This is a genomic window from Microbacterium sp. M1A1_1b (assembly GCF_053345565.1).
The window spans coordinates 396,920-618,611 of record NZ_JBKFAJ010000002.1 but is presented as its reverse complement, the minus strand read 5'-3'; the positions used below and the strand labels follow the sequence as shown (position 1 = coordinate 618,611).

Below are 221,692 nucleotides of genomic sequence, written 5' to 3'. Positions count from 1 at the left end.
CGTGGCGGTCGCGCACCTCGAGGCAGGGCTGCGGTCCGGGGACCTCTGGTCGCCCTGGCCCGAGGAGGCCAACCGGAGCGTGATCGGCCGGATCGCCGGACTGCACCTCGCCCCGACGCCGGCGGCCGAGCAGAACCTGCGCCGCGAGGGCATCGACGAACGCAGCATCGTCGTCACGGGCAACACCGTCGTGGACGCGCTGCTGGACACCCTCGAGCGGACCCGGCCGAGCATGCCCGAGGAGCTCGAGACCCTGGTGTCGTCAGCGCGTCAGGTCGTCCTGTTCACCGCGCACCGCAGGGAGTCCTGGGGCGGTGGGCTCCGACAGGTCGCCGCCGGGCTCGCCGACGTGCTCGCCGACCGGCCGGACACCCTGCTGATCGCCCCGCTCCACCCCAACCCCGTCGTGCGGGCGGCCGTGGTCCCCGAGCTCGACCGCATCATGAACGCCGTCGTGACCGACCCCTTCACTCACCCGACCTTCTGCCGGGCGATGCAGGTGTCGACGGTGATCGTCACCGACTCCGGCGGCGTGCAGGAAGAGGCACCCTCGCTCGGTGTGCCCGTGCTGGTCACCCGGGACACCACCGAACGCCCCGAGGCGGTCACCGCGGGGGCGAACCGCCTGGTCGGGACGGACCGCGACGGCGTCGCCACGGCACTCCGACGGGTGCTCGACGACCCGGCCGAGCGGGCGCGGATGGCGGCGGTGGCGAACCCCTACGGCGACGGGCAGGCCGCGCGCCGGGTGGTGCGTGCCGTGCGGGCCCACCTCGACGTCGCGGCACGACACCGGCGGCACGAGGACACCCCCGCGTTCGCCGACGTCGCCACGGGCCGCCCGTGAAGGCGCTGCCCGCGACCCTGCTGGGACTCGTCGCCGTCGCAGCGGTCGTCGGGGGGCTCGTCCTGCTGCACCAGCCGGCGCCCGCGCCCTCTGCCGCGCTGGACCTGGACGGACGACCGGTCTCCGTGGACGTCCGGACACCGGACGGGGGCACCGTCACGGCGACTCCGGCTCCAGCGCAGCGCGCGGTCCCGCCGGACTCGTCGGACCGGCTCGTCGTCCCCGCGGTCGGCCTGGACGTGCAACTCGGCACGATGTCCGTGCACGGTGGCGTGGTCGACCCGCCCGGGTTCGCGGCCGCGTACCAGGTCGTGGGGCTGTCGAACAGCGTCCCGACCGCGACCGGCACCTACATCGCGATGCACGCCCTGCGCGGTGGCGGACGAGCGCCCGGGAACGCGCTCTGGGACACGGACGCAGGACGGGCGCGCATCGGGGTCGGGGACGTCGTGCGCGTCGAGGGCGCGTCGTGGCGGGTGACGAGCATCGGGACGCCCACCAAGCAGTCCGTCCCGGGCGACGACCGGCTGTGGTCGACCGGTCCCGACGAACTCGTGCTGCTGACGTGCCTGGAGCGTCCGGACGGCGGTCCCTCGACCCGGAACGTCGTGGTGACCGCCGAACGGACCGGCTGACACCACCCGGCCAGGGCGTTGTGGAGCGGGCTGCCCGGGCTACTTCCGTCGGCGCAGGGTCGAGAAGATCCCCTGCACCACCTCTTTCGCGATGGTCCCCCCGAGCCCGCCGCCGAGCAGGTCGGACAGCGGGTCCGTCGACCGGCGCCTCGACGTCGTCCGGGTGCTCGACCGGGACGAGCCGCGCGAGCGCTTCGCCTCGGCGGCACGCTCGGCCCGCTCGAACTCGCGCTGCGTCCGCTCGTACTCCTGCTGCGCGCTCGCGTGTTCCCGCGCCTCGCGCTTCGCGTCCGCAGCAGCCTGCTTCGCGGCGGCGGCAGCCGCGCGCGCCGCCTCCTTGTCCGCCTCGGCCGCAGCGGCCTCGGCCGCCTCGTGCGCGTCGGCTGCCGCGGCCTCGGCAGCAGCTGCCTCCATCCGGCGGGCCAGCATCTCGTGCGCGGAGTCGGGGTCGACGCGGGTGCCGTAGGTGGCGAGCAGCGGGGACGAGGCGACCCGGGCCTCCAGGTCGGTGGCCGGCATCGGCTCCATCGATCCCTGCGGTGCACGCAACCGGGTCCACGCGACCGGGGTGGGGGCACCCTTCTCGTTCATCACCGTGACGATCGCCTCGCCGGTGGCCAGCGACGTCAGGACCTCACCCAGGTCGTAGCCACTCGTCGGGTACGTCGACACGGTTGCCCGCAGCGCCTTCGCGTCGTCGGGCGTGTGGGCACGGAGCTGGTGCTGCACGCGTGACCCGAGCTGCGCCAGCACGTCGTTCGGCACGTCCTTCGGGGTCTGCGTGACGAAGAAGATGCCGACGCCCTTCGACCGGATCAGTCGCACCGTGCGGGTGATCTGGTCGAGGAAGTCCTTCGAGGCACCGTCGAACAGCAGGTGGGCCTCGTCGAAGAAGAACACGAGCTTCGGCTTGTCCTGGTCGCCGACCTCGGGCAGCTCGTTGAACAGGTCCGCCAGCAACCACATCAGGAAGGTCGAGAACACCGCGGGCTGGTCCTGCACGCCGGGGACCTCGAGCAGGCTGACGATCCCCCGCCCGTCCGCCGCCGTCCGCAGGAAGACCTGGGTGTCGATCTCGGGTTCGCCGAAGAACTGGTCGGCGCCCTGGTCGGCGAACGTGATGAGCTCGCGCAGGATCACCCCGACGGTCTGCTTCGACAACCCACCCAGGTCGGCGAGCTCGGGCTTGCCGGCGTCGCTCGTCAGGAAGGTCAGGACGCTCCGCAGGTCGGTCAGGTCGACGAGCGGCAGCCCGGCCTGTTCGGCGTAGTGGAACACCAGCCCGAGCGAGGACTCCTGCGTGTCGTTCAGGCCGAGCACCTTCGACAGCAGCAGCGGACCGAACCCGGACACCGTCGCGCGGATCGGCACACCGGTCCCCTGCCCGCCGAGCGAGTAGAACTCCGCCTGGCTGGCAGCGGGCGCCCACTGCTGCCCGATGCCGGCCGTCCGCGCCAGCAGCTTGTCGCTGCTCGCCCCGGCGACGGCCAGGCCGGACAGGTCGCCCTTGATGTCCGCGGCGAACACCGGTACACCGTTCGCGGCGATCTGCTCCGCCAGCACCTGCAGCGTGCGGGTCTTGCCGGTGCCGGTCGCCCCCGCCACCAGCCCGTGTCGGTTGAGCATGCCGAGCGGGATGCGGACCTGCACGTCGGGCAGCGCCGCACCGTTCACCAGGGCGCCGAGTTCGAGTGCGCTGCCCTGCACGGTGTAGCCGTCGCGGATCGCGGCGACGCCGGCGTCGTCGAGCGGACCGACGGGAGGCTCGGTGCCGGCCGACGGCGCGGGCGCCGGTACCGCGGTGGCCGGGTCCGGGGCCGCGGGTGCGGGTGCGGGTGCGGGGGCGGGGGCGTCCGGCGCGGGGGCGTCCGGCGCAGGGGCGTCCGGCGCAGGGGCGTCGCTTGCGGGGGCTGCTGCAGCGAGTGCCGCTGCCAGTTCCTCGGCGCGGGCGACGGCCTGGTCAGCGAGTCGTCGTGCCTCGTCGGCGGCGGCCCGTGCTGCCTCGGCCGCTGCCCGTGCCTGCTCCACCGCGTCACTCATGGGCACAGCCTAGGGACGCGGCGGGTCGGGCGCCCGGGCGATCTCGCGACGTGCACCGACCCCGAACGACATGTCCGCTGTCGTTCGACGTCGGCGATGTCGCAGCGCGCGCAGCCCGCCACGTGCGCGGACCCCGAACGACAAGTCCGCTGTCGTACGACGTCGGTCATGTCGCGACACACGCACACGCGCAACTGACGACGCGGACCCGCGCCTCAGTGCGTCAGCGCCGGCACCGTCCGAGGTCGCACGACGATCCACAGCAGCAGGATCGCCACGGCCGACGTGCACGCCATGACCGCGGCCATCGGCGCCGCCTGCGAGATCCCGAGCACGCCGACGATCGGCGAGATGAGCCCCGCGACGCCGAAGTTCAGCGCCCCGAGCACCGACGCGGCCGTCCCCGCCTCTTTTCCGTGCGAGGCCAGGCCGATGACCTGGACGAGCGGGAACGAGAACCCGCACGCCGCGATGAAGAACCACAGCGGGATCAGCACGCCGACCAGCCCCGCGCCGAGCAGGTCGAGGACGATGATCGCGACGGCGGCCAAGAACAGCGTGGCGGTCGAGCACGCCAGGATCCACTGCGGCCCGACCCGCTGTGCCAGCCGTGCGGAGATCTGCACTCCGAGCACGACGCCGATCGAGTTGACGGCGAACAGCAACCCGTACTGCTGGGCGTCGAGTCCGTAGACGCCCTGGAACAGGAACGGCGACGCGCTGAGGTACGAGAACAACCCGCTGAACACCATCGCGCCGATCAGTGCGACGCCGACGAAGATCCGGTCGCTGAACAGGGCCTTGTACCGCTGCCCGATCGTCGAGTGTCCGGCCTCGTGCCGACGTGCCGGCGGCAGCGTCTCGACGATGAGCAGGATCGACGCGATGACGACCGCCAGGCCGTAGCAGGCCAGGAAGACGAAGATGCCGCGCCAGCTGGTGAACCGCAGCATCTGCGAGCCGATGAGCGGCGCGAGGATCGGGGCCAGGCCGTTCACCATCGCCAGCCGTGACAGCATGCGGACCAGGGGCTTGCCACCGAACAGGTCGCGCACCGTGGCCATCGCGACCACACCACCGGCCGCGGCGCCCATGCCCTGCAGGACACGGAACAGTCCGAGGACCTCGATGTTCGGCGCGGTCGCAGCGCCGATCGACGCGGCGATGTGCACCGTGGTGGCGATGATGAGCGGCAGGCGCCGGCCGACCTTGTCACTCCAGGGCCCGACCAGCAGCTGTCCGGCCGCGAACCCGAGCGTGGTGGCGGTGAGCGTGAGCTGCACGGCCCCGTCGGTGACGCCGAACTGCTGTTTGAGCGACGGGAACGCCGGCAGGTAGAGGTCGATCGTGAACGGGCCGAGCGCGGTCAGGGCGCCGAGCACGAAGACGTACACCAGGCGCTGGGCGCGGGACAGGGAGTCCCCGGGGTGCAGGATGACCCGGATCGAACCGGTGGTCGCGGGCGCGGTCACAGCAGGGTCCTTCGGCGGTGAGGGGCGGTTGGCGGGAGTGCGGTCGGCGACGATCGAATCGATTCGCCCGTGGAACCATCCTACGGGCGACGACCCCGCCCGCGACACCCGTTGCCGCGTCGCACCGCGTGTCGAGCACCCTGCCGCGCAGCCGGGACATCCCACCTGCGGTACCGTCGTACCGCCCGGGAGCCCTCGGGCCGGCACGGAAGAGGGGGTGGGCGTCATGGTGGACGCTCGGATCCTGCACACGACGGCAGCCCTGCGCGAGGCCATCCTGCGACTCGCCGCTGGTCGGCCCGTCTCGGAGATCACCGTCGCGGACGTCACCCGCGCCGCCGGCATCAACCGTGCGACGTTCTACTCGCACGCCGTCTCGCCCGGGTCGCTGCTGGCCGACGTCCTGACGCCGGAGCTCGACCACATCCGTGACGAGGACTCCGAGGCCCGTCGGGCAGCTGCCGAGCGTGGTGCCGACCGTGACGAGCTCGCGGCGATCACCCGGCGCGGCATCAACGCGGTCGTCGAGCACGTGGTCACGCACCGCGAGATCTACGTGCGGGCGCTCCCGGACCCGGACGACGGCTCGTTGCACCGGCTGCTCGTCGAGCACTTCACGCTGTCGAGCGCGATCCACATCCGCGAGCTCGACCCGGCCACGCGCCCCGACCTGCTCGACGACGTCGCGGCGGGCTTCGTCGCGCAGGGCTTCGTCGGTGCGATCGAGGCCTGGCTCGCTGGCCCGCGGCGCTCGCGCAAGGCCCTCGTCGACACGATCACCCTGTCGTTCCCCGCCTGGTGGAGCTGACCGGCCTGGTGGTGCTGACCGGCCTGGTGGAGCTGACCCGCCTGCGCGCGACCGGGTCGGAGACGACCCGATGACGGACGGGAGGCCCGGTGCCAGCTGGCACCGGGCCTCCTGTCCGTCAGCACGTCACGTCAGTGACGCGCCACCTGCGACATCCCGGTGAAGGACACCGCACCGAGGCCCGTCACGTCGTCGTACCCCTTCGCGGTGGTCAGCGACGTGTCGTGGTCGAGCGTGACCAGGAAGTCCTTGCCGCTGGTCGCACTGGTGTAGGCCAGGGCGATCGGCGACTTCGGGCTGGTCACGTCCGAGAACGCACTCGGCGTCGTCTTGTAGGTCGCGTACAGCGTCGGGTTGGCGAACCCGAGCCGGGTGTTGGTCGACTGCTGCACGAGTGCCGAGAGCGCTGCCGTCAGGGGCGAGGCCAGCGAGGTGCCGCCGTAGGTCTCGTTGACGAACTCCCCCGCGGCGAGCGTGGTGTCGTCGGTGATCGGACGGATGCCGATCGAGAACCCGGTGTACGGGTCGGCCAGCGCGGCCAGGTCCGGCGAGACGCGCTTGCCACCGGCCAGGGACGCCGGGACGACGCCCTTCTGGTAAGCGGGCTGGTCGAATAGCGTGCTCTGGCCACCACCGGCGCCTCCGCCGTCCAGGTTGCCGGGCAGCGCTGCCGCGTAGACGTTGCCGCGCGGGCTGCTGACGATCTGGTCGAGCACGTCGCCCCAGCCGGTCTCGAACGACTTCTTTCCGGTCTTGTCGATGCCGAGGCTGGTGCCGCCCACCGAGGTCACCCACGGGCTTGATGCCGGGAAGTCCGGCTGCGCGCTGCCGAGGGCGGCGGACTCGTCGCCGTGGTCGCCGCTGGAGAAGTACAGGCCGATGCCCTCACCGGCTGCCTGGATGTGCAGGTTCTCCTGGCCGCGGATGCTCGACAGCGGGACGTTCTCGCCGACGTCGCCGTAGCTGTTGCTGACGATCGAGGCCAGGCCCTGGTCGAGGATCTTCGACATCGCGACGTCCAGGCCACCGCCGCAGTTCGTGCCGCCGACGTACAGGATCTTGGCGGACGGAGCGACCGCGTGCACGGACTGCACGTCGAGGGTCTCCTCGCCCTGCCACCCGCTCGGCTGCTGGCAGAGCACCTGGTCGGTGAACTGCGACGGCGACGGGATGCGCTGCTGGAACGTGGCGCTCGTCAGGCCCGGCTCACCGTGCTGCTGCGAGTACGTGTTCGTGTCGTGGATGATCGTCGGCGAGGCGTAGGCGTCGATGATCGCGACCGTCTGGCCCTGACCGGAGACACCCTGCTTCGCCAGGGTGTCGACCCCGTACGCCGAGCGGATCTGCGACGGCACGTAGCCGCACGCGAAGGTCGGGACGACGGTCTTGCCGTACGCCGAGGGGACGGTCGCGGTGTGCTCACCGGCGTAGGCCGAGCACTTGGCGTTGATCCCGGTCGGTGCCGTCGCCTGCTGCTGCAGGGTCCGCGCCGGGGTCGACGTGGCGGGCGTCTGGCCCTGCTCGACGAGCTCGGGGTGGGTCAGCAGGCGTCCCTGGTCGACGCTGACGCCGCTCACGAGTCCGGCGATGGATGCCGGGAGGCTCGGTGCGGTCGACGGGGCGACCAGCGTCTGCTGGGCGTGCCGGTAGGAGTGCAGGGTCGTCCCGAGCACCGAGTTGACGACCGAGGCCGGTCCGCGGAACACGACGTACTCGTGGCTGGCGGGTACCGCGGTGATGGACAGGCCCTGCGCGCGCAGGAACCCGGTCACCTGGTCGACGTCGGCCTTGGTCGGCGCGTAGGCCGCGATCCAGGCCGCGGGCGTGAGCGGCTTGCGGTACTGCGGCGACCCGGGGGTGGACACCGCGGTGGCGAGTGCCTCGGCGCCGGCCTGGTTCTTCAGGGGCAGATATACCTCGCCCTCGACGTCGGTCGATGCGGCGACGGTGCCGGCGTCGTCGGACGCCGTGGCCCAGGCGGGCACGGAGTCCGGCAGGACCTGGCGCGTCGCGGCGTCGGCCGGACCGCCGGCGAACAGCACGGCACCGACGGTGCACGCGGCGGTGGTGACGGCGAGCGCGGTCAGGCGCCTGCGGGTGGAGGGGGTGGGAGAGCGTCGTTGCACGTCGGGTCCTCTCGGGAACTACATCGGCTGCGGTGAGCTGACTGTAGTAAGTACCGAGAACGAACGAACAGTCGGTGGTTCGACGGACTCCGGGTGTCACCCGGACGGGGGGTGACCCTGTCGCTGTGCTCAGCCCGTGTCCCCCGTGCCGGACTGGGCACGACGATGCTTCCTGAGTGCCGGCCGTGAACCCGGGGACGGGGGCTTGCGCTCGATGCGTGCAGTTGATGCTGGGCTTCCCGCGGCGTGCGTGCCCGCTGCGCTCAGTCGCGGGCGGGCTTCCCGCGGCGTGCGTGCCCGCCGCGCTCAGTCGCCGGCGGGCTTCGTGCCGCGCTGCAGCGACTCGACGACCGCGATCGCCCTGCCGACGGTCGCCGCGTCCGAGTCGGATCCCTGCACCCGGTAGTCGCCCGACAGTCCGTCTCCCCCCGTACCGGACGACGGCAGCGGGTCGCCGAGCGCGACGACCACGACCCCGGCGTCGTGCGCGGTCTGCACCGCACCGGTCAGGGCATCGGGGTCGGCTGCCTGGATCAGCAGGGCCTTGGCCCCGCGCCGGACCAGGTCACGGATGTCGCTCGTCTGCGACCCGGCCGGGTCGCTGGCGCTCGCCACGCGGACGTCGGGGCGGAAGCCCGCGGTCGTCAGGTCGGAGCGGAAGCGGTCGGGCAGCGCCACACCGCCCGAGGTCGCCCCGGGCGTGGCCGTGGCGGGCAGCAGGACGACGCCGATGACCGCATGCTGGTCGAAGCCCCCGTCCGAGCTGGTGAGGTCCGTGCTCTGCACCGGGGTCGGCGCCGCGGTGGTCGTGCCCGTGCAGCCGCTCACCGCGATGGCGGCAGCGAGCATCAGTCCGGCGGAGACCAGGGTGCGGCGCACGGTTCCTCCTCGTCGTGGGTCTGCCACGCTACCCGGTCTGCGCTGCCTGGTCGCTCGCAGGCGCTGCCTCGTCGCTCGCACGCGCTCCCTGGTCGCTCGCAGGCGCTGCCTCGTCGCTCGCACGCGCTCCCTGGTCGCTCGTGGGCGCTGCCTGGTCGCTCGTGGGCGGTGGGACGTGGCCCAGGCGGACCACGGCGAGCAGCCCGACGAGCGCGATGACGATCATGGCGGCGAACACCGCGGCGAACGCCATCGGGTCGCTCCGCCCGCCCAGCCCGGTGAACAGCAGCCCCGCGACGGCCAGCCCGACCACGCTGCCGGCGGCGTCCGCGATCGTCAACGCCGAGCTGGCGAACCCGTCGTCGCCTTCGGTCGAGAACCGCAGTGTGAGCATCGACGTGCGCGGGTAGGCGATGCCCATGCCCGCACCGCCGACGAACCACCCGGCGACGAGCACCCACACGGGCAGGTCCGCGAGCGCTACGGCCAGCGCGGCCACCAGGCTCACGAGCACCAGCCCGAGGCCGACGGCGAACGCCCGGGCAGCGGTGAGCCGCCGCTCCCCCATCCGGCCGTGCACCCAGCTCGCACCCGCCCAGCTCAGCGCGGCGACGGTCAGCGCCAACCCGGCGGCCGACGGCGACAGCCCGTGCTGGGCCTGCAGCAGGAACGGCACGTAGGCCTCGCTGCCGAAGAAGCCCGCCGCCAGCACGCCGCGCAGCAGGACGACCGACGGCAGCCCCGGAGCCGCCGTGAGCGTCCGCCTCGGCAGCAGCGGGCGGAGCGCGAACCACGCGCCACCGAGCCCGACCACCACGGCGGCGATCCGGAGCGCGACAGGCAGGTCCGGCGCCACGTTGAGCAGCAGCACCGCGACCGCTGCACCCGCCGACCAGGCGATCCGCCCGCGCTGCCACGGCGGACGGAGCGCCACGGCCGGTGCCTGCAGACGGCCGAGCGTCGGCACGAGCAGGGCGAACGCGGCGACGGCGATCACGAGCGCACCCGCGAACACCCAATGCCAGCTGAACAGGTCGGTGACGATGCCGGCGAGCGCGGGACCGACGAGCGCGGGCACGACCCACGCGGCCGCGAACCCGGCGAACACGGGGCCGTGCAGGTCCTCGGGGAAGATCCGGGCGACCAGCACGTACAGCACGACGTCGATCGCACCCGCACCGAACCCCTCGACCAGGCGGCCGGCCAGGAACACCGGCATCGTCGGCGCGAGCATCACGATGGCGGTCCCGATCGCGAACAGGGACGCGGACACCCACGCGACGACCCGGCCGCCGGCTCGGTCGGTCCAGTTGCCCGCGAGCACCATGCCCGGCACACCGGCGGCCAGCGGGGCGGCGAAGCTCAGCGAGTACAGGGTCTCGCCGTGCAGGTCGCGGCTGATCTCCGGCATGATCGTCGTCATCGCCAGGTTCTGGAATGCCGCGACGGCCACGATCGCCACCATGCCGATGGTCGGGAGCGCGAGGCCCCGACTGAACAGGGTGGTCCGCGTCGCCGTCGTCGTCACGCGGTTCATCGTAGGGCCGGCCGGTGACGGCGGGTCGACGGGCGGGGGGTGCCGCCGGTGCACGGCCGCGCGTCCGGTGGGGTCAGCGGCGGAGTGCCTGCTGCACGTCGGCCACCAGGTCGCCGGCGTCCTCGATGCCGACCGACAGCCGCACGACGTTCTCGGGCACGGCGAGCTCGGTGCCCTTGACCGAGGCATGCGTCATCTCGCTCGGGTACCCGATCAGGGACTCCACCCCGCCGAGCGACTCGGCGAGCGCGAACACCTCGGTCGACTCCGCGAACCGCTTGGCCGCGTCGGCACCCCCGGCCAGCGCGACCGAGAGCATGCCGCCGAACCCACGCATCTGTCGGCTGGCGACGTCGTGCCCGGGGTGGTCGGGCAGTCCGGGGTAGTAGACACGCTCGATCGCGGGATCGCCGACCAGGGCCTCGGCGACGGCCTGCGCGTTCCGCGAGTGCCGTTCCATGCGCACGGACAGGGTCTTGATGCCGCGGATCGTCAGCCAGGCGTCGAACGGCGACGAGATCGCCCCGGCACCGAACTGCACGAAGCCGACCCGTTCGGCCAGTTCCGGGTCCTTGAGCACGATCGCACCGCCGACGATGTCGGAGTGCCCGCCCAGGTACTTCGTCGTGGAGTACGCCACCACGTCGGCGCCGAGCGACAGCGGCTGCTGCAGCGCCGGTGACGCGAAGGTGTTGTCCACGACGACGAGCGCCCCCGCGGCGTGCCCGACCTCGGCCAGCACGGCGACGTCGGCGATCTTCATGAGCGGGTTGGTCGGGGTCTCGACCCACAGCACGGTGGTGGCCGGTGCACCGTCGAGCGCAGCACGCACCAGGTCGACGTCGCTCATGTCGACCACCACGAGCTCCACACCCCACGGCACGTGCAGGCGGTTCACCAGGCGGTGGGTCCCGCCGTAGACGTCGTTGCCCATCACGACGCGGGCCCCGGGGACCAGCACCGAGCGCAGCAGGGCGTCCTCGGCAGCCAGACCGGACGAGAACGAGTACGCGGCCGCGCCGCCGTCCAGGTCGGCGAGCAGCGTCTGCAGCGAGTCACGCGTCGGGTTGCCGGACCGCGAGTACTCGTAGCCGTTCCGCATCCCGCCCACGCCGTCCTGCACGTACGTCGAGGTCAGGTGCAGCGGGGGGATGACGGCGCCGGTGGCAGCGTCCGGCTCTTGGCCGGCGTGGACGGCGCGGGTGTCGAACTCGGTCATGTGGTGGTCCTTCAGATCGCATCGGACGGGAGGCCCTGGTCGGCTGGGCGCGGACAGCACGTCACGCGCGTGGCCGGGACTACTCCGACAGGTAGGTGAGCAGGTCGTGTCGCGTCAGCACGGTGACGGGTTTGCCGTCCTCGACGACCAGCAGCGCGTCGACGTCCTCGAGTGCACGGCGCGCACCCGAGACGGACTCGCCGATGCCGATCAGCGGGAGCGGCTCGCCGACGAACCCGGTCAGGGCGTCCGCCATCTTCGCGGTCCCGGTGAAGACCTGCTCGAGCAGGTCCTTCTCGGCGACGGCGCCGATCACCTCGCCGATGACGACGGGTGGTTCCGCGCTCAGCACGGGCATCTGCGAGACGCCGTACTTGGTCATGATGTCGACGACCTCGCGCACGGAGTCGGTGGGGTGGGCGTGCACCAGGTCCGGCAGTCGGCCGTCCTTGCCGGCGATCAGGGACCCGACCGTGCGGGCGTCGTCGGTCTCGGCGAACCCGTACGAGCGCATCCAGCGGTCGTTGAAGATCTTGCCGAGGTAGCCGCGGCCGCCGTCGGGCAGCAGCACGACCACGACGTCGTCCTCGGTCAGGTCACGAGCGGCCCGCAGCGCGGCGACGACGGCCATGCCGCTGGAGCCGCCGACCAGCAGTCCCTCCTGTTGGGCGAGCCGTCGGGTCATCGCGAAGGACTCCGCGTCCGACACGGCGATGATCTCGTCCGGCACGTCGGGGTCGTAGGCGCTCGGCCAGAAGTCCTCGCCGACGCCCTCGACCAGGTACGGACGCCCGGTCCCGCCCGAGTACACCGATCCCTCGGGGTCGGCGCCGATGATCCGGACCCCGCCGTCGGACACCTCGTTCAGGAACCTGCCGGTGCCGGTGATGGTGCCGCCGGTACCGACGCCGGCGACGAAGTGCGTGACGCGCCCCTCGGTGTCGCGCCAGATCTCCGGACCGGTGGTCTCGTAGTGGCTGCGCGGGCCGTTCGGGTTCGCGTACTGGTTCGGCTTGTAGGCACCGGGGATCTCGCGGACCAGCCGGTCGGACACCGAGTAGTACGACTCGGGGTGGTCCGGCGCGACGGCGGTCGGCGTGACGACGATCTCGGCGCCGTAGGCCGTCAGCACGTTCCGCTTGTCCTCGCCGACCTTGTCGGGCAGGACGAACACGCAGCGGTAGCCGCGCTGCTGGGCGACCAGTGCCAATCCGACGCCCGTGTTGCCCGAGGTCGGTTCGACGATCGTGCCGCCGGGGCGCAACTCGCCGGATGCCTCGGCCGCGTCGAGGATCCGCGTGGCGATGCGGTCCTTCGACGAGCCGCCCGGGTTGAGGTACTCGACCTTGACCAAGACCGTCGCCCGGATCCCCTCGGTGACACGGTTCAGCCGGACGAGCGGGGTGTCGCCGACGAGGTCGACGACCGAGTTCGCGTAACGCACACGGCGAGTCTAGGCGCGGCCCCCGACGGCCTCACCGTTCGAGACGCCCGGTTGCGCGTTGCGACTCGACGTGCGCCGTCACCGCCGCCGACACCTCTTGCCGGCGCCGCTCGATGACGTCGCCCATGTCGCGTGCCAGGGCCGGCGTGGACCGGACGACCTGGTCGAGCGCGGTCGCCGGGACCACCAGCACGGCGACCTCGGTCCGGGCGACGGCGGTGGTGAGCAGCGCCTCTCTGGTGAGCGCCGTCTGGCCGAGGTAGTCACCGGCCTCGACACGACTCGTGGGAAGCTCGGCGTCCTCGAAGGGCACCCGGAGGTCGGCGCTGCCGGACAGCACGAACCGCACGGCGTCGGGCACCGTGCCGGCGGACTGCACGACCTCGCCGGCGGCGTACCGCTCGAGCCGGACGACGGGCGCGAGCGCCGCGGCGTCGTCCCCGGTCAGGTACAGCGTCGGCGAGATCAGCGCGAGCGCTGCATCGCGCCGTTCGTCGGTCACGAAGTCGTCGGTCGTGTCGCCGTCCAGGCCGAGCCCCGCACGGCGCGCCGCGTACCAGAGCCACATCCGGAACGTCGCCAGCGCGGCGGCCTCCTGCGACGGCCCGCGGACCTCGAAGGCGACCTCGTACGCCGTCCCGCCCTTCGGCGCCGCGCTCGGCGACGTGCCGGGAACCAGCTGGGGCAGGACGGACGCGACCTGCGTGAGCAGGCCGACCACGGCTGCCGGAGCGTCGTCCGTCGTGAAGGTGAACTCCGTCGCGACCGGGAACGTTCCTCCTGTCCGGCTCAGGTTCGTGAACGAAGCACCGGCCAACGACGAGTTCGGGGTGATCAGGATGCCGTCGGCGGTCTCGATGTGCACCGACCGCCAGTTCACCTCGACCACGCGACCACGCGTGCCGCCCACGTCGAGCCAGTCCCCCATCCGGAAGGGCTGCTCGAAGAGCAGGAACAGGCCCGCGATGACCGGTCCCACGGCGGACTGCAGCGCCAGGCCGATCACGAGCGACCCGACGCCGAGCGCGGTGAACACCCCGCCGACGTCCGCGTCCCACACGACGCGGAACACCAGCGCCAGCCCGAGCGCGATCAGGACGATCCGGCCGATGTCGACGAAGATCGACGGGATCTTCTCGCGCCAGCTGCCCTTGCGTGCGTTCGTGAACAGCAGGATGTTCAGGCCGTTCAGTACGAAGACGATCACCAGGAACCCGAGCACCGTCGCGATGATGCGGTTCGTCGTGAGCTGTCCCGGGTCGACCGCGTCGGTGACCTGCACGGACAGGATGAGGATCGCGATGAGCGGTACCACGGCGTTCCGGAGCAGCCCGACGATCTTGTACAGGTCGTTGCCGCGTCGCTGCAGGCTCGACTGCAGCTCCGTCAACACCAGCAGCGTCACCGGCAGCCCGACGATCACCACGATCGCGGGCCAGAACCAGGACTGCTCCCAGACCGCGGTCATGCGCTCGGCCGTTCGAGCTTCCACACCCGCTGCGGGCCGGACTGCGTCTGGACCTCGCCGACGTCGCGCGCATCGGCGCGGTCACCGAGCTTGTCGACCACGCGCTGCGTCGCGTACACCCCCGGCGCGGGCGCGATGCCCTGCACCCGGTACGCCAGGGCGACCGCGTCGCCCCACATGTCGTAGACGATGCTCGACCGTCCGACCAGGCCACTCGTGACCTGCCCGGTGTCGACGCCCGCCCGCAGCGCCAACGAGGCGCCGTGCTGGGCGTTGAACCGTTCGAGCACCCCCTGGGCCTCGGCCGCGAAGTCGACCACTCGGCGCACGTTGTCCACGCGCGGGATGCTCAGGCCGCAGCTGGCCAGGTAGCCACTGCGGGTCGTCCGCACGCGCTCGATGCCGTGGCGCGACGCCGCCTCGTCGAACGAGCGCCACACGTCGTTCACGAGCGACAGCGACGCTTCGGCCGTCAGCCCAGCGGCCAGGTCGTCGATCCCGATGATGTCGGCGTAGACCACCGCGACGTCCTGGTGGTCCTCGGCGATCGTCTCGTCGCCCTGCTTGTAGCGCCGCGCGACCTCTTCCGGCATGAGCGTCAGCAGCATCGTGTCGTTCTGACGGCGCTGCTCGTCCAGCAGATCCTGCTTCACCCGCAGGCCGCGGCTCATGTCGTTGAACGCCACCCCCAGGTCACCGATCTCGTCGCCCGGCTTCGTCCGCACCTCGACCCCGATCTCGCCGGCACTGACCCGGTTGACCGCGGTCTGCAGTCGGCGGATCGGCCGGACGAAGACCTGCGCGAGCACCAGCGACAGCAGACTCACCAGGACGATGATGCCGACCAGCGCGAGACCGATGTTCCGCGTCAGGTCGTTCACCGGCGCGAAGGCCTCGGCGGTGTCCATCTGCGCCACGACCACCCAGCGCAGCCCGTCCACCTCGAGTGGAGCGTAGGCGGCCAAGGTCTCCTTGCCTCGGTGGTCGTTCGCGATGACGGTGCCGGTCTTCCCTTGCAAGGCCCGGGTCACGGGGGTGGTGTTCACCTGCTGCAGGAGGACCGAGCCCTTCACCGCGACCTCGCGCTTCGCCGTCGCCGGTGCCGTACCGGCGGCGATCACGTCCTGCTCGTACTGCTTCGGGTGCTCGATGAGCTGGCGCGGGTACGAGCGCATCAGGTGGTCGTCCCCGACCAGGTAGGACTCCCCGGTGTCCCCGAGCCCGTCGCTCTTCCACCCCTGGTCACCCGTCATCACCTGGTTGATCAAGTCGATGGGCACCTGCACGGCCATCACCCCGAGGACCGCACCGTCCTGCGAGACCGGACTCATGACCCACAGCGTCGGGACGTTCAGACTCGGGACGTAGCGCGCGAAGTCGGTCACCACGATGGCGTCGGAACTCGTCAACTGGAGTGCCTGCTGGTACCCGGACGCCAAGTTCGTGTCGCGGTACGGGCCGTTCTCCAGATCGGACCCCAGGTCGGCACCGCCGTAGGCCGAGTACACGACGTCGCCGTCGGTGTTCATCAGCAGCAGGTCCTCGTAGCCCTGGGCCTCGACCGCCTGCCGGAAGTACGACTGGTACTCGGCGTGCGCCGCACTCCACGCGCTGCCGTCGCCCGCGTCGTCCTGCTGGATGGCCTTGTCGTAGTCGTCGAACGGCGCCGTGTACCGCGCCTGCAGGTAGGTCTGCGGATCACGCGTCGGCGCGAACTGCTCCGGGTTCGCGGTCCCACCGCTCCGGCTGTCCAGCTGCGGGATGAACGTGTCCTGGTACCACCGGTCGACAGCCGACTGGTCACCGGACGACACCGGTTTCGTCTGCAGATCGCGCCACCCGGCTTCGAAGTCCTTCGTCGCGCCGATCACGCTGGCGTTGCGGCTCTGTGAGACCACCGTCTGCGTGAACTGGTCGAAGGAACGCTTGAGCTCGGTGATGCGGGACTCGCGCAGCGACGTGACCTGGTTGAGTGCTGCGGCCTGCAGGGAGTTCCGGCCGTTGACGTACCCGACGGCGCCGATCACCAGGGCCGCCAGGACGCTCACGCCCAGCAGCATCACGAGCAGCTTCGACTGGATGTCCAGCGAGCCCGTCGTCCGGAAGCGCCGCCAGCGGCTCCGCCGCTGGGGTGCCGGGTCGGAGCGGGGAGCTCCGGATGCCGATGGCGGGATCGGGTCGGGACCGGCGGTGGGCGAGGTCGCCGTTCTGGCGGACCGGGCGGCCGTGTCGGGGTTCGAGTCGGCGTTCGTGTTCGTGCCGGCGTTCGTGCCGGCGGAGCCGGCGTCCGGAGCGGGCGGAGGGAATGCGTTCACGGAGACTGCGATCAAGACCTCGCTGGTACGGCGAGCCACGGGTCGTGCAACGCCGCTGATTCGACGTGCTTCCACCTGTATCACGCGAGCAACACTCGCGTCCGTCGGCACTCGCGTCCGTGTCCGGCGAACTGTCCGCTAAGCGCTCACCTGCGTGATCCTCGCGCTCACCTGCGTGATCCTCGCGCTCGCCTGCGTGATCGTCGCGCTCGCCTGCGTGATCGTCGCGCTCGCCTGCCGGCTGCCACACCGTGAGCACAGGAGGGCTGGTCCGCCGTCAGTGGCCGACGGCGTCGACCGGCGCTGCCTGCTGCTGGTGCAGGGTCGCGTAGATGCCGTCCAGCGCCAGGAGTTCGTCATGGGTGCCCTGCTCGACGATGCGTCCGTGGTCGAGCACGAAGATGACGTCCGCGTCGCGCACGGTCGACAGGCGGTGCGCGATCGAGATCGTCGTGCGTCCCCGGGCTGCGGCGTCGAGTGCGGTCTGGACGACCCGCTCGGAGATGGAGTCGAGCGCGCTGGTGGCCTCGTCGAGCACGAGCACCGGCGGGTCCTTGAGCATCACGCGGGCGATGGCGATCCGCTGCTTCTCGCCGCCGGAGAGCCGGTACCCACGCTCCCCCACCACGGTGTCGTAGCCGTCGGGGAACGAGGCGATGGTCTCGTGGATGTTGGCTGCCCTGGCGGCGTGTTCGAGTTCGGCGTCGGTGGCGTCCGGCTTGGCGTACCGCAGGTTGTCGCCGATGGTGGCGTGGAACAGGTAGGTCTCCTGGCTCACGATCCCGACGTGTCGCATGAGGTCCTCGTGCTCGAGGTCGCGCACGTCCGCCCCGGCGAACCGCACCGACCCCTCGGTCGCCTCGTACAGCCGTGGCACCAGGTACGACACCGTCGTCTTGCCCGCCCCGGACGGCCCGACGAACGCGGCGAACTGCCCCGGTTGGAGTTCGAAGGAGACGCCGCGCAGGGTCGGCTTGTCGGCTTCGCCGTCCGGGTAGGTGAAGGTGACGTCCTCGAACGCCACGTGCCCGACCCGGCGCTCGTCGACCTCGGCGGCAGCGGGCGCGTCGGTGATCGCGGGCTTCAGGTCGAGGTACTCGAAGATCCGCGCGAACAGCGCCCCGGAGGTCTGCAGGTCGAGCACGACCCGCAGCAACCCCACCGTGGGGAACAGCAGCCGCGACTGCACGGTCGTGAACGCGACGATCGTGCCCGCGGTGATCGGGACCCCGCCGAGGATCAGGTAGGCGGCCACCAGGTAGATGATCGCCGGGATGATCGACAGGAAGATCTGCACGATGGCGAAGAACCACTGCCCGGACATCTGCTGCCGGACCTGCAGCGAGATCTGGTTGCGGTTCTCGTCACCGTATCGGTGGGTCTCACTGCGCTGCTGGTTGAAGCTCTTGGCGAGCAGGATGCCCGAGACGCTCAGTGCCTCTTGCGTGATGGCCGTCATGTCCGACAGCGACTCCTGCGTCTGCCCCGCGATCTTGGCGCGGACCTGCCCGACCCGGCGCTGCGCGATGACCAGCAGGGGCAACAGCACCACCGCCACGATCGTCATCTGCCAGCTGAGCAGCAGCATCGCCACCACGGCCGCGATGACGATGACGGTGTTGCCGAGAACCGACGAGATCGTGTTGTTCAGGACGCTCGCCACACCCCCGACGTCGTTCTGCAGGCGGGACTGGATGACGCCCGTCTTGGTGCGGGTGAAGAACGCCAGTTCCATGCGCTGCAGGTGCGCGAAGAGCCGCATCCGGAGCGCGCCCATCACCTTGTTGCCCACGGTCGCGGTCAGGTACGTCTGCCACACCCCGACGCCCGCACTCGCGATCCAGAGCACGACCATCGCCGTGACCAACCAGACCAGCACGGGCACGTCCGGGGTCCCCGACTTCGGGAACAGGCCGAGGTCGAACGCCTTCTGGGTCAGGAGCGGCGGGATCACCGACAGCGCGGCACCGATCAGCACCAGCACGACCGTGAAGACGATCGAACGGCGGTGCGGGACGAACAACCCGGCGATCCGACGCAACAGGTGGGGGACCTCGGGCGCCTGTGCGTTCGCGGCGCGCTGCGCGTCGAAGTCGCCGCTCGAGATGCGACCGCCGTGGCCGCCACCGCGCATCATGCTCATGCGAGTTCCCTTCCGCTCGGAGGGCCCGATCGGTCATCCGCGAGAGCAAATGTATCCCCGCGGTACGACAGCCGTGACGCGCGTCGGGACATCTGTGGAGAAGGCCGCTGACAGCGGAATTGACCCGTTCCAGAGGCCGTGCGAGCATGACCCGTCCCGTCCCCCGACCACGAGGTCCCATGTCGTCCGCGCCGCCCCGTCCTGCTCCGCCCCTCCGCCACCAGCTCGCCCGGCGGAAGCCGATCGACCAGCTGCAGGCCGATGCCGCAGCGGGTGTGGACGGCCAGCCGCTCCGCCGGACCCTGGGCGTCTGGCACCTGACGATGATCAGTGTCGGCGCGACGCTCGGCACGGGGATCCTGGTCGTCCTCGGCACGGCGGTCCCGCTCGCCGGCCCCGCGGTCTGGATCTCCTTCGTCCTTGCGGGTGTCGCGGCGCTGCTGTCCGCGCTGTCCTACGCCGAGATGGCTGGTGCGGTGCCGACCTCGGGCTCCAGCTACTCGTACACGTACGCGACGATGGGCGAGGGCATCGCATGGGTCTGCGGCTGGTGCCTCGTGCTCGAGTACGCCGTCTCCGTCGCGGCGGTCGCCGTGGGCGCGAGCGAGTACGTGGACGAGACGCTGCGGGTGTTCGGCCTGCACCTGCCGACGGTGCTCTCCGCTCCCCCGGGTGACGGCGGTCTGGTGAACCTGCCCGCGGCGGCGCTCGTGCTGATCGCCACAGCCGTGCTGCTGCCGGGTGCCCGTGAGAGCGCGTGGGTGAACACGCTCATGGTGCTCGTGAAGATCGCCTTGCTCGTCTTCTTCGTCGTCGTGGCGTTCACGGCGTTCCGCGCCGGCAACTTCGCGCCGCTCGCCCCGATGGGAGCCGCCGGTGTGACCGCGGCGGCGTCGCGGTTGTTCTTCTCGTACATCGGGTTCGATGCCGCGTCGACCGCCGGGGAAGAAGCGAAGGACCCGCGCCGCGACCTGCCCCGGGCGATCATCGGTTCGATCGTGATCATCACCGTGCTCTACATCCTGGTGGCGATCGCGGCGATCGGCGCCCGCCCGTGGGAGTCGTTCTCGTCGACCGAGGCCTCGCTCGTGCGCATCGTCGTCGACGTCACCGGTCGGCCCTGGGTCGCGCTGGTGTTCTCGATCGGCGCCGTCATCGCCATCGCCAGCGTCGTCCTGACGGTTCTGTACGGCCAGACCCGCGTGTTGCTGACCATGGCCCGCGACGGTCTGGTGCCGAAGGTCTTCGGTCGTGTCTCGCCGCGCACCGGCACCCCGGTCGCCAACACCCTCATCGTCGGGCTGGTCGTCACCGTCGTGGCCGCGCTCGTCCCGCTCGGCGAGCTCGCCGATGCGACGAGCATCGGCACGCTGGTGGCGTTCGCCCTGGTCAACGTGTCGGTGATCATCCTGCGCCGCTCGCAGCCACACCTGGAGCGCTCGTACCGCGTCCCACTGTTCCCGGTCGTCCCCGTCCTCGGCACCCTGTGCTGCGTGCTGCTCGCGGTCTTCCTCGGCGCCGGCACCTGGATCGCGTTCGGCGTGTGGATGCTCGCCGGTGCCGCGCTGTACCTGCTCTACGGCCGCCGTCACAGCACCCTGTCCTGAGCCACCCGCGCCGCTGCCCCCTCCCCTCCCGCCCCCGAACTGTCGACCTCGCGAAAGCGACAGTTCTCCGCGAACGTTCCGGCCCGAACTGTCGTTCTGACGGGAGTAACGGTGCGGGTCCGGCCCGATCTGTCCCTATGGCGAGGTGGTCGCGGTGCCCAGCCCGCTGCGGTCAGTGACACGGCACACGGTGCTGACGGAGGTGTGCCCGGAGGAGTTCCGGGTCTGTCAGGTGGCGCCAGTGCACGCGGACGAACCCGTTCACCTCGTGCCGGGCACGGACGCGGTCTTCGCGCACCTTCTCCACCCACACTGCCTCGGCACCGCTGCGCCCGCCGAGCATCGCCGGGTCCTCGTACTTCTGCCGCCCGTCGAACTCGATGACGATGCCCTCGCGCGGCAGCCAGAAGTCCACCCGGTCGACGGTGCCGTCGGCGTAGCGGAACTCGTGCTGGGGCTCCATGTCCGGGCATCCGAGCTCGGCGGCGCGAGCGGCGAAGAAGGACTCTCCCACCGACTCGTGCCTGGGGTCGCAGACCACCAGCGCATGCTCGACACGGGTGCTCCCCCATGGTCCGGCCTCCAGCGCGAGCTGCGCGAGGTCGTCCAATGCGCCGCCGTGCCGGAGAGAGTGGTCGAGCACGACGACGGCCGTCGAGAACGATCCGCGTCGTGCGAGCTCGACGGTGGTCTGCGCGAGGTCCGTGTACTCGACGCCGTGGAACCGACCGCCAGACGGACGCGGTCGGCCAGCGTGCAGCGTCAGCCCGACGCGTTGGAGGTCGTGCGCAACGCTCGGATCCACGACGTGGACCCGATCAGGCCACTTTTCGAGCCGCGGGACGCCGAGGATCGCCGCCGCGGAGTCCAGAGCCCACACCGCGTCCGGCCGGAGCAACGGCAGCACCGCACGCATCCGGACGAGGTGACGGCCGCGGCCGTCAAGTGCCTCCCACGCAGTTCGCTCGACGTACACCCCGTGCCGCACCCGCACGAGCTCGCCGGAACGGCGACGGCGTTGCAGGTGCCGCGCCGCTGCGCGATCGATCGCGGTGGTCCGGAGCATGTCGATGGAGTTCGCTGGGTGCATGGCGGCACTCTGTCGCTGCGCGCTGCCGCGTGGACGGTCGTCAGCCGATCTGTGGAGAAGTGCCGAGCCTCCCGACAGCCCGTCGTGTGCGCAATCGCGACAGATCTCACCCCGCGCCATCCCTCACCCGCGCGAAAGCGACAGATCGCGCCCAACAGTTGCAACTGATCTGTCGCTTTCGCGAAAGCGACAGATCGAGACTCGGCACCGGCACGACCCGCACGCCGCACTCACGACCCGCACGCCGCACACCCCACCCCGCACACGACGACGGCCGCCGCCCCGAAGGGCGACGGCCGTCATGCTGTGGAACGAGTTACGCGACCTCGACCGTGGCGCCAGCAGCCTCGAGGGCAGCCTTCGCCTTGTCAGCGGCTTCCTTGTTCGCACCCTCGAGCACCTTGGCGTCGGGGGTCTCGACCAGGGCCTTGGCCTCGCCGAGGCCGAGCGACGTGAGGCCACGGACCTCCTTGATGACCTGGATCTTCTTGTCGCCAGCCGACTTGAGGATGACGTCGAACTCGGTCTTCTCCTCGACCTCTTCGGCCGGGGCAGCAGCACCGGGCGCCGCGGCAGCGGCGACGGGAGCGGCAGCGGTGACCTCGAAGACCTCTTCGAACTTCTTCACGAAGTCCGAGAGCTCGATGAGCGTGAGCTCCTTGAAGGCCTCGATGAGCTCGTCCTGCGAAAGCTTCGCCATGATTTTCTCCTACTACTCAGTACGTGATGTGGTTGTGGAACGCGTGCCTGGTCAGGCCGCGGACTCCTGCTTCTCGCGGAGGGCGTCCACCGTGCGGACGGCCTGCGAGAGGGGTGCGTTGAACAGGTACGCAGCACCGAACAGCGAAGCCTTGAAGGCGCCGGCGAGCTTGCCGAGCAGCACTTCACGGGATTCGAGGTCGGCGAGCTTGTCCACCTCGGTCGCGGTGAGCGGGTTACCGTCGAAGTAACCGCCCTTGACCACGAGCTCGGGGTTCGCCTTGGCGAATGCACGCAGCGACTTCGCGACGGCGACGGTGTCACCGTGGACGAAGGCGAGAGCGGACGGACCGGCGAGCTCGTCGTCGAACGACGAGATGCCGGCGTTGTTCGCCGCGATCTTGGTCAGCGTGTTCTTCACCACGGCGTACGTGGCGTGCTCACGGATCGAGTTGCGGAGCTCCTTGAGCTGCGCGACCGTGAGACCGCGGTACTCGGTGAGCAGAACGGCGTTCGAGCTACGGAAGGACTCCGTGAGCTCGGCGACCGCAGCTTCCTTGTTCGCCATGGTTCTCCTTGGGGGTCTTGCCGGCTAGCCCCAGGTCCCCGGTTGCGACGTACACAACCCACCACACGAAAAAAGCTCCGGCGCAGAGGCTCGGAGCTGCTCCCCCGCAAGCGGATGGAGTGGTTCGGAACACCTGCGCGGGCTGCCTCGTGAGAGAGGACCTTCGGTTGTCGCGCAAGCACGACAACGACCGGCGGTCTTTGGCTTCGAGAACTGTAGCAGACCGCGGTGGCCCGGACCAACCACCGGACGGGAGGCCCGGTGCCGGCCCGCACCGCGCCTCCTGTCCGTCAGTGGGTCGCGTCCGCGACCACCGGGGTCTCCGCCCAGGCATCCGCCTGCGGAGCAGCCGCGGGCAGGTGCACCGTGAACACCGTGTCCCCGGGTTCGCTGGTGACCTCGACCGAGCCGCCGTGGGCCTGCACGACCGCGTCGACGATCGCGAGCCCCAGGCCCGTCGAGCCCGCGCTGCGGGACCGGGAGCTGTCGGCACGCGCGAACCGCTCGAACAGCTTCGGCAGGAACCCCGGGTCGATGCCCTGCCCGGTGTCGCGCACGGTCAGGTCGACACCCGCGGCGGTCGGAGCGATCCCCACCGTGATGCGGGTGCCGTCGGGGGTGTGGGTGCGGGCGTTCGTGACCAGGTTCACGATGACCTGGTGCAGGCGGGCGGCATCACCGAGGACGACCACGGGCGCGTCGGGCACGTCGACCTCGATCGGGTGCTCGGGCGATGCGGCGTGCGCGTCGTTCACGGCGTCGAACACCAGCCCGGTCAGGTCCACGTCGTCGAACTGGATCTCGCGGCCCTCGTCGAGCCGGGCCAACAGCAGCAGGTCCTCGACCATGCTCGTCATGCGGAGCGACTCGCTCTCGATGCGGCTCATGGCGTAGACCACGTCCTTCGGCAGGTCCCCGCCCATGCGTCGCGTGAGCTCGGCGTACCCGCGGACCGACGCCAAGGGCGTGCGGAGCTCGTGCGAGGCGTCGGCGACGAACTGCCGGACCTTCTGTTCCGAGCGTTCACGGGCCTGCATGGCGCCGCCGATGTGCTCGAGCATCCGGTTGAACGCGGTGCCGACGCGGCCGACCTCGGTGCGGGGGTCGGTGTCGGGCACGCGGACGCCGTCCAGCGCGTCGCTGCGCTCCAGCGGCATCCGGGCGACGGTCGACGCGGTCTCGGCGACGCGTTCGAGTGGCCGCAGTGAGCGTCGGACCACGATCGCCGCTCCCAGCGAGGCCGCGAGCAGCGCGAGCGCGGTGACCACGAGGACCACCCCGAACAGCTTCCACACGCTCTGGTACACCGGCGCCATCGGCAGCCCGACCACCAGGACCGCGGGCCCGACCGTGGCGGCCGTGACGCGGTAGCGGCCGAGGTCGCCCCCGAGGTCGATCGTGTGCGGCTGCTTGTCGACGGTCACCGATCCGAGCGGTGCGACCACGGAACCGGACAGGCGCTCGATGTTGCCGTCGTTGTCGAGCACGCTGCCGACGACGGCGTCCCCGTTCAGGAAGTACACCGTCAGCGTGCCCGAGGCCTGCCCGGACGGCCGGCCGATGTCGAGCCCGGGGCCGTTGCCGCCCTGCTGTTCCACCGACCGCTGCGCACGGCTGGTGGCGTACCGGAGCTGCTCGTCGATCGCCGAGCGCTGGATCGAGAACAGCGCGATGATGCTGCCCGCGCCGATGACCGCACTGACGGCGACGACGAGGGCGACGATGCTCAGGACGAGCCGGCGACGCAGGGTCACGGGGCGCTCAGGAGATCGGCTTGATGACGTACCCGACGCCACGCACCGTGTGGATCATCGGCTGCTCGCCGGCGTCGATCTTCTTGCGCAGGTACGAGATGTAGATCTCGACGACGCTGGACTTGCCGCCGAAGTCGTACGACCACACGCGGTCCAGGATCTGCGCCTTGCTCAGCACGCGGCGGGGGTTGCGCATCAGGAAGCGCAACAGCTCGAACTCGGTGGCGGTCAGCTCGATGGGCCGGCCGGCACGGGAGACCTCGTAGGACTCCTCGTCGAGCACCAGGTCACCCACGACGATGCGCGAGTCACCCGCCTCGGACACGGAGATCTGCGAGCGACGGATCAGCCCACGCAGGCGTGCGACGACCTCTTCGAGCGAGAACGGCTTGGTGACGTAGTCGTCACCGCCGGCGGTCAGCCCCGTGACGCGGTCCTCGACCGAGTCCTTCGCGGTGAGGAACAGCACCGGGGTGTCGTCGTTGTTCTGGCGCAGCCGGTTCAGCACCTGCAGGCCGTCGAGGTCGGGCATCATGACGTCGAGCACCATGGCGTCCGGCTTGAACTCGCGGGCCTTGGCCAGGGCGTCCTGGCCGCCGTTCGCGCTCGTGACGTCCCAGCCCTCGTAGCGGAGCGCCATCGAGAGCAGGTCGGTGAGGCTGGCCTCGTCGTCGACGACGAGGATGCGCAACGGGGATCCGTCGGCACGTGTGAGGCGCGGGGCTGTCTGCGGCGGGGAGATGGTCACGTGTTCGAGTGTCGAAGGGATTCCTATGAGTGGTCTGTGGAGCACCCCTCCACGCTCTGTGGATGATCCGGCAGTGCGCGGAGGAGCGTCTCCGTAGCGTCGGCCGCATGATCCGTTCCGCAGCCTGGCCCGCCGGTGCCACCGCCGTCGACGTCGACGCGCTCACCGCAGCGGCCGGGAGGACCGGCTCGGCCCCGGCAGACCGGCTCGCCCTGGCGCGCGCGGTCGCGGCCACCACCCCACCACTGACCGCAGGCACGGCCGGCCGGGTGTTCGTCACGCTCGCCGCGGTCGCCGCGGTCGACGTCGCGCTGGCCCGCACCGTCGAACCGCACCTCGACGCGCTCGGGATCCTCGCGCAGGCCAGGGTCGCCGCGCCGGCCGGGTCGACCTGGGGCGTCTTCGCTGCCGAGGCGTCCGGCGTCCGGTTGACGGCGATGCCCACCGCCGACGGCTCCGTGCTGCTCGAGGGCACCAAGCCGTGGTGCTCGCTCGCGTCGTCGCTGTCGCACGCACTGGTGACCGCGCACGTCGGGGACGCTCGGCAGCTGTTCGCCGTCGACCTGCGCCAGGACGGTGTGACCCCGCACGACGAGGCCTGGGTCGCGCGCGGGATGCCCGACGTGCCGAGCGGCCCCGTCGACTTCGACGGGGTGTCGGCGAGCGCCGTCGGTGGACCCGGCTGGTACCTGACCCGTCCGGGCTTCGCGTGGGGCGGCATCGCGGTCGCGGCGTGCTGGTGGGGCGGTGCGGTGGGGCTCGCACGGGTCCTGCGTGCGTACGCAGGGGCCCGCCCGGACGCGGAGCTGCTGCACGTCGCGCTCGGTGGGGTGGTGGCGGACCTGGCCGATGCCGAGGACGCCCTCGCCGATGCCGCAGCCCGGATCGACGTCCGGCCGACGGACGCTCCAGCCGCCCCGGACGTGGACTGGGCGCTGCTCGCGCAGACCGTCCGCTCGCGGGTCCGCCGTGCCGTGGACGCCGTGCGCACCAGGACCGTCGGCGCCGTGGGCCCGGGTCCGCTGACGTCCGACCCCGCGATGGCGGCCCGGGTCGCCGACCTGGAGCTGTACGTCCTGCAGGACCACGGCGACCGGGACCTGGCGCGCATCGGCCGGATGGTCCTCGAGCGCGGCGGTGTCGCGTGGTGACGTTCGACCACCGCGAACCGGGTACGGCGCCCGAGGACTGGACGGCCTTCCTCGACACCCTCCACCCCGTGCTGGTCGACCTGACCGACATCGCCGCCGTGCTGGTCGTGGCGCCGCACCCGGACGACGAGACCCTCGGCGCCGGTGGACTCATCGCCGTGGCGGCCGACGCCGGGCTGCCCGTGCACGTCGTCCTCGCGACGCTCGGCGAGGGGTCGCACCCGGACTCGCCCACCACCACGCCGTCCGAGCTCGCCGCGACCCGGGCCGCCGAGTTCCGGGACGCCCTGGCGACGCTGCACCCGTCCGTCACGGCGGAGCCGCTCGGCATCCCCGACGTCGGGCTCCGTGAACGGCCGGACGTCCTGCGCGCGGCCCTGCTCGCCCGGCTCGACGCCACCGCCGGGCGCACGCTCCTCGTGGCGCCGTGGTCGGGCGACGGTCACCGCGACCACCGCGTCGCCGGCGAGGTCGCCACCGCGGTCGCCGCGGACCGCGACGACGTCGCGCTGCTGTCGTACCCGGTCTGGGCCTGGCACTGGGACGACGTCCGAGCGCCGGCCGCGCCGTGGCACACCGCCCGCGCGCTGCCGCTCACGGCGGCGATCCGTTCCCGCAAGCGCGCGGCCCTGGGGACCCATCGTTCCCAGGTCCTGCCGCTGTCTCCGGCGCCGGGTGACGAACCCGTCGTCGACGAGCGGCACGCTGCGCACCACCTGCGCGACTCCGAGTGGTACTTCGGTGCGATGGGCTCGGGGTCGGGCTCGCGGTCCCGTGCGTCGTTCGACGAGCACTACGCGCGGAAGCCCGAGGGGTGGGACTTCGACGGGTCCTGGTACGAGCGGCGGAAGCGTGCCCTCACCCTCGCCGCACTCCCCCGCGAGCGCTACCGGTCCGCAGTCGAGATCGGCTGCGCCACCGGCGTGCTGACGGCAGCGCTCACCGAGCGTGCGGACGCGGTGCTCGGCACGGACATCGCCGCCGCTCCCCTCGCCCGGGCTCGGATCCGGGCACCACGGGCACGGTTCGTGCAGGCGGCGCTGCCCGACGAGTGGCCCGCGGGACACTTCGACCTGGTCGTGCTGTCCGAGGTCGGCTACTACCTGTCGCCGGCGGACCTCGACGCCACGATCGACCACGTCCTGGCGTCCCTGGACGACGACGGCGTGCTCGTCGCCTGTCACTGGCGACACCCCGACGACCAGGCAGTGTCCGGTGGCGACGCCGTGGATGCCCGGCTCACCGCGCGTTGGCCCCGCGCAGCCCTGATCCGCCACGTCGAGGACGACTTCGTGCTGAGCGTCCTGCCCGGTCCCGCGGTGTCCTCGGTCGCGCGGGCCCAGGGACTCGTCCGGTGACGGCCCGCATCGACGTCGTCGTGCCGGCGCACGACGAGCAGGACCGGATCGGCGCGTGTCTGGCAGCGCTCGAGGTCGCCGTGGGGCGGCTGCACGGCGAGCGGCCCGGCGTCGAGGTCGGTGTCACCGTCGTCCTCGACGGCTGCTCGGACGACACCGCCGGCCTCGTTGCCCGGCACCGGGTGCAGGTCCTCGAAACGCCGCACGTGGGCGTCGGGCGAGCGCGGTCACTCGGCACGGCGCAGGCGCTGGCGTCCGCACCGGGTGGGCTGCATGCGGTCTGGCTCGCCCACACCGATGCCGACTCCCGCGTCGACCCGGGCTGGCTCGTGCAGCAGGCCGACGCCCTGTCCGACGGCCTGCACCTGCTGGTCGGTGCGGTGGTGCCGGACCCCGACGACCTGACGGCCGACGTCCTCGACCGGTGGCGACTCGCGCACCCACCGGGCGCCGCACTCGGACACGTGCACGGGGCGAACCTCGGCATCCGCGCGGACGCGTACGTGGCGGTCGGCGGCTTCGACCCGGTGCGCGAGCACGAGGACGTCCGGCTGGTCGAACGGGCCCGCGCGCTGGGTCTGCAGGTGCGGGCGACGACCGAGCTGCCCGTGGTGACGAGCGGCCGGTTCGACGGACGGACCCCGGGCGGCTACGCCGAGCACCTCCGGCGGACCTACGCCCCTTAGACGACTCATGGGAACGCCTTGGCCCGGTCATCGCCGGCGTCCCTAGCTTCTCCTCAGGTCGGCCCCGCCGCGCTCCCGATGCGCGACCGGTGACCAGCGAGCCGGCCCCACCGAGGAGAACCATGTTCCTGACCTACCTCCGGCGCGAACTCACGAACCGCCGGAAGCAGACCGTCATCATCGCGATCGGCATGGCACTCGCCATCGCGCTCGTGGTCATCGTCTCCTCGATCGCGGGCGGCGTGAAGGCAGCGCAGTCGAGCGTGCTGCAGTCCGTGTACGGCGTCGGCACCGACATCACCGTGTCGAAGACCGAGACCCCGTCGTCGACGAACGGTGGACGCCCGAGCTTCGACTTCGGCGACCAGGGTTCGACCTCCGGCGGCAGCACGGACCTGTCGCAGTCGCGGCTCGCCGTCTCGCGGGGTGCGAGCACACTGACGACCGCGAACGTGGCGACGGTCGCCGGCACCGACGGGGTCAAGGCCGCCACGGGTGTCCTGACGCTCGAGAACAGCACGTTCTCCGGGTCGGTCCAACAGGGCAGTGGCACGAACGGCAGCTCCGGCACCAGCGGGGGCACCAGCACCGGCACGCAGCCGGGACCGCCGAGCGGTGGCACGGGCGAGAGCGGCGGCGGCTTCGGCGGCGGGTCGTTCAGCGTCGACTCGTTCACCGTGACCGGCATCCCCGTCACGGGCGACGCCGTCGGTCCGCTGACCAGCACCGAGATCACGAAGGGCCGCACCTTCACCAAGGCCGACACCGGCAAGGACGTCGTCGTCCTCGACGCCGCGTACGCCAAGAGCGAGTCGAAGGCCGTGGGAGGCACGCTGTCGATCGGTGGCAAGGACTTCACCGTGATCGGCATCGTCGCCTCGACGGGGTCCGCCAGCACGACCGGGTCGAACACCTACATCCCGCTGGACACCGCGCAGACGCTCGCCGACCTGGACGGCAAGGTCACCTCGATCTCCGTCTCCGCCGACTCGTCGTCCGACGTCCAGGCGATCAAGACCGCACTGCAGGCGAAGCTGACCAGCGCGACCGTGTCCACCGAGTCCGACCTGGCCTCGAGCGTCTCCGGTTCGCTGTCGACCGCGTCGACCCTGGTCTCGAACCTCGGGACCTGGCTGTCGATCGTCGTCCTGGCCGCCGCGTTCCTCATCGCGATCCTGTTCACGATCTCGGGCGTCACCCGTCGCACCCGCGAGTTCGGCACCCTCAAGGCGATCGGCTGGTCGAACGGCCGGATCACCCGCCAGGTCGCCGGCGAGTCCCTCGTCCAGGGCCTGATCGGTGGGGTCATCGGCGCCGCGGCAGGCTTGCTCGGCATCCTGGTCGTCAACGTCATCGCACCGACGATCTCGGCGAGCGCCTCGACCTCGACCGATGCCCGCCCGGGTGTCGGCGGCGGGGTGCCCGGCAGCGCGGCCACCGGGGCGGCGGGCAGCGGTGCCGCGGGCGGTGCACCCGCCGGTGGCTTCGGGGGTGGGGGCACCAGCGCGTCGACGACGGACGTGGTCCTGCACGCCCCGGTCACGGTCGAGGTGATCCTGCTCGCCATCGGACTCGCCGTCCTCGGTGGGCTCATCGCGGGAGCGCTCGGCGGATGGCGAGCCTCACGCCTGCGTCCTGCCGAGGCCCTGCGGAGCGTTGCCTGATGCCCGGCCCCACCACCGGGACGAACCCGACCGCACCGCACCCCACCACCGGGACGAACCCGACCGCACCGCGCCCGACAACCACTGACCGGACCGATCCGGCCACACCCGAGAAGAACCGACCGACCGGAGGACCCACCGTGACCAGCACCGAGACCGCACCGTCCGCGGCGGACGCCAGCCGGGCCTCCCGGCCGATGTACCACCTGACCAACGTGAGCAAGACCTACCAGCAGAAGAACCGGACGGTCACTGCGCTGACGAACGTCGACCTGACGATCCCGCAGGGGCAGATGGTCGCGGTGCAGGGTCCGACGGGTGGGGGCAAGTCGACGCTCCTGCAGATGCTCGGTGCGCTGGACCGGCCGACTGCCGGATCCGTCGCGCTCGGCGACCGCGACGTGGCGAAGCTCGGCGACCGCGCCCTGACCGACCTGCGCGCGACCGAGATCGGCTTCGTGTTCCAGAGCTTCAACCTCATCCCGACGCTCACCGCGCTGGAGAACGTCGAGACCGCGTTCGCCGGGTCGCTGGCGAACCGCAGCCGCGCCGAGATCCGGAAGCGGGCGACCGATGCACTGCAGGAGGTCGGCCTCGGCGAGCGCCTCGACCACCTGCCGGCCGAGCTGTCGGGCGGGCAGCAGCAGCGCGTCGCGATCGCCCGCGCGCTGGTGAAGAACCCGAGCGTGCTGCTGGCCGACGAGCCGACGGGCGCCCTCGACGAGGGCACGCGCGACGAGATCATGGGGCTCATCGAGCGGCAGTGGAAGGACCGTGGGCTGACCGTCGTCATCGTCACGCACGACTCGTGGGTGGCGCGCCGCGCCGAGCGGCGGCTGCACATCAAGCAGGGGCAGGTGCGCGAGGTGCAGTAGCGTCAGCAGACCCGCGCGGGCCTGGAGGCTCGGTGCGCGCCCGCCGCGCACGTCGCGTCCGCCGGACCGCCCCCCTTGGCCATCGCGTGCCCCGCCCACGGACCGCGCCCCCGCACCGACATCGCGCCCCGCTCCAACGGGGTGCGATGTCGTTGCCGGGGTGCGGTGTGCCGGACTCCCGGAGTGTCAGCGGGTCGTCGGGTAGTCGCAGTACGCGAACCAGGTCGAGTCGGGGGCCCACGGCGGGACGTTGACGGTGCCCTGCCCGCCCTCGAGCGACACGAGGGTCTCGGGCACGACCGCCATCCGCGCGCCGCGCACCAGCACTCCGGGCAGCAGCCGGAGCTCCACGCGGTGGTCGGCCGGGTGCCCCTGCACGCCGGGCTCGTACGACAGGTACAGCAGGTGGGCGCCGTCCGGTGACACGTGCGGGAACCAGTTCACCCGGTCGTCCGCCGTGATCCGCACGGGGTCGGTCGCACCGGGCGCGAGGGCGACGAGCTGCGCCGTGCCGGGGGTGAACACCTCGGCGTTGAACACGAGCGTGTCGCCCGCGAACGAGCAGCCGTCGGCCGGGAACGCGTCGCGGGTGACGAACGTCGGTGCTCCCGTGGTGGGGTCGACGAGCGCGACGTCGGTCGTCCAGACACCGTCCTCGGACAGCTCCCCCACGATCGCCGCCAGCGAGGACCCGTCGGGCGCGATGCCGTGCAGGTAGAACTTGCGCTTGACGGGCAACTCGGCGGCGGCATCGGTGAGCTGCTCGGTCGCGCCGCCCTCGGGCAGCGGCACGCGGTACAGCTCGCCGTTGCGGGCACTCACCACGACGGCGTCCCCGGACGGCTCGAGCACGTGGTCGTTGTTGATCTCGTCGACGCCGTCCATCGGGACCGGCACCAGGGCGGTCTCGTCGAGCACGGTGCCGGGCTCGGGCAGGTGCAGCAGCCACAGGTCGCCGTTGCCGTTGAGCACGAGCGTGTCGGCGTCGAGCACGTTCGGCGCCTCGACCAGCACGGTGTCCGACGCGAACACGAGCCGACTGGTCCGTGCGGCGACGTCGTACACGTGCACGCGGCTGGTCTGACCGGGCAGCAGCTGCCGGCCGCGGGGAGTGTCGGTCATGGTCCCATCCTGTCGTGTGCGTGGTGCCGTGGCTGGCGTGGGCAGGCTCCCGACGCAGACGAGTCTCGGCCCGGCGGACATCCTGCGGCGTCTGGGAGCCACATTCTGTCCGCCGAGCCGAGACTCGGCGAAGGGGTTGGTGGTGGTGCGTTGTGCGGGTGCGGCTACTTCACGGCACCGGCGGTCAGGCCGGCGACGAACTGGCGCTGCACGATCAGGAACGCGATGACGACCGGGATCGACACGACCAACGACGCCGCCATGATCTGGTTCCAGTACACGTTCGTCTGCGTCGAGTACTGCTGCAGGCCGACCGCCAGGGTCTGCCCGTTGCCGTTCGTCATGACCGAGGCGAACAGGACCTCACCCCAGGCGGTCATGAACGAGTAGATCCCGACGGCCACCAGACCCGGGCGGGCCGACGGCAGGATGATCCGGAACAGTGCACCCATCGGGCCCGAGCCGTCGACCATCGCGGCCTCGTCGAGCTCGCGCGGGATCGTCTCGAAGTACCCCGCCAGCATCCAGATCGAGAACGGCAGCGTGAAGGTCAGGTACGTGATGATCAGGCCGGTCCAGCTGCCGACGAGCTGGATGCCGAGCGAGTTGCCGAGGTTCGTGAAGATCAGGAACAGCGGCAGCAGGAACAGCACGCCGGGGAACATCTGCGTCGACAGCACCGTGGTCGTGAAGGCGCTCTTGCCCTTGAACTCCCACCGCGACACCGCGTAGGCGGCGAACGTGGCGATGATGAGCGAGAACACCGTCGCGACCGTGCAGACCACGAGCGAGTTGATGAAGTACTGCCCGAGCGGCACCGTCGACCACATGTCGATGAACGGCTGGAACGTGATGTTGGTCGGGATCCACGTGAAGTCGTTCTGCACGTCACCGAGCGGCTTGATGGCCGTGGTGATCATCACGTAGAGGGGCACGACCGTGAACACGGTCAGCAGTGCCAGGACGATGATCTTGAAGGACTTGGCGCCCACTGTTTCACGCACGGACGGACCTCCGGTTGGTCACGGCGAGGTAGATGCCGGTGACGACGAGCAGGAAGAGCAGGAGCAGCACGCTCATCGCGGCGCCGGAGCCGAAGTTCCAGGTGATGAACGACGCGTTGTAGATGTGGAAGCTGAGCAGGTCGGCCGCCGGGGGCTGCGCCGTCGAGCCGAACAGCACGTAGGGCGTGTTGAAGTCGTTGAAGGTCCAGAGGAACATCACGAGCACGAGCGTCACGTTGACCGGGCGCACCATCGGCAGGGTGATCGAGCGCCACTGCCGGAACGGCTTCGCACCGTCGACCGAGGCGGCCTCGTACACGTCGGCCGGCACGGACTGCAGGCCCGCCATGAGCATGAGGAACGCGAACGGCCAGGTCTTCCAGATCGCCACGACGACGACGGCCACGAAGGCGTTGTTGCCGATCAGCCAGAAGGGACCGCTACCGCTGAACAGGTGCAGCTGGTCGACCAGGATGTGGTTGATCGCACCGGAGTCACGCTGGAACATGAACTTCCACGTGATGACACCGGCGTACATCGGCAGCGCGTAGGGCACCAGGAACAGCGTGCGAAACAGGCCGCGACCCTTGAAGGGCTTCTGCAGCGCGACCGCGGCCATCATGCCGAAGCCCCACGACAGGCCGACCACCAGCACGGTGAACGCGCAGGTGATCAGGAACGAGTTGAGCAGGCCCTTGCCGATGGCCTGGTTGAAGTCCACGGCCACGGAGTAGTTGTGCAGCCCGGCGAACGGCGCAGCGCCCCAGTTCGCGATGAAGTACTTGGTGAGCTGGATGAAGCTGATCCAGATGCCGGTGAGCATCGGGACGATGTGGATCAGGAGCTCGAAGAGGATGGCGGGACCGACGAGGGCGTACGGCAGCCACGTGATGCGGCGCTTCCCCTTGGGCGGAGGCCCCGACAGTGTCGGTGCCTTCGTGTGCAGCAGGTCGGGCGCCTCGGATTCCGGCAGGACCGTCGTGGACATGGGCAGGGCCTTTCGGCGTCAGGGGTGTTCGTGTTCGGGTGCTCCGCCGACCGTGGCAGCGGTCGTGGCGGTGGGGGGAGGAGACCCGGGGCGTTCCCTGCGGACGCGCCCCGGGCCTCCTGGCTGAGTGCTGGATCAGCCGTTCGCCTGGGACACCTGGTCCTGGGCCGTCTGGAGCGCCGACTTGATGTCGCTGTCCGAGACCGTGCCACCCGTGGCGATCTTGGCGAACATGTCGTTCATCGCCTTGCCCACCGTGGACTCGAACTGGTCCTCGGCCGGCACGAGCGGGAGCGGCTTCGCCTTGTTGTTGTAGATGTCGAGGAACGTCTTCGTCTGCTCGTCGGTGACCGAGTCAGCAGCGGAGGCGAGCACCGGCAGTGCCGAGTACGGCTTGTCGAGCGTCGACTGCGTGTCCGCGCTCGTCATGTACTTGACGAACTTCAGCGCGCCGTCCTTGTTCTTCGTGTTCTTGAAGATCGACAGGTTGATGCCGGCCGGGAACGAGGCGATGTCCTTGCCGCCCTTGGGAGCCGGGAAGGGGACCACGCCGAACTCGTCCGCGGACATGCCGTTCGACGTGATCGTCGCGTTCGCGTTGTTCTGCGTCAGCATCATCGCGGCCTTCTTGTTCGCGAAGTCCGAGACCGCCTGCGTGCCGTTGTCGTACTGGGCGTTCGAGGTGTTGACGACCTTGTCGCTCTGCATCAGGTCGATGTAGCGCTTGATGCCGTCGACGTTCGCGGACGAGGTGAAGGTCGGCTTGCCGCTCTTGTCGAACCACTCGCCGCCGTTCTGCGCCGAGTTGATGAACGCGAAGTGCGCGTTCTCGGTGTACGAACCACCCGCGATGGTGAAGCCGTACTTGCCGCCCGTGGTGAGCTTCTTGGCGTCGGCGGTCAGGTCCTCCCACGTGGTGGGGGCTTCGATGCCGGCGTCCTTGAACATCTGCTTGTTGTAGTACAGGCCGTACGCCAGGCCGTAGAGCGGGACGCTCGTGACGGTCTTGCCGGGCGCACCGCCGGTGGACAGCGCGACCTTGCCGAACTTGTCGGCGCCGCCGATGGCCTTCATCTCGGAGCTGCCGAACTCCTGGAAGGCGTTCGTCGCCTGGAGCGAGGTGGCCCAGGTGTTGCCGATGTTGACCACGTCCGGACCCTGGCCCGAGGTGACGGCGGTCTGGATCTTGGTCTGCAGGTCGTTCCAGCCGATGACCTGGAGGTTGACCTTGATCCCGGTCTCCTTGGTGAACTTCTTGAGCTCGGGGGTCAGGACCTCTTTGTCGTTCTGCAGGGAGGTGCCCTGGTTGGACGCCCAGTAGGTGAGCGTCTTGGAGTCGCCGGACGAGCCGGATCCTCCGGCTGAGCAGGCTGCGAGGCCGGTCACGGTGAGTGCCGCGGCCGCGGTGATGGCCAGTGCGCGGATGGCAGTGCGCATGACTCTCTACTTTCTCGTCGTTGAGATGGTGCAGGGATGGTGCAGGGTGCGTTCGGGTGCTGCTGTGTGGTGCTGTGCTGCGGGCCGGACCGGGGTCCGACCCACGTCGCGGGTCAGACCAGGGTCTGTTCCGCGGGGTCCCAGCCCTCGGTGAGGGTCTGGGAGGGCGACACGGTGCTCGTCACGAGCACCGCATCGCCACGTTCGGCTGCCTCGGCGATGGAGACCATCACGTCGAGGACGTGGAAGGCGAGCGCACCGGGGACCCGGTTCGTCTCGCCCGCGCGCAGGGAGCGGGCCAGGTCGACCACGCCGGTGCCACGCGAGTAGGTGGACCCGACGGCAGGGATCGTCTCGGGCTCATCGGCGCCGTGCGCGTAGAGCTCGGTGTCGCCGTCGAAGTTGTTCGGGTCGGGGAACACCACGGTGCCCGTCTCGCCGGCGATCTCGACGAAGCCGGTGCGTCCGCGGTCGGACTCGAACGAGAACACGCTCTGCGCGCTCCCGCCGTTCTCGAACTCGATCAAGGCGGAGTGGTTCGTGGGGACCTCGACCGGGAACTCGGTGCCCGCCTTCGGGCCGGAGCCGATCGTCCGCGTGGCACGGGACTTCGACGCCGTCGCGGTGACCTTCGACACGGGGCCGAAGGCCTGCACGAGCGTGGTGATGTAGTACGGGCCGATGTCGAACAGCGGACCGGCACCGACTGCGAACAGGAACTCGGGGCTCGGGTGCCACGATTCCGGCCCGGGGCTCTGGAACAGCGTGAGCCCGTTCAGCGGCGTGCCGATCCGGCCGTCGCGGATGGTGCGCAGGGCGGTCTGCAGTCCGGCGCCCAGGAAGGTGTCCGGAGCGACGGAGACGGTGACGCCGGCGGCAGCAGCGGCGTCACGCAGCTGCGTGGCGCTCGCACGGTCCAGCGCGTACGGCTTCTCGCCCCACACGTGCTTGCCGGCGGCGACCGCCTGCAGTGCGACCTCGACGTGCGCGGCGGGGATCGTCAGGTTGACGACGATCTCGATGTCGTCGTCGGCCAGCAGCTGCTCGACCGAACCCGAGGCGGGTACGCCCCACTTGGCGGCCTGGGCGGCGGCGCGGGGCTCGTCGATGTCGGCGATGAAGCGGACCTGCACGTCGGGGAAGACGGTGAGGTTGCCGAGGTACTGGTCCGAGATGACGCCGGCACCGATGACCCCGACGCCGACGGGGCCCGTGCGGCGGGTCGTGGCGGCAGCGGTCGTGTCGGCCGGAGCGGTCGTGGTGGTGTCGGTCATGCGCGGACCCCCTGCAGGAACGAGTACGAGTCGGTGACGGCCTGGAACACGTCGCCGTCGTGGTCGTCGAGTTCGACCACGTGCTGCGCGTCGGGCGCAGCGGCGAGGATCTCGCGGATCGGCATGATGCCGTTGCCCACGGCGACCTGCTGCTTGTCGTCGTGCGAGCCGTCACCGTCCTTGACGTGCAGGAACCGGACCTTGTCGCCGTACTTGCCGATGATCGCCACCGGGTCGTCACCGCCGACCTTGACCCAGTAGGTGTCGAGTTCGAGCACGACGTCGTCGGACAGCGCGTCGGCGAAGACCTCGTAGGCGCTGACGCCGTCGATGCGGTTCGAGAACTCGAACGCGTGGTTGTGGTACCCGAGCGTCAGGCCGTGGTCGGCTGCGCGGGGTGCGAGGGCACTGAGTTCGCGGGCGATGGCCTCGACGTCCTCGCGGGTGGTCCAGCGGGCCTCGTCGATGTGCGGGTCGATGAGCGTTCCGGTGCCGACCGTCGCGGTGGCGTGGAAGATGCGCTCGAGGCCCTGCTCGCCGGCGTCCAGCAGACGGGCGTGGCCACTCGGTGCGACCAGCCCGGCGTCCTTGAGGGCCGTCGCGTACTCGTCGGCGCGGTCCACGTAGCCGAAGAGCTCGACGTCCGTGAAGCCGATGCCGGCGATGCGCTGCAGGGTGCCGGGCAGATCGGCACTGAGCGCGTCGCGGACCGTGTAGAGCTGGACCGAAAGCGGTTGGGTCACCAGTGTTCTCCTCATCGAGTGGTGCGGTCGTCTCTGACCGATCGTCACACTACGAGCACTTCTGTCGGCGGTCAAGCAGAAGTCCGCAATACTTCGACGCACTTCATTGCGTGGCTCGTTCGATGTGTGTTTCACTCCCTCCATGGTCGACTTGACTCGGACGGCAGCGTCGCCGCCGGTCGGGGCGAGCGAGTTGTTCCAGATCCTGCGCGACGGTGTCCCGCGGACCCGGGCCGAGCTCGCCGCGCTGACGGGTGCCGCACGCTCCACCATCGGCGTGCGCCTGGACGCCCTGCTCGACGTCGGGCTCGTCGGTGCCGTCGAGACCGCCGCGTCGACCGGTGGTCGCCCTCCGGCACAGGTCGCTCTCGTCCCCACCGCCCGCCTGGTCATCGCCGCCGACCTCGGCGCCTCGCACGGTCGGGTCGCGGTCACCGACCTGGTCGCCGCCCCGCTCGCCACGCGCGAGGCGCAGATCGACATCGCCGCCGGCCCCGTCCCCACGCTGACGTGGCTGGTACAGGCGATCGACGAGCTGCTCGACGAGGTCGGCCGCACCCGCGACGACGTCATCGCGATCGGCATCGGCGTCCCCGGCCCGGTCGAGTTCTCGACCGGGCGCCCCGCGAACCCCCCGATCATGCCCGGCTGGGACGGCTTCGACGTGCCGTCGTGGCTCCGACAGCACATCCAGGCGCACGTCCTGCTCGACAACGACGTCAACATCGCCGCCCTCGGGGAACGCGAACACGGCTGGCCCGACGTCGACCACCTGCTGTTCGTCAAGGTCGCGACCGGCATCGGCTCGGGCATCGTGTCCGAGGGCCGGCTGCAGCGCGGCGCGCAGGGCACCGCGGGCGACATCGGGCACGTGCGGGTGTCGCGCGCGGGCGACGTCCCGTGCCGCTGCGGCAACACCGGGTGTCTCGAGGCCGTCGCCTCCGGGCCCGCCATCGCCCGCGCGCTCCGGGCGAAGGGCCACGACGCCCACACCAGCGCCGACGTCATCGCGATGGTCAACCGCTCCGACCTCGACGCCATCTACGCGGTCCGTCAGGCCGGCCGCGACATCGGCGAGGTCCTGGCGACGTGCATCTCGCTCATCAACCCCTCGGTCATCGTCCTCGGCGGTTCCGTCACCCAGGCCGGCGAGCACCTGCTCGCCGGTGTCCGTGAGGTCGTCTACGCGCGCTCCATGCCGCTCGCGACCGAGCACCTGGTCATCGCGCCGTCGCGTGCCGGGGGTGTGGCGGCCCTCCAGGGCGCAGCGTCACTGGCCATCGGGTACGCGCTCTCCCCCGCCGGGGTCGACGAGCTCGTCGCGTTCGCCGAGGGCCGCCAGCTCGTGTCCTGACCGTCGTCCCGGTCCGGTGCGCCGGACGCAGTGCGCAGTCCGCCCGGCCCGGTCGGTGCGCCGGTTCGGTGATCGACGGTGGTCGGGGGGAGAATCGTCCGGTGACGATCGTGCAGCCCACCCTGTGGGACGACCTGGAGGCCCCACCCGGGTCCGCCACGTCGGCGCGCGCCACCCACGATGCGTTCACCGCCCTGCGGGGGCACACCGAACGGATCGTCGCGCACTCGTCCGACCGCGTCGCGTGGCTCCGCGCACGCGCCGCCGGCATCACGGCGACCGATGTCGCCCGGCTGGCCTCGCTGCGCGCGGTCGACGCCGTCGTGCTGGACAAGCGGTACGGGTCCCGGTTCTCCGGCAACGTCTACACCGAGCACGGCAAGGACCGCGAACCCGTCCTGGCCGCCTGGGTCGCCGCCACACACGGCATCCAGCCCTCGGCGCACCTGTTCCACGCCGCCGCCAACCGTGCACACCTCGCCACACCCGACGGTGTCGGGCAGGACCGCGACGGGCGCCTGCTGCTCGCCGAGATCAAGACGACGTCCCACGGGTGGAAGCGTGTCCCGCGGCACTACCTGCGGCAGGTCTGGTGGCAGCAGTACGTGCTCGGCGCCGACCGCACACTGTTCGTGTGGGAGAAGCACGACGACTTCGTGCCGATCGCCGACGAACCCGAGTGCACGTGGATCGACCGCGACGACGACCAGATCCGCGGGCTCGTCACCCTGGCCGACACGGTGCTCGACCGTCTCCGCTCCGCCCGCTGACGCTCTGGAGCGCTTGCGCATCCCGAGATCAGCGCCGTCAGCGCTGCTCGCGCAGCGCCGTCTGCGCCAAGGTCACGGCACGCTCCGAGGGCACCCCGAGACGGCGCATGTCGTCGGCGAACCGCCGCGCGGCCGCCTCGGCCTGGTTGCGGACCTCGTCGAGCGAGGGCGCGACCACGGTGCCGGCACGACCGCGCGAACGGACCAGACCGTCAGACTCCAGTTCGCGGTAGGCACGAGCGACCGTGTTCACCGCCAGGCCGAGGTCGGCCGCGAGCCGACGGACCGTCGGCAGGCGCGTCCCCACCAGGAGCGACCCCCCGGTGATCATCGTCCGGTACTGCTGGCGGATCTGCTCGTAGGGTGGAACGCCGGACCCGACGTCGACCTGGATCACTGCGGTGCGCTCCGGACCGCTCGGGCGCGCTGAGCGTGCGGTGTCCGCGGGAGTGCCACGACGCCGAGCATGATGGCCGCCAACACCGTCACCGTCCAGGTCACGGCGGCGAATACACCGGGTCCGATGAACGGCACGTCGAGCGCACTGATCAGCTCGGGGACCGTGAGCAAGGCCGCTGCGACACTCGTCGCGGCGGCAGCCGCCGTGGCATCCCGCGCGACGAGTCGACGCACCAGGTCCCTGGTCTGCAACTCGGCCGCGTCAGCAGCGCCCTGCGAGGTCCGTGCGACCACCCGGGCAGTCACGAGGGACGACAAGAACACCAGGACGGCCACCATCGTCAACAGCTGCGCGGGTGACGGCACCGGCTGCGGTCCCGTGAACCGCGGCGACGTCACCATCGCGAGCATCGTCCACGCCGACAACCCCACCGCCAGGAGCACCGCGACCAGCGCCGTGTGCTGCATCCACCGCGGGGTGAGGTCCCGCGCAGGCCGAGCAACCGACGCGGCGACACGATGGTCACCCACCTGATTGGACCGGAGACCGAGTCCAGCCAGCGCAGCCGCACCCGCCGCACCGACCACCGCGCCGACGAGCAGCAGATCCGGGACCGCGCGACCGCGATCGGCGCCTGTCCCCCAGACGTAGACGACCGCGACGCCGGTGCCGACGGTGATGCCGACCGCGAGTGCGACGAGACGCCGCCGGTACCAGGCGCGGAGCACCCGACGAGCCGGATCCACCGACCGGCTCGAGCGGGCCCCCACCACCGCGAGCACGACGAGCAGCAGTGCGACGGTGGTCGCTCCGGCAGCGAGCCAGGCGGTCGAGGCGGCGACGAAGGGTGACGGCATGATGCCGAGTGTATTGCTACAGAGATTGCGACACAATGCCGCGTCTGCGGGTCCGCCCGCTAGAGCTTCACGAGCCGCAGCCGGCTCATGCCGACCACCAGGATGCCCATCAGCGCGATGAACACGGCGACTCCCAGGCAGTAGAGCGCGACGACGCCGTAGCCCAGCGCGGGGTCCAGGAACGGGTACGGCACCCAGCCGTCCGTGGCGCCGCGGATCAGGATGACGATCAGCCACACCGCGGGGTAGATGAGGAACCACCACACGTGCCGCAGCAGCAACCGGGCCCGGTCGGAGAACAGCAGCCAGTCGAGCACCGCGTACACGGGCAGCACCCTGTGCAGGACGTCGTTCGACCACGGCACCGACGCGGACACGTCGGCGTTGACGAGCAGCGTGTTGTAGACGATCCCCGTCGTGGCGATGTAGACGGTCGCTGCGCCGCGGAACACGCTCAGACCCGTCGAGCCGCGCTTGCGCCGCGCCGCGCCGATCAGCGTCAGAGCGAACGCGACGGCGATGAACACGTTCGACTGGATGGTGAAGTACCCGAAGAAGTTCCAGAACAGGTACGACTCGAGTTTCGAGCTGACGAGCCACTGGGCGACGATCGCGGCGACGACAGCGATGACGGCGATCAGTCGCAGGGCGTTGACGAGGGTGCGCACACCGCAAACCTATCCGGCCCGATCCCGGACGGGCATGCCGTCGTCGGCACAGACGCAGAACGGCCCCGCATCTGATGCGATGCGGGGCCGTTCGTGGTGTCAGTGACCGTGATCAGCGACTCAGATGCTGTTGACGTCCAGCGGGATGCCCGGGCCGAAGGTCGTCGAGACGGCGCCCTTCATGACGTAACGGCCCTTCGAGGCGCTGGGCTTGAGGCGGTTGATCTCCTCGAGCGCGGTCGAGATGTTCTCGTCGAGCTGCTCCGGCGTGAACGAGGCCTTGCCGACGACGAAGTGGACGTTGGCGTGCTTGTCGACGCGGAACTCGATCTTGCCGCCCTTGATGTCGTTGACGGCCTGCGCCACGTTCGGGGTCACGGTGCCGGTCTTCGGGTTCGGCATGAGGCCACGCGGGCCCAGCACCTTGCCCAGACGACCGACCTTGCCCATGAGCTCGGGGGTCGAGACGGCGGAGTCGAAGGACGTGTAGCCCTCAGCGACCTTGGCGATGAGCTCGTCGCCACCGACCTCGTCGGCGCCGGCGGCGATGGCGGCCTCGGCCGCAGCACCCGTCGCGAAGACGATGACGCGGGAGGTCTTACCGGTGCCGTGCGGCAGGATGACGGTGCCACGGACCATCTGGTCCGCCTTGCGGGGGTCGACGCCGAGCTTCAGCGCGACCTCGACCGTGGAGTCGGTCTTCGCAGAGCCGGTCTCCTTGGCCAGGGCGACGGCCTCGGTCGGGGTGTAGAACTTGTCGGCCTCGATCTTCGCGGCCGCGGCCTGGTAGGCCTTGGACTTCTTCGCCATGGTGGTCTCCTTGCGAGATACGTGGTTGGCGAGCCGGCGAGGCTCTCCCACGGAAGGGTTTGGGGTGTGGACCTGAGGGGTGAGCCCTAGTGCTTGGACAGCACTACGCCTCGACCGTGATGCCCATCGAACGAGCAGTGCCGGCGATGATCTTCGCGGCCTGGTCGATGTCGTTGGCGTTCAGGTCGGCCTGCTTGGTCTCAGCGATCTGACGGACCTGCTCCATCGAGATCTTCGCGACCTTGACCGTGTGCGGGGTCGAGGACCCCTTCTGCACACCCGCGGCCTTCTTGATGAGCTCGGCAGCCGGCGGGGTCTTGAGGATGAACGTGAACGAACGGTCCTCGTAGACGGTGATCTCCACCGGGACGACGTTGCCGCGCTGCGACTCGGTCGCGGCGTTGTACGCCTTGCAGAACTCCATGATGTTCACGCCGTGCTGACCGAGCGCCGGACCGATCGGGGGGGCCGGGTTGGCGGCTCCCGCGTTGATCTGCAGCTTGATCAGGCCCGTGACCTTCTTCTTCGGTGCCATGGTGTGTTTCCTCCTGGGATCGAACGCACGGGATTCCGTGCACTCTCCCGCTGAGCCGGCGGTTCCGACTCGCGGTGACGAGCTTGCGGCACCCGGGGGTGCGCAGGCCCAAACTCGATGAGTGTACCCGATGTGGGTGGGGCTAGAGCTTGGTGACCTGGTCGAAGCTGAGCTCGACCGGGGTCTCGCGCTCGAACAGCGAGACCAGCACCGTGAGCTTGCCGCTCTCCGGCTTGATCTCGGCGATCGATCCGGGCAGACCCGCGAACGAGCCCTCCTTGATGGTGATCGTCTCGCCGACCTCGAAGTCGACCTCGGCGGCCGGCTGGGCCTGCGTGAGGCCGGAGCCCTTGCCGCCCTTGCTCGGCGCGGTCTCGGTGACCTGCACCAGGGACTTCAGCATGCCGAAGGCCTCGTCGAAGCGGAGCGGCGTGGGGTTGTGCGCGTTGCCGACGAAGCCGGTGACACCCGGGGTGTGCCGGACGACGGACCACGAGTCTTCGTTGAGGTCGAGGCGGACCAGCACGTAGCCGGGGATCCGGACGCGGGTGACCAGCTTGCGCTGCCCGTTCTTGATCTCGACGACGTCCTCCATCGGGACCTCGACCTGGTAGATGTAGTCCTCCATCGACATCGACACCATGCGGTTCTCGATGTTCGACTTCACGCGACGCTCGAAGCCCGCGTACGAGTGGATGACGTACCACTTGCCCGGCTTCATCCGCAGTTCGGCCTTGAAGGCCTCGTACGGGTCGACCTCGGCCGGCTCGTCGTCCTCGAGAGCGTCGGGGTCGGCCTCGATGGTGACCTCGGTGTCGGGGGCCAGGTCGACCTCGGACTCCGGGGCGATGGCACCGAGTGCGTCGGCGGACTCCTCCGCGGCGATCGTGGCGCTGGCCTGCTCGGGCGACTCGTCCTCGAGCTCGGACTCTTCCTCGTCCTCGACGGCTTCGACGGCGGCCTCGGCTTCGTCGGCGGAGTCGATCTCGAGCGCGTCGTCGACGACGGCGTCGGCCTCGGCGTCGCGGGACTCGGCGAGGGCCGTCAGGGTCTCGTCGATGCCGTCGACGTCACCGTCGTCCGGCTCGGCGGACAGGCCGAGCGATTCGTCGTCCTCGTCCTCGACCTCCATCGCACGCTCTTCGGCGGACTCGGCCGAACGGAGCTCGCCCGTCTCGACGTCGCCTTCCTGGTTCTCTTCCACCTCGGAGGACTGCTCTGCAGCGGTCGCGAGGTCGATGTCGTCGCGGGAGTTGTCAGACACTGTCGGTTCTTTCCGTTCGGTGGTGCGGATCGGGTCGGCGTGCGCCCTGGTCGGTGTTCGCGCCGGTCAGGTCGCGGTCGGGCTGCGTCGTGGTCGACCAGTGCGGACGGCCGCGACGGGTGCGACCCCGATCAGGCAGTGGGGCCGTTGCCGAAGACGTAGCCGACGCCGAGGCCGAACACGAAGTCGAGGATCGAGACCAGCACCATCATCACGACGACGAACACCAGCACGACGCCGGTGTAGCTGAAGAGTTCCTTGCGGGTCGGCGTGACCACCTTGCGCAGTTCGCCGAGGACCTGGCGGATGAAGAGGGCGATGGCCGCGAACGGACCCCGGCGCGTGGCCCGGTCCTGCTTCGCCTTGGCGACGACGTCGTCCGCCGTCGTCTCCATGTCGTTGCTCGCCAACTCTTCACCCTTCCAGCGTTGCAGGGCGGACAGGACTCGAACCTGCAACCTGCGGTTTTGGAGACCGCTGCTCTACCAATTGAGCCACCGCCCTTCAGAAGACGAACTGCCTTCCGGGTGGAGCACGTCCGTCATCAACGGGGCGCGACCACCGCAGACGAGTGTACGGGAGTGCGTCACACGGTGTCCACTTGAGGGGTGCTCCGGCGTGCCGCGCCGATAGGCTGGACGGGTGAGCACCGCAGCCGAAGGCCCCGAGTCCACCACCGCCCAGCGACCCCGGATCGCGTCGCGCATCGCCGCGATCGCCGAGTCCGCGACGCTCAAGGTCGATGCGAAGGCCAAGGCCCTCAAGGCCGCCGGACGCCCGGTGATCTCCTTCGCCGCGGGTGAACCCGACTTCGCCACGCCCGCGCACGTCGTCGAGGCCGCCGTGGCTGCCGCCCAGGACCCGAAGAACCACCGGTACACGCCGGCGACGGGTCTGCCCGAGCTCAAGCAGGCCGTCGCGGACAAGACCGCACGCGAGTCCGGCATCACGGTCGACCCCGCCCGCGTGATCATCACGAACGGTGGCAAGCAGGCCGTCTACCAGGCCTTCCAGACGATCGTCGACGACGGCGACCAGGTGCTGCTGCCCGCGCCGTACTGGACCACCTACCCCGAGGCCATCCGACTGGCCGGCGGCGAGCCGGTCGAGGTCTTCGCCGGCAGCGACCAGGGGTACCTGGTCTCCGTCGAGCAGCTCGAGGCCGCGCGCACCCCCAAGACCAAGGCGCTGCTGTTCTGTTCGCCGTCCAACCCGACGGGCGCCGTGTACTCGGCCGAGCAGACCCGCGCCATCGGCGAGTGGGCGCTCGAGCACGGCATCTGGGTGATCAGCGACGAGATCTACCAGGACCTGGTCTACGACGGCATCACCTTCACCGGGATCCTCGAAGCCGTGCCGGACCTGGCCGACACCACCATCCTGGTGAACGGCGTCGCCAAGACCTACGCGATGACCGGCTGGCGCGTCGGGTGGTTCATCGGCCCGGCCGACGCCGTCAAGGCCGCGTCGAACCTGCAGTCGCACCTGTCCAGCAACGTGTCGAACGTGTCGCAGCGTGCCGCGATCGCCGCACTCACGGGTCCGCAGGAACCGGTGACGGCCATGCGCGAGGCCTTCGACCGGCGTCGCCGGGCCATCGTCGACGGGCTCAACGCGATCCCGGGCTTCGTCACGCCGACGCCGCAGGGCGCCTTCTACGTCTACCCCGACGTCACCGCGCTGCTCGGACGCGAATGGGCGGGCTCGACGCCCACCACGACGCTCGAGCTCGCGGACCTGATCCTCGAGCACGCCGAGGTCGCGGTGGTCCCCGGCGAGGCCTTCGGACCCTCGGGGTACCTGCGCCTGTCGTACGCGCTGGGCGACGACGACATCGCCGAGGGCGTCGCCCGTCTGGCGAAGTTCTTCAGCTAGGCCGACTCCGCACCCCCACACGCACATCGCGCCCCGTTCGCACGGGGCGCGATGTCGTTCCGGGGGTGCGACTCCGCAGCTCCGGCGGAACTGCCGGCCGGGAGGCCCGGTGCGGCTCAGGCGAGCAGGTCGCCGACCACGACGGGTTCCGGCACGAGCGACACCCCGAAGCGGTTCAGCACGCTCACCTGCACGTAGCGCGCCAGCTCGGCGACCTGCGCCGCGGTCGCGCCGCCGCGGTTCGTCAGGGCCAGCGTGTGCTTGGACGAGATCCCGGCGCGGGACCCGGCGAGCGCGTACCCACGGTGCACTCCCGCGTGCTCGATGAGCCACGCGGCGCTGAGCTTGACGTCCTGCCCGGCGGGCCAGCGCGGCGCGTCGGCCGGCAACGACTCGGCGAACCCGGCCGACACGATCGGGTTCGTGAAGAACGAGCCGGCACTCCAGGTGTCCTGGTCGTCGGCGTCGAGCACCATGCCCTTCGACGCCCGCAGCGACAGCACGGTCGACCGGACCTGGGCGGGGTCGACCCGCTCGCCCAGCGACACCCCGAGCGACCCGGCCAGCTGCGCGTACCGCACGGGCACGCCGTCCTGGACGTCGGTTCCGAGCGCGAACTCGACGGTCAGCACGACCCCCCGACGCCCGTGCTTGAGCGTCGAGGTGCGGTAGCCGAGCGCCAGCTCGGCCGCGTCCAGCCACGCGCGCTCCCCCGTGGCCGCATCGAGGAACTCGACCCGGGTCAGCACGTCGGAGAGCTCGACCCCGTACGCCCCGATGTTCTGCACGGGGGACGCGCCGACGGTGCCCGGGATGCCGCTCAGGGCCTCCAGTCCGGTCCAACCGTGGTCGACGGTCGACGCGACGAACGCGTCCCAGGGTTCGCCGGCGGCGACGCGGACGGTCACGCCGTCCGCGGTGGTCTCGTGCTCGACGCCGCGTGTGCGCACCAGCACGACCGTGCCGTCGAAGCCGGCGTCGGCGACCAGCAGGTTGCTGCCACCGCCGACGACCAGCCAGTCGTCGTCCGACCAGGCGTCGAGCGCGTGCGCGACGAGCTGGTCGGTCGTGTCGGCGACGAGGAGACGCCCGGCTGGTCCCCCGACGCGCAGGGTCGTCAGGTCGGCGAGGGTGCTCGGTGCCACGGTCAGCGGAACACCACCGTGACCTGCGCCTTGCCGAGCACGGTCTGCCCGGCGGCCGTCACGGTGAGGTCGATGCGGTGGGGACGGCCCTGCTCGTCGACGGTGCCGACCTTGGCCACGACGCCGACGGTCGCACCGTGCTCGGGATCGACGACGACGGGGCGGGTGAAGCGCACGCCGTACGAGGCTATCCACCCGCGGTCGCCCAGCCACTCGGACACGGGCTGCACGGCGAGGCCCATCGTGAGCATGCCGTGCGCCAGGACGCCGGGCAGGCCGACCGAAGCGGCGACGTCGTCGCGGTAGTGGATCGGGTTGAAGTCACCCGAGGCACCGGCGTAGCGGACGAGCGCGTCGCGGGTGATGTGGACCTCGCGCTCGGCGACGACCGTGCCGACCTCGGCCGCGGTGGGGGCTGCGGTGCTCATGCGTCGTCTCCTCGGACCACGAGGGTGGAGGTCGCGGTGACGACGTGCTCCCCCGTGGCGTCGCTCATGGTGCTCTCGGCGGTGACCATCGCGTTGCCGCCCAGGGTCTTCACGCTCGTCACGGTCAGGGTGGCGGTGAGCTCGTCGCCCGCCACGATCGGCCGCTCGTACGCGAACTTCTGCTCACCGTGCACCACGCGCGAGAAGTCGATGCCGGCGTCGGGTGCCGAGAGCAGCTGTGCGAGCGTGGCCTCTTGCACGACGACCGCGAAGGTGACCGGGGCCACGAGGTCGTCGTACCCGGCGGCACGGGCGGCCTCGGGCTCGTGGTGGACGGGGTTGGTCGCGAACGTGGCGCGGGCGAACTCGCGCACCTTCTCACGACCGACCAGGTACGGCGGGGCCGGCGGGAACGTCCTGCCGACGAGCTCGGGGTTCACAGACACGACGGGCAGTCTACCGACGGCAGGTCCTGAGGATGGATCGAGTAGGCTCGCGGGGCGCGGTGCCGGAGGGGGTGCCGACGCGACGTCTTCACTCTGGGAGGGTGCGATGGAGACCACGATCGAGTACGCGGTGCACACCGGTGACCGGCGGACCGCCATGGAGCTCGCCGGAGCGGCACTCCGGACTGCCGGGCACCGTGTCGAGGCCGCGCCGGGGACGATCGTCGCCGAGTCCGGCAGTCGTGTCCTGACGGTGCTGCTCGGTGCGCTCGTGCACCCCACGCGGGAGTACCGCCGCTACGAGCTGGTCGTGTCGACCGCCGGTGGGCGCTCGACCCTGACGCTGCGGCACGCCGACCACGGGCCTGCGGTGGTCGGCGGGACGATCGGCGCCGCCCGACGGCACGAGCACTGGCGGCGGGTGACGGGGTTGGTCGAGGGGACGCTCCGCTCGGCGGGCCTGCTCGTCGCGCGCACCGACCGGTAGGGCCGGCCGCGGCGGCGCGCCTGTGCTTCGCACCCCCGCACAGCCGTCGCGCCCCCGCGGAACGGGGCGCGACCGCCGCCAGGGGGTGCGAACTGCGTCCGCACAACGCAACGCACGCGGAACCACGTGTTTGCACGGCGCGAGGTGATCGCGGTTGTGCGAACCGCACCGGCGGCGGGCGGCCGCGGCCGCCGCCGCCCGCACCCCCCCGGGAACGACGAAAGCCCGGCGCGGACGCCGGGCTTGCGGTAGCGAGGGCGGGACTTGAACCCGCGACCCCACGATTATGAGTCGTGTGCTCTAACCAACTGAGCTACCCCGCCACAGATCCGGCGAAGCGTTCTCGCCGGGTCGGAGCCCCGAGTCAGGATTGAACTGACGACCCCTTCCTTACCATGGAAGTGCTCTACCACTGAGCTATCGGGGCGAGTACCGCGAGCGGCACCACACGAGGATAGCAGAACCCCGACGGTGGTCTTGAACCGACCGAGACGCCCGGGCGTGCCGTCCGTGGGGCTAGTTCGCGTTGGCCTTGAGCCACGCCAGCGGGTCCACCGGAACACCGTCGACGTGCACCTCGAGGTGCAGGTGCGGGCCCGTGGAGTTGCCGGTCGAACCGACCAGACCGAGCTCGTCGCCGACCTGTACCTGCTGCCCCTTCACGACCTTGAAGGAGTTGTCCATCATGTGCCCGTAGACGCTGGTGAACTGCTTGCCGTCGACGTCGTGCTCGACCCAGACGTCGTTGCCGAAGCCGCCGTCGTCCGGCTGCACCTTGATGACGGTGCCTGCGGCGATGACGCGGATGGGGGTGCCGGCGCCGGGGGCGAAGTCGACGCCCTGGTGGTTGGTGGAGCAGAAGGAGCAGCCCTCGACCTGGCGGCCGCCGAACCCGGAGGTGATCGGCACCCCGGTCAGGAACGGCCACTGGATGGTGCCGCTCGGGTCGTTCGTGAAGGTCGACGCGTCGACGTTCTTGTACTGCGTGGCATCCGAGACGGTGTACGTGTCGCGGTTCGTCTCACCCTCGGCGGCGTCACCGACGGCCAGCGACTGGGTGCCGGCAGCCGAGGTCGACTGCTTCGCGACGGACGCAGGCTCGGGCGTGAACAGCGCCTGCGCCGGCAGCGAGGTCGACACGACCAGGCCGGCGGCGAAGAGCAGCGCACCGACTGCGGTCACCCGCGAGGCGTTCCGACGGAAGGCGGTCCCCCGCGGCGGCGCGGTCGTCGTGGTCGGACGCGCGCCCGCACCGAGGTGCCGGGTCGCGCGGTCGACGCGACGTTGCGCGGCTGCCGGCTGGGTGACGCGCGCGGCGGTCGGCAGCGGAGCGGCCGGACGAGCCGAGGTCGAGGCAGCCGGACGGGCAGCGGTCGGCGCCGACCGTCGGGGGCCGTGACCCGTGCTGCGCACGCTCGGACGGGAGGCCGTGGCTGCGGCCCGGCGGACCGCTGCCGGTGCGACGACGGGTGAGGTCGGCGCCGGGGGCGTCTCGGGCTGGGCCGTCGACGCCGGCAGCACGGGCGACGCGGGCGCGGGCGGCGTGACCGGCTGCGCCGGGACCTGGGCGCCGGGACGGACCGCCGCGACGGGCTGCGCGACCGGAGCCGTGTCGGGCTGGGCGCGACGGACACCCTGCTTGGCGGTGGCACGTTCCGCTTCGATCCGGGCCCGGCGGGTCAGATGGACGGCAGCGGCCGGTGCATCGGAGACCTGGTGGTCGGTGGCGACGGGCGAGAGCGGAGTTCGGGGCATACGTACGGTGCAGATCCTGATCGAGGCAGATGCGCTCGTTGGTAACGAGCAGATAACGGGACCTGTCGACGGTACCAGGGGTCATCGCGCTCCGCCAGTCGCGCCCAGCACCGTCGGAGGTCCTCGCCGCGGGTGTCAGCCCCGCAGGGCCTCGGCCTCGGCGGCCCGGACGAGCGCCTCGAGCGGACCGGCGATCGACGGCGCTGCGAACAGGAACGAGCGGGTGCCACCGGCGTCCCACGTGCGGAGGACCGCCCCGGCCGAGGCTGCGACCACCGCCCCCGCGGCCATGTCCCACGGGTTGATCCCCCGCTCGTAGTAGGCGTCGACGGTGCCGGTCGCGACGGCGCAGCAGTCGAGCGCGGCCGAGCCACCGCGGCGGATGTCGCGGACCTCGCCGAGCAGCCCGGCGAGCACCGCGACCTGCTCGCGTCGACGGTCGGCGGTGTAGCCGAACCCGGTGGCGACGAGGGTCTCGGCGAGCGAGGCCGGCTCGGAGACGGTGATCGTGCTGCCGTTCAGCGTGGCGGGTCCGCCCGCGACGGCGCGGTACACGTCGCCGGTGGCGGGAGCGACCACCACGCCCGCGACGGGTTCCCACGCGGCGGGGTCGGGCTCGCCGCGGACGACCCCGATGCTGACGGCGTACTGCGGGCTGCCGTAGAGGTAGTTGACGGTGCCGTCGATCGGGTCGACCACCCACGTGAGGCCGGTGGTGCCGGTGGTGGCGCCGGTCTCCTCGCCGAGGAAGCCGTCATCGGGGCGGGCTGCGCGGATGCGGTCGTGCACGAGCGTCTCGACCTCGCGGTCGGCGGCGGTGACGACGTCGACGATGCTCGACTTCCGGTCGGCGACCTCGACGCCCTCGGCCCGGCGGCGTGCTGCGAGCGCTGCGGCTTCGGTGGCGATGGCCTCGGCCAGGTCGGCGAGTTCGGTCGGTGTCGGCGCAGCGCTCATGCCCCGATCCTCGCAGGGCACTCCCTCGACCGCCCCCAGCCCCGCCCCGTTCCGGACAGGAGGCTCGATGCCAGCTGGCACCGAGCCTCCTGTCCGGAACACGACGGGACCGGACCGTGTCCACGAACAGAACGGGACCCCGTCGAAAACGGGGCCCTGCCGAGAAAACAGAACAGGACCCCGTCGAGAACGGAGCCCCGCCCACAAACAGAGCAGGACCCCGTCTGCAACGGGGCCCTGCCGAGTGTCGTCACCATCCGCAGAGAGTTCTTCAGCGAATGGATTCGTGGCGAGTGAGGGATTCGAACCCCCGAAGGCTACGCCGGCTGATTTACAGTCAGATCCCTTTGGCCGCTTGGGTAACTCGCCATGTGCGCTTCCGACCCGTGTGATCACCAACCGGACGCGCCAGAACAGCATACCGGATGGCCGCCGGTGGTCGTGACCATCCGCGAGCGACCGCGATCAGCCTCGATGGCTAGGCTGTCGGGCATGGCAGACAGCTCCTTCGACGTGGTCAGCAAGGTCGACAAGATGGAGGCGGACAACGCCCTCAACCAGGCCGCCAAGGAGATCGAGCAGCGCTACGACTTCAAGGGTGTCGGCGCCTCGATCGCGTTCAGTGGCGAGGACGTCCTGATCAAGGCGAACTCGGCGGAGCGCGCCAAGGCCGTCCTCGACGTGTTCGAGTCGAAGGCGATCAAGCGCGGCATCAGCCTGAAGAGCATCGACGCCGGCGAGCCGTACGCCTCGGGCAAGGAGTTCCGCATCGAGGCGAAGTTCAAGAACGGCATCGAGCAGGACGTCGCGAAGAAGATCGGTGCGTTCCTGCGGGCCCAGGCCCCGAAGACGGTGAAGAGCCAGATCCAGGGCGACGAGCTCCGGGTCTCGTCGAAGAGCCGCGACGACCTGCAGAACACGATCCAGCTGCTCAAGGGCGAAGAGTTCGACGTGCCGTTGCAGTTCATCAACTTCCGCTGACGCGCCGACCCCCCGACGACTCGACACCCCCGTGGAGCACTGGCTCACCGTCACCCTGACCGTCCTGGCTGTCCTGCTCGACCTGGCGATCCGCGCGTTCTCACTCATCTACGTGCCGATCAACCGCAAGCCGCAGACGGCCACGGGTTGGTTGCTCGCGATCTTCCTGATCCCGTACATCGGTTTCATCGTGTTCCTGGTCATCGGGTCCACGAAGCTGCCGAAGGCCCGTCGCGAGAAGCAGACCGAGATCAACGCGTACATCCTCGAGCAGACCGAGGGCATCGAGCGCGTGCGGCGGGACCACCCGTGGCCGCCGTGGTTCGAGAGCATCACGAACCTGAACCGGACGCTCGGCGCGATGCCCCTGGTCGGCGGCAACTCCGCCGAGCTGTACCCGGACTACGACGAGTCCTTCGCCGAGATGGCGAAGGCGATCGACGAGTCCCGGCGGTTCGTGCACGTCGAGTTCTACATCGCGTCCCTCGACGACACGACGCGTCCGTTCTTCGAGGCCCTCGCGCGGGCCCAGGCGCGTGGTGTGACGGTGCGGTTCCTGATGGACCACTGGGCCAGCCGCGGCTACCCGGGGTACAAGGACACGTTGGCGTTCCTCGACCGTGCCGGCATCGAGTGGCACCTGATGCTGCCGTTGCAGCCGCTGCAGGGGAAGTTCCAGCGCCCGGACCTGCGGAACCACCGCAAGATCATGGTGCTCGACGGTTCGGTGGCGTTCACGGGGTCGCAGAACCTGATCGACCGGTCCTACGACACCAAGGCCCACATCCAGAAGGGTCTGGCGTACAAGGACCTGTTCGCGCGCTTCGAGGGTCCGGTCGTCGCGGGGATCAACGCCCTGTTCGTCACCGACTGGTACAGCGAGACCGACGAGCTGCTGCTGCGCGAGAGCGATCCCGTCCAGCGTGCGGACCGCGGCGACGCGCTGGACTGCCAGGTCGTGCCGTCCGGGCCGGGCTTCGACGGCGAGAACAACCTGCGTCTCTTCAACGCGCTGCTGTACGCGGCGCAGAAGAAGGTGTCGATCACGTCGCCGTACTTCGTGCCGGACGACTCGATGCTGTACGCCATCACGACGACGGCGCAGCGCGGGGTCGAGGTCGAGCTGTTCGTCGGGCAGATCGGCGACCACGCGATGACGTGGCACGCGCAGCGGTCGTACTACGAGGGCCTGTTGCGCGCGGGCGTGAAGATCTGGCTGTACCGGGCACCGACGATCCTGCACGCGAAGCACTTCACCATCGACGACGACGTGGCGGTGATCGGCTCGAGCAACATGGACATGCGGTCGTTCTCGTTGAACCTCGAGATCTCGGTGATGGTGCGCGGCGAACGGTTCGTCAACGCCCTGCGCGGCGTGCAGGCCTCGTACCGGCAGGAGAGCATCCCGCTCGACCTCGAGACGTGGCTGGGTCGCACGCGCCGCTCGCAGGTGCTCGACAACGTCGCGCGGCTCACCGCGGCCCTGCAGTAGCGGTCCGTCCTGGAGGCCCTGCTCGCCGGGTGCGCGCCGGTCCGGTCCGCAGCACGGCCGGCCTGGGGCAGCGCCGGGTCAGGGGACGACGCCGCGTCAGGGGACGACGTCGGGTCAGGGGACGACGCTGCGGGCGATGCGGGCGACCAGACGCTCCGCAGGCCCGCGGCCGAGGAACCGCTGCCACAGCACCGCGACCACCACGGCGCCGAACACGAACCACCACCACGTCGCGGCCGACTGCGGCAGCCCGGGCAGCGCGGCGATGACCACCAGGTGCAGCGCGTAGACCGTCAGCGGCATCGACCCCACCGCGGACAACGGCGTCGCGATCCGTTCCGCCACCCGCCCGCGGCCGTCGACCAACAGGGTGCAGAGCGCGATGACCGCGACCGCGACCCCGGTTGATCCCACGACGTCGACGATCGACCCGGAGTGGTCGCGCGGCGACAGGAACACCTGCGCGAAGCCCTGCCCGACGCTGGAGCCCTGCGGGACGAACGGCACCCCGGGGAAGGCGTCCCCCGCGTCGACGGGAACCGGAGCCGCGATCGAGCCGACGACGTACGCGGTGGCGGCGACCACCGCGCCGGACGCGAGGAGCGCGACCTGGGTGCCCCGGGCCTCCAGTCCGGACCGCGCGACCGCGAGCCCGACCAGCACGAACGTCAGGAACGTGACCACGGGGTAGACCAGGCCGAGCTGCACCCCGAACGTGCCGGCGCCCGCGTACAGCGGCACGATCGCGATCGCCGCCGGGGCGGAGACGAGCGCGCAGGTGCCCGCGGCGACGAGCAGCGAGCGCCGTCGCCAGCGGAGCGCGGGCAGCACGAGCAGGAACAGTGCGCCGTAGGTGGGCAGGATGACGTAGACCGGGGTGCCGAGCCCCATCAGCACCAGACCGATGAGCACGATCACCGCGGCGCGGACCGCCAGCCGCCGGCGGACCCGCGAGATCTCCGGAGGGCCGGGTGGGTGCTGCCGACCGCTGACCAGTCCGACGGACACCCCGGCGAGCACCGCGAAGAGCGACGACGACCGGCCGTTGACCAGGGCCGACCACGACGACGGGTCGCTCCAGTCCAGCTGGTCGGCGATGCCCCCGACGTGCGCGGCGACCATCCCGAGCAGGGCGACCGCACGGGCCACGTCGACCCCGGACAGACGCGCGCCCCGCACCTCGGTGGCGAGGGCGGGGCGCACGGCGGTCATGGTGTCAGACCCGGTCGGCGGTCTCGCGGCCGAGGGACGCGTCGATCATGGCGTCGCGCGGGACGACCTTGATCCGCGCGCGGCCCTGGGGCTCGCCCAGCGCGATCTCGTGCGCGTCGAGACGGTGCCAGCCGTCGAGGTCGGTGTACTCGACGCCGCGCTCGCGCAGCAGCGCCGGGATCGCATCCGCGGACGGGTCCTCGGGTGTCCACCAGCTGGCCTGGTCGCGCACGATGTGCTGCACGGTCTCCATCGCGTCGGACTTGGTGTGCCCGATCAGGCCGACCGGGCCGCGCTTGATCCAGCCCGTGGCGTACAGACCCGGGATCTGCTGGTTGTCGTCGTCGAGGACCTGGCCCTCGTGGTTCGGGATGACGCCGTGGCGCTCGTCGAACGGCAGCCCCGGTACCGGGGAGCCGAAGTAGCCGACCGCGCGGTAGACGGCCTGGATCGGGATCTCGCGGATCTCGCCGGTGCCCTCGACGCCGCCCTGCCCGTTCGGCCGGGTGCGCTCGTAGCGGATCGCGGCGATGCGGCCCTGATCGTCGCCGACGAACTCGAGCGGCTTGGCGTAGAAGTGCAGGTGCAGGCGACGGCTGGCCTGCCCGACCTCGCGCTTCCGCCACTGCTCGAGCACGCGGTTGATGACCATGACCTGCTTGTTGGTCTGGATCGCGGTCAGCGACGCTTCGTCGTGGTCGAAGTCCTCGTCGTAGACGACCATGTCGACGTCCGGGACCTCGCCGAGCTCGCGGAGTTCCAGCGGGGTGAACTTCACCTGCGCCGGGCCACGACGGCCGAAGACGTGCACGTCGGTGACGGGCGAGCGCTTGAGGCCCTGGTAGACGTTGTCCGGCACCTCGGTGGGCAGTAGGTCGTCGGCGTGCTTGGCGAGGATGCGCGAGACGTCGAGTGCGACGTTGCCGTTGCCGATGACCGCGACGCTCTCGGCCTCGAGCGGCCAGGTGCGGGGCACGTCGGGGTGGCCGTCGAACCAGCTGACGAACTCGGCGGCGCCGTACGAGCCCTCGAGCTCGACACCGGGGACGTCGAGGTCGGCGTCCTTGATGGCACCGGTCGAGAACACGACGGCGTTGTAGTGCTGCTTGAGGTCGTCGAGGGTGATGTCCTTGCCGAACTCGACGTTGCCGAAGATCCGGATGTCGCCGCGGTCGAGCACGTCACGCAGGGCGTTGATGATCCCCTTGATGCGCGGGTGGTCGGGGGCGACACCGTAGCGGACCAGACCGTACGGCGCGGGGAGCTGCTCGAACAGGTCGATCGACACGTCGTACGCGTGCGCTTCCCGCAGCAGGATGTCCGCGGCGTAGATGCCGGCGGGACCGGCGCCGACGATGGCGAGGCGGAGGGTGGGCACTGAATCGTCTCCAGGTTCGTTCGGGGGTGGTGCCGGGCAACGGCGGGGTGTCGCTGGGGCGCTCCGGCCGGAGCTCGCCGGTCAGCGGCTGCGGTCGACGACGGACTCGGCGAACCGCGTGAGGGCGCGTTTCACGACCCCGTCGGGCAGCGGTTCCAGCGCGACGACCGCTTCGCCGGCCCACTGGGCGGCGAGTGCGCGGGTGGCGGCGGTGGCTTCGTGGTCGCGCAGGGCCGCGACCGCGGACAGGTACACGTCGCTGGTGACGGCGTCGTCCGGAGCGTCACGGACGTCGCGTTCGATGCGGGCGAGCAGGTCGGCGGCGCCGGGCTCGGTCGCCGCGCGGCGTCGGAGCTGCAGCAGGGGCAGCGTGTCGACGCCCGCGCGCAGGTCGTTGCCGGCGATCTTGCCGGTCTTGTCCTTCGCCGGGGCAAGGTCGATGACGTCGTCGACGAGCTGGAACGCGACGCCGACCTTCTCGCCGAAGGTGCCCACGGCGTCGAGGTAGGCACGGTCGGCCCCGGAGAACAGCACGCCCGCGCGGGCGGCCGTCGCGATGAGGGAGCCGGTCTTGTCGCTGAGCACCTGGATGTAGTGCTCGACCGGGTCGTCATCGGGCTGCGGGCCGGTGGTCTCGTGCAGCTGCCCCATGCAGAGACGCTGGAAGGTCTCCGCCTGCATGCGGATGCCCTCGGGGCCCAGGTCGGCGGTGATCAGGCTGGCGCGGGCGAAGAGCAGGTCACCGGTCAGGATCGCGACGTTGTTGCCGTAGGTGACGTGCGCTGCCGGCACCCCGCGGCGCACCGGCGCCTCGTCCATGACGTCGTCGTGGTACAGCGACGCCAGGTGCGTGGTCTCGACGCTGACCGCGGCCTTGACGACGTGGTCGGTCACCCCGTTGCCGAGCTGCGCGATGAGCAGGGTCAGGGTGGGGCGGATGCGCTTGCCGCCCGCCGACAGCAGGTAGCGGCTGGTGGTGTCGGCCAGGGTGTCGGCGGAGCGCATGGCGTCCTCGAGCTCCTGCTCGACGAGCTCGAGGCCGTCGTCCACGGCGGTGATGAACCGGCGCTCCGACGGGCTGGCGAACATCCGCTCGCCGATGCCGAGCGACGCTCGGAGACTCGGTGCGCGGCGTGCGACCGGGACGCTCGGGTTCAAGTGGTGCTCCGTGTTCGGGGGCCGTGTGCGGGAGGAGGTGCCGGTCAGCTGTCGGTCGGCTCGACACGCGGCTGCTCGCCGGTGCCCTGGTGCTCGCGGCGCGCCTTCGCACGACGGGCGACGGATTCGCGGACGGGCTCGGCGACGGGCTTGCGTCCGCGGTGCAGTGCGACGATACCGGCCGTCAGGTTGCGGTAGGCGACCATCGTGAAGCCGACGCCGCGCAGCCACTGGCTGAGCACCTGCTGCTCGGGCCAGGCCTCGATCGACTCGGCCAGGTACCGGTAGGCGGCGGGGTTGCTGCTCGAGACGCGGGCGATCCCGGGCAGGACACGCTTGAGGTAGGCGCCGTAGCCGAAGCGCAGGGCGGCGAGGGGCGGTGTCGAGAACTCGCAGATGACGACACGACCGCCGGGCTTCAGGACCCTGAGCATCTCGCCGAGGGCCTGGTGCGGGTCGTTGACGTTGCGCAGACCGAACGAGATCGTGACGGCGTCGAAGGTGTCGTCCTCGAACGGCAGGTGCTCGGCGTCCCCCTCGACGAAGGTGATCTCGGGGTGGCGCTCGCGTCCGACGGCGATCATGCCCGCGGACAGGTCGAGTGCCGTGACCTCGGCACCCTTCTTCGCCAGGACCGCCGCACTGGTGCCGGTGCCCGCGGCGATGTCGAGGACCTTCTCGCCCGGCTGAGGGTCGACGGCGCGCACGGTGGCGACCCGCCACAGCGGGGCGTTGCCGGCGGAGAGGATGTCGTTGGTCAGGTCGTACTTCTCCGCGACGTCGTCGAACATGGCCGCCACTTCGTCCGGCCGCTTGTGCATGTCCGCTCTGCTCACCCGCCCAATCCTAGAGGTCCGTCCCGTGCGTTGCCGGAACGCCCGGCGCCTCCCGCGCGCGTCTCGCGTCGCGGCCCGCGCGTCTCGGGTCCCGGCCCGCCCGCGTCCCGCGTCGCGGCCTGGCGTCGGCTGCGCCGCGTACGATCGGTCCGTGACCCGAACCGCCACGGCGGCCCCGCCGCTCACGGTCTCGACCCGGATCCTCGACGACCCGGGCGCCGTGCTCCGCCACACGCTCCCCGACCACCCGCTCGCCTTCGTGCGCGGCGGCGACGGCATCGTCGGGATCGGCGAGGCCCTCCGGTTCACGTTCAGCGGCCCGAGCCGGATGCGCGACGCCGCGGCGGTCTGGCGCGACATCGTGGCCGACGCCGACGTCGACGACCCGGTGCAGCTGCGCGGTTCGGGGCTGGTGGCCTTCGGAGCGTTCGCGTTCGCCGACGACTCCGCAACCAGCAGCGTCCTGATCGTCCCCCGTGTCGTCGTCGGGCGCCGCCGCGGCAAGGCCTGGCTCACCGCCATCGACACGACACCCGACCCCGCTCCGCTGCCGTTCACCCGGACCTCGGCACCCGTCCCCCGCGTCGGGCGGCACCTGTCCGTGACCCTGCGCCCCGGCCGCATCGACGAGGACGCCTACGCCGCGTCCGTCGCCGAGGCCGTGCGTCGGATCACGGCCGGCGACGCACGCAAGGTCGTGCTCGCACGCGACCTGGTCGGCACGCTCCCCGCGGGTGCCGACCAGCGTGCACTGCTCCTCGACCTCGCCGACACGTACCCGCAGTGCGTCGTGTTCGCGGTCGACGGGCTGGTGGGCGCGACCCCGGAGACCCTGGCGCGGACCGACGGCACCCGATTGACCGCCCGGGTGCTGGCGGGAAGCGCCGCCCGTGGCGAGGACGCCGCGTCCGACCGCGCCGCCGCCGAGGCCCTGGCAGCCAGCGCGAAGGACGTGCAGGAACACGCGTTCGCGATCTCGTCGCTGGTCGACGCGCTCCGGCCGATCGCCGCCGACCTGCGCGTCGATCCCGAGCCCTTCCGTCTGCAGCTGCCGAACCTGTGGCACCTGGCGAGCGACGTGCAGGCCACGCTGCCCGTCGGCACCACCTCGCTCGACGTCGCCGACGCACTGCACCCCACCGCGGCCGTCGCCGGCACGCCGACCGACGTCGCGGTGCGGCTGGTCGCCGAGCTCGAGGGCGTCGACCGGGGCCGCTACGCCGGTCCGGTCGGGTGGTTCGGGGCCTCGGGTGACGGGGAGTGGATGCTCGCCCTGCGCAGTGCGCAGATCGACCCGGACGGCACCGTCACGGCGTGGGCGGGGGCGGGCATCGTCGCCGGCTCGGACCCGCAGCGCGAGGTCGCCGAGACGGCGCTGAAGTTCCGCCCCATCCGCGACGCACTCGCGTAGCGGCGCGGCGGCGCTTGCCGCGCGCGCACCGTGCGAGGTTCGCGGCCGGTGCGAGGTTGCCCGGCCCGTGCCGGGCAACAAGCCCGCACCACGCGACCGTCGACGCACGCACGCACGCCGAAGCGCGCACCGTGCACGGCATCGCGGTCGCACCCACCGCCGGACGCGAGGCTCGGCACAGGTCCGGCACCGAGCCTCCCGTCCGGCACCACACCGGTCGAGCACCGTACGAGGTCCGCGGCCGGTGCGAACTTGCCCGGCCCGTGCCGGGCAACAAGCCCGCACCACGCGATCGCGCGCGCACCGTGCGCGGCGTGCCGCACCCGCGCGCCGTCAGTCCGCCAGCGGTACCTCGATGACGACGCGGTCGGCCGGGTCCGTCAAGACGCGCTCGAGGTCGCCCCACGTCGCGGCGCGGCGGTACTCCCACCCGAGGCCGGTGACGACGCGCTCGACGTCGACGTGCTGCGGTGTGGTCATCATCCGGCGCATGTCCTCGGGCGGGGTGGTCTGCGCCACCTCGAGCCCGCGGAAGATCGCTCCCCCGACGTCGTTGCCGACCACGACCTGCACACGGTGCGTCGTCTCGTCGGTGCCCGTGACGAAGGCGCCCAGGTCGTGCAGGAACGTCAGGTCGCCGAGCAGCACGCGGGTGGTGCCCCCGGCGGCCTGGGTCGACGACAGCGCCGCGGCGATGCCGAGTGCGGTCGACACGGTGCCGTCGATGCCGGCCAGTCCCCGGTTGGCATGCACGTGGATCTTCTTGCCGGCGACCCGTCCGTCGGCGACGCGGATGATCTGCGACGCACCGAGCACCAGGCGGTCGTGCGGCCAGGTCACGCCCCACACGGCATCGGCGAGCATCGCTCGGTCGACCGGACGGCGTCGGAGTGCCACCTCGTCCTTCAGGAACCGGTTCCGCTCGGCGCGGTCCTCGGACCGCTTGGCGTCGAGGTCCGGTCCGGCGTCGCCGTCGCCGAGCGCAGCCCGGCTGGCGGCCACCCACCGGCCGACCCACGCACGGTGCTCGGGGCCGGTGCGGCCGGTCACGCGGACGTCGGACACCAGCCGGGAGGCCCGGCTGGGGTCGTACGCGTCGGCTCCCGCCCCGCGGACGGTCACGACCTCGACGTCGTCACGCTGCAGCAGCGCGGGGACCTCGCGCGAGAGCGTCGGGTGGCCGAGCACGACGGCACGGCGGACACGGCCGCCGAACGCCGGGTCGCGCAGCAACTCGCGGTAGGTGACGACGAGGTTCCGCCCGAAGTGCGCCCCGCTCGAGACCTCGGCCACCAGCGGCGCACCGAGCTCCCACGCGATCCGTTCGGCGTCCGCGCCGGCGTCGTGTCCGGCGATGACGACCGTCGCGGGCTGGTCGTCCGGCGTGAGGTCGGCAACCGGCAGCCCGGAGTGGGTCCTCCGGGTGGCGAAGTCCACGTCGATCTCGGTGTCCGGCACGCCCTGCACGTCGACGAGGGTGGCGGACAGGGGCTCGCGGAAGGCGACGTTCAGCTGCGCGGGCCCGGGCTGGCCGGTGTGCCCCGACGCAGCGGCAACGGCTTCGCGGACGACGCCGCGGATCACGCCGCGGGTGTCGTCGTCGACGCCGTGTGCGGTCGGGGCCTCGATCTCGCGGACGAACGGCACGGCCTGGGCGAAGATGCCCGGCTGCACGGTCGTCTGGTTGCTCCCGATCCCCCGCAGTTCGGTGGGGCGGTCGGCGGAGACGACGATCATCGGCACGCCGGAGTGGTGGGCCTCCGACACGGCGGGGTGCAGGTTCGCCACCGCGGTGCCCGAGGTCGTGACGACCAGCGCAGGACGCCCCGTCTCGACCGCGAGCCCCAGCGCGAAGAACCCGGCCGTGCGCTCGTCGAGCCGGACGTGCACGGTGATCCCGCCGGCACGCTCGAGCGCGACCGCCGCGAGGGCGAGTGCCTGCGACCGCGAACCGGGACTCACCACGACGTCGGTCACCCCGGCGCGTGCGGCTTCCTGCAGCAGCACGAGGGCGAAGTCCGACGCGGGGCTGCCCGAGGTCGGCTGACCCGAGCCGACGGGACCGTCAGCGATCGGTGCGGCCGTCGTCGTCGGTGTCGTGGAACTGTTCTTCGAGGTCTCGGAGGGTGACGTCGTCCTGGTCCTTGTCCGTGCGGGGCCGCTCGGGAGCCTGCTCGCCGAGGAAGTCCGGGTCGTCTTCGGGACCACGGTACCGGGCGGTCGGCTGCGGGGACGCCGGTGCACGACCGAGCAGGAACCAGAGCAGGGCGCCGAGGACCGGCAGCACGATGACGAGCAGGACCCAGATGCCCTTGCGGAGCGAACGGACGCGGGCCTTGGGCATGGTGGCGCAGTCGATGAGCGCGTACACCGTGAACGCCACGGCGGCGACTGCGACGACGAGCCACAAGCGGATCATGCACGGAGTCTAGGTCGCGAGTCTGTGACGGAACTCATGGTCTGGGGGTCCGTAGACTTGCCGCGTGAAAGCGTGGCTCGTCTACACCCTCGCCCGTCTCGGGATCTTCGCGGCGGCGCTCGTCGTCCTGTTCGTGATCGGGCTCCCCTGGTACTGGGCGACCATCGGCGCGGCGCTGATCGGGCTGCTCGTGTCGTACATCGCGCTGCCCCGACTGCGCAGCGAGGTGACCTCGAGCCTGGCGTCACGCCGGCCCCGTCCTGCCCACGACGCCGACTCGGACTTCGAGGACGACTTCGTCGACGCCGAGGACTCGGACGCCCCGACGACCCGTCCGGTGTCCGACGCCGACCGGCACGTGGACCGCCGCGAGCATCCCGCCGCGGACTGACCCGACCCCGGCTACGGCTGGACGGCGAGCGTGATGCCGAGCACCACGCCGTAGACCAGTGACGCGAACGACGACAGCTGCAGTGCGGTGATCAGCTCGCGGGGCTTCTTCGACGTCACGCCGATCAGCAGGGCGGGCAGGGCGAGCAGCAGCGAGAAGTACGTGAAGCCGGTCCGGAAGTACAGCAGCACGAACCACAGCAGCGCCACGTAGGGCAGCATCAGGAACACGCCGTACAGCGTCCGCGCGACGCCACTGCCGAGCACGACGGCCAGGGTGCGCTTGCCGGCCAGCCGGTCCTCGTCGATGTCGCGGATGTTGTTCACCATGAGGACAGCGCACGCGAAGAACCCTGCCGCGACGGCCGCCGCCCAGCCGCTCGTCGTGACCTGCTGGATCTGGGTGTACTGCGTGCCGAGCACCGCGACCAGGCCGAAGAACACGAAGACGAACACCTCACCGAGCGCGTTGTACCCGTAGGGCTTCTTGCCGCCGGTGTAGAACCACGCGGCGACGATCGCCGCGGCACCGACCAGCAGCAGCCACCACAGCTGGGTGAGCACCACGATCGCGATGCCGGCCACCGCGGCCAGGCCGAAGAACGTCAGCGCCACCGTCAGCACCGTGCGGGGCTTGGCGAGCCCGGCACCGGTGAGACGAGCGGGCCCGACGCGGAACTCGTCCGTCCCGCGCACACCGTCGGAGTAGTCGTTGCTGTAGTTCACACCGATCTGCAGGAACAGGGCGACCGCCAGGGCCAGCAGCGCCACGGCCAGGTGGCCGTCCTGGGCCAGGTACGCGCCGAAGTCACCCGAGATGCCGCTGTCGACGAAGCCGACCGCGGTGCCGAGCACGACGGGGACCACGCCGAGCGTGAGGGTCCGTAGCCGGGCGCCGCCGATCCAGTCGCGCGCGGTCGCCCGGCGCCTGGTGTTCGCCGGCGCAGCGGCCTTCGCGGGGTTGCCGGAGCGGCCCGGCCTGTGCGTTGCGTTCTTGGATCGTGCCACGGCCGTCAATCCTATTCGCCGACGCGTGCGGGGACCCTACCCGTCGACGAGTGCCCGGATCGCCCGTCGGTCGGGCTTGCCGGTGCTGAGCATCGGGAGCGGGTCCGCGACGACGACCTCGGCCGGTCGAGCAGCACGGCCGAGGGCCCGCTCGACGTGGTCGCGCACCTGCTGCAGGTCGATCGGGACCGGGGTGACGACGACGGGGACCTCACCCCACGTCGCCGACGTCCGCCGGGTGACCACGGCAGTGTCCTGGCCCGGCAGTTCGCGCACGTGACGCTCGACCAGGCCGAGCGGGACCTTCTCGCCGCCGGAGATGATGACGTCGTCCAGCCGTCCGAGCACGCGGAGCACCTCGTCGGTGACGGTCGCCGCGTCGCCCGTGCGGTACCAGCGCAGGCCGTCCCGGACCACGAAGGTCGCCGCCGTGCGGGTGTCGTCCCCGACGTACCCCTCGGCGAGCATCGGTCCGTGCAACCAGAGCTCACCGTCGACCAGCCGGGTCTGCACCGTGCCGAACGGCACACCGTCGTACACACATCCCCCGCTGGTCTCGCTCGCACCGTAGGTCGTGACCATCCGGACGCCGGCCGAGCGGGCACGCTCACGGAGCGGGGCGGGGGTGGCCTGTCCGCCGACCAGCACGGCGTCGAACCGGGCCAGTGCCGCGGTCGCACGGGGATCGTCGAGGACCCGGGCGAGCTGCACCGGCACGAGCGAGGTGTACCGCCGGGGTGCGGTCGGCCCGACCTCGAGCCGGTCGGCAGCGTCGGCGAACGCCGTCGCGGTGAAGTGCCCCGGCGCCACCACCGCGGGCGTGGTCCCCGCCACGATCGACCGGGTCAGCACGTTGAGCCCGGCGATGTAGTGCGTCGGCAGCGCCAGCACCCAACTGCCCGCTCCGCCGAGCGCCTGGTCGGCAGCGGCGGCGCCGGCCAACAGTGCGTCCGCCGACAGCGCCACGCGCTTGCCGGTGCCGGTCGACCCACTCGTCTCGACAACCAGGGCGACCCGCTGCGGGACCCGGGCCGGAGCCGGTGTCGGCAGCGCGGGTGCACCTTCGGCGACGGGGAGCAGGGCGGGGCCGCCGGCGAGGGCAGCCTCCAGGCCGCGCAGCACGCGCACCGGGTCGGACGCGCCCGTCGTGACGAGCGGTCGGGTCATCAGTAGTGCCAGGGGAAGGACGTCCACTCCGGGGCGCGCTTCTGCAGGAACGCGTCACGGCCCTCCACGGCCTCGTCGGTGCCGTAGGCCAGCCGGGTGGCCTCGCCTGCGAAGACCTGCTGGCCGACCATGCCGTCGTCGACCGCGTTGAAGGCGTACTTGAGCATCCGGATCGCCGTCGGCGACTTGCCCAGGATGGTCTCGCCCAGACGGATCGCCTCGCGCTCGAGCTCGGCGTGCGGCACCACCCTGTTGACCGCCCCCATCTCGTAGGCGCGCTGGGCCGAGTACTCCTCGGCCAGGAAGAAGACCTCGCGTGCGAGCTTCTGCCCGATCTGCTTGGCGTAGTAGGCGCTGCCGTACCCGCCGTCGAACGACCCCACGTCGGCGTCGGTCTGCTTGAACTTCCCGTGCTCGGCGCTCGCGATGGTCAGGTCGCAGATCGCGTGCAGGGAGTGCCCACCGCCGGCCGCCCAGCCGGGGACGACCGCGATGACGACCTTCGGCATCATCCGGATCAGGCGCTGCACCTCGAGGATGTGCAGCCGGCCCATCGACGCCTGGGCCGCGGCGGGGTCGACGCCCTCGGGCGGGGCGCCGTCGTCGCCGACGTACTGGTACCCGCTGCGACCGCGGATGCGCTGGTCGCCACCGGAGCAGAACGCCCAGCCGCCGTCCTTCGGGCTGGGGCCGTTGCCGGTCAGCAGCACGACGCCGACGCGGGGGTCCTGGCGGGCGTCGTCGAGCGCGCGGTACAGCTCGTCGACGGTGCGGGGACGGAAGGCGTTGCGGACTTCGGGCCGGTCGAAGGCGATCCGGACGATGCCCTGCGACACGTGCTTGTGGTAGGTGATGTCGGTGAACGACGCGGCTGCGGGGGCGGTCGTCCAGACGTCGGGGTCGAACAGTTCGGACACGGTGTCGGGCATGCTCCCAACCTATCGCCGGGCGGTGCGGGCGGGCCGCGGGGCCGGGCCGTGCTCGGCACCGCCGGTCAGGGCCGGGTGCCGCCCAGCCAGTGCCGGCCGCCGGTCAGGGCTGGGTGCCGCCCAGCCAGTGCCGGCCGCCGGTCAGGGCTGGGTGCCGCCCATGTCGGTGAGCATCTCCGGCGCGACGATCACCAGCAGCACGATCAGGATCACCGGGTTGGCGAAGAAGGCAAGCACGACACCGATCGAGCCGTACCACCGCCCCATCCCACCGACCGCGGCGATGAACCCGAGGATCGCGGCGATCAGGGTCAGGAACACGACGACGAAGCAGATGCCGAACGCGAAGGTGGTGTCGCCGCCCATGAACACCGCGAAGGCACTGGCGTCGACCGCAGCCGACACGATCGCCAGTCCGAAGGCGATCTTGCCCACGATGGGGTTCCGCCGCCGACGACGCTGCTGGGCGGCCTGGGCGCGGACGTCGACGGTGCCGCGCTGCATGAGCCGCTCGAAGTCGGTCCCCGCCCGGGTGCGACCGGCCGACGGCGTGTCGCCGGTCTGCCGGGTGCCGGTCGGCCTGGAGGCGTTCGCCGTGGCCGCGTTCGACCGTGCGGCGTTCGACCGTGAGGTGCTCGACGTGGTCCGCGATGCCGCTCCGGACGCCCGAGGTGGCCGCTGCTGCGGGTCTGCCGCCACGGAGCCTCCCTCTGGTCGTGCCGTGTGTGCTGGTCGTGCCGTGCGTGCTGGTCGTGCTGTATGTGCTGTCGTGTCGACCGTGAACCGTCGCTGACCGCATGATGCTAGTGCGCCGCCCTGGCCTTCCCCTCCGAGGAACTGTGACGTCCGCTGCGAGGATGGACCGGTGCTCCCCGACCTCGCCGACCTGTTGTCCGACGCGCACGTCGTCGCCCTGCCGATGCGGGTGCGGTTCCGCGGCATCACCACCCGCGAGGCACTCGTGCTGCGCGGCCCCGAGGGCTGGACGGAGTTCTCGCCGTTCGTCGAGTACGACGACGCCGAGGCCGCCGCGTGGCTCCGTGCGGCGATCGACTTCGGGTGGACACCGCACGCGCCCGCGGCCTCGTCCGTCCTGGTGAACGCCACCGTGCCGGCCGTCGCGCCGTCGGCGGTCGAGGGTCTGCTCGCGCGGTACCCCGGCTGCACCACGGCCAAGGTGAAGGTCGCCGAACCCGGGACCGGCATCGAGGACGACGTCGCACGGGTCGCCGAGGTCCGTCGGGTGATGGGTCCCGACGCGGCCGTCCGGATCGATGCCAACGGCCTGTGGAGTGTCGACCAGGCCGTCGTCGCCCTCGAGCGCCTGGCCCCGTTCGACCTGCAGTACGCCGAGCAGCCGTGCCGGACGATCGCCGAACTCGCTGCGCTGCGACGACGCACCGCGGGTCTCGGTGTCCGGATCGCGGCGGACGAGAGCGTCCGCAAGGCCTCGGATCCCCTCGCTGTCGCCCGTGCCGGTGCCGCCGACGTGCTGGTCGTCAAGGCGCAACCGCTCGGCGGGATCACCGCGGCGCAGCGCGTCATCGCCGCAGCCGGACTGCCGTGCGTGGTGTCCAGCGCCCTCGACACGTCGGTCGGGCTCGGGATGGGGGCGTTCCTGGCGGCTGCCGCGATGAGCCCGTGCTACGCCGCGGGGCTCGGGACGGCGGCCATGTTCGCGGGTGACGTCACGACGGATCCGCTCCTGCCCACGAACGGGAGGATCGGGGTGCGTCGCGTCGACGTCGCCCCGTCCCTGCTGGAGCAGTACACGGCGTCACCCGAGCGGACCGCCTGGTGGCGGACACGGGTGGAGCGGGTGCACGCACTGCTCGCAGACACGTCGGCGCGGGAGTAGGCGGCTCCGCACTTCGTCACGCAACGGTTTGCTGCGCGACTCCGGCCCGAGTCGACCGGTCACAACACCCCGCTCAGGTCCGCCGGCCGGTCACATCCTGTCGCTCGGCCGACGCTCGAGCGACGTTTCGCGACCACTCACCGGTGCCGTCCCGGTCGCGAGGCGCAGCACCGCGCGGATCAGCCCACGCGGCAGTCGACCGGTCACGGCACCCCGCTCACGTCCGGACTCCACCGCGCGCAGCCTCGCCGACCGGTCACGACACCCCGCTCACGTTCGCCGACTGGGCACGACCTGTCGCTCGTCGACGCCGCGAACGACGTTTTCTGACCGGTCGCCGCCCGCGTGCGACGTGTCGTGACCACTCGCGCACAGGGCCGCCCACAGGACACGCGCAGGGCGCACACGGAACAGGCGCGGCACGGGACAGCGCACGCGGGACGCCGGAAAACGCACGCGAGTGCCTGCCCGTGCACGGAACAGGCGCGGCACGGGATGGACCCGCACCGCGCCTGTTCGACGATCGTCAGTGGTTCACAGCCCGGAGTAGCTGTGCAGCCCCTTGAAGAACACGTTGACGACGGCGAAGTTGAACATCACCGCGGAGAACCCGACGAGCGCCAGCCACGACGACCGGGCGCCGCGCCAGCCACGGGTGGCCCGAGCGTGGATGTAGCCCGCGTAGATGACCCAGATGATGAAGGTCCAGACTTCCTTGGTGTCCCAGCCCCAGTACCGGCCCCATGCTCGTTCGGCCCAGATGGCACCGGCGATGAGCGTGAAGGTCCACAGCACGAAGCCCACGAGCAGGACGCGGTACGTCAGGACCTCGAGCCGATCGGCGTCCGGCAGGGTCTCCATGAAGCGCAGCTGCTTGGATGCACCGCTGTGGCTGAGGCGGTAGGTCTGGATGAGCTGCGACACGGCCAGACCAGCACCCAGGGCGAAGAAGCCCGTACCGGCGATGGCGACGAACACGTGCAGGACGAGCCAGTACGACTCGAGCGCAGGCACGAGCGGGCGGACCGGCACGTAGTAGTTGACCGTCGCGATGCCGAGCAGGATCAGCGTGAGTCCGGTGATGAAGACGCCGAGGAACTTCAGGTTCTGCCACAGTTGCACGAGCAGGAAGATCGCGATGATCAGCCCGGTGCCCGTGAGCGAGAACTCGAACATGTTGCCCCACGGCACACGGTCGGCCGCGATGCCACGGAGCACGATCGCGCCGACGTGCAGCACGAGTGCCAGGATCGTCATCGCCATGCCCACGCGCTCGAACCGTGAGCCGCGTCGACCGGAGCCGGTCTTGGCCGGGGCTTCGACCCGTTCGAGGACGACGGTGCCGCCCTGGACCGTGGCGACGGTCTTGGCCTGCTGCTGACGCGCCGTCGAGGCGACGGCCGCGCCGTCGGCGCCGACCGTGACCTCACCCGACCGCTTGGCCATGTCGAGTGCGAACGAGATGAACGCGACCACGTACACGGCCATGGCCGAGTAGGTGAGCACGACCGAGTAGGTCGCGAGGTTCGTCGTCATGTCCACGAGGGAATCCTAACTCCGAGGTCTGACACGTGCTTGGCGGCGATGTCCGCCACGGCCCGTTCGAGATTGGGGTCCTCGCCGCGGGCCAGCCCCGCGTACTCGAGGTCGTACTCGCCGTGCTCGGCTCCGGTGCGCGGCACGACCTTCACCCACACGCGACGGCGCGGGACGAACAGCGAGGTCAGCAGCCCGAGCACGCTGAGCACGGCGAACCCGCCGACCCACAGCTGCGACGGGTCGTGGTGCACGTCGAGCGAGACGTACCGCTTCACGCCGTTGAACGTGATCGACCCGGCACCCTGCGGCAGCGTCTTGGTCTGCCCGGGCTTCAGCTCGACGCTCTTGGCCTCGGACTTGGTGCCGGCGATCTGCTTGAGTCCGCTCGTGTCGAGCTGGTAGACGCTGCGCGGCACGCCGTCGTCCAGGCCGAGGTTGCCCGTGTAGACCTGCAGCGTCAGCAGCGGGTTCTCGGCGTCGGGGTAGTTCGACGTGAACGCGCCGGTGCCGAGCTTGACCGCGGTCGGGTAGAAGAACCCGACCATGCCGAGTTGGTCCGGTGCCGCGTCGGGGACCTTGATGACGCCGGTCGAGGTGTAGTTCGCGTCGGCGGGCAGGAAGGGCACGTCGTCCTGGAACGCCACGTTGCCGTCGCCGTCGCGCACGGTGACGTCCATCGCGTAGCCGTTGCCGAGCAGGTACACGTTCGTGCCGCCGATCGACAGCGGGTCGTTGACACCGAGCCGGCCGGTCGTCGGCTGACCGCCCTTGGACTGCGAGGTCACCGTCGCCGAGTAGTCGGTCGCCTGCCCGAGGGCGTCGAGGTTGCGCTCTTCGTACTTCGTGACGAACTTGTCGAGCGTCAGGTTGTAGCCCTGCAGGTCGCTCTGCTGGAACCAGCGCCCCGGGTTGAACGAGTCGTACGAGCCGAGCACGTTCGAGAACGTCTGCCCCTCGACCAGCAGCCGCTGGCCGGTGTACCCGAACCCACCGCCGATGCCGACGGCGACCAGGACCCCGACGAGCGCGGCGTGGAACACCAGGTTGCCGGTCTCGCGCAGGTACCCGCGCTCGGCGCTCACCGAGTCGCCGAACCGCTCGACGCGGTAGCCCGAGCGCTTGAGCATCGCCATGGCACGCGTGACCGCGTGGTCGGCGGACGGGAGGCCCGTGGCCGGGTCCGTCCCGCGCGCGGCGTCCGTCATGGTGTCCGGCTCGACTGCGACGGTGCGGTACCCCGCCAGGCGGGTCAGCCGTGCCGGGGTCTTGGGCGGCCGGGTCCGGAGCGCCTGCCAGTGGTGCTTGGTGCGCGGGATGATGCAGCCGATCAGCGACACGAACAGCAGCAGGTAGATCGCCGAGAACCACACCGAGGTGTAGGTGTCGAAGACCTGGAGCTTGTCGAGGACCGGGAACAGCTGCGGGTGGTCGGCCTGGTACTGCACGACGCCGTTGGGGTCGGCGGTGCGCTGCGGCACGAGCGAGCCCGGGATCGCCGCGAGCGCGAGCATCATCAGCAGGAACAGCGCGGTGCGCATGCTGGTCAGCTGCCGCCAGAAGAACCGGATGTACCCGAGGACACCGAGCTTGGGCTGGTTGACGTCGCCGCCCGCGCCCTCGGTGGGGCCGGAGCCGTCGACGTGGTCGGAGGGCCGCATCGGGTCGGACGCGGTGCCGTTCTCGAGTCGGCTGTCGTCGGTGTCAGACTGCCGGGACATAGCTCTGGATCACCGCCCCGACGCTCGACATGACGGCCGACCAGATGCCGGTGACCATGAGCAGACCGATGACGATCAGGATCGCTCCTCCGATGATGTTGACGACGCGCATGTGGCGCTTCACGACGCGGATGGCCCCGGCCGCCCACCCGGCGCCGAGCGCCACGAGCAGGAACGGGATGCCGAGGCCCAGGCAGTAGGCGACGCCGAGCCACATGCCCTGCCACGCGCTACCCGCCTGCACGCTGAGCAGGTTGATCGCGGCCAGGGTCGGCCCGAGGCACGGGGTCCACCCGAGACCGAAGACGATGCCGAGCAGCGGTGCGCCGACCAGTCCCGTGGCGGGGGTCCAGGACGGCTTCAGGGTGCGCTGCAGGAACGTGAAGCGCCCGATGAACACCAGGCCCATCAGGACGACGACGACCCCGAGCACCTGTGTGATGAGGTCACGCCAGCGGACGAGCCAGAAGCCGAGTGCGCCGAACACGGTCGTGTAGGCGACGAACACCGCGGTGAAGCCGAGCACGAAGAGCAGCACCCCGAGGACCACACGACCCCGACCCCGGTTCCCCGCGTCGGCGATGCCGCTGACGTACCCCAGGTACCCGGGGACCAGCGGCAGGACGCACGGCGACAGGAACGACACGAGCCCGGCGAGCAGCGCCACGGGCAGTGCGACGAGCATCTGCCCACTGAGGATCGCGTCGGAGAAGGGGTTGCTGCCCACGGGTCAGGACGCCTTGCTGCCGCTGAGCTCGTCACTGACCAGGGTGTCGAGGATGCTCGTGCCGTCGATGGCGCCGAGCACGCGCGCGGCGACACGACCCTTGGTGTCGAGCACGATCGTCGCGGGGACGGCGTTCGGCGCGATCTGCCCGGACAGGGCGAGCTGCATCGTGCCCTTGTCGGCGTCGAGCACCGTCGGGTAGTCGATCCCGAAGGTGCGCTCGAAGGCCGCGGCGGTCGCTGCCTGGTCGCGCACGTTGACCCCGATGAACTGCACGTCCTTGTCGGCGTACTTGCGCTGCACCGTGTTGAGGTACTTCGCCTCGGCACGGCAGGGCGGGCAGCTGGCGTACCAGAAGTTGAGCACGACGACCTTGCCGCGCAGGGCCTTGGCCGACAGGGTCGCCCCGTCGGTGTCCTTCGCGGTGAAGTCGACGGTGTCGGTGCGCTTGTCGGCGGCGACCTCGGTCACCGCGCCGTCGCCGGAGATGTAGTTCTGCGTGGTGCCCTTGCCGTACTGGTTCGCCAGGGAGTCACTGCCGCTGGAACACCCGGCCAGCGCGAGGGCGGCGACCACGGCAGTCGCTGCGGTCGCGACGAGACGTTGCTTGACACTGCGGACGATCACACTGCTCCTTCGTCGACTGCACGTTGGCGGAGTTCCATCGCCGGGTCCGCGTACCCGACCTCGGTGAAGCGACCGCCGGACGTGGCGGGCACGCGCTCGAGGGTCGTGATGCTGGAGAGGTCGCACCGGCGTCGGCGCGGGTCGTGCCACAGGGACTCCCCCGCGAGACGACGGTGGACCATCCAGATCGGCAACTGGTGGCTCACGAGGACCACGTCGCCCTCGTCGACACTCTCCCACGCACTGGTGACAGCGGCGAGCATGCGGTTGGCGATCGACTCGTAGGCCTCACCCCAGCTGGGTCGCCACGGGTTCGCGATCCAGGGCCACTCGGCCGGTCGGCGGATCGAGCGCTTCGTGAACCCGGGAGGCTGTCCCTCGTACCGGTTGGTGGGCTCGATGAGCCGTTCGTCGAGTGCGACGTCGAGGCCGTAGGCGGCAGCCCAGGGCGCGGCGGACTCCTGCGTCCGCTGCAGGGGTGACGCGACGATCCGGCGGACGTCGACGCCGGCGTCCTTCGACGCGGTGGCGGACGCGGCGGCCATCTGGTGCCCGAGTTCGCTCAGTCCGAAGCCCGGCAGCCGGCCGTACAACACACGGTCCGGGTTGTGGACCTCGCCGTGCCGGACGAGGTGGATTCGGGACGCGGGCATGGGTTCCAGTGTAGGTCGCGCCGTGGTTCCCACTGCCCACACAGCGGATTGACGGCTTCGGGACCCCTCAGCCGAGGTGCCCGGACAGTCGGCCGTGGATCGCGACCGACCCCGTGTTGAGGTTCACGACCTCGACGCTCGACCCGTGCTTGGCGAAGCGCTGTTCGACCCCGTCGAGCGCCGCCACCGTGCTGGCGTCGTACACGTGTGCCTCGGACATGTCGATGACGACGTGCGCCGGGTCCAGGGCGTACGAGAACCGGGTGACCAGGTCGTTCGACGACGCGAAGAACAGCGCGCCGCGCACGCGGTACCGCACGGTGTCGTCGTCGACGGGTTCGCGGACGACCTCGACCACGTGGGCGACCCGGCGGGCGAAGACGAGCGCGGCGAGCACGACCCCGACGAGCACGCCGGTCGCCAGGTTGTTCGTGACGACGACCACGACCACCGTGATGAGCATGACGGCCGTCTCGCCGAGCGGCATGCGGCCGAGCGTGCGGGGACGGATGCTGTGCCAGTCGAACGTCGCGACGCACACCATGAGCATCACGGCGGTGAGTGCCGCCATCGGGATCCGGGCGACGACGTCGTGCAGCACGATCGTCAGCACGAGCACCGAGGCCCCCGCGGCGAAGGTCGAGATCCGGGTGCGGGCGCCGGCGGTCTTCACGTTGATCACCGTCTGGCCGATCATGGCGCAGCCGCCGGTGCCGCCGAAGAACGCGGAGGCGATGTTGGCGATGCCCTGGCCCCACGACTCGCGCCACTTGCTGGACCCGGTGTCGGTCAGGGCATCGACGAGCTGGGCGGTGAGCAGCGTCTCGATGAGCCCGACGATCGCCATGCCGAACGCGTACGGCGCGATGATCCCCAGGGTGTCGAACGAGATCGGCACCGTGATGCCACTGAACCCGGGCAGCGCGGTCGGGAGCGCCCCCTCGTCGCCGACGGTCGGCACCACGACGCCGAACACGACGGTGATCAGGGTGATCACCACGACGGCGATGAGCGGCGCCGGCACGGCCTTGGTCAGGTACGGGAAGCCGACGATCACCGCGACCCCCAGGGCGGTCAGGGGCCAGACGACGAACGGCACGTCGTGCCCGAGCAGGTTCGGCAGCTGTGCGGTGAAGATCAGGATTGCCAGGGCGTTGACGAACGCGACGTTCACGCTGCGCGGGATGAACCGCATCAGCCGGGCGACACCGAGGAACCCGAGCACGAGCTGGATCACGCCACCGAGCACGATCGTCGGGACCAGGTAGGCGATGCCGTGGTCGCGGACGAGGGGGGCGATGACGAGCGCGACCGACCCGGCGGCTGCCGACACCATGGCGGGACGACCGCCGACGATCGCGATGACGACCGCGATCACCACGCTCGAGAACAGTCCGACGGCCGGGTCGACACCCGCGACGACGGAGAAGGAGATCGCCTCGGGGATGAGGGCGAGTGCGGTCACGATGCCGGCCAGGACCTCGCGCGTCAGCATGCGCGGCGATCGGAGGGCCGACAGGACGCTCTGGGCAGGCGGGGCCGTGGTGAGGGAGGTCATCGCTGCCAACCCTACCCTCACGTCAGGGTAGGGTTGGTCGCATGACGGAAGCGCAGGACCCGGGCACGATGCACATCGGCGAGCTGGCCGACCGCGCCGGCATGTCACTGCGGACGATCCGCCACTACGACGAGGTGGGGCTGCTGGTGCCGAGTGGCCGGACGACGGGTGGCTTCCGCGTGTACACCGAGCGCGACCTGGAACGCCTGCTCGTGATCCGCCGGATGAAGCCCCTGGGGTTCTCGCTCGACGAGATGGGCGAGCTCCTGCGCATCGTCGACGGTCTGCCCGGCACCGACCCCGAGGACACCGCCGCTCGCGCGGCCCAGCTCGACGCGTTCGTGCAGGACGCGCGCGACCGGCACGCCAAGTTGGTCGAGCGTGCCGGCATGGCCGAGGAGTTCATCGGCACGCTGAGCGTCCTGCGGGCATCCCTGCCCTGAGCAGCACCCCGACCAGCCGCGAACAGGACACGCGTCGGCCGGCACCTGCGTGGCCAGGCCGCGGGTCCCCCGGTCCGCCGACATCCTGCGGACCGCTTCCCCGCCCGCGACCTGGCCACGTCGAGAACGCTACGGTCGCGGCGGCGGTGATCCGGGCCTCCAGGTCGCCCCTGTGGACAACTGCCGGCCGGATCTGCCTGTGGAGAACGGCCGCGCGGCAGAGCCGGATAGACTCGGCGACCGTGATCGAACGCACCCGCATCAGCGACCTCGCCGCTCTCCCCGACGGTCCCGTCTCCGTGGCCGGATGGGTCGAGACGGTCCGTGACCAGAAGAAGGTGCAGTTCGTCGTCCTGCGCGACGAGACCGGCGCCGTCCAGCTCGTCAACCCGGCGACGCGTGAGGCAACCGACGGCGACGACGCGTCGGCCGCGGCCCTCGCCACGACCGAGACGATCTCGGGCCTGGCGCACGGCTCCTTCATCCACGTGACCGGCACGCTCAAGGCGGACGAGCGCGTCAAGCTCGGTGGCCTCGAGGTCAAGGTCGGCGCGCTCACCGTCGTCAGCGCCGCCATCCCGGAGACGCCGATCGCCGACGACTCCTCGCTCGACAAGCGCCTCGACTGGCGTTTCATCGACCTGCGCAACCGCAAGCAGAACCTGATCTTCCGCATCCAGACCACGCTCGAGCACGCGTTCCGCACGTACTGGGTCGAACGCGACTACATCGAGATCCACACGCCCAAGCTGATGGCGTCGGCGTCCGAGTCCCGCGCCGAGCTCTTCCAGCTCGAGTACTTCGAGACGACCGCGTACCTGGCGCAGTCGCCGCAGAACTTCAAGCAGATGGCCCAGCCCGCCGGCTTCGGTGCCGTGTTCGAGATCGCCGACGCCTTCCGCGCCGACCCGTCGTTCACCAGCCGGCACGCCACCGAGTTCACCAGCGTCGACGCCGAGTTCTCGTGGGTCGAGTCCCACGAGGACGTCATGGCGATGCACGAAGAGCTGCTGGTCGCCGGCATCACCGCGGTCAAGGAGAAGTACGGCACGGACATCGAAGCGGTCTTCGGCTTCGAGCTGCAGGTCCCCTCGACGCCGTTCCCCCGCGTGACCCTGGCCGAGGCCCGGAAGATCGTCGCCGACAGCGGCCACGACGTCGTCCGCGCCGACGGTGACCTGGACCCCGAAGGCGAGCGCCGCGTGTCCGCGTGGGCCAAGGAGCACCACGGCAACGAGTTCGTCTTCGTCACGGACTACGACGCCTCGATCCGGCCGTACTACCACATGCGCCACGCCGACGACCCGACGCTCACGAACAGCTACGACCTGCTGTTCAACGGCGCCGAGATCTCCACGGGTGCGCAGCGCGAGCACCGTGTCGACGTCCTCACCGCCCAGGCAGAGGAGAAGGGCCTGGACCCGGCCGAGCTCGGCTGGTACCTCGACTTCTTCCGCTACGGTGTGCCGCCGCACGGCGGCTTCGGCATGGGCCTGGCCCGCGTCCTGATGCTCATGCTCGGCGAGCCCTCGATCCGCGAGGTCACGTACCTGTTCCGCGGCCCGACGCGTCTGACCCCGTAGTCGACGCGCGTCGACAACTGACAGGAGGCCCGTGGCGATCCCGCCACGGGCCTCCTGTCGGTCCGGTCGTCGCCGGGAGCAGTGTCCGGACTCGGCTCACTCCTGCCAGTCGATGGCCGCGCGACTCGTGACCAGGCCGCGGATCTCGGCCGCCGCGGCCTGATGCTCCGGGTGCACCTGGTACGCGTCGAGGCCGGCCAGGTCGTCGAACGTCGCCACGACGGCGACGTCGTGGTTCTTGTCCGGGTAGGCGACGTTGTCGACGACCTGCAGCGTGCGGATCGACGGCACGACACCGACGAGTCCGGTCAGGAGCGACCGGATCTGCGCGATGGTGTCGGCACGGTCGAGTTCGGGGCGGAGCCCCCAGGAGACGACGTGGTGGATCATGCGGGGGCCTCGGCCTTCTCGATCGCACGCGCCAGCCGGTCGGCGTCGACGTGCCAGTTGCTGTGGACCCGGCCGTCGACCAGCACCACGGGGATGTCCTCGGCGTACTCCAGCCGGAGCGCGTCGTCATCGAGGATCGAGCGCTCGGTCAGGGTCGCGCCGGGGTGCGCCGCGACGACGCGCTCGACGACCGGTCGGGCATCGTCGCAGAGATGGCATCCGGGCTTGGTCAGGAGCGTCACGGCGGGCATGCCCCCAGCGTAGCGACGCAGAACGGGCCCCGGGGAACGCCGGTCGCGCCCGGGGAACGCAAAAGCCCCGGCGAACCGGGGCTTCGACGACGGTCTTGCGACCTACTTCTTGTTGCGACGCTGGTGACGCGTCTTGCGAAGGAGCTTGCGGTGCTTCTTCTTCGCCATGCGCTTGCGACGCTTCTTGATGACAGAACCCATGTGGACCTCGCTCGGACTGATGCTGATGTACGGACACCGGGCCGATGAAGCCGCGGAAAATCAACCTGGTCGATGCTACCGGAGCCCCGCGCCGATGTCGAACGGGCTGGACGTGCGCCGGGAACCGGGCGGCTGTCAGCCCACGTCGGCGATGCCGCCGCGCAGGACCGCGGCGACCGCGGACTCCGGCACCCGGAACGACCGGCCGAAGCGGATCGCGGGGAGTTCACCGGCGTGGACCATGCGGTAGACGGTCATCTTCGAGACGCGCATCATCTCGGCGACCTCAGCGACGGTGAGGAAACGCACGTCGTCGAAACTGCCGTTCATGGTCCGCCTCCGCCAGGCTGCGCGCGGGCCGATCGATTCGTCCCGGGCGCGGATGTTTGGTGTGACCTGAGTGGTCACTGGTAACTGTAGGGGCGGGTGAGGCCCGGTGTCCAGCATCGCGTACGACGGTGAGCGACCCGTGGGCGCTCGGTGGGCGTCCGCCGTGGATCAGTCCTGGTCCGGGCGCTTCGTGAAGCGTCGGCGCGACCGGTCCACCACGCGCTCCCACCCCTGCTGCGCCCCCGAGAACGCGGCCGTGGCGCGGTACGACGCCTCGGCCATGACGCGTCCGAGTTCGGTGCCGACCTCGACGGTCGCCTTGCCCGCCGCACCGTTCCGACGCACGGACACGGGCTGCCCGTCCGGCGTCCACGCGGTGGTCGCCGGGGTGCCGTCCGCGTCGACGGCCCCGGTGAAGGGGACCACCCACTCCTCGATGTGCAGCAGCGGCTCCGGGTCGAGTCGGTAGAAGCGGTGCTGCCCCTCTTCGCGCGAACTGACGAGCCCGTTCTCGCGCAGCACCCGCAGGTGCTTGGACACGGTGGGCTGGCTGACCCCGAGCTTCTCGACGAGCTGGCCGACACTGAGCTCGCCGCCCGTGACGTCCGAGCCGTAGGCACCGAGCAGGGCACCGAGCAGCTCGCGGCGCGTCGGGTCCGCGACCACGGTGAAGATGTCGGCCATGGGCCCAGGCTAACCGGCGTGCCCCGCGATGTACCATGCGAGGCGTCCCGCCCATGTCCCCGGAGGCATACGATGCTCGACCGCACGGCGCCATCGACCCGCGGGGTCGGAGGGACGCGTCGCCGACCCTCTCGCTTCGGCACCGCGCTGCGCTCGTCCCCGTCGCGGCTGGCGATCCTGGTGTTCGTCGGGCTGATCTTCGTCTTCACGAGCCTGTTCATGACGCCCCTCGCCGCCGCGGACGGCTCGTCGACGCACTTCGCCGACGCACTGTTCACCGCCGCGTCGGTGGTCTGCGTCACCGGACTGTCGACCGTCGACATGGCGACGCACTGGTCGGTGTTCGGCAAGACCCTGGTGGTGATCGGCACGCAGATCGGCGCCGTGGGCGTGTTGACCTTCGCGTCGATCCTGGGCCTGTTCGTCACGCGCAAGCTCGGCCTGCGCGCCAAGCTCATGGCTGCGGGCGACTCGAACCCCCTCCGCACCCACCACGGCGCCGTCCCCGAGGGGCAGGCCGTGCGGCTCGGTGAGGTCGGCACCCTGCTGGCGACGGTCGCGGTGAGCACCCTGTCGATCGAGATCGTCCTGGGACTGCTCCTGCTGCCCTCGGTGCTGATCGCGGGGATGCCGTTCTGGACCGCCGTCGGCGACTCGTTCTACTACGCCGCGATGGCCTTCACGAACACGGGCTTCGCGCCGAACGCCACCGGGCTCGAGCCGTTCGCGCACGACTACTGGTTCCTGACGCTCCTGATGATCGGCGTCGTGGCGGGGTCGATCGGCTTCCCGGTCATCCGTGCCTTGACGAAGCAGCTGCGCACCCCCAGGAAGTGGCCGATCCACGTCAAGCTCACCCTGACCACCAGCGCCGTGCTGCTGGTGGGCGGCGCCGCGGCCTACATCGCACTCGAGGCGTCGAACCCGACCACGTTCGGCAGCGAGGGCGCGGGACGGACGGCGTTCCAGGCGCTCTTCCTGTCGACGATGACGCGCTCGGGCGGGTTCTCGCTCGTCGACTTCGACCAGCTCAACGGCTCGAGTCTGCTGATCACCGACATGCTCATGTTCATCGGCGGCGGGTCGGCCTCGACCGCCGGCGGCATCAAGGTCACGACCCTGGCGGTGCTGTTCCTGGCCGCGGTCGCCGAGGCCCGAGGACGCCGCAGCATGGAGGCCTTCGGTCGCCGGATCCCGAGCGACGTGCTCCGGGTCGCGGTCGCCGTCGTGCTCTGGGGCGCCACGATCGTCGCCGTGTCCACCACCGTGCTGCTGCAGATCACCCGCGAGCCGCTCGACCGCGTGCTCTTCGAGGTGATCTCCGCGTTCGCGACCTGTGGTCTGTCGTCCGGCGTCTCCGGCGACCTGCCCGAGTCCGGCAAGTACGTGCTGGCGGCCACGATGTTCCTGGGGCGGGTCGGTACAGTGACCATCGCCGCCGCCCTGGCCGCCAGTCAGAGCCGGCAGCTGTTCCGCCGTCCCGAAGAGAGGCCGATCGTTGGCTGACCGATCCCGTCCCGACCACCCCCTGGGTGCCGTCAGCCACGACGCGCCGGTGCTCGTCATCGGCCTGGGCCGCTTCGGCGCCGCCACCGCGGGTCAGCTCGAGCGGCAGGACCGCGAGGTGCTCGTCGTCGACACCGACCCGGGGCTGGTGCAGAAGTGGTCCGACCGGGTCACCCACGCGGTGCAGGCCGACGCGACCGACATCGACGCGTTGCGGCAGATCGGCGCGCAGGACTTCCCGATCGCCGTGGTCGGCACGGGCAGTGACCTGGAGTCGAGCGTCCTCATCACCGCGAACCTGGTCGACCTCGGCATCCCGCAGATCTGGGCGAAGGCGATCAGTCGGTCGCACGGCACGATCCTGGCCCGCATCGGCGCGAACCACGTGGTGTACCCGGAGCGCGAGGCCGGCGAGCGCACGGCACACCTGGTGTCCGGTCGGATGCTCGACTTCATCGAGTTCGACGACGACTTCGCCGTGGTCAAGATGTTCCCGCCGCGCGCGGTCCGCGGCAAGGACCTCGGCACCACCGCCATCCGCACGCGCTTCGGTCTGACGGTGCTCGGCATCAAGCCCCCGGGTGAGGCCTTCGTGCCGGCCACGCCGGACAGCGTGATCGGTGAGCACGACGTCATCATCGTGTCGGGATCCACGACCGCGCTGGAGCGCTTCGCCGCCCTGGAGTAGACCACTGATCGGACGGGAGGCCCGGTGCCAGCTGGCACCGAGCCTCCCGTCGTTCCGGTGGTTGCGTCTAGAGCTTCGACAGCTCCTCGGCGCGCGCGATCGCCGCATCCGCGGCGCGGCGGAGCGTGTCCGCCAAGTCCGCTTCCTGCAGGACGGCGACGGCACGCTCGGTCGTGCCCTTCGGGCTGGTCACGGCGCGGCGCAGGTCCGCTGGTTCCTTGCCGGACCGCTCGAGCAGCTCGACGGCACCGCGCACGGTGCCCTGCACCATCGTCTCGGCCTGGCCGGCGGTGAAGCCGAGCGACTCGGCGGCCCGCTGCCACTCCTCGATGAGCAGGAAGACGTACGCGGGGCCGGAACCGGACACCGCGGACAGCGCGTCGAGACGGTCCTCGGGGACCTCGATCACCGAACCCGAGACGTCGAACAACCGGGACGCCAGGGCGACGGCCTCGGCGTCGGCCGACGCACCACCGCTGACCCCGGTGACGCCGTGCCCGACGCCGATCGGCGTGTTCGGCAGCGCCCGGACGACGCGGACACCCTCGGGGACGCGGGCCTGCATCGCTGCGGTCGTGACCCCGACGGCGACGCTGACGACGACGGTGCCGGGTGCCAGGTCGTCCGCGATCTGGTCGAGCAGGTCAGCGACGCCGAACGGCTTCACGCCGAGCACCACGAGCGCGGCGCCGCGGACGGCCCGGCGGTTGGCGTCCGGGTCCGTGTCGCTGGCGGTGGCGTCCAGGCCGCGCGCACGGTGGGCGGCGGCGGACGACTCGGACTTCGTCGTCAGGACCACGGTCTCGGGCGCCAGACCGGCGGCGAGCAGGCCGTCGAGGACCGCGCCGGACATGGAGCCGACGCCGAGCAGAGCGGTACGGGGCAGTTCGATCGTCATGGCCCGACCCTACCGAGCGACCTGCCCGTAGGATCGTGCAGCAGGTCAGCGAGAACAGGGGTCACAGTGAGCGCTTCCGGAGGCAACCGGGCCATCTTCGCCGCCCTCGGCGCGAACGTCGGCATCGCGATCGTCAAGTTCATCGCGGCGGCGATCAGCGGGTCCGCGTCGATGCTCGCCGAGGGTGTGCACTCGCTCGCCGACTCCGCGAACCAGCTCCTGCTGCTGCTGGGCGGACGACGCGCCCGGCGCGCGGCGGACGAGGAACACCCGTTCGGCTACGGCCGCGAACGCTACGTGTACGCCTTCGTCGTGTCGATCGTGCTGTTCTCGGTCGGCGGTGTGTTCTCGCTCTACGAGGGCATCGAGAAGTTCGCGCATCCGCACGCGCTCGAGAACTGGTGGCTGCCGATGGTGGTCCTGGTGATCGCGATCGGGCTCGAGGGCTTCTCGCTCCGCACCGCCCTGAACGAGGCTCGCCCGCACAAGGGCTCGATGTCATGGGTGCAGTACGTGCGTCGGGCGAAGGCCCCGGAGCTGCCCGTCGTGATGCTCGAGGACACCGCCGCCCTGCTCGGCCTGGTGTTCGCGTTCTTCGGCGTCGGCCTGACCGCTCTGACCGGCAACGGGGTGTTCGACGCCATCGGCACGGTGCTGATCGCCGTGCTGCTCATCGCCGTGGCCCTGGTGCTCGGGATCGAGACGAAGAGCCTGCTGGTCGGCGAGGGCGCGACCGCGGCGGACGTCGCGAAGATCAAGTCGGCGCTGCTGGACGGGCCCGAGATCGAGTCGATCATCCACATCAAGACGCTCTACCTGGGCCCGGACGAGCTGATGGTCGGCGTGAAGGTCGCGGTCGACGGCGACCGGCGTCTCGGTGACGTCGCCGCCGGCATCGACACCGTCGAACAGCGGGTGCGGGCAGCCGTGCCGATCGCCCGGGTGATCTACGTCGAGCCCGACGTGCTCCGGACGGGGCCGCGGCCGCCGACCGAGGCGATCGTGATCCGGGCGGCGGACTAGCGCTTCTGACGGAAGAACTCCTCGAGCAGGGCCGCGCACTCCGGCTCGAGCACGCCGGCGACCACTTCGGACCGGTGCGGCAGCCGGCGGTCCCTGGCGATGTCGTAGACGCTGCCCGCCGCGCCGGCCTTGGGGTCCCATGCGCCGAACACCACGCGCGGCACCCGCGCCGCCAGGATCGCCCCCGCGCACATCGGGCACGGCTCGAGCGTGACGACCAGGGTGTGCCGGTCGAGGTGCCAGTCCCCCGTGACGGCGGCCGCTGCCCGGAGGGCCAGGACCTCGGCGTGCGCGGTCGGGTCTTGCGTGGCCTCGCGCTCGTTCCGACCGGTGGCGAGGACCACACCGTGTTCGTCGAGCACGACCGCGCCGACCGGCACGTCACCGGTCGCCAGGCATGCCCGGGCCTCGGCGAGCGCCGTCGTCATCGCCCCCACCCAGGGACGGCCCGCGGGGTCCGTGGTGGACGGGACTGGCTGCACGGGTCCTCCGGCCGTCTCGGGTGCGCGGGCGGATCGGTCCTCCGCCTGCGGCACGGTACGCTCGACCCTATGCGAGTCCACGTCGCCGACCACCCGCTCATCACCCACAAGCTCTCGGTGCTCCGCGACCGGACCACTCCCTCGCCCACGTTCCGTGCGCTGACCGAGGAACTCGTCACGCTGCTGGCCTACGAAGCCACGCGCAACGTGCGGGTCACGGCCACGCCGATCTCCACGCCGGTCGCGCAGACCATGGGTGTCGCGATCGCCAAGCCGCGTCCGCTGGTCGTCCCCATCCTGCGCGCCGGCCTCGGCATGCTCGAGGGCATGGTCAAGCTCGTCCCGACGGCCGAGGTCGGGTTCCTGGGCATGGCGCGCAACGAGGAGACCCTCGAGCCGCAGACCTACGCCGAGCGCCTGCCGGACGACCTGTCGGGCCGGCAGTGCTTCGTGCTCGACCCGATGCTGGCGACGGGTGGCACGCTCGCGGCGGCCATCGACTTCCTGTTCGACCGCGGCGCCGAGGACGTCACCTGCGTGTGCATCCTCGGGGCACCCGAGGGCCTCAAGGCCGTCGAGCAGGCCGTGGGCGACCGAGACGTGACGATCGTCCTCGGTGCCCTCGACGAGCGCCTCGACGAGAACGGCTACATCGTGCCCGGCCTGGGCGACGCCGGCGACCGGCTGTACGGACTGGCCGAGTAGCGACCGACCCCGCCGACCGTCCGGGCGGACGGTTGACAGCGGCTTGGTATACCGCTGATACTCATCGACATGACTGCAACCGTGTCCCGCGTCCTCTCCGAGGCGTCCCCCTCCACAGGGGCAGTGGGGAACGTCGGCATGATGATGTCGGCGGCGGCCGTCATGCGTTGTCGAATGTGTGCCTGACCGGTACCCGTTCCAGCTGGATCCCCCGCGACACCATCCCCGTCGCGGGCGCGTGATCCCCGGGTGACGACCACCGACGACGCACACGTGCGCCACGCGGTCGCCCCCGCTCCACCGGGTCTGCTCCGGTCCGACGACGGACCGAGGGCGCGTCGCCAGCCCTGCTCCACGCAGGACGTCAGTGCCGCGCAGCACACCCGGGTTGACGCATTCGACACCGGCCCACCGCTTGATCGAGCGCCGGCCACACCGCCCGGAGAACCACCATGTCGCTCACCATCGCCCAGCCCCGTCCCTCGCTCCGCTCCGCTGCCCCCGCCCCGATCGACCTCGGCACCGTCACGCCGATCCGTCCTCGTCGTGCGCCGGTCCAGCCTGAGCACACCGACGTCCCGACCAGCCCCGTGGTCGCACCGCAGCGCAACCGGTCCCTGCCCGAGGGCACCGAGGCCCGTGGGTTCGCGCTGTACGTCGGGCTCGACGAGGAGAAGGCGGCCGCGGCCGGCACGACGCTCGCGGCCGTGGTCGAGCAGCTGAAGGCGCTGACGGCACAGCTCGTCCCCGCGGCCGAGACCTACGCCGCCGTGGCCGTCGCCGCCGAGCACTCCGGTGGCCGCGACGTCGACGTGGTCCGCCTGGCGCTGCAGGACCGGTCCGCGGTGGCCGCGCGCAAGCAGGCCGAGAAGCCCGAGCCCGAGGAGACCGGCGTCGTCATCGACATCTCCCGCAAGCGTGTGACGCTCGACGGCGAGACCGCGCCGCTGACCTACAAGGAGTTCGAGCTCCTGCAGTTCCTGGTGCTGCGCGAGGGGCAGACGGTCGACCGGTCCGCCATCATCGACGGCCTGTGGTCGGACGACGAGGACGAGACGCCGAACGAGCGCACCATCGACGTGCACGTCCGCCGGCTCCGCTCGAAGCTCGGCGCGTTCGAGGAGATCGTCCGCACCGTCCGTGGTGTCGGGTACCGGTTCGACCGGCACGCCGACGTCGCCGTGCGGTACGCCTCGACGCCCTCGCCCGACCTGTTCTGAGCCGTCGTCGGGGTCCCAGGCCGCGCATACCGGCCTCTTGGTGAACTCGCAGCGAACGAGGCCGTCGAAGGCTGGCGCCCGTTACCGCTTCGTTATACAGTCGGAAGCGCAGTCGGGGTTTGCTGTGGCTCCGCCTGTGGAATGTGATTGCAGGACACTCTTGGTGCAAGGGAGAAGGCCGGTCGTCCACCAGGACGGCCGGCCTTCGTGCGTCCCGGGGCCTTGCTGGGCCGGAGTGTCCGAGGCCGTCGGTAGGGTGGAGGACCACCGGACCAGAGGGAGCACCACCGTGAACGACAGGTCGATCGCCGTCGCCGCCTGGGAAGCCCTCTTCCGCGCCCAGGTGAGCGTGATGCGGAACCTCAACAGCGAGTTCCCCGGCGACGAGATCTCGTTCAACGAGTACGACGTCTGCTTCAACCTCTCCACGCAGCCCGGTCGTCGCTGCCGGATGCGCGAGTTGACCGGCCACCTGCTCCTGACCCAGCCGAGCGTGAGCCGCCTGGTCGACCGGCTCACCACCCGCGGCCTGGTCGAGAAGCAACCGGACCCGACCGACGCACGCGGGGTCATCGTGGCCCTCACGCCGCACGGCTTCGACGTGTACCGGGCCGTCGCCGTGCAGCACGCCGCCAGCATCGCCGAACAGCTCGGTGCGGGTCTGACCGACACCGAGCTGCGCACCCTCACCGAGCTCTGCACGAAGCTCCGCACCGCGACGACCGAGCCGATGCCGGGCCGCCGGCCCGTGCCGTCCCTGTCCGCGGCGGCCTCGGCGTGAGCGGCGCCGTCGTCTGGCTCCGCGACGACCTGCGGCTCGCCGACAACCCGGCGCTCCGCGCGGGCATCGACCACGGTGGCGACCTGACCGTCGTCTACGTCCTCGACGAGCAGAGCGACGGCATCCGTCCGCTCGGCGGCGCGGCGAAGTGGTGGTTGCACCAGTCGCTGACGTCGCTCGACGCCGACCTGCGACAGCGGGACTCGCGCCTGGTGCTGCGGCGCGAGGCAGCGGCCGACGTGATCGACGCCGTCGTCGCCGACACCGGTGCCGACGGGGTCTACTGGAACCGCCGGTACGGACCGGTCGAGCGCGAGATCGACGCGGGCATCAAGGCCTCGCTCAAGGACCGCGGCATCGACGCGCACAGCTTCGCGGCCTCGCTGCTGTGGGAACCGTGGACGGTGCTCAACGGGTCGGGCGAGCCCTACAAGGTGTTCACCCCGTTCTGGCGAGCGGCGCAGGCCATGCCGGAACCGCGACACCCACTGCCCAAGCCGCGCACGCTGCCCGCCGTGCCCGACGTCGCCAGCGACGACCTGGCCGACTGGGCCCTGCTGCCGACGAAGCCCGACTGGGCCGGTGGTCTGCGTGACGCGTGGACGCCTGGCGAACACGGGGCCGCGACACTGCTCGAGGCGTTCGTCGACTCCGCCCTGCAGGACTACGACCAGCGTGACGAGCCCGCGGTGGCCGCCACGAGCGATCTGTCTCCGCACATCCGGTGGGGCGAGATCAGTCCGTACCAGGTGTGGCACCGGCTGCACGGCACGCTCGAGCCCCACCAGCGCCAGCAGGCTCCGGCGTTCCTGCGGCAGCTCGCGTGGCGTGAGTTCAACTGGCACGAGTACTTCCACTGCGAGCAGCTCGCGACGGTCAACGTGCGGCGCGAGTTCGACGCGTTCCCGTGGCGCGACGCTCCGGACGACGAACTCCAGCGCTGGTACCACGGGCGCACCGGGTTCGACCTGGTCGACGCGGGCATGCGCGAGCTCTGGAGTTCGGGCGCGATGCACAACCGCGTCCGCCTGGCCACGGCGAGCTTCCTCGTGAAGAACATGCTGGTCGACTGGCGGATCGGCGAGCAGTGGTTCTGGGACACCCTGGTCGACGCCGATGCCGCCAACAACGCGGGCAACTGGCAGTGGGTGGCGGGCTCGGGCTTCGACGCGGCGCCCTACTTCCGCGTGTTCAACCCCGACCGCCAGCTCGAGCGCTTCGACAAGCACCGCGAGTACGTGCGGCGCTGGGTGCCGGCCGACGAAGACCGCCCCGAGCCGATGCTCGACCTGCGCCAGACCCGGCAGCGGGCCCTCGACGCCTACGACCAGATGCGGCACGCATGACCGAGGTCAGCACGACGACGATCGAGCAGGTCGACGCCCTGTTCCGCGAGCGCGTCGAGCGGGGCGTGGCGCCGAGTTCGGTGTGGGGCGTGTTCGACCAGGACGGCCTGATCGCCACGGGCGGGCACGGTGACCGCGGCGACGGCACCGCACCGGACGCCGACACGGTCTACCGCATCGCATCGTGTACGAAGAGCATCACGGCCGCGACGCTGCTGTCGCTCCAGGCCGACGGCCGGGTGTCGCTCGACGCACCGATCACCGACTTCGTGCCGGCCTTCGGCGACGTCGGGCTGCCGACCGCCGACTCCCCCGTGCCGACCCTGCGGATGCTCCTGACGATGTCCGCGGGGTTCCCGACCGACGACCCGTGGGGCGACCGGCAGGAGTCCATCACCGACGCCGAGCTCGACGCCGTGCTGCGCGACGGGCTGCTGTTCGACAGCGTGCCCGGCACCGGCTTCGCGTACTCCAACCTCGGGTACGCGCTGCTCGGTCGGGCGATCCAGGTCGTGGCGGGTCGTCCCTTCGCCGACGTCGCATCGCAGGTCGTCCTGCGTCCGCTCGGCCTCGACGACACCGTGTTCCGTGCCGCGGACGCCCGCGGGTACGTCGTCACCGGTGTCCGCCCGCACCAGGACACGTGGGAGCCACTCCCGCTCAGCGGCCCCGGTGCCTTCTCGCCGATCGGTGGACTGTTCTCCACCGTGCGTGACCTGTCGCGATGGGCACGCCACCTGTCGTCGGCATTCGCGTCGGTCCGCGACCGGACGGGCCGGGCGGATTCCGGCCCGGTGTCGCCGGCCGACCGCCGACACATGCAGCAGGCCATGCGGGTGATCCCCGCACCGGCGATCCCGAGTGCCCGCCGTCCGGTCGGGTACGGCTTCGGGCTGTTCGTCGAGCAGGACGACACGGTCGGGCCGATCGTCTCGCACTCCGGCGGCTACCCCGGCTTCTCCGCACACATGCGGTGGTCGGTCCGCACGGGGCTCGGTGTCGTCGCGTTCGAGAACGCCACCCAGGCCAAGGTGTCGGTCGCCACCGAGACGGCCCACGATGTGCTGCTCGGGCTCGGCCGTCCCGCCGCGCACCCGGCACCCGCCCGACCGGTCGCCGCAGGGCCCGTCACGGTCCTGCCGGAGACCCGAGCGGCACAGTCCGCGGTGTCCCGCCTGCTGATCGCGTGGCACGACGCGCCGGAACAGACCGACCCGGACGACTCGGCGGCCGCGCGCTGCTGCACGCCGAACGTGCCGATGGACGTCCCGTGGGACCGCCGCCGTGCTGCCGCAGCCCGCGCCGTCGCCACGATCGGCGCCGACCTGCACGCCGCGCCGGTCGCCGAGGCCTCGTCCGCGCCGACCCACCTGCGGTGGTGGCTGCCCGGGTCGTCGGGTCGGCTGCGGGTCGAGATTCGGCTCGCGCCGCTCGCTGCCGGGCTGGTGCAGACCCTGCTCGTGACGGCGGAACCGACCGAGCGCGACGCCTGACCCGGCCGGACAGCACACGCCGAACATCGCAGCGCCCGCAGCGCCCGGCGCGCAGAACAGCACCCTGCAGCGCCCGACCCGCCGATCCGTGTCAGACCGGCGGACGACCGCCCACGAACCCGAGCGCCCGTGCCGCGACCCGGCCCCCCTCGCGTGCAGCAGACCCGACCCGCACCTGGTCGGTCGCCCACGCGCGGATGAACCCCGCGGCGAAGGCGTCCCCCGCGCCGAGCGTGTCGACGACGGTCGCCGGGGTCGCCGGTACCTGCTGCGGCGCACGGCCCGGCCGACCGAGCAGCACACCGTCGGCACCCAGGGTGATGAGCACGAGCGGCACCGATCGGGTGAGCAGCCGGGCGGCTTCGTCCATGTCGGTCGTCCCGCTCAGCGCCGCCGCCTCGGCACGTCCGGGCAGCAGCACGTCGACACCCTGCAGGGCGTCGAGCAGCGCGTCGGGACCGACGGACCGGACGACGGCCACGGAGGACGGGTCGAGCGACACGCGCGCGGCGCCGGCCCGGGCGCGGTCGACGAGCGCCGCGATCCGGTCGACTCCCCCGGCGCCGAGCATCGCGGCGCCGGTCAGGTGCACGATGTCCGCTCGCCGGGCCAGGTCGAGCGGGACGTCCTCGGCACCGAGCGCCGCGCTCGCACCGCCGTCGGACATCGAGGTCCGCCCGAAGTCGCTGCGCACCGAGACGACGGCTCCGGTCGTGGTCCGCGCGTCGTAGGAGATGTGGGGTCGCACCCCGGCGTCCTCGAGCGACCGTTCGTGGCGGTAGACGTCGTCCACGCCGACGCGCGCCACCAGGTCGACCTCGGCGCCGAGCCACCCGAGCCAGGTCGCCGTGTTGCCGGCGGCACCGGCTGGACGGTGCCGGATCACCGCGGCCGGGTCGTGGTCGCCGGTGGCCTGGGCCCGGGTGTGGACGATCACGCCGTCCAGGACGTCACCGACGACCAGGAAACGCTTCCCGGCCCCGCGGCGCCGACCCCCGACCGCCCGCCCGCCGGAGGGGTCTCCGGGGCGGGACGGGGGCACAGGGCGCTCGGGAGGCAGGGTCATCAGGTCGATCGTACTTGAAAACGAGCAATACTCCGGTTTTTGTGAACAGCCCTGGATGCTCCCTCAGGTGGAGACGCGCCCGGCGCACGGCCGGTACTCACACTTCAGCGGTAACATACCGTTGGTCGCACTCCAGCGACTGCGCTGCGACCGCTGCGCCGCACGCGATCGCCGCAAGCCCGCCCCGCCGGAGAGACCATGCCCCGCAAGCCCGACCCGACCCTCAAGCCCGCGATCATCGAGAAGGTCACGCAACACCTCCGCGAGACCCGGATCGAGGACGTCTCCGTCCGCAGTCTGGGGCGGGTCCTCGGCACGAGCGCGTACCCCATCGTTTACCACTTCGGCACGCGCGACGCCTTGATCGACGCCGTGGTCGAGCACCTGGCCGACACCGCGGACGTCTGCCCACTCGACCCCACGACCGACCGGGACGGCCTGCGCGCGTGGTTCACGACGCGGTTCGGTGGCCTCGACGACCCCGACCGTGCCCTCGCCGCGCGGCTGACGTTCGAACTCGGATCGGTCGAGGCACTCGCACCAGGCGACCGCGAACACCGCAGCCACCGTGCACTGGTCGACGCCGTGGCTGCCTGGTGCGTCGAGCACGGGCGCTGCGCGGCCGATGCCGACCGGGCGGCGCAGGCCGCGGTGCTCGCGGCCCGGGGCACGCAGTGGGGTCGGATCGTCGACCGCGAGCACGTCGACGTCCACGCCGCACTGTGCGCGATCGCCGACGCGCTGTGCGCCGACACCCGGGTCCTGACCGGCTGACCCGGTCGCCGCACGCGGCCGACACCCGGGTCCTGACCGGCTGACCCGGTCGCCGCACGCGGCCGACACCCGGGTCCTGACCGGCTGACCCAGCCGACGCCCTGTCTGCCCGACACCCGGGTCCTGACCGGCTGACCCGGCCGCCACACGACCGGACCGGCGAACGACGGGAGGCCCGGTGCCAGCTGGCACCGGGCCTCCCGTCGTTCAGGTGGTCACGCTCAGAGCGTGACGAACTGCTGCGACTTCGCGTTCGCGAAGCGCGCGGCGACGTTCTCCCAGTCGACGATGTTCCAGACGGCCTTGACGTAGTCCGCCTTGACGTTGAGGTAGTCGAGGTAGAACGCGTGCTCCCACATGTCGAGCATGAAGACCGGCACGAGACCGAACGGCACGTTGGCCTGCTGGTCGAACAGCTGGAACGTGGTGAGCTTCTGACCCACGGTGTCCCAGGCCAGGACGGACCAGCCGGAGCCCTGGATGCCCGTCGCGACGGCGGTGAACTGGGCCTGGAACTTCTCGAAGGAGCCGAAGAACTCGTCGATCGCCGCGGCGAGCTCGCCCTCGGGCACCTTGGTGTCCGGGCCGAGGTTGGTCCAGAAGATCGAGTGGTTGACGTGGCCACCGAGGTTGAACGCCAGGTCCTTCTCGAGCTTGTTCACGTTGGCCAGGTTGCCGGACTCGCGGGCCTCGGCGAGCTGCTCGAGCGCGGTGTTCGCACCCGTCACGTAGGTCTGGTGGTGCTTGTCGTGGTGCAGCTGCATGATCTTGCCGCTGATGTGCGGCTCGAGTGCGGCGTAGTCGTACGGCAGCTCCGGCAGGGTGTACTCAGCCATGGAGGTTCCTTTCGATCAGTGGTTGGCGGATGGTGCTCCGCAGCTCACGAGAGCCGGGAACGATCGGTGAGGGAGTGGAATTCCCGGTTGTGGTAGACGAGCGGCTCGCCCCGTTCGGATCCGAGCACGATGTCCAGGACCTCGGCGACGACGACGGTCGAGCTGCCGATCGGGGTCGTCGACAGCGGTCGGCAGCGCAGCGCGGACGCGGCAGCGGGCAGGTACCGGTCGCCGGACGGCAGTGTTCCCCACACCGGGTCGTCGGCCGCCGGGCTGCCCGTGCTGGCGAACCGCTTGGCCAGTGCGACGCCGTGGGCGTCCATCAGGTGCACGACGAACAGCGGGGCGCCGAGGATCGTGCCGGCGGAACCCGAGTTGGTGGACAGCGAGAACACCAGGACGGGCGGGTCGATCGCGACGCTGGCCACACTCGACGCCGTCAGTCCGGTCGGGCCGTCGGGCCCCTCGGCGGTGATGACCGCGACGCCGGCGGGGTGGCCGCGGAACGCCGCCTTGTAGGCATCGGCGATGGTCGACGGGACGGCGGTCGACGGCGCTGCGTCCGACGGTGCTGCTTCGGGCATGGGAGTCGTGGTTCGTTCCTCGTCGTGGTGGGTGGTCGCGGTCGTCGCGGCCATGTCCCAACGTAGGACCTCAACCAAGGTGGAGGTCAACGATTCACAGGTTCGGTTCACTCCGGGTACAGCCTCGGGCGCGCCGCAGGGGCGTACCGAGCACGGTGCGCGGTTCGCAGAGCGAGCACGGTGCGGGGTTCGCCGCCGGTGCGAGGTTGACGGCACCGTGCCCGGGAACAACCTCGCACCACGCGCCGAACCCCGCACCAGCGATCAACGTCGCACCGTGCTGCAAAGCCGACCCCCGCACGGTGCGCGGTCAGCGCCGCCGCAGCATCACGAGCGCACCGGCCGCCGCGACGACCATCAGCACCGCGGCGACGCCCGCCGTGATCGTGACGCCGGAGTCGAACGCCGCGCGGGCCGACTCGAGCAGCGCCTGCCCGGCCGGTCCGCCGAGCGACGTGGCCGCGGCGACCGCTCCACCGAGGGTCTCCTGCGCCGCGGTGTGCTGGGTGCCGGACAACCCGTTCGGCACCATCACGTGCGCACGGTAGGCCGTCGCCAGGATCGTCCCGAGGATGGCCGTGCCGAGCACCGCGCCGATCTCGTAGGCGGTCTCGGAGACCGCCGAGGCAGCGCCCGCCTTGTCGGCGGGGGCGGTCGAGATGATGAGGTCGTTCGTCACGGTCTCGGACGCGCCGATGCCGATCCCGAGCAGCACGAACGCGAACGCCAGCGCCGCGATGGACGCGTGGTGGCCGAGGACGGCGACCAGGGCGTAGGCGGCGGCCGAGAACAGCAGCGCGACGGCGACGACCCAGCGCGGGGCGACCCGGTTGACGATCGGCACGACGACGAGTCCCGCCACGATGGTCAGCACCGAGCCGGGGATCAGCACGACGCCCGAGGTGAACGGGTCGAGGCCCGCGACCAGCTGCAGGTGCTGCGCGATGAAGAACAGGAACCCGGTCAGCGAGAACATCGCGGTCATGTTCATCAGCACGCTGCCGGTGAACGCCGTGCTGCGGAACAGGCGCAGGTCGAGCATCGGGGTACGCGTGCGCAGCTGCCGGCGGACGAACGCGACACCGCACAACACGCCGACACCGAGCATCGCGACCGCCAGACCGCGCTCGTCCGGGTGCACGACCGACTTGATGGCCCAGGCGATCGGCGCCAGCGTGCCGAGCGACAGCAGCATGCTCACGACGTCGACGGGCCCGGGGTTGCGGTCGCGCGACTCGGGCACGCAGAACGGCACGGCGACGAGCATCACGACCAGGATCGGCACGGCCACCAGGAAGACGCTCCCCCAGTGGAAGTGCGCCAGCAGTGCTCCACCGACCAGCGGGCCGAGTGCGTTGCCGGCGGCGAACATCGTCGACCAGACGGCGAGCGCCATCCGGCGTTCTCCGGCGTCGGGGAACACGTTGCGGATGATCGAGAGCGTGGCGGGCATGAGCATCGCCCCGAACACGCCCATCGCGATCCGGGCGGCGACGAGCATCCAGGCGTCGGTGGCGAACGCCGCGGCGACGGAGAGCAGGGCGAACCCGGTGGCGCCGATCACCAGGATGCGCCGACGGCCGATGCGGTCGCCGATGCTGCCCATGACGACCAGCAGGCCGGCCAGCACGAGCGGGTAGGCGTCGACGATCCAGAGCTGGGTGGTGGCGTCCGGGTTGAGCGCGCGGGCGATCGACGGCAGCGCGAAGCTCAGGATGGTGTTGTCGACCGAGATCAGCAGCACGGGCATCATGAGCACCGCGAGCGCCAGGAACCGTCGCGACCGGCTCGCGGTGACGCGGGTGGCGATGGGACTGGTGAGGAGTGCGGACATGGTGGTGCTCCACGGACTTCGAGGTGGCGTCACGGGCGCGGAAGTCGTCACGCGGCCCGGCAGGACTCCTCTACTGTACCGTCTGGACGGTTGACGTTGCAAATGCAACAACGGACGGACGGGAGGCCCGTGGCGGGGTCGCCACGGGCCTCCCGTCCGTCTGTGGTCCGGTCCTAGGCGGACTCGCGCAGCAGCAGCCGGTGGCGCACGGTGCGCTGCACCGACGCGCCGCTGCGCGGCAGCGAGCGGTCGAGCATCCCGAGGGCCAGGTCGAGCGCCTGCCGCGCGACGGCGTCGAGGTCGACCGCCAGTGTGGTGAGCGTGGGCGTCACGAGCGCCCCGAGCGGCAGCCCGTCGACACCGACCACGCGCACGTCGCCCGGCACGTCGACGCCGGCGCGACGGCACGCCGACAGCACCCCCAGCGCCATCACGTCGTTGAAGGCCAGGATCGCATCGAGTCGGCGACGACGCCCGAGGATCCGTTCGGTCTCCTCGGCACCGCACTCGGCCGTGCCGTGTCGACCGTGCACGATCTCGGGAAGGTAGCCACGTCGACGCAACGCCGCCAGCATGAGGGCACCACGAGCACTGGGCACGTCGGGTTCGGAGTTGTCGAGCACCACCGGGTGCCGGACCCCGGTGGCGACGAGGTGGTCCGCCAGCACCTCGATCGCGTCGGTCGGGTCGATCCACACCGCGCCGGTCGGCGGCTCGGTCGCCGGGTCGAGCTCGACCATCGGGACCGTACCGAGCAGGTCGTTCCAGCGGTCCCGGCGTGACCCGAAGTACCCGATCACCACGTCCGTCTGCGAGCCCAGCGCCGCGACCATCCGGTCCGGGTCGCTCACCAGGTCGACGTCGGCGAGCATGACGTTCCAGCCCTGCTCGGCCGCGAGCCCGACGACCGCGGCGGCGAGCTGCGGCGTGTACGGGTTGCGCAGGTCGTTGACGACGAGTCCGAGCTGGTGGTCACCACCCGTCACCAGACCACGGCCGAAGCGCGACGGACGGTAGTGCAGTGCCTCGGCGGCGGCCAGGACACGCTGCTTGGTGCTGGCGCTGATCCCGGACATGCCGTTCATCGCCCGCGTCACCGTCTGCCGGGACACCCCCGAGGCCGCCGCGACGTCCATGATCGTCGCGCGCCCCACAGGAACGTGCCCGGAGTCGGGCTGGGCTGCGGGGGGCTGGGTTGCGGCGGGCTGCCCGGGGACGGTGTCCGGGTCGGTCAGTCGCGGAGGTCCAGCCATGCCACCTGTTCGGGAGTGAGGTCGACGGAGAGGCCGGTCATGGACGACCGGGCTTCCGCGATCGTACGCGGTCCGAAGAGCGGGAACGTCGGGAACGGCTGGTTGAGGACGTAGGCCAGCGCGATCGCCGTCGCGGGCACGCCGTACTGGTCGCCCAGCTCGCGTGCACGACGCAGGCGCTCGAAGTTGTCGTCCGAGTAGTAGCAGCGGACGAGTTCGGCGTCGCTGGTGTCCTCGGGCTTCGCGCGGCCCGTGAAGAACCCGCGGGCCTGGGACGACCAGGGCAGCAGCGGGACCTGGCGTTCCTCGAGCCAGGCCTTGGACGCCGGGTCGGTCGCGTGCCGGCAGCCGGCCCACGGCACGTCGTACGCCTCGGCCAGACCGAAGTGGTTGCTCAGGACCTCGAACTCGTGCTTGCCGTTCGCCCGGGCGTAGGCGTTCGCCTCGTCGAAGCGGGCGAGGCTCCAGTTCGAGCCGCCGTACACGCGGATGCGGCCGGCGCGACGGTGCTCGTCGAGGACGTCTACGAACTCCCCCACGGGGATGTCCTCGTTGTCGCGGTGCATCATGTAGATGTCCGCGTAGTCGGTGCCCTGGCGATCGAGGCTCTCGAGCAGCTGCCGGGTGAGGGACTCCGGGTCGCAGAACGGCGTGTGCGCGCCCTTCGTGATCACGACCACGTCCTCGCGGATGCCGCGGTTCTGGATCCACTTCCCCAGGCGCCCCTCGAGCACCCCGCCGCCGTAGATGTAGCCGGTGTCGAAGACGTTGCCACCGCGCTCGACGAACAGGTCGAAGATCGCACTGGCGTGCGCGAGATCGGGCTGGTTGTCGACGCCCATCACCAGGCGGGACATGCGCTTGCCGACGCCGGGCACCTCGCCGTAGCGCATGGTGTTGTCGTCCTGCACGGTGAGCGGTCGGCCGCTGACCGTGGGGATGTCGGCGGACTCGGACTCGAACGGGTAGCGCAGGTCGATCGCCGCGCGCCAGCGGTCGAGCGTGCGGGCCGTGGCCAGGGACTCGTCGAGCGTGTACTCGGCGACCTCCACCTGTCCGGCCGCCAGGGCCGCGGTCGTGGCGTCGGCTTCGCGTGCGTAGGGGTGCTCTCCCGCGAAGGACAGCGTGCGTGGATCCGCGTCGACGGTGTCCACCTGGATGGTCGGGTCGTCACCGAGCGTCCACGGGTCGGAGAGCCGGAGGCGTCCGGTCGTGCCGTACACCGTGACGGCGTTCTCGTCCTCGACGCGCACACCGGTCCGGACGCTCGCGGTGATCGTGTCCGGTCCGGTGGCGCCACCGCGGTAGGTCAGCTGGGCGGTGGTCCACTCGTCGACACCGGTCGGCCCGAGCGAGCCGGTCGCGGTGAGCTCGGTGGGCTCGGCCACGGCGACACCCGTGGCGGCCTGCACGATCGCGGCCGTCATCGTGACCGGGTACCCGCCCACGTCGAGGATGCCGCCGCCCGCGGTCGCGACGTCGAACAGCCGACCCGTGCGCGACCCGGCGCGGAACGCGAAGGACGCGTCGACGTGGGTGACGGCGCCGATCGCACCGCTGCGGACCAGGTCGAGCAGCGCGGCCGTCTGCGGGTGGAAGCGGTACATGTACGCCTCGACGAGCGGCAGGCCCGCCTGCCGCGCGGCGTCGACCAGGGCCATCGCCGTGCCGTGGTTCGGCGCCAGCGGCTTCTCGCACAGCACGGCCTTGCCGGCGTCGAGCGCGGCGAGCACCAGGTGGGCGTGCCCGGTGTGCACGGTCGACACGTACACGGCGTCGACACGCGGGTCGGCGAGGACCTGCTCGTACGTCGTCGCCGTGACGTCCGTGAAGCCGTGCGCGACGGCGTCGTCCGCGAAGGACTGCGCACGCTCGGGAGCCGAGCTGCCGGCGGCCACGAGGGTCGCGCCGACCGCGCTCGACGGCAGCTGCGAGAGGAAGCGACGGGCGATCCCACCGGGTCCGAGGACGGCCCAGCCGGGGGTGCGGTCCGAACCGGCGGTCGGGGTGCTGGAAGTGGTCGCGGTCTGCGCTGACATGCGGATCCTGTTCGTCTCGTGAACCTTCACGGTCCTGCGGGTCCCGACGACGGTACCGCGCTCGTTCCTGCCCTGCAACGACATCGGTGCTTGACACGGCGTGTCGTCCGGGCAATGCTCTGCTGCAGTTCCGTGAGCGTTCACGGTCGAACGCGCACAGCACCCGATCTCAACGACGAGAGCAGGTCTCCAGTGACAGCAGCACCATCGATCAGTCTGAGCCGGCGGGGGTTCCTCGCCGGTGCAGGTGCCCTCGGGGCACTCGCTTCCACCGCACTCCTGGCCGGGTGCTCCACCGGCACCGCCATCTCCAAGGACCCCGACGAGCTGGTGCTCTGGTACTGGAACCGGTCGCTCGACCCGAAGTTCCTGCAGCAGGCGGCACGGGGCATCCAGGGGTACCAGCCGATGCGCCTGCGTCCCGACCTGATCGGCGGCGCGGCGTACGACACGAAGTTCCGGACCGCACTCGCCGGCAACGCGTTCATCCCCGACGTGCTCATGGTGAACTCGAACTGCTGGCTGTACTTCCCCGACGAGGACCTGTTCACCGACTTCGACGACCACGGCGGCGCGGCGAAGCGGAACGAGTACTACGACTGGAAGACCTCGCTCGGCCGGACCCCCAGCGGACGGCAGTGCTTCTGGCCCGTCGACACCGGCCCCACGGCGTTCTTCTACCGGCAGGACGTGCTGGCGAAGGCCGGACTGCCGACCGACCCCGACGAGGTCTCGGACGCGATCAGCACGTGGGACGACTTCCGGCGGTTCGGCGCGACGCTCCGCAAGCAGTCGGACGTCGCGACGGTCATCACGGCGAACCAGCTCTTCAACCAGTACGTCTACGCCAGCCCCACGCGGTACTTCGACCGCGACGACCAGCCCGTGTTCGAGCGCGACGACAGCAGCATCCGCCGGGCGTGGGACAACGCCGTCGCCTGTGTCCGGTCGCGGATCACGGGCAACCTGCAGTCCGGCACCGACCAGAACGCCGGCTGGGTGTCGGGCCGGGTCGCCGGACAGATCGAGGGCGCCTGGTGGACGCAGGTCATCCACGACACCGCGCCGGACTCCAGTGGTCAGTGGCGGATCGCACGGCAGCCCGAGCGTCCCGGCAACAGCGGCGGCTCGTTCCTCGCTGTCCCGAAGACGTCGAAGAACCCGGCCGCGGCCACCGCGTTCGCGCAGTGGATCACCTCGCCCGAGGTCCAGTCGCACACCTACAACGACATCCAGCTGTTCCCGTCGACACCGAGTTCGTTCTCGAACGGCCTGATGCGGCAGCCCGGGGACTTCTTCGGGGACCAGGATCCGCTGGCCTTCTTCAGCGACACGGCCAAGGACGTGCCGGTGACCTACATCTCGAACGCGGAACGCTTCGTCAGTGCCTTCGCCACCGAGATCACGAACGTCGAAGCGGCCGGCAAGGACCCGGACCGCGCGTGGCAGGACGCCGTCGACCAGACCAACCGGGTCCTCGAGAAGCGGGGGCTCGGCGCATGAGCACGAAGCAGGCACCACCGACCACGAGCATCCCGGCAGTGGTCGGTACGCCGACGGCATCGATCACGACGGCGGCGACCGGCGGGTTGCGGGGGCTCCGGCGCTTCTGGCCGCAGTACGTCGCGATCGCGCCGTTCTACGTGCTGTTCCTGGTGTTCGGACTGTTCCCGATCGTGTTCTCGATCGTGCTGTCCTTCACCGACTGGGACGGCATCGGCGCACCGGCCTGGGTCGGGTTCGCGCAGTACCAGTACCTGCTCGGCGACCCGCGGTTCTGGAACGCCGTCGTCAACACGTTCCTGATCTGGGTGATGTCGACGATCCCGATGCTGTTCCTGGCGCTCGTGCTGGCGTTCCTGCTGCACGGCAACATCCGCGCCAAGGGCTTCTACCGGGTGGCGTTCTTCATCCCGAACGTCACGAGCATGGTCGCGATGGCGATCGTCTTCGGGTCGGTGTTCTCCGACGGCTTCGGGCTGGTGAACGCTGCGATGCGCGCGGTCGGCGCCGACCCCGTCGGGTGGCTGTCGTCGTACTGGGGCATCAAGGTGACGATCGCCGTGATGGTCATCTGGCGGTGGACCGGCTACAACGCGATCATCTACCTGGCCGGACTGCAGTCGATCCCGACCGAGTTGTACGACGCCGCCAAGGTCGACGGCGCGAACACGTGGCAGATCTTCTCGCGGATCACCGTGCCGCTGCTGCGACCGGTGATCCTGTTCACCGTCATCACCTCGACGATCGGTGGGCTCGGGCTGTTCACCGAACCGCAGATCCTGTTCAACGGTGGTTCGGTCGGTGGCCCGGACGAGGCCGGCATGACGATCGTGCTGTACCAGTACGACCAGGCCTTCAGCCAGTTCGACTTCGGCTACGGGTCGGCGATCGCCTGGGTGCTGTTCATCTTCTCCGCGGTCTTCGCGATCATCAACTGGCGACTGCTCAGCGAACGCGACGGACTGAAGACCCCGAGGCGCCTGCGCGCTCCCCGCCCCGCCCGCACCACCACCACCACGGGGGTCGACGCATGACCGCGACACAGCCCACGACGACCACCACGAACACGGCCGCGGCACTGGGGCGTCCGGGTGCCGCCGCGGACGACCCACGCCGCGGGTTCCGACGCGGCTGGGTCGGGACGCTCGTGACCCACGTCTGCCTGGTCATCGGCGTCGTCCTGTCGATCTTCCCGTTCTGGTGGCTGCTCGTCATGTCCACGTCGACGAACGCGCAGATCTTCGGGTACCCGCCGTCACTGTGGTTCGGCAGCAACGCGATGGCGAACGTGGCGTCGGTGTTCGCGAACGTCGACATGCTGCGGGCGCTGCTGAACACCGTCGTCGTCGCGGGCAGCACCGCGGTGCTGGTGATGGTGTTCGACTCGCTGGCGGCGTTCGCGTTCGCCAAGTACGAGTTCCCGTTCAAGCGGTCGCTCTTCACCGTGATGCTCGCGACCTTCCTGGTGCCGGGCAGCCTGTCGCTGGTGCCGAGCTTCGTGCTCATGTCGCACCTCGGGTGGATCGGTGGGCTGCAGGCGCTGATCATCCCCGGAGCGGCCAACGCGTTCGGCATCTTCCTGCTGCGCCAGTTCGCCACCGGGTCGATCCCGAACGAGATCATCGACTCGGCCCGGGTCGACGGCGCGGGCTTCTTCCGGACGTGGTGGTCGATCGCGGTCCCCATGCTGCGCGGTGGTCTGGCGTTCCTCGGGATCTTCACGTTCATCACGGCCTGGAACGACTACGTCTGGCCGCTCATCGTGCTGATCGACCCCAGGGGACAGACACTGCAGGTGGCACTGGCCGGGCTGAGCTCGGTGAACGCGACCGACCTCGGCGCCGTGATGGCCGGCGCGGTGATCAGCATCTTCCCGCTCATCGGGGTGTTCATCATCGGGTCGCGGCACTTCATCGCGAACATCGCCGCGGGGGCGTTGAAGGGCTGACCGCGCGCGGGCGGCGGGGCGGGTACCGTCCCGCCGCCCACGACTCTCTAGACTCCCCACCATGGCAAGTGCTCGCGACCGCGTCCTGGACAGCTTCGTCGCCATCGTCTGCGCCGAGGGCGAGCGTCCCGCCACCCTCGACGCCGTCGCCGCCCGCGCCGGGGTCTCGAAGGGCGGGCTGCTGTACCACTTCGGTTCCAAGGCCGCCCTGGTCGAGGGCCTGTGCGACCGTCTCGCCGACCTGTCCGCGGCCGACGTCGAGCTGATGCGGGACGCCGAGGACGGCGCAGCGCGGTACTTCGTCCGGAACAGCCAGTTCGTCGGCAGCGAGCTCGACCTGGTGCTGCTGGCCGCCAGCCGACTGCAGCAGGCCGGGTACGAGGAAGCCGGCCGCACGCTCGACGAGACCGAGAACGCCTGGCTCGCCACCCTGGTGGACGCCCTCGGTGACGCGCCGACCGCGCAGGCCGTCAAGCTCATGGGCGATGGGCTGTACCACGCGGCGTCCCTCGGTGCTGCGAGTGACGGCCGTCCGGACCGGGCGAGCGTCGACATGGAGCCACTGCTCGCCGTCGTCGATCGTCTCGTGTCCAGCAGACCCCGCGCGTGAACCCGGACGTCACCGCCTGGGGATAGACTGGCAGTGTTCCACCCGCCTGACCTTCGGAGGTACCACTGTGGGCCGCGTCATCGCTGCTGTCTTCTCGATCCTGCTGCTCGTGGTCTCGATGTACCTGTTCGGTGTCGCCTTCCAGGTCGCCTCGGGTCAGGCCTTCGTCTTCATGGGCGGCGTGCTGCTCATGTGCCTCTCGTTCTTCCTGCCGATCCACGTGTTCGGCAAGCGGTAGTCAGCTCCGCACAGAACGGCCCCGCACCGATCGGTGCGGGGCCGTTCTGTGCTGCAGCGACGCGGTCGTGCGCCGTTCCAGGGTGCCGTCGCACCCCCTGACGGACATCGCGCCCCGAGGGATCGGGGCGCGATGTCCGCGACGGGGTGCGACGCGCGCACGGCCGACGCGGTCAGACGACGGGGACCGTCAGGCTCCGCAGCAGCACGGCCGTCGACACGGCGGCGTGCGCGGCCTCGGCGCCCTTGTCCTCCTTCGAGCCGGGCAGACCGGCGCGGTCGATGCCCTGCTGCTCGTCATCCAGCGTCAGCACCCCGAAGCCGACGGGCTTGCCGGTCTCGATCGCGACCCGGGTCAGGCCGTCGGTCGCCGCCGACGACACGTACTCGAAGTGCGGGGTGCCACCGCGGATGATCACACCGAGCGCCACGACGGCGTCGAACCCGGCGCCCAGGGCCGCCTTCGCAACGACGGGCAGCTCGAAGCTACCGGGGACGGGCAGCACCGTCGCGTCGGCTCCGAGACGGTCGACCTCGCGCTGCGCGCCCGCGAGCAGTCCCGCCGCGATCGTGTCGTGCCACTGCCCGGCGACGATCGCCACCCGGACCCCGCTGCCGTCGACCTGGTCGCGTTCGGCTGCGCCTGCTCCGCTCATCGTTCGGTTCCTTCCGTGGGCACGGCACTCGCCGTCGCCCGGTCTGCCGCGTCGAGCCACTCGACGAGTGCGGCGATGGTGATGACGGGCACGTCGGCACGTGCCCCGAGTTCGAGGAGTCGCGGCAGACGCATCATGCTGCCGTCCTCGTCGACGATCTCGCAGATCGCCGCCGCCGGACGCAGGCCCGCCGCGGTGACGAGTTCGATCGCGGCCTCGGTGTGGCCCGCGCGTTCGCGGACGCCACCCGGACGCGCGCGCAGCGGCACGACGTGGCCGGGCCGGTGCAGGTCGTCACGGACCGAGGCCGGGTCGGCGAGCACCCGCAGCGTCCGGGCCCGGTCGTGCGCACTGATGCCGGTCGTCACACCGACCGCTGCGTCGACGGTCACGGTGTAGGCGGTGCCCCGGACGTCCTCGTTGTGCGCCACCATCGGCGGCAGGTCGAGGGCGTCCGCGATCTCGGCGCTGACGGGCGCGCAGATGAACCCCGACGAGTGCGCGACCGTCCAGGCGATCCACTCCGGGCTGGCGAGCTCGGCGGACAGGATGACGTCGCCCTCGTTCTCGCGGTGCTCGTCGTCGGCGACGATGACGGGCCGACCCGCCGCGATCGCGGCGACGGCCGCCTCGATGGTCGCCAGGCCGTGCGCGGTCCGGTCCGCGACCGGACTGGAGGCCCGCCCCGCGTCCGCCGGGCCGGCCACGTCGGTCAGGTGCCCGGTCTCGGTGCCCATCACCGGTCCTCCTGGCCGACTGCCTGTGCTGCGGCGTCGAGCCGGAGCATGCGGCGGACGTGGCGGGCGAGCACGTCGGTCTCGACGTTGACCCGGTCGCCGGGGACGCGGTCGCCCAGGGTGGTCGCGGCGAGGGTCTCGGGGATCAGGCTGACCTCGAACCAGGCGTCCGCCGGGTCGGTGTCCTCCGGCGACACGGCGCTGACGGTCAGGGAGACGCCGTCGAGTGCGACGGAGCCCTTGTCGACGACGAGGGGGCTGAGCTCGGGCGTCAGCGCGAAGCGGACCCGTCGCCAGCCGTCACCGTCGGCGGTCTCGAGCACGGTCGCGGTGCCGTCGACGTGCCCCTGCACGATGTGGCCGCCCAGGCGGTCGCCGACCGAAGCCGCACGTTCGAGGTTGACCGGGTCGCCGACGCGCAGCGAACCGTGCGCGCTCATGTCGAGCGTCTGCTTCATCACGAACGCGGTGAAGGACTCGGGTGTCTGTTCGACGACGGTCAGGCAGACGCCGCTCGTCGCGATGGAGTCGCCGTGCGCTGCGTCGGCCACGACCAGGGGCCCGCGGATGGTGAGCGCGACGGAGTCGCCGCGCGGCTCGACGGCGGTGACCGTGCCGAGTTCCTCGATGATGCCGGTGAACACTGGTGCCCTTCCTACGGGACTCCGGGTGTGCACGACGGTCGTCGGCGGAGCGGACGGCCACACCCAGGCCACGGTCCCTGTCGGGTCCGGGCACGGCGACGCCGTCCGCCAGCGCATCCTTCCATCCGGACTCTCACCGTCGGTCCCGGAGTTCGCACCGGGTCAGCATCGGTCGGGTCGGACCCGTCGTCAGCTCGTGGACTGTCACCACCGGTTCGGACTTGCACCGACCCCGGAGCGCTTGCGTACCCCCGACGATACCGCAGCACCCCGACACCCGCGCCCGGCTCGGTCATGCACCGTCACGGTCCGCCACGGGCCGATCGGACCGGGTCAGCTGCGGCCGCGCGCCAACGCCAGCGTCTGCCGGAGCGACAGGTCGGGGAGGTACGCGCGGACGACCGCGATGCCGATCGAGGGCAGCGCGACGGCGTCCGGGTACGCCAGCACGAGCGGGTGCAGGTCGGGGCCGAACTTCAGCTTGAACCGCAGCAGCGACCGGAAGCCGTACACGGGTTCGAGCACCCCGCCGACCAGGTCGAGCAGGCTCTGCACGCCGTCGCCGGACGGAGCCGAGCCCGGCGCCTGGGCGAGCGGTGCGGCGGACAGGCTCAGCTTCTCGGCGCCGTCCTCGCGCATCCGGTCCGCGGCACTCGCGACCAGGAACTCCATCACGCCGTTCGGTGCCGCGTTCGTGCGGCGCATCACGTCGAGCGTCCACCCGACGACCCGGCCCGCGCGGTACGACGGCAGCCAGCTCGTCACGGCGAGCACGGTGCCCTCGGCGTCCTGCGCCACGAGGGTCCGGACGTCCGGGTCGCGCATCTCGTCGACGCCGCCCAGGGTGAAGCCCATCTCCGGCAGCTCGCGTTCGGACACCCACTCCTCGGAGATCGCCTCGATCTGCCGGGTGGTGGCGGCCGGCAGGTCGTGCCAGGCGGCCCACGTGGCGGTGATGCCCTCGCGGTTCGCCTTGTTGACCGCCGTCCGCACGTCCTGCTTCTTCTTGCCGCTCGTCGTCCACGGGCGCGGGTCGAAGTCGGCGTCCTCGGCGACGGGCAGGGTGCTCCAGCCCACGGCGCGCAGCGGAGCCGCGACGGGCTCGTCGACGCCGTAGAACACCGGGGTCCAGCCGTTGTCGTCGCAGTGCCGGGCGAAGGCGGCGAGCGCCGGGGTCCTGGCGTCCTCGTAGCCGAAGGGTCCGCCGAGCGTCACCGCGACGCCGCCGTTCCGCCGGTACGCGATGCCGGCGCGGCCGTCGTCCGCGAACCAGTAGGCGTTGCCCTGCCAGGTGGTCATCCACCCGAACGTGTCCCCGCCGCCGGCCTTGAGCAGCGCTCGGGCGCGCTCGCGGTCGGCTCGGCTGCCGTCGGCGTCGAGGTCCTGCGGGGCCGCGCCCGTGGGCCGGACGGCGGCGATCGCGACGACGAGCCAGAGCACCGGGCCGGCGATGCCGAGCGCGAACCGCAGCCCCGGGTCCATGGTCGGCAGGTGTTCCCAGAACGTCGTCGGTGAGATCGGGCCGAGCGCGGCGACGGCGATGCGCAGGGGGTCGGCCACGCGGGTCGGCGAGGCGTCGGCCACGACGAGCAGGACAGCGACCAGGACGACGGCCGTGCCGAGCACGACCGCACCGAACCCGGCGAGTCGTCGGCGGGTGGGCAGCACGGTGAAGGACCGGCGCAGGACGATCAGGACGACGGCCGTGGCGAGCGGTACCAACACCGACGCGCCGATCGACAGCGTGACGATGAACTGGTCCTCGGTGCCGTGCAGCCGCTCGATCCGGCCGGGGACCGCCGTGTACGTCACCACTGCGGCGATCGCCGTCACCAGATCGATCACGACGACGAGCCACACGGCGAACCGGCTGCCGCGGAACAGCCCGAGGCCGCCCACCACCAGGACCAGCAGGGGCGGGATCGCGAGCAGCAGCGTCCACGGGTCGGTCGCCCGGTACGCCAGCAGGTGGCGCAGGCACTCCCCCGCCACGCCGTCCGTCCGGCATCCGGACACCGGGGTGACGGGACCGGTGCCGACGACGGCAGCGATCGGTGCGAGCAGGCCGACGCGGGCGCGGGAGACGAGCGCGATGACCGGGCCGACGGCGGACACCAGCACGACGGTGCCGAGCAGGACCCGGATCTCGCGGTGCGAACTCCGCACCCACCCGACCCGCTTGGGCGTCTGCCGCAGCACCTCGCCGAAGACCCAGCCGGTCGCCGCGGCGAGCACGGCGTACAGGTCCGACGCGTGTCCGGCGTACAGGAACAGCGCGGCGACGACGGCGAGGGTGTTCACGCGGATGCGACGACGCCAGAGCGGTCCGGCGAAGGCGCTGGCGGTCGCGATGGTCCCGACGATCGCCGTCCACGGGTCGAAGCTCGTGGCCCGTCCGAGCAGCAGCGCCCCGGCGTTCCGGCCGTCCAGGTCGATGAAGGCGCTGAGCGCGCCCAGGCCGGTCCCGACGACGGTCGTCACGACGAAGGCGGCGGCGGTCCGCCGCGACCCCATCAACCGTTCGGAGGCTCCCACCAGGGCGACGACGCCGGCCAGCGTCAGCAGGAGCGCCAGCACCCCCGTCGAGGCGGCGAAGACCCGGAACGGCCCGAGGTCCTGCGGGCCGTTCGGCGCGTGGCCGATGCGCATCGCGATGCCCACGACGGTGGTCAGCAGGACCAGCGCCGTGATCGTGACGGTGACCGGGGCACGCCGGGCCGCGTGGAGCGCCGTCACCCCCAGGTCGCGCGGGCTCACAGCGCGCCGTCCTGCGCCGGCAGGCCGAGGTGGGCGATGACCAGCGGCAGTCCGTGTGCGAGGACGTAGCGGACGGTGTTCCAGTCGTGCGCCGACCCGGGCGAGACCAGGACGTCGGTCTGCATGCCGGCCTGTTCGGCGGCGGCGCGGAGCCGAGCGGTCGTGGCCCGGTAGGGGGCGTCGTCCTGGCCGAAGCCGAACACGGTGAGGTGGTCGTGGTACGGCGCGTTGCGGCGCATGATCGCCACCGGCGCGGCCGCGGCGTACGCGGCTCGGTCGCCGTGGAAGGCCACCTGTGCCGAGTGCTGCGCCGAGCCGGTGAACGGGGCGATCTCGCTCGAGATCGCGAGCGCCGACCCGAAGACGTCGGGGTGCTCCGCGGAGAACTGCATCGCGCAGGTCGCGCCCTCGGAGAACCCGTCGACACCCCACGCCGACGGCCCGGACGCGACGTCGAGGTGTTTCGTGATCCAGTGCACGGTGTCCGTCATGACGTAGGTCGCGGTCCGGCCGAGCTGCCGGGAGTCCAGGCACATCGGGTTGCGGTTCGGCGCCCCGAGCTGGTCCGGCGCGACGACGATGGGCGCCAGCCCCTTGTGTGCAGCTGCATAGGCGTCAAGGTACCGGCCCATCCCGCCCGCCTGGAACATGTCGGACGGCTGGCCGGGCTGTCCGGAGAACGTCACGAGCACGGGCAGGGTCGGCGGGTCCTTCGTGAGTGCGGCCGGCGGCAGCCACACGACGGCCTTGCGGGCGTGGAAGTGCGACACGGTGCCGGGGATGCGGAAGGACATCGCCTTCCCCTCGCGTGGCATCCCCGCGGGCGCGGTCCAGGTCGCGGCGTCGACGACGCTCGCCCCGGGCGCTGCGGCGTGCTGGTGTCCGAGCGTGCCGTTCGGGTACGGGTTCGTCGTGATGGCCTGGTCGATCGTGCGGTACGCCCCGAAGTCGACGTTCACCCCGAGGCCCGCCGCAAGCACCACGGCGGCCATCGCCGCCACCGCGAGGACCCGGCGCCCCCAGGCTCGCCCGCCGAGTCCGCCCTGCACCAGGACGACCAGCGCGAGTGCGACGCCGGCGAACGCCAGTGCGACCCACATCCGGGTGACCGGGGTGAACGCGACACCGAACGTGTCCCGGACGTCACCGAACCACCAGACGGCGAGCAGCCCGATGCCGGCACCGACGACCAGGGCGATCAGCCGCAGCACCAGCCCCCGGCGCCGCCCGACGAGGGTCCAGAGCGTCAGCAGCGCCGCCAGGACGTCGACGGGGACGAGCACCTGGGGGGTGACGATCGGGACACGGAGCAGTTCGCTGAACACGGGGTTCATCGTCCTGCCGAACGGCTTCCGGGCGCCTGCCGACGCGCTTCCGCTGTTCACAGCATCGGCATCAAGCACACCCAGATGGCTTCCTGCTGCTTCTCAGGGAGTGGACCGGAGATCACGCTCCCGCGGGCGCGACGCCGAGGGACACCGGCGGGCCGGTGCCCCTCGGCGTCGTGTTCTCAGTGCCGGCGTCGGAGGACGAGCGTCCCGGCGCCTGCGAGGAGCAACAGCAGCGCGAACCCGACGGGCACGGCAGGCGAGGTCGCCCCCGTGTACGCCAGGGTCGACGGGGTGGTGCCCGCCGTCGCTGCGGTGGTGGCGGCCGGGGCGGTCGCGACCGCGGCGGCCGTGCGGGCCGTCGTGGTGGTCGGCGCCGTGCCGACGGTCACGGCACCGGTGGTCACGACGCCGGTCGGAGCGGTCATGCCGCCGTCGATCGGGGTGGTCGTGGAACCGGGGGTCGTGCCGTCGCCGGGGTCCGTGCCGTCACCAGGGTCGGTCCCGTCGCCCGGGTCGGTGCCGTCACCGGGGTCCGTGCCGTCACCCGGGTCGGTGCCGTCACCGGGGTCGGTGCCGTCACCGGGGGTCGTTCCGCCGCCGGGGGTCGTCGTGGTGCTGGTGCCGTCCCCGACGATGCCGATGCCGTTCCCGCCGATGGTGATCGGGATGCCGATCACCGGGGCGACCTGGGTGCCCGACAGCAGCCCGCCGTCGCCGGTGGTCGTGCTGCCGGAACCCGTGCCCGGTGTGCCGGTGCCCGAGCCGGTACCGGTGCCGGAGCCCGTCGAGGTGCCGTCACCGACCACGCCGATGCCGTTCCCACCGATGGTGACCGGGATCGAGACCACCGGCACGACCTGCGTGCCAGATGCGACGCCGTCGGAACCGCTCGTCACCGGACCGGTCGTGCCCGGACCGGTCGTGCCCGCGCTCGTGGAGCCCGTGCCCGTCGTACCGGTCGAGGAACCCGTCGAGGTCCCGTCACCGAGCAGCCCGATGCCGTTCCCACCGATCGTCACGGGGATCGAGACCACCGGAGCGACCTGGGTCCCCGAGGCGGTCCCGTCGGAACCACCCGTCGTCGGGGCCGCTGCCCCGCCGCCCGTGCTGGAACCAGCGGTGCCGGTGCCGGTGCCGGTCGAGGAACCCGTCGAGGTCCCGTCACCGAGCAGCCCGATGCCGTTGCCCGTCACGGTCACGGGGACCGAGACCACCGGGACGACCTGGGTGCCGGACACGACACCGTCGGAACCGTCCGTGGTCGGACCCGACGCGGTCGGCGTCGACGGTGCCGACGGTGTCGACGCGGCCGGAGCCGAGGCAGCCGGAGCCGCCGTGGTCGAGGCCGCGCCGCCGAGCACCGAGATCGCGTTGCCCGTCACGTCGACGGGCACCTGGACGGTCCCGGCAACCTGGGTGCCGGACGCGACACCGTCCGCACCCGAGGTGGTCGGCGCTGCGGGAGAAGCAACCGGCGCGGCCGGGGCAACCGGGGCCGGAGCCGCGGGGGCCGCTGCCGGAGCCGACGTCGACACCGCGTCACCGCCGACGGCGATCGCGGTGCCGCCGACCGTCACGGGGGCGGTCACCTCGGGCACGACCTGCGTGCCCGAGCCCACACCGTCCGCCCCGGAGGTCGACGGCGCAGCAGCCGGAGCAGCCGGGGCAGGAGCCGGAACCGCGGGGGCGGGAGCCGGCGCGGCAGGGGCCGGCACGGCAGCGGGAGACGGTGCCGCAGGCGCAGGTGCCGCCGGGGCCGCGGCGGACACCGCGTCGCCGAGCACCCCGAGGGCGTTGCCGAGGACGGACACGGGGGCGTCGACGGACGGCGCCACCTGGGTCCCGGACACGGCACCGTCAGCGCCGGTGGTGGTCGCCGCGTTCGCCGCGGCAGCACCTCCGAACGTCAACCCGCCGACGAAGAGGGCGAACCAGAGCCCTCTGGAGACGTACTTGTTCATGGTCATCACTCCTGATCGAGATGTCACGACCGCGGTCGCGGTCGGTGGTGCTGTTCCTGCCGTGCTGGGCAGGTGCACCGATCTCAGTCAGGGGCGACGTCGTGCTCGCCGGAGAGCGACGTGGGGACCACGTCGTCGGCGATGGTGCCGCGCATCCCGGCGGCGAGGGGGTCCTGGTCGGCAGACGTGCCGACCGTGCCGACGACACCGGCGCCGGCGGACCCGGAGCTCGCAGTGCCGCCGGAGGTCGAGGAGCCGGTGCCGCCGAGGGGCTGGTCACCGGGGGTGGTGCCGTCGGGCACGATGAGCGCCGTTCCACCGAGCGTGGCGGACGCGGGGGCTGCGGCGGCGGACTGCACGTCGGGCATTCCGACGACGGTGCGCGCCGTGGTGGTGCTGGGGACGACGTCCGCCCGCGTGGCGGTCACGACCGACGGTCCGACTGCGGGCGCGGACGCGACCGGTGCTGCGACAGGGTCGACCGGAGCCGACGACGGCGGCGTGACCACGGAGTCGGAGCCGGTGCCCAGCGGAGGTGCGGGGGCAGGGAGAACGGGAGTGGGGCCTCCAGGCAGGGTGACGGTGGGCGGCAGGACGCCGGTCACGACGTCCGGAACGTCCCCCACGACCGTCCCGACGCTGCCGAGCGTGTCGTCGACCAGGCCGGTGACCGGCGCGGTCACGGTGCCCAGGGTGTCGTCGCCGAGGATCGTGCTCACCACGGGTACCTGGCCGACCACGTGGTCGAGCGTGTCGACGAGCGACGTGACCGGGCGTGCGCCCGTCAGGCCCTGGACGGCCCCGGTGACGGGGCGCAGGACCGTGACCAGGGTGTCGGTCACGGGCCGGGAGGCCGTGGTCACCACGGTCGGCTCGGCCGACGTCGCCGGGGCGGTCGCGGTGCTGTCGGTGGGTGCTTCTGCGGGCTGGGCTGCGGTGCCAGGTGCCGGACCGGTCGCGGGTGCCGGCGCGGCTACCGGGATGCTCGCGGGAGCTGCCGGTGCTGGCGCGACTGCCGGGATGCTCGCGGGTGCCGCCGGAGCGGGCGCGGACGCCGCGGGAGCGGGTGCAGCCGGCGCGGGGGCAGCGGGCGCCGGCGCCGTGTGGGGTGCCGGCGCGGGCGGTGCCGCAGCAGGCGCCGGAGCCGGAGCGGGTGCGACGGGCGCTGCCGGGGGCTGCGGGACGGCGGCGCGGACGGGCTCGACGGCGGTGCCCACGACCTGACCGACGCCACTCGTGACACCCTGGACGGTGTCGCCGAGGCCCTGCACGACCCCGCTGACCAGGCCCTGCGCCGGTGCACGCTCGGCGGCCGACGCGGAGTGCGCGCCGACGGTCAGCGAGAGCAGCACTGCGGCGGCGCTCACCCCGGTGCCCATCAGGGCGTACCGGATCGCAGCGCGCCAGGGTGCGCGCAACGGCTTGTCCATGCGCTCACCTCCTGATCTGGCTGCGCACGTAGAGTGGTTGACCGGCACGGTACGCCTCTCGGGGCGATCCCGGAACCCCCTTCTCAAGCAATCGTCAGGAACTTCCGCATGGCCTCGGTCTTCAGCGCTCCCACCCGCAACCTCGACGTCGTCACGTTGCACGAGATCCTCCGGCTACGGCAGGACGTGTTCGTCGTCGAGCAGGGCTGCGCGTACGGGGACATCGACGGACGCGACCTCGAGCCGGGCACGGTGCAGTTCTGGGCCGGCGAGGGTTCGGTCGACGCCACGCTGCGACTGCTGCGCGAGCCCGACGGCACCGAGCGCATCGGCCGCGTCGTCACGGCTGCCCGCGCTCGAGGCACCGGGCTGGCCGGACAGCTCATCGAGGCCGCCCTCGCCGCGACCCGCTCGCCCGTCGTCGTGATCGGTGCGCAGGCGCAGCTCGAGCAGTGGTACGGACGCTTCGGCTTCGTGCGCTCGGGCGACGACTACACGGAGGACCGGATCCCCCACGTCCCGATGACCCGCACGCGCTGAGCCCGCGGCGGGGTTTGCCACCGCGGGGGTCAGGCGCGGCGGGGGTCAGGCGCGGCGGGGGTCAGGCACCGCGGGGGTCTGGCGCGGCTCCGGTCCCCGAGTGGTCACGACACCCCGCTCACGTCCGGCGACTGGTCGCGAATCGTCGATGTGGCGCCTCCCGAGCGACGATCTGCGACCGGTCGACGATCATCCGCCGGGGTGTCGTGACCGGTCAGCGCGGGTCGTTCCAGCGCGCCGAGCGACGATCTGCGACCGGTCGACGATCATCCGCCGGGGTGTCGTGACCGGTCCGCGACGGCAGCCGAGCAGCAGGCGTCGGGGTCAGGCTCGCCAGCGCCGGAGCTCGTCGTAGGACCGGGCCTGGCGCTCGCGATCCGCGGTGAGCCGCTCGAACACGATGTTCGTCTGCGTGGTCGCCACGGACGGGTCCCCGCTCAGCTCGTCGGCCACGAAGTCGCGGAGCTGCTCGGTCGACGTGCAGGCGATGTGCACCAGGAAGTCCTTGTCGCCCGCCAGGAACGACACGTCCAGCACGACGGGCACCCGCAGCAGACGCTTGGCGAACTCCCGCAGCTCGTGCCGTGCGGCGGCGTGCACCCGCACCGAGACCATCGCCTCGATCGAGAAGCCCAGCCGGGCGACGTCGACGTCGGCCCGGTACCCACGGACGACCCCGGCGTCCTCGAGTGCGCGCACCCGGGCCAGACACGTCGACGGGGCGATCCCGACGGCTGCGGCCAACCGGTTGTTCGGGATCCGGGCGTCCGCGGCCAGCGTCCAGAGGATGCGCTCGTCGACCTCGTCGAGGCGTGGCGCGGGATCGGGTCGAGCGGCTCGGTCGGACACGCGACCACCGTAGCGCGGGCGGTCCGCCCCGCATCGAGGGAGCAGGAACGGGACGGCGCGGGCGCGGGCGGCCCGCCCGCGCTACATCGCCAGGGTCATGCCGAGGACGGCGACCGTCATCGCGAAGACCTCGCCGCTGCGCACCGAACGCCGGTCGTCACGCCCCCACTCGTACCGCAGCAACCACCCGCTGAACGCGCAGTACCCGATCACGCCTCCGCCGAGCACCGCCGTCAGCGCGATGCCGTGCGCCGCATGTCCGTCTGCCAACCCGGTCGCGTGCCCCATGAGCAGCATCCCGGCCATCACGACCGAGGACAGCGCCCGGTGCACGTCCATCGGCTCGGCCCGGCGCCCGTCAGCGCGACGTCGGCGCATCACCGGCAGCGGTGCCAGGAGCAGCAGCACGGTCGCCGCCATCAGCGTCCAGACGGCGCCCGCATCGAGCACGGGCAGCAGCATCGCGACGAGCATCACCGCCGCGGGCACGATCACGCCGGGGCGCGGGCGGTACCGGTCACCGACGATGCAGCACACCGACGCGAACTGCGGCACGACGAGCAGCGCGTCGGACACGGTCTGGTGCACGGGCGGTCCTGGGAACGGGTCGGGACGGCGGGTCAGCCCTCGGCGCGGGCAGCCGTCTTGGCGGCGCGCTCCTGCTTGACGCGGGCGTTCTCGGCGTGGACGGCGGCCTGGGTGGCACGTTCCTGCACGAGCCACTCGGGCTTCTGGACCAGCAGGTCCTTGATCTGCGCCGTGGTCAGCGGTTCCTCGATGCCGGAGCGGCTGAGCCCGGAGATCGACACACCGAGCTTCTGCGCGACGACGGGGCGCGGGTGCGGGCCGTCGCGACGCAGGTCCTCGAGCCACTCGGGCGGCGAGGTCCGCAGTTCGTCGAAGGCGGTCCGCGTGACGGGCGCGTCGCGGAAGGACTCCGGAGCGGCCGACAGCAGGATGCCGAGCTTCTTCGCAGCCGTCTCGGGCTTCATCGTCTGTTCCTGCGCCATGGTGTCAAGGGTACGGCCCCTATGCTCGGTTGCATGACCGCGGCACTCACCATCGCTTTCGTGCCCGGCGTCTCCCCCGCCAAGTGGGCTCGCGTCTGGCGCGACCGGTTCCCCTCCGTCGAGCTGCTGCTCCGGCCGATCGGCCAGTCCGAGGTCGACGAGACCCTGGCCGGCGACGTCGACATGGTGTTCGCCCGGCTCCCCGTCGCCGAGTCCCACAACGCCATCCCGCTGTGGACCGAGACCGCCGTCGTCGCCACGCCGAAGGACTCCGCCCTCGCCAAGGCATCGGAACTCACCACCGCGGACCTGGCCGACGTGCACGTCATCGACGCCGGTCCCGTCCCCGCGGACGTCAGCGGCGCGCTCGACCTGGTCGAAGCCAACGTCGGCGTCGTCGTCCTGCCGCAGTCGCTGTTCCGCAAGGCCAGCCGCAAGGACCTGGTCGCCCGCCCCCTGACCGACGCCGAGGGCACGCGCGTCGCCCTCGTCTGGCGCGAGCAGGACGCCTCGGACCTGACGGCCGAGTTCATCGGCGTGGTGCGCGGGCGGACCGCCAACAGCTCCCGCAGTCAGCCCGACCAGCCAGGAGGCCCGGATCGCGCCTCCGACGACGGCTCGCGGCCGTCGCGTGGCGGGTCGAAGGCCGACGCCGGCAACAAGCCCGGGTCCGGCGGCAAGGCCGGCACCGTCGGCGGCAAGGCCAAGGCGAAGTCCCCGGGTGGCGGCAAGTCCGGTGGCGGCAAGAACTCGAACACGGGAAAGGGCCCGACGCCGGGCCGCGGCAAGATGCGCGGCAAGCCGAGCCGGGGGTCGAAGGGCAACCGATGACGGGCACGCGCCTGCAGGTGATGCCGGCCACGAGCCTCCCGGCCTGGTTGGACACGACCATGGCGGCGTACGTCCGGTCGCGGATGCGGTCCGGTGAGAGCCGCGAACGCGCCGAGGCGAACAAGCAGCAGTCGCTCGACCGCTGGTTCCCCGGCGGCGCGCCGCTCGCCGGACACCACGTGTGGGACGTCCGCAACGACCGAGACACCGTCGTCGGGTACCTGTGGATCGGTCCGTTCGAGGCCGGCAGCGCGGACTGGTGGGTGTTCGACGTCGAGATCGACGCGGATCACCGACGGCTCGGACACGCTCGGCGTGCACTCGAGCTCGGCCAACAGGTCGCGAAGGACCAGGGCGCGCGCTCGATCGGCCTCAACGTGTTCGGGTACAACACCGGCGCGCAGGATCTGTACGCGCAGCTCGGGTACCGGGTGACCTCGACGCAGATGCTGCTGCCGCTCGACTGACCGCCGGTCAGCGCATGACGGCTGCGGCGGCCTGCGCGACCCGGTCGCCTCGTGCATCCTCGGCGGCGGCACGGGCCTGGGCCACGACCCGGGCGTCGGCACGCTCGGCCGATCCGGCGTCGAACGGCGGCTGCGGGTCGTACTCGATCTGCAGCTGGATGCGTTCGGCCTCGGGCTGCCCGGCGAGTTCGGCCACGAACCACAGCGCCATGTCGATGCCCGCGCTGACGCCGGCCGCCGTCACCACCGAGCCGTCGTCGACGATGCGTTCGTCGACGGGCGTCGCTCCGAAGGCCGCGAGCATCGGCTTCGACGCCCAGTGCGTCGTCGCGCGTTTGCCGGCGAGCAGCCCGGCCGCGCCGAGGACGAACGCCCCCGTGCACACCGAGGTGATCCACGTCGCGCCCTCGGCCTGACGCCGGACGAAGGCGATGACTTCGGGGTCGAGCATCGCGTCGAACGCACCGTCGCCGCCGGGGACGACGAGCACGTCCGCCGAGGTCGCGTCGGCGAAGGCGACGGTCGGCACCAGCGGCAGACCGCAGTCGGTCGGGACGGGGTCGAGCGTCGCGGCGACGTACTCCACGCGCGCGCCGGGCACCCGCGTGAGGACCTGCGCCGGGCCCACCAGGTCGAGCAGCGTCAGGTCGGGGAACAGCAGGAAGGCGATCCGCACCTCGGCGGGGTCGTGCTCGGGGACCCGGCCGTCGGCGGCGAGGGCGTCGGGCTCGGGCACGTCGACGTCGATCGGGACGGCGACCTGTTCGGCGTCGACCGGGGTGACCTGGATGACGCGCGGGGTGGATGCCGGGTGCTCGTTCGTCATGTCGTGACCCTAGCCCCGGGAGCCGTCCTCCGGACCGGCGCGTGCCGTGGCATGCTCGTGCCGTGCGACGACTCCTGCTGACGGCCGTGCTCGCGGTGGCCGGGCTCGGCGCACTGACGGCCTGCAGTGGTGTTCCTGCAGACCCGATCGGTGCCGCACGGGACCTGCCGGACGCGCCCGCGTGGGTGATGTCGTCGTCTGGGACCGACTGCGGGACCGCGGAGATGCAGGGGGCCGGTCCGTTGCCGGCTGCGGCGCTGCGGTGTCTGCGAACGGCGTCCGACCGAGGCGACGGAGCGACCTTCGCGTGGATGACCTCCACGACCGAGGGTGACCCGATCCCGACCTTCCTGCGGACGACAGCGGCCGGGGTGTCCGTCGCGTCGACCGGCGCCTGGGACTCGTCCGGTGCAAGCGGCTGGTCAGAGTCCGCGTGCACCGGTGGGCTCATGTCGGTGACGCGGTCCGGCTGTGGCGGCTGACACCGGGGACGGGCGGTGACCGTCAGGCGGCGCGGAGCAGGGCCGCAGCCTCGGCCACGGACTGCTGCGAGCCGGCAAGGTGCCACCGTCGTCCGTCCCGGTGCACGATCTCGGTCGCGCCGCCGACGCCCTCGACGAGTGCGCGGCCCGGCAGCCAGTCCCAGTCGGCGCAGTCGTACTGGATCCAGAGCCCGATGCGACCGGCGGCGACGTCGATCAGGTCGCACGACCCCGAACCGCTGATGCGCACCGTCGCCGCTGCGCCCGCGATGCTGCTGAACACACCGGTGACGATCGGGTCCTGCAGGTCGCCCGGGTGCAGGTAGGTCGCCACGCTCCCGAGGGCCAGTGGACGGTCGTCGAGCGGCTCGACCAGGACACCGTTGCGCTCCACTCGACCCGCAGCCGCGACCCAGGTCTCGTCGGTCATGGGTCGACGGACCGCGGCGGTCGTCAGGCGACCGTCGACCTCGAGCGCGATGGCGCTGCACCACGCGGGGAGTCCGGTCACGTAGTTGAAGGTCCCGTCGATGGGGTCTGCCACCCAACGCCGGCCGGTGGTGCCGCCGGTCGCGCTGCCCTCTTCCCCGAGCAGCCCGTCGCCCGGGCGTTCGCGTGCCAGCACCTCGTGGATGTGTCGTTCGGCTGCGCGATCAGCCGCCGTGACCAGGTCGGACGCCGACGTCTTCTCCTCGGCAGCAACTCCGGCGGAGCGCATGCGCTCGGCCAGTGCCGCCGACTCGGTCACCAGCGTCGATGCCAGGGTCGCGTCGTCCATCCGATCACGGTACCGGTCAGGACCAGACGCCCGAGGTGCCGCGACGGTGGCTGTCGACCAGGTGGGTGTCGACGATGCCGAGCGCCTCCATCAGCGCGAACATCGTCGTGGGCCCGACGAACGCGAACCCGCGCTTCCGCAGGGCCTTCGACAGGGCGACGGACTCGTCGCTCGTGGTCGGGACCTCGGCGAACGTCTGCGGCTGCGGGGTCGACTCCGGGCGGAACGACCACACGAACTCCGCCAGGCCACCGTCCGCGCGCAGGGCGATCGTGGCGTTCGCGTTCGTGATCGTCGCCAGGATCTTCGCGCGGTTCCGGACGATGCCCGCGTCGGCCATCAGCCGGGCGACGTCGTCCTCGCCGAAGCCCGCGACGATGTCCGGGTCGAAGTCGGCGAAGGCGGCGCGGAAGGCGGGACGCTTGGCCAGGATCGTGCGCCAGGACAGGCCGGACTGGAAGGCCTCGAGCGAGAGCCGCTCGAACACTCCCCGCTCGTCGCGGACCGGCATGCCCCACTCGGTGTCGTAGTAGTCGCGCAGCATCGGGTCGACCGACGCCCAGGCGGGGCGGGCCAGTCCGTCGTCCCCGGTCACCAGATCACTCACGGGTCCATCCTGCCGGTCCGCACCGACGACACCCCGCTCATGAACTCCCGGTGGTCACAGATCGTCGATCGGGCGAGGTCCGCCGCGGCCCGTGCCGGCGCCCGACTGGTCACGACACCCCGCTCACCTCCCTCGACCGGTCACAGATCGTCGATCGGCAGCGCCGCGAACGACGACTCGTGACCACTCGACGATGCGCCGCCGGGGTGTTGCGACCGGTCAGCCGGGGCCAGCCAGGGCCAGCCGGTCAGCCGGGGCCAGCCGGTCAGCCGGGCCAGCCGGGCCAGCGCGGCCGACCCCGGCGTCAGGCGCGGAAGCGCCGCAGCAGCTGGGCGTTCAGGCTGACGATGACGGTCGACAGGCTCATCAGCACCGCACCGACCGCCGGCGACAGCACGAAGCCGACGCCCGCCAGCACACCGGCTGCCAGTGGGACCGACAGCAGGTTGTAGCCCGTCGCCCACACCAGGTTCTGCACCATCTTGCGGTAGGTCGCACGCGACAGGTCGATCACGGTGAGCACGCGGCGCGGGTCGTTCGAGGCGAGCACCACACCGGCGCTCTGCACGGCGACGTCGGTACCGGCGCCGATCGCGATGCCGACGTCCGCACGGGCGAGCGCGGGTGCGTCGTTCACGCCGTCGCCGACCATCGCGACCACGGCGCCGCCCTGCTGCAACCGGGCGACCTCGGAGTCCTTGTCCTCGGGCAGGACCTCGGCGCGGACCTCGTCGATCCCGAGCTCGCGGGCGACGGCCTGGGCGACCTGCTGGGCATCGCCCGTGACCATCGCCACCCGGATGCCGCGGTCGTGCAGGGCGCGGACGGCCTCGGCGGACTCGGGCCGGACGGCGTCACGCACGGCGAACGCCGCCCGGACGGTGCCGTCGACGACCGCGACGATGACGGCAGCGCCCTCGGCACGCCACCGCGCGAGCGTGTCCTCGAACTCGGCGGGGACCGTTGCGCCGCCGTCACGCAGCATCGCGGGACCGCCGACCTCGACGCGCTGGCCTGCGACGGTCGCGGTGACCCCGCGGCCGGGGACGGACCCGGTCTCGGAGACGTCGGACGGCACGGCAACGCGGCGCTGCTCGGCCGCGGCGACGATCGCCCGGGCGACGGGGTGCTCGCTGTCGCGTTCGGCGGCGGCGGCGAGCCCGAGGACGGCGTCGTCGCCGACGGTGTCCACGACCTCGGGCGACCCGGTGGTCAGGGTGCCGGTCTTGTCGAACACGACGGTGTCGACGTTCCGCATGGCCTCGAGCGCCAGGCGGTCCTTGACCAGGATGCCGGCCTTGGCGGCACGCTCGGTGGAGATCGCGACGACGAGCGGGATCGCCAGCCCCAGGGCGTGCGGGCACGCGATGATCAGGACGGTGACCGTGCGGGTGATCGCCTCGGTCGGGCTGCCGAGCAGGATCCACACGACGAACGTGATGATCGCGGCGCCGGTGGCGAAGAAGAACAGCAGGGCCGCCGCGCGGTCAGCGAGCACCTGGGTTCGCGAGGACGACGACTGCGCCTCGGCGACCATCCGCTGGATGCCCGACAGTGCGGTGTCGTCGCCGGTGGCCGTGATGCGGACGCGGATCGAGCTGTCGGTGGCGACGGTGCCGGCGACCACGCGGTCCCCGGAGCCGCGTTCGACGGCGACGGACTCCCCCGTGATCATCGACTCGTCGACCTGCGCGCGGCCGTCGACGACCCGGCCGTCCGCCGGCACGCGTCCGCCGGGACGGACCACGACCGTCTGACCGACCTGGAGGCTCGCCACGGCCACCCGGGACACGTCGCCCTGGTCGTCGACCACGTCCGCTTCGTCGGGCAGCAGGGCCGCGAGGGCGTCGAGGGCACTGGACGCGACGCCCATCGCGCGCATCTCGATCCAGTGGCCGAGCAGCATGATCACGATCAGGAGCGCGAGCTCCCACCAGAAGTCGAGGTCGAGCCCGAACAGGCCCAGACTGGTGATCCAGGACGCGACGAAGGCCACCACGATGGCCATGCCGATCAGCAGCATCATGCCGGGCTGCTTGGCGCGGGCCTCGGCGACCCCACCGCTCAGGAACGGCCAGCCGCCGTACAGGAACAGCACCGTGCCGAGGACCGGCGAGACCCAACCCGCCCACGCGGCATCGGGAAGCGGATAGTGCAGGATGTCCGCGAACATCGTGCTGAACGCGACGACCGGCACGGCGAGCACCAGGCTCCACCAGAACTTGTCGCGGAACATCGCGGCGTGGTCCCCGTGTCCGCCGTGCCCGTGGTGGCCGGCGTGTGCGTCGTGGTGGCCGCCGTGGTCGTGCTCGGCGTGGCCGCGATCCGCGTGGGGATCGTGATCGCCGCCGCCGTGGTGCTCGTGCTGGTCGACGTCGAGGTCGTGCCGGCGGGCGTCGTCGTGGGACGCATCCCGCACGGTCGTCGCGTGGTGCTGGTGCTCGTCGTGCTCGTCCATGTCCCCGATGATACCCCCAGGGGGTACCGTTCGCATCGAGCCGGCGTGGTGGACACCTGCTGACCGCGGGTGGACCATGACCCCATGAGGCGATCCAGCATCCTCCGGCGCAGCGTCGCGACCGGACTCACCGTCATCGCGGTCGTCGCGGGGGTCCTGGTCCCCGCCACCACCGCGTCCGCCACCACCACCCCCGCCGTCCCCGTCACCGCCCTGCGCGTCGCGAAGAACGCGCTCGTGGACACCTCGGGCCGGGCCGTGAAGCTGCGCGGCGTGAACCGTTCCGGCACCGAGTACAACTGCCAGCAGGGCGGCGGCGTGTTCTCCGGCCCGACCGACCAGGCGTCGATCGACCTGCTGCGGTCGTGGAACGTCAACGCCGTGCGGATCCCGCTGAACGAGCACTGCTGGCTCGGCATCGACTGGGCACCGCAGTCGACGGGCGAGCCGTACCGAGCGGCGGTGCAGGACTACGTCGACCGCCTGGCGGCGAACGGCATCCGGACGATCCTGGACCTGCACTTCACCGGACCGAAGGCGATCTGGGGCGAGCAGCAGAAGGAGATGGCGAACACCACCTACTCGCTGCCCTTCTGGACCTCGGTGGCCAGCCGGTTCGCGTCGAGCCCGGCCGTGCTGTACGAACCGTTCAACGAACCGCATGACATCTCGGTCGACTGCTGGCGGAACGGCTGCCAGATGCCCGAGGGCTGGCAGGCAGCCGGGTACCAGCAGCTCGTCGACACCATCCGGGCGACGGGGGCGAGGCAGCCGATCATCGTGAACGGGCTGGACTGGGGGCACGACATGTCGCCGCTGCTGACCGCGATGCCGACCGACCCCGCGAAGGCCCTGGTGGCCGGCCAGCACCTGTACAACTTCAAGAGCTGCGTGACGGCGTCGTGCTGGACGGCGAACTTCCGGCCGGTCGCGGTGAAGATGCCGATGGTCGCCGAGGAGATCGGCGTGAACGACTGCTCGACGACCATGCCGCTGGCGTTCATGCAGTGGATGGACCGGAACGGCGGCGACGGGTACGTGTTCTGGAACTTCGGCGTGACGGGCTGCCCGGACGGCGGACAGTACGGCGGCTCCGCCATGATCAGCGACTGGAGTGGCACCCCGACGCCCTACGGCGACGCGATCCGGCGGTACTTCCTCAGTCGCCCGCTCTGACGTCGGGCGACACGGAGGGAGACCCGGACGGCGACACCGAGGGCGACCCGGACGGCGCGGGCTGCGCGTCCTGCGTGCTCGGCCGGGTCGATGCGGCCGGACGAGCCGGTCCCAGTTCGCCGCGGCAGCGGATCGCGCCGGTGAGGACGAGCACCGCGATCACGACGGCCAGCACGATCCAGCCGGAGTACCCGAGCGGGCTGCGCAGCACGTTCGACACGCCGACCCCCGACGCGGAGAGCACGGTCCCGACCCCGGCGGCGCCGTTCACCCCGGCGTGCGCGAACACCGCGGGCCAGACGGACCCGGTGCGCAACCGGAGCCACCCCAGCACGGTGCCGAGCAGCACGCACGCCACGACCATGAACAGCACCCCGAGCCCGTCGAAGCGCCCGAAGTTGTAGCCGAGCAGGATGATCGGCGTGTGCCACAGGCCCCAGACGACCCCGGAGCCGATCAGTGCGGGCCAGGTGCCGAAGCGCGACAGGGCCGGCACCAGGAAGCCCCGCCACCCGATCTCCTCGCCGATGGTGACGAAGGCGTTGAACGCCGCCAGGAACGGCAGTTGCACCAGTTGGGCGGTGACGAGCACCCCGATCGGCACGGGCAGCTGGGTCAGCCCCTGAGCGCGGAGCACGTCACGGAACCCACCGAAGCCGGTCAGGTCGAGCGGGAACCACCCCGCGGCGACGGCGACGGCGAGCGCGGCCACCGGCAGCAGCAACCCACCGAGGTAGGCCGCGACGGTCACCCACACCGTGCGCTTGGCCGGCCGGAGCGGCCACACGCCCAGGAACCGCAGCACCGGACGCGGTCGGCGGCGTCCGAGCATCAGCAGCACGAGCGCTGCAGCGACCAGCGGGGTGAACATCATGCCGACGATGAACAGGGTGGCTCCGGGCGTGCTGAGCCCGCGCCCGGACAGCCACAGCGGCAGTGTGACGGCCCACGCACCGCCGAGCGCCAGCACCAGGAACGCGACGATCGCCCACACCGGGACGATGCGGGCGGGCTGCGGGTGCGGGGCGTCGGTCATGCTGGAATGCTACCGGCCACCCCCGACGGACACCACGGTCGACACCGGCTCGTGGATAGGCTCAGGCCATGACCGAGCAGCCCCGCATCCTCGTCCTCAACGGCCCGAACCTGGACATCCTGGGCCGTCGCGACCCGGCGCAGTACGGAACCGTCACCCTGGACGACCTGCGCCAGGTGGTCGAGACCGAGGCGGCGACACACGGGCTCGGTGTCGACTTCCGGCAGACCAACCGCGAGGGCGAGCTCGTCGAGTGGCTGCACGAGGCACTCGACGACCACGCCGCGGTCGTCATCAACCCCGCCGCCTACGCGCACACGTCGGTCGCGCTGCACGACGCGGTCGAGGCCCTCACCGTCCCCGTGGTCGAGGTGCACCTGTCCAACACGTGGAAGCGCGAGCCGTTCCGCCACGTCGACCACGTCGCCACGGCGGCGACCGCGGTGATCGCCGGAGCCGGCGCGGACGGCTACCGCCTGGCGGTCGCGCACGTGGCGTCACTGCTGGGCTGAGCGCGGCCCTGGGGCGACCGGCCGGACGGACGCCAGGCCCGTGGCGGCATCGCCACGGGCCTCCGTCCGTCCGCTGGCGCGGTCCGTCCGCTGGCGCGGTCCGTCCGCTGGCGCGGTCCGTCCGCTGGTGCGGTCCGTCCGCTGGTGCGGTCCACGAGCTGGTGCGGTTCAGAAGTCGGCGGGACGGGGCACGTCCGTCGTCGCCGCGCCGACGAAACCGCCGCGGATGATCGGCAGCGCACGCCGCACGGCCTGGTCGATGCGCAGCTCGAGGTCGAGGCTGCTGATGTCGTATCCCCCCTCGCGCTTGGTGAAGTCCCGCTCGTTGCCGAAGACCCCGAGCGGCAGCGTGGTCGACTGGAAGAACCCGAACAGCGGGCGCATCTGGTGCTCGACGAGCAGGGCGTGCCGGTCGCTGCCGCCCGTGGCCGTCAGCAGGACGGGGGTGTCGACCAGGTCGTACTGCCCGACCCAGTCGAAGAAGAGCTTGAAGGCACCGGAGTACGCGGCGCGGAAGGCCGGGCTGCCGACCACGAGCACGTCGGCGGACTCGACCGCCTCGAGCGCGGCCACGGTCGCGGGCGCCATCGTCGACCGGTCGGACGCGGCGCCGAGGTCGGCCAGCAACGGCCCGATCTCGACGACCTGGGTCCGGGCGTCCTCGATCTCGTCGGCCAGCCGTGCGACCGTCGCGGTCACCAGGGTCGACGTGCGCGAGGGGTCGGACGGGCTGCCGCTGACACCGACGACGAGTTCTCCGCTCATGGTCCCGATGCTCACACGCCGGCCGCGGACCGGGCCGGGTTGTGACGACATGTGTCGGTCCAGCCCTGCGGCGTAGCGTCCCCGGCATGCAGACGTTCCTGCCCTTCGCCGACTTCCGCGCCTCGGCCGAGGTCCTCGACGACAAGCGGCTCGGCAAGCAGCGCGTCGAGACCCTGCAGGTCATGCGGGCCCTGACGCTGCCCGACTACGGGTGGCAGCACCACCCGGTCGTCGCGATGTGGCGCGGGTACCGGCCGGCCCTGATGGCTTACCAGGACGCCACGTGCTCGGTGTGGTTGGAGCGGGGCCACGCGGACACGTGCCTGGCGAAGACCCTGGAGGACCTGGGGCGCTCCCCGGAGGACCTGGCCGCGTACGAGCGCGGTGACTTCCCGGTGCCGTCGTGGAACGCCGACGAGGCCGTGCACCGGTCGCACCGGTCGAAGCTCGTGCAGAAGGACCGCGAGCACTACCGCCCGCTGTTCCCCGACGTGCCGGACGACCTGGACTACGTGTGGCCCGTGCCGTCGGCAGCGAAGGACACCGGCACGCTCATGCGATCGGCGTCCACCGACCCCCGTCGCGTCGGGTGACGACGTCGGAGCGGACCTCGACCGTGCCGCTCAGTCCGTCGACCACGTGGCGACGCACGGCCACGGCCTGGTCGTCGTCGACCGCTTCGTAGCGGACGACCGCGCACGGGACGCCGCGCAGCAGTCGGACGTCCTGCGCCTCGACGACGGCGCGCTCCCCCGCCAGGCGTGCCGCGGCGGGCAGGACCGCGTCGGGGGCGATGCCGGCAGCGAGGGCTCCGACGGCGAGCGTCACACGGTACGAGGGCACCTCGTCACGCTACCGGTGGGCACACCACGACCCGCCGCGGGCACAGGGGCTCGGAGGCGTCGTCCAGGGGTGACGACGTTTCCGCGACCCGCGACGGGTCTCTGGGTGCAGCGGGCCGTGGCACAGGGGATGCCGCGTCCCGCCCCGGACGCCGTCTTCAGGGGTGGGCGTCCGGTTCGTTCGCGTCGTCGGTCTCCGCGGGTGCGGACACGAGCGGCGCGGGTCCTCAGGGGTGGTCGATGTCCTCCCGGTACCGATCCGACTCGGCCGGAGCGGGCATGGAGCGTCGTGCGACGGCCGAGCACACCAGCGGGAGCAGGGCGCTCCCGATGGTCGCCAGCGCGCCGACCACGGCGATCAGCCCGAGGGGTGCGGAGCCGACGTCGTGCCCCGCGGCCACGGCCAGCGCGAGGACGGTGGCGGGTGCCGGCAGGAGCTGCACCGCCCGGAAGCGGTCCTCCCGGGGAGCCCGTCGGTTCATCGTCGCGTTGGCCATGACCCCACTCTGCCCGAGAACGCGTGTCCGCAGAAGGGGGGACAGGTCCCCAGTGATGGAGTAGAACGTCTAGTACACCTCAGCGAAGCGCGCGGACGGTCTCGACCGCGCGTGTGACGGCCTCGACGACGAGTGGCACGTCGGCGGACGCGAGCGTCTGGTCGAACGTCAACCGCACGGCACTGCGTGCCAGGTCCTCGGACAGCCCGAGCGCCACGAGCACGTGCGACGCCTCGGTGCTGCCCGCGGCGCAGGCGCTTCCCGACGACGACACGACGTCGCGCTGTTCGAGCTCGAGCAGCACGGTCTCCCCCGTCACCCCGGGGAAGCAGAACGACGCGTGCCCGGGCAGCCGGTGCTCGACGGATCCGGTGACGAACGCACCGGGCACCCCGGCGAGCACGCCCGCGATCACGGCGTCCCGGGTCGCGGACGCCTGCTCCGCCGCACCGGACCGTCCCGCGGCGGTGATCGACAGCGCCGTCGCCACCGCCACGGCACCGGCGACGTCCTCGGTGCCCGACCGGCGCCCGCGTTCCTGTCCCCCGCCGTGCACGAGCGGCTCCAGCGGCACGCCGGCGCGGACCGCCAGCACGCCGGTGCCCTTCGGCGCGCCCAGCTTGTGCCCGGAACAGCTCAGCGCGTCGACACCCAGGACGTCGAGCCCGATCGGCAGCCACGGCGCGGACTGCACGGCGTCGGTGTGGAACCGTGCCCCGACCGCGTGTGCCACCGCTGCGAGCGCCTGCAGGTCCTGCACGGTGCCGATCTCGTTGTCCGCATGCGCGATCGACACGAGCGTGGTGTCCGGTCGGAGCGCTGCGGCCAGGACGTCCGGGGCGACCCGACCGTCGGCGTCGACCGGCAGGACCGTCACGGTGAACCCGTGGAAGCGCTCGAGGTAGCGGCAGCTCTCGAGCACGGCCTCGTGCTCGATCGCGGTCGTGACGACGTGCCGGCCACGCGGCGCCGCGAGCGCGATGCCCTTCACGGCGGTGTTGGCGCCCTCGGTGCCGCCCGCGGTGAAGACGACCTCGGCCGGCCGGCACCCCAGCACGTCGGCGACCCGCTGCCGGGCGTCGGCCAGTCCCCGTGCCGCCTGGTCGCCCAGCCCGTGGGTCGAGGACGGGTTGCCGAAGCCGCCCGTCAGCCACGGCCACATCGCCTCGAGCACCTCGCGGCGGACGGGGGTGGTGGCGGCACGGTCCAGGTAGAACACGGCTCAGTCCGACGCAGTGGGAGCAGCAGCAGTGTCCACGACGTCCATGTCGAGCCCCAGGTCCAGTGCCCGCGCCGAGTGCGTCAGCGCCCCGACCGAGATGACGTCCACGCCCGTCGCCGCGATCGCCGCGACGGTGTCGAGCGACACCCCGCCCGACGCCTCGACCAGGGCCCGTCCCCCGACGACGCGGATGCCCTCGACGAGCATGTCCGGGGTGAAGTTGTCGAGCATGATCGTGTCGACCCCGGCGGCGACGACGGGTTCGATCTGGTCGATGCGGTCCACCTCGACCTCGAGGTGCACGGTGTGGCCGAGCCGCGCCCGGGCCGCCCGGATGGCCGTGCCGAGCCCGATGCCGCTCGCCAGCAGGACGGCCAGGTGGTTGTCCTTCGCGAGCACGGCGTCCGACAGCGACGTGCGGTGGTTGTGCCCGCCGCCGCAGCGCACGGCGTAGCGCTCGATCGCGCGCAGCCCCGGCGTGGTCTTGCGGGTGTCGACGATGCGCGCGCTGGTGCCGGCCACAGCGGCGACGTACTGCGCGGTGGTCGTCGCGATGCCGGACATCCGCTGCACCAGGTTGAGCGCCACCCGCTCGCCGCGCAGCACGGCCCGCGCCGGTCCGGTCACGGTGGCCAGGACGTCGCCCGGTACGAACGCGGTGCCGTCGGCGACACGCAGGTCCACCTGGATCGCCGGGTCGACCGCGTGCATCACCGCCGTGAACACCGCCCCGCCGCTCAGCACGCCGGATTCTCGGGCGCCGAGGGTGGCGGTGGCCGTCGCGGTCGCCGGGATGAGCGTCTCGCTCGTCACGTCCCCCCAGGGGGCGTCCTCCTCGAGCGCGGTGTGGATGACCCGCTGCAGGGCGTGCGGCGGGATCGAGCCGAGGTCGACGGTCATGCGAGTGCTTCCTCGGGGACGAGCGCGAGGGCGGTCGGAGCCGTCGCGGGAGCGAGCACCCAGGCGCGCGCGGTCGCGGCGCCCGGGTCGGTGTCGGGGTGGTCGGTGCGGGCGTGGGCGCCGCGGGACTCGGTGCGGGCCTCGGCGGCGCGGGCGGTCTGGCGGGCCAGGTCGAGCAGTGCACGGTCCTCGTGCTCGCGCACGGAACGCGGGACGGGCGCCGTCAGCGCGGCCAGCGCGCGTCGTGCGGCCGCCAGCCCGTCGGCGTCGCGCAGCAGGCCGACATGGTCCGTCATGACGGTCTGCAGGGCCTGCCGGACGTCGGCCGCGTCGCGGAGCCGCGCCGGGCCTCCAGGCCGCCCTGCGTGCGCATCCACCGGACGGGAGGCCCGGGTCGACTCCGCCGTGTCGTCCACCGTGGTGACGGCGAGCGCCGCGTCGCCGCGCAGCCGGAGCAGACCGGGTCGTGGAGCGCCGAGGGCGTCCGCTGCGCGGACCGCGAAGACGAGCCCCTCGAGCAGGGAGTTCGAGGCCAACCGGTTGGCGCCGTGCACACCGGTGCAGGCGGCCTCGCCGACGGCGGACAGCCCGGGCAGGCTGGTACGGCCCTCGGCGTCCGTCGCGATGCCACCCATGGCGTAGTGCGCGGCGGGGGCCACGGGGACGCCCTGCCGGGTCCAGTCGAAGCCGGCGGCGCGCGTGGCCCGCGTGAGTCCGGGGAACCGGGCGACCAGGAACGACGCGTCGAGCGCGGTGGCGTCGAGCTCGACGGCGCCCGTGTCGCGGAGCGCCGCCGCGATGCCCCGGGCCACCACGTCGCGTGGTGCGAGGTCGGCGTCGGGGTGCACGTCGGCCATGAAGCGTCGGCCCCGGGCGTCACGCAGCACCGCTCCTTCGCCGCGGACGGCCTCGGAGACCAGGCCACCGCCCGGCACCGCGAGCCGCGTCGGGTGGAACTGTACGAACTCCACGTCGGCCAGGACGGCACCGGCACGCCAGGCCGCCGCCTGTCCGTCGCCCGTCGCGACGAGCGGGTTGGTCGTCTCGCGGTACAGGTGCCCGGCGCCGCCGGACGCGAGCACGACGGCGTCGGCATCGATACGCCGCGGTTCACCGAGCAGGTCGAGCACGTCGATCCCGACCACGGCACCGTCGCGCACGACCAGGTCGGTCAGGCAGGTGCGCTCGAGGATCGTGACGTGCTGGCGGTGCAGCGCCCGGATCAGGGTCTGCTCGATCGCGGCGCCCGTCGCGTCACCGTCGGCGTGGACGACCCGCCAGCGGGAGTGGGCGGCCTCGCGACCGCGCGCCAGGTCGTCGCCGTACCGGTCGAGGTCGGCGCGGTCGGCGCTCCGGTCGAAGGGGACGCCGAGCGCCAGCAGGTCGCGGACGCGGGCCGGGCCGTCGGTGCACAGGACCTCGACCGCGCGGGAGTCGGCGCTGCCCGCCGCGGCGACGTGCGTGTCTGCCTGGTGCAGCGCGGCGGTGTCGTCGGCACCGAGCGCGACGGCGACGCCGCCCTGGGCATAGCTGGTGGCGGAGTCGGCCAGGGCGCCCTTCGTCACGAGGGTGACGTCGTGCCGGGCACTGGCTCGGATGGCGGCGGTGAGCCCGGCGATGCCGGACCCGACGATGACGACGTGCACGATCAGCCCTTCGGCTTCGCTGCCAGCATGCGTTCGAGGGCGACCTTGGCGTCGGCCTTCACGGCGTCCGGCACCACGATCTCGTTGAGGACCTCGCCCCGCACCAGCGCCTCGAGCACCCACGCCAGGTAGCCCGGGTGGATCCGGTACATCGTCGAGCACGGGCAGACGACCGGGTCCAGACACAAGATCGTGTGCTGCGGGAACTCGGCCGCCAGGCGGTTGACCATGTTGATCTCGGTGCCGATCGCGAACGTCGTCGGTTCGGTGGCGGCGGCGACGGTCCGGCGGATCAGGTCGGTGCTGCCCGCGACGTCGGCGGCGTCGACGACGGCCATCGGGCACTCGGGGTGCACGATGACCTGGACGCCCGGGTGGTCCACGCGGGCCTGGTCGATCTGCTCCACCGTGAAGCGGCGGTGCACCGAGCAGAACCCGTGCCACAGGACGACCTTCGCGGCCTGCAGGTCGTCCGCGGTGTTGCCACCCAGCGGCTTCCGCGGGTTCCACATCGGCATCAGATCGGTGCTGATCCCCAGCGCCTTGGCGGTGTTGCGGCCCAGGTGCTGGTCGGGGAAGAACAGCACGCGCTGCCCCCGCTCGAACGCCCACTCGAGCACCGTCGCCGCGTTCGAGGACGTGCACACGATGCCGCCGTGCCGCCCGCAAAACGCCTTGAGGTCGGCTGCCGAGTTCATGTACGTGACCGGGATGACCGGCACGCGGCCCTCGGCGTCGGGCTCGGTGCCGTACACCGACTCGAGCTCGGCCCACGCGGCCTCGACGCTGTCGATGTCGGCCATGTCGGCCATCGAGCAGCCCGCGGCCAGGTTCGGCAGGATCACGTGCTGGTCGTCGCGGGCCAGGACGTCGGCCGTCTCGGCCATGAAGTGCACGCCGCAGAAGACGATCGCCTGGGCGTCGGGCTTGGTGAGCGCGGCGTTGGCGAGCTGGAACGAGTCGCCCAGGAAGTCTGCGTGCCGGACCACCTCGTCGCGCTGGTAGAAGTGTCCGAGCACGACGACCCGGTCGCCCAGGGTCGCCTTCGCCCGCTCGATACGCTCGTGCAGTTCGTCCACGGGGGCGGTCTTGTACTCGTCCGGGATCACGCCCTGGCGCGGGGCCGAGGTCGGGATGACGTCGGACATCGACGAGCCGGGGCCGTAGCCGGGGCGGTCGTCGAAGTCCCAGGTCGGCATCGCCAGGTCAGGCGTGCAGGTGCTGCCGGCGGCGCGGCCGTTGGAGATGAGCTCGATGGTGGTGGCGATGGACACGCGGGTTCCTACCGTTTCGTGCTGGCTGGCTGGAGCGGAGTGGCGTCGGCCTGGTGCTGTGGCGCACCGGGTCGACGCTTGGTGGCACCGGGCTGGAGCGGGCCGTTGTCCGCGTAAGCCAGGTCGGGGTTCGAGCGGTACAGCCGGGCCGGGCGGTGCCGGTCCCCGCTCGTGGTCTCGTCGGTGGCGATCACCGCGTCGGACTGCGCGACCTGTCGGCGGAAGTTCGCCGGGTCGAGCGGCTTGCCGAGGACGGCTTCGTACACGGCGCGCAGCTCGGCGAGTGTGAACCGGTCCCCCAGGAACGCCTGCGCGATCCGCGAGTACGACATCTTGGTGCGCAGCCGCCACAGCGCGTACTCGGCGATGCGGTCGTGGTCGAACGCCATCGGCGGGTGCTCGTCCGCCAGGAACCAGCGCACGTTCCAGTCGTCGGGCACCGTGCTGGCTTCGTCCGGACGCACCAGGGCCCAGTAGACGATCGACACCACGCGGGTGGGCGAGCGGTCGACGTCACCGAAGGCGTAGAGCTGCTCGAGGTAGCGCGGCTGCACGTTCGTCGTCTCGCGCAGACGGGCGGCCGCCGAGTCCTCGAGCCCCTCGTCCGGTCCGACCCAGCCGCCGGGCAGCGCCCACGAACCCCGGTACGGCTCGGTGGTGCGACGGACCAGGGGCATCCACAGCGCCGGGACGCCGGTGTCGGGGTGTGGGCGCAGCGCGACGATCACGGTCGAGACCGCGACGCGGATGCCCTCGTCCATCGTCCCCACCGCCCATCGTGTTCAGGTCATTCCGACCCGAAGTGTTCGGGTTGAGAAGACACTATCACCACGTCGCGGTTTCGTGACACGGCCGAGACGATCCGGAAACACGTCCGGCCTAGCGTGGCTGGCATGACAACGGTGACACGGGTCCACGCCGTCGTGACGGGGACCGTCCAGGGGGTCGGGTTCCGGTACTGGACGGCACGCAAGGCCGACGGTCTCGAGCTCGTGGGGTACGCACGCAACCTGTTCGACGGCACGGTCGAGGTCGAGGCGGAGGGGCCGTCCGCTGCCGTCGACGCGCTGGTCGAACTGCTGCACGCCGGCCCACCGAGCGCGACCGTGACCACCGTCACCACACGCGCGGTGGTGCCGCACGGCGACGCGGAGTCGTTCGACATCCTGCACTGACCGTTCATGCGTCGATGTCGGCGTGTCGTGGAATGATCGAATCCGTTCAGGTGCTGCACCGGTGCACCGCCCGTCGACTGCTCGTCCGGTCGATGCACGTCGTCTCGACGCACCTTCCCTCGACGCCCGTTCCACCGACTCTCGTTCGGAGCCACACCCCATGACCGACCACGCCATCGACACCGCGCCGCGCACCGGCAGTCTCGCGCAGCCGCCGGTCCGGAGTGCCGCCGACGACCGGCTCGTGATCGGGCTGCTGCTCGTGTCCGCCTTCGTCGTGATCCTCAACGAGACGATCATGGGTGTGGCCCTGCCCCGCCTGATGGACGACCTCGACATCAGCGCCGCGACCGGACAGTGGCTCACCACCGGGTTCCTGCTCACGATGGCGGTCGTCATCCCGATCACCGGGTTCCTGATCCAGCGGTTCACCACACGCTCGGTCTTCGTCGCGGCGATGAGCCTGTTCTCCGCCGGCACCCTCATCGCGCTGATCGCCCCCGGGTTCTCGGTGCTGCTGATCGGCCGCATCGTGCAGGCCAGCGGCACGGCGATCATGATGCCGCTGCTGATGACCACCGTGCTGACCCTCGTCGACCCCGCGCACCGCGGCCGGATCATGGGCAACATCTCGATCGTCATCTCGGTGGCACCGGCCGTCGGCCCGACCATCTCGGGGCTGATCCTCAACGCGTTCTCGTGGCGCTGGCTGTTCGGCTTCGTGCTGCCGATCGCGATCGCCGCGCTGGTCCTCGGCCTGGTCAAGGTCCGGAACGTCGGCACCCCGCGTCGGGCTCCGCTCGACGTGGCGTCCGTGATCCTGTCCGCGTTCGCGTTCGGTGGCATCGTCTACGGCCTGTCGAGCATCGCCGAGATCGCGACGACCGGCCCGGTGCTGCCGGTCGCGGCCCTGGTGGTCGGCGCCGTCGCGCTGACGCTGTTCATCCTGCGACAGACGCGGCTGCAGCGCGATGACCGTGCCCTGCTCGACCTGCGCACGTTCCGGACGAAGGGCTTCACCGTCCCGATCGTGGGGATGGGCCTGGCCTTCCTGGTGATGCTCGGCACGCTCATCCTGCTGCCGATCTACCTCGAGCGTGTGCTCGGGCTCGACGTCCTGAACGTCGGACTGCTCCTGCTCCCCGGCGGACTGCTGATGGGGCTGCTCTCCCCCGTCGTGGGCCGGATCTACGACCGACACGGTCCGCGCGTGCTGCTCATCCCGGGCACGATCGTGATCAGTGTCGTGATGTGGGCGCTGTCCTCCGTCGGCACGGACACGAGCGTGTGGTTCGTCCTCGGCGCCCACGTCGTCCTGAGCCTCGGCCTGGCGCTGACCTTCACGCCGCTGTTCACCGCGGCGCTCGGCGGGCTGCCCCCGAAGCTCTACTCGCACGGCAGCGCGGTGCTCGGCACGGCGCAGCAGCTGGCGGGCGCTGCCGGTACCGCGCTGTTCGTCACGCTGCTGACCATCGGCGCGGCGACCGTCGGCGCGGGGTCCGGTGCGGATGCCCTGGCGTCGGCGACGGCCTCGGGTGTGCGCACGGCGTTCCTGGTGGGCGGGGTGATCTCGCTGTTCGGGATCCTGGCCGCGTGCTTCGTGCGCAAGCCGGTCACCCCCGAGGGCACCCCCACGCCCCCGCCCGCGCACTAGCCCGTCGGGCCGCCGCGGCCGCGCCGCGCCACCGCGCGCGCTTCGCACCCCCGCACGAACACCGCGCCCCGTCACCCCGGGGCGCGATGTTCGTACGGGGGTGCAACACGCGACACCCGGCCCGCCGCGACACCCGGCGGGCCGCCGCGGGCCCGGAACCCCACCGCCCCGCTCCTGTCACCCGCGCGTGGCATCGTGAGCGCATGCCCTCGACGACGAGCGAACTGAACTGGTCCGGCACCGTGACGTACGGCGCAGCACGCGTCGAACGCCCGACCTCGCTGGACGACGCCGCCGCCATCGTCGCCCGCGAGCCACGCGTGCACGGCCTCGGCACCCGGCACTCGTTCAACGACGTCGCGGACACCCCCGGGGTGCTGCTCGACCTGACGCAGGTGCCGACCGACCTGCAGGTGGACCGGGCAGCGGACGGCACGACGGTCACCCTCGGCGCGGGCACCCGGTACGGCGACGTCGCCCCCGAGCTCGACGCGCTCGGCCTGGCCCTGCACAACACGGGCTCCCTGCCCCACATCTCGGTCGGCGGCGCGATCGCCACCGGCACGCACGGCTCCGGCACCACACTCGGTTCGCTCAGCACGGCCGTGCGCGGGCTCGAGCTGCTCGGGCCCGACGGCACGACCCGCACGGTCTCCCACACCGACCCCGACTTCCCCGGCACGGTGCTGCACCTGGGGCTGCTCGGGATCGTCACCCGCGTCACGCTCGCCGTCGAACCGACCTACCGGATGCGCCAGGACGCCTACGGCCCGTTCCCGTGGCGCACGTTCCTGGACCACGCCGCCGAGATCCACGCCGCCGGGTACTCGGTCTGCGCGTACACGCGCTTCGGCAACGACGACGACACGGGCCCCCGACCCGGTGCGATCGGCGAGGTCCTCGTCAAGTCCCGCGCCGAGCACGTCCCCGACGACCTGTTCGGCGTCCCGCGGCTGCCGGGCACCCCGGGCGACGCGCACCGCACCGCCCGCGACGGGTCGATGGGCCCGTGGTGGGACCGGCTGCCACACTTCCCGATCGCGTCCGTCCCCTCGCACGGCTCCGAGGTGCAGAGCGAACACTTCGTGCCCCTCCGGCACGCGGCCGCCGCCCTCGACGCCCTGCGGGGCCTGGCCGACCGCATCCAGCCGCACCTGCACGTCGCCGAGCTCCGCACGATGGCGGCCGACGACCTGTGGCTCAGCCCGACCCAGGGTCAGGACGTGTTCTGCATCGCCTTCACGTGGAAGAAGCACCCCGAGCAGGTGGCGGCGCTGCTGCCCGACCTCGAGGCGCGCCTGGCACCCCTCGGCGGCCGTCCACACTGGGGCAAGATGAGCTCGCTCGGCGCCGACGCGATCGCGGCGCTCTACCCGCGGCTGCCCGCGTTCCGTGCGCTGGTCGGCCGCGCCGACCCGGACCGGACGTTCGCATCCGCGTTCGGCGAGCGGGTGCTCCGGACCTGAGCCGGGCCTCCCGTCTGCACCACGGAACACGTCGCGACGCGACCCCGCGGACCCGCCTGGAGGCTCCACCCGCCACCGCACGACACCTCACGCCAACGGCGTGGTCACCTTCGTGTCGCCGTCCCAGTGCCGCAGACCGCCCACCGTCAGCACCTCGGGCAGGGGCGCGTCGGCAGTGATCGCCCGGAGCCCCGCGCCCAGGTCGACGTCGCGGATCCGCCGGGCGAGGGTCAGGTGCGGCGCCCACCGGCCAGGAGCCGACGAGTCGACCGCGTCCGGCGCCCCACGGTGCACGGCCCGGTGGAAGCGGGCCAGGGACTCGTCGACGACCACGCCCAACCCGAACACGTGCCGACCGGGCCCCGCGGGGAACAGCAGCACGCCCGCGACGCGCAGTGCGGTGGGCAGGGGCTCGTCGAGCGGTCCGGGAACCGGCACCGACTCCCCCGCGACCAGGGTGACGTGCGGGTCGTTGGTGCCGGCGTGCCCCAGGCTCGGCAGCTCCGCGGCGACGAGCGCCTGCCAGAGCCTGCGGACCGCCCGGTCCGAGGCGTCGTCGAGGACGAGTTCGATGCTGCGCACCCGTCCGATTCTGCCCGCGGCGCCTGCACGCGGCGGCCGCGCCCGCACGCGACGCCGGCACGCGACGCCCGTCTTCCGGCGCAGGCCGTCTCCCGGTACGGGTCGTAACACGGCGGAACGCGAATCGCCCCCGTGTGCACCGCCGGGCACACTCGGTGCAGTCCACGAGCGTGTGACCCCCGCCAGCCCACGAGGAGCACCCCATGACCGCACCCGCCCTGCCCGACAAGCCCAAGCGCAAGCGCCCGGTCGGCTGGATCGTCGCCGCCGCGGTGGTCGTCGTCGCGATCATCATCGCCGTCGTCGCCGTCGCCGTCCGCTCCGGTGGATCGTCGGACGCCGCTGCCGGTGGCTCGGACGCCGCGCCGAAGACCGTGACGATCGGTGTCGCGGACAAGTCGCTGCCGTACTGGAACACGTACGTCGACCTCGCGAAGCAGCAGCTCAACGTGACCGTGAAGCTGCAGAACTTCTCGGACTACTCGCTGCCGAACCCCGCGCTCAAGGACAAGCAGATCGACATCAACCAGTTCCAGCACATCCAGTACCTGGCGAACTACAACGTGACCTCGGACGACGACCTGCAGCCGATCGGCGCGACGGCCGTGTACCCGCTGCCGCTGTACTCGACCAAGGTCGCCAAGCCGTCGGAGTTCCAGGACGGCGCGAAGATCGCGATCCCGAACGACGCCATCAACGAGGCCCGCGCGCTCCTGGTGCTGCAGTCCGCGAACCTGCTCGAGCTCAAGGGCGGCGGCAACGCGTTCTCCACGGTCGCCGACATCACCTCGCACAAGGTCGACGTCCAGCCGCTCGACGCCTCGCAGACCGCGAACGCGCTGCAGCAGGGCTCGGTGGACGGCTCGGTCGTCAACGTGAACTACGCCACCTCGGCCGGGCTCGACACGAAGGACGCCATCTTCCAGGACGACCCGAAGAGCGCCTCCGCCGCCCCGTACGTCAACGTCTTCACGGTGCGCGACGCCGACAAGGACAACGCCACGTACCTGTCGCTGGCGAAGCTGTTCCAGGACGACGCCGTGCAGAAGGTGTTCGCGAAGGACTACCCCGACGCCGTGACCAGCGACGCGAGCCCCGCGACGCTCCAGAAGGAACTCACGACCGTCGAGCAGGACGCGAAGGCGGCAACGAAGTAGTGGCTGCCCTGGTCGAACTCCGCGGCGTCTCCAAGTCCTACCGCCGAGCGGACACCGGCGAGACCGTGGTGGCGGTCGAGGACGTCTCCCTCGACGTCGAGCAGGGCGAGGTGCTCGGCGTCATCGGGTACTCCGGCGCCGGCAAGTCCACCCTGGTCCGTCTGGTCAACGCCCTCGAACTGCCCACCTCGGGCACGGTCACCGTGGCGGGCCAGGAGCTGACGGCGATCCCCGAGCGGGACCGCCGTCAGGCGCGACGCCGCATCGGGATGGTCTTCCAGCAGTTCAACCTGTTCCGCTCCCGCACGATCGCCGGCAACGTGGCGTACCCGCTCAAGGTCGCCGGTGTCGCCAAGGACGAGCGCGACCGCCGCGTGGCCGAACTGCTGGACTTCGTGGGCCTGCTCGACCGGGCGTACGCCTACCCCGAGCAGCTCTCCGGCGGGCAGAAGCAGCGCGTCGGCATCGCCCGGGCGCTGGCGTCGAACCCCGAGCTGCTGCTTGCGGACGAGGCAACGAGCGCCCTCGACCCGGAGACCACCTCCGAGGTGCTGTCGCTCCTGCGCCGCGTGAACCGGGAGCTCGGCGTGACGATCATCGTCATCACGCACGAGATGGACGCCGTGCGGCAGATCGCCGACCGGGTCGCCGTGATGGAGCAGGGCCGCGTGGTCGAGGTCGGCGACGTCTACGACGTGTTCTCCGCACCGACGAACGCCGCGACCAAGCGCTTCGTCCGCACGGCGCTGCACGACCGACCCTCCCCCGAGACCCTCGTGCGCCTGCGCGAGCGGCACGCGGGCCGACTGGTCAGCGTGCAGATCACCGACGAGGCCGGACTGCAGAACCGGATCGACCAGGTGTTCCGGTCCGCCGGGGTCACCGCCGAGCTGGTCTACGGCGGCGTCGGCGAGATCCGCGAACGCCGCATCGGGTCGCTGACGTACGAGCTCGTCGCCCCGTCGGGTGACCGCAGCGCGATCGACGACGTCGTCCGCGACCTGCGGGCCGCCGGTGTCACGACCGACGAGGAGGCCGCAGCGTGAACAACTCCTTCCAGAGCGTCATCGACACGTTCGACGTCTTCCTGTCCTCGGTCCGCGACACCATCGTCATGTCGCTGGTGTCGCTCGTCATCGCCGGCGTGATCGGGCTGGCACTCGGGCTCGCGCTGTACGCCACCCGCCCGGGAAACCTGATGGGCAGCCGCACGGCGTACACGGTCATCAACCTGGTCGTGAACATCGTCCGACCCATCCCGTTCGTCATCTTCCTGGCGGCGATCGCGCCGCTGTCGCGCGTGGTGGTGCAGACGACGATCGGCGTGCCCGCGGTGACGTTCGCGATCTCGCTCGCGGCGTCGTTCGCGGTCGCCCGGATCGTCGAGCAGAACCTGCTGGGGGTCGACCCCGGTGTGGTCGAGGCGGCGCGGGCGTCGGGCGCGCACCCAGTGTCGATCCTGCTGACCGTGCTCATCCCCGAGGGCCTCGGGCCGCTCATCCTGGGCTACACGTTCATCTTCATCGGGATCGTCGACATGACGGCGCAGGGCGCACTGATCGGCGGGGGCGGTCTGGGCGAGTACGCGATCACCTACGGGTCGCAGCGCTACGACTGGTGGATCGTCTACGTGTCGGTGGCCGCGATCGTGGTCATCGTGCAGCTCGGGCAGTTCGTCGGCAACCGCCTGGCCCGGGCGACGCTGCGTCGCTGACGCGCGGGGTGCGGTGGACGCACCCCGTCTGGACGGGAGGCCCGGTGCCAGCTGGTACCGCGCCTCCCGTCCGGCGTGTGGGTAGGTTCCCGGGTTCCCGGGTTCCCGGGTTCCCGGGTTCCCGGGTTCCCGCGTTCTCGCGGTCCCGCCTGCCGACTGGTCGCAACACCCCGCTCACGTCCGCCGAGCGGTCACGAACCGTCGCTCCCGTCGCGTCCGGACGACAGAACGTGACCGGTCGGCGTCGCACCGACGGGGCGTCGTGACCAGTCGGGGCGCTTCGCCCGCCACCCCCGACCGGTCGCAACACCCCGCTCACGTCCGCCGAGCAGTCACGAACCGTCGCTCTCCACGCGCCCGGACGACAGAACGTGACCAGCCGGCGTCGCACCGACGGGGTGTCGTGACCGGTCGGGACGCTTCGCCCGCCACCCCCGACCGGTCGCAACACCCCGCTCACGTCCGCCGAGCGGTCGCGAACTGTCGCTCTCCACGCGTCCGGACGACAGAACGTGACCGGTCGGCGTTGCACCGACGGGGTGTCGCGACCACTGGAGCCGCTGGTCTGGGCGCGATCAGACGACTGGTCGCACCGCGTCGGGCGCGATGCCCACGGAAGTGCCCGACCCGAACGGCCCGCGTCAGGCGGCGGTGTCGGCTGCGGCCGCGGGCTCCTCGTAGTGCGCGCGCACCAGGATCGGCCGGTGGTCGGAGATGCCCGCGGGCAGGGTCTCGACACCGGCGATGTGCAGTCCGACGCTCGTGGCGAAGTCGAAGTGGCCCGTGAACTTGCGGTAGCGCAGGTAGGTCGGCTGGTCGGACAGCGACAGCGCGAAGCCGTGCGACTCGATCTTCCGGCGCAGGTTCGTCTGGAACCAGGGGTAGTTGAAGTCGCCGACCATGATCGCCGGGGCCTCGCTGGACAGGTCGCGGACGAACTGGTGCGCGGCCTCGATCTGCTTGCGGCGCAGGGAGTTCGTCGCGGTCAACGGCGAGGCGTGGAACGAGGCGACGATGACGTCGGTGCCGGCGTGCTCGTCGTGCAGGTGCATCGCGATGAGCCGTTCGTGCGCGGGTGCCAGGACCCGGTCGTGCAGGGACTTCTGCAGCGAGTGGATGCTGAAGTCCTTGACCTGGAACCGGTCGTCGCGCTTGTAGATCGCCAGGCCCAGGCGGTTCGCCTTGGTCGATGCGGCCAGGGTCAGCCCGCCGACCGAGGTCGCCAGGTCGTTGCTGTCGCACTCCTGCACGCACAGGACGTCGGCGTCGGAGGCCTCGGCCAGGGCAGCGAGCTCGCTGTTGGCGGTGTGCTCGCGCAGGTTGTAACTGACGACGCGGATCGTCCGGGCCTGGACGTCGGTGTCGTCCTGGACGGTTCCCTGCTGGTCTGGCACGGTCATGCTGCCTTCCTTCCGGAGCCGGGTCCCTGTCCACCTGCTCGCTCTGCCGCGTGAACGCTACTCGTCGTCCGCAAGCGGTTGCTGAGACTGTAGCGTCTGGCGGGTTTCCGGCGCGTGACGTGGGCACGAACGGCGCGTGCGGTGGGCCGGGAAGCGCACGGACGCCGCGCGCGACGTGCACGGCCGACGCGCGTGCGGCAGGACGGGTCGGGCCCGGACATGTCGAGCCCGGGCGGCTCAGACCCGCACGTGTCAGGCCCGGACCCGCCGCGCCGGTCGCACCGTCTCGCCGGCGGTCCGGCTCATCAGCACGCCCTCCAGACACGCGACCACGAGCAGCACGGCGATCACCCAGAACGCCACGACGTACGGACCGGACCCGCCGAGCCCGGCCGCGGCGCGGATGACCACCGCGGCGACCGCGACACCGAAACCGGCCGCCGTCTGCTGCAGGGTCGACGACAGCGTGTTGGCCGGGGTCATGTCCGCCTGCTCGACGTCGGCGAACGCGATCGTGTTGTACGCGGTGAAGCCGACCGACCGTGCGGCTCCGCTCACGACGAGCAGCACCGCGAGCAGCCAGAACGGGGTCGTCGGCGCCAGGAACGCCATCGCGACGACGCTCAGCGCGGCGACGGCCGAGGACACGATGATGACCGGCCGGTACCCGAACCAGCGCAGCAGCGGCGTGGTGGCGGGCTTGATGCCGAGGTTGCCGACGAAGACCCAGAGCACGGCGGAACCGGCCTCGAGCGCCGTCCACCCCCACGCGTCCTGGAACAGCAGCGGCAGGACGAACGGCACCGCCGAGACGGCCAGGCGGAACAGGCTGCCGCCCGCGTGCGACACCCGGAACGTCTCGAGCCGGAACGCGTCCAGGCCCATGATCGGGTGCGGTGCCCGGCGGAAGTGCCGGATCGCCAGCCAGGTGCAGACCGCGCCCACGACACCGGCCAGCACCGCCGGCACGACGGGGACGACGTCGAGCGACAGCAGCGACGCCATCACGACCAGCGCGCCGAGTCCGAAGCACGCCAGCAGCGATCCGAGCCAGTCGAACGGGATCCGCTGGGCGGCCCGCTCCTGGGGAACCAGGACGATCGCCGCGACGAGCGCGATGACGCCGAGCGGGATGTTGACCAGGAAGATCCAGTGCCAGGTCAGGGTGTCGACGAGCAGCCCGCCGATGAACGGCGCGATGATCGGTGCCGCCAGCGCCGGCCAGGTCAGGATCGCGATCGCGGTGACGAGCTGCTCGCGTCCGGCACTCCGGAGCACGACGAGCCGGCCGACGGGCACCATGAGCGCACCGCCGATGCCCTGCACGATGCGCCAGATCGTCAGGTCGACGAGCCCGGTCGACGCGGCGCAGAGTCCGGACGCGATCGTGAACAGGGCGATCGCGCCGACGAACACCGTGCGCGAACCGATGCGGTCGGTCAACCACCCGCTGACGGGGATCAACACGGCGAGGGTGACCAGGTAGGCGGTGATCGCGATGCCGATGGCGGCGGAGTCGACGCCCAGGTCACGGCCCATCGCGGGCGCTGCCGTCGCCAGGATCGTCCCGTCCAGCAGCTCCATGAAGTAGGTGCCGGCCACGAGCACGGCGACCGCAGCGCTGCCCGTCCGTCGTCTGGCTGGTGTCGTCGTCGTCATCGCGTCTCAGCGTAGGCCGGACCCGCTCGCTGGACGTGCGGTTCTGCAACGTGGAACGCTGAGGCCGAGGCTGTTGTCCCCGCGGGTGCCCCTGCACGACCGTGGAGGCGACGAAGGAGGATCGATGTCGACCACCCCCGCCACCGTGACGGCGAAGGGCGCCTGGGACCCGGCGAGCCCGCTCCCGCACCACGTGCTGCACGATGCACTGTTGCCGGTGATGACCCTCCGCGACGCCGCGCTCCGGACCAACGTCGCCGTGATGCAGGCCTACGTCGAGCGGCACGGCTTCCGGTTCGCACCGCACATGAAGACGCACATGGCCCCCGCGCTCGCCCGGCGACAGGTGGACGCGGGGGCATGGGGCGTCACGGTGGCTTCGGTGCAGCAGGCCATGGTCGCCTGGGAGCACGGGCTGCGGCACGTGCTGGTGGCGAACGAGGTCCTCGACCCCGCCGGCCTGGCCTGGCTCGCCTCCCGCCGCAGCGTCGATCCCGACTCGGACGTGCTCTGCTACGTCGACTCGCACGACGGCGTCGTAGCGGCTGCCGCAGCCGGCATCGCCGTGGGGGGCCGGGTCCACGTGCTCGTCGAGGTCGGCTTCGCCGGTGGCCGGACGGGCGTGCGGTCGGCCTCCGACGCGCTGGCGGTGGCCCGAGCCGCATCCGATGCCGGGCTGGTGCTGCGCGGGGTGTCCGGGTACGAGGGCGGCCTGCCCGGCGTCGACGCCGCCCGCGCGTACGTGTCCGGGGTCCTCGACGTCGCCGCGGCCGTCCGCCCCCTCGTCGCTGGCGAGCGCGCGCTGCTGAGCATGGGCGGCAGCGCCTGGTTCGACGCCGTGACCGACGCCGTCGCGAACCGACCCGACGACCTGGACGTCCTGCTCCGCTCCGGCGCGTCCCTGACCCACGACGACGGCTTCTACGCGGCGCGCACGCCGTTCCGGCGGCACCCGACCGAGGGCGCCCTGGTCGCCGCGATCGAGGTCTGGGGGCGCGTCACGTCGTGCCCGGAACCCGGGCTGGCGCTCGTGGCCGTCGGCAAGCGGGACATCTCCTTCGACGAGGGGCTGCCGGTGGTCCGCCAGGTCCGGCGCTTCGCCGCCGACCCGTCGGCCCGGTCTGGAGGCGCGGAGCCCGTCACGCCGACCGCTCCGGCACCCGGGACGGTCACCGTCACCCGCCTGGACGACCAGCACTGCTACCTCGCGCTGGCCGACGGGGCGACCCTGACGCCGGGTGACGTCGTCGTGTTCGGCATCTCGCACCCGTGCACGGTGTTCGACAAGTGGCGGCAGGTGCACGTGCTGGACGACGACGACGTCGTGGTCGAGACGATCGCGACGTGGTTCTGATGGACACCACCGGGCTGCCGCCCCGGAACGCCGCGCTGTCGCTCCGCCGGGGGCTGCGGATCCTCGACCTGGTCGCCGACCGCACCCGGAGCGGCGAACCGTCGGTCAGCCTGACGACGCTGAGCACCGCGCTCGGCACGTCGAAGTCGACGGTCCTGCGCCTGACCGCGCCGATGCTCGAGAACGACCTGCTGCGCCGGACGCCCGACGCGGGGTTCACGCTGGGGCTCGGGTCGCTGCTGCTCGGGCAGAGCTACCTCGAGGGCATCGACCTGCGGACCGCTGCCGCGCCGTTCCTCCGCCGGACCGCCGAGCAGACCGGGCTGACCTGCCACCTGGTCGTCCCCGACGGCACCGACATCGTCTACGTCGACAAGGTCGAGACGCGCGGGACCGTCCGGATGGCGTCACGGATCGGCAACCGCCTGCCCATGCGCAACACCGCGTCGGGCAAGGCCATCGTGGCGTTCGGGCCGCCGGAGCTGCTCGACCGGGTCGTGGAGCACCCCGTCCCGGCAACGACCGAGCACACCATCACGGACGACGACCGCTGGCGGAGCGAGGTCGCCCGCACACGCGACCGCGGCTTCGGGATCGACGACCGCGAGAACGAGCCCGACATCCGCTGCGTCGCCGCCCCGGTGCTCGGGCACGCCAACCAGGTCGTCGGCGCGATGAGCATCTCGGGCCTGGCCGCACGCTTCCCGGCGTCGGCCGTCCGGTCGCTCGGCAGCGGGGTCGTCCGCACCGCGCTCGAGATCTCGGTCGCGCTGGGTTCGTCGTCGGCCCAGCTCGCCCTCGCCCGGAGCGCACGGTGACCGGCGTCCTGACGTTCGGCGAGACCATGCTGCTGCTGTCCGGCCGCGGTGCGCTGGCCGACCTGGACACCGTGGCGGTCGACACCGGCGGCTCCGAGAGCAACGTCGCGATCGGCCTGGCCCGCGCCGGGGTCGCCGTGACCTGGGTCGGCCGGGTCGGCACCGACCCCGCTGGTGACCGGGTGCTGACGGACGTCGCTGCCGAGGGCGTCGACGTCGTCCCGGTCCGCGACGCCGCACGGTCGACGGGAATCATGCTCAAGGAACGCCTGCCGGACGGGCGCACCCGCGTGACCTACCACCGCCGGGGCTCGGCGGCGTCGGCCCTCCACCCGGGTGACCTGCCCTCGGGGTTGGTCGAGCAGGCCCGGCTGCTGCACGTCTCCGGGATCACGCTCGCCCTGTCCGACACCGCCCGCGAGACCGTGCACGCGGCGATCGTCCGCGCCGCCGACGCCGGTGTGCCCGTGTCGTTCGACGTGAACCACCGGCCGAAGCTCGTCGAGGACGCCACCGGCCGCGGGTGGTACCGGGCGGTCGCCGCGCAGGCCCGGGTCGTGTTCGCCGGGGACGACGAGGCCCGCCTGGTCCTGGGGCACGACGAACGCCCGGGCGATGAGGAGTCGCTCGCCCACGGACTCGCAGCACTGGCGAACGGCCGGGCGGTCGTGAAGCTCGGGTCCCGCGGCGCCGTGGCCTCGATCGACGGCGTCCTGCACCGCCGTCGTGCCAGTCCGGTCACCGTGGTCGACCCCGTCGGTGCCGGTGACGCGTTCGTCGCCGCGTGGCTCGCCGCGGACCTGGCGGGTGCCGTCCCCGCGGATGCGCTCGACCGGGCCGCGGACGCCGGGGCCCTCGCGTGCACCGTCGACGGCGACTGGCGCCGGCCCGACCCGACCGCCCTCGGCCTGGTCGACACGACCGGCATCGACCACGCCGTGCACGACCGCGTCGACCGCTGACCCCACCGCGAAGGAACGACACCATGACCGACACCACCCGAACCGACGCAGCCCCGGCCCGGCACCGGCACCAGGCCGGTCCCGCCATCGCGATCCTGCGGGGCGGGAACGGCGAGCACGTCGACGACGTCGTCCGCACCCTGGTCGAGGCCGGCGTCCGGGCGATCGAGATCACCACGAACACCCCCGGGTGGCGCGAGGGCATCGCGTCGGCCGTCGAACGCCACGGCAGCGCCGCGACGGTCGGCGTCGGGACGGTGCTCGACCCCCGACAGCTCGACGAGGCCGCCGCGCTCGGTGCGTCGTTCGCGGTGAGTCCGCACACCGACGCCGCCATCGGGGAGCGCGCCCACGAGCGCGGCCTGGGGTGGTACCCGGGTGCGGCCACCCCGACCGAGATCGTGCGCGCCTGGCAGCTCGGCGCCCGGGCCGTCAAGGTGTTCCCAGCCGCGCAGCTCGGCGGCCCCGCGTTCCTTCGCCAGGTGCTCGCCCCGCTCGACTTCGTCGACGTCATCCCGACCGGGGGCATCGGGATCGACGACGCGTGCGACTACCTGGACGCCGGCGCCGTCGCCGTCGGACTCGGCTCCCCTCTCGTCGGCGACGCGCTGACCTCGGGTGACCTCGACGCCCTGCGGACCCGTGCCGAGCGGCTCGTGGCGGCGATGCGCCGATGACCGACGACGCCCCGGACCCCCGACGCCCGGTCCTGCTGCGCGGCGGATCGGTGGTCGGTGCGGACGACGTGGTGCGCGCGGACGTGCTCGTCGAGGGCGACCGCATCAGTGACGTCGGCCCCGGTCTCGCCGTCCCCGCGGACGCCGTCGTGATCGACTGCGGCGAGCGCCTGGTGCTGCCGGGGTTCGTCGACGCGCACTCCCACGCCGGGTCGCTCGTGTTCGAGCCGCAGGTCCAGCTCGCGCTGCTACGGCAGGGCGTCACGACGATCGTCACGGGGCAGGACGGCGTCGGTCCCGCACCCGGGGGTGGCGTGTACGCGGACACGTACTTCGCCGCGATCGACGGACCGCACCCGCGCCACGACGGCACCGGCATCGGCGGGCTGCTCGCCACGTACGACGACACGACGCCGCTGAACGTCGCCGTGCTCGTGCCCGCCGGCACCGTCCGCCACGCGGTGCGCGGCGACGAGCCCGGGCCCGCCGCACCCCACGAACGCCGGGCCATGCGGACGATGGTGCGGGACGGGCTCGACGCCGGCGCGGTCGGGCTGGCGACCGGGCTCGACTACGTGCCGGGCCTGTACGCCGACACCGCGGAGCTGATCGCGCTGTGTGTCGAGGTCGCGGACGCCGATGCGCTGTACGTGTCGCACATGCGCGGCGGCTACGAGGGCAACGCCCGCGCCGGGCTCGACGAGATCGCCGAGATCGTCCGGGCGACCGGCGTCCGGGCGCACGTGTCCCACCTGCACGCGCCGGTGGACCTGGCAGTGGGAGCGCTCGACGCGCTGGCACGGTCCGGCGCACCGATGACGTTCGACGCGTACCCGTACTCGCGCGGGTGCACGATCCTGTCGATGCTGCTGCTGCCCGCCGAGCTCGCCCGACCGGGGACACCCGACCTGGCGCGGGCGGTCGCCGACCCCGCTGGCCGGGCCCACGTTCGAGGACGGGTGCTCGACCGGGTGCTCGCCCGCGCCGACCTGGGCACCGGGTGGGCCGACCAGGTCATGCTGTCGCACGTGCCGGCGCCCGAGTTCCACGCACTGCAGGGCCGGACCCTCGCCGAGGCCGCCGAGCTGACCGGCAGCGACCCGCTCGACCTGGCGCTCGACGTGCTGGTCGACTCGGCACTGCAGGTCACCGCCGTGATGCGGGTTCCCCGGCCCAGGACGGCCGACGAGCTGACGCCGCTGTTCCGTCTGCCCGGGCACATGGCCGGCTCAGACGGCATCTTCGTCGGGACGCACCCGCACCCCCGGGCGTACGGCACGTTCGCGCGCACCCTGCAGGAGTACACGCTGCCCGGTCGGCTGAGCTGGCCCGAGACGACGCAGCACCTGTCCGCGACGGCCGTCGAGCGCCACCGCCTGGGTGCCCGTGGCGTCGTGGTGCCCGGAGCGGTCGCCGACCTGGTCGTGGTCGATCCCGCCCGGGTGGCTGCACGCTCGACCTACGCGCACCCGATGCGCCTGGCCGAGGGCATCGACGACGTCCTGGTCGCCGGGGTGCCCGTGCTGGCCGACGGCGCCCTGACGCACGCGACCCCCGGCCGCGGACTCCGCAGAGAACGGTGACCGGGGGCACGCGCGCTCGCTCAGCCCGGCAGCAGCGCGACGACGTCGATCTCGACCAGGATCGACGCCAGGTGCGACTGCACGGTGGTGCGGACCGGGTACGGCTCGGAGAAGTGCTTCGCGTACTCGGCGTTGAAGGCCGCGAAGTCACGGTCGGAGTGCTCAAGGTGCACGGTCGACTTCACGACGTCGTCCAGCGTGGCGCCGCGCTCGGCCAGCACCGCGCTGATGTTCGCCAGCACCTGGGCGGTCTGACCGGCGACGTCGTCGGCGATCGCGCCGGTTGCCGGGTCCTGCGGGCCGAACCCGGCGGTGTACAGGAACCCGCCGGCGACGATGCCCTGGCTGTAGGGGCCGGCGGGCTTCGGGGCGTTGTCGGTCACGATGGCGGTCTTCGGCACGTGGGACTCCTTGCGAGGTGGCGGACGGGAGCTCCAGGCTAGGGCGACCGCGTCGGACCCAGCCGGCCACGTGGTGGCGGGTTCCGGCCTGCACAACGCGGGTCGGGCCTCCAGTGCGCGTTGCGCGGGCCCCCCAGGAACGGGCCGCTATCGTCGGGGAGTGCCGTCCGCCCCGTCGTCGATCGCCTCCGGCCGTCGCCGTGTCCTCGACGTCGTCACGAGTCTGCCCGTGTGGGCCACCGTGGTGCTCGTCTGGTTCGGCGGACGCCTGGTGTCGACGTCCTGGTTGGCCATCGTCTACCCGCTGGCCGGGCGGGCCATGCCGGACAACGCGATCTGGGGCAACGACCACGGCTTCCTGCGGTTCCTGACCGCCTGGGACGGCCAGTACTACGAGCAGATCTCGTTGCACGGGTACCCTTCGACGCTGCCGCTCGACGCCACCGGCCACGTCGCGCAGAACGCCTGGGCGTTCCTGCCGACGTTCCCCTTCCTGATCCGGTTCGTGACGGTGTGGACGGGCATGACCTTCGAGGTCGCCGCGCCGCTCATCGCACTCGCCGCCGGCCTGATCGCGGCGTTCCTGCTGCACCGCCTGGTGCGCGACCGTGCCGGGGACGCGGCGGCGCTGTGGGCGGTGTTCTTCTTCACGTGTGGTCCGCTGTCGTTCCTGCTGCAGGTCGGCTACGCGGAGAGCCTGTTCCTGGCGCTCACCTTCGGCGCGCTGTTGGCGCTCGAACACCGGCGGTACGGGCTGCTCACCGTGCTCGGCGTGGTGGCCGCGTTCACCCGGCCGGGTGCGCTCGCGATCCCACTGACGCTCGGTGTGGTCGCACTGGTGCGGTGGATCCGGGCGCGACGCAGCCAGGGACGGGTGCTCGACGACTTCCCGCTGCGGGAACAGGCGCAGGTCGTCGCCGCGGGCGTCGTGATGGTGCTCGCCGGTGTGGCGTGGCCGCTCATCGCGTCGCACGTCACCGGCCGCCCCGACGCCTACCTGGCGACCGAGATGTCGTGGTGGGTGGCGTTCATCGGCCGCGTGGACTTCGTGCCGTTGACGCCGTGGTTCCTGACCGCCGCGACCTGGACGGGCACCATCGGGGTGGTCGTCGTCATCGGACTCCTGATCGCCTACCCGGTGTGGCTCGCCCGTCGGTCGACCCGGAAGCTCGGGCTCACCACCGTCGTGTTCGCCGGCGCGTACGCGCTGTACGTCTTCGCGGTGTCGCTCCCGATGGCGTCGACGCCCCGGCTGCTCATGCCGCTCGCGCCCCTGTTCGGGTCCCCCGAGCTGGTCGCCCGGCCGTGGATGCGGTGGACCCTGGTCACCTGCGCCCTTGCCGGACAGCCCGTGTTGATCGCGGTGCTGTGGCTGCTCGGCCCGCCGTAGGCCCCCGACCGTCACTGCTCGGCCCGCCGGAGGCCACCGAGCGCCACTGCTCGGCCCGCCGGAACGGACCGAGCAGCGCCGCGCCGCGGTCAGAGCTCGATCGTGCCGTGCGACCCGACGTCGGGCCGGTCCTGCTTGCCGAGCGCGGCCTTCATCGTCTGCACGAGGCTGCCGACCGGGCCGGTGTCCTGGGTCCAGTACTCGACCGAGTCCCCCTCGACCGTGAGCAGTCGGATGCTCGGGTCCTCGCGGCCGTCCGGGAACCAGGCCTCGGCGAACGGGGACCACAGGTCGTCGATGACCGAGTCGTCCTTGCTGACCGTGGCGGTGCCGGCGATGGACAGGTAGCCGCCCTGGGACTCGATCGCGACGTTCACGTGCGGGTTCCTGGCGATGTCGTCGACCTTCTCGCTGCCGTCCTGCACCAGGAAGCGCAGGGTGCCGTCGAAGGTCTTGTCCTGCACCGCGAGCGGGCGGGCGTGCAGGCTGCCGTCCTCGCTGACGGTGGTCAGGAGGGCCGTCCGGGCTCCGTGGACGATGTCCGAGATGGCGGCCCGCTGGTCGGTCTGGTTGTCGGTCATGGTGCTCCTTCGCATCGTGCGCCCCGTGTCGCCGGACGTGCCGGGCCCTGCGGGGCCGTACCGTTCGGTCCAGTCTGCCCCCGCAGTCTGGACGCGTCCGGCACGTGGTCCGTGCACGCTCGGGGCCAGCCGTGCCAGCTGCGTGGGGCCGCGCCGAGACTCGGCCCCAGCCAGGCCGACCCGGCGGCGCCGAGACTCGGCCCAGCGGACAGATCGCGGCGAGTGGACGGCGCAGACTGTCCGAGGAGCCGAGACTCGGCGACGCAGGCCGCCAGCGCAGGCCGCCAGCGCGGGCCGCCGCCAGCGGGGCGCCGCGTCAGGCTGGCTCGAGGATGGTGGTCTCGACGTCGACGACCTGCGGGATGCGCGGCATCGACGCGAACCCGAAGCGCACCGGCGGGTCGAGCGGCGCCAGCGTCCCGAGGGGCTCCCCCGCCCAGGTCCCGCGCACGCCGGTGACGTCGTGCGCCCCGGTCACGCCGTAGTACTCGCGGCGACCGTTGCCGGCCGACCCCGCGGTGCCGGCACCGGGTGCGACGAGCCGCGCGATCGGGTCGATCGCCCGCAGCCAGCGCGGGTCGCGGGCGATGGGCTTCGGCACGACCCGGAGCACGCGGCCGAGCGGCGAGATCGTGCCGACGTCGATCGAGGCGTGCAGCTGTCCGGCGTCGAGCTCCAGCCCGGCTGTGGTCCGGCGTGCGTGCACGGGGACGACGTCGACGGCGTCGAAGCGGTACGTGCCGGACACGTAGGCGGCGACGATCTCGTCCGGGGCCAGCAGCACGCTCGACCCGTCGGGCAGCTCCACGAAGACGTCCGTGAACGCACCGAACGGGGAGCGGTCCCACATCCCGATCACCAGGCGGACGCCGGACGTCGTCCCGACGCCCATGATCCGACCACGGAAACGACGTTCGGTGACTGCAGGACGCGACGGCATGCCGTGGACGGTACCCGGCACCCCCGAGAGATTCCGTGACGGACTGGAGGCGCGCCTCCCGTCCGTCAGGTCGGCTGACGGCCATCGAGGGAGCAGGAACCGTCGTGTGGGTCGCGTCGACCCGACGACAGCTGCTCCCTCGAACGCGCGCAGAAGCGCGCTACGGGACGGGGACGGGCTCGGCGAGCAGCTCGCGCACGCGCGGTGCGACGGCCGTGCCGTACAGCTCGATCGAGCGCATCATGTCGGCGTGCGGCAGGCGCCCCGTGGCGTAGCGCATGTCGAACCGGGTGACCCCGAGGATGCGCATGTTGCGGGCGATCTTGCGCGCGACGGTCTCGGGCGAGCCGACGTACAGCGACCCGCCGGCGGACAGCCCGGCCTGGTACTGCGCGGTGTCCAGAGGCGGCCAGCCGCGCTCCCGACCCAGGCGGTCGGTGACGGCCTTGTGGTAGGGCCAGTAGCGCTCGGCCGCTTCTTCGTCCGTGGCGGCGATGAACCCGGGCGAGTGCATCGCGATCGGCTGCTGCGGGAGCTCGAGCTGCGTCAGGGCCTGGCGGTACAGGCGCGAGAACGGGGCGAACTGCGCCGGCTGCCCGCCGATGATGGCCAGGAACAGGGGCAGGCCGTACGACGCGGCGCGGATGACCGACTGGGGCGAACCGCCGACGCCGACCCACGTCGGGATCGGGCCGTGCTCGAGCTTCGGGAAGACGTCCTGGTCGGTCAGCGACGCGCGCTTGGTGCCGCTCCACGTGACCGCGTCGCCGCCGCGCAGGGCTGCCCAGAGCTGGAGCTTCTCCTCGAACAGGACCTCGTAGTCGCCGAGCTCGTAGCCGAACAGCGGGAAGGACTCGGTGAACGAGCCACGGCCCAGGATGACCTCGGCGCGGCCGTTCGACAGCGCGTCCACGGTCGCGAAGCGCTCGTACACGCGGACCGGGTCGTCGCTCGACAGGACCGTGACGGCGCTGCCGATGCGGATGCGCTCGGTGCGGGCGGCGATGGCGGCGAGGACGACCTCGGGGGCGCTCACCACGAAGTCCTCGCGGTGGTGCTCGCCGACGCCGATGAAGTCGATGCCCACCTGGTCGGCCAGGACGGCCTGGTCGACGACGTCGCGGATGCTCTGCGCGTCGGACTGCATCGAGCCGTCGGCGAGTTCGGTGACGTCGCCGAACGTGTCCAGGCCCATCTGCACGGGGCCGACACGGTCCGGGGCGGGCGGCGGCACGTCCGAGGGGCGACCGGTACCGAATGCGTTGCTCATCGCGTCCTCCAAGTGAATGCGTTTGCATGAATCTAGCACGATCGCATCGCCGGGTCCAGCGCCAGCGGCGGACGGTCCAGCGCCCGCGGCGCACGGTCCAGCGCCCGCGGCGGACGGTCCAGCGCCCGCGTGTACCGTCCCTCGCATGCCGAAGATCCCCGACCAGACCGGACGCCGCATCGTCGTGACCGGATCGAACAGCGGCACCGGCCGCGAGACCGCCACCCGACTCGCCGAGGCCGGCGCGTCGGTCGTGATCGCGGTGCGGACGACGGCGAAGGGCGACGAGGCGGCCGCATCGATCCGCCGGCAGTTCCCGCACGCCGACGTCGAGGTCCGTGAGCTCGACCTGGCCGACCTGGCGAGCGTGCGGCGCTTCGCGGCGGGCATCATCGCGGACGACCGCCCCCTCGACGTCCTGGTGAACAACGCGGGCGTGATGGCGCCGCCGAAGCGGTTCGAGACCGTCGACGGCTTCGAGCTGCAGTTCGGCACGAACTACCTCGGTCCGTTCGCGCTGACGAACCTGCTGATGCCGGCGCTGCTGCGGGCCGCGGCACCGCGCGTGGCGACGATGTCGAGCCTGGCGGCGATCCCCGGCCGGATCCGCTTCGACGACCTGCAGTGGACGCGCGGGTACTCCCCGTGGCGCGCGTACGCCCAGTCGAAGCTCGCCGACCTGCTGCTCGCGCTGCACCTGCACACGCTGTCGGTCGAGCTCGACTGGCCGCTCGTGTCCACCGCCGCGCACCCGGGCTACACGCGCACGAACCTGCAGTCGGCGGGACGCTCACTCGGCCGGTCGAAGCCGGTGTCATCGAGTCAGCGTGCCTGGCCCTTCACGCAGGGCGTCGAGCAGGGCAGCGAACCGCTGCTGTTCGCCGCGGTCGGGCGCTCTGCCGTCGGTGGCGCCTACTACGGCCCGTCGGGGCCGCTCGGCATCACCGGGCCGACGACCACGGTGTCGATCCCGGGATCGGCGCGCAGCACGGACCTGGCGCGCAGCCTGTGGGCCGTGGCCGAGGACCTGACCGGCACGAAGCCACCTGCCTGAGCCAGCCCCCGGCGGCCGGTCGGGTCAGACGCTCCGTCAGAACTGCACGTCGTCGCGCGTGAACGCCGCGGCGACCGACGCCTCGATCGCCTGCTGCCCCTGGACCGTCGGGTGCACGTCGTCCGACTGCATCCAGCTCGGGTGCCCGCGCAGCGGTGTGCCGATGTCGACGTACTGCCCGCCCTCGTGCTGGATGGCCTTGCGCAGGGCCTTCGAGATGACGGCGAGCTGCGCGGGCGGGGCGTCCTGGTTCCAGATCGCGCTGAGCCCGATCAACCGCGCCCCGGGCAGCCGGCGGTGCACGTCGGCCACCACCTGGTTCGTGGCGCTGCGGATCTCGGCGTCGTCCATGCCCAGGTCGTTCGAGCTCGCCTGCACGAGCACCACCTGCGGCCGGAGCACCACCGCCCGCTTGATCAGGGTCGGGTAGGCGCTGGCGCAGTCGTCGTCGTCACCCAGGGCCGCGACACCGGCACCGTCGCAGGACAGGTTCGTGAGCGCCCAGTGCTGGTGTTCGGCCAGCAGCGCGGGCCAGGCCTGCGACTCGGTGAGCCCGTGTCCACCGCTGATCGAGTCCCCCACCACGACCACCCGCACGTGCGCTGCGTGGTCCCACGGTCGCGCGGACGCCGTGGGCACCAGAGTCCGTGCAGCGGCGACCGAGGAGTCCTCGGAACAGGCGCCGAGCGTGAGCGCCGCGGCGACCGCCAGCACGGCGGCGAGCAGGGTACGGGGTGGTGGGGTCACGGCCGGGGACGCTACGCCCGTGGACCGCGGCGAGGCGGTGGGCGCGTACCCCGTCCGCTTCCGGTGCGCTCAGACACCGGACGGGAGGCCCGGTGCGCCTCCGCCACGCCGGCGCGGCCGGGTGCGGCGCCGCGCGGGCTCGCGCCGGTGCGGGGTCGCGCGAGCTCACGCGGCGCTCGGCCCGCCGCCGCCGGGCGGGCGGTGCGGCCCTCACCGGCCCGCCGCCGCCGGGCGGGCGGCGCGATCGCACCCCGCCACGGGCATCGCGCCCCGGTGCACCGGGGCGCGGTGTCCGCCAGGGGGCGCGATGCGGAGGCACCGCTCGCGCCCCGGCGCCCCCGGCGCCGCCGGCGCTCACGGCTCAGGCGCGGTGCAGCTCCACCGACCCGCGGATGTCGCCGGGGTCGGCCAGGCGGGCATGCTGCAGCACCGTCCGGCCTGGGCTGACGGCAGCGGCGACGATCGACAGCGTCGCGAAGTGTCCCTCGGGCTCGACGGTGTCCCGCAGGATCGCGTCCGGGTCGTCGGCGGGCAGGGCAGCGGACTCGGCGAGCAGCCCGAACCAGGGACTCCAGCCGTCGCCCGCGTCGGTCCCCGCGTCCGCTGCCCGGAGTTCGTCGAACGGCGCCAGGGCGGGCGGCCCGTCCGGTGCGGCCACGGCGCGGAACGCTCCGAGCCACCGACCGACGCGGGGCGCCGCGGGGTCGTCGGGCTCGCCGTGCGTGACCATGTGCACGCCGGGGCCGAGCTCGGTGGTGCGGACGCGCGACCCGTCCCACGACACGACCGACGCACCCGAGGCCGTGGCGTGCACCAGGTTGAAGGCCCGCGTGGTCGGCACGGTGTCGTCGTGACCGGGGAGCGCTCCCTGCAGGGCGTCGAGGGGCAGCACCCCGCGGGTGGTCCAGGTGCCGTCGGTCGCGGGCACGTCCTCCCACCGGTTCAGCACGACGGCGAGCCCGGCCTGGTCCGACGCCGCGAGCCAGGCGCCGCCGGCTTCACGGTCACGGACGCCGCGCAGGGCCGGGTCGCGCTCGGGCCACCACGCCGCGGGCGGGTCCCACGGCCGGCTCGGGGACTCGTCGCGCATCGCGAGCATGGTCACGGGCCACTCGGCCGCGGGATCGACGCGGATGACGACGGTGCACATGCGCTCGATCCTTCCACGCCGCCCCGGGTAGCGTGGGCGGTGTGAACGGAGCACCCGCAGCACGCAGGACCATCGTCGTCGGCATCACCGGAGGCATCGCGGCCTACAAGGCGGTGCAGGTCATCCGCGGCTTCGTGAAGGCGGGCCACGACGTGCACGTCGTCCCGACCGAGGGGGCGCTGCGCTTCGTCGGGCTCCCCACCCTCGAAGCACTCAGCCGGAACCCGGTCACCACGAGCGTGTTCGAGGACGTCGCCGAGGTCCGCCACGTGGCGCTCGGCCGTCGGGCGGACCTGGTCGTCGTCGCCCCCGCCACCGCCGACTCGCTCGCCCGGATGGCCGCGGGACTGGCCGGCGACCTGCTCGGCACGACGTTGCTCGCCACCGAGGCACCCGTCGTCGTGGCACCGGCGATGCACCCGCAGATGTGGGAACACCCCGCCACCCGGGCGAACCTGGCGACCCTGCGCAGCCGCGGCGTGCACGTGGTCGGCCCCGAGGTCGGCGCGCTGACGGGTGACGACGCGGGCATCGGCCGGATGTCGGAACCCGAGGACATCCTGGCGGCCGCCCTGGCGGTGCTCGACCGGACGACCACCGCGAGCCGACCCGACGGGGCCGCACCGAGCCTCCAGTCCGGCAGCACCGGAACCACCGGCGCGGTCGGCAGCACCGGTGCCCGCGGCGAACAGGGCGACCTGGCGGGCGTCCGCGTCGTCGTCAGCGCCGGCGGCACCCGCGAGCCCTTCGACCCCGTCCGCTTCGTCGGCAACCGCTCGAGCGGCCGACAGGGCGTGGCGATCGCGACGGCCGCCGCGGCCCGCGGAGCCGAGGTCGCCCTGGTGGCGGCCAACATCGACGGCGGGCTGCTCGCCGGACTCGACGCGCGCATCGTCGCCGTCGGGTCCGCCCTCGAGCTCGCCGACGCCGTGCACGCCGCTGCCACCGAGGCCGACGTGATCGTGATGACCGCAGCGGTGGCCGACTACCGGCCGGCCCAGGTGCTGCCCGAGAAGCTCAAGAAGGACACCCAGGGCGAGACGATGTCGCTCGAGCTGGTGCGGAACCCCGACGTGCTGGCCGACCTGGTGGCGAACCGCCGGACCGGGCAGATCGTCGTCGGGTTCGCCGCCGAGACCGAACCCGACCGTGACGCCCGCATCGAGCTCGGCCGCGCCAAGATCGCCCGCAAGCCGGCCGACATGCTCGTCGTGAACCGGGTCGGCTGGTCCGAGGGCTTCGAGCGCGAGGAGAACGCGATCGAGGTCATTGTTCCCGGTGGCGACGTGGTCCGCCGGGCCGAGGGCACGAAGGCCGACGTCGCAGCGGTGGTCCTCGACCTGGTGGCGACGGCCCTGGTCTGACGGAGGGTCCGGCGCATCCTGGGGTGCTTCTGGATCCTGGGGTGCTACTGGGAGGAACCGGCACCGGGCGGGCCACGATGGGGCCATGGGACGACGCTCAGCACGCGCCAGACGCGCCACCAGGACCGCCGGCGCACTCGCACTCCTGCTCGGCGGTGCCGGCATCACGCACTTCGTCCGGCCGCGCGGCTACGACCGCATCGTGCCCGAAGGCCTGCCGCCGCGCACCACCACGCTGCTCTCCGGGGCCGCCGAGCTCGGCATCGCGGCCGGCCTGCTGGTCCCCGCGACGCGTCGGGCCTCGGGGATGGCGGCCGCCGCGCTGTTCCTGGCGGTCTTCCCCGCGAACGTCACCATGGCGAAGCAGCTGCTCGACAGTCCCCGGTCGTCGCGGGCGATGCGCCTGGTGTCGGTGCTGCGACTCCCCCTGCAGGCCCCGCTGGTCGTCTGGGCCCTGCGCGTCGGTCGGCACGCGCCCCGGCGATGACCCAGCCCTCGCGCGAGCGGGCGTCCGTCCCGCTGGTCCACCGGCCGGTCACCGTGCACGCCTGGCAGGACGTCGTCTTCGCGCACTGGCGGCACGACCCCGCGTCGCTGGCGCACATGGTGCCGCGGGGCACCCGTCCGGACGTCGTCGACGGCAGCGCCTGGGCCGGCCTGACGACGTACGTCTTCCGCGAGACCCGGGTGCCGCCGTTCCCGCCCTCGGGGCGTCTGGGGTCGATGACCGAGGTCACGATCGAGATCCTGACCGTCGACGACCACGGACGCCGCGGGGTGGTCTACCGCACGGTCGACACCGCGAACGTGCCGGCCATCGTCGCCGCGCACGCGCTGCTCGGCGTGCCCTACACGTTCGCGCACGCCCGTGGTCGGCGTCGCGGGGACTCGCTGCGGTACCGGTCGGTACGGCACCCGGAGCGCTCGGGTTCGCCCCTCGGCCGGTTCCGCAGCCTGCGCGACGCGCGTTCCCGGGGCCTCCGGTCAGGAGGCCCGGGTCAGCCCCGTCACGCCGCCTCGATCCGCGTCGTGGCCGGCGAGGTCGACGACGCGCCCCTGGCGACCGAGCTCACCACGCGCGCGGGGATCCACGCACGGCACCTGGCGCAGACGGTGTTCTGGCAGCGCCAGCACCCGCCGCTGACGCTGCGGCGCGCGACGCTGGAACGCCTGGACGGCGACCTGCCGGACGCCGTGGGGATGTCGGGGTTGTTCGACCGGGCGCCGGACTCGCTGCTCGTGCTGGACGGCACGACCGTGCGGTACGCCTGGGGCGACGTCGTCCGCTGAGCGGTTCGCGTGGGGCGACGTCGTCCGCTGAGCGGTTCCGCGGCGACTCGGGGCCGTCCTGCGGGTGCGGGGAACGGACTGACACACCGCGATCCGACCAGAACACCGTTCGTATGTCAGGTATCGTCGGTGATGCGTCCGCACCGACCCGTGTGGCCCCACGGAACCCGAACCCGAAGGAAAACGCCATGCCGGTCCCCAGCAGTGCACCGACCGAACACCAGCTGCTCCGCGACACCGTCCGCCAGAAGATCCACGCGGCGATCATGGACGGCACACTCGAGCCCGGCGAGCGACTCAACGACGACGAACTGATCGCCTGGCTGGGTGTCTCCCGCACCCCGATCCGCGAGGCCCTCAGTCAGCTCGCCCGCGCCGGCCTGATCGAGATGGCGCCGAACCGGTACACGCGCATCACGACGCCGAACCCGGACGAGGTGATCGAGGCGCTGCAGACCCTCGGCGTCCTGTTCGGCGGCGTCGTCCGTCTGGCCGTCCCCCGGCTCACCGCGACCTCGCGCAAGGCGATCCTGGCGGCGCTCGACCGGACGATCGCCGAACTCGAGTCGCACGACGTCAGCGGCGTCAACAAGGACGCCCTCGGGGTCTTCGCCCGGTACGTCGCCGAGTGCGGCAACGAGAACCTGCAGCGCGTGTGCACCGACACGATGGACGGGCTGGCCTTCCGCCTGCGCCTGCCGAACCTGGACGAGCTCGTGGACTGGGACCGGATGATCGCCGACTTCAAGCGGCTGCGCACGGCGACCGAGAACGGTGACAACATCGCGGCCGAGCTCGCCACCGAGGCCATCCACCAGCTCCCCGGCGAGAAGCACTGACCGCGGATCGCCGACACGAGACTGAGCATCCACACAGACACCACGCCGCAGGTCGCCCCGGTAGCATCGTGGCGACCAACGGACGACCCCCGGAGCACCAGATGAGCAGGCGGCAGACCGACCGCAACGAGATCGCCGCACGCCTGGCTGCGGCGGTCGGGCGGATCAACCGTCGTGCCCGCTCCGACGCGGCCTCGCTGGGGTACGGCATCGTGTCCGCGCTCGCCACGGTCCAGCGCGAGGGGCCCCTTCGACCGGGTGACCTGTCGCGGCTCGAGGTCGTCACGAAGCCCACGATGACGCGGATCCTGACCGAACTCGAGCAGCGTGGGCTGATCGAGCGCGAAGCCGATCCGACCGACGGCCGTGCGTTCATGGTCAGCATCACCGACGCCGGCGTGGCCGCAGTCGAGGACGCTCGGACGCAGCGCACCGGCATCGTCGCCGAGCTCATCCACGATCTGCCGGCCGCCGACCTCGCCGCCATCGCGGGTGCCCTCGACGCCCTCGAGCGCGTCGCCCAGGGCGAGGGGCAGCGCTCCCAGGAACAGCCCAGCTCCTAGCGTCGAACGGTCCGTTACCGAACCGTTACCGGCGGGTGGACGGACGGTTCTGCCAGGGCTCGTGGACAGGTCGCTCAGGCTCGTCCTCCATCGTGGCCCCTCCGCCGACGCGGCAGCCGCCCCACACGGTTGCCCGGCGGACGGACGGGCCCCACACCACCGTCCGGTCTCCACCATCGGCGACGATCGTGCCGCCTGCGATGCTGCAGCGCCCACGAGCGCGCCGTCCGAGCACCCGGAAACGATGCCAGCACCGCACCCGCACTCCCCCACGTCCCCGACCACCCGTCGAGCAGCGCTCGACAGCCCCTCTCGCCGCATCCGGCGCACGCTCCGCAAGCGCGGCGTGCTGCTGGCCAGCGGCGCCGCGGTGCTCGTCGTCGCCGGCGGCGCCCTGACCGTCGGCACGCAGCCGGCCATCGGCGAGGCGATCGGCATCCCGACGTCCTCGGCCACGGCAGCGCCGGCCCTGAGCGGCACCGCGCTCGACCGTGCCCAGGCCGCTGCGACCATCAGCACCGCGAAGACGGTGGTCGCCGACGCGAACGACAAGACCGACACCCGGACCCTCGAGCGGCGCATCGCGTCGCTGTCCGACTACCAGCGCCTGTCCGGTGCGGCAATCAGCGACCGCATCCAGACGACCGTCGACACCGCGCAGGACGTCGCCCAGGCCAGCGCGGACCAGGACCAGCAGGATGCCGACGCCGCAGCCGCCGCTGCCCGCGCCGCCGAAGCCGCCGCCAAGGCCAAGGCCGACGCCGACGCCGCGGCTGCTGCCGCCGCGCAGGCCGCAGCCGCCCAGGCCGCCGCCAACACCCCGGCCGGGGCGAAGGCCACCGCGGCCGCGCTCGCGTCGTCGCAGTACGGCTGGGGCGCCGACCAGTTCCAGTGCCTGAACAGCCTGTGGACGAAGGAGTCGGGCTGGGACTACCAGGCGTACAACCCGTCCGGCGCGACCGGCATCCCGCAGGCCCTGCCCGGGTCGAAGATGGCGACGATCGGGTCGGACTGGCAGACCAACGCCACCACGCAGGTCACCTGGGGGCTCAAGTACATCAAGGACGCGTACGGCAGCCCGTGCGCGGCGTGGAGCCACTCGCAGGCGACGAACTACTACTGAGCCGTGATCGTCGTGTAGGCATGCACCGTGACGACGATCGGACTCCGCCGCATGCGGCCGCGCGACCCCGCCGAGGGCCACCGTGCCGCCAGCCCGCTCGAGCTGCTGTTCGACCTGGTGTTCGTCGTCGCGGTGGGCTTCGCCGCGTCCAACCTGCACGAGATCGAGACCGAGGGGCACGTCACCTCGGCGATCCTGTCGTACGCGTTCGTGTTCTTCGCGATCTGGTGGGCGTGGATCAACTTCACCTGGTTCGCCACGTCGTTCGACACGGACGACTGGTTGTACCGCGTGACGACCTTCGTGCAGATGGCAGGGGTCCTCGTGCTGGCCGCCGGGGTCGGTCCCGCCATGCGCGGCGAGGCGCCGGTGGTCGTCGTGATCGGCTACGTGGTGATGCGCCTGGCGCTCGTCGCGCAGTGGGTCCGCGCGGCCGTGTCGGCCCCGCGGTACCGGTCGACCGCGACCACCTACGTGCTCGGCGTGGTCGTCGTGCAGGCCCTCTGGGTGGCCCTGCTCGCGGTCCCGCCCGCAGCCCGGTCGATCGTCATCCCGGTGTTGATCCTGCTCGAGCTGCTGGTGCCGGTGGTGGCCGAGTCGCGGGGCGAGACGACCCCGTGGCACACGCACCACATCGCCGAGCGCTACTCGTTGTTCACGCTCATCGTGCTGGGCGAGGGGCTCGTCGCATCGGCCAACGCGGTCATCGACGGGCTGCGGCACGCCGAACACCTGGGCCCGCTGCTCACCCTGGCCGCCGGCGGCCTGGTCATCGTCGCCGGGCTGTGGTGGATCTACTTCTCGCGCGAACAGCACGAGCACATCCGCGGTCTGCCGAGCGCCCTGGTGTTCGGGTACGGCCACTACCTGGTGTTCGCCGCCGCTGCCGCGCTGCCCGCGGGGATCGAGGTGGCGGTCAGCGCGGATGCCGGCCAGGCCGACCTGTCCCGCGCCTCGGTCGCGGCCACGATCGCCGTCCCGGTCGCGCTGTTCGTCGCGGCGGTGTGGGCGCTGGCCCTCCGGCCGTCGCTCGCGCCCCGGTGGAACGTCGCCGTCGTCCTGCTCACGCTGGTGATCGTGGCGAGCACCGCGGTTCCCGCGGTGTCCCTGGCGGTGGCCGCCGTGGCGGTCGTCGGCATCGTCGTGGTGCTGGAGGTCGCGGACCGCAGCCCGGTCGCCTGACGGCCTGGAGGCGCGTGGCGGCGCCGCCACGCGCCTCCAGGCCGGTCGACGGTCGCGTCAGTGCGCTGGACGGTCGGGTCGGTCCGTTGGACGATCCCGTCGGTCCGCTGGACGGTCGGGTCAGCCGACGCGAGCGACACGCACGTCGACGCGCGACAGCGTGTGGCCGGCAGCGCGGGCGGCGGCGAACGCCGCGTCGTGCACCGCACGTGCGACCTGCGGCGCCGGGGCGAACCCGTCCGTGCCGATGACCACGCGCAGCACGTCGCCGTCGACCACGACCCGTGGCGGGGTGCCCTGCTCCGAGATGCGCTGGACCGCGGCGGCGGCACTCTGCAGCGTCGGCTTCGCGCGGTAGAGCTCCGCGACGCCGGGGACCTCGAGCACCGCCGCCTCGACGGCGTCGACCGCCTGGGACGACCAGCTCTCGTTGGTCTGTTCGGTGTCGCTCGTGTCGCTCATGCTCCCGCCTCCGTCTCGGTGGTCTCGGTGGTCTCGGTCGTGGTCGCGTCGGCCTCCGTCGCGTCGCCCTCGGCGTCCTGCGCGTCCTTGCCGACCAGCAGGTCGCGGACGAGCACGTCGATCGACTCGACGACCAGGTCCGTCTGCTCGCGGAGCGTGTGGTCCACGGCGGCGCGGACCAGGTCGGCGGTCGCGTGGATCGCCGGGCCGGCCATGATCGCCACCTCGACGGTGACACGGACCGGAGCCAGCAGCTCGGTGACGTCACCCTCGATCGCGCACCGGGCGACGACGATGCCGGGGACCGAGTCACCGGCACGGCGGATCAGCGAGCGGATGGCTCCCTCGGTCATCACCGGGTGTTCGGTGACCGACTCGGAGCGCAGCGGGACGTCACGGCCGGAGCGCGCCTCGATCGAGATGTTCGCGAGCACACCACCGATCCACGACTCGTCGGCCGGGGCCTCGGAGCGGGCGGCGGTCTCGAGGGACCCGAGCGACGCGTGCCGCAGCCGGATGATCGCGGACAGGGCGTTCTGGCACGCGGGCGAGTCGTCGATGCTCGGGTCGGCCGGTTGCATCCCGGCGTCGAGGTAGTCGGCGAGTTCGTCGATCGAGTGTCCGTCCAGGTCTTCGGGTTCGAGGGACGCGAGTGCGGCGTCGTCGGGCAGTTCGGTCATCGCCAGCCCTCCATCAGACTGATCATGTTCTTCCTGGCGCGGGACAGCAGCCCGCGCACGGTCGACAGCGGCACGTCGAGCTCGGCGGCGATGTCCTCGTACGAGTACCCGAGGAGTTCCTTCATCAACCAGCACCGGCGCTGCGCCTCGGGCAGGGACTCGAGGGCCAGTTCGACGGCGTGCTCGCGGTCGTGGGCTTCGGCGACGCGTTCGGGAGCGCCGTCCGCGGGGGCTGCGACCTCGATCTCCGTGACGTCGTCGTGGTCGCGACGCGCACGGATGCGGTCCAGGCACTTGCGACTCAGGATGCGCATCAACCAGGCCTTCACGTGGGCACGGTCCTCGAGCGAGTCGAGCCGGTTCCACGCGGTGATGAAGGTCTCCTGCACGACGTCGTCGAGCTCGTCCGTCGATCCCAGGGTGCGGCGCGCGTAGGCGCGGAGCAGCGGAGTGTGTCGGCGGATCAGGACCTCGAAGGCCCGGACGTCCCCGTCGGTCGACCGACCGGCGAGGACGCCGTCATCGAGGTCGACCAGGGCCGTCCGCGGTGGTTGGTGGTGCACGGTTGCTTCTCCAGGTCACGGGTGCGGGCTGGGTCAGGACACGCGCGACTCCGTCTCGGCGGCGTCGTCGGCGTCGTCCTCGGGCATGTGGACATCCTGCACCGTCACGTTCACCTCGACGACCGCCATGCCGACGATCTGCTCGAGTGCACGGCTGACGGACGAGCGGACGTCGTCGGCCAGGCGCTGCAGCGGCACCGGGTACTCGGCGACGATGACGACGTCGGCCGCCACCTGGCGCTCGCCGACCTCGACCTTGATGCCCTGGCCGTGGTCACGCTGCCCGATCGCGTCGCGGACCGCGCCGATCGCACGGGCAGTGCCGCCGCCGAGGGCGAACACCCCGGGGACCTGGCGTGCGGCGATGCCGGCGACCTTCTCGACGACGGCGTCTTCGATGACGGTGCGGCCAGCGGTGTTCGTCGTGTTCGTCATGCTCATGGTGTGCTCCTGATCGTGGGGGCGGGCGCTGCGCCGGGTGGACGCATCGGGGGCCGCGCTGTCCCTGTGACGATCGTCCCGGACGGAACGTCACGCCCGACAGGGAACTGCCAGGTTCCGCTCGCACCGCCCGGTGCGGCAAGCTGGGCCCATGTCGCTCGTCACCGCCGTCTGCCGCGTCGACCGTCTGCTGCCCGACCGGGGCACGATCGGGATCACCGCGATCGACAAGCGCCCCGTCGACGGCCCCGTGCGCGTCCGCCCGCTCGGCCTGTACGCCGACGTGCAGGCGGACCGCAAGCACCACGGCGGCGAGGACCAGGCCGTGTACGCCTACGCCGACGAGGACGCCGCGTTCTTCGCGGAGCAGCTGGACCGGCCGATCGCGCCGGGGTTGTTCGGCGAGAACCTCCGCACGTCGGGCCTCGACGTCACGGGTGCGGTGACCGGCGAGCGCTGGCGGATCGGCGAGACGCTGCTGCTCGAGGTCACGATCCCCCGCATCCCCTGCGGCACCTTCGCCCGCCGGATGGGAGTCGACCAGTGGGTCAAGCGGTTCGCCGCCGAGGGCCGACCCGGTGCGTACCTGCGGGTGCTGAAGTCCGGGCCCGTCGCTGCCGGGGACCCCGTGGTGGTCGTCGAGCGCCCGGCGCACGGCGTCACGATCGGCGAGCTGTTCGCCGGACTGTCGCCGGAGCGCGCCCAGGCGGTGCTCGACGAGGCCGGGGGGCGGGCGCTCGCGCCGAAGGTGCTGCGCGAGGTGACGAAGGCGCTGGCACGGAACACGGCCGGCGTCGGGTCCGCGGGCGTCCGGTCCGCAGGCGTCGGGTCCGCGGGCGTCAGCCCCGCACGCTGAAGCGCGCCACCTCGACCACGTCGTCCTCGCTGAGAGCGGGGTAGTGCCCGCGAAGTCCTTCGCGCAGGGCCGCGACCGAGCCGGCGTCCTCGTCACGGGCATCGTCGTCGTCGATCTCCGCCACGTGCTTGCGCACGACCGAGGTGACCACGGCGCGCGCGGTGTCGAACACCTCGGCGTGCTCGTCCTCGAAGACGAACGTGGTCGGGCCGGTGCCCTGCGGGTCGTCGTGGCGGATCGTCGCCGTCTTCCGGCCGGCCAGCACGGCGTCCCGGTAACGGGTGTTGAACCGCACGACCCGCGGTGCCGGGGTGTCCGGCCAGGCGTAGGGCCGGGGCAGCAGCGAGCGGACCGGGACGGCCTGTGGCTCGTCATGTGGGCCGCCAGGTCCGGGCACCAGCACGAGGGTCTGCGGCTGCAGGTCGAGCAGGACCTGCCGGCAGCGCCCACACGGAGCTAGCACACCCCGCCCGCCGTCACCGACCGCCACGATCGCCATGACCGGGTCGTCGGACACGGCAGCGGCCACCCCGAGCACGGCGAGTTCGGCGCACGGGCCGCCGGTGAAGTGGAACACGTTCGCAGCGACGTGCACGCGTCCGGACAGGTCGATCGCCGCCGCGGCGACCGTGTGCGTCGGGTCGTCCGGTCGGTGTCGGTCCCCGAGCCGGGCTGCGGCGGTGGTCGCCGCGTCGAGGACCATCGCATCGGTGCGCCAGAGCATGGCCCCAGCCTGCCAGGTGTCGCGCCCACCGCGCTGCCGGTCCGGGACCCGTCGCGCTGCCGCAGGACCCGTCGCGCTGCCTCAGGACCGATCGCGCCCGCGGGTCGGGTCGATCGGCCGCGCGGCCCGTGGGAGTCCGGCGACGACCAGGTCGTAGGCGTTCGCCACCAGGTCCTCGACCAACGTCTCGTCGATGCCGTCCCCCGGCGCCAGCGTGATCCAGTGCCGCTTGTTCATGTGCCACCCGGGCGTGATCTCGTCGTGGTCGCGCACCAGGGCCGCGCCGTGCGGTGGCGCACACTTCAGGTTGACGATCGGGACGCCGCGCAGCTCCGAGGTCATCACGAACATCTTGCCGACGACCTTGTACACGAACGCACCCTCGCCGAAGGGCTGCGTCTCCGCGACCGCCGGCAGCCCCATCGCCGTGCGGACCGCCACCTCGTGCAACGTCGCGCCGTCCATCCCACCAGCATGCCCGAGACCCCGGACAGGGGGTGCCGATGACCGCCGGCTCGTGGATACGATCGATCGTCACGTACCCGACGTGGCGACGAACGACCCTTGGGGGGACCATGCAGCGCATCAAGACCATCGGCGTCACCGCCACGGCGCTCGCGCTCGCCGCGACCGTCAGCCTGGGCACCGCGACCTCGGCCGAAGCCGCCGCGACCGTCTACAAGAACTGCGACGCGATCCACAAGGTGTACTCCGGCGGCATCGCGAAGAAGTCGGTGACGCAGAACCGCGTCACCTCGAACGGCAAGGTCACGTACCGCGCGCTCAAGGGGACCGTCAAGAAGGACGACGCGCTCTACAACGCGAACAAGAAGTCGGACGCCGACGGCGACGGGATCGCCTGCGAGATCAGCTGACCCCCGTGGTCAGAGGCTCGGGACGCCCTCGCCGCCGGAGCGCGGACGGGCCGTCCCGGCGACACCCGTCACGACCGACCCCGGCGGAACGTCCTTCGTGACGACGGTGTTCGCACCGACGACCGAGTCCGCGCCGACCGTGATCGCGCCGATCAACGACGACCCGGCGCCGAGCACGACACGGTCCCCCACGGTCGGGTGCCGCTTGGCGCCGGGTCCGTGCGCTCCCCCGCGGCCGCCCAGCGTCACGCCGTGGAACACCAGGACGTCGTCCCCGACCACCGCGGTCTCCCCGATCACCACGCCCATGCCGTGGTCGATGAAGAACCGCCGGCCGATCCGCGCGCCGGGGTGGATCTCGATGCCGGTCAGCGCACGCGCGGTCTGCGCGACGATCCGGGCCGCGAACCGCGATCCGGGCAGGTCACGCGCGATCCACAACCGGTGCGCGATCCGGTACGCCCAGATCGCGTGCAGCCCCGAGTAGACCACCGCGTTCTCCAGGTCCCCGCGGGCAGCGGGATCCCCCCGGCGTGCCGCGGCGAGGTCCTCTCGCACCGTCCGCAGCACGCCCGGTCGGCGTTGCGTCACGCAGTGAGCCCCTCGAACAGCATGGTCGACAGGTACCGCTCGCCGGTGTCGCAGACGATCGCGACGATGCGCTTGCCGGCGTTCTCGGGCCGTGCGGCGATGACCAGGGCCGCGTGGATGATCGCGCCCGACGAGATGCCGGACAGGATCCCCTCCTGCGTGCCGAGGTCGCGCGCGACCCGGAGCGCATCGTCGAGCTCGACGTCGAACACCTCGTCGATGACGGAGCGGTCGAGGACCTCGGGCACGAAGTTCGCGCCGATGCCCTGGATCTTGTGCGGGCCGGCCGTGCCCTTGGTCAGCAGGGGCGAGTCGGCCGGTTCGACGGCGACGATCTGCACGCCGGGCACACGCTCCTTGAGCACCTGGCCGACGCCCGTGATCGTGCCGCCGGTCCCGACGCCCGCGATGAACACGTCGACGTGCTCCTCGGTGTCGCGGAGGATCTCCTCGGCCGTGGTCTTCCGGTGGATGGCGGCGTTGGCGGCGGTCTCGAACTGGTGCGCCAGGATCGCGCCCGGGGTCTCGTCGACGATCGACGCGGCCTTCGCGACGGCGCCCTTCATCCCCTCGGAGCCCGGCGTCAGCACGACCTCGGCACCGTAGGCACGGATCAGGGCGCGACGCTCGACGCTCATCGTCTCGGGCATCGTGATGACGACCCGGTAGCCGCGGGCAGCGCCGACCAGGGCGAGGGCGATGCCGGTGTTGCCGGACGAGCCCTCGACGATCGTGCCGCCCTGCTGCAGATCGCCGGACTGCTCGGCCGCGTCGACGATCGCGACGCCCAGGCGGTCCTTGACGCTGGCGCCCGGGTTGTAGAACTCGAGCTTGGCCAGCACCTCGGCGCCGCCTTCGGCGGGCAGCCGGTTCAGCCGCACGAGCGGGGTGTTGCCGAAGGCCTGCGAGATGTTGTCGTAGATGGTGCCCGTCATCGGATCCGTCCTCAGGTTCGTGTCGCCCGCGGTCCGTCCAGGAGGCGCGGCGTGCGCTGTGATCCTAGCCACCGGACCCGACGTGGCCCTGTCCGTGACGCGGGCGGTCGGCGCGGGCCGCGCCGCGCCTCCTGTCCGGTCAGGCGCCGCACCCGTCGAGCGCTCGGCGGAGGTCGGCTTCCGACGGCAGTGCTCGCTGCAGGTCCGGGGGCAGGAGGTCGTAACGAGCGACACCGACCGGAGCTGCGGACGACCCGAGCGCGTACCGGACCACCGCATCGCTCTTCCCGGTCACCAGGAGCAGACCGACCGTCTCCGCGTGCGGTGGGAGCCGCAGGCGGTCGTCGATCACGGCGACGTAGAACGACAGCTGACCCAGGTACTCCGGGCGGAAGTCGCCGCGCTTCAGTTCCACCACGACGTACCGCAGTTGCTCCACGTGGAAGAACAGTAGGTCGATGAAGAAGTCGTTGCCGTCGACCTCGAGGTGCACCTGGCGGCCGACGAACGCGAAGCCCGTGCCGAGCTCGCGGAGCGTGTCCGCGATGCGGTCGACCATGGCCGACTCGACCGCCCGCTCGTCACGGTCGCCGTCAACCGCGAGGAAGTCCAGGACGTAGGGATCGCGCGTGAGCTGCTGGGCCAGGTCGGCACTGTCCGGGTCGAGCAGCCGCCCGAAGTTCGTGGTCGCGGCGCCCTTGCGCCCGGCCAGCCGGTTCCTGATGGTGTGCTGCAGCGTCGTCCGCGACCATGAGTGCCGCAAGCACTGGTCGATGTACCACCTTCGGTCGTCGGCATCCCGGACGCTCAGGAGCACCGTGACGTGACCCCAGGGCAATTGGTCAACGGCCTGTTGACCTAATGACGATTGCTCAGGCCATGCGGCCGCGAGCTGACGCATGTACTTCAGGTTCGTCGCCGAGAACCCCTTGACGTCCGGGAAGGCCCGCCGCAGGTCGTCGGCCAGCCGAGGCAGCACACCGCTCCCCCATCGCCCACGTGCCGAACGATCGAGCAGGACCGACCCGATGAACCAGTACAGGTGGATGAGCTGCGCGTTCGCGGCGAGTTGCACGCGGGAACGAGCGGTGCGGACCTGGATGCTGATGAGCTCGAAGGTCTCGATGTAGTCGGAGGGCAGCGGGTGGTCGTCGGCCATCACCCGAGAGTGGTCCCACAGGGTCACGATGTGCACGTCCTCGGTATGCACGGCGGGTGCGATCACCTCAGCCCTGCAAGAGCCGTCGGCTGCCCGCTACCGGACGAAGGCCGTGCGCGCGAAGCGCTCATCGGTCGCCTCGAGTACGCGCAGCACGTTGCCGCTCGCGAGCGCCTGCAGGTCCCCGGCACCCCAGCCCCGTCGCTCGAGCTCGGCCGCCAGCACCGGGTAGCGCGACACGTCGCGCAGGTCCGGCGGCAGCACGGGCGTTCCGTCGTAGTCACCACCCAGGCCGATGTGCCGGACGCCGGCGACCTCGCGCGCGTGCTCGACGTGGTCGGCCACGTCGGACACCGTCACGAGCGGGCCGTCCCCGACCGAACCGGACTCCTCCCAGTCGGCCCATGCCCGCGAGACGAACTTCGGCACGAACGTGATCATCACGACGCCGCCGTTGTGCGCCAGTCGTCCGAGCACGTCGTCGGGGACGTTCCGCGGGTGGTCGTCGACCGCGATCGTCGACGAGTGACTGAAGACGACGGGCTGTGTGGCGACGTCGAGCGTGTCGCGCATCGTGGCCGGGGCCGTGTGGGACAGGTCGACGAGCATCCCGATCCGCTCCATCTCGGCAACGACCTCGCGCCCCCGGTCGGTCAGCCCGCCGTGTGCTCGGGCACCGGTGGCCGAGTCGGCCCAGGGGGTGTCGTCGTTGTGCGTCAGCGTCATGTACCGCACGCCGAGGCGTGCCAGGTTGCGGAGCACCGCCAGGTCGTCGCCGATCGAGTGCCCGCCCTCGGCGCCGAGCAACGACGCGATGCGCCCGGAGGCCACGGCCGCGCGGACCTCGCCGGCGGTGCGGGCGAGCGCGAGGTCGTCCGGGTACCGCTCGATGATCCGCTGCGCCAGGTCGACCTGCTGCAGGGTCGTGCGGACCGGGTCGGGCTCGTCGGCGGGCACGAAGACGGACCAGAACTGCCCGACGACCCCACCCGCCCGCAGCTTCGGCAGATCGGTGTGCAGGGAGTCCCGCTCGGTGTCGATCCCCTGGACACCCGAGCCGTGCGACTCGCGCCGCTCCCACGGCAGGTCGTTGTGGCCGTCGATCACCGCGAAGGGGAAGCGCATGCCCACGACGCTACAACGCGCCCGTCACCGTCATCAGCGCCAGGCTGGACCCGGTGACGACGAGCCAGAGCACCAGGCCGAGCACGAGCGGGCGGAAACCCGCGCGGCGGAAGCCCGCGACGTCGGTGGACAGGCCGATCGCACTCAGCGCCACGGTGATCAGGAACGCGGCGACGGTCGAGATGACCGGGTGGACCGGGCCGGGCAGGACCCCGGTGGAGTTCACGGCCGCGGCGACGACGAAGCCGATCAGGAACCACGGGACGAGCCGGAACACCCGGCGGAGCGTCCAGGGCTGTCGCGGGACCGCAGCGGCACCGTGGTCCCCGGCGCGCTCGGCGGTGAGCCGGGCCGCCGCTTCCTCGCGCCGCCCGACCAACCACGCCAGCCCGAGCACGATCGGGATGATCATGAGCGTCCGCACGAGCTTGACCACGACCGCGAAGTTCGCCGCCTGCGTGCCGTAGGTGCTGGCCGCGGCGACGACCGACGACGTGTCGTTCACCGCGGTGCCGGCGAACAGCCCGAACGCGTGCTGGCTCATGCCGAGGGCGTGCCCGACGACCGGGAACACGATCACCGCCGCCACGTTGAACAGGAAGATCGTCGACACGGCGTACGCGACCTCGACCGACACGGCGCCGATGACCGGGGTCACCGCGGCGATCGCCGACGCCCCGCAGATGCCGGTCCCGACTCCGATCAGCGTCCGCAGGTTGCCGACGACCCCGAGCAGCCGCCCGACACCCCAGGCCGCCAGCAGACACACCACGAGTGTGCCGAGCATGACCGGCAACGACTCGACACCGACACGGGCCACTTCGAGCAGGGACAGCTGCGCACCGAGCAGCACCACGGCGAGCTGCAGCACGAACTTGCTGGCGGTGGTGATCCCCGGTCGGAAGCGCTCACCGGGACGGCGCACCATGCCGATCACGGCGCCGAGCACCACGCCGCTGACCGGCGCGCCGACGACGGGCAGGAACCGGCCGATGACCGTGGCGACCACGGCGATGCCGGTCGCGACCGCGAGACCGGGGGCGAGCCTCCTGGCCGTTTCCATCGTCGTCGTCACCAGGCCATCCTGCCCTGCGCCAGGATCGGAGCATGACCGTGTCGTTCCGCATCGTGACCGAGCTCGACGTGCCACCGGAGCGCGCGTGCGCGATCTCGCTCGACATCGGCGCGCACGAGCGGTCGATGGTGGACAGCGGCGAGCGCGCCGTGGCCGGCACGACCAGCGGCACGATCGCGTTGGGCGAGTCCGTCACGTGGCGCGCACGGCACCTCGGGATCGTCTGGCGGATGACGTCGCGGATCACCGCACTGGAGGCTCCACACCGGTTCGTCGACGAGCAGGTGCGTGGTCCGTTCGCCCGGTTCCGGCACGAGCACCGGTTCGAGCCGTCGGCCCGCGGCACGCGGATGGTGGACGAGATCGTCTTCCGCGCACCGCTCGGACCGCTGGGGCGGCTGGCCGAGATCCTGGTGCTCGGGCGGTACCTGCCGCACCTGATCCGGGCGCGGAACGCGTCGCTCGTGGAGCAGCTGCGGGCGGACTGAGCGCTCCTTCAGCGCCCACGGCCCGCGTGTCGATGTACCGTCGTGTTCATCAGACGATCGTCTGACGCCGCGACGATCGACAGGAGCCCGAGCGTGCACGACCGGATCGTCGCCGACGGACTGGCCGCCGTGCGCCCTCTGGTCCTCGCGCGATTGCGACTGGCGGGTCGCATCGCCGAGCACAAGTGGCTGCTCGGCCTGCCGATCTCCGACCCCGAGCGAGAACGCGCCGTCCTGGATCGTGCCGAGGCCGCGGCGTCACGCCGGGGCCACGACCCCGCGATCGTCGCCCGCGTCGTCGGGTCGCAGATCGACGCGAGCAAGTTCGTGCAGCGCGCCCTGTTCACGCGGTGGACCGACGATCCCTGGACCGCACCCACGGTCGCGGCGGACATCCGATCGCTCCGACGGCAGGTCACCGCCATCGACGATGCGCTCGTCGACGCCGTCGGGGCCGCGGCCGCCATCGCCGACGATCCCGGGTGTGCGGCACGGGTCCGCGACGAGCAGGAACGTCCCGACGACGCGCTGGACGCGGTCCACCGGACGGGACTGCGCCTGGCATGGGCGGCGTTCTGCCGGAGGTGAGCCTCGCTTGCTCCTACACTCGGAAGCCAGGTCCGGCGGCGGTCCGGAGACGGAGAGGCAGTGTGAACCAACGGCAGGCAGCGATGGCGGCGTCGCGTGAGGCGATCGTCCTGGCAGCGGGCGGCACCTTCGCCGCGCACGGGTACGAGGGCGCGAGCTTCTCACGGGTCGCCGAGGCGATGGGCAAGCCCAAGTCGGCGGTCGGCTACCACCTGTTCCCGTCGAAGCTCGCCCTGGCGACGGCGGTGGTCGAGCGGCAGCAGGAACGCTGGGCGGCGACCGAGGCGGAACTCGACGACCCGGCCGGGATCGAGCGCCTCACGGCGATGCTCCTGGCCACCAGCATCGAGGCCCGGACCGACCCCGTCGCTGCCGGCGCCGTGCGGCTGCTGCACGAGCTGCTGCACTCCGAGCTGCCCGTGCCACGCGGCTTCATCTGGTCGACGTTCATCCGCGCGCAGCTCGCCGCCGCGGCCACCCGGGCGGGCATCCCCGAGGCGTCGCTGCCCGAGCACGCCCACCACCTGCTGCTCGAGGCGACCTTCGGCCTGGTGACCACCGGTCGGCGCGAGTCGGACGCCGAACTCGCGCGACGGCTGCGTGCGCTGTGGGTCCCACTGCTGGTGTCGTTCGGCTTCACGGACGCCGAACGGCTCGTCCCCGCGGCCTGAGCACGCGGCCTGGCGTCGCCTCCGGCCTGGCTCGTACCCCGACGCGTACCCCGTCGGCAAGTCGCCCGACAAAGCTGTCCCCCGCGACCCGGCAATCTCCTGTATCACCACAGAACGGTCACTGACAGGCGCACACTGGCCCGACCGGAGAACGTTCTCACGTCGTCGACGTGCAACCCAGTGCCTCTCCCGCTCAGACAGGCGCCCACATGGCCACGTCCCGTTTCCTCCGACCCACGATCATCGCCCTCACCGGCATCGGTCTCGCCGCCTCGATGGCGATGATGACCACCTCTGCCGCCTCGGCCGCGACCGTCATCAGCGGCCCGATCAACCTCGGCACCGCCGCGACCTACGGCGTCCTCGGCGCCAGCGCCGTCACGAACACCGGACCGTCCGTCATCAACGGCGACCTCGGGTTGTCCCCCGGCACGTCGATCACGGGCTTCGGTGGCGCTCCGAACGGCACGGTCAACGGCACCACGCACCAGACCGACGCCGCAGCGACGCAGGCCCAGCGCGACACGACCACGGCGTACAACGTCGCCGCGTCGCTGTCCCCGACACAGACCGGCCTCACCGAACTGAACGGGCTGTCGCTCTCCCCCGGCGTCTACTCCGGTGGCGCGCTGGCGCTGGCGAACAACGGCGCACTGACCCTGGCCGGCAGCGCGAACTCGGTCTGGGTGTTCCAGGCCGCCTCGACGCTGACCATCGGGTCCGCGAGCGAGATCACGATCACCGGTGGCGCGAGCTCGTGCAACGTGTTCTGGCAGGTCGGCAGCTCGGCCACGGTCGGTACCGGCGCACAGTTCCAGGGCACCGTCCTGGCACAGCAGTCCGTGACGGCCACGACCGGTGCGACCGTGCAGGGTCGCCTGCTCGCCCGCGTCGGCGCCGTGACCCTCGACACGAACACGATCACCGCCTCGACCGGCTGCCCGCCCACGGGCACGACGTCCGAGTCACCGACGATCACGTCCGGTACCCCCACCACGGCCACCGCCGGCACCCCGTACAGCTTCCCGGTCACCGCCACGGGCACGCCGACACCGACCTACACCGCGACCGGACTGCCCGCGGGCCTGACGATCAACGGCACCACGGGCGTCATCTCGGGCACCCCGACCACGCCGGGCTCGTCCACGGTCACGATCACCGCGTCGAACGGCACCCCGCCGAACGACACCCAGACCGTGGTGATCACCGTCCAGCCGACCGCCACGACGTCACCCACCCCGACGCCGTCCGCTCCCGCGACGACCCCGGCCACACCCGGGGCGACCCCGACCGCCACGGCAGGCGGCGGCGGGAACACCCCGACCGGCCAGCTCGCCTTCACCGGCAGTGACCCGACCGTGCCCCTCGGCATCGCGGGCGCACTGCTCGCGGCCGGCATCGGCATGGCCGTCATCGCCCGACACCGCCGCCGCGCGGGCCGCATCTAGCGGGTCCTGCACGACGCACACGACCCCGGTTGCCAGTGGCGACCGGGGTCGTGTGCATCCCGAGCGCGACCGGGGCGGGTCAGCTCGACCGGGGCGCGTCAGGCGTGCCGGCTGTCAGCGCGTCCAGCGGGAGCTCCCCCGTGGCCACCTCCGACGCGACGTCGCTCAGTCGTCGCTGGTTGGCACGCGCGTACCGGCGGAGCAACTCCCGCGCGGCCTCCATCTCGACCCCGAGCGCCCGTGCCAGGTACCCCTTCGCCTGCTCGACGACCACACGGCTCTCCAGCGCGCGGCGCAGCTGGTCGGCGGTGGTCTGCGCCGTGGCGATCGTCCGCTGCTGCACCACGCTGATCGTCGCGACGTCGGCCAGCGCCTGCGCAGCACGGGCATCCGCGCCGTTCAGGGCACCCTCGGTCTCGCGGAACAGGTTGAGCGACCCGATGACCTCGTCACGCAGTCGCAGCGGGATCGCGTGGACGCCGGGGAACCCCCGCTCCTGTGACGCCGCGGCGAACCGGGGCCACCGTCGCCGCAACCCCTCGACGTCCTCGCTCGTCACGAGTTCCCCCGTCGTGACGGCCGCGATGCAGGGCCCCTCGCCGGCGTCGAGCTGCAGCAGGCCGATGAACTCGCCGCGCTCGCTGGTGGACGCGACGACCTCGAGTCGGCCCTGTTCGTCGAGCAGGTGGATCGCGCCGGCAGCGGCGTCGAAGAGCTCGACGGCCCGGTCGACCAGCGTCTGCAGGACGTCCACCACGTCGTAGTCGGCGATCAGGCTGTCCGTCAGCGTGACGAACGTGTCGATGAGTCGACCCTCGCGTGTCTGGGGCATGGGTCATGACTCCTGTCAGTCCGTGCGGTCTGACCGTACCGTGTCGGCGAGCAACTGACATCCATGACCACTGCTCAGAGTTGCACCGCGCATCGCACGCGCCATAGCGTGGTGGGTGCAGCCCCAGCCCCCGGCCGCCCGACCTGCGGCCACCGGCCGGACGACGACCAGGGAGAACCATGACCACCGAGCTGCCTCTGTCCACCCAGGCTCCGGCCGCCAGCCCGTACCGGTCCACCGGTCCGGGCGACGGCAAGCGCACCGGCGGCACCTCGACCTACGCCGCACTGCTGGCCCAGGTGAAGGACGCCGGCCTGCTGCGTCGACGCCGCGGGTTCTACTGGTCGATGTTCGCCGGCCTGGTGGTGGCACTCGCCGCGTGCTGGGTCGCGTTCGCCGCACTCGGCGACTCGTGGTTCCAGCTGATCGTCGCGGGGGCACTCGGGATCATCTTCACCCAGTTCGCGTTCCTGTCGCACGAGCTGGCGCACCGGCAGGTCTTCGAGTCGCGCAAGTGGAACGACCGCGCCGGACGCGGCCTCGGCACCTTCGTGGTGGGCTTGAGCTACTCGTGGTGGATGAACAAGCACACCCGCCACCACGGCAACCCGAACACCGTCGGCAAGGACCCGGACATCGCCCCCGACGGCGTGGTCTTCATCCCCGAGGACGCGGCGAAGGTCACGGGTCCGATGCGCGCCGTCATCCGTCACCAGGGATGGTTGTTCTTCCCGCTCCTGACCCTCGAGGGCATCAACCTGCACCGGCACGCCGTCGTCTCCGTGCTGCGCGGCGCCGACGGACGACCGGACCCGCGCGGCCGCATCACCGAGGGCGTCCTGCTCGTGGCACGGTTCGCCGTCTACCTGACCGTCGTCTTCTGGTTCCTGCCGTTCGGCATGGCCTGCGCGTTCCTCGGCGTGCAGCTCGCCGTGTTCGGCGTGATGATGGGCGCGTCGTTCGCCCCGAACCACAAGGGCATGCCGACGATCGCCCACGACGCCAAGGTCGACTTCTTCTCGCGGCAGGTGCGCACCTCCCGCAACATCCGCGGCGGCTGGTGGGTGTCGTTCCTGATGGGCGGCCTGAACTACCAGGTGGAGCACCACCTGTTCCCGTCGATGCCCCGCCCAGCCCTCCGCCAGGCCCGCGATCTGGTCCGCGCACACTGCGACACCCTCGACGTGCCGTACACCGAGACCACCCTGCTGCGTTCCTACGGCATCGTGGTCCGGTACCTCAACCGCGTCGGGCTGAGCGCCCGCGACCCGTTCGACTGCCCGATGGTCACGGAACTCCGCATCAACTGACGGAGCGGGCACGGACCGCTCACCGCCAGGGCGCGAGCGCCTGTTCCACCACGACCCGGGCGCGCGCCAGCAGCCCGCGCACCGTCGACTTGGGCAGCCCCATCGCCTCGGCGATGTCGTCGTAGGAGTGTCGCTCCAGGTGCCGGAGCTCCCAGCACCGCCGCTGCACGGCCGGCATGCCGTCGAGCACGCGCTGCGCGGCCACGACCAACGAGGCCCGCTCCGCCACGTCACCCGGTGCGAGTTCGGACGATGCCGGCACGGACTCGTCCAGGTCGGCACGCCGCTGCACCGCCGCGCTCCGCAGGCGATCGAAGGCCCGTCGTCGGACCGTCGTCACGAGCCACGCCGTGATCGCGTCACCGTCCGTCACGCCGTCCAGATGACGCCAGGCGGCGATGAACGTCTCCTGCACCACGTCGTCTGCCTCACTCGAGCCCCGCAGGATCCGCGTCGCGACCCCGCGCAACAGCTCGGCGTTGCGTCGGACGATGGTCGCGAACGCGCGGTCGTCCCCGGCCACGGCGCGGCGCACCAGAGCGCCACCGGACTCCGGCAGCTGCGGCCGGGCGGGAACGCGCTGCCGCCGGACGGGAGGCTCGGGGAACGTGACCGGACCGGCGAACGTCGGGTACGGGGCAGTGATGGTCATGTGGTTCCGCTCCTCGGGGTGGTTGCGTGAGGATGTTTCGGAACCGCAGGAACTGACGGCGGGGCAGGGCAGGGCCCCAGAGCGGGGGGCGTGGCGACACTCCGAGGACTCTCATGGGCTCGCCGCCCCCGCGTCACATCAGCGCCACGCCCGGTTCAGTCCACGCCACTCTCCTGGTCGACGACGTCCCGTCCTCGATCAGGAAGGCCAGTTGCACCATGAGCACCTCCAAGCCCGTGCGCCACGCTCCCGCCGTCGGTCCCCTCGCCGCCCCGCCGCTCACGCCCGACGCGACGCACCCCCAGACGGTCCGCTCCGGCCTGAGTCGTCGGACCCTGCTGCTCGGCGGAGCCGCTGCCATCACCGCCGGTGTCGCCGCGGGTGCGTCGTTCGGTCGCGGAGCAGCGCCCGCCGCAGCAGCCACGGCACGTCGGACGGGCACCGTGCGGGACGTGCAGCACGTGGTGGTGCTGATGCAGGAGAACCGGTCGTTCGACCACTACCACGGCACGATGCCCGGGGTCCGGGGGTTCTCGGACAAGCAGGCGCTCGAGTTCCCCGGCGGTGGCGACGTGTTCCACCAGCCCGCGCCCGCCCGCACCGACGGCGGCGTGATGCTGCCCTTCCACCTGGACACCACGAAGTACAACGCGCAGAACGCCGGCGGCCTCGACCACTCCTGGTCCGGTGGCCACACCGCGTGGAACGGCGGCGCCTGGGACCGGTGGGTCGACGCCAAGAGCGCCCAGACGATGGGGTACTTCACCGACGAGGACATCCCGTACCAGCGCGCGCTCGCCCGGGCCTTCACGATCTGCGACGACTACCACTGCTCGGTCAACGGGCCGACCACGCCGAACCGCCTGTACCAGTGGAGCGCGACCGTGAACGCCAGCGGCGGCCTCGGCGGTCCGGCGACGGACAACCCGGCGGACTACGAGCCCGTGTACCGCTGGGGCACCTACGGCGAGCGCCTGTCCGCCGCGGGGGTGTCGTGGAAGACGTACGCGAACGACGAGGTCGGCGACAGCGGCAGCGACCCGTACGTCGGTGACTACGGCGACAACCCGCTGTGGCTGTTCCAGCAGTACCACGACGCCCTCGCGTCGACGGACCCGGCCAGGCGTGCCCTGGCGACGTCGGGCGGTCTGCACGACGGCTGGAAGCCGAACTCGGGCAAGGGGCTCGACGTCGGGCACCTGCTCGGGGACTTCGGCCGCGACTGCGCGACGAACTCGCTCCCCACGGTCTCCTACGTCGTCGCGCCGTACGGCTGGTCGGAGCACCCGGCCGCCAGCCCCGACTACGGCGCGCACTTCACGAACGCCGTGGTGCAGGCGCTGTTCAGCAACCCGGAGACCTGGGCGTCGACGGTGCTGCTGGTGAACTACGACGAGAACGACGGCTACTTCGACCACGTGGTCCCGCCGTTCCCCGAGCCGGGCACCCCGGACGAGTACGTCGAGGGGCTGCCCGTCGGCCTGGGCGCCCGCGTCCCGATGACCGTGGTGTCGCCGTGGAGCCGCGGCGGGTGGATCGACTCGCAGGTCGCCGACCACACGTCGGTGATCCGGTTCCTCGAGCACGTGACCGGGGTGACCGAACCGAACATCTCCGCCTGGCGCCGGACCGTGTCGGGTGACCTGCTGAGCTGCTTCGACTTCACCGCGCCCGACACCTCGGTTCCCGGAACGGACGTGGTGCCGGACCTGACGCACACCGCCACGCTCGTCGCCGCGGCCGACGCCGACGCGGCGAAGCCCCCGATCGAGCAGCCCGCTCCGGGTGCCCAGGTCATGCCGGTGCAGGAGACGGGGGTCGTCCGTCGTCGGCCGCTCCCCTACCGCCAGCGCGCGGACGTCACGGTCGACCGTGCCTCCGGGATCGTGACGGTCGTGATGGGCAACGACGGCGACCAGGGCGTCTGCCACCTGGTGTACCCGAACACCACGCTCCCCTTCGCCGCGACACCGCACACGCTCGCCGGCGGGGCCGAGGCCCGGTGGACGTGGCAGACGGCTGCCACCGCCGGGCGGTACGACGTCAGCGTGTACGGACCGGACCGGTTCCTGCGGCGGTTCGCCGGCACCGTCGTGGCGGGGTCGGGCACGGACGTCGCCGTACCGCACGCCCAGCTGGACCAGATCCCGGGTCGTACCCCACGCCTCCGCGTCGTGCTCGAGAACGCAGGACGTCCCGAGGTGCGCTTCACCGTCGTGGCCAACGACTTCGTGACGCACCGGGCCACGGCCCGTGCCGGGCACGGTGGCCGGACCGCGATCGACTGGCCGCTCGATGCCTGGGGGTACTACGACTTGGTCGTGACGGTCGACGGCGACGCTGACTTCCGGTACCGCTTCGCCGGACGGGTGGGCGGTCCGCGGCGCTGACCACGCGCGTGCGACCCACTCCCGGGGCACCGGACGGCCGATGCGGTCGTGCGGCGCCCGGGTGTGCGGCTCAGCGCAGGGTGATCTTCGGCGAGCGGAACGTGTACACGACCCAGTGCTGGAACCGTGTCGAGATCGGGCCGGTCGACCAGCGGTAGTCGTACCCGTTCGAGCACGCGAAGTCGCTGTAGGCCGACGTCGTGTACGTCGCCGGGTACGCCAGCCGGACCTGCAGGCTGGTCCAGACCGGCAGCCCGGACTGCGGCAGGTCGACGCAGCGCGACCACCCGGGCCGACCGGTCACGGGGTCCGGCCCCTGCAGCAGGACCGAGGTCACGACGTCACCCTGTCGACGCATCTGGGTCGACAGGGTGACCGTCACCGCGTGGTGCGCGGCGACATCGGATGTGGTCGTCGGTGCCGCCCACGCGGCCGGCGTGGCCCCCAGGACGGCGCAGGTGACCAGCAGGGGCGCTGCGCTGATCGCGACGAGGCGGGAACGCCGGAGTGGTGTGCGGAGACGAGGAACAGGCATGACGATGTCCTTCCAGAGCGACGGTTCAGGGATGTGGCTCGGTGCGTCGGGGAGGCGGAGTCGTCGGACGGCTCAGTGGTACTGGCCGTGGCGGTGGTCCCAGCTCGGGAACCGGTCGGACAGGAACCGCATGATCCGGTCGAGGTCGAGGCCCTTCCGGATCAGCGACGGCGCGGGCGTCACCGACCGGGCCCCGTGCTGCTCGGGGACCAGGTGTCCGTCCGGGTCGACCATCGAGACCATGACGCCCTGCTCCCACCGGGTGTCGGCATCACGGTCCGGCTGGATCGACGCGACGTAGTCGTCCGCCTCGACGAGCAGGTCGGCAGCGGCGGAGATGCGCTCCCCGATGCCGGCGAGCACGCCGCGGTTGCCCTGCCCGGACGGGTTCGCGGAACTGGCGAACGACAGCAGACCGTGCCGCTCCCACAGGTCGCGCGCGATCGCCTCGGCCGGCACACCGAACCGGATGACGAAGCACGACGTCGATCGGGCGTCCATCACCAGGTCACGGGACCCGTCCGCGGGGATGCGCCGTTCGCCGCTCGCGCGCCAGGGCAGGATGCACCCGAGCAGCACGTCCTCGTCCCAGCACCGCTGGTACAGGGCATCGATCTCCGGGTTCGTCTCGGCGAGTTCGTGCAGCATCTCGAGCGAGCTGACCAGCACGACGCCGGGCTTCGAGAGCGGTCGCTGCTTGGCGTCGAACTTCCGCTCGAGGCCACGGCGGTCGGTCGTCATGACGATGTAGCCGACCTTCGTGGGCGCGACGACCATCCCGCCGGGATCGCCGAGCCGTTCCACCGCCTGCTGGCGGACGTGGTCGTTCCAGTGCATCGGTTGTGTGGTCAAGACCGCCTCGTTCCGTTCGGGGTGACATCGATGTCGCAAGACGATCGTATGGAGCAGGACAGACACCTCCCACGGCTCCCAGGGCTTCGTCGGCACACTGCCCCGGGGCCGAGAAGACGCTCAGCCCCGAGGCCTCCGGCGGGGTGGAGTTGCACGCTGCACTGAGAGCCGTTTCATCAGACGTTCGTCTGGCCGGACCCCATGGTTCGTGTCGACGCCCTCGACTGGTTGCCTGGACGATGCCCGCCGACCGGACCATCGGTGCCGGGTGATCGTCACCCGATCAGGATCTCGAAGGGCTCCGATGATGGAACACTCCGTCCGACCACGCACCACCACACGCGCGCCGAAGAACCTGCTCGCGGCCGCCGTCGTCACGGCGGCAGCGCTGCTCGCCGTCCTCGTCGCGCCGGGACCCGCAGCGTTCGCCGACACCGCCGACCACCACACCGCCGCGCAGACCGCCGTCATCACCTCGATCGAGCGTGGCACCGTCGCCGCCGACCTCGACGCCGGTCGGGTCTCGACAGCGGCGCTCGAGCAGCTCGCCACCACTGGGTTCACAGCCAACGGCCACCGGGTCGCCCCGTGGGCCGACCTCGACGCCTCGAGCACCACGGCCGCCGAGTCCACCGCGGGACACCTCACCAGGAACGACGTCCGTCAGGTCACGTCTGCACCGGCCGCGAGCACCGGCGCCGCCGGGGGCATCACCGAGAGCAAGCACTGGTGGAACAACCACGAGTACTTCATCTCCGGTCAGGTCGTCCGGGTGATCATCACCGTCGGCGCCGGCGTCTACCTGGCCGCCGTGTGCATCAGTCTCGACCTGTCGAAGGTGTCGTGCGCGGCGCTCGGCGCACTCGTGGCCGGCGCGGCCGAGTTCATCAAGAGCGGCGGATGCGGGCGCGGCTACTGGTTCGACTTCCCGCTGGTGTGGAAGTCACACTGCGGTTGATCGCAGCGTCCAGGACGAGCGGTCCGGCGGACGTCGCCGGGCCGCTCGTGCCGTCCCCCGGTCCGCGCGGCGGCTGCGACCCGGGCCATCATGGTCACCATGAGCAAGCGACACCGCCGCCGGCCTGCGTGACCTGCTCGACCCCTCGGCGCTCCTGCAGTTCGAGCGCATCGACCCGCTGACCGTCAACGAGCCCGCCCGGCACCGCGTCTGCACCGAGGTCCTCGACACCGTGGCGCAGCGGCTGGGGCGACGCACGAACGTCCCCGAAGCCGTGCTGAACGCCGCGATCGCCATGTTCGCGGCCGACGTGTCGACCATCCGGCGCGACGGCGTCGACCTGGGACTGCTCGTGCGCACGCTCGACGGTGGCTCGTACGCGTTCGCCGACGGCCAGGACGACGACGATCCAGCCCGGCCCTGACCCCCACGGAACACACCCGGGGCCGACGGACACGGATCAGGTCGACGGCTGCCCGGCAGCACCACCCGCGTACAGGTCCCGCAGCAGCGCCGCCTCGGCACCGTGGTGGACGAGCTCGTCGACGACGTGCAGCACGAACGACCGCCGGGTCGCATCACCGTACGGTCCGGCGACGGCGCCGATCGGCTCACCGAGCGTGCCCGCCCGCTCGCGCACCAGGTCGGTGAACGCGGCGATCGCGTCGCCGAGCGCCGCCCGCGCTGCAGCTGCCGAGGACACGGGCCGGGACGGGTCGCCCTCGGCGCGCGCCGGCACGCCCAGCCACGTCCGGTCCCGCTCGTCGGTGAGCGTGGCCGTGACGTGGTCGAGCCGCCACCGGATCGAGACGTCGGGATCGCCCGGTACCGGCGTCCACGACCACTCGTCGTCGGTCAGCCCCACCATCCGCTCGACGAGACGCGCCGCCGCGTACTCGAGCAGCTCGAGCACGTCACGGTCGGCGTCCGCGCTCACAGTCCGAACCCGCCGTCCGAGGTCAGCACCTGCCCGACGACCCAGCTGCCGCGCGACGTCGCCAACCAGCCGATGAGCGCTGCCGGGTCCTGGGGCCGCCCGACCCGCCCGAACGGGGTGCTCGCGACGTACGATTCCAGGTCCTCGAGCGACCGGTCGGTGGTCTCGGGGTCCATGTAGCCCGTGTTCACCGGTCCGGGGTTGATCGTGTTGAGCACGATCCCGAGCTCGAGCAGTTCCGCGGCGACCGTGGCGGTCACCCCGGCCAGGGCGGCCTTGCTCGCCGCGTAGGCCACCTCACCGCGCATCGCGCCGTGGATCTGGCCCGAGGTCATCCAGAACACGTGCCCCTGGGCCTCGGCGTACGGGCCGTTCCCCGCGATCCGGTCCCCCGGGCGTCGGGGTTCCTCGGCGACGGGTGCGCGACGTCGAGCGAACTCAGCGGTCAGCAGCATCGTCGCGCGCGTGTTGACCTCCCAGAACGCGGTGAGCCGCTCGGGCGTCATGTCGAGGATGCTGCCGTCGTCCCCGCTCTTGGCGTGGTTGCACACCAGCACGTCGATCGCGCCGGTGAGTGCCGCCGCGGCCGAGATGACCTCGGGCACGGTCGAGGGATCGGACAGGTCGGCGGACACGTCCGCGAACCGGGCACCCTCGACCAGTGCGCCGCGCACGCCGTCCCGGACCGCGTCCAGGTCGTCAACACCCCACGGCAGGTCGAGGTCGTGCGGCCGGTGGTGGTGGATGACGACGTTCGCCCCGAGGGTGGCGAGCTCGGTGGCGACGGCGAACCCGATGCCGCGGCGCCGTGAAACGCCGGTGACCAGGGCGGTCTTGCCGAACAGGGGCAGGTGTGCGGACATGGTGAACCTCTCGAAGAGCGCCGGGAGTCGGCGCGGGTGGGGATCGGAGACGGTTCAGCGGCACTGCATGCTCGACACCCTACCCATGGCCGCGCAGCAGCGCGAGCGTGCTGCCGGGACTCGCCCCGGCGGACAGTTTTCGGCGTCCGTATGCCGGAAACTGTCCGCCTGGCCGAGTCTCGGCAGCGGGCGGCGGGCAGCACGCACGGCGCAGCGCTGCTAGCCCTGCGGCACCTGCCCGGCCCGGAGCATCGCGCGCTCCAGCAACTCGACGTCGATCCCGACGTGCCGACGCGCGATCACGCCCGCCTCGGCCGCCCGCCCGTCGCACACGGCGTCGACGAGTTCCTCGTGCTCGCGCAGCGCACGCTGCTCCATGTCGGCCATGCCGTCGACCGTCCCCCACAGGTGCGCCGGCGCTGCGATCGAGATCTGCGACTCCAACGTGGCGAGCGCCGTGCGCAGGGCGTCGTTGCGCGCCGCGTCGATGATCGCCCGGTGCAGCAACGCGTCGGCCTGCTGCTTCTCGAGCCCGGACGCCGCATCACGGAACGAGGCCAGGTGCGCCCGGATGGTCCCGGCGTCCACCGCCGTCGCACGCTCGGCTGCGGCCGTCGCCAGGGCCCCGTGCAGCAACGCGATCGCGTCGGCGGTGTCCTGGATGCCGGCCCACCGCGCCAGCAGCACGCGGCCGACCGCCTGGGACGACGAGTCGGGCCACTGCGTCCGCACGAAGGTCCCGCCGCCGCGACCCCGGCGGGTCTCGAGCAGTCCGCGGTCGACCAGCCGCGCGAGTGCCCCGCGCACGGTGACGCGTGCGACGCCCAGCAGCGCCGCGAGTTCCCGCTCCGGGGGCAGCCCGGCGCCGGGCAGGTACTCGCCCACGGCGACGGCGGTGACCAGCCGGTCCTCGACCTCGTCGACCCGCGTCTCGGTCCCTCGATCGGACACCCGCACCCGCCTTCCCCTGTTACGGCCAGGTTAAAGCAGGTGAAAAGGTCTTGCCTGGGACCTTTTCCGGGTCCATGCTGACCCGCATGCCCAGCACCACCGAAGCGACCATGCCCTTCCAGGACGGCGAGACCTGGTACCGGATCACCGAGCCCGACGTCCCCACGCCCGGCGCCCTGCCCCTGGTCGTCCTGCACGGCGGCCCCGGGATGGCGCACGACTACCTGCGCAACCTGGCGGCCCTGGCCGACGAGACGGGCCGCACCGTCATCCACCACGACCAGTTCGGCTGCGGCCGGTCGAGTCACCGCCCGGACGCGCCGACGGACTTCTGGACCCCGCAGCTGTTCGTCGACGAGTACACCGCGCTCGCGGCCCACCTGGGGCTCGGGGACCACCACGTGCTCGGACAGTCGTGGGGCGGCATGCTCGGCGCCGAGATCGCGGTGCGTCAGCCCGCACACCTGCGCAGCCTGGCGATCTGCAACTCCCCCGCGTCGATGCAGCTCTGGGTCGACGGGGCCGCCGAGCTCCGCGCGCAGCTGCCCGCCGACGTGCAGGACGCCCTGACCCGGCACGAGGACGCCGGCACCACCGACGACCCGGAGTACCTGGCCGCGACGCAGGTCTTCTACGAGCGCCACGTGTGCCGTGTCGTCCCGATGCCGCAGGACTTCGTCGACTCGGAGACCCAGATGGAGGCCGAGCCGACGGTCTACCACACCATGAACGGCCCCAACGAGTTCCACGTCATCGGCACGATGCGGGACTGGACGGTCATCGACCGGCTCGACGCCGTCACGGTCCCCACCCTGGTGGTCGCCGGCGAGCACGACGAGGCCACCCCCGCCACGTGGGCGCCCTTCGTCGAGCGCATCGCCGACGTGCGCCAGCACGTCTTCGCCGGCGCGAGCCACTGCTCGCACCTGGAACAGCCGGCGGAGTTCCGCCGGGTCGTCGCGGCCTTCCTGGCCGCGCACGACGACTGAGCCGACCACCCCACCGGCCTGGAGGCCCCTGCCGGACCCCGCCACGAGCCTCCCGTCCGTCCCGTCCCACCCCCACCCCAGCACCGTCCCTCCCACGAAACGGAACCCGACATGTCGCAGCAGCACACCGAGCTCTCCGCGCAGCAGCAGCTCGAGGCGTACGGCTACAAACAGGAGCTCAAGCGCTCCGTCTCCACCACCGACCTGCTGATCTACGGGCTGGTCTTCATGGTGCCGATCGCCCCGTGGGCGATCTTCGGCACCGTCTACAACGCGTCCTCGGGGATGGTGCCGCTGGTCTACCTGGTCGGCCTCGTCGCGATGATCTTCACCGCGCTGGCCTACGCGCAGATGGCGAAGTCGATCCCGTTGGCCGGCAGCGTGTTCTCGTACGTCGGCCGGGGCATCCACCCCACCGCGGGCTTCTTCGCCGGCTGGGCGATCCTGCTCGACTACCTGCTCGTCCCGACGCTGCTGTACGTGTTCGCGGCCGAGAGCATGGTCGGGATCTTCCCGGGCACCCCGCGGTGGCTGTGGGCGCTGGTGTTCGTGGCGATCAACACCGTGATCAACCTGCTCGGGGTGTCCTCGCTCAAGCTGGCGAACCGCATCTTCCTGCTCATCGAGCTCGTCTTCGTGGTGGTCTTCGTCGTCATCGCCGTCACGGCCCTGACCGGCGGCACCGTCCCGGACGCGTCGTTCAGCACCGACCAGGTCTGGGACCCGGCCAAGGTGTCCGCGCCGCTCATCGCCTCGGCCCTGTCGATCGCCGTGCTGAGCTTCCTGGGCTTCGACGGCATCTCGACCCTGTCCGAGGAGTCGACCGGACGCCGCGGCGGTGCGGGCACGGCGATGATCCTGGCGCTCGTGATCGTGGCGTTCCTGTTCGTCGTGCAGACCTGGCTGGCCAGCGCCCTGGCCGGCGGCCGCGCGTCGTTCTCGGACAGCGAGGCCGGCAACGCGTTCTTCACCATCGTGCAGCAGGCGTCCTCGAGCGGGTGGGCGACGGCCTTCTTCGCCGTCAACGTGCTGGCCGTCGGCATCGCGAACGCCATGGCCGCGCAGGCCGCCACCAGCCGGCTGCTCTTCTCGATGAGCCGTGACCGCCAGCTGCCAGCCTTCCTGCACCGGCTGAACGGGCGGAAGGTCCCGCAGAACGCGATCATCGTCGTGTCGGTGCTGTCGGCGGTCCTCGTGCTGTTCTTCGTCGGCCAGATCGACACGATCTCGTCCCTGGTCAACTTCGGCGCCCTGTTCGGGTTCATGCTGCTGCACGTGTCCGTGTTCGTGCACCACATCGTCAAGGGCCGCTCGCGCAACTGGCTGCTGCACCTGGTCGTGCCGCTCATCGGGTTCCTGATCATCGGGTACGTGCTGCTCAACGCCGCGGTCGAGGCCAAGGTCGGCGGCATCATCTGGTTGGTCGTCGGTGCCGGCGTGTTCCTGTACTACCGCCGCACCGGCCGGTCCACCGAGGTCGGCGCCGAGGGAGACGTCGCATGACCCCCGACCACTTCCTGCCGAACACGCTCGGCCGGCCGGGCTTCGCCGCCGATCGCCGGCCCGTGCTGCGCGTGACGCCCGGCACCGGCGAGACGATCGGCTTCGAGACGACCGACGCGGTCTACGCCGAACTCGACGAGCACCACGACATGGCGCAGCTGCGGGCGCCGATCAACCCGGTCACCGGCCCCGTGTCCGTCGAGGGGGCCGAACCGGGCGACACCCTGCTGGTGACGATCCACGCGATCGAGCTCACCACCCACGGCTGGTCCGTGTCGCTGCCGGGGTCGGGCGCGCTGCAGCACCGGATGGGCGACGAGGTGTTCGCGCGCCGCTGCCCGATCGAGGACGGGTTCGTGCACGTCACCGACCGCCACGCCTTCCCCGTGCGTCCGATGATCGGGTGCATCGGGACCGCTCCGGCCGCAGGCGAGAACTCGACGATCATGCCGGCGTACCCGGAGGGCGGCAACATGGACGTCACCGAGGCCCGCCCCGGCTCGACGGTGTCGCTGCCGGTCCGGGTCCCCGGTGCGCTGCTGTCCATCGGGGACATCCACGCGCTCATGGCGGAGGGCGAGTCGTCCTTCGTCGCGATCGAGGCCCAGGGCACCGCCATCGTCTCCGTCGACCTGGTCAAGGGCGGTCCGACGCTCCGGGCGCCGCGCATCGAGACCGAGGACGCCTGGCTGTTCGTCGGGCTCGGCGACCCCGTGCAGGAGAGCGTCCGTCGCGGGTACGAGGACGCCTTCGCGTTCCTGGTCGACGAGCACGGGTGGAGCGCCGAGGACGCGTACGCGGTGCTCAGCGCCGTCGGTGACTCGAAGCTCGGCGGCCCCACGGGATCGGTCGCACCCGACCCGCTGCACCCGTTCGCCGCGGTCGGGTCGGTGACGCTGCACCGGGTCCCGAAGGCCGTGCTCTGACCCGCAACGCGCCAGCCGGTTCCCGCGGACGCGTGCGCCATCGGGGGACAACGGCGGCCGATCCGGCGCGCTTCTCTGGGAGAACCCTCGAAGAGTCCACGACCGTGTGACTTCCGTCGACCTCGCCCCGTCTCCCTCGTGAACAGCAACCGCTGGGAACGCCCGGCGGATCAACGAGAGGAAACGACATGGCTGACACCACGACCACCACCCCGAGCACCGCCGCTGCCACGCGCAGCGGCCAGCACGCCGGCTCGAACGGCGTCGCCGGAGCGACCCACATCGACGAGACCGTCGTCGAGAAGGTCGCCGGCATCGCCGCCCGCGAGGTCAACGGCGTGCACGGCCTCGGCTCCGGCGCAGCCCGTGCCATCGGCGCCATCCGCGACGCCATCGGCCAGCACGACCACGGCCAGGGCGTCAAGGTCGAGGTCGGCGAGAAGCAGGTCGCCGCGGACATCACCATCGTCGCCGAGTACCCCGTCGCGCTGCAGCAGGTCGCCGACGGTGTCCGCAGCTCGGTGACGCGTGCGCTCCAGCAGATCGTCGGCATGGAGGTCGCCGAGGTCAACGTCACCATCCAGGACGTCTACATCCCGGGTGACGACGACGACGACGACAACGACGACAAGCAGGAGTCGCGCGTCGAATGAGCCCGCGCAACGAACCCGTCAGCGAGTCCACCTCCGAGCAGCGGCGTGAGGACGCCGCCGACTGGAGCCCACTCGCCCGGTACCTGTCCGAGTTCTTCGGCACGTTCCTGCTCGTCCTGGGCGGCGTGGGCACGGCGCTCTTCGCCGCGAACTTCCCGAGCGATGCGAACAACTCCTCCGGTGTCGGGTTCCTCGGCGTCGCGCTGGCGTTCGGCCTGACCGTCATGGCCGGCATCGCCGCCGTCGGGCACATCTCCGGCGGCCACTTCAACCCGGCGGTCACCCTGGGGCTGCTCGCCGCAGGTCGCACCGACGCCAAGCACGTCCCCGGCTACCTGGTCTCCCAGGTCCTGGGTGGCCTGGCCGGCACGAGCGTCATCGCCATCGTGCTGTCCGGCAAGCGCGGGGCCTTCGCGGCCGCGCAGGACGCCGGCTTCGCGTCGAACGGCTTCGGCGCCCACAGCCCCGGTGGCTACGGCCTGGGTGCGGTGTTCCTGACCGAGGCCGTCCTGACCGGCGTCTTCGTCGCGGTGATCCTCTCGGTGACCGCGAAGCGCGAGTACCAGGCGCTGGCGCCGATCGGCATCGGGCTGACGCTGACCCTGATCCACCTGGTCAGCATCCCGATCAGCAACACGTCGGTGAACCCGGCCCGTTCGATTGCGAGCGCGGTCTACGGCGGCGCTGCTCCCCTGGAGCAGCTCTGGGTGTTCATCGTCGCGCCGATCATCGGCGGCGTCGTCGCCGGTGCGATCGTGCGGCTGGCCCGCCGGCGCGAGCTGGCGTGACCACCGGTCGCGCGCCCTCCTGATCCGGGCGCGCGACCACACGACGAACGGGAGGCCCGGTGCCAGCTGGCACCGGGCCTCCCGTTCGTCATGTGCGTGTGTGGGTCAGAACGCGGACCGCTCCTCGAAGACCGACATCAGCATCGCGGCACCCAGGCGCGCGGACCGGGCCGGCTTCGCCGAGCCCTGCACCGCGGACTCGACCCGGGCGCCCTCGACCAGCAGCGACAGCGTCTCGGCGATGTGGGCGGGCAGGTCGGCACGGGCGCACAGCAGCGCCAGGTGGTGTTCGACGTCGCGGAAGTGCTCCGCCGCCAGGTCGGCGATCACCGGGTCCTGACGACCGAGCTCGGCGTGGCCGTTGATGAACGCACAGCCCCGCCAGCCCTCGTCGGCGAAGCACTCCTCGAGGTAGCTGAAGATGCCGAGGATCTCGTCACGGGGGTCGTCCGACGCCTCGGCGATGTGTGCCAGCGCGCGACGCCAGGCCCCGTGCCACCGTCGCAGGACCGCGACGACGAGCAGCTGCTTGGTCGGGTACGCCGCGCGCAGTTCCTCGACGCTCAGCCCCGCACGGGTCGCGATGTCCGCCATGGTGACGGGCACGACACCGTGCTCGGTGAACAGCTCGTCCGCCGCCTTCGACGCAGTGCGTTGCGTGCTGGTCTCGGGAGCGGGAGGTGTCAGCGTGAGGGTCATGGTGGCGGGTGCCTGGTCCTGGTTGCTCGAGCTGCGGGCGGTGGTGGTGGACTGCCTGCCGGGGGTCACCCGGTGAAGAAGTCGGCGTAGGTCGGTTCCGCGGGCACGCCGTGGCCCACGCGTGAGCGGACGATCGCCTCGAGGTCGGCGGGTGGGGTCAGTCCCCGGCGACGCCACTCGGCCGGGTCGCGGCGGAGCTGGTCGAGCGCGATGCGGTCAGGCATCGAAGGGCTCCTGCTCGGCGAGCAGCGCGGCCATGTCGATCGGCTGCGTCAGCGTCTCGTCGTACGACCGGACGGTCGGGACGCGCGGCGGGGTGCTGGTGCTCGGCGTGGCGCTCATGCGGACAGGCCCAGCACGACGGCGGCCGAGGCCAGGACGGTGACCGAGACGATGCCGCTGCTGACGGCGGCGACCTGCAGTGCGCGGTGGCGATGCGCGTCGCGGACCTCGCTGAAGGTGCCGCGGTGGTGCGCGCGTCGTGCCCTGATCGCGACCGCGTCGAACGCGGCCTTGGGCCCTGCGGCGGACTCGATCGGTGCTGCGGTCACGGTGCTCATGGTCCTCTTCCTGGTCGTCGCGGCGGATGCCGTCAGTGTCGATCTGAACCTACGAGTCGGTCCCAGGGGTGTCCGGCCGGGCGCAGGACGCCTCGGATCGCGGACGTCCCGGGGTGCCGGGCAGCCGGATTGTGGACATCGCTCCGTGCCGGTCGGAACGTCCGCGATGCGAGAGCGCTCAGGCGAGCCACGCTTCCCGGACATCGGGCGTGCCGATCGAGGTCGGGTCCGGCACAGTCAGACGCACGATGCCCCATGACTGACGACCGCACGCTGGTGCACGACGACACCCGGTCGGACGACATCGAGCAGGCCCGTGACTTCCTGGTCGGCGCGTACGACGCCGACGAGTGGCGCGCCGAGACCACCGCGCAGCCGTTCGGGTTCCGCTACTCGGCCGTGGGCGACTCCGCGATGACCCTGCGGGCGATCCGGTTCGACGGACACCTGGAGGGCGTCATGGTGCCGACGACGGACTTCGTCGTGCAGTGGGTCACCCGCGGCACGGGGTCGATCGGCGACGGCGACACCCGGATCGTCAGCGAGGTGGGACGTCCCCAGCTCTGGCCGCAGCACGGTGCGACCTTCACCTACCGGGACTACGACCAGCGACTGGTGCAGGTCAACCGGTCCGCGCTCGAGGAACTCGCCGGCGAACGCGGGGTCCAGGCCGGTCAGGTGCACCTCGACCACACCATCCGGCCCGACGACCGCGCGATGGCGATCTGGAAGAACACCGTCGCGCTGATCTCGCACACGGTCATGGACCGGCAGGCGTCGCCGCTGCTGCAGGCCGAGATGGGACGACTCGGTGCCCTGGCCCTGCTCGAGCTGTACCCACTCGTGACCTCGTCACTGCCCGGCGACCTGCTGCTCCCCCGGAACGCCCACATCCGTCGCGCGGTCGAGTACGTGCACGAGCACGCGCACCGACCGATCACCAGCACCGACCTGGCCGAGGTCGCCGCGCTGAGCCTGCGCGCACTGCAGCAGGCCTTCCAGCGACAGCTCGGCGTGAGCCCGAACGGCTACATCCGCCAGGTGCGGCTCGACCGGGTCCGTGATGCCCTGCGGCAGGGCGACCCGGCGACCACGAGCATCGCCGACGTCGCCCGCGCATGGGGGTTCGCACACGCCGGCCGGTTCTCGGCGGCCTACCTGGAACGGCACGGCGAGTACCCGCGCGCGACCCTGCGCCGCTGACCCCCGCCCCCAGCGTCACCCCACGTGGGAGTGGATCTCCGGAAGCGGGACGTCCGTGTCGGCCACCTGGGTGAACCGGGCGGCCACGGGCCGGAGGGCCGGCGACAACAGCACCTTGTCGGCGAGTCCGCGGACGGCCAGGCCCAGGCGCGTCCGCGGGAAGGCGAACCGGACGATGCCCTTCGGGATGCCCTGGATCTGGTCGACCAGCGGACGCATCCACCGCTCGAACCCCCCGAACGCCGCGTCGAGGTCCAGGCGACTGGGGACGTCGGTGCCGCGCGACGACAGTGCTGCGGCCAGGACGTAGCCCCCGGTCAGCGCGAGCGAGGCGCCCCCGCCGCCCATCGGCGTCACGCACCACGCTGCGTCACCCACGACGACCGTCCTGCCACGGTGCCAGCGGCGCATCCGGATCTGGGTGAGGTCGTCGACGTACACGTCGTCCGACGCCGCGAAGCCGTCGAGCACGCGAGCGGTCTCCCATCCGGCGCCGGCGTAGCGGTCGCGGAGCACCGGCAGGGCCTCGTCGCGCGCGGCACCGGCCAGGCCCTCGCCGCTGGTGAACGCCAGGATCGCCCGCGTGGTGCCGTAGGGGTCCGGACGCAGGTGGACCTGCCGACCGCCGACGGCGTTGTGCCACCGCCACCGGTCGTCGTCCGAGGGGGTGCGCGGGATCGTCCCGAAGGCCATCGTCACACCGAGCCGTCGCGGATCGACGTCGTCCGCCTGGTCGAAGACGAGGTCACGGGTCCGGGACCGCACGCCCTCGGCGATGACGAACAGGTCGGCGTGCAGGACCCGGCCCGACGTGGTCGTCAGGGTCACCCGATCGGTGCCGTCGTCTCCCGCGGGGTCGTCGACGTCGTCGATGGTCTCGCCGTAGACGAACGCGACTCCGGCGGGCAGGTCCTCGAGGACCACGCGCGCGAAGTCGCCACGCAGGACCTCGAGCTCCGCGGTCGCACCGTCCGGTCCGTCGGACGGCAGCTCGCTGGTGACCCGTCCGTGGGCGTCCACCAGGACGGTGCCGGTCTCGGTGGTGTTCCTGCTGCGGATCGCCTCCGTCAGGCCCATGCGGTCGAGGACCTCCCGGGCGACCCCGCGGACGTCGACGTTCTGGCCACCGTCACGGAAGGCCGGCGCTCGCTCGACGACGGTCACGTCCCATCCGATGTGTCGGAGCCACCAGGCGGTGGACAGACCTGCGATGCTCGCTCCGGAGATCACTGCGTGTGGTGTTGTCATGCTTTACAGTAAAGCGACTTTGCAGCAAAGGAACCTGGATGCCCGAGATCGACCCCCTGACCCACCCCTGGGCCGAGGACCAGGTCGCCGTCATGCACGGCCTGCGGGACTGGGCGGTGACCTTCGCCGAGCTGAACCACCACCTGTCGTCCTGGATCGGCCTGCCGGTGTCCGACGCCAACGCGCTCGGACAGGTCATCTGGGCCGAGGTCGCCGGTGCGCCCATGTCCCCCGCTGCCCTGTCGCGGCGGATCGGGATGACGAGCGGCGCCACCTCGATCCTGCTCGACCGACTCGAGCGCGCCGGACACGTCGAACGACACCGCGAGAGTGCCGACCGCCGACGCATCACCCTCCGCGCGACAGCGTCGGCGCACGCCGAGAGTCAGCGGTTCCTGGCCTTCGCCGGCGCGGAGATCGCCACGACCGTGCTGGCCACCCCGCCGCAGGACCTGCGTGTGGTCATCGACTTCCTCACGCGGATGCGCAGCGCGGCCGCGGCGGCCAACGACCGTCTGGTCGAGCGCCGGACCACCACGGACTGAACGACCATCCTGCACAGCCGCGTGCACGATGATGGTGCGATGGACACCATCCGGTACGTCGCGATCGGCGACAGCTTCTCCGAGGGCCTGGGCGACGACGGCGACGTGCCGTTCCCGGGCTGGACGGGCCGGCTCGCGAGCGGTCTGGCGCGGATGCACCCAGGTCCGGTCGAGTACGCCAACCTCGCCGTCCGCGGTCGCCTGCTGGCCGGCGTGCTCGAGGGGCAGCTCGGCGCGGCGCTCGCACTCGACCCGGCACCGACGCTCATCACGTTCTGCGGTGGCGGGAACGACATGCTCCGCCCGCGGTACGCGGTGCAGCCGCTCATCGACCTGCTCGAGGACGCCGCGGACGCCGTCGCCGCTCGGGGCATCCGGCTGGCACTGCTCAGCCCCGCGGACCCGAGTGCCGGACTCCCCCTCGGGTCGCTCATCAACAGCCGTGGCAATGCGTGGGCCGAGGCCGTCGGCGAGCTCGCATCACGACGGGACCTGCCGTTCGTGGACGTGTCCCGCGACCCGCACCTGGGGCGGGGCGAGTTCTGGTCGGCGGACCGGCTGCACATGAACCCCGTCGGACACCAGCGTGTGGCCGACCTGGCCCTGAACGCCATCGCCGACGGACCGCTCGCGACCGAGCCCGTCGTCCCCGCACTCCCACGACGCCGGCTGCGCACCGAGCTGCGCTACTACCGCGAGCACGTCGCACCGTGGCTCGGGCGGCGCATCACCCGGCGATCCTCCGGCGACGGTCGATCCGCGACGTACCCGGCGTGGGTGCCGGTACCGCCAGCCTGACCGCGACGCACAGCAGTTTGTGAAATTCCACATGTCAGACTCATGGCTTCTGTCCTCGACCAGGAGCGCCCATGCCTGCCATCCTCGACGCCACGAGCGTCCACAAGTCCTTCCCCGGACTCTCCGACCCCACCCCGGTGGAGATCCTCCGCGACATCTCCCTCTCCATCGAGCAGGGCGAGTTCGTCAGCATCGTCGGGCCGTCCGGCTCCGGCAAGTCCACCCTGCTGACCTGTCTGGCCGGCCTCGAACCACTCACCAGCGGCACGGTGCGGATCGCCGGCAGTGACATCGGCCGTCTGAACCGCTCCGCGCTCGCCAAGCTGCGGCGCGAGCAGCTCGGGTTCGTGTTCCAGTCCTACAACCTCATCCCCTCGCTCTCGGCCCGCGAGAACGTCGCGCTGCCCGCCCGCCTTGCCCGTGGCCACGTGCGCTCGGCGCAGATCGACGCGGCCCTGCAGGCCGTCGGACTGCTCGACCGCCAGCACAACCGCCCGAGTGCGCTGTCCGGCGGTCAGCAGCAGCGCGTCGCCATCGCTCGCGTCCTGGCGATGCAGCCCGGTCTCGTCTTCGCCGACGAACCCACGGGCGCGCTGGACACGATCAGCGGTGACGCCGTGCTGCAGCTGCTGCGCTCGCAGACCGACCACGGCCGGTCGGTCGTCATGGTCACCCACGACCTGGACGCCGCCGCCCTGGCCGATCGTGTGCTCGTCATGCGCGACGGTGCCGTCCACCAGGAGCTCACGCACCCGACCGCCGACGCCGTGTTCCGCGCCGTGCACGATCGCCCCGCGGGTCAGGCCGCAGCATGATCCGCCTGACCCTGGCGGGCATGCTCGCCCAGCGGCGCATCTGGATCGGCACGCTCATCGTCGCCGTGGCGACCGGCCTGGCGCTCAGCCTCGCCGCCACCGTCATCCACACCGGCATCCACATCGGCTCGCTGGACGCCGTCGCGCTCGTCCGCGAATCAGGGCTGCACGGCGTCCCGGCCGACGCCATCGACCAGGTTGCCGACGCGATCCAGTACTTCTTCGTGTTCTTCGGCAGCGTGATCGTCCTGTTCTCCGGGGTGTGCGCGATGGTCGTCGTCGCGACGACCACCAACCTCGCCGTGGACCTGCAGCGTCGTGAGTACGCGCTCTGGCAGCTCGCCGGTGTCTCCCCCACGCGCATCGCCGCGATCGTCCGTGGTCAGGTCGCCCTGGTCAGCCTGGTCGGCGCCGCCGTCGGCGCACTCGTCGGCTTCGCCGTCGCACCGCGCGTCTTCACGGCGGGGTTCGACGCGGCTTCCGGACTCCCACCCGTCGCGCCACTGTACGACCCGCTCGACGCGGTGCTCACCACCCTGGTCGTCGTCGTCATCGCCGTGCTCGGCGCACTCCGCGCATCGGGCCGCGCCGGTCGGGTCCAGGCGATCGAGGCACTTCGTGGTCCCGGTCGCGCCGCCGGACGGATGACCATCATCCGGTGGATCCTGGCCGCCCTGCTGCTGCTGGCAACGGTGTCGAACAGCCTGTCGATCGGTGACCTGCAGCTCGACCAGGCCGCCGTCCCCTCGGCGATGTTCCCCCTGACGGCGGCGGTCACGCTCGTCGCCCTCGCGCCACTCGTCACGCCGCCGCTGCTGCGGCTGTGGACGTCGATCGTCCCCGCGCGACTGTCGTCCTCGTGGTTCCTCGCCCGCAACACCGCAGAGTACGATCTCACGCGCAGCACCAGCACCGTGACCGTCATGATGATCGCGATCGCGCTGCCCGGCGGACTGGCAGCGGCCAACGCGGTCTTCACCAGCACCGGAGCCACTCCGGACACGCCAGACGCCTCCCAGAGCATCATCATCGGCGACCAGACCCTGCTGCTGCTGGTCGGCGGAGCGCTCGTGATCGCCCTGGCCGGTGTCGCGGCGAACGTGTACATGGCCAGCAGCGTGCGCGACCGCGAGCACGCGCTGGTCCGGTCCGCCGGCAGCACCCCCGGCGGCGTCCTGCTGTCCGCCGTGTTCGAGGGCGTCATCCTCGCCGGCACCGCGCTCGTGCAGGCAGCCGTCGTGCTGCTGGTCACCGGTTTCGGCCTGGCCGCCAGCCTGGCCGCGCACAACCCGTCGGTCCGCCCCGACTTCGGCGTGCCACCGGCCGCCGGCGTGTTCGGTGCCGCGCTGGTGCTGGTCATCCTGGCCACGGTGGTACCGACGCTGCTCGCGCTCCGCCAGCGCCTCGTCCCGATGCTCGCGGCAGCCTGAGGAGGGACCGACGTGATCCGCCTGACCCTGGCCAGCATGGCCACCCACCGCCGCATCTGGATCGGCGCCCTGCTCGTCGCGATCGTCGCGAGTGCGGCGCTGAGTCTGGCCGCCGGTGTCGTCCAGACCGGCGTGGACATGCTCGCACTCGACCCCGCCGACCTGGTCCGGAGTTCCGGCCTGACCGAGCTGCCGCCCGGCTTCGACCAGGCACAGGCAGCGCAGCTGTTCTTCGCCGCGTACGCCAGCCTGGGCGCGGGCGTCGTGGTGGTCACGTCGGTCGCGGTCGTGTCCGTCGTCAACACCGTCACCAACCTGACCGTCGAGCTACAGCGTCGCGAGTACGCGCTGTGGCAGCTGGCGGGGGTGTCCCCGCGCCGGATCACGGCCGTCGTCCAGCTGCAGATCGCGCTCGTGTCCGCGGTCGGCGGGCTCGTCGGCGGGTTCTCGGGGTTCCTGTTCGTCGGGCCGGTGCTCGACTGGGCACTCGGGTCCGCGTCGGGTCTGCCGCGGATCCCGGTGGTGTACACCGCCGTCGATGCGCTCTGCTGCGTCGCGGTCGTCGTCCTGCTCGCGTCGTTCGGCGCACGCCGGTCGACGCGGGCGGCCGGCCGGGTGCTCGCCATCGAGGCCCTGCGCGGCCCGTCACGGTCGGCCACCCGGATGACGGCGACCCGCTGGGTGCTCGCGGTCGCGGCCCTGGCGGTCGCCGTCCTCGGCATCGGTTCGAGTGGGTCCGTCCCGCTCGGCGACGCCGGCTCGAACGCGATGTACGGCGCACTCGCAGCGGTCGTCGTGGTCGTCGCCGTCGCACCGGTCCTCACGCCGCTCGTCCTCCGGTCCTGGACCGCGCTGGTGCCACCGCGCCGCTCGGCGTCCTGGTACCTGGCGCGCAACACCGTCCGGTACGACCTGACCCGCAGCACCAGCACCGTGACCGTCATGGTGATCGCGATCGCCCTGCCGGCCGTGCTCACCGCGGTCGACACGGTGACCGGCAGCGCATCGGCCGCCGGTGCCGGGGATGCTCCGGCGTCAGGTGGCGCGCTCGGCCTGCAGGCGCTCGTCCTGCTGGTCGGCGGCGCCATCGCCACCGCTCTCGGCGGCGCCACGGCGAGCGTGTCCATGTCGAGCAGCGTGCGTGACCGTGAGCACGCGCTCATCCGCTCGGCCGGGGGCACGCACGGCGGGGTCGTGCTGACGGCGTTGTCCGAGGCGGTCGTGCTGACCGGGACCGCCCTGATCGAGGCCGTCGCGGTCGTCCTGGTCGTCGGGGCCGGACTGACGACCGTGCTCGCGACGGGGCACCCGCTCGTCCGACCGGACTTCGGCATCCCGGTGCTGTCGGTGATGTGTCTGACCGCGTTCGTGCTGGTGGCGCTCGCGACCGTCGTCCCGACCGTGCTCGCGCTGCGGCAACGCCTGGTTCCCCTGCTCGCCGCCGACTGACGGGCGCGCTGTACGCCTGCTCAGTGAGTGGTGATCACGCAGGATCACGACGGTTCCCCGCACGGCGCACCGACTCCCGTTGCCGCTCGGCGGACCAGGCGGTCTACTCGTCGAGTCCACCACAGCCGACGTCCGGGGAGACGGCCATGACGACCACTGCACCGCGCGCACCATCCACCGCCGCGTCCGCCGCAGCCGTCCCCACCGGGACGATCCGAGGCATCGACCACATCGGGCTCACCGTGCCCGACATCGACACCGCGACCGACTTCTTCGTCCGCGGGTTCGACGCCGTCGTCCTGTACGACCGCTTCCTGCGCAGCGAACCGGTCCGCAGGACACGCGACGTGCAGCAGCGTCTGGGCATCCCGCACACGATGGCCCAGGGGGCGCTGCGGATGCTCGCGCTGCCGAACGGTCCCGGGCTCGAGCTGTTCGAGTACCACGGGCGCGGCCAGCGTGGTGCCGCCCGACCGAGCGACCTCGGTTGGCAGCACGTCGCCTTCTACGTGGACGACCTCGACGCGGCACTCGCCCGGGTCGAGTCCGTGGGTGGCCGGCGCTACGCCGAGCCCCGTGACCTGGGCGGGAACGAGAGCGGCTGCGGCAACCGCTTCGTCTACGTCGGCACGCCGTGGGGCTCGACGCTCGAACTCATCACCTACCCGACGATGCAGGCCGGCGAGCTCGCCGCCCCGCGTCCGAAGTGGCGGGTCTGAGGCGTTCCGAGCAAGCTCGAAGCGATGTTCCAGCGCCGTTCGAGGAACCGGATCCGCGACGGCGTTACCGTCTGATCGTGTCCGGTGACGAACCCCCGGACACCACAACTCGACATCAGGAAGGGGACATCTTCATCATGGCTGTGACGTTCGATCCTCTCTCGGAACTCGACCGCCTGACCGGCGCCCTGCTGGGTGGCCGCCAGACGCTCAGGCCGATGCCGGTCGACCTGCACCGCGACGGCGACCAGTACGTGCTCAACGCCGACCTGCCCGGCATCGACCCGGGTTCCGTCGACATCAACGTCGACGGGCAGCTGCTCACGATCCGCGCCGAGCGCACCGCCCCCGGTCAGACCGACGGCGGCGGGTGGCTGCTGCGGGAACGCCCGCACGGTTCGTACCTGCGCCAGTTCAGCCTGGGCGAGGGCGTCGACTCCGATGCCATCTCCGCGCACTACGACAACGGCGTGCTGTCCCTCGTGATCCCGGTCACCCCGAAGGCGAAGCCCCGGAAGATCCAGGTCACGAGCGGCGCGCCGACCGACCAGCAGGCCCTCGCCGGCTGATCCCGCAACCAGGGAGCGACCGTGGAACTCGTGGCAGCAGTGCAGCCGCCCGAGGTCGACGACGCGCTGCTCCGGGACGCCGAGTCCGTCATCGTCGACGCGCTCTTCGCGGAGGTGGTCCGCGACGGGTTCCGCACGACGACCGGCCTCGCGCCCCGGCCGACACCGTCGGACGGTCCCGTCCGTCCCGGTGACGGCGAGCAGCCGCCGCGGCCCGTGCGGCACGACGACGTCTCGTCGGCGGACCGGTGGGCCAGGTCGCCCCCGGCGCGGCGCACGTGACGACGGACAGGAGGCCCGGTGCCAGCTGGCACCGGGCCTCCTGTCCGTCAGCGGGTGACGTAGGTGCGGGTCGGGACGCCCGTCACGGCGTGCGGGAACTCGTGGCCCGTCGGGTGGAAGCCCGCGGCCTCGTAGAGCCGGACCGCACGGACGTTGTCCGCCAGCACGTGCAACGCGACGGCCGGGTGTCCGTCGGTGTGTGCCGCTGTGACGGCCTCGATCAGCAGGCGCCGACCGACGCCGTACGCCTGCACCTCGGGCCGCACGGCCAGCAACGACAGGTACGCGGCGTCCGCTGGGTCGGTCGGGCGCCCGGTCCCCGGTTCCGTGACCAGGACGAAGCCGTCGAGTGCACCCACGGGGCCGTCGGCGACGAGCAGTGCCACGCTCGGGGCGGCGAACTTCGACGCGGCACGATCCCGGACGGCCGGGTGCTCGGGAACTCCGTCTCGCGCAGCGACGGCTGCGCACCACAGGTCGATGCAGGCGTCGACGTCGTCCGGGGTTGCGGCACGCACGACCACGGACGACTCGATCACCCGGTCAGCCTACGACCGCGTCGCTGGCGATCCGGTAGCCGGCGCCGCGGTGCTCGTCGGGCAGCCGGTCCCCGCGACCGTGCAGCTTGTGACGGAGCGAGCCCTCGACGTACTCGGTGGGGTAGGCGCCGCGGGCGCGGAGCTCGGGGATGACGAACTCGATGACGTCCTCCCACGTGCCGGGCGTCACGGCGTAGGCCAGGTTGAACCCGTCGACGTCCGTCTGTCGCTGGATGTCGAGCAGCTGCTCGGCGATGGTCGCTCCCCCGCCGACGGCCACCGGTCCGAGTCCACCGATCGCGGTGTGCCGGGCCAGGTCGCGGATCGTCCAGGCGCTGCCGTCCTCGCCGGTCGCCGCCGAGATGTTCGCCGCCGCCGACTGGATCGCGTTCGACTCGACGTCACCGAGCGGTTCGTCCAGGTCCCACTGCGACAGGTCGACACCCATCCAGCCGGAGTTGAGCACGAGGGCACCGAGTTCGGACGCGTACGACAGGTAGTCCTCGTACTTCGCCCGGGCGAGCTCGTCGGTGGCGTCGGTGATGACGGTGAGCAGCGTGTAGATCTTGGCCGCGTACCGGTCACGACCCGCGGCCTCGAGCGCGTCGCGGATCTTGGTGACCGTGGCGGCGAGCTGCGGCAGGGTCGGCGCCCCGACGAAGATCGCCTCGGCGTTCTCGGCCGCGAAGGCGATGCCCCGCGGCGACGCTCCGGCCTGGTAGATCACCGGCGTGCGCTGGACGGACGGCTCGGACAGGTGGATGCCGGGCACGTCGAAGTGCGTGCCGTGGTGCTCGATCGGGTGCACCTTCGCCGGGTCGGTGAAGACGCCCGTCTCGCGGTCCTCGACCACGGCGTCGTCCTCCCACGACCCTTCCCACAGCTTGTAGAGGACCTCGAGGTACTCGTCGGCCACGTCGTACCGGTCGTCGTGGCTGAGCTGGTCCGTCTGGCCCATGTTGCGCGCGGCACTCGGCAGGTAGCCCGTCACGACGTTCCAGCCGACGCGACCCCTGGTCAGGTGGTCGAGCGTCGAGACACGGCGGGCGAACGGGTACGGGTGCTCGTACGCGGTGCCGGCGGTGATGCCGAAGCCCAGGTGCTCGGTCACCGAGGCCATCGCCGACACCAGCAGGATCGGGTCGTTCACGGGGACCTGTGACCCGGTCCGCAGCGCCGCCTCGTTCGAGTCACCGTAGACGTCGTAGGTGCCGAGCACGTCCGCGATGAAGATGCCGTCGAACGCACCGCGCTCCAGCGTCTTCGCCAGCTCGGTCCAGTACGTCAGGTCGCGGTAGTTCCGCGACCGGTCGCGGGGGTGCCGCCACAGCCCGGAGGACTGATGCGCGACACAGTTCATGTCGAACGCGTTGAACCGGATCTGCCGGGGCGGCTCGGTGGGGTTCGTGGGCTCGGTGGGGTTCGTGGGCTCCGTCACGATCGCGACGCTACGACGGGTCGCGGCGTGCGTCACGCATGGTGACGAACGATGACGCGCCGACGTCCGGTCACGATGCCGGGGGCTGCTCGTGCTCGGCGCGGTCGGGGTCGTCGCGCGAACCGCTGCGACGGCGCTGCATGAGCTCCTTGGTCCGCACCAGCCGCAGCGCGGTGACGAGCACCAGACCGCCGAGCACGTTGAACAGCAGCGTGTACCCGAACCAGCCGAGCCACTGTCCGTACGTGATGTCCGTCCCGCCCTGGATCGCGCCGAAGACCAGCAGCGAGTCGAGGATCGAGTGGAACAGCTGCAGGCCTGCCAGCAGGAACCCGCCGGCGACGGCTGCGACGAGCTTGGCGGGGTCGGAGTCCGTGCCCTGCTGCATCCGGGTCATCAGCGTGATGGTGCTGCCACCGAGCACGGCGAGCACGATGCTCTGCAGCCCGAACGGCGCGTCGACGAAGTGGCGTCCGGCCTCGGCGAGGGTGTCGTGCCACTGGGGGAACGCCTGGACGAGCAGCCACATGAACACCCACCCGCCGGCGAGGTTCGCGAGCAGGATCCCGCCCCAGAGCTTGGCGAGTTGCAGGACGCTCCCCTCGCGGGCGACGACCGCGGCGACGGGCATCAGGAAGTTCTCGGTGAAGAGCTCGCTGTGCGCCAGGTACAGCGCGATGAAGCCGATGCCGAAGACCAACCCCGCCAGCAGGTGGCTGTCCGTCTCGTGCAGCACCGCCAGGTAGGCCATCACCCCGAGTCCGACCTCGAGCCCGCCGAAGAACCCGGTGATGAGCGTCGCACGGAGGGTGCGCTGCAGCCGCTCCGCGCCCTCTTCCACGGTTGCCTCGAACGACTCCACGAGCTCGTCCTCGACCGGTGCGTCACGCGTGCCGAGTTCGCGTCGTCGTTCGTCCGTCATCCTGCGGAGCGTAGGCGCGTGGCGCTGACGGCACGGACGGGTGCCAACCCGCCCGCCCCGTACGGTGGTGGGATGCGTTCCCTGATCCGACTGGACGACTGGACGACCGACGACATCGAGCAGGTGTTCGCACTGGCTGCCGCCTACCGCGACGGATCGGGGCCGGTGACCGCGGGATGCGCGGTCATGTTCTTCCCGCCCACGAGCCTGCGGACCAGGGTGACCTTCGAGCGTGGCGCGTCGCTGATGGGCCTGCAGCCGATCGTCCTGCCGTCGACCACCCTCGACAAGGACGAGGCGCTGTCGGACGTCGCCGGCTACCTCGCCAACTGGGTGGACATCGTCATCGCCCGGCACGACGACCTCGAGGTGCTCGAGGCGTTGTCGGCTGCTGGAACCGTTCCGGTCGTCAACGCGATGACCGGTGAGAACCACCCGTGCGAGGTGCTGGCCGACCTGTTCGCGCTGCGCTCGGAGCGGCCCTTGCAGGACCAGCGGTTCCTGTTCGTCGGCGCGGACGGCAACATCAGCCGAGCGTGGCAGGAAGCCGCCCACGTGCTCGGTCTCGACCTGGTGCAGTGCTGCCCGGACGGCCTCCAGAGTCCGAGAGCCCGCTGGAACGGCGACCTGACGACCGCGATCCGCTCGGCCGACGTCGTGCTGACCGACGGGCCCGGACGCCACGCGCAGCAGCTCGAGCCCTACCGGGTGACGGCGGATCTCCTGGACACGGCTCCGGTCGGCGTCCGCTTGGCGCCGTGCCCACCGTTCGTCCGAGGACGCGAGGTGAGCGCAGACGCGGTCGCACATCCGGCCTTCGTCGGTCATCACTTCAAGGAGGCGCTGCTGGCGGTCCAGCAAGCCGTCCTCGCTCACTGCCTCGGCATCAGCGCGACCAGCACCGCCCCTTGACGATCCGCGGCATCGTGTTCTTCGACATCGACGGGACCCTGGTCACCTCGATGTCGAGCAGCAGCTTCCTGGCACGTCGGTTCGATCACGAGCGCGACCTCGACGACGCCGAAGCGGCGTACGCGTCCGGTGAGCTGTCCAACCAGCAGGTCAGTGCGATCGACGCCCGTGGGTGGAGCGGCCACCGGGTGTCGGAGGTCGAGGGCTGGTTGGCGGAGCTGCCGGTGATCGAGGGCACGGACACAGTGGTGTCGTGGTGCCGCGAGAACGCGATCGAGCCGGTGCTCGCCTCGCTCGCGTGGCAGCCGGTCAGCGAGTCGATCGCTGGGCGGTTCGGCTTCACACCGAACGGCGGTCCGCGGGTGCACGTGCGTTCCGGCACCTACGACGGCACGGTCGCGGAGCACTTCGACGAGGATGACAAACGTGACCGGTCGCTTGCCCTCGCCGCTGCCCGAGGACTGACGGCAGCGAGCTGCTGCGCGATCGGGGACAGGTCTGGCGGTCCATCGTCGTCCGTCACCCTGCGCAGTCCGCGATGAACGCCATGATCGGCGTGGCATCGTCGGTCGAGAACAGCGTGTCGAGTGCCTTGTTGAACTCGAACTGGCGCGCGAACGGGATGTTGACGGACTCGTAGGCGCCCGCCATCAGGACGCCGGACATCATCAGCCGCGCGGTCCGCTTGTTGCCGTCGAAGTAGAACTGCGATCGGGTCGCTGCGGCGAAGTACCCGAGCGCGCGCTCGCGCGGGTCCCTGAGGCTGTCGAGGAAGTCCACGATGCGCTGGAACCGTTCCTGCAGCAGCGCCTGCGGAACCCCTTCGACGGAACCGCCGCTGGCGAGCCGGACGGTGCCTCCGCCGCCGACGGACCCTTCACCGCGGAACGCCCCCGACTCGATGGCCTCGTGTCGGGCGACGCGCCCGTGGAGGTCGTCGGACACCGACTTGGTCAGGGCGAACGCCCCGCGTCGCACCAGGTCGTCGACCCGCGTGTACCCCTCCGCGAGCGCGAGGACCTGCTCCTCTTCCTCGATCTTCTTGCCGCCGATGGTGACACCGTCCAGGAGCGTCCGGACCTCCGGCAGGGTGAAGGTGTTGCCCTCGAGCGCCGCGGCGTTCCACACCAGATCAGGCAACGACTGCTCGAAGCGGAACAGGGCACGGTCGACGGACGACGGCTGGATCCGCTCGAAGTCGATCCGCGATGCGTCCCATCGCACGTGCGTCGCGGCAGCTGTCTCGTCCGGCGTCGTGTCCTGTACCCGCGATGCGACGACGTCATCCGGTGTGGTGTCGTGACGCTGCAATCCTGGGCGGCGGACGTACCCACCCAGCGCGTCCCCCCACGGCGGCTCCTCGGTCATCGGCCCTCCCGGAGGTGTCCGGTCAGTCGCTCGCGGAGTTCGCCGCCGAGACCCATGCCATCGAGTGAGGCCTGCAGCGGCGACACCAGCTCGACGTCGTCGACGGTGGTGGAGCCGGAGAACACCGACGGGTGCGCTCGTACCACGAACAGGTCCGCGGTGCTCCGTCGGCCGGCGCGGAAGGAGTCGCCGAGCAGCTGCGTCGTGACCCGGACGTCCTCGACCCACAAGACCGTCGGGCCGTCCACGTCGATGCCGAGCGCGTCGAGCGCGGCCCAACCGGACAGCGCCCACCGCTGCCCCGACGCTCTGCCGGCCGACACGAGTCGATCCACGTCACGATGGTCGCCCCGCAGGAACGCCGCTCCGGGGCGGTCCGCCGGCGCCGTGGCACGGCCGGCTTCAGCGATCAGTGCGAGGTCGTGCGGCTCGCCAGCGTTGGTCTCCACGAACCGACGGAGACGTCCCCGCCAGTCCGCGGCTTCGCGACCCCACTCGCGGACGGTGTCGTCCCCGAGCTCGAGGCGGGCCGCGACACCGGCCATCGGGTCACTCAGCGTGCGGAGGTCGAAGTCGAGTTCCCATCCGCAGGCGATCGCGAGTTCGGCGAGGTCGTCAGCTCTGGGCACCGCTCCGCCGAACAGGCGGTACAGCGTCGGTCGACTGATCCCGCTCCGGAGCGCGAGCTCACCCACGCCGTGTCCGCCAGATTCTCGGAACACGGACAGCGCTGCACGAAAGTCCATGCCGCAGAGTGTATCAACAATGAGACACCCACCACCAGCGTCTCACTCGTGAGACGCTGGTGGTGAGCGGCTCAGACGGCCACGGACTCCAGCGTCGACGCCAGCGGGTCGAAGTCCTCCGGCAGCGACGGGATCGGCGCCACGGTCGACTCGACCTCGACGAACGACCGTCGCTCGACGGACTCCTCGACAGCGACCATCGCATCGAGCACGTGGTAGCCGACGTGCCCGGTCGCGATGTGCGCTCCCCCGCCCCGGATCGCCCGCGCCATGTCCAGCACGCCCAGGCCACGTCCGACCGTCGGTTCCTCGTCGAGCACCGTCTCCCACTGTTGCTCGAACGGGAACGACGCCCCGACCGGGATCGGCCGTGCGATGCGGATCGGGTGCCCGCCACCGAACGTGTTCGGGTCCGGCAGCACGATGGTGCCCTCGGTGCCGTTCACCTCGAACACCCCGTGCCGGAACAGGGGCGTGTCGAACGACAGCAGCGACTGCGCGTTGCCGCCCTGCTCGAACGAGGTCAGCACGGACACGTGGGTGGGCACCTCGACCGGGAACTCCTGCCCGGCGTTCGGACCGACGACCAGCGACCGGGTGTCGCGGGACTTCGAGCCCGTGGCGACGACGGACTCGATCGGGCCGAGCAGGTGCACGAGGGCGGTGAAGTAGTACGGGCCGATGTCGAACAGCGGACCGGCACCCTTGGCGTACAGGAACGAGGCGTTCGGGTGGAACACGTCGGGGCCCTGCCACTGCATGCTCGTGACCGCGGTCAGCGGGGTGCCGATCGCACCGGAGGCGATCGCGCGCTTGGCGGTCTGCCACCCCGGGCCGAGCACGGTGTCGGGCGCGATGCCGAGCTTGAGCCCGAGCTCGTCCGCCAGCGCCACCAGACCCGCGGCCGAGGCCCGGTCGACCCCGATCGGCTTCTCGCTCCACACGTGCTTGCCCGCGCGCAGTGCCGCGGTCGAGACCTCGACGTGGGTGGCGGGCAGCGTCAGGTTGATCACGATCTCGACGTCCGCGTCCGCCAGCACGTCGTCGCCGGTGCCCGACGCCGGCACGCCCCACTTCGCCGCCGAGGCAGCCGCCCGCTCGGTGTCGATGTCGCCGATGCGGACGACCTCGACGTCGGGGAACGTCGTCAGGTTGGTCAGGTACTGCTCGCTGATCATGCCGGCACCGATGAACCCGATGCCGACCCGGCCCGTGCGGGTCATGCGGACACCTCCGCTGCGGCCGGAGCGGACAGCGTGGACGCCAGCCACCGGTAGGACTGGGCGACCCCGTCGAACACGTCGCCGTCGAAGCCGTCGAACTCGATCACCGCGTACTCCAGCGCCGTCGCGGCGGCCAGTGCCTCGGCCAGGCGGACGTCGCCCTGCCCGGCCGGGGTCTGGTCGGTCGGGACCTCGGCGGTCGAGATGCCCTCGCGCATCGGGCCGTCCTTGACGTGCACGGCGACGATGCGGTCGCCGAGTTCCTGCACGAACGCGACGACGTCGATGCCGGCGGCGGACGCCCAGTACAGGTCGAGTTCGAGCACGACGCCCGGGTCGAGCAGCGACGCCAGCACATGCAGCGCGGGCTTGCCGTCGATGCGGGGCCGGAGTTCGTGGTCGTGGTTGTGGTACCCGACGCGCATGCCGTGCTGGGCGGCCTCGGCAGCGGCGGCGTTGAGGCGCTGTGCGACGCGCTCGACACCGTCGCGCGTGGTCCAGTGGTCCGGTCCGACGAACGGGTCGATGACGATCTCGATGCCGAGTGTCTTCGCCGCGGCGAACGTGTCAGCGTGGGACGGAGCCGTCATCACGGTGCCGTCGGGCAGCGGGATCGACTCCTCGACCAGGAACGCGTGCCCTGTCTTGGCGGCGATGCCGTGGGCGTCGAACGCGGCCTTGAGCTCGGGAGCGCGGTCGACGAACGCGAACGCCTCGACCGTGTCGAAGCCGATCTCGGCCAGGCGGCGGACGCCGCCGTCCAGGTCGGGCGCCAGGGCGGCGTTCACCGTGTAGAGCTGCAACGAGATGGCGGGAGCCATGTCGGGTCCTTTCCGTGGGTGGGTCAGGTGACTGCCTGGAGGCGCGGGGTGCGTCGACGACGCAGGTCGCGCCTCCAGGCTGGTGGCGTCGGTCAGCGGACCGACTTGATGGGGAAGATGACCAGCGCGCCGAGGATCACGGCGACGCCGGCGCCCCAGAGCATGAGCGTGTAGTTCTGCCCGGCGGTGCTGCCCACGTGGAGCAGGAACAGGCCGACGGCGGGTGCGAGCGACTGCGGCAGGGCGTTGGCGATGTTGATCACGCCGAGGTCCTTGCCGGGGCGATCGGCGTTGGGGAGCACGTCGACGATCAGCGCCGTGTCGATGGCGGTGTAGACGCCGAACGCGAAGCCCATGATGACCTCGGCGACGTAGAAGCTCTCGACGGTGTCCGAGTGCGCCAGGACGATCAGACCGACGGCGGTCAGTGCGGTGGAGCTCCAGACGAAGACCTTGCGCCGGGCGAGCCGGTCGGACAGCCAGCCCGAGATCGCCGCGGCGATCATGAGGGCGATCGTGTAGAGCAGCACGCCGAAGGCGACTGCGGCGACGGCCTTGGCCGGCTCGAGCCCGATGTGCTTCTCCATGTAGAGCACGCGGTAGGTCGTGAACATGAACGTGCCGAAGGTGATGAGGAAGCGGCCCCACCAGGCGAGCCCGAAGTCGGGGTTCTTGATCGGGTTCGTCCAGAACGACGAGATCAGGTTCAGCCAGGTGAACTTCTTGAGCGTGTAGGTCGGCAGTTCGTCCTTCGCGACGAAGCAGTAGACCAGGATCAGCACGATCGCCAAGATGCCCGGGGCGATGAACAGCAGCGGGACGTTGCCCACCAGGTACACGGCCAGGTAGATGCCGGCCAGGATCGCCAGGTTCTGCGCGAGCGCGATGACGCTCGACGCCTTCCCGCGCTGCAACTCGGGGACGTTGTCCGCGAAGCTCGCGGTCAGCGCCGCGAAGACCGCGTTGGCAGCGATCTGCGCGACGAGCCAGCCCAGCGTGAGCTGCAGCTGGTTCGTCGAAAAGGCGAGCCAGACGAGCGAGACCATGAAGACGACCAGGCCCCCCACCATCCACGGGCGCCGACGGCCCCACCGGGTGCGGGTGCGGTCCGACAGCGCGCCGGCGAGCGGGTTCGCGAGCAGGGCACCGAATGCGCCGATCGGCAGGACTGCGCCGACCACGAGCTCCGGGTTCTCCGGGTTGATCTGCGATGCCTTGAGCGACATGCTCACGAACACCGGTGTGAGCAGTGCTGCGAACAGACCGAACTGCGCCAGGCTCAGCCCCCACAGGTAGCCGCGGGTGACGCGCTGGGTGGCGACCGGCTGGGTGATCCCCTCCGCCGCGAGCGCTGCTGCCGCTGCGGTGGATTCGGGGGACGCGGTTGATGCGATCCCGTGCTTCTCGTTCGACGTCGGTGTCGACATGACTCCTCCTCGAGTCATCAGGGGCATCGCTGCCCTCCAATACCTAGTGCTGGTAGGTGATCGGGAATGTAGCACCGAAAACCCCCGTGTGGAAGTTTTTGTTCGCATTGTTGCGGTCTCCATGGCCGCTGCTGTGCGGCCGGTAGGGTCGTCGCCGTGAGCTCCAGCGACACACCCGGCCCCCGGGGCCCCTACGCCAAGGGGGTGCAGCGCCGGCAGGAGATCCTCGACCAGACGCTCGAGGTGATCGAGTCGCGGGGCATCGACGGCGCCTCGTTGCGGGCGATCGGCGAGGCGATCGGGGTCTCGCACGCGGCACTCCGGCACTACTTCTCGTCCCGCGAGGCCCTGTTGGTCGAGGTCCTCCGACAGCGTGACCAGGAATCGGTGCGGGCGGTCGAGCACCTGCCGGGTGTGTTCGACCGGCTGACCGCGTCCGCCAACGACAACGTCCGCGAGCCCGCGCTCGTGACGCTGTACACGACGCTGCTCGGCGCGTCGGTCGAATCCGGGAACGAGACGGCCAGGGACTTCTTCTCGGCACGGTTCGAGCAGGCGCGCACCGACTTCGCCACGCTGCTCCGCGACGAACTCGCCGCGTCCGGCCGGCACTCCGACGCCGACCTCGACCAGGTCGCCTCGCTGATCATCGCGGCGTTCGACGGCCTGCAGGTGCAGTGGTTGCTCGACCGGCGGATCGACATCGCCGGCACGCTCCGGCTGCTCGAACGCGTGCTCTGACCGGTGCGGATGTGGCAGGGTCGAGCCCATGACGCTGCCCGCCGACGCGCACGTGCACAGCCAGTTCTCCTGGGACGCCGGTTCGGCACCCGACTCCGCAGACCTGATGTGGCGAACCTGCGCCCGGGCGATGCGCATCGGGCTGCCGGCGCTGGTGTTCACCGAGCACCTGGACCTCGAGGACGCCTGGAAGGTGGACGAGGGCGACTTCACCCACCACGAGACGAAGTACGTCGACGCGGACGGCATCGTGCGACTGCCGGTGTTCGACCTGGACGGCTACCGGGAGCAGATCGACCGGTGCCGGCACGCGTTCCCCGACCTGCGGATCCTGACCGGGCTGGAGTTCGGACAGCCGCACCTGTGGGAGTCGGCGGCGTCCTCCGTGCTCGACTCGGGTGCGATCGACCGGGTGAACGGCTCGCTGCACATGCTGCCGTTCCACGACGGGCTGCGCGCAGAGCCGATGACGCTCTACCGGCACCGCCCGGCGGCCGACGTGGTGTGGGCGTACCTGGACGAAGTCCCGCGCATGGTCGACGGGTCGAGCGTGTTCGAGGTGTTCACGCACATCGACTACGCGGTCCGCGCCTGGCCCTCCGAGACCGAGGGACCCTTCGACCCCCGGGCGTTCGAGGACGGGTTCCGGGCGGCGATGCGGGCGATCGCGCGGTCCGGTCGTGCGCTCGAGATGAACACCCGCCGGCTGTGGTCGTGGATCCCGGAGTGGTGGGCCGACGAGGGCGGACGCGCGGTCACCTTCGGCAGCGACGCGCACACACCCGAGGTCCTGGCACACGGGTTCCCCGAGGCCGTGGCGATGCTCGAGCACTTCGGGTTCCGGCCGGGCCGTCGCCCCGAGGACCCCTGGACCCGACGGTGATCGCGTGAAGACCTCCGAGACCCGTCGTCGCCTGCGCGCCGCGACATCCGGATCACGGGCATCCGCCGACCACACGACGACACGTCCTTCGAGACGCGCGCGACGCGGCTGCGTCCGGGTCGATAGGCACCGAGTCGGCCCGCCGCCCGAGATCGACTGACGACCATGGACGCCCACGTGCAGTCACTCGCAGCGGTGCACGTCCGCACCAGGGTCGTCGAGGATGCGCTGGTGGTGGTGGCCGATGCCGACCTCTGGCACGAGCCGACCAGCGAGTTGCGTCGGGAACCAGCTCCCGGGGACTGCCCGCCTCGGGGCGATCGCGTCAGCGCGATCGGGAGCGGAGTGCACTGTCCAGACGCGACCGCCACGCGACGCCACTCGGGTACCGGCTGACCCCGATCGAGCTCGTTTCCAGACCCTTGCAAGGCGTCCGTCACTGACAGCTTGTGAGGATCCGTGACGAGGTCCTCGTCGGCACGATTCCGAACTGCGCCGCGCACTCGGCTGACCGTTCCGTGTACCCGCGGACGACGTCGGGACGTACACCTGGCCTCCCGCCGGTCAGCGCCGGCGTGCGAGGACCGCGCCGTGCAGGCGCGGCCGGTCAGCGGGAACGCTGCGGGTGTGGGTGTCGTGGATCCCGAGTGGTGGGCCGACGAGGGCGGACGCGCGCTCACCTTCGGCAGCGATGCGCACACACCCGAGGTCCTGGCACACGGGTTCCCCGAGGCCGTGGCGATGCTCGAGCACTTCGGGTTCCGGCCGGGCCGTCGCCCCGAGGACCCCTGGACCCGCTGAGCCCGTCCCCGCCGGCCCCGGGCGTTCGATCCGGAGCTCGGAGGAGCTCCTCGGCTGGCCACGCTCATCGTGTGGCGGCGCCACCGAGGTGTCGGGCGAAGAAGCGTGCGGCCTCGTCACCCGCGAAGGCCGGCACCCCGGTGTGGCCCCCGGTGTTGGCGGAGAGGGTCTTCTCCGCGGAGCCGAAGGCATCGAAGAGCTCCAACGACCGGGCTCGGTCGTTGCCGGCGTCGTCCCACTGCAGGAGGACGTGCAGCGGGGCCGAGACGCCGCGGGCCTCTTCGATCGTCGTGCGGGGCACGTAGCTGCCGGCAAAGAGACCGGCTGCGGCGACGCGTGCGTCGATCGCCGCGAGACGGGTGCCCACAGCGATCACCCCACCGGACACACCGACCGCTCCACCGACCTCGGGGAGGTCGAGTACTTCATCGAGCATGGTCTGCCATTCCGGCACCACCGCGTCGACGAGGGGGAGGACCAGTCGGTCGATGGTGTCTTCGGTCGGCGGGGTTCCTGCGGCGAGTGAGGCTGCGAGGTCTGCCCGGGCTCGATCCGAACCGGGGAGCGGCGGACGCCCACCCGTCCCGGGCATCTCGAGCGTGGCCACTGCGAAGCCATCTGCGGCTGCTGCGCGCGCACGCGCTGCCAGGCGCGGGTACATCCGTTGCGTCCCGAGGCTGCCCGGTTGCCCCAGCACGATGATCGGTGCGGGCTCGGATGCGGACACTGTGGCAGGCGTCCAGAGGAGGCCCGGGATGTCACCGATCGTGAATGCGCGTTCGGAGACGGCGTCGTCGAGGGTCTGCTGTGCGGTGAAGTGCATGGTCGCGCCTTTCGGGAGTGCTGTTGATCAGCGGCGCTCCCGGACGACCTGCCGTCCGACCGTGACTCCCAGGGGAAGCACCATCGTCAATTCGTTCACGGGTGCCACCTCCTCCGGTTGCTGCACGGGTGCCGAACGGTACCAGAGCACGCAGCGGTCGCGCGCGGGCGGAGCTCGACCCGTGGCGCCGCATCGGTCATCGCGCTGTCGACTCGCGACCGCTGCGCTCAGCTGGTTCGGAGACCGGCGAGGATGAGGTCGACGCCGGCGGTGAACTGCAACCGGTCGTCGTGCACGTCGAGTCCCGCCGCGAGACCGCGCATGAAGGGGAACGTCGCCGGGTCGAGCTGTTCCCACTGGACGGCGATCCCGCGGAGGACCGCGGTCCGGTCCGTGTGACGCCCGAGCAGCCGCGCTCCTGCCGCGTACTGTCCGGCCAGACCCAGCACGGAGTTCACCAGTGTCGAGACCGCGTCGAACTGCGCGGGCTCTGCCACGCCGAGTTGTCGGATGCGTTGCCCGATCGTCTCGAAGAGCTGGATGACGGCGATCTGCCACGGTTCCCGGACGAGCTGCGCTCCGAGCCAGGGGTGGGCGTCGATCGCGTCGAACACCGCGAGTGCTGTGGCCCGGATCGCGCTGGCCGGATCCGGGTGAGCGGGGGCCTCGGCGATCGCGCCGGCGATGATCCGCTCAGCCGCCGCGCTGAGCAACTCGTCCTTGTTCGCGACGTGGTGGTAGATCGCTCCCGGTCCGGTCGCGAGGCGGGCGGCGAGCAGCCGGAACGTCAACGCGTCCTCACCCTCCGCGTCGAGGATCTCGATCGCCGCGTCGACGAGACGCTCCTGTGACAGCGGGTCTGTTCGTCGCACGGGGCGCGTCCTGTTGCTGGGCACGGTCCATCTTGACACGTCGTGGAACGTCGTTCCATACTTCTTCTGGAACGCCGTTCCAACGAGCATCGGACGGATGCCGTCACCGCGAAGGAGTACCGATGTCCGAAACGACCAGACCCGGGGTGTTGCTGATGATGCGGGCGGTCCCCGGCGAAGGCGATGCGCTCGCGCAGCTGCTGACCGACGTCCACGACGAAGCGGACGCCGATGGCCCGGTCGACTGGCTCGTCATGCGCGAGGACGAGGATCGAGACGTCATCCGGATCGTCGAGTTCTACCGCGACCAGGAGTCGTTCGACCGTCACTACGCCGAGTCGAACACCGAGGTCGAGCAGCGGCACGAGCGGATCATCGACCTGCTCGGGGCCGCTCCCGAGCGCGTCCTGCTGCACCCGGTCGCCTCGAGCTGACGTTGAGCCCACAGCGCCCCTCCGGCGCACGTCGCACCCCCGCACACACACCGCGCCCCGTCGCTGCGGGGCGCGGTGTCCGTCAGGGAGTGCGATGCGGTCAACGGACGCGGCGAGCGCCGCGCGGACTCACGACGACAGCAGCCGAGCGACGATCGCGCCGTGCGGGCGCGGCCGGTCACCCGGAACGCTGCGGGTGTGGGTCTCGAGCACCTCGAAGCCCGCTGCGTCGAGGACTGCGGCGAGCGCCGCGGGCGACCAGCGCCACGCGGTGGTGACCGCGTGGTCGAAGGGCTCCACGGCAGCGCCGGTGAAGAACCCGACGAGCAGTCCCCCACCGGGTTCGAGGACCCGCGCGAACTCGGCGAGCACGGCTGGCAGCGCCGCGGGCTCGTGGTGGATGAGCGAGTACCAGGCGAGCACGCCGGCGAACGCGTCGTCCGGAGCGGTCAGGGCGCCGAGGTCGCCGACCTCGAAGGTCAGGGCCGGGGACGACCGGCGTGCGTGGTCGACGAACACCGGGACCGCGTCCACCCCGACGGCGTCGCACCCGCACTCGACCAGGTGCGCGGTCCAGTGCCCTGGTCCGCACCCGGCGTCGAGCACGGCGCCGTCCAGGCCCCGCGCCCACCTGGTCACCAGGTGCTCGTCAGCGGGGTGGACGTGCGCCATCGTGCCGAGCTGCTGCGCGTACTCTGCCGCCCGTTCCGTGTACCGGCGGACGACGTCGTGACGTACCACGGGCCTCCCGTCAGAAGTGCATACGGCCCCGTGCCGCTTCGATCTCGGCCTGGCGGAGGGCCTCGGCGACCTCCGGGTCCGACCCCTCGAACCGGCGGGACCGCGCACCGAGATCGGTGGACCGGTGCAGCAGGAACCAGAGCACCAGCAACGCCGTCAGCACGATCCCGGCCCCGATCCACCACCACATGGTGATCACCGTACGCGACGGGGTACGGGGACCGCCCGCAAGCACAGCGCCCCGTCAGTACAACTGGACCCATGACCTCTTCAACGCGATCGCCGCTCGGCGTCACGCTCGTCGACGGCGGCGCCAACGTCGCTCTCTTCTCCACCACCGCCGACCGTGTCGAGTTCTGCCGCTTCGACGACGACGGGACCGAGCACCGCACGGAGCTCACCCACCGCACCGGCTACACCTTCCACGACATCGTGCCCGAGGTCACCGTCGGCACCCGCTACGGCTTCCGCGTGCACGGCCCCTGGGACCCCGCGAACGGCCTGCGCCACAACGCCGCCAAGCTCCTGCTCGACCCGTACGCCACCGCGATCGACGGCACCTACGAATGGGGCCAGGCACTGTTCGGCCACGACATGGAACACCCCGACCAGATCGACGACACCGACTCGGCGAGCGCGATGCCGAAGTCCGTGGTGGCCGACCGCACGTTCGACTGGGAGGGCGACACCCACCCGGGCACGAGCCTGGCCGACAGCGTCGTGTACGAGGTGCACGTCAAGGGCTTCACGAAGCAGCACCCCGACGTCCCCGAGGAGATCCGCGGCACCTACGCCGGCCTGGCACACCCGGCGGCGATCCAGCACCTGGTCGACCTGGGCGTGACGGCGGTCGAGCTGCTGCCGACGCACCAGTTCGTGCAGGACTCGACCCTGCTCGACAAGGGCCTGCGCAACTACTGGGGCTACAACTCCATCGGGTTCTTCGCGCCGCACGACGAGTACTCGTCCTCGGGCACGGCCGGCCAGCAGGTCGCGGAGTTCAAGCAGATGGTGAAGGCCCTGCACGCCGCGGGGCTCGAGGTCATCATGGACGTGGTCTACAACCACACCGCCGAGGGCAACCACATGGGCCCGACGCTCTCGTTCAAGGGCATCGACAACCCGTCGTACTACCGCCTGGTCGAGGACGACGGGTCGAGCTACTTCGACACCACGGGCACGGGCAACTCGCTCAACGTCGCGCACCCGACCGCACTCGGGCTGATCGCGGACTCGCTGCGCTACTGGGTCGAGGAGATGCACGTCGACGGCTTCCGCTTCGACCTGGCCACCACGCTGACCCGTCAGGACAACGAGGCCAGCCGCCGCTCGGCGTTCCTCGACATCATCCACCAGGACCCCGTGCTGCGGACGGTCAAGATGATCGCCGAGCCGTGGGACACCGCCGGCTACCAGGTGGGTGGGTTCCCCGCCGAGTGGTCCGAGTGGAACGGCAAGTACCGCGACGACATGCGCGCGTTCTGGCGCGGCGACGAGGGCATCCTGGGCGACGCCGTCCAGCGGTTCCTGGGCAGCCCCGACGTGTACGAGGGGTCGCGCCGCGCACCGGTCTGCTCGGTCGACTTCGTCACCGCACACGACGGGTTCACGCTCGCCGACCTGACGATGTACGCCGACAAGCACAACGAGGCGAACGGTGAGGACAACAACGACGGCGAGAGCAACAACACCTCGTTCAACGGCGGCATCGAGGGGCCGACCGACGACGGCGCCGTGAACGACTACCGCGACCGGCAGCGTCGGAACTTCCTCGGCACGCTGCTGCTGTCCGCCGGTGTGCCGATGATCCTGGGCGGCGACGAGATCGCCCGGTCGCAGGGCGGCAACAACAACGCCTACTGCCACGACGACGCGATCTCGTGGTTCGACTGGGCCGCTGCCGACCAGGACCTGCTGGCGTTCACCCGCTCGGCCATCGCCTTCCGCAAGGAGCACGTGGCGCTGCGTCCGGAGTGGTACCGCACGGCACCCGGTGACTCGCCGTCGACGGTGTCGGTGCTGCGCGCGGACGACGCGGGCTTCGAGGACGCCGACTGGGCCGACGTCGGCAACCGCGCCGTGATGCTCGTACTCGAGCAGGGCGACGACACGGTGGCCGTGCTGCTGAACGCGTCCGAGACGACGATCGAGTTCACCCTGCCCGCCAAGCCGGGCGGTGGGACGTGGTCGCTCGGGCTGTCGAGCGACCCGGACCAGCGGGTCGACGGCGACGCCGCGACCCTGCTGGTGCGCGACGCGTCGTTCACCGCGCTGGTCTAGGCGTTCCCACCCCGCGGACAGGAGGCTCGGTGCCAGCTGGCACCGGGCCTCCTGTCCGTGAGTCCGTCAGTCCGTCAGTCCCGACCGTTAGGTTCGTCCCGTGGTCCTCCTCGCGTTCGCCGTCGTCTGCGCACTCGGCTACGTCGCCCTGCGGCGACGCGACCGCCGGATGCTCCGCAACGGCGTCCTGCTGCTCGGTGCGCTGTTCTTCGGCGTGCTCGGCGTGGTCGAGGTGGTCGCGACGCGGTTCCCCGCCGTCCAGGTCCTGCTGGTCGGTGCGATCCTGCTGTTCCCCGTGGGGGTCGTCGTGCTCGCCGGGTTCCTCATCGCGAACGGCGTCCGGATGTTCCGGCGCGAGGGCCGCAGCCTCGGCAACCTGCTGTCACTCGTGGTCGGCTTCGGTCTGGTCGTCGTGATCGCCGCACTCGCCGTGCTGTTGCGCTCGGGGTCGACGTTCGGCGAGGCGGCGTTCCTGCTCGTGCTCGCCGTCGCCGGGTACGTCGGCATCGTGTTCCTCGTCTTCCTGCTCTCGGCCCTGGTGTACGGGCACGTCGACAAGCCCCGCGAGGCCGACGTGGTCGTCGTCCTGGGCTCCGGCCTGGTGCGCGGGCAGGTCCCCCCGCTCCTGCGGTCCCGACTCGACAAGGGCATCGCGGTGTGGCGGCACTCGGTCGCGCGGGGCCGGTCGACGGTGATGATCCCGTCCGGCGGACAGGGTCCCGACGAGTCCCGCGCCGAGGGAGCGGCCATGGCCGAGTACCTCGTGGCGCAGGGGGTCCCCGAGACCGCGGTCCTGCCCGAGACCCGGTCGACGAACACCGACGAGAACCTGCGGTTCTCGCAGCGCGTGCAGCAGGACGGGGGGCTGACCGGGTCGGTGGTGGTGGCGACGAGCAACTACCACGTCATGCGGGCGGCGATGCTGGCGCGGAGCATCGGCAGCGACGCCGAGGTCGTCGGGGCCCGCACCGCCCGCTACTACGTGCCGAGTGCGTTCCTGCGGGAGTTCGTGGCCGTCGTCGCCGCGCACCGGGTCGCGCACGCCGTGGCGCTGGCTGCGGTCGTGGCGTTCTGGGTGTGGGTCGTCGTCACCGAGGTCGTCTGACCCGCACCGTCCGCCGTCGCACGTCAGTGCGCTGCGAGGAACCGGTCGATCGCCGCCCAGGTGTCCTGCGGCGCCTCGAGGTGCGGCAGGTGTCCTGCTGCCGGGACCTCGACGAAGGCCGCGCCCGGGATCGCGGCTGCGAGCGCGCTGCCGTACCCCGGCGTGACGATCTGGTCACTCGCACCCCAGACCACGAGCGTCGGGACGGTGATCGCTCGGAGCCGCTCAAGCAGCGATGGGTCGCTCATCCCGCGTCCCGCGAGGGCGGCCATCGTGGCACCGTTCGACTGCTGGACGGCACGCTGCTCGTCGGTCGCCGCGGCCGGGTCCCGGTAGCCGCGCTCGGGGTCGTGCCAGGCGGCCTCGGCCAGCCCGCGGGCGTCGAGCGCGAAGAAGTCGGCGACGGGCTCCCCCGGCACCACGACTCCGACGGCGTCGATCACGACGACCGCGCCGAGCACACCCGCGAACCGGTCGTCCGCCGCCGCCTGCACCGCGATCTCGAGGGCGATCCACCCGCCGATCGACGAGCCGACCACGACGGCGTCCCGGTCACCGTCCGTCAGGAGTCGCTCCAGGTACAGCGCCGCGAGGTCCGCCACCGAGGCGATGTCCTCGGGGCGCTCAGTGCCCTCCCAGCCCGGGTGCGTGGGCGCGACGGCGTGCATCGTCGGGGCGAGGTGCGCCACGATCGGTGCGACGGTCATCGGTCCACCGCCCCCGTGCAGCACGAGTGCGGTCCGGGTGGGGTCCGTGGTGGTGGGGTTCATCGTCGCGTCCTGTCTCAACATGTTTATCTACGTGTGTTGATACGGTAGCACCATGACGACGGACCTGGAACGACTCGGGCAGGCGATCAAACGCACGCAGTGGCGCAACCACCGCACGATGGACACGGCGCTCCACCACGTCGGCGTCACCCTGGTGCAGTGGGACGCGCTGCGGGCGATCGACCGGATGCCCGGCGCCTCGGGCCACGACCTGGCAGTCGCGACGTTCCAGAGCGATCAGGCGTTCGGCACGCTCGCCACCCGCATGGTCGACCGCGGGCTGATCGTCCGGTCGGCGGGACAGGGACGGCGGATCGAGCACGCGCTGACGCCGGCCGGCCGCTCGGCCCTCGACCAGGGACACCGGATCGCCGGCCAGGTGCTCGACGACCTCTTCGCGCCGCTCGGCGAAGCCGAGCGGCGGACGCTGGCCGATCTGCTGGGCCGGTTGGCGGGGTGAGGCCGACACCGGCGATGAGACGGGAGGCCCGTGGCGGGGCCGCCGCGCGCCTCCTGTCCGTCAGGCGGTCGCGGTCAGCGGGCCGCGGTCGCCTCGCGGGCGGCAGCCTCGGCCGCGACCCAGGCGAGCATGCCGCACTTGACGCGCATCACGAACTTCGAGACGCCGTGGAAGGCGACCAGGTCCTCGAGCACGTCCTCGTCGGGCTCGCCGACACCGCGGGAGCGCATCATCGTGCGGAACTCCTCGGTCAGGGCGAGCATCTCCGGCACGGTGCGACCGACGGCCATGTCCGTGAGCACCGAGGCGGACGCCATCGAGATCGAGCAGCCGTCACCCTGCCAGGCGATCGCCGCGATGCGGTCCGTGCCGGGCTCGAGGCGCACGCTGACGGTGATCTCGTCGCCGCAGGTCGGGTTCCGTTCGAAGTGCGAGGCATCGGCGTCGGGCAGCGCGGTGTCGCCGTGCCGGGCCTTGGCGTGGTCGAGGATCACCTGCTGGTACAGGGAGTCGAGGGCGTTCACGCGGTGACCCCCTCGGTCGGTGCGTCGGCGCCGAAGTACCCGCGGACCTCGCCGACGGCACGGACGAACCGGTCGACGTCCTCGTCGGTCGTGTAGACGTACGAGCTGGCGCGGCTGGTCGCGGTCAGTCCCAGTCGGCGGTGCAGCGGTTGGGCGCAGTGGTGGCCCGAGCGGACGGCGATGCCCTGGGCGTCGAGGTACTGCGACACGTCGTGCGCGTGCACGCCGGCGACGTCGAACGACACCAGTCCGGAGCGCGGGACCCCGGCGGGCGGGCCGACGACCGTGACGCCGGGAACCTGCGCGAGCCCGTCGAGCATGCGTTGGGCGAGGTGCTCCTCGTGCGCGCGGACGCGCTCCATGCCGATGCCCTGCAGGTAGCGGACGGCCTCGGCGAGCGCGACGGCCTGGGACACGGGCTGGGTGCCGGCCTCGAAGCGCTCGGGCGCGGGCATGAAGTCGGTGTGCTCCATCGTCACGGTGGTGATCATCGAGCCCCCGGTGCGGAAGGGCGGCAGCGCGTCGAGCAGCTGCTGACGGCCCCACAGCACGCCGATGCCGTTCGGGCCGAGCATCTTGTGTCCGGAGAACGCGGCGAAGTCGACGTCGAGCGCCCGTACGTCCAGCGGCCGGTGCGGAGCGGACTGGCACGCGTCGAGGACGACGAGGGCCCCGACGGCGTGGGCAGCCGCCACGACCTCGGCGACGGGGGCGATCATGCCCGTGACGTTCGACACGTGGGCGATCGCGACGACCTTGGTGCGCTCGGTGATCAGTGCGCGGGCGTCGTCGGCGCTCCAGCAGCCGGTGTCGTCGACGGGCACCCACCGCAGGGTCGCGCCGGTGGCGATCGCGAGTTCCTGCCACGGGACCAGGTTGGCGTGGTGCTCGGCCTCCGTCACCAGGACCTCGTCGCCCACGGTGAGCCGGAAGCGCTCGGCCGCGGCTCCCCCGCGCCCTCGGCTGGCGTTGACGATGCCGTACGCCACCAGGTTGAGGGCGTCGGTCGCGTTGGCGGTCCAGACGACCTCGGAGGGGCTGGCCGCGCCGACGAAGCCGGCGACGGTGGCGCGGGCGTCCTCGTACGCGTCGGTGCTCAGGGCGGCGAGGGTGTGTGCGCCGCGGTGCACGGCCGCGTTGTCGTGCTCGAGGAACCGGCGTTCGGCATCGAGCACCTGCCGGGGGCGCTCGGCGGTGGCGCCGGAGTCCAGGTACGCCAACGGGAAGCCGTTCACCTGCTGGTCGAGGATCGGGAAGTCGCTGCGGATCCGTCGGGTCTCGGCGTCGGTGAGCGGGCGGTCTGGCGCGTGGATCGTCACGGGGATGGTTCCTCCTGCTGTCGTCGGGGACAACCGCTCCATGGTCCCCGTTGTTCCGGCCCGAGTCCAGCCGGGCTGCTGCCGGGCAGCGGTCGGCCCCGGTGCCGTGCTGGCTCCGGGGCCGTGTCGGTGCTGGTCGGTGCCGGCGCGACTACTGGTTGCCGATGTGCTTGTCGGCCGAGTCGCGGGCGCCGTCGATCTTGTCGTCGAACTTGCCGCCGGTGGCCTTCTTCACCGCGTCGGCCACGCCGTCGAGGACCTTGTCGCTGACGTCCTCGGCCTTCTCGCTCTTGAGCGCGTCCTGGACCTTGCCGTCCTTCAGGAACTCCTGCGCCTTCTTGGTGATGTCGTCGAACCCCGCCATGTGCGTGCCTCTCGCTCCGACGCGGGGCCCGCTGCCCCGGCGTGTGCGGCCGATGGTAGGCCTCCGGCGGCTCCCCGGTGCGCGCGCGCGGTTCGGCGCCGAGTCTCGGCCCCGCGGACAGAACTCGGCTTCCGGACGCCGCACAGTGTCCGCCAGGCCGAGACTCGGCGAGCGCCCGGGCCAACCGGGGCCGCGCGGGGCCGCGCGGGCCGCGCGGGGCCGCGCGGGCGTCAGGCCATCTGTGCGCTGCGACGGCGCGCGAGCACGAACCCGACCGCGACCGACCCGGTGACCGCCAGCAGCGACGGGATCAGGATGTCGGTGCCCTGCTGGGTGAACTCCACGACGAGCACGAGCGCGGTGAACGGCGCCCGCATCGTCGTCGCCAGGAACGCCGCGGCACCGATGAACGCGAAGGACGCCAGCCCCGGGCCGTCCGCCGGCCAGAGCAGCAACCACGCACCGCCGAGGAACCCGCCGAACGCCGACCCGATGGCGATCGACGGCGTCAGGGTGCCCCCGACCGCGCCGGCGCCGATCGTGGCCGAGGTGGTGATCGTGCGGACGATGCCGAGCACCAGCAGGAACAGGATGGGCGCCATCCCCATCGTGGTGCCGTCGTCGAGCGAGGTGTTCATCGCCAGCACCCCGAGCGCCCGCCCGTTGCCCAGGATGTCCGGGAACGGCACGGCGATCAGCCCGACCATCGCGAACACCAGGGGCAGGACGACGAGCAGGTGCCACCCCTTCGGCGCGAGTCCCTGCAGCCGGTTCGTCAGCTTCACGAACCCCACCCCGGCCAGGCCGAGCACCGGCCCGACGACGATCGCCCAGACGAGCAACGACGGCGACATCGGCATCGCGGGCACGTGGTACAGCACCTCGTCGGGGATCGCCAGGCGTGCGACCAGTGCCGCGATCGCACTCGTGGCGAACGCCGGCAGCGCGGTCGACAGGGTGAGTTCGCCGAGCAGGACCTCGACCGCGAACAGCGCCCCACCGAGTGGTACGTCGTACACGGCAGCCAGGCCCGCGGCGGCACCGCACGCCACCAGGATCTTCGTCTCGCGTTCGGTCAGGCCGGCCCGGCGGGTGACGACCTGCGCCAGCCAGGCACCGATCTCGCGCGGCGCGACCTCTTTGCCGATCGATGCGCCGAGCCCGACCGCCAGGATCTGCACGCCGGAGTTCGCCAGGGTCACCAGGGACGGCATCCGCTTGCCCCCCACGGCTGCCGTCACCGCGACGGTCGGACGCCCCCAGCGACGCAGCGCCCACCAGGCGAACGCGGTCAGGACACCGGCGGCGACGAGCGCCAGGAACCGGTTCGGCGCCGAGGGGGCGTCGGCTGCCTCGAGGTGCCCACCGAACGGGTACCCGAACGCGACGAACTGGATCAGCTGCAGCGCGAGCCACACCGCGACTCCGGCGATGCCGCCCGCGATGCCGACCAGTGCGGTGACGACGGCCAGCTTGACGGCCCAGATCGGTGTCGCGTGTGCAGCGTGCGGCATGTCAGGAACCCTACCGGTGGCCCGCGCCGCGCCCGCACCGGGACGAGCCTGCGGGCCGCCACCGCGCCCTAGGCTTGCGACCGTGCTCGACACCTCCGACCCAGGACACCCGCGCGCCTGGCAGCCCCTCGCCGGCAGCGCGCAGGCCGTCGTGCTCGAGGTCCTGCGTGCGGGCCCGCGCCCGCGCACCGAGCTCGCCGCCCGGCTCGGCCTGTCCGGTCCGAGCCTGTCGCGCATCACCCGTCCGCTGCTCGAGTCCGGGGTCCTGGTCGAGCGCGACGGCATCCAGCAGACCGGCACCGGCAGACCGTCCATCCCGCTCGACATCGACGCGGACGCACATCACTTCATCGGCGTGAAGCTCACCGGCGACGGACTGTTCGCGGTGTCGACCGACCACCGGGGTCGGGTGCTCACCGAACGCGAGGAACCCCTGCCGGACCGTGACGTGTCGGCCGTCGTCGCGCGCATCGCCGCAGTCGTCGCCGACGTCACCGCGACGGACAGCCGGATCCGGGCGCTCTGCGTCGCAGTCGGCGGCGCCACCGAGGGCCGCAGCACGATCCGGCGTGCACCGTTCCTGGGGTGGCAGGACGTCCCGCTCGCGGCCCTGCTCACCGCCGCCACGGGCCTGCCCGCGTCGGTGGAGAACGACGTCCGCGCACTCACCCACGCCGAGCACTGGTTCGGCGAGGGCCGTGACCACCGGTCCCTGGCGCTGCTGACCGTCGGCGCGGGCATCGGGCTCGGGCTGGTCGTCGGGGACGCCGTCGTCGACGGGGCGCACTCGACCGCGGGCAGCATCGGGCACCAGCGGCTCGGCGGTGCGGTCGGCGCATCCGACCTGCAGTGCGAGTTCGGCCACCGCGGCTGCGCGCGGGCGGTCCTCAGCGCACGCGCACTCGCCCTGACCGGCAGCCGGGCGCTCGACCGGACGGTGACGGCCGCCGAGTTGCTCGACGTCGCGCGACAGGGTGA

Annotated in this window: 230 protein-coding genes, 4 tRNA genes and 1 riboswitch (2 of these 235 cut by a window edge); of the genes, 96 read left to right on the top strand and 138 right to left on the bottom strand. The window is 71.7% G+C overall.

The genetic code is table 11. The features are described from left to right. Together wecB and ACLBWP_RS07610 are read left to right on the top strand one after the other, a co-directional pair. Window positions 1–847 carry the 3' portion of a non-hydrolyzing UDP-N-acetylglucosamine 2-epimerase gene (gene wecB / locus ACLBWP_RS07615; protein ID WP_447654708.1) on the top strand. Its footprint begins 341 nt before the window's first position, so the window shows 847 of its 1,188 coding nt (coding positions 342–1,188); the start codon falls outside the window, past its left edge; the stop codon is at window positions 845–847. Then, complete coding sequence (locus ACLBWP_RS07610; RefSeq protein WP_447654707.1) at window positions 844–1,482, top strand: class F sortase; 639 nt, start codon at window positions 844–846, stop codon at window positions 1,480–1,482. Before wecB ends, ACLBWP_RS07610 begins: the two co-directional genes overlap by 4 nt. A gap of 39 nt (window positions 1,483–1,521) precedes the next feature. On the opposite strand, the gene ACLBWP_RS07605 is transcribed toward ACLBWP_RS07610, so the two are convergent. Beyond that, the gene (locus ACLBWP_RS07605; protein WP_447654706.1) at window positions 1,522–3,522 is read right to left on the bottom strand and encodes a helicase HerA-like domain-containing protein; all 2,001 of its coding nucleotides are present in this window, start codon (window positions 3,520–3,522) and stop codon (window positions 1,522–1,524) included. 215 nt (window positions 3,523–3,737) lie between these two features. Beyond that, window positions 3,738–4,994 (bottom strand): multidrug effflux MFS transporter, encoded by a 1,257-nt coding sequence (locus tag ACLBWP_RS07600; RefSeq protein ID WP_447654705.1) that lies wholly within the window; start codon window positions 4,992–4,994, stop codon window positions 3,738–3,740. A 226-nt stretch (window positions 4,995–5,220) separates the two neighbouring features. Between ACLBWP_RS07600 and ACLBWP_RS07595 the strand changes: the two genes are divergently transcribed. Beyond that, window positions 5,221–5,802 carry a TetR/AcrR family transcriptional regulator gene (locus ACLBWP_RS07595; RefSeq protein ID WP_447654704.1) on the top strand — a complete coding sequence of 194 codons (582 nt, stop codon included), beginning with the start codon at window positions 5,221–5,223 and terminating at the stop codon, window positions 5,800–5,802. Between the two features lie 131 nt (window positions 5,803–5,933). Here the strand turns inward: ACLBWP_RS07595 and ACLBWP_RS07590 are convergent, their stop codons facing one another. The 8 genes from ACLBWP_RS07590 to ACLBWP_RS07555 all read right to left on the bottom strand — a co-directional run bounded on the left by ACLBWP_RS07590 (window position 5,934) and on the right by ACLBWP_RS07555 (window position 18,933). Continuing rightward, the gene (locus ACLBWP_RS07590) at window positions 5,934–7,928 is read right to left on the bottom strand and encodes a S53 family peptidase (protein WP_447654703.1); all 1,995 of its coding nucleotides are present in this window, start codon (window positions 7,926–7,928) and stop codon (window positions 5,934–5,936) included. 306 nt (window positions 7,929–8,234) lie between these two features. Then, complete coding sequence (locus tag ACLBWP_RS07585) at window positions 8,235–8,807, bottom strand: substrate-binding domain-containing protein (RefSeq protein WP_447654702.1); 573 nt, start codon at window positions 8,805–8,807, stop codon at window positions 8,235–8,237. A gap of 28 nt (window positions 8,808–8,835) precedes the next feature. Next, complete coding sequence (locus tag ACLBWP_RS07580) at window positions 8,836–10,335, bottom strand: MFS transporter (protein ID WP_447654701.1); 1,500 nt, start codon at window positions 10,333–10,335, stop codon at window positions 8,836–8,838. A gap of 82 nt (window positions 10,336–10,417) precedes the next feature. Then, window positions 10,418–11,563 (bottom strand): cystathionine gamma-synthase, encoded by a 1,146-nt coding sequence (locus ACLBWP_RS07575; protein ID WP_447654700.1) that lies wholly within the window; start codon window positions 11,561–11,563, stop codon window positions 10,418–10,420. A gap of 79 nt (window positions 11,564–11,642) precedes the next feature. After that, window positions 11,643–13,007 (bottom strand): cystathionine beta-synthase, encoded by a 1,365-nt coding sequence (locus tag ACLBWP_RS07570; RefSeq protein ID WP_447654699.1) that lies wholly within the window; start codon window positions 13,005–13,007, stop codon window positions 11,643–11,645. 31 nt (window positions 13,008–13,038) lie between these two features. Next, window positions 13,039–14,475, bottom strand: a complete 1,437-nt coding sequence (locus tag ACLBWP_RS07565) for a mechanosensitive ion channel domain-containing protein (RefSeq protein WP_447654698.1) — start codon at window positions 14,473–14,475, stop codon at window positions 13,039–13,041. Next, window positions 14,472–16,790: an adenylate/guanylate cyclase domain-containing protein gene (locus ACLBWP_RS07560; RefSeq protein WP_447654697.1), complete on the bottom strand. Its 2,319-nt coding sequence runs from the start codon at window positions 16,788–16,790 to the stop codon at window positions 14,472–14,474. Before ACLBWP_RS07560 ends, ACLBWP_RS07565 begins: the two co-directional genes overlap by 4 nt. A 277-nt stretch (window positions 16,791–17,067) precedes the next feature. Next, on the bottom strand, window positions 17,068–18,933 hold the full coding sequence (locus tag ACLBWP_RS07555) for an ABC transporter ATP-binding protein (protein ID WP_447654696.1): 1,866 nt from the start codon (window positions 18,931–18,933) through the stop codon (window positions 17,068–17,070). A gap of 179 nt (window positions 18,934–19,112) precedes the next feature. On the opposite strand from ACLBWP_RS07555, the gene ACLBWP_RS07550 reads away from it, so the two are divergent. Then, complete coding sequence (locus ACLBWP_RS07550) at window positions 19,113–20,540, top strand: APC family permease (protein WP_447654695.1); 1,428 nt, start codon at window positions 19,113–19,115, stop codon at window positions 20,538–20,540. A 172-nt stretch (window positions 20,541–20,712) separates the two neighbouring features. Here the strand turns inward: ACLBWP_RS07550 and ACLBWP_RS07545 are convergent, their stop codons facing one another. From ACLBWP_RS07545 to ACLBWP_RS07525, 5 genes are all read right to left on the bottom strand, one after another. Then, window positions 20,713–21,630 carry a hypothetical protein gene (locus tag ACLBWP_RS07545; protein ID WP_447654694.1) on the bottom strand — a complete coding sequence of 306 codons (918 nt, stop codon included), beginning with the start codon at window positions 21,628–21,630 and terminating at the stop codon, window positions 20,713–20,715. A gap of 316 nt (window positions 21,631–21,946) precedes the next feature. Continuing rightward, entirely contained in the window at window positions 21,947–22,330 is a 384-nt protein-coding gene (gene rplL, locus ACLBWP_RS07540) for a 50S ribosomal protein L7/L12 (RefSeq protein WP_243561686.1), read from the bottom strand. 51 nt (window positions 22,331–22,381) lie between these two features. Continuing rightward, window positions 22,382–22,897 (bottom strand): 50S ribosomal protein L10, encoded by a 516-nt coding sequence (gene rplJ, locus ACLBWP_RS07535; protein WP_123655473.1) that lies wholly within the window; start codon window positions 22,895–22,897, stop codon window positions 22,382–22,384. 290 nt (window positions 22,898–23,187) lie between these two features. Then, on the bottom strand, window positions 23,188–24,651 hold the full coding sequence (locus tag ACLBWP_RS07530) for a sensor histidine kinase (RefSeq protein WP_447654693.1): 1,464 nt from the start codon (window positions 24,649–24,651) through the stop codon (window positions 23,188–23,190). Window positions 24,652–24,658: 7 nt separating this feature from the next. Further along, on the bottom strand, window positions 24,659–25,399 hold the full coding sequence (locus ACLBWP_RS07525) for a response regulator transcription factor (RefSeq protein WP_308221875.1): 741 nt from the start codon (window positions 25,397–25,399) through the stop codon (window positions 24,659–24,661). 107 nt (window positions 25,400–25,506) lie between these two features. Here ACLBWP_RS07525 and ACLBWP_RS07520 point away from each other — a divergent pair, with 107 nt between their 5' ends. The 5 genes from ACLBWP_RS07520 (at window position 25,507) to ACLBWP_RS07500 (ending at window position 31,133) form a co-directional block, all read left to right on the top strand. Continuing rightward, window positions 25,507–26,550, top strand: a complete 1,044-nt coding sequence (locus tag ACLBWP_RS07520; RefSeq protein ID WP_447654692.1) for an acyl-CoA dehydrogenase — start codon at window positions 25,507–25,509, stop codon at window positions 26,548–26,550. Beyond that, window positions 26,547–27,908 (top strand): PIG-L family deacetylase, encoded by a 1,362-nt coding sequence (locus ACLBWP_RS07515; protein WP_447654691.1) that lies wholly within the window; start codon window positions 26,547–26,549, stop codon window positions 27,906–27,908. Before ACLBWP_RS07520 ends, ACLBWP_RS07515 begins: the two co-directional genes overlap by 4 nt. Continuing rightward, a complete protein-coding gene (locus tag ACLBWP_RS07510) occupies window positions 27,905–28,594 on the top strand; it encodes a glycosyltransferase (RefSeq protein WP_447654690.1) in 690 nt (229 codons plus the stop codon). The genes ACLBWP_RS07515 and ACLBWP_RS07510 overlap by 4 nt, the downstream gene beginning before the upstream one ends. A 122-nt stretch (window positions 28,595–28,716) precedes the next feature. Continuing rightward, window positions 28,717–30,258: an ABC transporter permease gene (locus ACLBWP_RS07505; protein WP_447654689.1), complete on the top strand. Its 1,542-nt coding sequence runs from the start codon at window positions 28,717–28,719 to the stop codon at window positions 30,256–30,258. Between the two features lie 197 nt (window positions 30,259–30,455). Then, window positions 30,456–31,133 (top strand): ABC transporter ATP-binding protein, encoded by a 678-nt coding sequence (locus ACLBWP_RS07500; protein ID WP_447654850.1) that lies wholly within the window; start codon window positions 30,456–30,458, stop codon window positions 31,131–31,133. A gap of 186 nt (window positions 31,134–31,319) precedes the next feature. Here ACLBWP_RS07500 and ACLBWP_RS07495 read toward each other — a convergent pair whose 3' ends face one another. The 6 genes from ACLBWP_RS07495 to ACLBWP_RS07470 all read right to left on the bottom strand — a co-directional run bounded on the left by ACLBWP_RS07495 (window position 31,320) and on the right by ACLBWP_RS07470 (window position 37,701). Then, window positions 31,320–32,255 (bottom strand): TolB family protein, encoded by a 936-nt coding sequence (locus tag ACLBWP_RS07495; protein ID WP_447654688.1) that lies wholly within the window; start codon window positions 32,253–32,255, stop codon window positions 31,320–31,322. 164 nt (window positions 32,256–32,419) lie between these two features. After that, window positions 32,420–33,259, bottom strand: a complete 840-nt coding sequence (locus ACLBWP_RS07490; protein WP_447654687.1) for a carbohydrate ABC transporter permease — start codon at window positions 33,257–33,259, stop codon at window positions 32,420–32,422. Next, complete coding sequence (locus ACLBWP_RS07485) at window positions 33,252–34,247, bottom strand: carbohydrate ABC transporter permease (protein WP_243561694.1); 996 nt, start codon at window positions 34,245–34,247, stop codon at window positions 33,252–33,254. Before ACLBWP_RS07485 ends, ACLBWP_RS07490 begins: the two co-directional genes overlap by 8 nt. A gap of 135 nt (window positions 34,248–34,382) precedes the next feature. Beyond that, the gene (locus ACLBWP_RS07480) at window positions 34,383–35,684 is read right to left on the bottom strand and encodes an ABC transporter substrate-binding protein (protein WP_243561695.1); all 1,302 of its coding nucleotides are present in this window, start codon (window positions 35,682–35,684) and stop codon (window positions 34,383–34,385) included. Between the two features lie 113 nt (window positions 35,685–35,797). Beyond that, window positions 35,798–36,958, bottom strand: a complete 1,161-nt coding sequence (locus tag ACLBWP_RS07475) for a Gfo/Idh/MocA family protein (RefSeq protein WP_447654686.1) — start codon at window positions 36,956–36,958, stop codon at window positions 35,798–35,800. Further along, window positions 36,955–37,701, bottom strand: coding sequence for a sugar phosphate isomerase/epimerase family protein (locus ACLBWP_RS07470; RefSeq protein ID WP_447654685.1), 747 nt, complete (start codon window positions 37,699–37,701; stop codon window positions 36,955–36,957). The genes ACLBWP_RS07475 and ACLBWP_RS07470 overlap by 4 nt, the downstream gene beginning before the upstream one ends. Before the next feature lie 142 nt (window positions 37,702–37,843). Here ACLBWP_RS07470 and ACLBWP_RS07465 point away from each other — a divergent pair, with 142 nt between their 5' ends. Both ACLBWP_RS07465 and ACLBWP_RS07460 read left to right on the top strand, forming a co-directional pair. Next, window positions 37,844–39,055: an ROK family protein gene (locus tag ACLBWP_RS07465; protein ID WP_447654684.1), complete on the top strand. Its 1,212-nt coding sequence runs from the start codon at window positions 37,844–37,846 to the stop codon at window positions 39,053–39,055. Window positions 39,056–39,249: 194 nt separating this feature from the next. Further along, a complete protein-coding gene (locus ACLBWP_RS07460; protein WP_447654849.1) occupies window positions 39,250–39,825 on the top strand; it encodes a YqaJ viral recombinase family protein in 576 nt (191 codons plus the stop codon). A gap of 37 nt (window positions 39,826–39,862) precedes the next feature. Here the strand turns inward: ACLBWP_RS07460 and ACLBWP_RS07455 are convergent, their stop codons facing one another. The 8 genes from ACLBWP_RS07455 to ACLBWP_RS07420 all read right to left on the bottom strand — a co-directional run bounded on the left by ACLBWP_RS07455 (window position 39,863) and on the right by ACLBWP_RS07420 (window position 44,863). Next, on the bottom strand, window positions 39,863–40,222 hold the full coding sequence (locus ACLBWP_RS07455) for a GntR family transcriptional regulator (protein ID WP_447654683.1): 360 nt from the start codon (window positions 40,220–40,222) through the stop codon (window positions 39,863–39,865). Further along, window positions 40,219–41,082 (bottom strand): hypothetical protein, encoded by an 864-nt coding sequence (locus ACLBWP_RS07450; RefSeq protein WP_447654682.1) that lies wholly within the window; start codon window positions 41,080–41,082, stop codon window positions 40,219–40,221. Before ACLBWP_RS07450 ends, ACLBWP_RS07455 begins: the two co-directional genes overlap by 4 nt. 59 nt (window positions 41,083–41,141) lie before the next feature. Next, a complete protein-coding gene (locus ACLBWP_RS07445) occupies window positions 41,142–41,750 on the bottom strand; it encodes a Pr6Pr family membrane protein (protein WP_447654681.1) in 609 nt (202 codons plus the stop codon). 120 nt (window positions 41,751–41,870) lie between these two features. Further along, a complete protein-coding gene (gene rplA / locus ACLBWP_RS07440) occupies window positions 41,871–42,560 on the bottom strand; it encodes a 50S ribosomal protein L1 (RefSeq protein ID WP_243561702.1) in 690 nt (229 codons plus the stop codon). A gap of 103 nt (window positions 42,561–42,663) precedes the next feature. Next, window positions 42,664–43,095, bottom strand: a complete 432-nt coding sequence (gene rplK / locus ACLBWP_RS07435; RefSeq protein ID WP_243561703.1) for a 50S ribosomal protein L11 — start codon at window positions 43,093–43,095, stop codon at window positions 42,664–42,666. A gap of 142 nt (window positions 43,096–43,237) precedes the next feature. Further along, window positions 43,238–44,359 (bottom strand): transcription termination/antitermination protein NusG, encoded by a 1,122-nt coding sequence (nusG, locus tag ACLBWP_RS07430; protein ID WP_447654680.1) that lies wholly within the window; start codon window positions 44,357–44,359, stop codon window positions 43,238–43,240. Between the two features lie 131 nt (window positions 44,360–44,490). Then, a complete protein-coding gene (secE, locus tag ACLBWP_RS07425) occupies window positions 44,491–44,754 on the bottom strand; it encodes a preprotein translocase subunit SecE (RefSeq protein ID WP_447654848.1) in 264 nt (87 codons plus the stop codon). A gap of 36 nt (window positions 44,755–44,790) precedes the next feature. Continuing rightward, window positions 44,791–44,863 (bottom strand) — tRNA-Trp (locus tag ACLBWP_RS07420). A gap of 138 nt (window positions 44,864–45,001) precedes the next feature. On the opposite strand from ACLBWP_RS07420, the gene ACLBWP_RS07415 reads away from it, so the two are divergent. Further along, window positions 45,002–46,234: a pyridoxal phosphate-dependent aminotransferase gene (locus ACLBWP_RS07415; RefSeq protein ID WP_447654679.1), complete on the top strand. Its 1,233-nt coding sequence runs from the start codon at window positions 45,002–45,004 to the stop codon at window positions 46,232–46,234. A gap of 116 nt (window positions 46,235–46,350) precedes the next feature. Here the strand turns inward: ACLBWP_RS07415 and ACLBWP_RS07410 are convergent, their stop codons facing one another. The 3 genes from ACLBWP_RS07410 to ACLBWP_RS07400 are packed head-to-tail and all read right to left on the bottom strand — an operon-like array spanning window position 46,351 to window position 48,253. Beyond that, window positions 46,351–47,385 (bottom strand): UDP-N-acetylmuramate dehydrogenase, encoded by a 1,035-nt coding sequence (locus ACLBWP_RS07410; RefSeq protein ID WP_447654847.1) that lies wholly within the window; start codon window positions 47,383–47,385, stop codon window positions 46,351–46,353. After that, window positions 47,382–47,807: a MaoC/PaaZ C-terminal domain-containing protein gene (locus ACLBWP_RS07405; RefSeq protein WP_447654678.1), complete on the bottom strand. Its 426-nt coding sequence runs from the start codon at window positions 47,805–47,807 to the stop codon at window positions 47,382–47,384. Before ACLBWP_RS07405 ends, ACLBWP_RS07410 begins: the two co-directional genes overlap by 4 nt. Next, window positions 47,804–48,253 carry an FAS1-like dehydratase domain-containing protein gene (locus tag ACLBWP_RS07400; RefSeq protein WP_447654677.1) on the bottom strand — a complete coding sequence of 150 codons (450 nt, stop codon included), beginning with the start codon at window positions 48,251–48,253 and terminating at the stop codon, window positions 47,804–47,806. Before ACLBWP_RS07400 ends, ACLBWP_RS07405 begins: the two co-directional genes overlap by 4 nt. Window positions 48,254–48,359: 106 nt before the next feature. Here ACLBWP_RS07400 and ACLBWP_RS07395 point away from each other — a divergent pair, with 106 nt between their 5' ends. Then, complete coding sequence (locus tag ACLBWP_RS07395) at window positions 48,360–48,740, top strand: hypothetical protein (protein ID WP_447654676.1); 381 nt, start codon at window positions 48,360–48,362, stop codon at window positions 48,738–48,740. Window positions 48,741–48,989: 249 nt separating this feature from the next. Here ACLBWP_RS07395 and ACLBWP_RS07390 read toward each other — a convergent pair. From ACLBWP_RS07390 to ACLBWP_RS07370, 5 genes are all read right to left on the bottom strand, one after another. Further along, window positions 48,990–49,063 (bottom strand) — tRNA-Met (locus ACLBWP_RS07390). Window positions 49,064–49,095: 32 nt separating this feature from the next. After that, window positions 49,096–49,167: transfer RNA gene (locus ACLBWP_RS07385), tRNA-Thr, on the bottom strand. Window positions 49,168–49,256: 89 nt separating this feature from the next. Beyond that, window positions 49,257–50,495 carry a peptidoglycan DD-metalloendopeptidase family protein gene (locus ACLBWP_RS07380; RefSeq protein WP_447654675.1) on the bottom strand — a complete coding sequence of 413 codons (1,239 nt, stop codon included), beginning with the start codon at window positions 50,493–50,495 and terminating at the stop codon, window positions 49,257–49,259. 135 nt (window positions 50,496–50,630) lie between these two features. Further along, a complete protein-coding gene (locus ACLBWP_RS07375; RefSeq protein ID WP_447654674.1) occupies window positions 50,631–51,452 on the bottom strand; it encodes an inositol monophosphatase family protein in 822 nt (273 codons plus the stop codon). A gap of 287 nt (window positions 51,453–51,739) precedes the next feature. Then, window positions 51,740–51,821: transfer RNA gene (locus tag ACLBWP_RS07370), tRNA-Tyr, on the bottom strand. A gap of 123 nt (window positions 51,822–51,944) precedes the next feature. Here ACLBWP_RS07370 and ACLBWP_RS07365 point away from each other — a divergent pair. Further along, a complete protein-coding gene (locus ACLBWP_RS07365; RefSeq protein WP_071300304.1) occupies window positions 51,945–52,433 on the top strand; it encodes a YajQ family cyclic di-GMP-binding protein in 489 nt (162 codons plus the stop codon). A 31-nt stretch (window positions 52,434–52,464) separates the two neighbouring features. Next, complete coding sequence (gene cls / locus ACLBWP_RS07360; protein WP_447654673.1) at window positions 52,465–53,925, top strand: cardiolipin synthase; 1,461 nt, start codon at window positions 52,465–52,467, stop codon at window positions 53,923–53,925. Window positions 53,926–54,039: 114 nt separating this feature from the next. Here cls and ACLBWP_RS07355 read toward each other — a convergent pair whose 3' ends face one another. The 4 genes from ACLBWP_RS07355 to ACLBWP_RS07340 all read right to left on the bottom strand — a co-directional run bounded on the left by ACLBWP_RS07355 (window position 54,040) and on the right by ACLBWP_RS07340 (window position 58,509). Beyond that, complete coding sequence (locus ACLBWP_RS07355; RefSeq protein ID WP_447654672.1) at window positions 54,040–55,128, bottom strand: heparan-alpha-glucosaminide N-acetyltransferase domain-containing protein; 1,089 nt, start codon at window positions 55,126–55,128, stop codon at window positions 54,040–54,042. A gap of 13 nt (window positions 55,129–55,141) precedes the next feature. Continuing rightward, window positions 55,142–56,515 carry an FAD-dependent oxidoreductase gene (locus ACLBWP_RS07350; RefSeq protein WP_447654671.1) on the bottom strand — a complete coding sequence of 458 codons (1,374 nt, stop codon included), beginning with the start codon at window positions 56,513–56,515 and terminating at the stop codon, window positions 55,142–55,144. 81 nt (window positions 56,516–56,596) lie between these two features. Beyond that, window positions 56,597–57,673 (bottom strand): polyprenyl synthetase family protein, encoded by a 1,077-nt coding sequence (locus tag ACLBWP_RS07345; RefSeq protein ID WP_243561716.1) that lies wholly within the window; start codon window positions 57,671–57,673, stop codon window positions 56,597–56,599. A gap of 44 nt (window positions 57,674–57,717) precedes the next feature. After that, complete coding sequence (locus tag ACLBWP_RS07340) at window positions 57,718–58,509, bottom strand: demethylmenaquinone methyltransferase (RefSeq protein ID WP_243561717.1); 792 nt, start codon at window positions 58,507–58,509, stop codon at window positions 57,718–57,720. Between the two features lie 151 nt (window positions 58,510–58,660). Between ACLBWP_RS07340 and ACLBWP_RS07335 the strand changes: the two genes are divergently transcribed. Next, window positions 58,661–59,920 (top strand): isochorismate synthase, encoded by a 1,260-nt coding sequence (locus ACLBWP_RS07335; protein ID WP_447654670.1) that lies wholly within the window; start codon window positions 58,661–58,663, stop codon window positions 59,918–59,920. Window positions 59,921–60,253: 333 nt separating this feature from the next. Here the strand turns inward: ACLBWP_RS07335 and menD are convergent, their stop codons facing one another. Next, entirely contained in the window at window positions 60,254–61,927 is a 1,674-nt protein-coding gene (gene menD, locus ACLBWP_RS07330) for a 2-succinyl-5-enolpyruvyl-6-hydroxy-3-cyclohexene-1-carboxylic-acid synthase (protein WP_447654669.1), read from the bottom strand. Between the two features lie 58 nt (window positions 61,928–61,985). Then, complete coding sequence (locus ACLBWP_RS07325) at window positions 61,986–62,339, bottom strand: PLDc N-terminal domain-containing protein (RefSeq protein ID WP_243561720.1); 354 nt, start codon at window positions 62,337–62,339, stop codon at window positions 61,986–61,988. A 64-nt stretch (window positions 62,340–62,403) separates the two neighbouring features. On the opposite strand from ACLBWP_RS07325, the gene ACLBWP_RS07320 reads away from it, so the two are divergent. Beyond that, window positions 62,404–62,730 (top strand): DUF4229 domain-containing protein, encoded by a 327-nt coding sequence (locus ACLBWP_RS07320; protein ID WP_447654668.1) that lies wholly within the window; start codon window positions 62,404–62,406, stop codon window positions 62,728–62,730. Between the two features lie 11 nt (window positions 62,731–62,741). Here the strand turns inward: ACLBWP_RS07320 and ACLBWP_RS07315 are convergent, their stop codons facing one another. From ACLBWP_RS07315 to ACLBWP_RS07300, 4 genes are all read right to left on the bottom strand, one after another. Further along, entirely contained in the window at window positions 62,742–63,737 is a 996-nt protein-coding gene (locus tag ACLBWP_RS07315) for a 1,4-dihydroxy-2-naphthoate polyprenyltransferase (RefSeq protein ID WP_447654667.1), read from the bottom strand. 36 nt (window positions 63,738–63,773) lie between these two features. Beyond that, a complete protein-coding gene (locus tag ACLBWP_RS07310) occupies window positions 63,774–64,904 on the bottom strand; it encodes an AMP-binding protein (protein ID WP_447654666.1) in 1,131 nt (376 codons plus the stop codon). Beyond that, window positions 64,904–65,833 (bottom strand): 1,4-dihydroxy-2-naphthoyl-CoA synthase, encoded by a 930-nt coding sequence (locus ACLBWP_RS07305; protein WP_447654665.1) that lies wholly within the window; start codon window positions 65,831–65,833, stop codon window positions 64,904–64,906. The genes ACLBWP_RS07310 and ACLBWP_RS07305 overlap by 1 nt, the downstream gene beginning before the upstream one ends. 141 nt (window positions 65,834–65,974) lie before the next feature. After that, a complete protein-coding gene (locus tag ACLBWP_RS07300) occupies window positions 65,975–66,532 on the bottom strand; it encodes a hypothetical protein (RefSeq protein ID WP_447654664.1) in 558 nt (185 codons plus the stop codon). Window positions 66,533–66,698: 166 nt separating this feature from the next. On the opposite strand from ACLBWP_RS07300, the gene ACLBWP_RS07295 reads away from it, so the two are divergent. Beyond that, window positions 66,699–67,691 (top strand): o-succinylbenzoate synthase, encoded by a 993-nt coding sequence (locus ACLBWP_RS07295; RefSeq protein WP_447654663.1) that lies wholly within the window; start codon window positions 66,699–66,701, stop codon window positions 67,689–67,691. A 534-nt stretch (window positions 67,692–68,225) separates the two neighbouring features. Here the strand turns inward: ACLBWP_RS07295 and ccsB are convergent. The 6 genes from ccsB to ACLBWP_RS07265 all read right to left on the bottom strand — a co-directional run bounded on the left by ccsB (window position 68,226) and on the right by ACLBWP_RS07265 (window position 74,513). Further along, window positions 68,226–69,227: a c-type cytochrome biogenesis protein CcsB gene (gene ccsB / locus ACLBWP_RS07290; RefSeq protein WP_243561727.1), complete on the bottom strand. Its 1,002-nt coding sequence runs from the start codon at window positions 69,225–69,227 to the stop codon at window positions 68,226–68,228. Then, entirely contained in the window at window positions 69,224–70,888 is a 1,665-nt protein-coding gene (gene resB / locus ACLBWP_RS07285; protein ID WP_447654846.1) for a cytochrome c biogenesis protein ResB, read from the bottom strand. The genes ccsB and resB overlap by 4 nt, the downstream gene beginning before the upstream one ends. Window positions 70,889–70,931: 43 nt before the next feature. Continuing rightward, a complete protein-coding gene (locus tag ACLBWP_RS07280) occupies window positions 70,932–71,633 on the bottom strand; it encodes a cytochrome c biogenesis CcdA family protein (protein ID WP_447654845.1) in 702 nt (233 codons plus the stop codon). A 45-nt stretch (window positions 71,634–71,678) separates the two neighbouring features. Further along, the gene (locus ACLBWP_RS07275) at window positions 71,679–72,302 is read right to left on the bottom strand and encodes a TlpA family protein disulfide reductase (protein WP_243561729.1); all 624 of its coding nucleotides are present in this window, start codon (window positions 72,300–72,302) and stop codon (window positions 71,679–71,681) included. Next, entirely contained in the window at window positions 72,299–72,955 is a 657-nt protein-coding gene (locus ACLBWP_RS07270; RefSeq protein ID WP_447654662.1) for a histidine phosphatase family protein, read from the bottom strand. Before ACLBWP_RS07270 ends, ACLBWP_RS07275 begins: the two co-directional genes overlap by 4 nt. Before the next feature lie 67 nt (window positions 72,956–73,022). Next, window positions 73,023–74,513, bottom strand: a complete 1,491-nt coding sequence (locus ACLBWP_RS07265; RefSeq protein ID WP_447654661.1) for a SulP family inorganic anion transporter — start codon at window positions 74,511–74,513, stop codon at window positions 73,023–73,025. Between the two features lie 41 nt (window positions 74,514–74,554). On the opposite strand from ACLBWP_RS07265, the gene ACLBWP_RS07260 reads away from it, so the two are divergent. Both ACLBWP_RS07260 and aspS read left to right on the top strand, forming a co-directional pair. Next, window positions 74,555–74,956, top strand: coding sequence for a helix-turn-helix domain-containing protein (locus tag ACLBWP_RS07260; protein WP_447654660.1), 402 nt, complete (start codon window positions 74,555–74,557; stop codon window positions 74,954–74,956). A 242-nt stretch (window positions 74,957–75,198) separates the two neighbouring features. Then, window positions 75,199–76,539: an aspartate--tRNA(Asn) ligase gene (aspS, locus tag ACLBWP_RS07255; RefSeq protein ID WP_447654659.1), complete on the top strand. Its 1,341-nt coding sequence runs from the start codon at window positions 75,199–75,201 to the stop codon at window positions 76,537–76,539. 96 nt (window positions 76,540–76,635) lie between these two features. Here the strand turns inward: aspS and ACLBWP_RS07250 are convergent, their stop codons facing one another. From ACLBWP_RS07250 to ACLBWP_RS07230, 5 genes are all read right to left on the bottom strand, one after another. Beyond that, window positions 76,636–76,929, bottom strand: coding sequence for a Dabb family protein (locus ACLBWP_RS07250; protein WP_447654658.1), 294 nt, complete (start codon window positions 76,927–76,929; stop codon window positions 76,636–76,638). Beyond that, entirely contained in the window at window positions 76,926–77,180 is a 255-nt protein-coding gene (locus ACLBWP_RS07245; RefSeq protein ID WP_243561735.1) for a glutaredoxin family protein, read from the bottom strand. Before ACLBWP_RS07245 ends, ACLBWP_RS07250 begins: the two co-directional genes overlap by 4 nt. Before the next feature lie 102 nt (window positions 77,181–77,282). Next, window positions 77,283–77,381, bottom strand: coding sequence for a 30S ribosomal protein bS22 (locus tag ACLBWP_RS07240; RefSeq protein ID WP_003792170.1), 99 nt, complete (start codon window positions 77,379–77,381; stop codon window positions 77,283–77,285). 135 nt (window positions 77,382–77,516) lie between these two features. After that, complete coding sequence (locus ACLBWP_RS07235) at window positions 77,517–77,711, bottom strand: helix-turn-helix domain-containing protein (protein WP_071300285.1); 195 nt, start codon at window positions 77,709–77,711, stop codon at window positions 77,517–77,519. 168 nt (window positions 77,712–77,879) lie between these two features. Next, window positions 77,880–78,395, bottom strand: a complete 516-nt coding sequence (locus ACLBWP_RS07230; protein WP_243561736.1) for an ArsR/SmtB family transcription factor — start codon at window positions 78,393–78,395, stop codon at window positions 77,880–77,882. Window positions 78,396–78,467: 72 nt separating this feature from the next. On the opposite strand from ACLBWP_RS07230, the gene ACLBWP_RS07225 reads away from it, so the two are divergent. After that, entirely contained in the window at window positions 78,468–79,901 is a 1,434-nt protein-coding gene (locus tag ACLBWP_RS07225; protein WP_243561737.1) for a TrkH family potassium uptake protein, read from the top strand. Next, the gene (locus ACLBWP_RS07220) at window positions 79,894–80,589 is read left to right on the top strand and encodes a potassium channel family protein (RefSeq protein WP_243561738.1); all 696 of its coding nucleotides are present in this window, start codon (window positions 79,894–79,896) and stop codon (window positions 80,587–80,589) included. The genes ACLBWP_RS07225 and ACLBWP_RS07220 overlap by 8 nt, the downstream gene beginning before the upstream one ends. 67 nt (window positions 80,590–80,656) lie before the next feature. Here the strand turns inward: ACLBWP_RS07220 and proC are convergent, their stop codons facing one another. Next, window positions 80,657–81,487 carry a pyrroline-5-carboxylate reductase gene (gene proC / locus ACLBWP_RS07215; RefSeq protein ID WP_447654657.1) on the bottom strand — a complete coding sequence of 277 codons (831 nt, stop codon included), beginning with the start codon at window positions 81,485–81,487 and terminating at the stop codon, window positions 80,657–80,659. A 66-nt stretch (window positions 81,488–81,553) separates the two neighbouring features. Between proC and ACLBWP_RS07210 the strand changes: the two genes are divergently transcribed. Then, window positions 81,554–82,510, top strand: coding sequence for a cation diffusion facilitator family transporter (locus ACLBWP_RS07210; protein WP_447654656.1), 957 nt, complete (start codon window positions 81,554–81,556; stop codon window positions 82,508–82,510). On the opposite strand, the gene ACLBWP_RS07205 is transcribed toward ACLBWP_RS07210, so the two are convergent. After that, window positions 82,507–82,938, bottom strand: a complete 432-nt coding sequence (locus ACLBWP_RS07205) for a nucleoside deaminase (protein ID WP_243561741.1) — start codon at window positions 82,936–82,938, stop codon at window positions 82,507–82,509. The two genes, ACLBWP_RS07210 and ACLBWP_RS07205, sit on opposite strands and share 4 nt — an antisense overlap. 123 nt (window positions 82,939–83,061) lie before the next feature. Between ACLBWP_RS07205 and upp the strand changes: the two genes are divergently transcribed. From upp to ACLBWP_RS07180, 5 genes are all read left to right on the top strand, one after another. After that, window positions 83,062–83,697 (top strand): uracil phosphoribosyltransferase, encoded by a 636-nt coding sequence (upp, locus tag ACLBWP_RS07200; RefSeq protein ID WP_243561742.1) that lies wholly within the window; start codon window positions 83,062–83,064, stop codon window positions 83,695–83,697. A 452-nt stretch (window positions 83,698–84,149) separates the two neighbouring features. Beyond that, complete coding sequence (locus ACLBWP_RS07195) at window positions 84,150–84,917, top strand: winged helix-turn-helix domain-containing protein (RefSeq protein ID WP_447654655.1); 768 nt, start codon at window positions 84,150–84,152, stop codon at window positions 84,915–84,917. Between the two features lie 289 nt (window positions 84,918–85,206). Continuing rightward, window positions 85,207–85,698: a MarR family winged helix-turn-helix transcriptional regulator gene (locus ACLBWP_RS07190; protein ID WP_447654654.1), complete on the top strand. Its 492-nt coding sequence runs from the start codon at window positions 85,207–85,209 to the stop codon at window positions 85,696–85,698. Continuing rightward, window positions 85,695–87,044: a cryptochrome/photolyase family protein gene (locus tag ACLBWP_RS07185; RefSeq protein WP_447654653.1), complete on the top strand. Its 1,350-nt coding sequence runs from the start codon at window positions 85,695–85,697 to the stop codon at window positions 87,042–87,044. The genes ACLBWP_RS07190 and ACLBWP_RS07185 overlap by 4 nt, the downstream gene beginning before the upstream one ends. After that, window positions 87,041–88,537: a serine hydrolase domain-containing protein gene (locus tag ACLBWP_RS07180; RefSeq protein ID WP_447654652.1), complete on the top strand. Its 1,497-nt coding sequence runs from the start codon at window positions 87,041–87,043 to the stop codon at window positions 88,535–88,537. The genes ACLBWP_RS07185 and ACLBWP_RS07180 overlap by 4 nt, the downstream gene beginning before the upstream one ends. A gap of 91 nt (window positions 88,538–88,628) precedes the next feature. Here the strand turns inward: ACLBWP_RS07180 and ACLBWP_RS07175 are convergent, their stop codons facing one another. Beyond that, on the bottom strand, window positions 88,629–89,603 hold the full coding sequence (locus ACLBWP_RS07175; protein WP_447654651.1) for a carbohydrate kinase family protein: 975 nt from the start codon (window positions 89,601–89,603) through the stop codon (window positions 88,629–88,631). 198 nt (window positions 89,604–89,801) lie between these two features. Between ACLBWP_RS07175 and ACLBWP_RS07170 the strand changes: the two genes are divergently transcribed. Then, window positions 89,802–90,377 (top strand): TetR/AcrR family transcriptional regulator, encoded by a 576-nt coding sequence (locus ACLBWP_RS07170; RefSeq protein WP_447654650.1) that lies wholly within the window; start codon window positions 89,802–89,804, stop codon window positions 90,375–90,377. Window positions 90,378–90,598: 221 nt separating this feature from the next. Here the strand turns inward: ACLBWP_RS07170 and ACLBWP_RS07165 are convergent, their stop codons facing one another. From ACLBWP_RS07165 to ACLBWP_RS07145, 5 genes are all read right to left on the bottom strand, one after another. Further along, complete coding sequence (locus tag ACLBWP_RS07165) at window positions 90,599–91,213, bottom strand: superoxide dismutase (RefSeq protein ID WP_243561749.1); 615 nt, start codon at window positions 91,211–91,213, stop codon at window positions 90,599–90,601. 44 nt (window positions 91,214–91,257) lie between these two features. Next, window positions 91,258–91,797: a flavin reductase family protein gene (locus ACLBWP_RS07160; protein ID WP_243561820.1), complete on the bottom strand. Its 540-nt coding sequence runs from the start codon at window positions 91,795–91,797 to the stop codon at window positions 91,258–91,260. 310 nt (window positions 91,798–92,107) lie between these two features. Then, entirely contained in the window at window positions 92,108–93,631 is a 1,524-nt protein-coding gene (locus ACLBWP_RS07155; RefSeq protein WP_447654649.1) for an MFS transporter, read from the bottom strand. A 173-nt stretch (window positions 93,632–93,804) separates the two neighbouring features. Beyond that, complete coding sequence (locus ACLBWP_RS07150; RefSeq protein ID WP_447654648.1) at window positions 93,805–94,884, bottom strand: LacI family DNA-binding transcriptional regulator; 1,080 nt, start codon at window positions 94,882–94,884, stop codon at window positions 93,805–93,807. Continuing rightward, window positions 94,863–96,923: an aldo/keto reductase gene (locus ACLBWP_RS07145; RefSeq protein WP_447654647.1), complete on the bottom strand. Its 2,061-nt coding sequence runs from the start codon at window positions 96,921–96,923 to the stop codon at window positions 94,863–94,865. The genes ACLBWP_RS07150 and ACLBWP_RS07145 overlap by 22 nt, the downstream gene beginning before the upstream one ends. A gap of 192 nt (window positions 96,924–97,115) precedes the next feature. Here ACLBWP_RS07145 and ACLBWP_RS07140 point away from each other — a divergent pair, with 192 nt between their 5' ends. The 5 genes from ACLBWP_RS07140 (at window position 97,116) to ACLBWP_RS07120 (ending at window position 101,222) form a co-directional block, all read left to right on the top strand. Then, window positions 97,116–98,426 (top strand): ABC transporter substrate-binding protein, encoded by a 1,311-nt coding sequence (locus ACLBWP_RS07140; RefSeq protein ID WP_447654646.1) that lies wholly within the window; start codon window positions 97,116–97,118, stop codon window positions 98,424–98,426. Then, a complete protein-coding gene (locus tag ACLBWP_RS07135) occupies window positions 98,423–99,460 on the top strand; it encodes a carbohydrate ABC transporter permease (RefSeq protein ID WP_447654645.1) in 1,038 nt (345 codons plus the stop codon). Before ACLBWP_RS07140 ends, ACLBWP_RS07135 begins: the two co-directional genes overlap by 4 nt. Next, the gene (locus ACLBWP_RS07130) at window positions 99,457–100,374 is read left to right on the top strand and encodes a carbohydrate ABC transporter permease (protein WP_447654644.1); all 918 of its coding nucleotides are present in this window, start codon (window positions 99,457–99,459) and stop codon (window positions 100,372–100,374) included. The genes ACLBWP_RS07135 and ACLBWP_RS07130 overlap by 4 nt, the downstream gene beginning before the upstream one ends. A gap of 61 nt (window positions 100,375–100,435) precedes the next feature. Then, window positions 100,436–100,984, top strand: coding sequence for a TetR/AcrR family transcriptional regulator (locus ACLBWP_RS07125; protein WP_243561756.1), 549 nt, complete (start codon window positions 100,436–100,438; stop codon window positions 100,982–100,984). Between the two features lie 67 nt (window positions 100,985–101,051). Continuing rightward, complete coding sequence (locus ACLBWP_RS07120) at window positions 101,052–101,222, top strand: hypothetical protein (RefSeq protein WP_243561757.1); 171 nt, start codon at window positions 101,052–101,054, stop codon at window positions 101,220–101,222. 172 nt (window positions 101,223–101,394) lie between these two features. Here ACLBWP_RS07120 and ribH read toward each other — a convergent pair whose 3' ends face one another. The 7 genes from ribH to ACLBWP_RS07085 all read right to left on the bottom strand — a co-directional run bounded on the left by ribH (window position 101,395) and on the right by ACLBWP_RS07085 (window position 110,737). Continuing rightward, on the bottom strand, window positions 101,395–101,877 hold the full coding sequence (gene ribH / locus ACLBWP_RS07115) for a 6,7-dimethyl-8-ribityllumazine synthase (protein ID WP_447654643.1): 483 nt from the start codon (window positions 101,875–101,877) through the stop codon (window positions 101,395–101,397). Then, on the bottom strand, window positions 101,874–102,614 hold the full coding sequence (gene ribB, locus ACLBWP_RS07110; RefSeq protein WP_243561759.1) for a 3,4-dihydroxy-2-butanone-4-phosphate synthase: 741 nt from the start codon (window positions 102,612–102,614) through the stop codon (window positions 101,874–101,876). Before ribB ends, ribH begins: the two co-directional genes overlap by 4 nt. After that, window positions 102,614–103,258: a riboflavin synthase gene (locus tag ACLBWP_RS07105; protein ID WP_447654642.1), complete on the bottom strand. Its 645-nt coding sequence runs from the start codon at window positions 103,256–103,258 to the stop codon at window positions 102,614–102,616. Before ACLBWP_RS07105 ends, ribB begins: the two co-directional genes overlap by 1 nt. A 109-nt stretch (window positions 103,259–103,367) precedes the next feature. Then, window positions 103,368–103,501: riboswitch (FMN riboswitch) on the bottom strand. Window positions 103,502–103,591: 90 nt separating this feature from the next. Further along, entirely contained in the window at window positions 103,592–106,015 is a 2,424-nt protein-coding gene (locus ACLBWP_RS07100) for a bifunctional lysylphosphatidylglycerol flippase/synthetase MprF (protein WP_447654641.1), read from the bottom strand. Continuing rightward, the gene (locus ACLBWP_RS07095) at window positions 106,012–107,340 is read right to left on the bottom strand and encodes an alpha/beta hydrolase (RefSeq protein WP_447654640.1); all 1,329 of its coding nucleotides are present in this window, start codon (window positions 107,338–107,340) and stop codon (window positions 106,012–106,014) included. Before ACLBWP_RS07095 ends, ACLBWP_RS07100 begins: the two co-directional genes overlap by 4 nt. Before the next feature lie 185 nt (window positions 107,341–107,525). Further along, on the bottom strand, window positions 107,526–109,307 hold the full coding sequence (locus ACLBWP_RS07090) for a hypothetical protein (protein ID WP_447654639.1): 1,782 nt from the start codon (window positions 109,305–109,307) through the stop codon (window positions 107,526–107,528). An 83-nt stretch (window positions 109,308–109,390) separates the two neighbouring features. Then, window positions 109,391–110,737, bottom strand: coding sequence for a hypothetical protein (locus ACLBWP_RS07085; protein WP_447654638.1), 1,347 nt, complete (start codon window positions 110,735–110,737; stop codon window positions 109,391–109,393). Between the two features lie 108 nt (window positions 110,738–110,845). Between ACLBWP_RS07085 and ACLBWP_RS07080 the strand changes: the two genes are divergently transcribed. Continuing rightward, complete coding sequence (locus ACLBWP_RS07080) at window positions 110,846–111,277, top strand: GNAT family N-acetyltransferase (RefSeq protein WP_243561764.1); 432 nt, start codon at window positions 110,846–110,848, stop codon at window positions 111,275–111,277. Between the two features lie 324 nt (window positions 111,278–111,601). Here the strand turns inward: ACLBWP_RS07080 and ACLBWP_RS07075 are convergent, their stop codons facing one another. From ACLBWP_RS07075 to ACLBWP_RS07065, 3 genes are all read right to left on the bottom strand, one after another. Beyond that, entirely contained in the window at window positions 111,602–112,126 is a 525-nt protein-coding gene (locus ACLBWP_RS07075; protein WP_243561765.1) for an Lrp/AsnC family transcriptional regulator, read from the bottom strand. Between the two features lie 81 nt (window positions 112,127–112,207). Then, on the bottom strand, window positions 112,208–112,714 hold the full coding sequence (locus ACLBWP_RS07070) for a hypothetical protein (protein ID WP_447654637.1): 507 nt from the start codon (window positions 112,712–112,714) through the stop codon (window positions 112,208–112,210). A 32-nt stretch (window positions 112,715–112,746) separates the two neighbouring features. Next, a complete protein-coding gene (locus ACLBWP_RS07065) occupies window positions 112,747–113,136 on the bottom strand; it encodes a DUF5997 family protein (protein ID WP_447654636.1) in 390 nt (129 codons plus the stop codon). Window positions 113,137–113,169: 33 nt separating this feature from the next. Between ACLBWP_RS07065 and ACLBWP_RS07060 the strand changes: the two genes are divergently transcribed. Together ACLBWP_RS07060 and ACLBWP_RS07055 are read left to right on the top strand one after the other, a co-directional pair. Then, window positions 113,170–113,967 carry a LysR family transcriptional regulator substrate-binding protein gene (locus tag ACLBWP_RS07060; protein WP_447654635.1) on the top strand — a complete coding sequence of 266 codons (798 nt, stop codon included), beginning with the start codon at window positions 113,170–113,172 and terminating at the stop codon, window positions 113,965–113,967. Further along, on the top strand, window positions 113,964–114,434 hold the full coding sequence (locus ACLBWP_RS07055; RefSeq protein ID WP_447654634.1) for a GNAT family N-acetyltransferase: 471 nt from the start codon (window positions 113,964–113,966) through the stop codon (window positions 114,432–114,434). Before ACLBWP_RS07060 ends, ACLBWP_RS07055 begins: the two co-directional genes overlap by 4 nt. 7 nt (window positions 114,435–114,441) lie before the next feature. On the opposite strand, the gene ACLBWP_RS07050 is transcribed toward ACLBWP_RS07055, so the two are convergent. Beyond that, window positions 114,442–115,260, bottom strand: coding sequence for a DJ-1/PfpI family protein (locus tag ACLBWP_RS07050; protein WP_447654633.1), 819 nt, complete (start codon window positions 115,258–115,260; stop codon window positions 114,442–114,444). A 311-nt stretch (window positions 115,261–115,571) separates the two neighbouring features. On the opposite strand from ACLBWP_RS07050, the gene ACLBWP_RS07045 reads away from it, so the two are divergent. Next, on the top strand, window positions 115,572–115,742 hold the full coding sequence (locus ACLBWP_RS07045) for a hypothetical protein (protein WP_447654632.1): 171 nt from the start codon (window positions 115,572–115,574) through the stop codon (window positions 115,740–115,742). Window positions 115,743–115,764: 22 nt separating this feature from the next. Here ACLBWP_RS07045 and ACLBWP_RS07040 read toward each other — a convergent pair whose 3' ends face one another. The 3 genes from ACLBWP_RS07040 to ACLBWP_RS07030 all read right to left on the bottom strand — a co-directional run bounded on the left by ACLBWP_RS07040 (window position 115,765) and on the right by ACLBWP_RS07030 (window position 119,363). After that, on the bottom strand, window positions 115,765–116,520 hold the full coding sequence (locus ACLBWP_RS07040) for an inositol monophosphatase family protein (RefSeq protein WP_447654631.1): 756 nt from the start codon (window positions 116,518–116,520) through the stop codon (window positions 115,765–115,767). Between the two features lie 16 nt (window positions 116,521–116,536). Continuing rightward, the gene (locus ACLBWP_RS07035; protein WP_447654630.1) at window positions 116,537–117,127 is read right to left on the bottom strand and encodes a DNA-3-methyladenine glycosylase I; all 591 of its coding nucleotides are present in this window, start codon (window positions 117,125–117,127) and stop codon (window positions 116,537–116,539) included. Between the two features lie 304 nt (window positions 117,128–117,431). After that, complete coding sequence (locus tag ACLBWP_RS07030) at window positions 117,432–119,363, bottom strand: heavy metal translocating P-type ATPase (RefSeq protein WP_447654629.1); 1,932 nt, start codon at window positions 119,361–119,363, stop codon at window positions 117,432–117,434. A gap of 6 nt (window positions 119,364–119,369) precedes the next feature. Here ACLBWP_RS07030 and ACLBWP_RS07025 point away from each other — a divergent pair, with 6 nt between their 5' ends. Then, complete coding sequence (locus ACLBWP_RS07025) at window positions 119,370–119,648, top strand: hypothetical protein (RefSeq protein WP_447654628.1); 279 nt, start codon at window positions 119,370–119,372, stop codon at window positions 119,646–119,648. A 21-nt stretch (window positions 119,649–119,669) separates the two neighbouring features. Further along, the gene (locus ACLBWP_RS07020; RefSeq protein WP_447654627.1) at window positions 119,670–120,761 is read left to right on the top strand and encodes a glycoside hydrolase family 5 protein; all 1,092 of its coding nucleotides are present in this window, start codon (window positions 119,670–119,672) and stop codon (window positions 120,759–120,761) included. Here the strand turns inward: ACLBWP_RS07020 and ACLBWP_RS07015 are convergent. After that, a complete protein-coding gene (locus tag ACLBWP_RS07015) occupies window positions 120,745–121,797 on the bottom strand; it encodes a CPBP family intramembrane glutamic endopeptidase (protein WP_447654626.1) in 1,053 nt (350 codons plus the stop codon). The two genes, ACLBWP_RS07020 and ACLBWP_RS07015, sit on opposite strands and share 17 nt — an antisense overlap. Before the next feature lie 68 nt (window positions 121,798–121,865). On the opposite strand from ACLBWP_RS07015, the gene aroQ reads away from it, so the two are divergent. Continuing rightward, a complete protein-coding gene (gene aroQ, locus ACLBWP_RS07010) occupies window positions 121,866–122,309 on the top strand; it encodes a type II 3-dehydroquinate dehydratase (RefSeq protein ID WP_447654625.1) in 444 nt (147 codons plus the stop codon). Window positions 122,310–122,477: 168 nt separating this feature from the next. On the opposite strand, the gene ACLBWP_RS07005 is transcribed toward aroQ, so the two are convergent. Beyond that, window positions 122,478–123,074 (bottom strand): NAD(P)H-dependent oxidoreductase, encoded by a 597-nt coding sequence (locus tag ACLBWP_RS07005; RefSeq protein ID WP_243561777.1) that lies wholly within the window; start codon window positions 123,072–123,074, stop codon window positions 122,478–122,480. Between the two features lie 86 nt (window positions 123,075–123,160). On the opposite strand from ACLBWP_RS07005, the gene ACLBWP_RS07000 reads away from it, so the two are divergent. Beyond that, window positions 123,161–123,667, top strand: coding sequence for an MSMEG_6728 family protein (locus ACLBWP_RS07000; RefSeq protein ID WP_447654624.1), 507 nt, complete (start codon window positions 123,161–123,163; stop codon window positions 123,665–123,667). Here the strand turns inward: ACLBWP_RS07000 and ACLBWP_RS06995 are convergent. The 7 genes from ACLBWP_RS06995 to ACLBWP_RS06965 form a co-directional block, all read right to left on the bottom strand. Next, window positions 123,627–123,917, bottom strand: a complete 291-nt coding sequence (locus ACLBWP_RS06995; RefSeq protein ID WP_243561779.1) for a hypothetical protein — start codon at window positions 123,915–123,917, stop codon at window positions 123,627–123,629. The two genes, ACLBWP_RS07000 and ACLBWP_RS06995, sit on opposite strands and share 41 nt — an antisense overlap. Window positions 123,918–124,143: 226 nt before the next feature. Next, a complete protein-coding gene (locus tag ACLBWP_RS06990) occupies window positions 124,144–124,413 on the bottom strand; it encodes a hypothetical protein (protein ID WP_243561780.1) in 270 nt (89 codons plus the stop codon). A 79-nt stretch (window positions 124,414–124,492) separates the two neighbouring features. Next, window positions 124,493–125,632 (bottom strand): cysteine desulfurase family protein, encoded by a 1,140-nt coding sequence (locus ACLBWP_RS06985; RefSeq protein WP_447654623.1) that lies wholly within the window; start codon window positions 125,630–125,632, stop codon window positions 124,493–124,495. A 3-nt stretch (window positions 125,633–125,635) separates the two neighbouring features. After that, on the bottom strand, window positions 125,636–126,535 hold the full coding sequence (gene nadC / locus ACLBWP_RS06980) for a carboxylating nicotinate-nucleotide diphosphorylase (protein WP_447654622.1): 900 nt from the start codon (window positions 126,533–126,535) through the stop codon (window positions 125,636–125,638). After that, window positions 126,532–128,181: an L-aspartate oxidase gene (locus ACLBWP_RS06975; protein WP_447654621.1), complete on the bottom strand. Its 1,650-nt coding sequence runs from the start codon at window positions 128,179–128,181 to the stop codon at window positions 126,532–126,534. The genes nadC and ACLBWP_RS06975 overlap by 4 nt, the downstream gene beginning before the upstream one ends. A 2-nt stretch (window positions 128,182–128,183) precedes the next feature. Continuing rightward, on the bottom strand, window positions 128,184–129,455 hold the full coding sequence (gene nadA, locus ACLBWP_RS06970) for a quinolinate synthase NadA (protein ID WP_447654620.1): 1,272 nt from the start codon (window positions 129,453–129,455) through the stop codon (window positions 128,184–128,186). Window positions 129,456–129,463: 8 nt separating this feature from the next. After that, window positions 129,464–130,216 (bottom strand): NUDIX hydrolase, encoded by a 753-nt coding sequence (locus ACLBWP_RS06965; protein WP_243561822.1) that lies wholly within the window; start codon window positions 130,214–130,216, stop codon window positions 129,464–129,466. Window positions 130,217–130,348: 132 nt separating this feature from the next. Between ACLBWP_RS06965 and ACLBWP_RS06960 the strand changes: the two genes are divergently transcribed. The 3 genes from ACLBWP_RS06960 (at window position 130,349) to ACLBWP_RS06950 (ending at window position 133,750) form a co-directional block, all read left to right on the top strand. After that, complete coding sequence (locus ACLBWP_RS06960; protein WP_243561785.1) at window positions 130,349–130,630, top strand: acylphosphatase; 282 nt, start codon at window positions 130,349–130,351, stop codon at window positions 130,628–130,630. Window positions 130,631–130,790: 160 nt separating this feature from the next. Beyond that, entirely contained in the window at window positions 130,791–132,284 is a 1,494-nt protein-coding gene (locus ACLBWP_RS06955) for an MDR family MFS transporter (protein ID WP_447654619.1), read from the top strand. Window positions 132,285–132,487: 203 nt separating this feature from the next. Beyond that, entirely contained in the window at window positions 132,488–133,750 is a 1,263-nt protein-coding gene (locus tag ACLBWP_RS06950) for a D-arabinono-1,4-lactone oxidase (RefSeq protein WP_447654618.1), read from the top strand. 87 nt (window positions 133,751–133,837) lie between these two features. Here ACLBWP_RS06950 and ACLBWP_RS06945 read toward each other — a convergent pair whose 3' ends face one another. Then, the gene (locus ACLBWP_RS06945; protein ID WP_447654617.1) at window positions 133,838–134,332 is read right to left on the bottom strand and encodes a 2'-5' RNA ligase family protein; all 495 of its coding nucleotides are present in this window, start codon (window positions 134,330–134,332) and stop codon (window positions 133,838–133,840) included. Window positions 134,333–134,535: 203 nt separating this feature from the next. Between ACLBWP_RS06945 and ACLBWP_RS06940 the strand changes: the two genes are divergently transcribed. Genes ACLBWP_RS06940 through ACLBWP_RS06930 form a run of 3 tightly spaced genes read left to right on the top strand, consistent with a single transcriptional unit; the run spans window position 134,536 to window position 137,203 of the window. Further along, complete coding sequence (locus ACLBWP_RS06940; RefSeq protein WP_447654616.1) at window positions 134,536–135,489, top strand: MetQ/NlpA family ABC transporter substrate-binding protein; 954 nt, start codon at window positions 134,536–134,538, stop codon at window positions 135,487–135,489. Next, window positions 135,489–136,535 carry a methionine ABC transporter ATP-binding protein gene (locus tag ACLBWP_RS06935; protein ID WP_447654615.1) on the top strand — a complete coding sequence of 349 codons (1,047 nt, stop codon included), beginning with the start codon at window positions 135,489–135,491 and terminating at the stop codon, window positions 136,533–136,535. The genes ACLBWP_RS06940 and ACLBWP_RS06935 overlap by 1 nt, the downstream gene beginning before the upstream one ends. Next, complete coding sequence (locus ACLBWP_RS06930) at window positions 136,532–137,203, top strand: methionine ABC transporter permease (RefSeq protein WP_447654614.1); 672 nt, start codon at window positions 136,532–136,534, stop codon at window positions 137,201–137,203. The genes ACLBWP_RS06935 and ACLBWP_RS06930 overlap by 4 nt, the downstream gene beginning before the upstream one ends. Window positions 137,204–137,844: 641 nt before the next feature. Here the strand turns inward: ACLBWP_RS06930 and ACLBWP_RS06925 are convergent. Beyond that, window positions 137,845–138,603 carry an endonuclease/exonuclease/phosphatase family protein gene (locus tag ACLBWP_RS06925; RefSeq protein WP_243561791.1) on the bottom strand — a complete coding sequence of 253 codons (759 nt, stop codon included), beginning with the start codon at window positions 138,601–138,603 and terminating at the stop codon, window positions 137,845–137,847. A gap of 252 nt (window positions 138,604–138,855) precedes the next feature. Beyond that, on the bottom strand, window positions 138,856–140,262 hold the full coding sequence (locus ACLBWP_RS06920; RefSeq protein ID WP_447654613.1) for an MFS transporter: 1,407 nt from the start codon (window positions 140,260–140,262) through the stop codon (window positions 138,856–138,858). A gap of 124 nt (window positions 140,263–140,386) precedes the next feature. Between ACLBWP_RS06920 and ACLBWP_RS06915 the strand changes: the two genes are divergently transcribed. From ACLBWP_RS06915 to ACLBWP_RS06895, 5 genes are read left to right on the top strand one after another with little or no spacing between them, the layout of a single operon-like run. Then, the gene (locus ACLBWP_RS06915) at window positions 140,387–141,616 is read left to right on the top strand and encodes an alanine racemase (RefSeq protein WP_447654612.1); all 1,230 of its coding nucleotides are present in this window, start codon (window positions 140,387–140,389) and stop codon (window positions 141,614–141,616) included. Next, on the top strand, window positions 141,616–142,434 hold the full coding sequence (locus ACLBWP_RS06910; RefSeq protein ID WP_447654844.1) for an IclR family transcriptional regulator: 819 nt from the start codon (window positions 141,616–141,618) through the stop codon (window positions 142,432–142,434). The genes ACLBWP_RS06915 and ACLBWP_RS06910 overlap by 1 nt, the downstream gene beginning before the upstream one ends. After that, complete coding sequence (locus ACLBWP_RS06905; RefSeq protein ID WP_447654611.1) at window positions 142,431–143,396, top strand: sugar kinase; 966 nt, start codon at window positions 142,431–142,433, stop codon at window positions 143,394–143,396. The genes ACLBWP_RS06910 and ACLBWP_RS06905 overlap by 4 nt, the downstream gene beginning before the upstream one ends. A 23-nt stretch (window positions 143,397–143,419) precedes the next feature. Further along, window positions 143,420–144,073, top strand: a complete 654-nt coding sequence (locus ACLBWP_RS06900; RefSeq protein WP_447654610.1) for a bifunctional 4-hydroxy-2-oxoglutarate aldolase/2-dehydro-3-deoxy-phosphogluconate aldolase — start codon at window positions 143,420–143,422, stop codon at window positions 144,071–144,073. Then, window positions 144,070–145,656, top strand: a complete 1,587-nt coding sequence (locus tag ACLBWP_RS06895) for an N-acyl-D-amino-acid deacylase family protein (protein ID WP_447654609.1) — start codon at window positions 144,070–144,072, stop codon at window positions 145,654–145,656. Before ACLBWP_RS06900 ends, ACLBWP_RS06895 begins: the two co-directional genes overlap by 4 nt. A gap of 20 nt (window positions 145,657–145,676) precedes the next feature. Here ACLBWP_RS06895 and ACLBWP_RS06890 read toward each other — a convergent pair whose 3' ends face one another. Continuing rightward, window positions 145,677–146,057, bottom strand: a complete 381-nt coding sequence (locus tag ACLBWP_RS06890) for a RidA family protein (RefSeq protein ID WP_447654608.1) — start codon at window positions 146,055–146,057, stop codon at window positions 145,677–145,679. Window positions 146,058–146,217: 160 nt separating this feature from the next. Between ACLBWP_RS06890 and ACLBWP_RS06885 the strand changes: the two genes are divergently transcribed. Then, a complete protein-coding gene (locus ACLBWP_RS06885) occupies window positions 146,218–147,447 on the top strand; it encodes a hypothetical protein (protein WP_243561799.1) in 1,230 nt (409 codons plus the stop codon). Between the two features lie 89 nt (window positions 147,448–147,536). Here the strand turns inward: ACLBWP_RS06885 and ACLBWP_RS06880 are convergent, their stop codons facing one another. The 3 genes from ACLBWP_RS06880 to ACLBWP_RS06870 form a co-directional block, all read right to left on the bottom strand. After that, window positions 147,537–148,028, bottom strand: a complete 492-nt coding sequence (locus ACLBWP_RS06880) for a pyridoxamine 5'-phosphate oxidase family protein (RefSeq protein ID WP_243561800.1) — start codon at window positions 148,026–148,028, stop codon at window positions 147,537–147,539. Window positions 148,029–148,344: 316 nt separating this feature from the next. Next, window positions 148,345–148,968 carry a hypothetical protein gene (locus tag ACLBWP_RS06875; RefSeq protein ID WP_243561801.1) on the bottom strand — a complete coding sequence of 208 codons (624 nt, stop codon included), beginning with the start codon at window positions 148,966–148,968 and terminating at the stop codon, window positions 148,345–148,347. Between the two features lie 160 nt (window positions 148,969–149,128). Continuing rightward, window positions 149,129–150,238 (bottom strand): LLM class flavin-dependent oxidoreductase, encoded by a 1,110-nt coding sequence (locus ACLBWP_RS06870; RefSeq protein ID WP_243561802.1) that lies wholly within the window; start codon window positions 150,236–150,238, stop codon window positions 149,129–149,131. 145 nt (window positions 150,239–150,383) lie between these two features. Between ACLBWP_RS06870 and ACLBWP_RS06865 the strand changes: the two genes are divergently transcribed. Further along, a complete protein-coding gene (locus ACLBWP_RS06865; RefSeq protein ID WP_447654607.1) occupies window positions 150,384–151,292 on the top strand; it encodes an SDR family oxidoreductase in 909 nt (302 codons plus the stop codon). A gap of 36 nt (window positions 151,293–151,328) precedes the next feature. Here the strand turns inward: ACLBWP_RS06865 and ACLBWP_RS06860 are convergent, their stop codons facing one another. Continuing rightward, window positions 151,329–152,039: an SGNH/GDSL hydrolase family protein gene (locus ACLBWP_RS06860; RefSeq protein ID WP_447654606.1), complete on the bottom strand. Its 711-nt coding sequence runs from the start codon at window positions 152,037–152,039 to the stop codon at window positions 151,329–151,331. Window positions 152,040–152,400: 361 nt separating this feature from the next. Next, the gene (locus ACLBWP_RS06855; RefSeq protein WP_447654605.1) at window positions 152,401–153,189 is read right to left on the bottom strand and encodes an NRDE family protein; all 789 of its coding nucleotides are present in this window, start codon (window positions 153,187–153,189) and stop codon (window positions 152,401–152,403) included. A 41-nt stretch (window positions 153,190–153,230) separates the two neighbouring features. Here ACLBWP_RS06855 and ACLBWP_RS06850 point away from each other — a divergent pair, with 41 nt between their 5' ends. The 7 genes from ACLBWP_RS06850 (at window position 153,231) to ACLBWP_RS06820 (ending at window position 159,550) form a co-directional block, all read left to right on the top strand. Beyond that, complete coding sequence (locus ACLBWP_RS06850; RefSeq protein ID WP_447654604.1) at window positions 153,231–154,553, top strand: bifunctional phosphopantothenoylcysteine decarboxylase/phosphopantothenate synthase; 1,323 nt, start codon at window positions 153,231–153,233, stop codon at window positions 154,551–154,553. A gap of 85 nt (window positions 154,554–154,638) precedes the next feature. Beyond that, window positions 154,639–155,040: a DoxX family protein gene (locus tag ACLBWP_RS06845; protein WP_447654603.1), complete on the top strand. Its 402-nt coding sequence runs from the start codon at window positions 154,639–154,641 to the stop codon at window positions 155,038–155,040. Then, the gene (locus ACLBWP_RS06840) at window positions 155,037–155,843 is read left to right on the top strand and encodes a YqjF family protein (protein WP_447654602.1); all 807 of its coding nucleotides are present in this window, start codon (window positions 155,037–155,039) and stop codon (window positions 155,841–155,843) included. Before ACLBWP_RS06845 ends, ACLBWP_RS06840 begins: the two co-directional genes overlap by 4 nt. Before the next feature lie 188 nt (window positions 155,844–156,031). Beyond that, window positions 156,032–156,682 carry a GntR family transcriptional regulator gene (locus ACLBWP_RS06835; RefSeq protein ID WP_447654601.1) on the top strand — a complete coding sequence of 217 codons (651 nt, stop codon included), beginning with the start codon at window positions 156,032–156,034 and terminating at the stop codon, window positions 156,680–156,682. 101 nt (window positions 156,683–156,783) lie between these two features. After that, the gene (locus ACLBWP_RS06830; RefSeq protein ID WP_243563180.1) at window positions 156,784–157,245 is read left to right on the top strand and encodes a MarR family winged helix-turn-helix transcriptional regulator; all 462 of its coding nucleotides are present in this window, start codon (window positions 156,784–156,786) and stop codon (window positions 157,243–157,245) included. 244 nt (window positions 157,246–157,489) lie between these two features. Beyond that, window positions 157,490–158,368: an aggregation-promoting factor C-terminal-like domain-containing protein gene (locus ACLBWP_RS06825; protein ID WP_447654600.1), complete on the top strand. Its 879-nt coding sequence runs from the start codon at window positions 157,490–157,492 to the stop codon at window positions 158,366–158,368. A gap of 27 nt (window positions 158,369–158,395) precedes the next feature. Continuing rightward, a complete protein-coding gene (locus ACLBWP_RS06820) occupies window positions 158,396–159,550 on the top strand; it encodes a low temperature requirement protein A (protein WP_447654599.1) in 1,155 nt (384 codons plus the stop codon). 120 nt (window positions 159,551–159,670) lie between these two features. Here the strand turns inward: ACLBWP_RS06820 and ACLBWP_RS06815 are convergent, their stop codons facing one another. The 4 genes from ACLBWP_RS06815 to ACLBWP_RS06800 are packed head-to-tail and all read right to left on the bottom strand — an operon-like array spanning window position 159,671 to window position 161,696. Beyond that, entirely contained in the window at window positions 159,671–160,012 is a 342-nt protein-coding gene (locus ACLBWP_RS06815) for a hypothetical protein (protein WP_243563177.1), read from the bottom strand. Further along, window positions 160,009–160,692 (bottom strand): hypothetical protein, encoded by a 684-nt coding sequence (locus ACLBWP_RS06810; RefSeq protein ID WP_243563176.1) that lies wholly within the window; start codon window positions 160,690–160,692, stop codon window positions 160,009–160,011. Before ACLBWP_RS06810 ends, ACLBWP_RS06815 begins: the two co-directional genes overlap by 4 nt. Continuing rightward, entirely contained in the window at window positions 160,689–161,255 is a 567-nt protein-coding gene (locus ACLBWP_RS06805; RefSeq protein WP_243563175.1) for an RNA polymerase sigma factor, read from the bottom strand. The genes ACLBWP_RS06810 and ACLBWP_RS06805 overlap by 4 nt, the downstream gene beginning before the upstream one ends. A gap of 33 nt (window positions 161,256–161,288) precedes the next feature. Continuing rightward, window positions 161,289–161,696, bottom strand: coding sequence for an Asp23/Gls24 family envelope stress response protein (locus tag ACLBWP_RS06800; RefSeq protein WP_243563174.1), 408 nt, complete (start codon window positions 161,694–161,696; stop codon window positions 161,289–161,291). A gap of 151 nt (window positions 161,697–161,847) precedes the next feature. Between ACLBWP_RS06800 and ACLBWP_RS06795 the strand changes: the two genes are divergently transcribed. After that, window positions 161,848–162,552, top strand: a complete 705-nt coding sequence (locus ACLBWP_RS06795) for an MOSC domain-containing protein (RefSeq protein WP_447654598.1) — start codon at window positions 161,848–161,850, stop codon at window positions 162,550–162,552. On the opposite strand, the gene ACLBWP_RS06790 is transcribed toward ACLBWP_RS06795, so the two are convergent. Together ACLBWP_RS06790 and ACLBWP_RS06785 are read right to left on the bottom strand one after the other, a co-directional pair. Then, window positions 162,536–163,276: an ASCH domain-containing protein gene (locus ACLBWP_RS06790; RefSeq protein ID WP_447654597.1), complete on the bottom strand. Its 741-nt coding sequence runs from the start codon at window positions 163,274–163,276 to the stop codon at window positions 162,536–162,538. The two genes, ACLBWP_RS06795 and ACLBWP_RS06790, sit on opposite strands and share 17 nt — an antisense overlap. A gap of 81 nt (window positions 163,277–163,357) precedes the next feature. Then, window positions 163,358–163,741: an MmcQ/YjbR family DNA-binding protein gene (locus tag ACLBWP_RS06785; protein WP_447654596.1), complete on the bottom strand. Its 384-nt coding sequence runs from the start codon at window positions 163,739–163,741 to the stop codon at window positions 163,358–163,360. A gap of 110 nt (window positions 163,742–163,851) precedes the next feature. On the opposite strand from ACLBWP_RS06785, the gene ACLBWP_RS06780 reads away from it, so the two are divergent. Beyond that, window positions 163,852–164,151: an excalibur calcium-binding domain-containing protein gene (locus ACLBWP_RS06780; protein ID WP_243563170.1), complete on the top strand. Its 300-nt coding sequence runs from the start codon at window positions 163,852–163,854 to the stop codon at window positions 164,149–164,151. Window positions 164,152–164,160: 9 nt separating this feature from the next. Here the strand turns inward: ACLBWP_RS06780 and epsC are convergent, their stop codons facing one another. The 5 genes from epsC to ACLBWP_RS06755 form a co-directional block, all read right to left on the bottom strand. Continuing rightward, window positions 164,161–164,742 (bottom strand): serine O-acetyltransferase EpsC, encoded by a 582-nt coding sequence (epsC, locus tag ACLBWP_RS06775; protein WP_447654595.1) that lies wholly within the window; start codon window positions 164,740–164,742, stop codon window positions 164,161–164,163. Then, window positions 164,739–165,677, bottom strand: coding sequence for a cysteine synthase A (gene cysK, locus ACLBWP_RS06770; protein WP_243563168.1), 939 nt, complete (start codon window positions 165,675–165,677; stop codon window positions 164,739–164,741). The genes epsC and cysK overlap by 4 nt, the downstream gene beginning before the upstream one ends. A 139-nt stretch (window positions 165,678–165,816) precedes the next feature. Then, on the bottom strand, window positions 165,817–166,872 hold the full coding sequence (locus ACLBWP_RS06765; RefSeq protein ID WP_447654594.1) for a PDDEXK nuclease domain-containing protein: 1,056 nt from the start codon (window positions 166,870–166,872) through the stop codon (window positions 165,817–165,819). Window positions 166,873–166,932: 60 nt separating this feature from the next. Further along, window positions 166,933–167,961 carry a dipeptidase gene (locus ACLBWP_RS06760; protein WP_447654593.1) on the bottom strand — a complete coding sequence of 343 codons (1,029 nt, stop codon included), beginning with the start codon at window positions 167,959–167,961 and terminating at the stop codon, window positions 166,933–166,935. Between the two features lie 10 nt (window positions 167,962–167,971). Continuing rightward, complete coding sequence (locus ACLBWP_RS06755; RefSeq protein WP_447654592.1) at window positions 167,972–169,036, bottom strand: YeiH family protein; 1,065 nt, start codon at window positions 169,034–169,036, stop codon at window positions 167,972–167,974. 32 nt (window positions 169,037–169,068) lie between these two features. Between ACLBWP_RS06755 and ACLBWP_RS06750 the strand changes: the two genes are divergently transcribed. The 4 genes from ACLBWP_RS06750 (at window position 169,069) to ACLBWP_RS06735 (ending at window position 172,231) form a co-directional block, all read left to right on the top strand. Next, a complete protein-coding gene (locus tag ACLBWP_RS06750; RefSeq protein ID WP_447654591.1) occupies window positions 169,069–169,524 on the top strand; it encodes an SRPBCC family protein in 456 nt (151 codons plus the stop codon). A gap of 93 nt (window positions 169,525–169,617) precedes the next feature. After that, complete coding sequence (locus ACLBWP_RS06745) at window positions 169,618–170,112, top strand: chorismate mutase (protein WP_447654590.1); 495 nt, start codon at window positions 169,618–169,620, stop codon at window positions 170,110–170,112. Window positions 170,113–170,174: 62 nt separating this feature from the next. Beyond that, entirely contained in the window at window positions 170,175–170,783 is a 609-nt protein-coding gene (locus ACLBWP_RS06740; RefSeq protein ID WP_243563162.1) for a TetR family transcriptional regulator, read from the top strand. A gap of 209 nt (window positions 170,784–170,992) precedes the next feature. After that, window positions 170,993–172,231 carry an ice-binding family protein gene (locus ACLBWP_RS06735; protein ID WP_243563161.1) on the top strand — a complete coding sequence of 413 codons (1,239 nt, stop codon included), beginning with the start codon at window positions 170,993–170,995 and terminating at the stop codon, window positions 172,229–172,231. Between the two features lie 79 nt (window positions 172,232–172,310). Here the strand turns inward: ACLBWP_RS06735 and ACLBWP_RS06730 are convergent, their stop codons facing one another. Continuing rightward, window positions 172,311–173,063 (bottom strand): GAF and ANTAR domain-containing protein, encoded by a 753-nt coding sequence (locus ACLBWP_RS06730; RefSeq protein ID WP_447654589.1) that lies wholly within the window; start codon window positions 173,061–173,063, stop codon window positions 172,311–172,313. Window positions 173,064–173,242: 179 nt separating this feature from the next. On the opposite strand from ACLBWP_RS06730, the gene ACLBWP_RS06725 reads away from it, so the two are divergent. Next, window positions 173,243–174,373 carry a fatty acid desaturase family protein gene (locus tag ACLBWP_RS06725; RefSeq protein WP_447654588.1) on the top strand — a complete coding sequence of 377 codons (1,131 nt, stop codon included), beginning with the start codon at window positions 173,243–173,245 and terminating at the stop codon, window positions 174,371–174,373. Window positions 174,374–174,392: 19 nt separating this feature from the next. On the opposite strand, the gene ACLBWP_RS06720 is transcribed toward ACLBWP_RS06725, so the two are convergent. After that, on the bottom strand, window positions 174,393–175,025 hold the full coding sequence (locus ACLBWP_RS06720; RefSeq protein WP_447654587.1) for an RNA polymerase sigma factor: 633 nt from the start codon (window positions 175,023–175,025) through the stop codon (window positions 174,393–174,395). A 218-nt stretch (window positions 175,026–175,243) separates the two neighbouring features. Here ACLBWP_RS06720 and ACLBWP_RS06715 point away from each other — a divergent pair, with 218 nt between their 5' ends. Beyond that, window positions 175,244–177,415: a phosphocholine-specific phospholipase C gene (locus ACLBWP_RS06715; protein WP_447654586.1), complete on the top strand. Its 2,172-nt coding sequence runs from the start codon at window positions 175,244–175,246 to the stop codon at window positions 177,413–177,415. A gap of 70 nt (window positions 177,416–177,485) precedes the next feature. On the opposite strand, the gene ACLBWP_RS06710 is transcribed toward ACLBWP_RS06715, so the two are convergent. Together ACLBWP_RS06710 and ACLBWP_RS06705 are read right to left on the bottom strand one after the other, a co-directional pair. Continuing rightward, window positions 177,486–177,950 carry a hypothetical protein gene (locus tag ACLBWP_RS06710; protein WP_447654585.1) on the bottom strand — a complete coding sequence of 155 codons (465 nt, stop codon included), beginning with the start codon at window positions 177,948–177,950 and terminating at the stop codon, window positions 177,486–177,488. Window positions 177,951–178,022: 72 nt separating this feature from the next. Beyond that, complete coding sequence (locus ACLBWP_RS06705; protein WP_447654584.1) at window positions 178,023–178,802, bottom strand: L-threonylcarbamoyladenylate synthase; 780 nt, start codon at window positions 178,800–178,802, stop codon at window positions 178,023–178,025. A gap of 307 nt (window positions 178,803–179,109) precedes the next feature. Here ACLBWP_RS06705 and ACLBWP_RS06700 point away from each other — a divergent pair, with 307 nt between their 5' ends. Then, window positions 179,110–179,760, top strand: coding sequence for a hypothetical protein (locus ACLBWP_RS06700; RefSeq protein WP_447654583.1), 651 nt, complete (start codon window positions 179,110–179,112; stop codon window positions 179,758–179,760). A 124-nt stretch (window positions 179,761–179,884) separates the two neighbouring features. Continuing rightward, a complete protein-coding gene (locus ACLBWP_RS06695; protein WP_447654843.1) occupies window positions 179,885–180,184 on the top strand; it encodes a DUF2087 domain-containing protein in 300 nt (99 codons plus the stop codon). 36 nt (window positions 180,185–180,220) lie between these two features. On the opposite strand, the gene ACLBWP_RS06690 is transcribed toward ACLBWP_RS06695, so the two are convergent. The 3 genes from ACLBWP_RS06690 to ACLBWP_RS06680 all read right to left on the bottom strand — a co-directional run bounded on the left by ACLBWP_RS06690 (window position 180,221) and on the right by ACLBWP_RS06680 (window position 182,511). Further along, window positions 180,221–180,697, bottom strand: a complete 477-nt coding sequence (locus ACLBWP_RS06690) for a DinB family protein (protein ID WP_447654582.1) — start codon at window positions 180,695–180,697, stop codon at window positions 180,221–180,223. Further along, entirely contained in the window at window positions 180,694–181,560 is an 867-nt protein-coding gene (locus ACLBWP_RS06685) for an SDR family oxidoreductase (protein WP_447654581.1), read from the bottom strand. Before ACLBWP_RS06685 ends, ACLBWP_RS06690 begins: the two co-directional genes overlap by 4 nt. Before the next feature lie 219 nt (window positions 181,561–181,779). Beyond that, window positions 181,780–182,511, bottom strand: a complete 732-nt coding sequence (locus ACLBWP_RS06680; RefSeq protein WP_447654580.1) for a FadR/GntR family transcriptional regulator — start codon at window positions 182,509–182,511, stop codon at window positions 181,780–181,782. Between the two features lie 86 nt (window positions 182,512–182,597). Between ACLBWP_RS06680 and ACLBWP_RS06675 the strand changes: the two genes are divergently transcribed. The 5 genes from ACLBWP_RS06675 (at window position 182,598) to aqpZ (ending at window position 187,370) form a co-directional block, all read left to right on the top strand. Then, a complete protein-coding gene (locus ACLBWP_RS06675; protein WP_447654579.1) occupies window positions 182,598–183,500 on the top strand; it encodes a proline iminopeptidase-family hydrolase in 903 nt (300 codons plus the stop codon). A 111-nt stretch (window positions 183,501–183,611) separates the two neighbouring features. Beyond that, window positions 183,612–185,003, top strand: a complete 1,392-nt coding sequence (locus ACLBWP_RS06670; RefSeq protein ID WP_447654578.1) for an APC family permease — start codon at window positions 183,612–183,614, stop codon at window positions 185,001–185,003. Further along, the gene (locus tag ACLBWP_RS06665) at window positions 185,000–185,929 is read left to right on the top strand and encodes an acetamidase/formamidase family protein (protein ID WP_447654577.1); all 930 of its coding nucleotides are present in this window, start codon (window positions 185,000–185,002) and stop codon (window positions 185,927–185,929) included. Before ACLBWP_RS06670 ends, ACLBWP_RS06665 begins: the two co-directional genes overlap by 4 nt. A 188-nt stretch (window positions 185,930–186,117) precedes the next feature. After that, complete coding sequence (locus ACLBWP_RS06660; RefSeq protein ID WP_447654576.1) at window positions 186,118–186,582, top strand: Asp23/Gls24 family envelope stress response protein; 465 nt, start codon at window positions 186,118–186,120, stop codon at window positions 186,580–186,582. After that, window positions 186,579–187,370, top strand: a complete 792-nt coding sequence (gene aqpZ, locus ACLBWP_RS06655; protein WP_447654575.1) for an aquaporin Z — start codon at window positions 186,579–186,581, stop codon at window positions 187,368–187,370. The genes ACLBWP_RS06660 and aqpZ overlap by 4 nt, the downstream gene beginning before the upstream one ends. A gap of 105 nt (window positions 187,371–187,475) precedes the next feature. Here the strand turns inward: aqpZ and ACLBWP_RS06650 are convergent, their stop codons facing one another. From ACLBWP_RS06650 to ACLBWP_RS06635, 4 genes are all read right to left on the bottom strand, one after another. After that, a complete protein-coding gene (locus ACLBWP_RS06650) occupies window positions 187,476–188,069 on the bottom strand; it encodes a TetR/AcrR family transcriptional regulator (protein WP_447654574.1) in 594 nt (197 codons plus the stop codon). 65 nt (window positions 188,070–188,134) lie between these two features. Continuing rightward, complete coding sequence (locus ACLBWP_RS06645; protein WP_243563144.1) at window positions 188,135–188,293, bottom strand: hypothetical protein; 159 nt, start codon at window positions 188,291–188,293, stop codon at window positions 188,135–188,137. Beyond that, window positions 188,286–188,411, bottom strand: coding sequence for a hypothetical protein (locus tag ACLBWP_RS06640; protein ID WP_279396958.1), 126 nt, complete (start codon window positions 188,409–188,411; stop codon window positions 188,286–188,288). The genes ACLBWP_RS06645 and ACLBWP_RS06640 overlap by 8 nt, the downstream gene beginning before the upstream one ends. Continuing rightward, on the bottom strand, window positions 188,408–188,629 hold the full coding sequence (locus ACLBWP_RS06635) for a hypothetical protein (RefSeq protein ID WP_243563143.1): 222 nt from the start codon (window positions 188,627–188,629) through the stop codon (window positions 188,408–188,410). The genes ACLBWP_RS06640 and ACLBWP_RS06635 overlap by 4 nt, the downstream gene beginning before the upstream one ends. A 255-nt stretch (window positions 188,630–188,884) precedes the next feature. Between ACLBWP_RS06635 and ACLBWP_RS06630 the strand changes: the two genes are divergently transcribed. Then, the gene (locus ACLBWP_RS06630; RefSeq protein WP_447654573.1) at window positions 188,885–189,832 is read left to right on the top strand and encodes a helix-turn-helix transcriptional regulator; all 948 of its coding nucleotides are present in this window, start codon (window positions 188,885–188,887) and stop codon (window positions 189,830–189,832) included. A gap of 15 nt (window positions 189,833–189,847) precedes the next feature. On the opposite strand, the gene ACLBWP_RS06625 is transcribed toward ACLBWP_RS06630, so the two are convergent. After that, on the bottom strand, window positions 189,848–191,080 hold the full coding sequence (locus tag ACLBWP_RS06625; RefSeq protein ID WP_447654572.1) for an FAD-dependent monooxygenase: 1,233 nt from the start codon (window positions 191,078–191,080) through the stop codon (window positions 189,848–189,850). 38 nt (window positions 191,081–191,118) lie between these two features. Here ACLBWP_RS06625 and ACLBWP_RS06620 point away from each other — a divergent pair, with 38 nt between their 5' ends. The 8 genes from ACLBWP_RS06620 (at window position 191,119) to ACLBWP_RS06585 (ending at window position 197,687) form a co-directional block, all read left to right on the top strand. Beyond that, the gene (locus ACLBWP_RS06620; protein WP_447654571.1) at window positions 191,119–191,625 is read left to right on the top strand and encodes a MarR family winged helix-turn-helix transcriptional regulator; all 507 of its coding nucleotides are present in this window, start codon (window positions 191,119–191,121) and stop codon (window positions 191,623–191,625) included. A 39-nt stretch (window positions 191,626–191,664) separates the two neighbouring features. Next, window positions 191,665–192,423: an SGNH/GDSL hydrolase family protein gene (locus tag ACLBWP_RS06615; RefSeq protein WP_447654570.1), complete on the top strand. Its 759-nt coding sequence runs from the start codon at window positions 191,665–191,667 to the stop codon at window positions 192,421–192,423. 71 nt (window positions 192,424–192,494) lie between these two features. Further along, window positions 192,495–193,238 carry an ABC transporter ATP-binding protein gene (locus tag ACLBWP_RS06610; protein WP_447654569.1) on the top strand — a complete coding sequence of 248 codons (744 nt, stop codon included), beginning with the start codon at window positions 192,495–192,497 and terminating at the stop codon, window positions 193,236–193,238. Next, the gene (locus ACLBWP_RS06605; RefSeq protein ID WP_447654568.1) at window positions 193,235–194,668 is read left to right on the top strand and encodes an FtsX-like permease family protein; all 1,434 of its coding nucleotides are present in this window, start codon (window positions 193,235–193,237) and stop codon (window positions 194,666–194,668) included. Before ACLBWP_RS06610 ends, ACLBWP_RS06605 begins: the two co-directional genes overlap by 4 nt. 12 nt (window positions 194,669–194,680) lie before the next feature. Continuing rightward, entirely contained in the window at window positions 194,681–196,117 is a 1,437-nt protein-coding gene (locus ACLBWP_RS06600; protein ID WP_447654567.1) for an FtsX-like permease family protein, read from the top strand. Between the two features lie 146 nt (window positions 196,118–196,263). Further along, window positions 196,264–196,836 carry a VOC family protein gene (locus ACLBWP_RS06595; protein ID WP_243563135.1) on the top strand — a complete coding sequence of 191 codons (573 nt, stop codon included), beginning with the start codon at window positions 196,264–196,266 and terminating at the stop codon, window positions 196,834–196,836. 137 nt (window positions 196,837–196,973) lie between these two features. Further along, entirely contained in the window at window positions 196,974–197,405 is a 432-nt protein-coding gene (locus tag ACLBWP_RS06590; RefSeq protein WP_243563134.1) for an Hsp20/alpha crystallin family protein, read from the top strand. Between the two features lie 30 nt (window positions 197,406–197,435). Then, window positions 197,436–197,687: a hypothetical protein gene (locus tag ACLBWP_RS06585; RefSeq protein ID WP_447654566.1), complete on the top strand. Its 252-nt coding sequence runs from the start codon at window positions 197,436–197,438 to the stop codon at window positions 197,685–197,687. 47 nt (window positions 197,688–197,734) lie between these two features. On the opposite strand, the gene ACLBWP_RS06580 is transcribed toward ACLBWP_RS06585, so the two are convergent. The 3 genes from ACLBWP_RS06580 to ACLBWP_RS06570 all read right to left on the bottom strand — a co-directional run bounded on the left by ACLBWP_RS06580 (window position 197,735) and on the right by ACLBWP_RS06570 (window position 200,586). Then, window positions 197,735–198,226, bottom strand: a complete 492-nt coding sequence (locus ACLBWP_RS06580) for an N-acetyltransferase family protein (protein WP_447654565.1) — start codon at window positions 198,224–198,226, stop codon at window positions 197,735–197,737. A gap of 4 nt (window positions 198,227–198,230) precedes the next feature. Further along, complete coding sequence (locus tag ACLBWP_RS06575; protein WP_447654564.1) at window positions 198,231–199,664, bottom strand: LLM class flavin-dependent oxidoreductase; 1,434 nt, start codon at window positions 199,662–199,664, stop codon at window positions 198,231–198,233. 70 nt (window positions 199,665–199,734) lie between these two features. Continuing rightward, window positions 199,735–200,586 carry a formate/nitrite transporter family protein gene (locus ACLBWP_RS06570; protein WP_447654563.1) on the bottom strand — a complete coding sequence of 284 codons (852 nt, stop codon included), beginning with the start codon at window positions 200,584–200,586 and terminating at the stop codon, window positions 199,735–199,737. Between the two features lie 72 nt (window positions 200,587–200,658). Here ACLBWP_RS06570 and ACLBWP_RS06565 point away from each other — a divergent pair, with 72 nt between their 5' ends. Both ACLBWP_RS06565 and ACLBWP_RS06560 read left to right on the top strand, forming a co-directional pair. Then, window positions 200,659–201,498: an ornithine carbamoyltransferase gene (locus tag ACLBWP_RS06565; RefSeq protein WP_447654562.1), complete on the top strand. Its 840-nt coding sequence runs from the start codon at window positions 200,659–200,661 to the stop codon at window positions 201,496–201,498. Continuing rightward, entirely contained in the window at window positions 201,495–202,040 is a 546-nt protein-coding gene (locus ACLBWP_RS06560) for an HAD family hydrolase (protein WP_447654561.1), read from the top strand. Before ACLBWP_RS06565 ends, ACLBWP_RS06560 begins: the two co-directional genes overlap by 4 nt. Here the strand turns inward: ACLBWP_RS06560 and ACLBWP_RS06555 are convergent. The 5 genes from ACLBWP_RS06555 to ACLBWP_RS06535 form a co-directional block, all read right to left on the bottom strand. Then, window positions 202,018–202,866 (bottom strand): hypothetical protein, encoded by an 849-nt coding sequence (locus ACLBWP_RS06555; RefSeq protein ID WP_447654560.1) that lies wholly within the window; start codon window positions 202,864–202,866, stop codon window positions 202,018–202,020. The genes ACLBWP_RS06560 and ACLBWP_RS06555 overlap by 23 nt on opposite strands. Next, entirely contained in the window at window positions 202,863–203,612 is a 750-nt protein-coding gene (locus tag ACLBWP_RS06550) for a helix-turn-helix domain-containing protein (RefSeq protein WP_447654558.1), read from the bottom strand. Before ACLBWP_RS06550 ends, ACLBWP_RS06555 begins: the two co-directional genes overlap by 4 nt. A gap of 71 nt (window positions 203,613–203,683) precedes the next feature. After that, window positions 203,684–204,835: a Gfo/Idh/MocA family protein gene (locus ACLBWP_RS06545; RefSeq protein WP_447654557.1), complete on the bottom strand. Its 1,152-nt coding sequence runs from the start codon at window positions 204,833–204,835 to the stop codon at window positions 203,684–203,686. Then, the gene (locus ACLBWP_RS06540) at window positions 204,832–205,656 is read right to left on the bottom strand and encodes a sugar phosphate isomerase/epimerase family protein (protein ID WP_447654556.1); all 825 of its coding nucleotides are present in this window, start codon (window positions 205,654–205,656) and stop codon (window positions 204,832–204,834) included. The genes ACLBWP_RS06545 and ACLBWP_RS06540 overlap by 4 nt, the downstream gene beginning before the upstream one ends. A gap of 92 nt (window positions 205,657–205,748) precedes the next feature. Next, window positions 205,749–207,083 carry an MFS transporter gene (locus ACLBWP_RS06535; protein WP_447654555.1) on the bottom strand — a complete coding sequence of 445 codons (1,335 nt, stop codon included), beginning with the start codon at window positions 207,081–207,083 and terminating at the stop codon, window positions 205,749–205,751. A gap of 156 nt (window positions 207,084–207,239) precedes the next feature. Here ACLBWP_RS06535 and ACLBWP_RS06530 point away from each other — a divergent pair, with 156 nt between their 5' ends. From ACLBWP_RS06530 to ACLBWP_RS06520, 3 genes are all read left to right on the top strand, one after another. Then, window positions 207,240–207,824 carry a TetR/AcrR family transcriptional regulator gene (locus ACLBWP_RS06530; protein ID WP_243563123.1) on the top strand — a complete coding sequence of 195 codons (585 nt, stop codon included), beginning with the start codon at window positions 207,240–207,242 and terminating at the stop codon, window positions 207,822–207,824. A 28-nt stretch (window positions 207,825–207,852) separates the two neighbouring features. Further along, window positions 207,853–208,707 (top strand): PHP domain-containing protein, encoded by an 855-nt coding sequence (locus tag ACLBWP_RS06525; RefSeq protein WP_447654554.1) that lies wholly within the window; start codon window positions 207,853–207,855, stop codon window positions 208,705–208,707. Window positions 208,708–209,334: 627 nt separating this feature from the next. Further along, on the top strand, window positions 209,335–209,508 hold the full coding sequence (locus ACLBWP_RS06520; protein WP_447654553.1) for a hypothetical protein: 174 nt from the start codon (window positions 209,335–209,337) through the stop codon (window positions 209,506–209,508). A gap of 64 nt (window positions 209,509–209,572) precedes the next feature. On the opposite strand, the gene ACLBWP_RS06515 is transcribed toward ACLBWP_RS06520, so the two are convergent. Together ACLBWP_RS06515 and ACLBWP_RS06510 are read right to left on the bottom strand one after the other, a co-directional pair. Then, window positions 209,573–210,331 (bottom strand): alpha/beta hydrolase, encoded by a 759-nt coding sequence (locus tag ACLBWP_RS06515; RefSeq protein WP_447654552.1) that lies wholly within the window; start codon window positions 210,329–210,331, stop codon window positions 209,573–209,575. A gap of 227 nt (window positions 210,332–210,558) precedes the next feature. Then, window positions 210,559–211,203 carry a TetR/AcrR family transcriptional regulator gene (locus ACLBWP_RS06510; protein WP_447654551.1) on the bottom strand — a complete coding sequence of 215 codons (645 nt, stop codon included), beginning with the start codon at window positions 211,201–211,203 and terminating at the stop codon, window positions 210,559–210,561. 122 nt (window positions 211,204–211,325) lie between these two features. Here ACLBWP_RS06510 and ACLBWP_RS06505 point away from each other — a divergent pair, with 122 nt between their 5' ends. After that, window positions 211,326–211,637, top strand: a complete 312-nt coding sequence (locus ACLBWP_RS06505; protein ID WP_447654550.1) for an antibiotic biosynthesis monooxygenase — start codon at window positions 211,326–211,328, stop codon at window positions 211,635–211,637. A 129-nt stretch (window positions 211,638–211,766) separates the two neighbouring features. Here the strand turns inward: ACLBWP_RS06505 and ACLBWP_RS06500 are convergent, their stop codons facing one another. Further along, window positions 211,767–212,378, bottom strand: a complete 612-nt coding sequence (locus ACLBWP_RS06500) for a class I SAM-dependent methyltransferase (RefSeq protein WP_447654549.1) — start codon at window positions 212,376–212,378, stop codon at window positions 211,767–211,769. A 10-nt stretch (window positions 212,379–212,388) separates the two neighbouring features. After that, complete coding sequence (locus ACLBWP_RS06495; RefSeq protein WP_447654548.1) at window positions 212,389–212,568, bottom strand: hypothetical protein; 180 nt, start codon at window positions 212,566–212,568, stop codon at window positions 212,389–212,391. Window positions 212,569–212,639: 71 nt separating this feature from the next. Here ACLBWP_RS06495 and glgX point away from each other — a divergent pair, with 71 nt between their 5' ends. Both glgX and ACLBWP_RS06485 read left to right on the top strand, forming a co-directional pair. Then, the gene (glgX, locus tag ACLBWP_RS06490) at window positions 212,640–214,658 is read left to right on the top strand and encodes a glycogen debranching protein GlgX (RefSeq protein WP_447654547.1); all 2,019 of its coding nucleotides are present in this window, start codon (window positions 212,640–212,642) and stop codon (window positions 214,656–214,658) included. Window positions 214,659–214,758: 100 nt separating this feature from the next. Next, window positions 214,759–215,763 carry a YdcF family protein gene (locus ACLBWP_RS06485; protein ID WP_447654546.1) on the top strand — a complete coding sequence of 335 codons (1,005 nt, stop codon included), beginning with the start codon at window positions 214,759–214,761 and terminating at the stop codon, window positions 215,761–215,763. Between the two features lie 23 nt (window positions 215,764–215,786). On the opposite strand, the gene ACLBWP_RS06480 is transcribed toward ACLBWP_RS06485, so the two are convergent. Further along, window positions 215,787–216,533 (bottom strand): alpha/beta fold hydrolase, encoded by a 747-nt coding sequence (locus ACLBWP_RS06480; protein ID WP_447654545.1) that lies wholly within the window; start codon window positions 216,531–216,533, stop codon window positions 215,787–215,789. Between the two features lie 52 nt (window positions 216,534–216,585). Between ACLBWP_RS06480 and ACLBWP_RS06475 the strand changes: the two genes are divergently transcribed. Next, window positions 216,586–216,993 (top strand): MarR family winged helix-turn-helix transcriptional regulator, encoded by a 408-nt coding sequence (locus tag ACLBWP_RS06475; protein ID WP_447654544.1) that lies wholly within the window; start codon window positions 216,586–216,588, stop codon window positions 216,991–216,993. A gap of 74 nt (window positions 216,994–217,067) precedes the next feature. On the opposite strand, the gene sufU is transcribed toward ACLBWP_RS06475, so the two are convergent. From sufU to ACLBWP_RS06455, 4 genes are all read right to left on the bottom strand, one after another. Next, complete coding sequence (gene sufU / locus ACLBWP_RS06470; protein WP_447654543.1) at window positions 217,068–217,517, bottom strand: Fe-S cluster assembly sulfur transfer protein SufU; 450 nt, start codon at window positions 217,515–217,517, stop codon at window positions 217,068–217,070. Then, a complete protein-coding gene (locus ACLBWP_RS06465) occupies window positions 217,514–218,878 on the bottom strand; it encodes a SufS family cysteine desulfurase (RefSeq protein WP_447654542.1) in 1,365 nt (454 codons plus the stop codon). Before ACLBWP_RS06465 ends, sufU begins: the two co-directional genes overlap by 4 nt. 109 nt (window positions 218,879–218,987) lie before the next feature. Further along, window positions 218,988–219,200 carry an antitoxin gene (locus tag ACLBWP_RS06460; protein ID WP_243563113.1) on the bottom strand — a complete coding sequence of 71 codons (213 nt, stop codon included), beginning with the start codon at window positions 219,198–219,200 and terminating at the stop codon, window positions 218,988–218,990. A 230-nt stretch (window positions 219,201–219,430) separates the two neighbouring features. Then, on the bottom strand, window positions 219,431–220,714 hold the full coding sequence (locus tag ACLBWP_RS06455; RefSeq protein ID WP_447654541.1) for a chloride channel protein: 1,284 nt from the start codon (window positions 220,712–220,714) through the stop codon (window positions 219,431–219,433). Window positions 220,715–220,796: 82 nt separating this feature from the next. Here ACLBWP_RS06455 and ACLBWP_RS06450 point away from each other — a divergent pair, with 82 nt between their 5' ends. Further along, a protein-coding gene (locus ACLBWP_RS06450) for an ROK family transcriptional regulator (RefSeq protein ID WP_243563111.1) crosses the window boundary here: on the top strand, window positions 220,797–221,692 show its 5' portion. Its footprint extends 274 nt past the window's final position; only the first 896 of its 1,170 coding nucleotides appear in the window; its start codon is at window positions 220,797–220,799; its stop codon lies beyond the right edge, outside the window.

Bases quoted from the DNA above. Each gene is read 5' to 3' on its own strand.
- ACLBWP_RS06650 (WP_447654574.1), bottom strand. From the start codon at position 188,069: ATGACCCTCACGCTGACACCTCCCGCTCCCGAGACCAGCACGCAACGC.
- ACLBWP_RS07485 (WP_243561694.1), bottom strand. From the start codon at position 34,247: ATGTCCACGACGGTCCTGCCGGAATCCGAGGCGCCCGACCTGCTGCAC.
- ACLBWP_RS07005 (WP_243561777.1), bottom strand. From the start codon at position 123,074: ATGAGCGGAGAACTCGTCGTCGGTGTCAGCGGCAGCCCGTCCGACCCC.
- ACLBWP_RS06895 (WP_447654609.1), top strand. From the start codon at position 144,070: ATGACCGACGACGCCCCGGACCCCCGACGCCCGGTCCTGCTGCGCGGC.
- ACLBWP_RS06685 (WP_447654581.1), bottom strand. From the start codon at position 181,560: ATGTCCGCACACCTGCCCCTGTTCGGCAAGACCGCCCTGGTCACCGGC.
- ACLBWP_RS07155 (WP_447654649.1), bottom strand. From the start codon at position 93,631: ATGTCCGCACTCCTCACCAGTCCCATCGCCACCCGCGTCACCGCGAGC.
- ACLBWP_RS07135 (WP_447654645.1), top strand. From the start codon at position 98,423: ATGAGCACGAAGCAGGCACCACCGACCACGAGCATCCCGGCAGTGGTC.
- ACLBWP_RS07050 (WP_447654633.1), bottom strand. From the start codon at position 115,260: ATGACGAACGAGCACCCGGCATCCACCCCGCGCGTCATCCAGGTCACC.
- ACLBWP_RS07160 (WP_243561820.1), bottom strand. From the start codon at position 91,797: ATGCCCGAAGCAGCACCGTCGGACGCAGCGCCGTCGACCGCCGTCCCG.
- ACLBWP_RS07250 (WP_447654658.1), bottom strand. From the start codon at position 76,929: ATGATCCACCACGTCGTCTCCTGGGGGCTCCGCCCCGAACTCGACCGT.
- ACLBWP_RS06715 (WP_447654586.1), top strand. From the start codon at position 175,244: ATGAGCACCTCCAAGCCCGTGCGCCACGCTCCCGCCGTCGGTCCCCTC.
- ACLBWP_RS07495 (WP_447654688.1), bottom strand. From the start codon at position 32,255: ATGACCGACACTCCCCGCGGCCGGCAGCTGCTGCCCGGTCAGACCAGC.
- ACLBWP_RS06915 (WP_447654612.1), top strand. From the start codon at position 140,387: ATGTCGACCACCCCCGCCACCGTGACGGCGAAGGGCGCCTGGGACCCG.
- cysK (WP_243563168.1), bottom strand. From the start codon at position 165,677: ATGACGGGCACCATCTACGACAACATCTCGCAGGCCTTCGGCAACACC.
- upp (WP_243561742.1), top strand. From the start codon at position 83,062: ATGCGAGTCCACGTCGCCGACCACCCGCTCATCACCCACAAGCTCTCG.
- ACLBWP_RS06465 (WP_447654542.1), bottom strand. From the start codon at position 218,878: ATGGAGCGGTTGTCCCCGACGACAGCAGGAGGAACCATCCCCGTGACG.
- ACLBWP_RS06640 (WP_279396958.1), bottom strand. From the start codon at position 188,411: ATGAGCGCCACGCCGAGCACCAGCACCCCGCCGCGCGTCCCGACCGTC.
- ACLBWP_RS07555 (WP_447654696.1), bottom strand. From the start codon at position 18,933: ATGAGCATGATGCGCGGTGGCGGCCACGGCGGTCGCATCTCGAGCGGC.
- ACLBWP_RS06515 (WP_447654552.1), bottom strand. From the start codon at position 210,331: ATGCACTTCACCGCACAGCAGACCCTCGACGACGCCGTCTCCGAACGC.
- ACLBWP_RS06960 (WP_243561785.1), top strand. From the start codon at position 130,349: ATGACAACGGTGACACGGGTCCACGCCGTCGTGACGGGGACCGTCCAG.
- ACLBWP_RS06920 (WP_447654613.1), bottom strand. From the start codon at position 140,262: ATGACGACGACGACACCAGCCAGACGACGGACGGGCAGCGCTGCGGTC.
- ACLBWP_RS06840 (WP_447654602.1), top strand. From the start codon at position 155,037: ATGACCCAGCCCTCGCGCGAGCGGGCGTCCGTCCCGCTGGTCCACCGG.
- ACLBWP_RS06615 (WP_447654570.1), top strand. From the start codon at position 191,665: ATGGACACCATCCGGTACGTCGCGATCGGCGACAGCTTCTCCGAGGGC.
- ACLBWP_RS06990 (WP_243561780.1), bottom strand. From the start codon at position 124,413: ATGGCCAACGCGACGATGAACCGACGGGCTCCCCGGGAGGACCGCTTC.
- ACLBWP_RS07170 (WP_447654650.1), top strand. From the start codon at position 89,802: ATGCCCCGCAAGCCCGACCCGACCCTCAAGCCCGCGATCATCGAGAAG.
- ACLBWP_RS07240 (WP_003792170.1), bottom strand. From the start codon at position 77,381: ATGGGTTCTGTCATCAAGAAGCGTCGCAAGCGCATGGCGAAGAAGAAG.
- ACLBWP_RS07365 (WP_071300304.1), top strand. From the start codon at position 51,945: ATGGCAGACAGCTCCTTCGACGTGGTCAGCAAGGTCGACAAGATGGAG.
- aroQ (WP_447654625.1), top strand. From the start codon at position 121,866: ATGACCGAGCAGCCCCGCATCCTCGTCCTCAACGGCCCGAACCTGGAC.
- ACLBWP_RS07145 (WP_447654647.1), bottom strand. From the start codon at position 96,923: ATGTCAGCGCAGACCGCGACCACTTCCAGCACCCCGACCGCCGGTTCG.
- ACLBWP_RS07475 (WP_447654686.1), bottom strand. From the start codon at position 36,958: ATGACCGACACCACCACGACCGCTCCGGCCGACACGACCGCTGCCGCC.
- ACLBWP_RS07175 (WP_447654651.1), bottom strand. From the start codon at position 89,603: ATGACCCTGCCTCCCGAGCGCCCTGTGCCCCCGTCCCGCCCCGGAGAC.
- ACLBWP_RS07085 (WP_447654638.1), bottom strand. From the start codon at position 110,737: ATGGACAAGCCGTTGCGCGCACCCTGGCGCGCTGCGATCCGGTACGCC.
- resB (WP_447654846.1), bottom strand. From the start codon at position 70,888: ATGCGGCCCTCCGACCACGTCGACGGCTCCGGCCCCACCGAGGGCGCG.
- ACLBWP_RS06725 (WP_447654588.1), top strand. From the start codon at position 173,243: ATGACCACCGAGCTGCCTCTGTCCACCCAGGCTCCGGCCGCCAGCCCG.
- ACLBWP_RS06505 (WP_447654550.1), top strand. From the start codon at position 211,326: ATGTCCGAAACGACCAGACCCGGGGTGTTGCTGATGATGCGGGCGGTC.
- ACLBWP_RS07020 (WP_447654627.1), top strand. From the start codon at position 119,670: ATGAGGCGATCCAGCATCCTCCGGCGCAGCGTCGCGACCGGACTCACC.
- ACLBWP_RS06780 (WP_243563170.1), top strand. From the start codon at position 163,852: ATGCAGCGCATCAAGACCATCGGCGTCACCGCCACGGCGCTCGCGCTC.
- ACLBWP_RS07465 (WP_447654684.1), top strand. From the start codon at position 37,844: ATGGTCGACTTGACTCGGACGGCAGCGTCGCCGCCGGTCGGGGCGAGC.
- ACLBWP_RS07325 (WP_243561720.1), bottom strand. From the start codon at position 62,339: ATGATCCGCTTGTGGCTCGTCGTCGCAGTCGCCGCCGTGGCGTTCACG.
- aqpZ (WP_447654575.1), top strand. From the start codon at position 186,579: ATGAGCCCGCGCAACGAACCCGTCAGCGAGTCCACCTCCGAGCAGCGG.
- ACLBWP_RS07165 (WP_243561749.1), bottom strand. From the start codon at position 91,213: ATGGCTGAGTACACCCTGCCGGAGCTGCCGTACGACTACGCCGCACTC.
- ACLBWP_RS06870 (WP_243561802.1), bottom strand. From the start codon at position 150,238: ATGAGCAACGCATTCGGTACCGGTCGCCCCTCGGACGTGCCGCCGCCC.
- rplK (WP_243561703.1), bottom strand. From the start codon at position 43,095: ATGGCACCGAAGAAGAAGGTCACGGGCCTGATCAAGCTGCAGATCAAC.
- ACLBWP_RS06900 (WP_447654610.1), top strand. From the start codon at position 143,420: ATGACCGACACCACCCGAACCGACGCAGCCCCGGCCCGGCACCGGCAC.
- ACLBWP_RS06825 (WP_447654600.1), top strand. From the start codon at position 157,490: ATGCCAGCACCGCACCCGCACTCCCCCACGTCCCCGACCACCCGTCGA.
- ACLBWP_RS06550 (WP_447654558.1), bottom strand. From the start codon at position 203,612: ATGGACTTTCGTGCAGCGCTGTCCGTGTTCCGAGAATCTGGCGGACAC.
- ACLBWP_RS07280 (WP_447654845.1), bottom strand. From the start codon at position 71,633: ATGCTCGTCGCACTGCCCGTGGCGCTGCTCGCCGGGCTCGTGTCGTTC.
- ACLBWP_RS07205 (WP_243561741.1), bottom strand. From the start codon at position 82,938: ATGACGACGGCGCTCGCCGAGGCCCGGGCATGCCTGGCGACCGGTGAC.
- ACLBWP_RS06535 (WP_447654555.1), bottom strand. From the start codon at position 207,083: ATGTCGACACCGACGTCGAACGAGAAGCACGGGATCGCATCAACCGCG.
- ACLBWP_RS07055 (WP_447654634.1), top strand. From the start codon at position 113,964: ATGACGGGCACGCGCCTGCAGGTGATGCCGGCCACGAGCCTCCCGGCC.
- ACLBWP_RS07375 (WP_447654674.1), bottom strand. From the start codon at position 51,452: ATGAGCGCTGCGCCGACACCGACCGAACTCGCCGACCTGGCCGAGGCC.
- ACLBWP_RS06880 (WP_243561800.1), bottom strand. From the start codon at position 148,028: ATGACCGACAACCAGACCGACCAGCGGGCCGCCATCTCGGACATCGTC.
- ccsB (WP_243561727.1), bottom strand. From the start codon at position 69,227: ATGACGACGAACCTCGCGACCTACTCGGTCGTGCTCACCTACTCGGCC.
- ACLBWP_RS06590 (WP_243563134.1), top strand. From the start codon at position 196,974: ATGGCTGTGACGTTCGATCCTCTCTCGGAACTCGACCGCCTGACCGGC.
- ACLBWP_RS06555 (WP_447654560.1), bottom strand. From the start codon at position 202,866: ATGACCGAGGAGCCGCCGTGGGGGGACGCGCTGGGTGGGTACGTCCGC.
- ACLBWP_RS06660 (WP_447654576.1), top strand. From the start codon at position 186,118: ATGGCTGACACCACGACCACCACCCCGAGCACCGCCGCTGCCACGCGC.
- ACLBWP_RS06495 (WP_447654548.1), bottom strand. From the start codon at position 212,568: ATGTGGTGGTGGATCGGGGCCGGGATCGTGCTGACGGCGTTGCTGGTG.
- ACLBWP_RS06910 (WP_447654844.1), top strand. From the start codon at position 141,616: ATGGACACCACCGGGCTGCCGCCCCGGAACGCCGCGCTGTCGCTCCGC.
- secE (WP_447654848.1), bottom strand. From the start codon at position 44,754: ATGGAGACGACGGCGGACGACGTCGTCGCCAAGGCGAAGCAGGACCGG.
- ACLBWP_RS07305 (WP_447654665.1), bottom strand. From the start codon at position 65,833: ATGCCCGACACCGTGTCCGAACTGTTCGACCCCGACGTCTGGACGACC.
- ACLBWP_RS06700 (WP_447654583.1), top strand. From the start codon at position 179,110: ATGGAACACTCCGTCCGACCACGCACCACCACACGCGCGCCGAAGAAC.
- ACLBWP_RS07265 (WP_447654661.1), bottom strand. From the start codon at position 74,513: ATGACCTCCCTCACCACGGCCCCGCCTGCCCAGAGCGTCCTGTCGGCC.
- ACLBWP_RS06760 (WP_447654593.1), bottom strand. From the start codon at position 167,961: ATGCGCTTCCCCTTCGCGGTGATCGACGGCCACAACGACCTGCCGTGG.
- ACLBWP_RS07040 (WP_447654631.1), bottom strand. From the start codon at position 116,520: ATGGACGACGCGACCCTGGCATCGACGCTGGTGACCGAGTCGGCGGCA.
- ACLBWP_RS07225 (WP_243561737.1), top strand. From the start codon at position 78,468: ATGCTCGACCGCACGGCGCCATCGACCCGCGGGGTCGGAGGGACGCGT.
- ACLBWP_RS06955 (WP_447654619.1), top strand. From the start codon at position 130,791: ATGACCGACCACGCCATCGACACCGCGCCGCGCACCGGCAGTCTCGCG.
- ACLBWP_RS06800 (WP_243563174.1), bottom strand. From the start codon at position 161,696: ATGAGCATGACGAACACGACGAACACCGCTGGCCGCACCGTCATCGAA.
- rplA (WP_243561702.1), bottom strand. From the start codon at position 42,560: ATGGCGAAGAAGTCCAAGGCCTACCAGGCCGCGGCCGCGAAGATCGAG.
- ACLBWP_RS07550 (WP_447654695.1), top strand. From the start codon at position 19,113: ATGTCGTCCGCGCCGCCCCGTCCTGCTCCGCCCCTCCGCCACCAGCTC.
- ACLBWP_RS06795 (WP_447654598.1), top strand. From the start codon at position 161,848: ATGTCGCTCGTCACCGCCGTCTGCCGCGTCGACCGTCTGCTGCCCGAC.
- ACLBWP_RS07450 (WP_447654682.1), bottom strand. From the start codon at position 41,082: ATGCCGTCACCCTTCGTCGCCGCCTCGACCGCCTGGCTCGCTGCCGGA.
- ACLBWP_RS06875 (WP_243561801.1), bottom strand. From the start codon at position 148,968: ATGCCGTCGCGTCCTGCAGTCACCGAACGTCGTTTCCGTGGTCGGATC.
- ACLBWP_RS06835 (WP_447654601.1), top strand. From the start codon at position 156,032: ATGCCGGTCCCCAGCAGTGCACCGACCGAACACCAGCTGCTCCGCGAC.
- ACLBWP_RS06625 (WP_447654572.1), bottom strand. From the start codon at position 191,080: ATGACAACACCACACGCAGTGATCTCCGGAGCGAGCATCGCAGGTCTG.
- ACLBWP_RS06480 (WP_447654545.1), bottom strand. From the start codon at position 216,533: ATGAACCCCACCACCACGGACCCCACCCGGACCGCACTCGTGCTGCAC.
- ACLBWP_RS06950 (WP_447654618.1), top strand. From the start codon at position 132,488: ATGCCCTCGACGACGAGCGAACTGAACTGGTCCGGCACCGTGACGTAC.
- ACLBWP_RS07575 (WP_447654700.1), bottom strand. From the start codon at position 11,563: ATGACCGAGTTCGACACCCGCGCCGTCCACGCCGGCCAAGAGCCGGAC.
- nadC (WP_447654622.1), bottom strand. From the start codon at position 126,535: ATGACCGTCGACCTCGGCTCGATCCCGCCGCACGCCCTGCAGCGGGTC.
- ACLBWP_RS07150 (WP_447654648.1), bottom strand. From the start codon at position 94,884: ATGGCTGGACCTCCGCGACTGACCGACCCGGACACCGTCCCCGGGCAG.
- ACLBWP_RS06720 (WP_447654587.1), bottom strand. From the start codon at position 175,025: ATGACCATCACTGCCCCGTACCCGACGTTCGCCGGTCCGGTCACGTTC.
- ACLBWP_RS06645 (WP_243563144.1), bottom strand. From the start codon at position 188,293: ATGCCTGACCGCATCGCGCTCGACCAGCTCCGCCGCGACCCGGCCGAG.
- ACLBWP_RS07080 (WP_243561764.1), top strand. From the start codon at position 110,846: ATGGCCTCGGTCTTCAGCGCTCCCACCCGCAACCTCGACGTCGTCACG.
- ACLBWP_RS07380 (WP_447654675.1), bottom strand. From the start codon at position 50,495: ATGCCCCGAACTCCGCTCTCGCCCGTCGCCACCGACCACCAGGTCTCC.
- ACLBWP_RS06965 (WP_243561822.1), bottom strand. From the start codon at position 130,216: ATGGACGAGGGCATCCGCGTCGCGGTCTCGACCGTGATCGTCGCGCTG.
- ACLBWP_RS06735 (WP_243563161.1), top strand. From the start codon at position 170,993: ATGGCCACGTCCCGTTTCCTCCGACCCACGATCATCGCCCTCACCGGC.
- rplJ (WP_123655473.1), bottom strand. From the start codon at position 22,897: ATGGCGAACAAGGAAGCTGCGGTCGCCGAGCTCACGGAGTCCTTCCGT.
- ACLBWP_RS06620 (WP_447654571.1), top strand. From the start codon at position 191,119: ATGCCCGAGATCGACCCCCTGACCCACCCCTGGGCCGAGGACCAGGTC.
- ACLBWP_RS07565 (WP_447654698.1), bottom strand. From the start codon at position 14,475: ATGACCGCGGTCTGGGAGCAGTCCTGGTTCTGGCCCGCGATCGTGGTG.
- ACLBWP_RS07000 (WP_447654624.1), top strand. From the start codon at position 123,161: ATGCAGACGTTCCTGCCCTTCGCCGACTTCCGCGCCTCGGCCGAGGTC.
- ACLBWP_RS07060 (WP_447654635.1), top strand. From the start codon at position 113,170: ATGACCGCGGCACTCACCATCGCTTTCGTGCCCGGCGTCTCCCCCGCC.
- ACLBWP_RS06855 (WP_447654605.1), bottom strand. From the start codon at position 153,189: ATGTGCACCGTCGTCATCCGCGTCGATCCCGCGGCCGAGTGGCCCGTG.
- ACLBWP_RS07405 (WP_447654678.1), bottom strand. From the start codon at position 47,807: ATGAGCACCGCAGCCCCCACCGCGGCCGAGGTCGGCACGGTCGTCGCC.
- ACLBWP_RS07130 (WP_447654644.1), top strand. From the start codon at position 99,457: ATGACCGCGACACAGCCCACGACGACCACCACGAACACGGCCGCGGCA.
- ACLBWP_RS07230 (WP_243561736.1), bottom strand. From the start codon at position 78,395: ATGGCCGACATCTTCACCGTGGTCGCGGACCCGACGCGCCGCGAGCTG.
- ACLBWP_RS06545 (WP_447654557.1), bottom strand. From the start codon at position 204,835: ATGACCCGCACGGGCCGGGTCGGCATCGGGTTCATCGGTGCCGGCATG.
- ACLBWP_RS06790 (WP_447654597.1), bottom strand. From the start codon at position 163,276: ATGCTCTGGCGCACCGATGCGATGGTCCTCGACGCGGCGACCACCGCC.
- ACLBWP_RS06635 (WP_243563143.1), bottom strand. From the start codon at position 188,629: ATGAGCACCGTGACCGCAGCACCGATCGAGTCCGCCGCAGGGCCCAAG.
- ACLBWP_RS06710 (WP_447654585.1), bottom strand. From the start codon at position 177,950: ATGCCTGTTCCTCGTCTCCGCACACCACTCCGGCGTTCCCGCCTCGTC.
- ACLBWP_RS06815 (WP_243563177.1), bottom strand. From the start codon at position 160,012: ATGAGCGACACGAGCGACACCGAACAGACCAACGAGAGCTGGTCGTCC.
- ACLBWP_RS06925 (WP_243561791.1), bottom strand. From the start codon at position 138,603: ATGACCGTGCCAGACCAGCAGGGAACCGTCCAGGACGACACCGACGTC.
- ACLBWP_RS06675 (WP_447654579.1), top strand. From the start codon at position 182,598: ATGCCCAGCACCACCGAAGCGACCATGCCCTTCCAGGACGGCGAGACC.
- ACLBWP_RS06830 (WP_243563180.1), top strand. From the start codon at position 156,784: ATGAGCAGGCGGCAGACCGACCGCAACGAGATCGCCGCACGCCTGGCT.
- ACLBWP_RS06670 (WP_447654578.1), top strand. From the start codon at position 183,612: ATGTCGCAGCAGCACACCGAGCTCTCCGCGCAGCAGCAGCTCGAGGCG.
- ACLBWP_RS07125 (WP_243561756.1), top strand. From the start codon at position 100,436: ATGGCAAGTGCTCGCGACCGCGTCCTGGACAGCTTCGTCGCCATCGTC.
- ACLBWP_RS07065 (WP_447654636.1), bottom strand. From the start codon at position 113,136: ATGGCGCAGGAACAGACGATGAAGCCCGAGACGGCTGCGAAGAAGCTC.
- ACLBWP_RS06730 (WP_447654589.1), bottom strand. From the start codon at position 173,063: ATGCCCCAGACACGCGAGGGTCGACTCATCGACACGTTCGTCACGCTG.
- ACLBWP_RS07260 (WP_447654660.1), top strand. From the start codon at position 74,555: ATGACGGAAGCGCAGGACCCGGGCACGATGCACATCGGCGAGCTGGCC.
- ACLBWP_RS07505 (WP_447654689.1), top strand. From the start codon at position 28,717: ATGTTCCTGACCTACCTCCGGCGCGAACTCACGAACCGCCGGAAGCAG.
- ACLBWP_RS07310 (WP_447654666.1), bottom strand. From the start codon at position 64,904: ATGACCCGACCGCTCGTCACGACGGGCGCGTCCGACCCGGTGCGCGTG.
- ACLBWP_RS06605 (WP_447654568.1), top strand. From the start codon at position 193,235: ATGATCCGCCTGACCCTGGCGGGCATGCTCGCCCAGCGGCGCATCTGG.
- rplL (WP_243561686.1), bottom strand. From the start codon at position 22,330: ATGGCGAAGCTTTCGCAGGACGAGCTCATCGAGGCCTTCAAGGAGCTC.
- glgX (WP_447654547.1), top strand. From the start codon at position 212,640: ATGACCTCTTCAACGCGATCGCCGCTCGGCGTCACGCTCGTCGACGGC.
- ribB (WP_243561759.1), bottom strand. From the start codon at position 102,614: ATGGGCACCGAGACCGGGCACCTGACCGACGTGGCCGGCCCGGCGGAC.
- ACLBWP_RS06785 (WP_447654596.1), bottom strand. From the start codon at position 163,741: ATGGACGGCGCGACGTTGCACGAGGTGGCGGTCCGCACGGCGATGGGG.
- ACLBWP_RS07545 (WP_447654694.1), bottom strand. From the start codon at position 21,630: ATGCACCCAGCGAACTCCATCGACATGCTCCGGACCACCGCGATCGAT.
- ACLBWP_RS06540 (WP_447654556.1), bottom strand. From the start codon at position 205,656: ATGGCTCCCGCCATCTCGTTGCAGCTCTACACGGTGAACGCCGCCCTG.
- ACLBWP_RS06475 (WP_447654544.1), top strand. From the start codon at position 216,586: ATGACGACGGACCTGGAACGACTCGGGCAGGCGATCAAACGCACGCAG.
- ACLBWP_RS07235 (WP_071300285.1), bottom strand. From the start codon at position 77,711: ATGAACGGCAGTTTCGACGACGTGCGTTTCCTCACCGTCGCTGAGGTC.
- ACLBWP_RS07030 (WP_447654629.1), bottom strand. From the start codon at position 119,363: ATGTTCCGCGACAAGTTCTGGTGGAGCCTGGTGCTCGCCGTGCCGGTC.
- ACLBWP_RS07015 (WP_447654626.1), bottom strand. From the start codon at position 121,797: ATGACCGACGCCCCGCACCCGCAGCCCGCCCGCATCGTCCCGGTGTGG.
- ACLBWP_RS06865 (WP_447654607.1), top strand. From the start codon at position 150,384: ATGCCGAAGATCCCCGACCAGACCGGACGCCGCATCGTCGTGACCGGA.
- ribH (WP_447654643.1), bottom strand. From the start codon at position 101,877: ATGAGCGGAGCAGGCGCAGCCGAACGCGACCAGGTCGACGGCAGCGGG.
- ACLBWP_RS07045 (WP_447654632.1), top strand. From the start codon at position 115,572: ATGACCTCCACGACCGAGGGTGACCCGATCCCGACCTTCCTGCGGACG.
- proC (WP_447654657.1), bottom strand. From the start codon at position 81,487: ATGACGATCGAACTGCCCCGTACCGCTCTGCTCGGCGTCGGCTCCATG.
- ACLBWP_RS07500 (WP_447654850.1), top strand. From the start codon at position 30,456: ATGTACCACCTGACCAACGTGAGCAAGACCTACCAGCAGAAGAACCGG.
- ACLBWP_RS07180 (WP_447654652.1), top strand. From the start codon at position 87,041: ATGACCGAGGTCAGCACGACGACGATCGAGCAGGTCGACGCCCTGTTC.
- ACLBWP_RS06845 (WP_447654603.1), top strand. From the start codon at position 154,639: ATGGGACGACGCTCAGCACGCGCCAGACGCGCCACCAGGACCGCCGGC.
- ACLBWP_RS06630 (WP_447654573.1), top strand. From the start codon at position 188,885: ATGACTGACGACCGCACGCTGGTGCACGACGACACCCGGTCGGACGAC.
- ACLBWP_RS07595 (WP_447654704.1), top strand. From the start codon at position 5,221: ATGGTGGACGCTCGGATCCTGCACACGACGGCAGCCCTGCGCGAGGCC.
- ACLBWP_RS06750 (WP_447654591.1), top strand. From the start codon at position 169,069: ATGACCGTGTCGTTCCGCATCGTGACCGAGCTCGACGTGCCACCGGAG.
- ACLBWP_RS07245 (WP_243561735.1), bottom strand. From the start codon at position 77,180: ATGCCCGCCGTGACGCTCCTGACCAAGCCCGGATGCCATCTCTGCGAC.
- ACLBWP_RS06525 (WP_447654554.1), top strand. From the start codon at position 207,853: ATGACGCTGCCCGCCGACGCGCACGTGCACAGCCAGTTCTCCTGGGAC.
- ACLBWP_RS06940 (WP_447654616.1), top strand. From the start codon at position 134,536: ATGACCGCACCCGCCCTGCCCGACAAGCCCAAGCGCAAGCGCCCGGTC.
- ACLBWP_RS07605 (WP_447654706.1), bottom strand. From the start codon at position 3,522: ATGAGTGACGCGGTGGAGCAGGCACGGGCAGCGGCCGAGGCAGCACGG.
- ACLBWP_RS06460 (WP_243563113.1), bottom strand. From the start codon at position 219,200: ATGGCGGGGTTCGACGACATCACCAAGAAGGCGCAGGAGTTCCTGAAG.
- ACLBWP_RS06565 (WP_447654562.1), top strand. From the start codon at position 200,659: ATGCGTTCCCTGATCCGACTGGACGACTGGACGACCGACGACATCGAG.
- ACLBWP_RS06610 (WP_447654569.1), top strand. From the start codon at position 192,495: ATGCCTGCCATCCTCGACGCCACGAGCGTCCACAAGTCCTTCCCCGGA.
- ACLBWP_RS07395 (WP_447654676.1), top strand. From the start codon at position 48,360: ATGGAGACCACGATCGAGTACGCGGTGCACACCGGTGACCGGCGGACC.
- ACLBWP_RS06810 (WP_243563176.1), bottom strand. From the start codon at position 160,692: ATGACCGAACTGCCCGACGACGCCGCACTCGCGTCCCTCGAACCCGAA.
- ACLBWP_RS07195 (WP_447654655.1), top strand. From the start codon at position 84,150: ATGTCGCTCACCATCGCCCAGCCCCGTCCCTCGCTCCGCTCCGCTGCC.
- ACLBWP_RS07270 (WP_447654662.1), bottom strand. From the start codon at position 72,955: ATGCCCGCGTCCCGAATCCACCTCGTCCGGCACGGCGAGGTCCACAAC.
- ACLBWP_RS06455 (WP_447654541.1), bottom strand. From the start codon at position 220,714: ATGCCGCACGCTGCACACGCGACACCGATCTGGGCCGTCAAGCTGGCC.
- ACLBWP_RS06595 (WP_243563135.1), top strand. From the start codon at position 196,264: ATGACGACCACTGCACCGCGCGCACCATCCACCGCCGCGTCCGCCGCA.
- ACLBWP_RS06570 (WP_447654563.1), bottom strand. From the start codon at position 200,586: ATGACGGACGAACGACGACGCGAACTCGGCACGCGTGACGCACCGGTC.
- ACLBWP_RS07480 (WP_243561695.1), bottom strand. From the start codon at position 35,684: ATGCGCACTGCCATCCGCGCACTGGCCATCACCGCGGCCGCGGCACTC.
- ACLBWP_RS07520 (WP_447654692.1), top strand. From the start codon at position 25,507: ATGATCCGTTCCGCAGCCTGGCCCGCCGGTGCCACCGCCGTCGACGTC.
- ACLBWP_RS06665 (WP_447654577.1), top strand. From the start codon at position 185,000: ATGACCCCCGACCACTTCCTGCCGAACACGCTCGGCCGGCCGGGCTTC.
- ACLBWP_RS07090 (WP_447654639.1), bottom strand. From the start codon at position 109,307: ATGAACAAGTACGTCTCCAGAGGGCTCTGGTTCGCCCTCTTCGTCGGC.